Here is a 223,291-nt window from a genome sequence, read left to right as displayed (position 1 = left end):
GGAGCGCGGCGACGGCCGCGTCGTGGTCGCCGCGGGCGGCCGCGAGTTCGGCGGTCAGCGTGCGCTCGGCGATCCTGGCCGCGTACGCCAGCGGGTAGCGGTCCCAGACGGTGAGCTCGTCCATCGCCGGATCGGCGGCGAGCGGCCGCAGCGCGGCGAGGTGCCCGTCGGCATCGTCCAGGCGCGACTGCCGCAGTGCGGCCATGCCCTGCGCGTAGTGCCAGATCGCGGTGACGTACGGCAGGTCTTCGGCCGGATTGGACGTGGAGGCGATCTCGTCCCAGCGGCCGAAGCGCACGCGGTCGAACCAGGGCGTCATCCAGTAGTGCTGCAGGCCCGCGAAACCCCGCTCGCGCATCAGCTCCGGCAGGTCGGTGCGCTCGGCGGTATGCCTCGCGGCCTCGCCGGCCAGGGTCGCGCTGCCCTCCATGCTCGCCGCGAACCAGAGGAAATGGTGGTTGTGCGGCACGTAGCCCAGCGGATACACGCCCTGCGCGTTGCCGCGGCAGAGGGCGAGGTAGGCGTCGTCGGCCTCGATCGCGCGCTGATTGGCGATCACCGCGTCGTGCCAGCGCCCGACCCGCGCGTAGATGTGCGCCGGCATGTGCACCAGGTGGCCGGAGCCGGGCACCAGTTCGCGCAGGCGGTCGGCCGCGGCGACGCCGCGCTGCGGATCGGCCGAGGCCTCGACCGCGTGGACGTAGAGGTGCAGCGCGCCCGCATGGTCGGGGTTGCGCGCGATCACGGACTCCAGGCCCTCGATGACTTCCTTCGTGTGGCCCTTCGGCCGCAGCGCCTCGTCGTAGTAGTCCCAGGGCTGCAGGTCCATCAGCGCTTCCGCGTGGAACACGACGGCGTCGGGGTCGTCGGGGCGTCGTTCCACCAGCACGCGCGTGGCCGCGGCATAGGCCTCGTCCAGCGCACGGCGATCATCCGGCGGCTGCGCCGCGTAGCGCGCCGACAGCGCCTCGATGAAGGCCCGTTCGCGCTCGCTGGCGCCAGGCGCAAGTTCCATCGCGCGCTGCACGCGACCCCAGGCGTCGTCGTTGTCGGCCGGATCCATCGCGGCGTTGACGTGCGGTCCCAGCACCAGGGACGCGCCCCACCAGCACATGGCGCAGTCCGGATCGAGCTCGGCGGCCTTGAGGAAGGCGCGCTCGGCGGCGTCGTGGTTGAAGCCGTACGTGAGTGCCAGGCCCTGGTCGAACCAGCGCTGGACTTCGGGATGCCTGCTGGTGACCGGGAAGCTGTAGTCGCCGAGCCCGTCCAGCAGCACGGCGCCGACGAGGGCCATTTCAGGGCTTGAGACCAGCGGTTCGGCCGATGCAGGCGACTGCTGCCTGCAGGCGGTGGAGACGAGCGCCAGCGCGGCGATGCCGCATGACAGGCAGGCGATTCGGGGGATGCCCATGGCCGGATCGGGAAGCAGGGATGGCTTCCGATGGAACGCGTGAGGGGGTGGGGAGCGGACAGGAAGGTTTCCGCGAGGTTTCCCCCGGACTACATCGTGTGCGTGGCCTTGTCCGCGTTAAGCGTGCCCGCCAGCAGGGTCTCGATCCGGCCCTTCACGTTCTCGCCCTCGGCGGTGTCGGCGAACTGCACGCCGATGCCGGCGGCGCGGTTGCCCTGGGCGCCCGGCGGCGTGACCCAGACGACCTTGCCGGCGGCCGGCAGGCGGTCGTTCGATTCCGGCAGGGTCAGCAGCACGAAGACCTCGTCGCCGATGAAGTAGCGGCGCGTGGTCGGCACGAAGATGCCGCCGTGCTTCAGGTAGGGCATGTAGGCCGCATACAGCTGGGCCTTGTCCTTGACCGCCAGCGACAGGATGCCCTGCCGTGCGCCGCCGCCTGTTGCACTCATCGCGTGACTCCCCGTGTCTTGTCGCCGGCCGCGTCGCGCCATGCGAGCAGCAGGTCCACCACCGCAAGGTCGGCGCGGATCGTGCTGCGCAGCAGCTCGCGCGTGCGGTTGGCGCCGTCGAACCAGGCGGCCAGCTTCCTGATTCGCGCCGGATCGGTCAAGCCGGCGGCCTCGTCGCGCGCGAGATCGGCGGCGTGCAGCAGGCGCTGCATGGCCAGGTCGTCGGCGGTCCAGGCCTTGGCGGTTTCCAGCGGCGAAGCCGCGTTGGCGGCCAGCTTCGCCAGGTCGGCGGCGACCTCGCGGCGCAGCGCCATGCCGCCGTCGCGCAGCCAGGCATCGGCCAGGCCGGGGTGGCCGTGGGCGGCGGCCAGGGCCTCGGTCGCGGCCTGGTCCGCGTGCCCCTGCGCGCGCAGCCAGGCCACCGCTTCGTCGGCCGGCGGCAGGCGGAACTCCAGGCGCTGGCAGCGGCTGCGGATGGTCGCCGGCAGGCGCGCGGGATGGGCGCTGAGCAGCCACAGGTAGCGGCCGGGCACCGGCTCTTCCAGGGTCTTGAGCAGGGCGTTGGCCGCGGCATCGTTCATGTCGTCGGCGGGATCGATGATCGCGACCTTGGCGTCGCCGTACTGCGGCGTGGTCGACAGGCGCGTGGACAGCTCGCGCACCTGGTCGACCGGGATCACCGTCATCTGCCGCGGCGGCGAGGGCGTGAGGCGCCAGGCGTGGCCGACGAAGATGGCGTCGGGATGGCCCGGATGCCCCCAGGGATGCGACAGCGAGCCGTCCGGCCGCTGTTCCTGCGGATCCTTCTGCGAGCGCGAGCGGTACAGCGCGCAGGCGCGGCACTGGCCGCAGGGCCGCGCCGCCGGGTCGGGCGACAGGCACAGCACGCGCTGCGCGAGGCGCTCGGCGACCCGACGCTTGCCCAGCATCGCCGGGCCGCAGAACAGCAGCGCGTGGCCCATGCGCCCGGCGTCGATCGCGGCCGCGGCGTGTTCGAAGGCGCGCTGCTGCCACGGCGCGAACGGAGCGTCGAAGCTCACGCCGCCTCCGCGAACGCGCGCAGGGCGGCGACGGCCGCGGCCACGACCTCGTCCACCGGGTGCGAGGCGTCGACCACGCGGAAGCGCCCGGGCTCGGCCGCCGCGCGCGCGAGGAAGGTGGCGCGCACGCGCTCGAAGAAGGCGTCGCGCTCGCGTTCGATGCGGTCCGGGCGCGGGTCGCGGCCACGGATGCGCTCGCGGCCACGGGCGACGTCGATGTCCAGCAGCATGGTCAGCCCGGGACGGATGCCGACCACGCGCCATTCAAGTTCTTCGATGAAGCCGGCATCCAGCCCGCGGCCGCCGCCCTGGTAGGCGAAGCTGGAATCGGTGAAGCGGTCGCACAGCACCCAGGCGCCGCGCTCCAGCGCCGGCAGCACGGTTTCGCGCACGTGCTGGGCGCGCGCGGCGAACATCAGCAGCAGCTCGGTTTCCGCGGCCACGGTCTCGTCGCCGGGCAGCAGCAGCAGGCTGCGGATCTTCTCGGCCAGCGGCGTGCCGCCGGGCTCGCGGGTGACCACCACCTCGCCGCCCGAAGCGGCCAGCTCCGCGCGCAGCGCGGCCAGCACCGTGGTCTTGCCGGCGCCTTCGCCGCCTTCCAGCGACACGAAACGCGGATGCATCGGCAGCGCGCTCATCGCGGTCCGTGCCGCTCGCGGTAGCGCTGCACGTACTGGCGCACGGCGGCGTTGTGCGACTCCAGCGTCGGCGAGAACACATGGCGGCCGCTGCCGTCGCCGACGGCGACGAAGTACAGCGCGTCGGTCTCCTCCGGCTGCGTCGCCGCGCGCAGGGCGTGTGCCCCGACCATCGCGATCGGCGTCGGCGGCAGGCCGTCGCGGGTGTAGGTGTTGTACGGCGTGTCGGCGGTGAGGTCGCGGCGGCGGATGTTGCCGTCGAAGTCGGCCCCCATGCCGTAGATCACCGTCGGGTCGGTCTGCAGGCGCATGCCCATGCGCAGGCGGCGGGTGAACACGCCGGCGATCATCGGCCGTTCCTCGGCGATGCCGGTTTCCTTCTCCACGATCGAGGCCAGCACCAGCGCCTCTTCGGGCGTATCGATCGGCAGGTCGTCGGCGCGCGCCTGCCAGGCGGCGTCGAGCGCGCGGTCGAGATCGTCGGCGGCGCGCTTCAGCAGGTCGACGTCGGTGTCGCCGCGGTCGTAGGCGTAGGTCTCGGGCAGGAAGCGGCCCTCGGGATGCACGCCCTCGCGACCGAGCATCGCCATCAGCGCCGCGTCGTCGATTTCATGCAGGGTCTGCACCAGCGGCGTGGCGCGGCCCAAGGCGGCACGCAGCTCGCGGATGTTCCAGCCCTCCACGATCGTGAAGCGGTGGCGCACCACCTTGCCGTCGCGCATGTTCTCGAGCAGGCGGGTCGCGGTGATGCCCGGCTCCAACGCGTACTCGCCGACCTGGATGCGGCTGTCCGCGCCCAGCTGGCGCGCCAGCACGCGCCATTCGAGGTCGTGCCCCGCGTCGATCCCCTGCCCGCGCAAGCGCGCGACCACGCGCAGCAGGTTGTCGCCGCGCTCGACCATCACGATGTCGCCGGCCTCCACGCCGGGCAGCGGCGCGCCGGCAAAGCGCTGGTAGCCGCTCCAGGCCCACCAGCCCGCCGCGCCCACGACGAGCGCCGAGAGCACGAACAGGACGAGGACGATGCGCTTGAGCGCCTTCATGGCGCGATTCCGCCAGTGCGGTCAGGGGTCGGATGCATGGTCCGAAGGATACCGTGCCGGCCGCGACGCCGGTCAGGCACCGATCGCCTGCAGCATGCCGCGGGCCTTGGCACGGGTCTCGTCGAGTTCGTGCGCCGGGTCGGAATCGGCGACGATGCCGGCACCGGTGCGGAAGCGCAGCCTGTCGCCGGCCACTTCCGCGCTGCGGATCAGGATGTTGAGGTCCATGTCGCCGCTGCGGTCCAGCCAGCCCATGGCCCCGGTGTAGGCGCCGCGGCCGACGCCTTCGAGCTCGGCGATGATCTCCATGCAGCGCACCTTGGGCGCGCCGGTGATCGTGCCGCCCGGGAACACCGCGCGCAGCACCTCGCCGGGGGTGGCGTCTTCGCGCAGGCGGCCGCGCACGTTGCTGACGATGTGGTGCACGTGGGCATAGCTCTCCACCACCATCAGCTCGTCGACCTCGACGCTGCCGCCGCGGCAGACGCGGCCCAGGTCGTTGCGCTCCAGGTCGACCAGCATCACGTGCTCGGCGCGCTCCTTGGCGTGGCCGATCAGCTCGCGGATGCGGCCGGCATCGTCGTCGCCGGGCAGGCGCGGCCGGGTGCCGGCGATCGGGCGGGTTTCAGCGAGGTCGCCGCGCACCGAGACCAGGCGCTCGGGCGAGGCGCTGACCACGGCTCCGGCCTCGCCCAGATCGAACAGGCCGGCAAAGGGCGCGGGATTGGCGCGGCGCAGGCGCTCGTACAGCACGGCCGGGGGCAGCGGCGCGTCGAAGCGCGCCTCCCAGGCGCGGGAGAGGTTCACCTGGAAGACGTCGCCGGCGCTGATGTAGTCGAGTGCGCGGGCGACGGCTTCGGTATACGCCTCGCCGGGGTCTTCGCCGCAAGCCAGCAGCGTCGGCCACGCGCCGGCGCTCGCGACGGCGGGATCGGGATCGGACCCGGCGGCGTGCAGGCCGTCCAGCGGCGCCGGACGGGCGCACCGGGACGCACCGGCTTCAGCGCCAACGCCCGCGATATCGGCCAGCACGGCTTCAAGCAGCGCTTCCGCCCCCTCCTCCGCCACGGCCACCACCTCGCCGCTGAGGCGGTCGCGGAGCACCGCCGCCGGGCAGCGGCAGGCCACCGCCACGGGCAGCCCGCCCGGTGCCGCAGGCAGCCGCAGCACCGGTTCCACCTGTGCCGCCAGCTCGTAACCCAGCAGCAGCGCCCAGCCCCCCCGGAAGGGCCAAGGCGAGGCCTCCACGGGGCGGTGCAGCGCGCGCCAGTCGGCGTCGAGGGCGCGAAGGAAATCGTGGTCGTCGGCAGGGCCTGTGCCGGCACCGTCGGCGGTGGCGTCCTCGCGCAGGATACGGCCATCGCGCCCCAGCACCAGTCGCGTGCCGTCGGCGGCCAGCAGCATGTCCCAGCGGCCCTGGGCGGTGCCCGAGGCCACGGATTCAAGCAGCAGCGGATACCGCCCCGGCCTGCTCCGCTGCAGCGCGAGCAGGTCGAGGCCGGGCGCCAGCGCGCGGACGTGGGTCATGTTCGGGCCCTGCCGCCCCGGAGGGCGGCGCCGTGGATCAGACGCGGCGGAAGACCAGGCTGCCGTTGGTGCCGCCGAAGCCGAAGGAATTCGACATGGCGACATCCACCTGCTGCTCGCGCGCGGTGTTCGCCACGTAGTCGAGGTCGCAGCCTTCGGAAGGGTTGTCGAGGTTGATGGTCGGCGGGATCACGCCGGTGTGCAGCGCCATCGCCGAGAACACCGCCTCGACGCCGCCGGCGGCGCCCAGCAGGTGGCCGGTCATCGACTTGGTCGAGCTGACCATCACCTTGCCGGCATGCGCGCCGAGCACGCTCTTGATGCCCATGGTCTCGGCGAGGTCGCCGGCCGGGGTCGAGGTGCCGTGGGCGTTGATGTAGCCGACCTGCGAGGGATCGATGCCCGCGTCGCGGATCGCGGCGACCATGCAGCGCGCGCCGCCCTCGCCGTTCTCGCTCGGCGCGGTCATGTGGTAGGCGTCGCCGCTCATGCCGAAGCCGGCGAGCTCGGCGTAGATGCGCGCGCCGCGCGCCTTCGCGCGCTCGTATTCCTCGATGACCAGCACGCCGGCACCATCGCCCATGACGAAGCCATCGCGGCCCTCGTCCCAGGGGCGCGAAGCCTTCGTCGGATCGTCGTTGCGCGTGGACAGTGCCTTCATCGCGCAGAAGCCGCCGAGCGAGGTCGGGGTGGTGGCGAACTCGGCGCCGCCGGCGATCATCGCGTCGGCGTCGCCGTACTGGATCATGCGCATCGCCAGGCCGATGTTGTGGGTGGCCGTGGTGCAGGCGGTGACCGCGGCGATGTTCGGGCCCTTGGCGCCGGTCATCATCGACACCTGGCCGGCGATCATGTTGATGATGGTGCTGGGCACGTAGAACGGCGAAATCTTGCGCGGGCCGTGCTCATGCCACTTGATCGAGGTTTCCTCGATGCCCTTCAGGCCGCCGATGCCGGCGCCGATGGCCACGCCGATGCGCTCGGGGTCGGCGGCGACGTCGAGCCCCGCGTCCTCCAGCGCCATCATCGAGGCGGCCACGCCGTAGTGCACGAAGGGGTCCATCTTCTTGACGTCCTTCGCCGGGATCCACGTCGCGGGATCGAAGCCCTTCACCTCGCCCGCGATGCGGGTGGCGAAGGCCGAAGCGTCGAAATTGGTGATCGGGCCGATGCCCGAACGGCCGTCCACGATGCCCTGCCAGGACGATGCCAGGTCATTGCCGAGCGGCGACAGGATGCCGAGGCCGGTGATGACGACGCGACGCTTGGACATGGGGACTCCTGGACGGTTGTGCGTGCTGTTCGATGCACCCCCCGCGGGGCGCCGGAAACGCCCGAGGCCGCATCAGCGGCCCCGGGTTTTATGCTCGGTGCGGCGCTGCTGCGCCGCCTGCGATCAGGCCTTGACGTGGGCCTTGATGTAATCGATCGCCTGCTGCACCGAAGTGATCTTCTCGGCTTCCTCGTCGGGGATCTCGCACTCGAACTCTTCTTCGAGGGCCATCACCAGCTCGACGGTGTCGAGGGAATCCGCACCCAGGTCGTCGACGAAGGAGGCGCTTGCGCTGACCTCGTCTTCCTTGACGCCCAGTTGTTCGACGACGATCTTCTTGACGCGCTCTTCGATGCTGCTCATTGGTATTTGGCTCCGGTGGAGGCTGTTGCGGTGGATAGTGTAAGGGATTCGCGTGGGGGTGACAGCGGCCGATTCCGCCCCTTTTCATTCAAGGACTTGGCGGCCATTCGCATCAGGGCATGTACATGCCGCCGTTGACGTGCAGGGTCTCGCCGGTGATGTAGCCGGCGTCCGGGCCGGCCAGGAAGGCGACGGCACGGGCGATGTCGGAAGGCTCGCCGAGGCGGCCGAGCGCAATCTGCTCCGCCATCGCCGCCTTGGCGTCCTCGGGCAGGTCGCGGGTCATGTCGGTGGCGATGAAGCCCGGCGCGACCACGTTGACGGTCACGCCGCGGCTGCCGATCTCCTTCGCCAGCGACTTGCTGAAGGCGATGATGCCGGCCTTGGCGGCGGCGTAGTTCGCCTGCCCCGCGTTGCCGGTCACGCCGATCACCGAGGCGATGTTGACGATGCGGCCGCGGCGCGCCTTCATCATCCCGCGCATCACCGCCTTGCTGCTGCGGTAGACGCTGGTGAGGTTGGTGTCGAGGATGGCCTGCCAGTCCTCGTCCTTCATCCGCATCAACAGGTTGTCGCGGGTGATGCCGGCGTTGTTGACCAGGATCGAGATCGCGCCGACCTCCTTGCCGATCGATTCGATCAGCGCCTCGATCGCACCGGCCTGGCCGACGTCGAGCACGCGGCCATGGCCGCCCTGCGCGGCCAGCCGCTCGCCGATGGCCTTCGCGCCGCCTTCGCTGGTCGCGGTACCGACCACCGTCGCGCCGCGCGCGGCCAGCTCGTCGGCAATCGCCGCACCGATGCCGCGGCTTGCGCCGGTCACCAGTGCGATCTCGCCTTTCAGTTCCTGTGTCATTTCGTCTTTGCCTGTATCAGTCGAAAGCTTTTTTGCCACGGATTACGCGGATAACGCGGATTTGCACGGATAGAGCAATGCAAATAGAAGGGCAGGAACTCCAGTGCGCCACGGCCCACCCTGTTCCTGCTTTATCCGTGTGACTCCGCGTCTATCCGTGTTCATCCGTGGCAAAAATCAGCCCTTCCATTCTGCCAGCGCCGCATCGAAATCGGCGACGGTGCCGAGGGTGCGGGCGTCGAGGGTCTTGTCGATGCGTTTGGCCAAGCCGGTCAGGACCTTGCCGGGGCCGCATTCGGCGATGCGGGTGGCGCCGCGGGCGGCGATGGCCTGCACGCAGTCGGTCCACTGCACCGGCAGGTAGAGCTGGCGCACCAGGGCGTCGCGGATGGCCTGCACGCCGTCATGCACCTCGGCATCGACGTTCTGCACCACCGGCAGCGACGGCTCGCTCCAGGCCAGGCCCGACATGGCCTCGGACAGGCGGTTGGCGGCCTCGCGCATCAGCGGAGTGTGCGAGGGCACGCTGACCGCCAGCTTCACCGCCTTGCGTACGCCCTTCGCGGCCAGCAACTCCAGAGCACGATCAACCGCGGCGGCGTGGCCGCCGATCACGATCTGGCCGGGGGAATTGAAGTTCGCGGGCACGACCACCTCGTCGCCGGACGCTTCATCGCAGACCTCGCGCACCAGCGCGTCCTCCGCGCCGATGACCGCAGCCATCGCGCCGGTGCCGGCGGGCGCCGCGTCCTGCATCAGCTGGCCGCGCAGGCGCACCAGGCGCGCACCATCGGCCAGCGGCAGCGCGCCGGCGGCGACCAGCGCCGAATACTCGCCGAGACTGTGACCCGCGAGCAGCGACGGCATGGCACCGCCTGCCGCCTCCCACGCACGCCACACGGCCACGCCCGCGGCCAGCAGCGCCGGCTGGGTGAACTCGGTCCGGTTGAGGCGTTCATCGCCCTCGCCCTGCGACAGCCCCCAGAGATCGACGCCCGCGCCTTCGGAGGCCTCGGCGAAGGTCTCGCGCACCACGGCGTGCGAGTCGGCGAGATCGGCAAGCATGCCCTGCGACTGCGAGCCCTGGCCCGGAAAAACGAATGCAAGCTGGGAAGCGGCCAAGCGGAGAACCCCATGAAAAAAGCCGGGCGATGATAAGCGCTCCACCCCCGCGCCGTCTGTACCCGACCGTATTGATTGCGCTTCGTCTGGAGCGGGCGGAAAAGCAAAGGGCCGCGGAATGCGCGGCCCTTGCGTCGTGCGATGCGGTGCGGCTCAGTAGCGCAGCAGCGCCGAGCCCCAGGTGAAGCCGCCGCCAAAGGCTTCCAGCAGCAGCAGCTGGCCGCGCTCGACCTTGCCCGAGCGCACCGCTTCGTCCAGCGCCAGCGGCACCGAGCCCGAAGAGGTGTTGCCGTGCTTGTCGACGGTCACGATCACGCGCTCCATCGGCATGTCCAGGCGCTTGGCGGTGGCCTCGATGATGCGCAGGTTGGCCTGGTGCGGGATCAGCCAGTCGATGTCGTGGCGGTCGATGCCGTTGGCCTCGAGCGTCTCCTCGACGATGCCGTCGAGCGCCTTGACCGCGTGCTTGAAGACATCGCTGCCGGCCATGTTGATGCGCACGCCGGCGTTCTTCTCGCCTTCCTTGAAGCCGACCGAGACGCCGACCGGGTTCCACAGCAGTTCCTTCTTCGCGCCGTCGGCGTGCAGGTGGGTGCTGAGGATGCCGGTCTCGGTGTCGGCCTTGAGCACGACCGCGCCGGCGCCGTCGCCGAACAGCACGCAGGTGGTGCGCTCGCTCCAGTCGACCATGCGGGTCAGGGTTTCCGAGCCGATCACCAGCGCCGTCTTCACCGAGCCCGAGGCGATGAACTTCTCGGCCACGCTGAGCGCGAAGATGAAGCCCGAGCAGGCGGCATTGACGTCGAAGGCCGGGCAGCCGGCGATGCCCAGGCGCGCCTGCACCAGGCAGGCGGTGGACGGGAACACGAGGTCGGGCGTGGTCGTGCCGACCACGATCAGCTCGATCTCGGAAGGATCGGTGCCGGCCGCTTCCAGCGCGCGCAGGGCGGCATGGACGGCGAGGTCGCCGGTGGTCTCGCCTTCGGCGGCCACGTGGCGCTGGCGGATGCCCGTGCGCGCGGCGATCCATTCGTCGGAGGTGTCGACGAACTTCGCCAGGTCGTCGTTGCTCAGGACCTTCGCCGGCAGGTAACTGCCGGTTCCTGCGATGCGCGCGTAGGTGCGCGGCACGGCGGACTCACTCATTTCGATGACAGACCTCGCGTATTGCTGGGCACCCTAGGGCGCCGGCGGGCGCGTGGCGCGGGCGCGCCACGGCCAGGGCATCATCCGCCGCGATGGCGGACGCGCGAAGGATCAGTCTTCCTCGACCACCTTGGTCTTCGGCACGATCACCTGGCGGCCGCGGTAGAAGCCGTCGGCGGTCACGTGGTGACGGATGTGGGTCTCGCCCGAGGTCGGGTCGGTCGACAGCTGCTTCGCGGTCAGCGAGTCGTGGGCGCGACGCATGCCGCGGCGGGAGGGGGAAACGCGGGACTTCTGCACAGCCATGGGATTGCTCCAGCAACGAATTCGGGGTGATCAGCTCGATCGGGTCGATCAATGGTTCTTCTTCAGCGCCGCCAACGCCGCGAACGGGTTGGCCTGCGCCTCTTCGTCGGCGGCGACCGGCCAGTCGCGTTCGACGCTTTCCGATCCCGGCGACACCGGTATCACCGGCACGGCCAGGATCAGCTCGTCCTCCACCAGGTCGGCGGGGCGGATGGCGCCGTCTTCGGCCACCACCAAGGCTTCGTAGCCCGGCGGCAGCGCGGCCTCGGCGGCCTCGCCCTCGTCGTCCCCGGCCCGCAGCAGCCCCAGCCGCTGCACCAGCGAGACCGGGAACACGAAGCGCTGCAGCGTGCGCTGGCAAAGCAGCGGCAGCTGCGCCTCGATCCCCAGTTCGACGTAGGACACCTGGAGCGCGTCGCGGTCGAAGGACAGCGTGTACGCCACCCCGCCCTCGTCGTCGACCAGTACCTCGCGCAGGCGTGGCAAAGCGGACAGCGGCAGGCGGCCAGAAAACTCCCGCCGGGCCGCAACCATGCGCCAAGCGTCCAGTACCTCGGGCACGTCTGCGGACATAAGCCGCGGAATGTTAGGCCTCGAACCGGCCCGTGTCAAACCGGTGCAATGTCGTCAAACCCTTGTCGCGGCGGGCAATTTGCCTCGAACGGCGCCGACGCGGCAGACTGCGGGCCCGCACGCGAGGCTTCCGGTTTGGCCCTGACACTGCTGCTGATCGCAATCGCCGCGGTGCTGGCGACCTGGCTCCTGCTCCGCCGCCGCAACGGCCTGGACCGGCACCGGCGGGCCATGGCCGGCGTCCTCGACGCCGCCGACGCCCTGGAATCGCGGCTGCGCACCGCCCGCAGCGAGATCGAGGCCGTCGCCGGGGAAGGCGACGACCCGGTGCGTGAAGCCCTGCAGGAGATGCTGCGCCAGCGGCTGTGGCTGCAGCAGCACGGCGCTGCGGCCTCCGCCGACCAGCTCGACGCCGTGCGCGAGTCCATTGACGGTGCGCGGCTGCGCATCGACCAGCAGCTCCAGCGCATCGAGCGCGCGCGGGCGCCGCAGGCGTGAGCCCCGGCCTGGTCCTCGCCTCGACGTCACCGTACCGCCGCGAGCTGCTGGCCCGGTTGCGCCTGCCCTTCGAAACCGCCCGCCCCGAGGTCGACGAAGCCGCCCTGCCCGGGGAAAGCCCGGCAGCCCTCGCCCTGCGCCTGGCCGCCGCCAAGGCGGCGGCGGTCGCCGCCTCGTATCCGGACGCGCGGGTGATCGGCTCCGACCAGGTCGCCGACTTCGACGGCACGGCCTTGGGCAAGCCCGGCGACCGTGAAGCCGCGATCGCCCAGCTGACGGCGATGTCGGGCCGCGCCGTGGCCTTCCGCACCGCGGTGGCCTTGGCCTCGGGAGGCACCGTCACCACCGCGCTCGACACCACCCTGGTGCGCTTCCGCAGGCTCGACCGCGACGAGATCGAGCGCTACGTCGACCTCGAGCAGCCCTTCGACTGCGCCGGCAGCTTCAAGTCCGAAGGCCTGGGCATCACCCTGTTCGAGGCCATCGAAAGCCGCGACCCGACCGCACTGGTCGGGCTGCCGCTGCTGGACACCGCCCGCCTGCTGCGCGAGTCCGGGCTCACGCTGCCGTGAACCCGCTGGGTTCCGCCCGCCTGAGGGACCTCCGGCTGGCGCCGCTGCGCTGTCCGGGCTGTGGCCCCTCGCTGCTGCTGCGCCTGGGCGGGGACGAGATGCTGGTGCGCTGCCTGCGCTGCCGCGCGACGCCGGTGCACATGGCGTTGCTGGGGGCACTGGACGCCTGCGGGATCGATCTCGCGCGCACCGACGCCTACGAACTCTCCACCACGGGCGCAGTCCTGCGACACCTGCGGCAGCGCTGCCGCAGCGTGGCCACCAGCGAGTACCTCGACGGCGTGGCGCCGGGCAGCGAGCGCGACGGCGTCCGCTGCGAGGACGTCCAGCGCCTGAGCTTCGCCGATGGCAGCTTCGACCTCTGCACCTCGACCGAGGTCTTCGAGCACGTTCCCGACGACCTCGCCGGCCTGCGCGAGCTGCACCGCGTGCTCAGGCCCGGCGGCCGGCTGCTGTTCACGGTGCCGATGTCCGACGCCGCGACCACGCAGGTGCGCGCGCGCATTGTCGACGGGCGCATCGAGCACATCCTTCCGCCTGCCTACCACGGCGACCGCCTGAACGGCCCCGAGAGCGTACTCGTGTACCGCGACTACGGCCTCGACCTCGTGGACCGCGTGCGCGCCGCCGGTTTCGCCGAAGCCAGGCTGTGGCGGCCCGCGCGAAGCCACTTCGGCCACGCGCGCACCGTGCTGGTCGCGGCGCGGGGCTGAGCGCCGGCGCTCAGTCGCCTTCCACCACGATCCGCTGCTCCGGCCAGCTTTCCATGCTGCCGTCGCGACCGTGCAGGCGAAGGCCCAGCCAGCGACTGCCGCCACGGCCCGGCGGAAGCTCCACCCGGGCCTCGAAGCCGACGCCGGGGTGCGCCTCGTCGGTGGAGATCTTCCAGTACTCGGCGACGTAGGCCCGATCACCGCCATAGCGTGCGGTGGCGACGACCTCGCCATCGACGGTCACCTCGACGCGCTCGATGCCCACCCCGTCCTTGAAAGCCCACCCGGTCACGCCGAAACTGCGACCCACCCGCTCGTCCTGCAGCGGTGAATCGAACCAGGCCATGGCCGGCAGCGTGCAGGCCTCGTCCGGCACCGCGGCCTGGCGCGCGCCCAGCGCGAACAGCAGGAAGCGGGTGCGGCCGTGGTCGACGGACACCGTGCGCGGCGGCGGCAGCGGGCCGAAGCGGCGGCACAGCGCGTGGTAGCGCAGCAGCAAATGCTTGTACTCGATCTCGCTGGCACCGACGACCAGCAGCACCGGGTCGTCGCCGCGATCGGTGCCCCCACGGGCCTCGAGCCCCCACAGGCGCAATTGCGGCGCGCGGCCGTGCGCGCGGTTCACCGGATGCTCCAGCACCTCGATCGACGGGTCGTCGAGCGCAAAGCCGAGCTCGGCCCCGATCTTGAAGTTGTCCGCGACGATGCGGGTGCCTTCCGGCATCCCGGCCTTCACTTCGCCGACGACGTCGGCGAGTTCGACCCAGCCGGCGAAGTTCGACGGATACCACTTGAGCGACGCCGTCTGCGCACGCAGCTGCGGCGACGAGACCAGCACGTAGTAGCCCAGGACCAGGGCCAGCCCCACCGCGGCCATCGCCCAGGTCAGTCCCCGCAGCCAGCGCGGCCAGCGCAGCAGCGCCACCGGCAGCAGCGGCAGCAGCGCCATCAGGCCCGGCAACGGCCAGTGGAAGCTGACGCGCTCGGTGTCGGCGAAGAAGCCCAGGACGAAGAACCCGGCCACCACCAGCAACCCGGAGAGGGCCAGGAACCGTACGCCCTCGCGTTCGTCTCGGAGGCCGCGCCAGCCCGCCCAAAGCAGGGCCGCGAACAGCAGCGGCGTGGCCAGCAGCGTCTGGATGGCGATGAACCAGGCACCGCCCGGCTGCCAGGCCCAGGGATGGCGATCGACCAGCTGGAAGCGCAGGCCGGCTTCGGCGTTCTCGAAATTCCACGCCAGCAGCGGCGTCCAGGCCGCGGCACCGAACGCGATCGCGATCCAGAGCCGCGGATCGCGCAGCGCCTGCCGGCCCTGCGGCAGCAGCAGCAGCGCGACCACGCCGACGCCGATCACCGCGGCGAAGCGATAGTGGCTGAGCGCACCCATGGCGAGGCCGATCGCCAGTTGCAGCGCGGCACCGTAGCCGACCCCGCGCAGCAGGCGTGCACCCGCGTCCAGGCACAGGAGCGTCGCCACCACCATCGCCGTGTCCGGCAAGGCCATCAGTCCCAGCGAACCCGCCAGCGGCAGCAGCAGCGCGGCGATACCGGCCACCCAGCCCTCGCGCTCACCGAACTCGCGTGCGGTGATCCGCACCACCAGCCACGGCGCGATCGATGCCAGCAGCAGGAACGGCATGCGCAGTGCCAGCGTCCCCTCGCCGAAGACGGTGGTGCCCACGCGGATCAGCCACGCGGTAAGTCCCGGAAGATCGGAATAGGCCCAAGCCAGGTGCCGGCTTTCCTGCCAGTAGAACGCCTCGTCCACGAACAGCGAGAGGCGCGTGGCGATCACGGCCTTGAGCAACAGCAATGCGCACCACAGGGCGACGAAGGTCGCTCGCGCGTCGATCTTTTCCCGCATCCGGCAAGGACCTCGTTACACTTCGATGGACACCCACGGAGCCCGGCATGACCGCCCAGTCCGCGAAACAGGACATGCTAACCGACGCCCTGCGCAATGCCCTGAATGATGCACAGGCGCAGGTGAACTCACTGGTACTGGGCAAGGAACAGGCGGTCCGCTTCGCCTTCACCGCCCTGCTCTCCGACGGCCACCTGCTGATCGAGGACCTGCCCGGTCTGGGCAAGACCACGCTGGCGCATGCCCTGGCCGCCACCCTGGGCCTGGGCTTCCAGCGCGTGCAGTTCACCTCCGACCTGCTGCCCTCGGACATCGTCGGCGTGTCGGTCTACGACACCCAGGGCGGCGGCTTCGCCTTCCATCCCGGCCCGGTGTTCGCGCACGTGCTGCTGGCCGACGAGATCAACCGCGCGCCGCCGCGCACGCAGAGCGCCCTGCTCGAAGCCATGGCCGAGCACCAGGTCACCGTCGACGGCACCACCCATTCGCTGCCGGCACCCTTCTTCGTCATCGCCACCCAGAATCCGGTCGACCTTGCCGGCACCTACCCGCTGCCGGATTCCCAGCTCGACCGCTTCCTGCTGCGCCTGCAGCTGGGCTACCCCGACGCCGCGGCCGAGCGCGAACTGCTGGCCGGCAGCGACCGCCGTGATCTGATCGCGCAAGCACTGCCCCTGCTCGGCTCCGAACAGGTCCTCCGGCTGCGCGAGGCGGTGCTGGCGGTGCATGCCAGCGACGCCCTGGTGCGCTACGTGCAGGCGCTGCTGGAGCGCAGCCGGCATCATGCCGGCGTGCGCGTGGGCCTGTCCCCTCGCGCAGGCATCGCCCTGCTCCGCGCCGCGCGCGCGCATGCGCTGCTGCTCGGCCGCGGCCACGTGCTGCCCGACGACATCCAGGCGCTGTTCGCCGCGGTCGCCGCGCACCGGCTCGTGGGCGAGGCCGACGCCGGCGACGGGGCAAGCCTGGCGCAGGCGGTCCTGCACGCCGTCGCGGTCGACTGAACGTGGCGCAGGTGCGCCTGTCCGGCCTGCGCAGGCGCCTGGAATCGCTGGCGCGCCCGCGCGGGCCCGAACCGCTCCCGGTCGACCTGGACCGCCGCCGCATCTACATCCTGCCGACCACCTTCGGCGCCTTCTTCGCGCTCCTGCTGGCGGTGATGCTGGTCGGCGCGCTGAACTACAACAACAACCCCGCCCTGCTGCTGGCCCTGCTGCTGGCCGGCACCGGCAACACGACCCTGTTCGTGGCGCACCTGCAGCTGTCAGGCCTGCGGGTGGCTGCGGTCGACGCAGAGCCGGTGGTGGCGGGCATGCCGATGATGCTGCGCGTCCACCTGCGCGCGGACCCCGGGCGCGTGCGCCGCGGCCTGCGCCTGGCAGTGGACGACAGGCATGCCTTCGCCTCGCTGGCCGACGGCGCAGGCGAGGTGCGCCTGGCCCTGCCCACGCGCAGGCGCGGCTGGCTCCATCCGGGCCGCATCACCCTTTCCACCACCCGCCCGCTCGGACTTGCGCGCGCCTGGGCCTATGTCTGGCCGAACGGCGCCTTGCTGGTCTATCCCAGACCGGAAGCAGAAGGCCCACCGCTGCCGCTGGGTGCCGGCGATGCGTCGCAAGCGCGCATGCACCCGGCCGGCGACGATGTCCACCACCTGCGTGCCTGGCGCCGCGGCGATTCGCGCCGTGCGATCGCCTGGAAGCCCTCGGCACGCCAGGGCTCCCTGCTGGTGCGCGAGTACGAGCAACCGCAAGGCGCGGACGTGGTGCTGGACTGGACGCTCCTGGCCCTGCCGCACGAGGCCCGCATCAGTCGCCTGGCCCGCTGGGTCGACGAGGCCGAGCGCGAGGGACGACGCTATCGCCTGCAGCTTCCGCAACAGGCGATCGGTCCGGCGCGCGGTGCCGCGCATCGCCATGCCTGCCTGCGTGCGCTGGCGTTGCTACCGGCAGCTGACGGCACAGAACCGAACCATGGCTGAGGGCCGTCCCGCCAGGCAACCGCTGGATGCGCAGGCGCGCGCCTGGACGCTCACCGCGGCGGCCGCCTGCCTGCTGCCCCTGCTGCTGCAGCTGCCCGGACCGCTGGCGGCGGGCCTTGCGGCCGTCGCGGCGGCAACGGGGGTGCTGTCGTGGTGGCGCCGGCTGCCGGCGCCGCTGCGCCTGCTGCTGGCCGCGACGCTGGTGGCGCTGGTACTCCTTGACTCGCGCTTCGCCTTCGGCCGCGACACCGGCTGCGCGCTGCTGGCGGCGATGCTGGCGATCAAGCCGCTGGAACTCGCGACGCTGCGCGACGCCCGCAGCCTGCTGGGCTTCGCCCTGTTCGCACCGTTCGCCACCTTCCTGCTCGACCAGGGACCGGCAAGCCTCGCGCTCGGGCTCTGCGCGACGCTGCTGGCGCTGGCCGCAATGGCCCGCCTTGCCGAGCTGGAGAGCCTTGAGACCGCCACGTTCCGCCCCCGGGAGCGCCTGCGCCAGGTCGCCGCCATGGTCGCCATCGGTCTGCCGTTGGCGCTGGCCGCCTTCTGGCTGTTCCCGCGCATGGCGTCGCCTCTGTGGGGCGTGCCCGAGCGCGTGATCGGCCGTACCGGGCTCTCCGACACGATGCGGCCAGGAGACTGGTTCGACATGCTGGCGGACGACAGCCCGGCGCTGCGCGTCACCTTCGACGGCCCTGCCCCACCGACCTCGCAGATGTACTGGCGCGGCCCGGTGCTGTGGAATTTCGACGGCCGCGAATGGACCGCGCTCCGGCAGATGGGCACGCTGCCCGCGCCAGCCTTGACTCCGGGCCCGGCCACCTACAGCTATGAGCTCGAGGTCGAGCCCAACGACCAGCGCCTGCTGGCCGCGCTCGAGCTTCCCGCCGACACCCCTGGTGGCGTGCAACGCAGCTACGACCACGTGCTGTCGGCGCCGTATCCACTGACCTCCGTCACCCGCTGGAAGATGCGCTCCGCCGCGCCGTCGGTCTTCGACGCCGAACTGCTGCCGTTCATGCACGCGGCGGCACTGCGCCTGCCAGAAGGCTTCAACCCGCGCACCCGCGCGCTGGCGCGGCAGTGGCGCGTGGAAGCCGGCGAAGGCCCTGCCGCCGATGCCGCGATCGTCAATCGCGCACTGTCCTGGATCCGCGCCGAGTTCGCCTACACCCTGGACACGCCGCTGCCCGGGCGCCATGCCGTCGACCAGTTCCTCTTCGACCAGCAGGAAGGCTTCTGCGAACACTTCAGCTCCGCCTTCGTGGTGCTGATGCGCGCATCGGGCGTGCCGGCGCGCGTGGTCACCGGCTACGTCGGCGGCTACCGCAACCCTTTCGGCGACTACTGGATCGTGCGCAATTCGGATGCCCATGCCTGGGCTGAGGTCTGGCTTCCCGGGCGCGGCTGGGTGCGCGTGGACCCGACTGCGGCGGTCGCACCCGAACGGATCTACGACACCATCGCCGACCGCGCTTCGCGCGGCCCGGCCGGCCTGCAGGCATTGGCGCCCATGCTGGATATCGGCGACTGGCTGCGCCGCGGCTGGAACGACCTGGTGCTGGGCTTCAATGCCGATCGCCAGCGCCACCTGCTCCAGGCCTTCGGTGGCCGCGAGCTGGACCATGTCCAGCTCGTGCTGCTGTTCGCGCTGGCTGGCGGACTGGCCCTGGCCGGCATGCTCTGGCTGGTCGCCCGCGGCGAACGCGAGCGCGATCCGGTGCTGCGCGCCTGGCATCGGCTGGGCGCCCGCTACGCGCGCCTGGGCCTGGGACGCGAGCGGCACGAGACCGCCGCCGGCTGGGCGGCACGCGTGGTCGCCCAGCGTCCGCGGGCCGCCGCCCTCACCGGTCTCTGCGCGCGTTTCAGCGATTGGCGTTACGCTCCCCGGCAGCAGGGCGATGCACGCGACCTGCTGCGCGAGCTTCGCGCACACCGCCCCTGACGCCGGCAACGACCAGGAACCGACCGGAGACATCCATGCGCACTACCCTTTCCGCACTCGCCGCCGTCGCACTGCTGGCCGCCTGCGCCTCGCAGCCCAAGCCGCTGCAGGGCGAGTACAGCCCGCTGGCCCCGCGTGATGCCGCCGAAACCGACGCCACCGGCAGCCCGGTGCGCTGGGGCGGCCGCATCGTCCAGGTCGAACCGCGCGCGGACAGCACCTGCTTCGAGATGGTGTCCACCCGCCTGGACCACTACGGTCGGCCCTACTGGGCCAGCGACGACACCGGCGGCCGCTTCATCGCCTGCCGTGCCGGCTTCTACGACCCGGCGGTGTTCGAAGTGAACCGCGAAGTGACCTTCACCGGCCGCCTGGCCGGACACGAGGACCGCAGCATCGGCGGCTACAGCTACCGCTTCCCGATGGTCGACGCCGACGTGGTCTACCTGTGGCCCAAGCGCGACCGCAACGTGGTCACGCGCCCGGCGCCGTGGCCGTGGTGGGGCTACTGGTAAGCGCCGCCCGCCTCAGGCGGGCGTGCCGAAGCGTCCCAGCGGCGCGCCGGCCAGCAGGTGCAGGTGGATCTGGAACACGGTCTGTCCGCCGTCTTCGTTGCAGTTCATGACGATGCGGTAGCCGTCCTCGTCGAAGCCTTCCTTCTTCGCGTAAGCCGCCGCGGCCACCGCCAGGCGGCCGACGACTTCGGCCTGGTCGGACGCCAGGTCGTTGAGCGTGGCGACGTCGACCTTGGGCACGAACAGCACGTGCACCGGTGCCTGCGGCGCGATGTCGCGGAAGGCGATCAGGTGCTCGTCCTCGTAGACGATGTCGGCGGGGATCTCGCGGGCGATGATCTTGTGGAAGATGGTGCTCATGGGGTTCTCCTAGGCCATCTCGCCGCGGCTGCCGAAGGCGTGCGACAGGGTGCCGCGGTCGACGTATTCGAGTTCACCGCCCAGCGGCAGGCCGTGCGCGGGCCGGCTGGGGCGCACGCCGTGCTGGCGGGCCAGCTGCGCGAGGTAGTGCGCGGTGGCCTCGCCCTCGACGGTGGGGTTGGTGGCGATGATCAGTTCCTGCACCTCGCCCTGCGCCAGGCGCTCGCCGAGCAGGTGCAGGCCGAGCTCGCGCGGGCCGATGCCGTCCAGCGGACTGAGCCGGCCCTGCAGCACGAAGTACAGGCCGCGGTAGCCGGTGGCCTGCTCGATCGCCAGCCGGTCGGCGGGCGACTCGACCGCGCACAGCTGGTGTGCGTCGCGCGAGGCGCTGGCGCAGGTCGGGCACAGCGGGGTTTCGCTGAAGTCGCGGCAGCGCTCGCAGTGGCCGATCTTCTCCACCGCCTCGCCCAGCACCTCGGCGAGACGACGGCCGCCGTCGCGCCCGCGCTCGAGCACGTGGTAGGCCATGCGCTGCGCCGTCTTCTGGCCGACCCCGGGCAGCACCCGGAAGGCCTCGACCAGCTGTTCGAGCAGGGGCACGCTCATCCCGCGGACGCGATGCGGTCGCGCCTGATCAGAACGGCATCTTCATGCCGGGCGGGATCGGCATGCCGGCGGTGGCCGCGCCCATCTTCGCCTGCGATTCGGCATCGACCTTGTTGCTGGCGTCGTTGAAGGCGGCCGCGACCAGGTCCTCGGCCATCTCCGGATCCGACAGCACGCTGGGGTCGATGCGCACCTTGCGGCATTCCTTGGTGCCGGTGAGGGTGACGCTGACCATGCCGCCGCCGGCGCTGCCGGTGACTTCGATGTTGGCCAGTTCGGCCTGCGCCTTCTGCAGGTTTTCCTGCATCTTCTGCGCCTGCTGCATCAGCTGGGCGATGTTTCCACGCATGTCAGTGCTCCTGTTCCTGTATCGGTCGTATCGAGTCCGGGACCACGCGCGCGCCCTGCTCCAGCAGGCGCTTCACGCGCGGGTCGTTGTGGAAGGCGGCTTCGGCGGCACCCTGGCGTTCGTCGCGCACGCGTTCGTTGCGGGCGTGCAGGGTCTCGCCGCCGACGGCCGCGGCGGCGGCCTCGAATCGGATCTGCGGCGGCGCGCCCAGGGCCTTGCCCAGCACATCGGCGAGCTGCTGCACCAGGAAGGGCGCGCGCAGGTGGTCGTCGGATTCCGGCAGCGACAGGCGCAGCACGCTGCCGTCGAAGGCGATGAAGGCCGAACTGGCAGCCAGCTCGCGCACCGGGCCGCGCAGGTCGAGGCCGGCGACGAAGTCGGGCCAGCTGCCGGCGTCGATGGCCACGGGTGATGCGGCGGCGGCAGGCGGTGGTTGCGCGGACACAGGTGGTGCGGAGCGCGGCGGCGCCTCCGATGGCACCGGGTGCACCGGCGCGGCCGGAGCCGCTGGAGTCGGCGGCGGAGGTGCGGCGGCGGCGCGCGACGGCGGCGCTTCGCGCCACGGTGGGGTGTCATCGATGTCGGCAGCCGGCATCCGCGAAGGTGCCGGGGACACAGCCGGCGCAGGCGAAGATGCAGGTGCAGGCATGGGCGCGGCTTCAGCAGTTGCAGTTGCGGGTGCGGATTCACGCGCAGGAAGCGCAGCATCAGCCCGCGACGCCGGTGCTGCCGCACGTACCGGCGCCGCGCCTTCCAGCGCCGCGCGCGCGGCCGCGGCCGCCGAACGGCCCGAGCCGGGAGCCCCACCGGCCGCGCCGGTTGCCGCGCCGCCCGCAGCCGTCGAAGGGCTGCCCGCGGACTCACCGGGCCGGAACGCCAGCATGCGCAGCAGGCTCATCTCGAAGCCCACCCGCGCGCTTGGCGCCAGGTTGATGTCGCGGCGGCCGGACACCGCCATCTGGTACCAGAGCTGCACCAGCTCCGGACGCAGCGACGCGGCCAATGCATCGACATCGATGCCATCGGCCTCGACCTCGCTGCCCGGCACCAGCTGCTTCACCTGGATGCGGTGCAGGGCTTCGGCCAATGCGTCCAGCACGCCGCCCCAGTCCGGCGAGAAGCCCGCCAGCACCTCGATCGTCGCCATCAGCCCGGCGCCGTCGTCCTCCGAAAGCGCGGCGAGCAGGGCCGCCACCCGGGTGCGGTCGACCGAGCCGAGCATGGTCGCGACCGCCTGGTCGGTGAGCGCGCTGCCGGCGCCGGCGCCGCTGTAGGCGATCGCCTGGTCGAGCAGCGACAGCCCGTCGCGCAGGCTGCCGTCGGCCGCCTTCGCCAGCTGGCGCACCGCACCGGCCTCGGCCTCGATGCCCTCGGCGGCAAGGATCTTCGCGATCTGGCCGCGGATCTGCTCCTCCTCCAGGCGCTTGAGGTTGAACTGCAGGCAGCGCGACAGCACCGTCACCAGCAGCTTCTGCGGGTCGGTGGTCGCGAACAGGAACTTGACGTGCTCCGGCGGCTCCTCGAGCGTCTTCAGCAGCGCGTTGAACGCCGCCTTCGAGAGCATGTGCACTTCGTCGATCAGGTAGACCTTGTAGCGGCCGCGCGACGGCATGTACTGCGCGTTGTCGATCAGGTCGCGGACGTTGTCGACGCCGGTATTCGACGCGGCGTCGATCTCAAGCAGGTCGATGTAGCGCCCGGCGTCGATGGCCTGGCAGGTCTCGCACTCGCCGCAGGGGTCGCTGGAGGCGCCGCGCTCGCAGTTCAGGCTCTTGGCGAAGATCCGCGCGATCGTGGTCTTGCCCACGCCGCGGGTGCCGGTGAACAGGAAGGCGTGGTGGACGCGGCCGGAATCGAGCGCATTGACCAGCGCACGTACCACGTGTTCCTGGCCCACCAGCTCGGCGAACCGCCTGGGGCGCCACTTGCGGGCGAGGACGAGGTAGGACATGCGGTCATTCTGCCACGAGGGCTGGTGGTCGGCGGTGCTGGAGGAAAAGCGTCGTGCCTTCCGCCTTTTCGGCGGACCGGCCGCGCACGCTGCAAGGCGGGTTGGTGGGTACGCAGTGGGCATAAAGGCCCGCCGCAGGCGGGACAGCCCACGGAGTACCCACCAACCCGCCGTACCGCGCACCTCCGCGCGCCGGCATTCCTTGTCGACAACACCCTCGCGGAGCTAGAATTGCGGGTCCCGTACGGTTGCGCCAAGGCAGGCACCGCGTACGGACCAGGTGCGGAGAGGTGTCCGAGTGGTTGAAGGAGCACGCCTGGAAAGTGTGTAAGCGTCTAAACCGCGCTTCGGGGGTTCGAATCCCCCTCTCTCCGCCAGTTCCATGCGTGTGCCGCACATCGGCCGCGTTCGCTTCGTTTCCGTGGTGGCCCCGTCGGCCCCTCGCGACGCTAGGTCGAAAACCCCGCCAGGGCCGGAAGGCAGCAACGGTATCGATCGACGCGGGTGCCGAGGCCAGTTGGCGGGGCCGCCTCCATCCAGGGGCAGCCCCCCGGTGGTCAGGGGACGACGATCCCCAGCGCATCCGGCTCGCGGCCGGTCTCCCAGTACTCCGAAACCGTCCACGTGGCCGTGTCAATCACGGCGATGCGATCGGCGCCGCTGACCGCGACGAACACGCGCCCGCCGGCCGGTTCCGCGATGGCGCCGATCGGCAGCGCCGCGCGACCCAGCATGGTGTCGTGCAGCTCCACGCCCTCGGGTTCCAGCGGCACGCTGGCCACCGGCGCCCGGCTGGCGGCATCGAACACCGACAGCGTGGCCGCGCGCGCGTTGGTCACCAGGGCGTGGCGGCCGTCGGGCGTGAACACCAGGCGGATCGGGAAGCCGGGGCTGTCCAGCGTGTCCAGGACCTCCAGCGAATCGGGGTCGTGCACGGTCACCGTGCCGTCCTCGCGGTTGCTGACCCAGACCGTGCCGTCGGGGGCGACGCCGATGCCCTCGGCGCCGGCGCCGGCGGGCGCCTCGCGCACGGCCGCGGCGCGCGCCGCATCGTCTTCCGCCGCCATCACCGCGGCGAGGTCGACCCGCACCACGTGGCCGCTTTCGACCTTGCTCACGTAGGCGGTGGCGCCATCGGCCGACAGCGCCACCATGTGGCCCTTGCCGGGGCCGATGTCGATGGCGCGCTCGACCGCGCCGGCCGCGAGGTCGACCACCACCAGGGCCTCGCTGCCTTCGGTGGTGGCGACCAGGCGCTGGCCGCCGGGCAGGAAGCGCAGGCCGTGGGGACGGCGGTGGTCGCCCAGCGGGATCGTGCGCGCGGCGCCGCCGCCCAGGTCGATCACGGTCAGGGTGTTGCCGGCTTCGGTGCCGCTGCCGTAGTCGGCCACCACCGCGCTGCGGCCGTCGGGCGCCACGGCGATCTCGTGCGGACCCTGCCCGGTCGCCGCTTCGCCGGTCCGGCGGCCGTCGGCCAGGTCCAGGCGCCAGAGGCTGGCGGCGGACTTGTTGCCCACCAGCAGCTCGGCGTGGGCGGTGGGGCCGGGCGGGCCAGGATCAGCTTCGGCACCGGCCTGCGCCCCCGCGGTCGGCTGGCCCGCGTTGCAGGCGGCCAGCGCGGCGCACAGGAGCAGCGTCAACGGAGCTGGAATGCGTCGATGGATCATGGGGTTCTCCGGTCGATGGGAATGCGGCGGCCACGGCGGGCGGCACGGCCGCCGCTCATGGCGACAGCGCGGGATGCGGCACCGGCTCGGCCAGGGCGAAGGCCTCGCCCGGCCGCGCCACGCGATGGCCGCGGGCACGCAGTGCCTCGCCGTCGGCCTCGCTGGCGTAGTGGTAGAGCACGCAGCGCTCCAGCAGCTCCGGCGCGTATTCGCGCTCCAGGTCGTCGATGCCGCTGTGCGAGGGATTGCCGTGCAGCCCGCAGTCGTGGGCGATCAGCTCGGCCTGGTCGGCGACGGCGGCCAGCACCTCGGGAATCGGCCGCGTGTCGCCGGTCCAGGCCAGGCTGCCGCGCAGACGCAGGCCGAAGGCGCTGCGCGGCCAGTGGTGGCGCACCTCGAACACCTCCAGGCGCACGCCGTCGTGCCAGAAGGCATCGCCGACCGGCACCACGCGGAAGGCGTCCCAGAAGTTCGCGCCGCCCTCGGCCAGCGCGTTGGGGTAGTCGGCGACCCGCCGGTGCAGCCGCGGCAGCACGTCCACCGGCACGTACAGCGGCGTGCGTCCACGGCGCGCGGGATCGAAGTAGTTGGCCACGAACAGCCGCTCGAAGCCGGCGACGTGGTCGAGGTGCACGTGGGTGACGAACAGCGCCGGCGGCGGCTCGCCGTAGTGCGCGAGGTAGGCGGTCAGGCCCTCGGCGCCGCAGTCGATCGCCAGCCACGGCGCGCCATCGCGCTCGATGGTCGCCATCGGCGAGCCCAGCGACACCGCCGACGCGTTGCCGACGCCCTGGAACCTCAGTGTCCAGGCCATGCTCAGATGCCCCGTTCCCACTGCTTGTCGTAGCCGGCGCGCAGGCGCGCGAAGTCCTCGCGCACTTCGGCTTCGCTGCGTTCGCCGCGGAGCTTGAGCAGGGATCGCTGCAGCCGCGCCAGGTTGCGCTCGCGCCAGGCGGTTTCCGGGATATGCATGCGGCCGCGGTCGAAGTCGATCAGCCAGCCACGCCCGGCGGCGTCGTAGAGCACGTTGTGGGCGTTGAGGTCGGCGTGGTCCAGGCCTTCGCGATGGAAGCGCGCGATCAGCTTCCCGGTCTGTGCCCAGGGCGCGGCCACCGGGTCGGCGGCGGCCAGGTCGGCCAGCGAGCGCACGTCCACCAGGCGCTGCATCAGGATCGCGGCGCGGTAGGTCGCGCCTTCGCGCACGTAGGACGCTGCGATCGGCTGAGGCACCGGCAATCCGCGCTTGAGCAGCTCCCGCAGCAGGCGGAACTCGACGAAGCTGCGCGTGCGGTTGGCGCCACGCCAGAGGTGGCGGTCGCGGTTGAGCGCGGCCACCAGGCCGCCGCGCAGGTACTGGCGCAGCACGATGGGGCCGTTGCTGGTGTCGTCGATGAACCAGGCGCCGCCGCGCCCGCTGCCGGAGACCCTTGTTGCGCGCGGGCCCCAAGCCTCGGAATCGAACCAGCGCGGGTCGGCTTGCCGCAGCTGCGTCTGGTCGAACAGAATCGAGCCGAGCCCGCGCCCGCCGGCTCCGGCGCGGAACGGCGTCAGGCTCTCGGTGGCGTCGAAATGTGCCATCCGTCCGAGTCTATCAAGCTTGCCGCAGCCCCATACCGACCCACCGCGTTCGATCTGCCTCCTGCGCCTGTCGGCGCTGGGCGACGTCACCCACGTGCTGCCGCTGGTGCACACCCTGCAGCGCGCCTGGCCGGGCGTCGCGCTCACCTGGATCATCGGCAAGGGCGAGCAGCGCCTGCTCGAAGGCCTGCCGGGCGTCGAGTTCATCGTCTACGACAAGAAGACCGGCCGCGAAGGCATGCGCGCCCTGCGCCGCGAACTCGCCGGCCGCGACTTCGACGCCGTGCTGCTGATGCAGCTCGCGCTGCGCGCCAACCTGCTTTCGCGCGCGGTCACCGCGCGCCGGCGTATCGGCTACGACCGCGCGCGCTCGAAGGAGCTGCACGGGCTGTTCATCAACGAGCGCATCCCGGCCGATGCCGGCCACCACGTGCTCGACGTGCTGGGCGCCTTCGCGCGACCGCTGGGCCTGCGCCAGCAACAGGTCGAATGGCGGCTGCCGGTACCCGACGACGCCCGCGACTGGGCGCGCGCGCAATGGCCGGACGACGGCCGGCCGACCCTGGTGGTCTCGCCCTGCTCCAGCCATCCGTTGCGCAACTGGAGCGCGGAGCGCAACGCCGCGGTCGCCGCGCACGCGGTTGCGCAGGGCTGGCGCGTGGTGCTGTGCGGCGGCCGCAGCCAGCTGGAACGCGACACCGCCGATGCCATCCTCGCCGCCGCCGGCGTGCCGCTGCTGGACCTGGTCGGCAAGGACACGCTGAAGCAGCTGCCGGCCCTGCTCGAGCGCGCCGACCTGGTGATGACGCCCGACTCCGGCCCCACCCACATCGCCAACGCCATGGGCACTAAAGTGCTGGGGCTGCACGCGGCCACCGACCCCGAGCGCAGCGGCCCGTACTCCGACCGCCGCTACTGCGTGGACCGCTACGACGACGCGGCCCGCCGCTTCCTGGGCAAGCCCGCCGCAGACCTGCGCTGGGGCACGAAGATCGAGCGCGATGGCGTCATGGACCTGATCACCGTCGATGACGCCATCGCGGCCTTCGAGCGCTACCGCGCCGACCATCCCCGCTGAGGGGGCGCCGGGTTCAGGCCGCCGGGCCCGCGCCGTAGTCCTGGTACGACTTCTCTTCCACGTAGCTCGAACCCAGGGCCAGGTTGATCGCCTTCTTGATCCGCGCCCGCTCGTCGTTCTGCAGGTAGACGCTGCGCGCCAGCTCGACGAAGTCGCCGTCGAAGACCTGCGCTTTCTCCTTCAATCGGACCTCGTCCTCGATGTCCCACAGCCGCTCGTTGACGGCCTTCAGGTCGGCGCGCAGGCGGCCGATGTCCTTGCCGGCGGCCGGATGCGCCATCCAGGTCCGTTCCAGCGCCGACAGCTCGCGGCGGACGTTGGCCAGCTTGGCCTCGTCGCTCATGCGTTCGGACTTGATCTGCAGGATGGAGATCTTGTCGAGCAGCTCGCCGAAGGAGACGGGGACGGTGATCTCGGACATCGGGGGCGACCGGGGACTGGAGGGTCGGACAGTGTAGCGCCCTCGCCTTGTCGCGCCTGCCGCGTCCCCGTATCATTGCGCCCCCGGCCCACGTGGCCGGGACCGCAAGGAGAGGTGGCAGAGCGGTTGAATGTACCTGACTCGAAATCAGGCAGGCGTTAATAGCGCCTCGGGGGTTCGAATCCCCCCCTCTCCGCCAGATACGCAAAACGCCCCGAAAGGGGCGTTTTGCGTATCTGGCACCCCCTTCCCGAATGGCCAATCCCCACACCCGTTCCACTCCGCGTATACCATCATCCCCATACGCCCAAGCGCCCCGCCCCGCATGCCCGCTGACCTGTACCGCCAACCGCCGCCGTTTTCCCATTCAGCCCACCCGGGAACCGACGCGGCCAGCGCATGATCGAATTCGGCCATCTCACGCACGTCGGCCTCCGCCGCGAGCTCAACGAAGACACCTACTACGGCGACAGCGAGCTGGGCCTGTGGCTGGTGGCCGACGGCATGGGCGGCCACGAGTACGGCGAAGTCGCCAGCGCGTTGGCGCGCGAGGCGATCGTCCGCGAAACCCGCCAGGGCACGCCGCTGGCGCAGGCCATCCGCATCGCCGACGAAGAGATCATCGGCGCTTCGCGCAGGCGCCAGGATGCGCTGCCGATGGGCACCACGGTGGTCGCCGCGCGCGTCACCGGCAACCGCTTCGAAGTCGCCTGGGTCGGCGACAGCCGCGTCTACCTCTGGCGCGACGGCAAGCTGGCGCAGCTCTCCCAGGACCACAGCTACGTGCAGGAGCTGATCAGCCAGGGCGCGATCAGCGTCGACCAGGCCCGCAGCCACCCGCAGCGCAACGTGGTCACCCAGGCCCTGGGCGTGACCGACCCGCAGGCGCTCAACGTCGAAACCATGTCCGGCGAGCTGGCCCCGGGCATGCAGCTGCTGCTGTGCAGTGACGGCCTGACCGAGGAGATCGACGACCGGGCCATCGCCCGCGTGCTCGCCCACGTCGAATGCAGCGCGCAGGAATGCGTCGATGGCCTGGTGGCCGCGGCCCTCGACGGCGGCGGTTCGGACAACGTCACCGTGGTGCTGGTCCGCCGCCACTGAGGGATCCCCCGGCGGCCGATCACGGCCACGGCCGCGGCACGCCGGCTCAGGCGGTGCCGGACAGCTCCGCGACCTCGTCCGCTTCGTCCCACAGCGCCTTGCCCGCGCGTCCGCGGATCGCATCCACGCGCGCCAGGTGCGCCTCGTGCTCGACAGCGGCGATGGCCACGCGCGGCCTGGGCGCGAGGGCCGCGGCCAGCGGACGGTCCGGGCGCACGGCGGCCGGTTCCGGGACCGCCGGCCCGGCCAGGCCCAGCTCGGTCTGGCCCGACGTCAGCGCGAGGTAGACCTCGGCAAGCAGCTGGGCGTCGAGCAGGGCGCCGTGCAGTTGCCGGTGGGCGTTGTCCACGCCCAGGCGCCGGCACAGCGCGTCGAGCGAGTTGCGCTGTCCGGGGAAGCGCTGCCGGGCCAGCTCCAGCGAGTCGAGCACCGCGGCGCGATCGCCGATGCGGCCGCGCCCGCCCTCCAGCAGCGACAGTTCGTAGTCCAGGAAACCGACGTCGAAGGCCGCGTTGTGGATCACCAGCTCGGCACCGTCGATGAACTCGAGGAACTCGTCGGCGATCGCCGCGAACTTCGGCTTGTCTGCGAGGAAGTCCAGGGTCAGGCCTGTGACCTCCTGGGCGCCCGCCTCGAACTCGCGCTCGGGGTGGATGTACTGGTGCCAGGTGCGGCCGGTGGGCCGGCGCTCGACCAGTTCCACGCAGCCGATCTCGGCCACGCGATTGCCCTTGCGCCAATCCAGGCCGGTGGTTTCGGTATCGAGGACGATCTGGCGCATCAGGCCTTCCTGAATTTCATGGCTTCGTTGCGCGCCAGCACGTCGACGCGCTCATTGTCGGGATCGCCCGAATGCCCCTTCACCCAGCGCCAATCGATGCTGTGGCGGCCGGTGGCGGCGTGCAGGCGCTCCCAGAGGTCGCGGTTCTTCACCGGGTCGCCGGCGGCGGTCTTCCAGCCGCGGCGAACCCAGTTGCGCATCCATTCGGTGATGCCCTGGCGGACGTACTGCGAATCGGTGTGCAGCGTGACTTCACAGGCCTCGGTCAGGGTTTCCAGGGCGACGATCGCCGCCATCAGCTCCATGCGGTTGTTGGTGGTCAGGGCCTCGCCGCCGACCAGTTCGCGCTCGCGGGCCCCGTAGCGCAGCAGCGCGGCCCAGCCGCCGGGACCGGGGTTGCCGAGGCAGGCCCCGTCGGTATGCACCTCGACCGCCTTCATGCGACCGCGGCCCCGGGTGCCACGGGCAGCAGCCGGCGCGGACGGATCGGGGTCAGCGGCAGGCTGCGCTTGTCCGCGCGCACCAGGTAGGCGGCGCGCAGGCCGGCGCCGCTCTGGCGGCGGGGTTCGGCGACCGGCTCCCAGCGCGGCCCCATGCCTTCGGACACCGCCCCGGGTTCCAGCCCGGCGCGGCGCAGCAGGCGGCGCCATGACAGCGGCTCCGCCGCCTGCAGGCCATGGCCACGCCAGCGCCACCGGTAGGGCGACAGCGGGTTGAGGCCGAACAGGAGGACCCGGCCACCGGGCTGCAGCACGCGCTCGACCTCCTCGAGCAGGGCCCTGCCGGCCGCGCCTGGGGACGCGACGTGCTGCAGCACCACGGTGCCGAAGGCCTCGCTGGGCAGGGGCAGCGGCAGGGCGCAGGACACGTCGCCGCCGAAGCGCAGGCCGCGCGGGTACAGGATCACGCCGCGGCCGCCGTCCGGGCGTTCGGGGGGCAGCGGCGCCAGCCACAGCCAGTGCCGGCCGGGGAGCTCGCCCAGCGCGCTTTCGACCGCGTCGCGCTCGCTGTCGAGCAGGGCCGCGCCCTCGCTGGACGCGAACCAGGCCTGGGCTGCGTCGGGTTGACCGGGGCGGGAACGGGGGGGCATGGTCGCCATTCTAGACGCCCTGCCCCCGCCCCGGGCCCGCCGATGCCCCCGATCCCGATCCCGGCCTTCGCCGACAACTACATCTGGCTGCTGCCCGCGGGCGACGGCCGCGGCACGGTGGTGGTCGATCCGGGCGATGCCGTGCCGGTACTCGCCGCCGCCGATGCCGGCGACTGGCAGCCCGACGCGGTGCTGCTCACCCATCACCACGACGACCACATCGGTGGCGTGGCGGCGCTGCGCCGACGCTGGCCCGGCCTGGAGGTCATCGCCCCGCACGAGGCGCGGATCCCCACGACCAGCCGGCGCGTCATCGACGGTGAGCGGATCGAAGCTGCAGGCCACGGCTTCGAAGTGCTGGCGGTCCCCGGCCATACCGTGAGCCACATCGCATTCCACGGCCATGGCCTCTTGTTTTGCGGGGACACCCTCTTCAGTCTCGGCTGCGGCCGCCTGTTCGAGGGCACGCCGGCGCAGATGCTGGCCTCGCTCGACCGGCTGGCGGCCCTGCCCGCGGACACCCTGGTGTGCTCCGGGCACGAGTACACACAGTCGAATGCCGCCTTCGCGAGGGCGGTCGACCCCGGCAACCCGGCGCTGGAGCGCCGCAGCGAAGAGGTGACCGCCTTGCGCGCCAGCGACCAGCCCACGCTTCCGACCACGCTCGCCGACGAGCGCGCCTGCAATCCCTTCCTGCGCGCGGACGCACCGGCCGTGCGCGCGTCCGTCGCCGCATGGACGGGGGACGACGGCCTGTCCCGGGTCGACACCTTCGCCGCGCTGCGGCGCTGGAAGGACGGATTCCGCGCATGAGGCCGGCCCAGGCAGGCAGCGCGGCGTTGGCGCTGCTGCTGGCGCTCGCGGCGGGACCGGCCGCCGCTGGCGACACGGATCCTGCTTCGAAGCCAGCACAGATGCAGCCCGGCCTGGCGGCGGTCACGCTGCCTGCCGATCCCGGCATCGGGGGCGGCGAAGCCGGCCCGGCGGCGCCGTCCGCCACGTCCAGCCCCGACGCCCCGCTTCCGGGCACAAAGGCTGCCGCCGTGCCGGCGCCGGCGCGGGTCACCAACGGCGTCACCATCTACCAGCGCTTCGTCGACGGCCTGGCACAGCCGACCTGCGAAGACGCCAGCCCGCGCTGGCGCGCCCATTTCGCCCATGTGCCGCAGCAGCTGGCCTCCGGCGAGGGCGAGGTGCTGCCGTTGTTCGGCTACGTGGTCGAGTCCTTGCGCAGCGCGCATCTGCCCACCGAATATGCCCTGATCCCCTTCGTCGAGAGCGGCTACCGCCCCGGCGCGCGCAGCGCCAGCGGGCCGGCCGGCCTCTGGCAGTTCATCGCGGTCACCGCGCGCAACCACGACATCCCGGTCCGCAGCGGCTACGACGGCCGGCTGTCGCCGGTGGACGCCACGCGCGCGGCGGTCCGCTACCTCAAGACCCTGCACGGCATGTTCGCGGGTGACTGGCGGCTGGCGGTGATGGCCTTCAACGCCGGTGAGTACCGGGTGCTCGGCGCGCTGAAGCGGCACGACCAGCGCGCCGCCGACGCCAACCCTGAGGCCCTGGAAAGCCTGTCGGGCATCACCAAGGCCTACGTGCGCAAGCTGCACGCGCTGTCGTGCCTGATGGTGGAAGCAGGCGACGACGAGGAGTGGACGGAGTCGCTGGACCGTCCCGTCGCGCGCCTGGTGGCGGTCGACCTGGGCAACGACCCCGCCGGCCTGGACGGCTACGCGCGCCGCCATGGCATCGACCCGACCCGCCTCAGGCGCCTGAATCCCGCACTGGCCCCGGGTGCCGCGTCCACGGGACGCAAGATCCTGGTCCCCGCCACGGCGGCCGTGGCGACCCCGGCGGCGGCGGGCGTGGCAAACTAGCCAGCCCACTCCACCGGGTCGAACACCACCATGGGATTCCTGCAGGGCAAGCGCGCACTCATCACCGGCATCGCCAGCCAGCGTTCCATCGCCAACGGCATCGCCGAGGCCATGCACCGCGAAGGCGCCGAACTGGCCTTCACCTACCAGAACGAGAAGCTGAAGTCGCGCGTCGAGGACGTTGCCTCGCGCCTGGGCGGCGGCCCCTCGTTCCCGCTGGACGTCACCGACGACGCGCAGATCGACGCCCTGTTCGCCGATGTCGGCAAGCACTGGCCCGATGGCTTCGACATCCTGATCCACGCCATCGCCTTCGCCCCGCGCGAGGCCATCGCCGGCCAGTTCCTCGACGGCCTGACGCGCGATGCGTTCTCGGTGGCGCAGGACATTTCCGCCTACTCCCTGGCCGCCCTGGCCAAGGGCGCGCGTCCGCTGATGCAGGGCCGCAACGGCGCCGTGCTGACGCTCTCCTACCTCGGCGCCGTGCGCACCCTGCCCAGCTACAACGTGATGGGCGTGGCCAAGGCCAGCCTGGAAGCCACCATGCGCTACCTGGCCTACAACCTCGGCCCCGAGGGCATCCGCGTCAACGCGATCTCGGCCGGGCCGATCAAGACGCTGGCGGCATCGGGCATCGGCGGCTTCCGCAAGATCCTCGGCCACGTCGAGAGCCACGCGCCGATGCGGCGCACGGTCAGCATCGAGGACGTCGGCAACGTCGCCGCCTTCCTGTGCTCGGACCTGGCGTCGGGCGTGACCGGCGAGGTGACCTATGTCGATGCCGGCTACAACATCGTCAGCATGACCGGGCTGGAAGAACCGGCCGGCGAAGCCGCCGCCGAATAGTCCCGGACGCCCGGCCGGGCCCGCGCCGCACAGGTACGCGGGCCCATACGGAAGAAGCCCGGCAATGCCGGGCTTCTTCATGTCCAGGGGTGGCGATACGCGTCAGAGGCGCGCCTCGACCGTGGTCACCCGCATGCGCTGGCGCAGCGCGCGCATCAGGGCCAGGGCGTCCTCGTCGCCGGCCATGCGCGCCAGCTGCGTCTGCAGCATCGCGCGCTCCTGCTCGCTGCCCTCGCCGGCGTCCCCGGGCGTGATCTTGCTCACGGCGTACAGCACGATGCTGCCATCGTCCTGCACCACGCGGCCCGCCGAGACCTTGCCCTCGGCGGGCTCGGGCGCGGCGAACACGGCCTCGTTGGCCTCCGCCGACGGCATCGGCATGCCGCGGCGCATGCCAGGCAGGTCCATGTGGGCCCAGCCCTTGCCATCGGCGACCTCGGCCAGCGGCTTGCCATCGGCAATCTCAGCCACCGCGGCATCCGCCACGGCGAGCAGCGCCTTGCTGGCACGGTCCGCGCGGATGGCGGACACCACCTCGTCGCGGACCTCGGCCAGGGGGCGCTCGCGCTCCGGCTGGTGCGCGGTCACCCGGATCAGCACGCTGTGGTTGCCGCCCAGCTCGATCGGATCGCTGACCGTGCCGTCCTGCACCAGGGCGTCGGAGAACGCCGCGCGCTGCACCGCGGGATCGGCGGCGATGCCCTCGCCACCGCCGCGCACGAACGGCCCGGCCTTCTGCACCGGCAGCCCGGCCTCGCGCGCGGCCGGCGCAAGCGAGCTGGGGTTGCGGTAGACCTGGTCCACCAGGCGGCCGATCAGGTCGTTGAAGGCGCGCTCGCGGTCGGTGGTGGCCTGGGCCTCGGCCAGTTCGGCGCGCACCTCCTCGAAAGGCACTTCCTTGCCCTCGCGCACCTCGCGCACCAGCAGCACGTGCCAGCCGAAGTCGGTCAGGACCGGCTCGCTGGGGATGCCGGGCTCGACGGAGTACACGGCGTTGTCGAAGCTGTCGCCCATGATGCCGCGCTCGAGCCAGCCCAGGTCGCCGCCACCGGCCTTCGAACCTTCGTCGTCAGACTCCTCGCCGGCGATCGCGGCGAAGTCCGCGCCCTCGGCCCGCGCCCTGGCCGCGACGGCTTCGGCACGCTGCTTCGCCGCATCGCGCGCGGCGTCATCGGCACCCTCGGGTACGCGCACCAGGATGTGCGAGACCAGGCGCTGCTCGGGTTCGACGAAACGCGACTTTTCCTGCTCGTAGCGCGCGCGCAGGCTGGCCTCGTCCGGCGCCGCCGGCTCGGGCACGGCGTCACCCAGGATCTCGACGTATTCGATCGAAACCTCTTCCGGCGCGCGGTAGTCGCCGCGATGCCCGTCGTACCAGGCCTGGATCTCGGCCGCGCTGATCGCGCCGGTGTCCGGCTCCGGCGCCGGCAGCATGGCCACGGCCACGTCACGCTGCTGTCCGAGCAGGCCCATCATCCGATCGAGTTCGCCCTGGCTGGCGAAAGCCGAACCCGCGACCCTGCTGGGCAGCATCACCATTTCCAGGCGGCCGCGAATGTCCTCCTGGTGCTCGCGCGGGGTCTGCACCGGCACCCGCGACTGCAGCAGCATCTGGTAGCGCTGCGGATCGAAGCGCCCGTCGACCTGGAACTCCGGCATCGACTGCACGACTTCGCGCACCTGGCTGTTGCCCACGGCAATGCCCATGCCGTCGGCGGCAAGGCTCAGGACAGCGCGATCGACCAGCTGGTCGAGCACGGCAAGCTTGTTCTCCACCTGCTCGAACGCACGGGCGTCGAAGGCTTCGCCCTGGGTGGCGCGGGCCTGCTGGCGCGCGGCCTCGAACTCCATGCGGAACTCCTCGGGCGAGACCTCCCGCGACTGCCACACCGCCTTGCGTACCGGCCAGATGTCGGGCGCGGAACGCCACCACGACGGCGGCGCCTCGACCTTGGCGGCATAGTTCGCCGAGCTCTGGAACAGGTACTGCTCCATGCCGAAGAAGGCAAAGGGAATCGCCAGGATCGCGACGATCACGATGGCGATCCAGCCGGAGGTCTTTTCTCGGAGTGCTTGCAGCATGTCGGGGCGCGCGTTGGACGTAGCCGCGCAGTTTAGCGCAGTCCCGGCACCAGCGGCCCCGATGCGTCATGCCGCCCGGAAAGAAGAAAGGCGCCCTTGCGGGCGCCTTTCTGGGGTGACTGGCGGAGTGGACGGGACTCGAACCCGCGACCTCCGGCGTGACAGGCCAGCATTCTAACCAACTGAACTACCACTCCGCGTTGTCGAACCTTGTTGCGAACGTCAGACCCTGATGGTGGGTGCTGAGGGGATCGAACCCCCGACCCTCTCCTTGTAAGGGAGACGCTCTACCGCTGAGCTAAGCACCCATGCGGGCCGCTTAGTTTACAGCATCCTTCAGCGCCTTGCCAGCCTTGAAGACAGGATTTTTCGAGGCGGCGATCGCGATCTCTTCGCCGGTGCGCGGATTGCGGCCGGTGCGGGCGGCGCGCTCCTTGACCTGGAAGGTACCGAAGCCGACCAGGGCCACGGTGTCGCCCTGCTTCAGGGCCTTGCCCACCGAGGACAGCACGGCGTCTACGGCGCGCGTGGCATCGGCCTTGGACAGGTTGGCCTCGTCGGCGACGGCCTGGACCAGATCATTCTTGTTCATGTATTCGGTGCTCCTGCGCGACCCGGTGGTCGCTCGATAAGTTGGCGGGCCTGCGGGCGGGCTTTCGGCCCCCGGCGGCTCCGGGATCGCTGCGGCCGGGGCCGTCGTTGCGAGCGCGAATTTATACCAGCGCGCCCAGTGGCACGCAAGAAAAACGCGCGCCCGTCAGTGCTTGACATCCGCCCGCGGCGCCTGCTTCCGCGTCGTTCGCGCAACCGCCCCGCGCACGGCGCCAGCCGGCTTGACCGGAGCCAGCGGGCGCTCGAGCGCGAGATCAAGCACTTCGTCGATCCACTTCACCGGAACGATCTTCATGCCCTCGGTGACGTTCTTCGGAATGTCGGCCAGGTCCTTCCTGTTTTCCTCGGGAATGATCACCGTGGTGATGCCGCCGCGCAGCGCGGCCAGCAGCTTCTCCTTCAGCCCACCGATCGCGGTGACCTTGCCGCGCAGGGTGATCTCGCCGGTCATCGCCACGTCGGCGCGCACGGGCACCTTGGTGAGCGTGGACACCAGCGAGGTCGCCATCGCGATGCCCGCGCTCGGGCCGTCCTTGGGGGTGGCGCCGTCGGGCACGTGCACGTGCACGTCGTGCTTCTGCAGGAAGTCGAGCTCAAGTCCGAGGCGCTCGGCGCGCGCGCGCACCACCGACAGCGCCGCCGATGCGGACTCCTTCATCACGTCGCCAAGCTGGCCGGTGAGCGTCAGCTGGCCCTTGCCCGGAACCAGCGTCGATTCGATCTGCAGGAGGTCGCCGCCGACTTCGGTCCAGGCCAGGCCGGTGACCAGGCCGATCTCGTTGTCCTGCTCCGCGCGGCCGAAATCGTAGCGCCGCACGCCCAGGTACTTGTCGAGGTTCTTCGCGGTCACGCTGAGCGCGCGTGACTTCTTCTTCGGCGGCTGCGGCCCCGCCAGCGCGATCTCCTTGACCACCTTGCGGCAGATCTTGGCGATCTCGCGCTCGAGGTTGCGCACGCCGGATTCGCGCGTGTAGTAGCGCACGATGTCCTGCACCGCGTCCTCGGCCACCTTCAGTTCGCCGTCGCGCAGGCCGTTGGCCTTGATCTGCTTGGGCAGCAGGTAGCGCATGGCGATCTTGATCTTCTCCTCCTCGGTGTAGCCGGGGATACGGATCACTTCCATGCGGTCGAGCAGCGGGCCGGGGATGTTGAGCGAATTCGACGTCGCCACGAACATCACCTCGGACAGATCAAGGTCGACCTCGAGGTAGTGGTCGTTGAAGGCGTTGTTCTGCTCGGGATCGAGCACTTCAAGCAGCGCCGAGGACGGATCGCCGCGGAAGTCCATCGACATCTTGTCGATCTCGTCGAGCACGAACAGCGGGTTCTTCGCGCCGGCCTTGTTGAGGTTCTGCACGATGCGGCCCGGCATCGAACCGACGTAGGTGCGGCGATGACCACGGATCTCGGCCTCGTCGCGCACGCCGCCCAGCGACATGCGCACGAACTTGCGGTTGGTGGCCTTGGCGATCGACTGCCCGAGCGAGGTCTTGCCCACGCCCGGCGGGCCGACCAGGCACAGGATCGGGCCCTTCATCTTCGACACGCGCGACTGCACCGCGAGGTATTCGAGGATGCGCTCCTTCACCTTCTCCAGGCCGTAGTGGTCGGCATCGAGCGTGTCCTGCGCGACCTTCAGGTCCTTGCGCACCTTGCTGCGCTTCTTCCACGGCACGCCCAGCAGCCAGTCGAGGTAGTTGCGCACCACCGCGGCCTCGGCCGCCATCGGCGACATCTGCTTGAGCTTGTTGAGTTCGTTCTTCGCCTTGGCCTCGACCGGCTTGGGCATGCCGGCGGCGGCGATCTTGCGCGCCAGCTCCTCCAGGTCGTTGGGCGCGTCGTCCATGTCGCCCAGTTCCTTCTGGATCGCCTTCATCTGCTCGTTGAGGTAGTACTCGCGCTGCGACTTCTCCATCTGCGACTTCACGCGGCCGCGGATGCGCTTCTCCATCTGCTGCACGTCGATCTCGCCGTCGACCAGGCCGACCAGCATCTCCAGGCGCTCGGCGGTACCCACGGTTTCGAGCAGACGCTGCTTCTCGCCCAGGCGAACGCCCAGGTGCGCGGCGACGGTGTCGGCCAGGCGCGAGGCCTCGTCGATGCCGGCGAGCGTCTGCAGCAGCTCCGGAGGCAGCTTGCGGTTGGTCTTCACGTACTGCTCGAACAGGCCCATCAGCGAACGCGCGATGGCCTCGACCTCGCGCGGCTCACGGTCCTCGACCGGTTCGACCACGGTGCCGACCGCGGCCAGCGTGCCGTCGACTTCGCGCACGGCGTCGACCGTGGCGCGCGCCACGCCCTCGACCAGCACCTTGATGGTGCCGTCGGGCAGCTTCAGCAGCTGCAGCACCTGGGCCAGCGTACCCATCGGGTGCAGGTCCTCGGCGCCCGGATCGTCGGTCTCGGCGGCCTTCTGCGCCACCAGCAGGACCTGCTTGTCGCCCTCCATCGCCAGGTCCAGCGCGCGGATCGACTTGTCGCGGCCCACGAACAGCGGGATGACCATGTGCGGGAAGACCACGACATCGCGCAGGGGCAGGACCGGCAGGTCGAAGGTGGCGGGCTGGGGGGTGCTCATCGGAACTCCTGGAATGACGGGCGGCCATGGCGCCGCATGGCTCAGGTTATGGGGCCCTGCCGCGGCGGATGCAAGCGCCGGAAACACGCCCGGGCCGGGACGCAGTGGTGCGACGCACGTTCAGGAAACGGCGAGGCCCGGCGCAGGGCCGGGCCTCGGGATTTCCGCTGGATCATCGCCAGGAACCGCCCGGGCCGCGTCGGCCGGCGGGTCCCAAGGGCGCCTCAATCGCCGGAAGCGGCCTTGGCCGGCGCCGGGACGGCGGATTCGTAGATCAGGTAGGGCTCGGACTTGTGCTCGATCACCGACTCATCCACCACCACCTTGCTGACGTTGTCCTGCGACGGCAGGTCGTACATGGTGTCCAGCAGCACCGACTCGACGATGGTGCGCAGGCCGCGGGCGCCGGTCTTGCGCTTGAGCGCCTTGCGGGCGATGGCGGCGAGCGCGTCGGGGCGGAACTCCAGCTCCACGCCCTCCATCTCGAACAGCTTGCGGAACTGCTTCGTGATGGCGTTCTTCGGCTCGGACAGGATCTTGACCAGGGCGGCCTCGTCCAGTTCCTCCAGCGTGGCGACCACCGGCAGGCGGCCGACGAACTCGGGGATCAGGCCGAACTTGATCAGGTCCTCGGGCTCGACGTCGGCCAGCACCTTGCCGACCTCGACCTTGCGCTCGGCGCTCTTGAGCTTGGCGCCGAAGCCGATGCCGCCGGCCTCGGTCGAACGCTGCTGGATGATCTTGTCCAGGCCGGCGAAGGCGCCGCCGACGATGAACAGGATGTTGCGGGTGTCGACCTGCAGGAACTCCTGCTGCGGATGCTTGCGCCCGCCCTGCGGCGGCACGCTGGCCACGGTGCCCTCGATGAGCTTCAGCAGCGCCTGCTGCACGCCCTCGCCGGACACGTCGCGGGTGATCGACGGGTTCTCGCTCTTGCGCGAGATCTTGTCGATCTCGTCGATGTAGACGATGCCCTGCTGCGCCTTCTCGACGTCGTAGTCGCACTTCTGCAGCAGCTTCTGGATGATGTTCTCGACGTCCTCGCCCACATAGCCGGCCTCGGTCAGCGTCGTGGCATCGGCCATGGTGAACGGGACGTTGAGCATCCGCGCCAGGGTCTCGGCCAGCAGGGTCTTGCCCGAACCGGTGGGGCCGACCAGCAGAATGTTGGACTTGGCGAGTTCGACGTCGTCGTTCTTCTGACGGCTCTCGATGCGCTTGTAGTGGTTGTACACCGCCACCGCGAGGGTCTTCTTCGCCCTGGACTGGCCGATCACGTACTGGTCCAGGACCTCGAGGATCTCCTTGGGCTTGGGCAGCGAACTGCGGGCGCTCTGCGCCTTCTCCTCGAGTTCCTCGCGGATGATGTCGTTGCACAGCTCCACGCATTCATCGCAGATGAACACGCTCGGGCCCGCGATCAGCTTGCGGACCTCGTGCTGGCTTTTCCCGCAGAACGAGCAGTAGAGGATCTTGCTGCTGTCGCCGGAACGGCCCTGTCGGTCTTCGGTCATGCGTTCGCCAATCGGTGTTTCGGAGGGGAGTACGGGTCAGTCGGGGTCGAGAATAGCACCCGGGCCCCGGGCCGCAAGCGCGGCGGGGGCCGGGTCCCGCGGGACGGGCCCGCAGCCGGGATGGCCGGGCCGGCCGGCCTGTTCAGGCGGGCTGGATCGAATCTTCCGGCCGGCGCTCGAGCACCTGGTCGACCAGGCCGTACTCGCGGGCGGCCTCGGCGCTCTTGAAGTTGTCGCGCTCGGTGTCGTGGGCGACGGTCTCGATCGACTGGCCGGTGTGACGGGCCAGGATCGCATTCAGGTTCTGCTTCATCGAGAGGATCTCACGCGCGTGGATCTCGATGTCGGTGGCCTGGCCCTGGAAGCCGCCCAGGGGCTGGTGGATCATCACCCGCGAGTTCGGCAGCGCGTAGCGCTTGCCGGCCGCGCCCGCGGCCAGCAGCAGCGCGCCCATGCTGGCCGCCTGGCCGACGCAGATGGTGCTGACGTCGGGCTTGATGAACTGCATGGTGTCGTAGATCGCCATGCCGGCGGTGACGATGCCGCCGGGCGAGTTGATGTACAGGTTGATGTCCTTCTCGGGGTTCTCGGCCTCGAGGAACAGCATCTGCGCGACGATCACGTTGGCGACGTGGTCGTCGATGCCGCCGACCAGGAAGATCACCCGCTCCTTCAGCAGGCGCGAATAGATGTCGTACGCGCGCTCGCCGCGGCTGGTCTGTTCGACCACCATCGGCACGAGGTTCAGGGCCTTGGTCTCGATGCTCATTTCAATCCCGTGTCAGGCGGAAGCGCTCACGCCTGGGGCGCGATCGCTTCCTGGAAGGTCAGCTGCTTGTCGGTGTGCTCGGCGCGCTCGGCGATCCAGTCGATCACCTGCTCTTCCATCACCCGGTTCTGCAGGCCCGACATAAGCTGGGGATCGTTGCGGTACAAGTCAATGACCTGCTGCGGCTCCTCGTAGGTCGAGGCGATCAGGCGCAGGCTCTCGTCCAGGCGCTTGCGGTCCAGCATCAGCTGGTGCTTGCGGGCGACCTCGCCCACCAGCAGGCCGACCAGCACGCGCTTGCGCGCCGGCTCCATGAAGTTCTCGTGGGCATTGGCCGGCGGCTCCGACGGGCGGCCCTGGCGTCGGTTCTGCTCGGCGACCTGGGCGACCAGGGCGCGAGCCTCCTGCTCGACCAGGTTCGGCGGCAGCTCGACCTGCGAGTACGCTTCGACCAGCTGCTCGCCGACGGCACGGCGCAGGCGGTTCATCAGTGCGTGCTTGAGCTCACGTTCAAGGTTGGTGCGGATGTCGGCGCGGAACTGCTCCATCTCGCCGCTCTTGACGCCGAAGCTGCGGATGAAGGCCTCGTCGGCCTCCGGCAGCACGGCCTCCGACACCTGCTCTGCCTTGAGGTGGACCTTCGCGGTCTTGCCGGCCAACTGCGGCACGCGCCACTCGGCCGGGAAGCTGACCTCGATCGCCTTCTCGTCGTCCTTGGCCATACCGACCAGGGCGTTCTCGATGTCGACGTACATGGCACCGGAACCGATCACCGACACGCCGCGCTCGACGCCCTCGGCGGGCAGGCGCTCGCCGTCGACCTCGGACCAGGTCTCGATGTCGACCGCGTCGCCTTCCTTCGCGCCGCGGGTCACGGCGGACCAGCTGCGGCGCTGCTGGCGCAGGTTCTCGATCATGCGGTCGATGTCTTCCTCGGTGACCTCGGCCACCGCGCGCTCGACCTTGAGGCCCGAGACGTCGATGTCGCCGAAGTCCGGCACCACCTCGAAGGTGGCGACGTAGGCCAGTTCGTCGTCACCGGCGGGCTCGATCTTCGGCTGACCGGCGATACGCAGCTCGTTGTCGCGCACGGCGCTGTCGAAGCCCTCGCGCAGCAGGCCGTCGAGAACCTCGCCGCGGACCTGCTGGCCGAAGCGCTGCTCAATCACCTTCGCCGGCACCTTGCCCGGGCGGAAACCCTTGATGCGCGCGGTGCGGGCGATCTCGCGCAGGCGGCCGCCCACCTGGTCCTGGAGGCGGTCGGCCGGCAGGTTGATGGTCATCCTGCGCCCGAGGTTGCCGACGGTCTCGACTGAAACTTGCATACCCACTCCTGCCACCGCGGCAGTCGCCGCGGGCGTTGATTGTCTGGTTTGGCCGGCCTGCCGGGCTGGGCCCGCGTCCGGCGACGGAACGGGATATTTTGGCGGAATAAGGCGCCAGCCGCCAGCGCCGCGCGTTGACAGGGTCCGGGGGCCTCCCGACAATGCCCTGCAGCCGGCCCGGCGGTACCGGCGGGCCGCATCCGTCGGGGTATAGCGCAGTCTGGTAGCGCGCCTGCTTTGGGAGCAGGATGTCGGGGGTTCGAATCCCTCTACCCCGACCACTCCGCGCCCGTAGCTCAACCGGATAGAGCACCGGCCTTCTAAGCCGGTGGTTGCAGGTTCGAGTCCTGCCGGGCGCGCCAGTCACGCCCTCGCGCCGCACGTCGCACTTTCCGCCGCGACCGCGTTACAATGGCCGGCCCGCCGGCGCCCGTCGGCAGGAACCCATGGTGGATGTAGCTCAGTTGGTTAGAGCACCGGATTGTGATTCCGGGGGTCGCGGGTTCAAATCCCGTCTTCCACCCCAGCCTTCCCGCATGGCCGGCAAGTATTGATCCGCCGGCCGTCGCTTTGCTAAGATTTCCCGCTCGGGGCCGTTAGCTCAGTTGGTAGAGCAGTTGACTCTTAATCAATAGGTCCAAGGTTCGAATCCTTGACGGCCCACCAAAACCCGAAAGCGCCCGGTCCCGCCGGGCGCTTTTTTTTTGGCCGGGGCAACCCGGCATCGATGCGAAAGTGGCGGAATTGGTAGACGCCCTGGTTTTAGGTACCAGTGCCGCAAGGCGTGGGGGTTCGAGTCCCCCCTTTCGCACCACCCCGGCCACCGGCCGGGCACGCCGGTCGCCACGGGGCCGTGTATCCTCCGCGCTGGCATACGCACACCTGAACCCTTGGGGGAATCCATGCGCAGCGGCAATCCGGTCCTGTCCGAATCCACCTTCCTCGACCTTGGCAGCGGCACCGTCGTGTCCCGCGACGCCGGGGCGATGACGATCAACGGCACGGTCAACAAGACCGCCTTCCTGCTGCTGCTGACGGTGCTCACCGCGGCCTTCGCCTGGAGCCAGGCCTTCACCGCCACCGGCGAGATCGCCCCGGGCTTCTCTGTCTACATGTGGGGCGGCCTGATCGGCGGCTTCATCCTGGCCATGGTCACGGTGTTCAAGAAGGAATGGGCGCCGGTCACCGCGCCGCTGTATGCCCTGGTCGAGGGCTTCTTCCTCGGCGCGATTTCGGCCGTCTACAGCCACCTCTACGAGGGCATCGTGCTGCAGGCGGTGATGCTGACCTTCGGCACCCTGTTCGCCCTGCTCTTCGCCTACCGCTCGGGCTGGATCAAGGCCACCGAGAACTTCAAGCTCGGCGTGGTCGCGGCCACCGGCGGCATCTTCCTGGTGTACCTGGCGACGATCGTGCTGGGCTTCTTCGGCATCAACATCCCGATGATCCACGGCAACGGCATCGTCGGCATCGGCTTCAGCCTGTTCGTGATCGTGATCGCGGCGCTGAACCTGGTGCTGGACTTCGATTTCATCGAGACCGGCGTCGAGCGCGGCGCACCGAAGTACATGGAGTGGTACGGCGCCTTCGGCCTGATGGTCACCCTGGTGTGGCTGTACATCGAATTCCTGCGCCTGCTGTCCAAGCTCCAGTCCCGCAACTGACCGCGGCTACCCGCGACACGAAGAAGGGCGCCCCACGCGGCGCCCTTCGCGCTTCGGCCTGGCACCGGAAAAGCTTTGCCCCTATGCCCCCGGATCCGCGGCCAGAGCGGCTTCCGCAGCCTCGCCCCGCCGCGGCCAGGCGATGAAGCCGATGGTCACCAGGGCCAGGATCCAGCAGTAGAAGACGGTGCCCGAGAGGGCCAGCGGGGAGACCGAGGCCAGGCCCGCGGCGAGCAGGATCTGGGCGCCGTAGGGCAGCAGGCCCTGGGGTACGCAGGCGAAGATGTCGAGCACGCTGGCTGCGCGGCGGGGGCTGATGCCATGACGCTGGGCGATGTCGCGGGCAACGTCGCCGCTGACCAGGATCGCGACGGTGTTGTTGGCGGTGAACACGTCGGCGGTGGCCGACAGCGCGGCGATGCTGAACTCGCCGGTGCGCCGGCCCTGGCGCCCACGTGCGAAGCGGGCGATCACCTGCGCCAGCCATTCCAGCCCCCCGGCCGCCTTCATCAGCGCGCCAAGGCCGCCGATCAGCAGCGACAGCAACAGGATCTCGGTCATGCCCTCGAAGCCGGTCCAGATGTCGCCGGCGAAGTGCACCAGGCTGTAGCCGGGCGACAGCGCCAGGCCGAAGCCGCCGGCCAGCGCGATGCCGATGCCGAGCACCAGCAGCACGTCCAGGCCGCTCAGCGCCAGCGCAAGCACCAGCACGTAGGGCAGCACCAGCCAGGGCGAGGCGGCTTCGTCGGTCGTGACCGGCGCAGGGTCGCCCAGGAAGGCCAGCAGCAGCATGGTCGCCAGCGCCGCCGGCAGCGCGATCCTGAAGTTCTCGCGGAACTTGTCGCGCATCTCCGCGCCCTGGCTGCGGGTGGCGGCGATGGTGGTGTCCGAGATCACCGAGAGGTTGTCGCCGAACATGGCGCCGCCAAGCACCGCGCCTACGACCAGCGCGCGGTCCAGGCCCGCGGCGTCCGCCACGCCGAGCGCGATCGGCACCACGGCCGCGACCGTGCCCATCGAGGTGCCGATCGCCAGCGAGATCAGGGCGGCGACCACGAACAGGCCCGGCAGCAGCAGCCCGGCCGGGACCGCGCCGATACCCAGCGACACCACCGCGTCGACCGCGCCGATCGCCTGCGAGACGTAAGCGAACGCCCCCGCCAGCATGAAGATCAGGCACATGGTCATGATGTTCGGATCGCCCATGCCGCGCAGCAGGGTCTCGCCAGGCTTCACGCCGCGACAGTGGGCGATCCAGGCGGCCAGGGCCAGTGCAGGCAGGATCGCGACCGGCGCGCGCAGCTGGTAGAAGCCCATGTCCTCGCCCTGCAGCGTGAAATAGAGCCCGGCGCCGAAGAACAGCGCCAGGAACAGCAGCAGCGGGGTCAGCGCCAGGGCGCTGGGGCGGGTTTCCATCGCTTTATCCGCATGAAAGGATCGGCGATTGTGCGGCCGCCGCCGCGCCCTGTCGAGGCGATCTCCGGGATGCCTGCGTTCCAGAAACGAAACGGGCGCCGAAGCGCCCGTTCCCTGCCCTGCATCGGTGGCCCGCCGATCCGGGCACGCGGCCCTCAGGCCGCGGCGCGGCCGGCGATCGCGCGCGCGAAGTCCATCGTGCTCGCGCTGCCGCCCAGGTCCGGGGTCAGCGAATCCTTCGCCTCCAGCGTGTCGACGATAGCCGCGCGCAGCTTGCGCGCCTGCGCGTCCATGCCGAGATGCTCGAGCATCTGCACCGCGCCCAGCAGCAGGGCGCAGGGGTTGGCGACGCCCTTGCCGGCGATGTCCGGCGCCGAGCCGTGCACGGCCTCGAAGATCGCCGCGTCCGCGCCGATGTTGGCGCCCGGGGCCAGGCCCAGGCCGCCGACCAGGCCGGCGCAGAGGTCCGAGATGATGTCGCCGAACAGGTTGGTGGTCACGATCACGTCGAACTGCTCCGGGCGCATCACCAGCTGCATGCAGGTGTTGTCGACGATCATCTCGTTACATTCGATGTCCGGGTACTCCTTCGCCACCTCGCGCGCGGCGTTGAGGAACAGGCCCGAGGTCGACTTCAGGATGTTGGCCTTGTGCACGACGGTCACCTTCCTGCGTCCGGTGCGGCGGGCGAGGTCGAAGGCGTAGCGCACGATGCGCTCGGAACCCTTGCGGGTGTTGCGGGTGACCGACACCGCCCAGCTGCCATCGGGCGCGGTTTCCTGGCCCTCGGCGCTGTACGCGCCCTCGGTGTTCTCGCGCACGGTGATCAGGTCCACGCCCTCGCTGAATCGCGAGCGGGTGTTCGGGAACGAGGTCGCCGGACGCACGTTGGCGTACAGGTCGAAGTGGCGGCGCAGCTGCACGTTGATCGACGAGAAGCCGCCGCCGACCGGGGTGGTCAGCGGGCTCTTCAGCGCGACCTTGTTGCGGCTGATGGAGTCCAGCGTGGCCTGCGGCAGCAGTTCGCCGTGCTTCTCGAGCGCCACCAGGCCGGCATCGGCCTCCTCGTAGGCAAGGTCGACGCCCATGGCGTCGAGCACGTGCAGGGTGGCGTCCATGATCTCCGGGCCGATGCCATCGCCGCGGATGACCGTGATTGTCTGGGTCATTGTGTGGGGTCCAATGCTGGGGGGACGCCGGCCGCGAACGGGGCGTCAGGAAACGGAAAACAGCTGCCAATTATGCCAAATGCGGCCACTTCCTGCCGGATTCCGGCAGGAACGCAGTGGTCCAGCGGGAACCCGGACCGGTCCGCAGCGACCGACGGATCGCGCCCGCGGGGTGATGCACAGGAGGCCGGGCTACGGCGTATCCGCGTCGTGCCGGTGCCCGGCCGGCGCCTCTTCGGTACTACCGGCCTCCAGCCGGTCGAGGAAGTCGACCGCGCGCCGCAGGTGCGGGATCACGATGCTGCCGCCCACCACCAGTCCGATCGAGAAGGCCTCGAACATCGCGTCGCGGCCCACGCCCGCCTCGCGGCAGCGCGCGACGTGGTAGCTGATGCAGTCGTCGCAACGCAGCACCAGCGAGGCCACCAGGCCCAGCAGTTCCTTGGTCGCCACGTCCAGCACGCCGGCCTGGTAGGACTGGGTGTCGAGCGCGAAGAAGCGCCGCACCACTTGATTGGGCTCGGCCAGGATGCGCTCGTTCATGCGCTCCCGGAATTCGGTGAAGGCACGGATGCGATCGCCGTCGTCGCTCATGCGCCCTTCCCTTCCAGCAGCGGCTCGAAGTTGCCGGCGCGATGCATGGCCATCATGTCGTCGTAGCCGCCGACGTGGGTGTCGCCGACGAAGATCTGCGGTACCGAGGTGCGCCCGGCCAGGGCGACCATGCGCTCGCGCTCGGCGGGATCGGTGTCGATCCGGATCTCGGTCCATTCCAGGCCCTTGCTGCGCAGGAAGTTCTTGGCCGCAACGCAGTAGGCGCAGACCGCGCTGGTATACATCGTGATGCGGGGGGAAGCGGACTTGTCCAAGGTGTTCTCCGGAACTGTTGCGGCGGGATGCTGTCGATTGTGGGGGCACGCAGAATGGATTTCAGCCATCCGCCGCCAGTGGCAGCGTTCCACGGCCGCGCGGGTTAACGCCGTATTCACGCCTTTCGCAGCGCCCGCCCCCATGCTGTCCCCTGCAGCCGCCCAGCCCCGTCCGGATCCCGAAACCCGCATGCGACCGCCCTCCGCCACCCTTGCACTGGCCCTTGCACTGGCCGTCGTCGCACCCTCGGCGCCCGCGCAGCAGCGGCTGCCGGACATCGGTTCGTCGGCGGACACATTGCTGGGGCCGACCCAGCAGCAGGAGTACGGGCAGATGCTGCTGGCGCAGCTGCGCCACTACGACTACGTGCTCGACGACCCCCTGGTCGACACCTGGCTGCGCGGACTCGGCAACCGTCTGGCCTCGGCCAGCGACCAGCCGGAGCAGTCCTTCACCTTCTTCATGATGAAGGACCGCTCGATCAACGCCTTCGCCACTCTGGGCGGCTACATCGGCACCAACGCCGGCCTGGTGCTGGCCGCGGAGAGCGAGGACGAAGTCGCCGGCGTGCTCGCCCACGAGGTCGCGCACGTCACCCAGGCCCATGTCCTGCGCGGCGTGGAGCGCGCGCAGCGCGACAGCGTGCCGATCCTGCTGGCCATGCTGGGCGCGGTGGCCGTGGCGGCGCAGTCCGACAGCCGGTCCTCGGGCAATGCCGCGATGGCGGCCGTGGCCGGCGCGCAGGGCCTGATGGTCCAGCGCCAGATCGACTACACCCGTTCGAACGAGTCCGAGGCAGATCGCCTGGGCATGCGGACCCTGTCGCGCAGCGGCTACGACACCGCCGCGATGGCTCGCATGTTCGAGCGCATGCAGGCCATGTCGCGCACCAACCAGGGCGGCGAGCGGGAGCGCCTGCCGGACTACATGCGCACGCACCCGGTCACCACCACGCGCATCAGCGAAACCCGCCAGCTGGCCGAACAGCTTGGCGACCGCAAGGTCGGCGCCTTCACCACCACCGGCCTGGCCGGCAACAATCCCCTGCTGCCTCCCGGGCTGCGCCCCGGCGGACTGGAGCAGAGCGCCGCCGGCGGGCAGTTCGGCTGGGCCCGCGAGCGCCTGCGCGCGCTGAGCGCGGACACCCCGACCCAGGCCATCGCCGAATACGGCCGCCTCGCACGGGCCGGGGGGCTGGACGATGCCCAGCGCTACGGCCTGGCCGTGGCCCAGCTCCGGGCCGGCAACGGCGCGGAGGCCGCGCGCGGGCTCGAGGCGCTGCTTGAATCGCATCCCGGCGACATCTGGCTGCTGGTCGGCCTGGCCCAGGCCGAGGCCCGCGCGGGCAGGCATTCGGCCGCGGACGCCCGCTTCGAGGACCTTGTGCGGCGCATGCCGCGCAACCGCGCGGTGGTCCTGGCCTATGCCGAGGTCCTGGCCGAGCGCAACAACGCCGAGGCCGGCCGGCGCGCCCAGGACATCCTGCGCCCGCTGATGGCCTCCTCCGGCCAGGATCCCGTGTTCCAGCGCACCTTCGCCCGCGCCTGCGAGATCGCCGGCGACCCGGTGCGCTCCGGAGAGGCCTGGGCGGAAACCGCCTACCTCAATGGCCGCGCCGAGCAGGCCCTGGTCCAGCTCAACACCCTGCGCAAGCGCGACGACCTGGACTACTACGCCCGCGCCCGTATCGACGCCCGCATCGCGGCGATCACCCCGACGGTGCTGGAGCTGCGCCGCCAGGGCGTCCGCGATCCCGACCTGCGCAAGTAGGGCCGGCGTCGTCGGTGACACTGTCACCAAACAGTCACCAAACCGTCGTCTAATGGCACCCAGGCCCTGATCCGAGCGGTAGCCGCGTGCAGAAGCGCATCCTGATCGTCGACGATGAACCCGCCATCCGCGACATGGTCGCCTTCGCCGTGCGCAAGGGCGACTACGAGCCGGTGCATGCCGCCGACGCCCGCCAGGCCCAGGAGGCGATCGCCGACCGCCTCCCCGACCTGATCCTGCTCGACTGGATGCTCCCGGGCACCAGCGGCATCGAGCTGGCCCGCCGCTGGCGCCGCGAATCGCTGACCCGCGAGATCCCGATCATCATGCTCACCGCCCGCGGCGAGGAGAACGACCGCGTCGGCGGCCTGGAGGCCGGGGTCGACGACTACGTGGTCAAGCCCTTCTCCGCCCGCGAACTGCTGGCCCGCATCCGCGCCGTCATGCGCCGCTCGCGCGAGGACGACGAGGACGGCAGCGTCAGCGTCGGCGGCCTGCGCATCGACGGCGCCGCGCACCGCGTCTTCGCCGGCGACGAGCCGGTGTCGATCGGACCGACCGAATACCGTCTGCTGCACTTCTTCATGACCCACCCCGACCGCGTCTACACGCGCTCGCAGCTGCTCGACCACGTCTGGGGCGGCAGCGTCTATGTGGAAGAACGCACCGTCGACGTGCACATCCGCCGCCTGCGCAAGACGCTGGAGCCGTTCGCGCTCGACGGCATGGTGCAGACGGTGCGCGGCTCGGGTTACCGATTCTCCGCCTCGGTCTAGACTGGCGGCATGCCGCCGACCCTACAGACCTCCTGGCAGCGGACCCTAGCCACGCTGGCCGCGGTCCTCGCCTGCGCCCTGCTTGCCGGCCTGGCCATTGGCCACCCTTGGCCGGCGCTGGCGATCGCGGCGATCGTGCTGCTGGCCACGCACCTGCTGCGGCTGCGGCGGATCATGCACAGGCTCGACGCACGCGTGCGCCTGCCGCCGCCACGGCCCGGGGGCGGCGTCTGGGCCGGCGTCGAGCGCCTGCTCCACCGCGCCCGCACCGAGGTCCGCGGCCGCGAGCGCCGCCTGGTCGAAATGATGCGCGCCTACCGCGCCGTCGCCACCGCCCTGCCCGATGCCCTGGTGGTGGTCGACCGCAACACCCAGCGGGTGATCTGGTGCAACGCCGCGGCCGACACCCTGCTGGGCCTCAACTACCCGCGCGACAAGGGCGCCAGTCTCGCCGAGCGCCTGCAGCCGCTGCCGATCTCGCACCTGCTCAGCGCCGGCCGCCACGCCGAGCCGATCGTCGATGCCGCCTCACCGGCCGACCCGGCGATCCGCATCAGCCTGCGGCTGATCCCCTACTCCGATGCGCTGTGGCTGCTGGTGGCTCGCGACGTCGGCAAGCTGATGCGGCTGGAGCAGATGCGCCGCGACTTCGTCGCCAACGTCTCCCACGAGCTGCGCACGCCGCTGACCGTCGTCCACGGCTACCTCGACATGCTCGACCCGTCCGAGAACGAGGAATGGGAGCCGATCATCAATGAAATGCGGCTGCAGTCGCAGCGAATGACCCAGCTGGTGGAAGACCTGCTGGCGCTGTCGCGGCTGGAAGCCCAGGACGCGCTGGACGACGAAGACGTGCCGATGGCGCCGATGCTTTCCACCCTGCGCCGCGAGGCCGGTGCGCTCAGCCAGGGCCGGCACGAGGTCGACGTCGAGGACGCGGCCAGGGTCGACCTGCGCGGCTCCAGCCGCGAACTGCACAGCGCCTTCTCCAACCTCGTGGCCAACGCCGTGCGCTACACGCCCAGCGGCGGCCGGATCTCGGTGCGCTTCGCGCCCGACGGCCAGGGCGGGGTCGCGCTGTCGGTCGCCGACACCGGCTACGGCATCCCCGAAATGCACCTGTCGCGGCTGACCGAGCGCTTCTACCGCGTATCGAGCAGCCGCACCCGCGAAACCGGGGGCACCGGCCTCGGCCTGGCCATCGTCAAGCACGTGCTGCAGCTGCACCAGGCCCGGCTGGAGATCGCCAGCGAGGTCGGGCGCGGCAGCACCTTCACCTGCCGCTTCGGCGCCGAACGCGTCGTGGAGCGCACCAAGGATCGTGATGAGGAGTCCGATGAACAGCAAGCGACCCCGCAAGGCGCCTGACAAGGCCGCCGACGCGCCGACGGTCCGCAAGGCGATCGGCAAGCGCGCGTCGCGCGGGGCGGACGCGGCCGCCGCGGCGAGCCTCGTGACGGCCGACCACGCAGGCGACGGTGATGCGCTCCGCGACCCGTCGCTGTACCTCAACCGCGAGCTGTCGCAGCTGGACTTCAACTTCCGCGTGCTCGCCCAGGCGCAGGACGCCACGGTGCCGCTGCTCGAGCGCCTGCGCTACCTGTGCATCTCCTGCACCAACCTCGACGAGTTCTTCGAGATCCGTGCCGCGACCGTGCGCCACGCGCAGGACTTCGAAGTGCCACTGCCACCCGACGGCCTGTCGCCCGGCACCGTGCTGCGCCGCATCCACGAACGCACCGCCGAGCTGGTCGACGCGCAGTACGCCAGCTGGAACGAGATCCTGCGCCCCGCGCTCGCCGATGCCGGCATCCGCGTGCTTTCGCGCGAGACGTGGAACGCACGGCAGCGCCGCTGGCTTCGCGCCTGCTTCCGCGAGGAGATCCTGCCGGTGCTGTCGCCGCTGGGCCTGGACCCCGCGCACCCGTTCCCGAAGATCCTCAACAAGTCGCTGAACCTGGTGGTGGTGCTCAAGGGCCGCGACGCCTTCGGTCGCAGCGGCCACCTCGCCATCGTGCGGGCCCCCCGGTCGCTGGCGCGGATCATCCGCTTGCCGCGGCGGGTGTCCGGCGGCGAACACGATTTCGTGTTCCTGTCGGCGATGCTTTCGGAGTTCGTCGAGGACCTGTTCCCCGGCATGAAGGTCCAGGGCGCCTACCAGTTCCGCGTCACCCGCAACTCCGAGCTGATCGTCGACGAGGACGAGGTCGAGAACCTGGCGCTGGCCCTGCGCGACGAGCTGGTCGGCCGCGGCTACCTGCGCGCGATGCGCCTGGAGATCGCCTCGGACTGCCCCGAAGCCATCGTGCGCGAGCTGCTGCGCAACTTTGACCTGCCGGAGAACGCGGTGTACCGGATCAACGGGCCGGTCAACCTCAACCGCGTGATCCAGGTCTACAACGAGGTGGATCGCCCCGAACTGAAGTTCCCCGCGTTCCAGCCGCGCCAGCTTCCGGGCAGCGACAGCATGTTCGAGCGCCTGGCCAGCGGCGATGTCTTGCTCCACCACCCCTTCGACGGCTTCAGCCCGGTGCTGGAACTGCTCAAGCAGGCCGCCACCGACCCGGGCGTGCTCGCGATCAAGCAGACCCTGTACCGCACCGGCCGCGACTCGCCGATCGTCGAGCACCTGGTGCAGGCCGCGCGCAACGGCAAGGACGTCACCGTGGTGGTCGAGCTGCGCGCGCGCTTCGACGAGGAGGCCAACCTCGGCCTCGCCGACCGCCTGCAGGACGCCGGCGTACAGGTGGTCTACGGCGTGGTCGGCTACAAGACCCACGCCAAGATGCTGCTGGTGGTCCGCCGCGAGGGCCGGCGCCTGCGCCGCTACGTGCACATGGGCACCGGCAACTACCACAGCGGCACCGCGCGCGCCTACACCGACCTCAGCCTGATGACCGCGGACCCGCACATCGGCAGCGACGTGCACCAGGTCTTCCAGCAGATCTCGGGCCTGGCGCCTGCAATCCGCCTCGAGCGCCTGCTGCAGTCGCCCTTCACCCTGCACGGTGGCGTGCTGGAGCGCATCGAGCGCGAAGCCCGTCTAGCCGCCAACGGGCGCCCGGCGCGGATCATCGCCAAGATGAACGCCCTCAACGAACCCCAGGTCGTGCGCGCGCTCTACGCGGCCTCGCAGGCCGGCGTGCGCATCGACCTGATCGTTCGCGGCGCCTGCACCCTGCGCCCGGGCGTGCCCGGGGTCTCGGACAACATCCGGGTACGCTCGATCGTGGGGCGCTTCCTCGAGCACAGCCGCGTCTACTGGTTCGGCAACGACGGCGCGCCGGAAACCTGGTGCGCCAGCGCCGACTGGCTGGAGCGCAACCTGCTGCGCCGGGTCGAGACCTGCTTCCCGATCCTCGACCCGGTGGTGGCCGCGCGCATCTTCCGGGAAGCCCTGGAAACCTACCTGGCCGACAATACCAATGCCTGGGAGCTGCAGTCCGACGGCAGCTACCGCCAGCTTTCGCCGGCCGAGGGCGAAGCGCCGCACTCGGCGCAGGCTTCGCTGCTCGCGGGGATCTGCGGATGAGCTCGGGCGCCGTCCCCGCCGCCTCACAGAGCCAGCCGCTGGCCGATGGCGACATGCTCGCCGCGATCGACCTCGGCTCGAACAGCTACCACATGGTAGTGGCCCGCTACACCCTGGGCCAGCTGCGCATCATCGACCGCCTGCGCGAGACCGTGCGCATGGCCGAGGGCCTGGACGGGCGCGGCGGCCTGCTGCCCGAGGTGCGGCAACGCGCCCTGCAGTGCCTGTCGCGGTTCGGCCAGCGCATCCGCGACATCCCGCCGCACCGAGTGCGCGCAGTGGCGACCAACACCGTTCGCCGGCTGGCCGCGCCGCAGGCCTTCCTGATGCCGGCGGAAACCGCGCTCGGCCACGCCATCGAGATCGTGTCCGGCCGCGAGGAGGCGCGCCTGGTCTACCAGGGTGTCGCCCACGCGCAGCCGCCGAAGAACGGCCACCGCAGGCTGGTGATCGACATCGGTGGCGGTTCGACCGAATGCATCATCGGCCGCGGCTTCGAAACCCTGGAGCGCGAAAGCGTTCAGCTGGGCGCAGTGGCCGGCACGCTGCGCTACTTCGGCAACGGCAAGCTGTCGCGGAAAAAGTGGCGCGATGCCCTGATCGAAGCCTCGGTGGAATTCCAGCAGTTCGCCGCCGCCTATCGCAGCCTCGGCTGGCAGGAGGCGATCGGCGCCTCGGGCACCAACAAGGCCATCGGCGAGATCTGCGCGGCGATGAAGCTCACCAAGGGCGCGGTCACCGCCGAAGCCCTGCCGGTGGTGCGCGACGAACTGCTGCGCGCAGGGCACATCGACGACATCAGGCTGCCCGGCCTGTCCGACGACCGCCGCCCGGTCATCGCCGGCGGCCTGCTGGTGCTGGAGGCCGCATTCGCCAGCCTCGGCCTGCAGCGGATGATGGTGAGCAAGGCGGCGCTGCGCGAAGGCGTGCTGTACGACATGCTCGGCCGCGCCGGCGACCAGGACCCGCGCGAGACCTCGGTGGATGCGCTGGTGCAGCGCTACGGCATCGACGTGGCGCAGGCGCTGCGCGTCGAGGCCAGTGCGCTGAAGCTGTTCGACCAGGTGGCCGCCGCCTGGCAGCTCACGCCCGACGACCGCCTGATGCTGTCCTGGGCCGCGCGCCTGCACGAACTCGGGCTGACCATCGCCCACAGCCAGTACCAGGTGCACGGCGCCTACATCCTGGCCCAGTCCGACATCGCCGGCTTCTCGCGCCAGGAGCAGCAGTTCCTCGCGGCCCTGGTGCGCGCGCACCGGCGCAAGGTACCGAAGACCGTGTTCGAGGCCCTGCCCGACCGTCTGCTGCCGGCGGCGCGCAGGCTGTCGGCGCTGCTGCGGCTGGCGGTGGTGCTGCACCGCGGCCACGAGGAGGCCGACATCCCGGCGGAGGCCAGCGCCGACGGCGACACGCTGGCACTGCGGCTGCCCCCACGCTGGCTGGATGCGCGCCCGCTGCTGCAGGCCGACCTTGCCAGCGAACCGTCGGAGACCACGTCGCTGGGCATCGCGCTGCGCTTCGCCCAGTCTGCGGGTGGGCCGCCATAGCCCACCCGGTTCCGCGTCCGCTTATCCCTTCGCGCGGTTGGAGTAGATGCGGACTTCGGTCTTGCCGTCAGGCTTGGGCACGAACACCATCTGCGTCTGCGACAGCACGTTGCCGCCGGCGGCGGTGATGTAGAACAGGCCCCAGTCCTGGGCGTCGCCCATGCGGTCGAAGCTGCCCACGATGCGGCAGCTCGACTGCTTGCAGGCGATGTCGACATTGCTCGGGCGCAGGCCGGTGCCGGCCATGGTCTCGCCAGAAATGGTTTCGACCAGGATGTTCTCGGTCTCCGGCCCGGTCACCGGATCGGCGGCGTCGCTGGCGAACTGGGCTTCCAGCTCGCGAAGCTGGCGATCGCGCGCCGCCGCGATTTCCTCCGGCGTCTGCGGCTCACCGTGTCCATCGCCCAGGCTGCCGGCCGCGGCCCCCGCGTCGCCCATGGCGCCCGGCAGGCGCGCCGACGCCCGTGGACGCTGCGCCGCGGGCGCACTCTCCAGCGCGTCCAGCCGTTCATTCAGGCGTGCGAGCGCTTCGCCGTCCCCGGCGTCCTCGCTCTTCTGTCCCCAGAGCAGGTTCGCCGCCAGCACGACCACCGCGATCGCGGCGATCGTCCACGGGAGGCGCTCCCTGAATCCCTTTCCGTTGTGATCCGAGCTCATGGGTGTTGCGATCTCCGGCGTGCTGTCCAGCCAATTTAAACGCAAACCGCGCGCGCAAACTGCCAGGCATCGCACCATCCGCCACCGTATTGCGTGGTGCTATGCTCCAGCGCAGTCCAAACCGGAGGCTGCCATGGGTCGTCGATTCGCCGTCATCGCGGTGTCGCTGCTGGTGCTCCTTGCGGCGTCGTGTTCCACCGGTCCGGCGCGCCGGATCTCCGAGCCTGCGGCCAGCATCCAGCAGCTCGCGGTGCAGACCGACGGCAGCTGGTCGATCAGCCTGCGCCTGCAGAACTACAGCAGCATCCCGATGCGCTTCGACACCGTCGACCTGGCGCTCTCGGTCGATGGCCAGGCGGCCGGCACGCTGCGCGACGCCCCGGCGCTGGAGATCGGCCCCGAATCGGCCGACGTGATCGAAGTCCGGATGCAGCCCGAACCGGGCGCCCGCATGCTGCTGGCCGACGCGCTGGCCGGCGGCCGCGGCGTCGGCTACGAATTCGACGGCACGATCGACGCCATCCCGACCGATCGCGGCTCCAGCCGCAGCTACCCCGTCAAGCGCAAGAGCGCACTCAGCCCCACCCCCGGCCTTCCCGGCGTTCTGCGCTGAGCGCAGCCGCCCGACCGACCTTCCCGCAGAGGACCCCTCCAGGCATGAGCCAGTACACCGCCCCGCTGGACGACATCCGCTTCGTCCTTGACGAATTGCTCGACGCCCAGTCGCGGTTCGCGCGCCTCGGCCACGCCGACGCCACGCCCGACGTGGTCGACGCCGTGCTGGAGGAGGCCGCGCGCTTCGCTGGCAGCGTGCTGGCACCGCTCAACGCCGTCGGCGACCAGCAGGGCTGCCACCACGACCCGGCCACCGGCGACGTTTCCACGCCCGAGGGCTTCAAGACGGCCTATGCGCAATACGTCGAGGGCGGTTGGCCGGGCCTGACCGCCGCGCCGGAACACGGCGGCCAGGGCCTGCCACATCTGGTCGGCACCCTGGTCAGCGAGATGATCAACGGCGCCAACCTGGCCTGGGGCAACTTCCCCCTGCTGTCGCACGGCGCGGTGGAGGCGCTGCGCCAGCACGGCGAGGACTGGCAGCGCGAGGTTTTCCTCAAGCCGCTGATCGAGGGCCGATGGACCGGCACCATGTGCCTGACCGAGCCGCACTGCGGCACCGACCTGGGCCTGCTGCGCACCCGCGCCGAACCGCGCGACGACGGCAGCTACGCGATCGCCGGCACCAAGATCTTCATCACCGCCGGCGAGCACGACTTCACCGACAACATCCTGCACCTGGTGCTGGCCAAGCTGCCCGACGCGCCGCCCGGGGCCAAGGGCATCTCGCTGTTCCTCACGCCGAAGTTCAAGGTCGGCCGCGACGGCGTCGTCGGCGAACGCAACGCGGTGCGCTGCGGCTCGATCGAGCACAAGATGGGCATCAAGGGCTCGGCCACCTGCGTGATGAACTTCGACGGCGCCGAAGGCTGGCTGGTCGGCGAGAAGCACGGCGGCCTCAAGGCGATGTTCACCATGATGAACTCCGCGCGCCTGGGCGTCGGCCTGCAGGGCATCGGCCTGTCCGAGCGCGCGTACCAGAACGCGCTGCGCTATTCGCGCGAGCGCCTGCAGTCGCGCTCGCTGACCGGCCCCAAGCTGCCGGGGAAGCCCGCCGACCCGATCATCGTCCACCCGGACGTGCGCCGCATGCTGCTGTCGGTGAAGGCGCTGACCGAAGGCAGCCGCATGCTGGCGATGCACGCCGGCAGCCTGCTCGACGAAGCCGCCCACGCCGCCGATCCGGCCGAACGCGAGCGCGCCGAGACCCTGGTGAGCTTCCTCACTCCGATCTCCAAGGCCTGCCAGACCGAATGGAGCATCGAGAACACCTACAACGCCCTGCAGTGCTTCGGCGGCCACGGTTACATCGCCGAGCACGGCATGGAGCAGCTGGCGCGCGACGCGCGCATCACCACCCTGTACGAGGGCACCACCGGCATCCAGGCGATGGACCTGGCCGGACGCAAGACGGCCTCTTCGCAAGCGGCCGGGCTGAAGCTGTTCCTGGCCGAAGTGGAGGCGTTCTGCGCGGCGCATGCCGACCAGGCCGATGTCGCCGCCGACGTGGCGACCCTGCGCGAAAAGTGCGCCGAATGGAGCGCGCTGACCCGCGAGATGCTGCAGGCCGCCGCCAGCAACCCCGACGAACTGGGCGCGGCGGCCTGGGACTACCTGTTCTATTCCGGCTACGTGGTGCTCGCCTACTGGTGGCTGCGCGCCGCCGTCGCCGCGCGCGACTCGTCGCGGCCGGCCGCCTTCAGGGACGCCAAGCGCGAGACCGCGCGCTTCTATTTCGCCCGCATCCTGCCGCGCACCCTGGCCCATGCCAGCGCGATCCGGGCCGGCGCGGGTCCGCTGATGGACCTCGACGCGGACAGCTTCGGCAGCTGATCCGCGCCACGCCTACACAAGCTGTCACGGGAAGCGTATAAGCTGTTGTTCCCATGGAACCCGACAGAGCGCGGCTACGCCTTGTCAGCGGCATGGAACCCCCGGCCAAGGCGCCGGGTCGGCAGCCTGCCGGCACGGGGGTCCCGGCGCTGGGACGGGTACGCCTGCTGGCCCTGGATGCCCACGGCCGCGCCCTGGACTGGATGAGCTGGCAGGAAGCGACCTGTCTCTACGTGCGCGATGCCGTCGCCTGGACCCTTGGCGAACCCTGCCTGGCCGTCCGCGGCGGCACCAGCCGGGCGACCGGCGAGCGCAGCATCGTCGAACTCCATCCGATCGTCGCCGCCCGCGGCCGTGCCCATTCCCGCGCCCTGGACCCGACGCCGGCACTGACCAACACCGCCCTGTTCGCCCGCGACCAGCAGCTGTGCATGTACTGCGGGCATACCTACCCGCGCCAGCACCTCACCCGCGACCACGTGCATCCGGTGTCGCGCGGCGGCGCCGACATCTGGGAGAACGTGGTCACTGCCTGCTTCGCATGCAACTCGCGCAAGGGCGGGCGGACCCCGGCGCAGGCCTCGATGCCGTTGCTGGCGGTGCCCTACCGGCCCAGCTGGATCGAGCACCTGATCCTGTCCAACCGCAACATCCTGGCCGACCAGATGGCCTTCCTCTCCAGCCAGCTGCCAAAGCGCCGCAGGCAATGATCCCGGCAGCGCGCAGCCCGTCGCAGGGCAAGCGCGACGGGCGTCACCAATGGCACTTCGAAGTGACGTGCAGCAGCCGCAAGTGCCCGTCTGCGCGCGTTGACGCGACCGGCGGGCTCCGCAACACTCGGTGACTCCACCAGCATCCGGAACACCGCGCGATGTCGCTGACCCTCGGCCTGACCGGGATGGATCCCGCCACCGAAGCCGCCCTGAAGGCGGCGTTCCTCGAGGCCAACGCGCGGCTGGGCAACCGCTGGACGCTGGTATCCGACGGCGAGGCCGACCACGTCGTCGTCGACATGGACAGCATGTACGGTCCGATGAGCTGGCTGCGGCTGCACGCCGCGGGGCGCCAGGTGATCGGACTGACCTCGGCCCCGCGGACCCAGACCGATTTCCGGCTTGGCCGGCCCTTCGACACCGATCAGGTGATGACGCTGCTGGCCGATGTCGCACGCGGTGCGGGGGTCGAGCTTGAGGCCGGCAGTGGCACTCCGGAGCCGGCGCCGCCACAGACGTCCGCAACGAACACCGCGCCCCAGGTCCAGGCCAAGGCCGAACCGGAAGAAGCGGCAGCGCCCGCGCCAGCAGCAGCCACCCCGGAGCCCCCTCCGGTCGCTGCTGCTGCGCCGATTCCCGTACCGGTTGTCGCCGCGAAGCCCGACCCGGAGCCGTCGCCACCGGCTGCCGAGCCCGCCGCTGCTGCCGAGCCGGCACCCGCCCCGCCCACCGGACAGACCCTGGCCAACTGGCTGCAGTCCGGCGCCCTCACCGGCCGCGTCCGCTACCAGCGCGGCGACGCCCCGGCGCTGCTCATCGACGCCGATGCGGACAGCTGGCACGGGCCGACCGCGCTCAAGTCGCTGGCGTCCTGCTTCGAGCGCGCCGTCGAGCAGGCCGAACTCCTGCCGGTCGACGATGCCACCTGGTCCCGCGAGGCCGCGGGCGCGGCACAGCCCCTCGCACGCCTGCGCTGGCTTGGCGGCCTGCTGGCCGGCCAGGGCGAACTGCTGCCGGGCCTGGATCCCCACGGCCGCTTCCAGCTCAACAAGTGGCCGCAGACCGAGCGCGAATACCCGCGCCACTTCCGCATCGCCACCCAGATGATGAAGGGCCCGGCCACGGTGGCCGAGATCGCCGAGGCCAGCGGCGTGCCGGCCAGCGACGTCGCAGATTTCGTCAACGCCAACCTCGCCACCGGCTTCGCCGAGCCCTGGGTTGAGCCGCCGCCGTCGGCGGAAGAGCCAGCGAAATCGCGCGGCGGCCTGCTCGGCCGCCTGCGCAGCCGCTGAACAGGCCCCGCCGACGGGCGGGCCCGAACATGCGCCGCGGTACGTCGCCGCGTCTTACAATGCGTGGATGATCGACTCCACGCGCCATCCGCGCCTCGCGCGCATCGACAGCCCGGCCCGCCTGCGTGAATTCGACGAGGCGGAACTGCCCGCGATCGCCGACGAACTGCGCGCCTACCTCATCGAATCCGTTGGCAAGAGCGGTGGCCACTTCGGCGCCGGCCTGGGCGTGGTCGAACTGACCACCGCCCTGCACTACCTCTACGACACCCCGAACGACCGCATCGTCTGGGACGTCGGCCACCAGGCCTATCCGCACAAGATCCTGACCGGCCGCCGCGACAGCATCCACACCGTCAAGCAGAAGGACGGCGTGGCGCCGTTCCCCAAGCGCGAAGAGAGCGAGTACGACACCTTCGGCGTCGGCCACTCCAGCACCTCGATCTCGGCCGCGCTGGGCATGGCGATCGCCAACGCCCGCGCCGGCAACGACCGCCAGGTCGTGGCGGTGATCGGCGACGGCGCGATGACCGCGGGCATGGCCTACGAGGCGCTCAACCATGCCGGCGGCATGGAGCCCGAGCCCGACATCCTGGTGATCCTCAACGACAACCGGATGTCGATCAGCGAGAACGTCGGCGGCCTGACCAGGATGCTCGGCCGTGCCACCGGCAGCCACACCCTCAACGCCCTCCGCGAAGGTGGCAAGAAGCTGCTGGGCGACAAGAAGAACGCGCCCGCGCGCTTCGTGCGCCGCTGGGAAGAACACTGGAAGGGCATGTTCGTGCCCTCCACGCTGTTCGAGGAAATGGGCTTCCACTACACCGGCCCCATCGACGGCAACGACATCAAGGCGCTGGTCTCGGCGCTGAAGGTCGTGCGCGGCATGAAGGGCCCGCAGCTGCTGCACGTCATCACCACCAAGGGCAAGGGCTACGAGCGCGCCGAGGGCGACCAGATCGGCTACCACGCGGTCTCGCCCTTCGACCCCGACCTGGGTCTGGTGTCCAAGCCCGGCGCGATGAAGAAGCCGACCTACACCGACATCTTCGGCGACTGGCTGTGCGACATGGCCGCCGCGGACCCGAAGCTCATGGGCATCACTCCGGCGATGCGCGAAGGCTCCGGCCTGGTCCGCTTCTCGAAGGAATACCCGGAGCGCTATTTCGACGTCGCCATCGCCGAGCAGCACGCAGTGACGCTCGCCGCCGGCATGGCCTGCGAGGGCGCCAAGCCGGTGGTGGCGATCTACTCCACCTTCCTGCAGCGCGGCTACGACCAGCTGGTGCACGACGTCGCGATCCAGAAGCTCGACGTGCTGTTCGCGATCGACCGCGGCGGCGTGGTCGGCCCGGACGGCGCCACCCACGCCGGCAACCTCGACCTCAGCTTCCTGCGCTGCGTGCCGAACATGGTGGTGATGGCGCCGGCCGACGAGAACGAGTGCCGGCAGATGCTCTCCACCGGCTTCCGCTTCGAGGGCCCGGCCGCGGTGCGCTACCCGCGCGGCAGCGGCCCGGGGACCGCGATCGAAGCCTCGCTCGACGTGCTGCCGATCGGCAAGGCGCAGCTGCGCCGCCAGGGCGCACGCATCGCCCTGCTCGCCTTCGGCGCGACGGTGCCGGCGGCCGACGCCGTGGGCGCGGAGCTTGGCCTGACCGTGGTCAACATGCGCTTCATCAAGCCGCTGGACCGGGAGATGGTGCTGGAGCTCGCGCGCACGCACGAGGGTTTCGTGACCGTCGAGGACAACGTGGTAGCGGGCGGCGCCGGTTCCGGCGTGTCCGAGTTGCTGGCTGCCGAAGGCGTGCTGCTGCCGGTGCTGCACCTCGGCCTGCCCGACGCCTTCCAGCACCACGCCAGCCGCGAGGACCTGCTGGCCGAGGCCGGGATCGACGCCAACGGCATCCGCGCTTCGGTGCTGGGGCGCTGGTCCGGGCTGGCCCGGGCCGAGGCACCGCGCACCGCCGCGGGCTGAGGGGAACTGCCCCGCTCCGGTCCTATACTTGGGCGGGGGGACAGGGCCGGACACCGGCCCGTCACAGGGGTAGGGGCGTGGAAGCAGGCACACCGGGCGCGCCGCAAGCGCCGACCACCGTCTTCGCTTCGGCCCGTGCCCGCGAGGCGCTGCCGCTGCGCATCTACCGCTACCGCGTGCTCGGCATGGGCCTGGGCGCGCTGGCGATCGCGATGGTCCTGCTGGAACTCCAGGCCGGGCCGCTGCGCTGGGCCCTGGCCGCCATCACCGGCCTGGCGTGGCCGCACCTCGCCTACCAGCTCGCGAAGCGCAGCGCCGATCCCTTCATCGCCGAACAGCGCAACCTGCTGGTCGACTCCGCGATCGCCGCGGCCTGGGTGCCGCTGATGCACTTCAACCTGCTGCCCAGCGTCCTGCTGCTGGCGCTCTCGGCGGCCGACAAGATCAACACCGACATCCCCGGCCTGTTCCGGCGCACCCTCCCGATCTCGCTGCTGGCGCTGCTGCTCGGCGCCCTGGCCACCGGATTCGCCTTCGAGCCGGAGTCGAGCACCGCCGTGATCCTGGCCTGCCTGCCCATGCTGCTGATCCACACCGGCATGGTCAGCCTCGGCCGGCTGCAGCTGGTGCGCAAGATCCTGCAGAAGAACCAGGAGCTGGATCGCCTGGGGCGGATCGACCTGGTCACCGGCCTGTCGCACCGCGGCCACTGGGAGCGCGCGGCCGCGGCCGTGCTGCACGACGTCCACCAGCACTCGCAGGTCGCGACCCTGGTGCTGATCGACATGGACGGCTTCAAGCGGGTCAACGACCAGTACGGCCACCTCGCCGGCGACGCACTGTTGCGCGCCGCAGGGGCGGCGCTGCGCGGGGTGCTGCGCGAGGGCGACATCGCGGGGCGCTATGGCGGCGACGAGTTCGCAGTGGCCTGTCCGGCAACCACGCCAGCCCAGGCAATGGCGATGGCCGAGGCCTACCGCGCCGCGGTCGAGGACATCGTGCTGGCGCAGGCGCCGGGGCACGCGCACTCGGTGAGCATCGGCGTCGCGCCCGCGTGCGCGAACCACGCGCGCATCGAGGACTGGATCAACACCGCCGACACCGCCCTTTATGAAGCCAAGCACCGCGGGCGCAACCGCCTGGTGCTGGCGTCGGATCACGGGGCTTCGACGACGTAGCCCCGCGCGGTGAGTTTCTCGAGCATGCCGTCGTCACCGAGCAGCTGGTGCATCGGCAGGACCGCGAAGCTGCTGGCATGGTCCGCCAGCGCCTGCTCGACGTTGGCCAGCCACTGTTCGCCGGCGCGCTGCGGCAGATCGTCGATGCCCAGCCGCTTTGCCAGCGCGCTGCCGGTCAGGGCCTCCTGGCAGGCCTCGTAGTGGTTCTCGTAGGGCAGCGCGCGCAGGCCCTCGATGTCGCCCACCGCCCAGGCATTGGCGCGGGCGCGCATGTTGTCGAGGTCGGTCTCGATCCGGGCCATGGTGCCGGCGAAGCACTCGCGGTCGGCCAGATCACTTTCATTGAACTCCTTCAGGATGCCCTTCGGATCCTCGACCTTGAGCTCGATGCGGGTCTCGACCAGCGGCACGCCCGCGGCCTTGCGCGCCTTCGCCACCACCGGTGCGACCACGCCGCCCATGCGCAGGCCCGACTTCTTCAGCGCCGCCTCGTACAGTTCCTGCGCCGCCAGCAGCGGGCGTCGCTTCTCGACGCCGCGGTCACGACCCATGTAGCGCGCCTTGAGAACCTCCCAGCGCGCGTACAGCTCCGGCGACACCACCTCGCGCAACGGCCGCTTGCCGGGGTTGTTGCGCGCGCGCAGCATCGCCGGCAACAGGGCCATGCCGCGGAAGACGCCGATGTCCGCGCCAACCGCCACCGACGGCGGCGCGACCACCACCTGCGCACCTGCGATCACCGACTCGACCTCGGCCGACATCCACTCCATGCGGTGCGGCAGCGGCGACACCGTGCCGAGGATGTGCAGGACGTGGTCGCCGTGGATCACCTTCCACATGCCGGGGCCGGGCTGGGCGCCGGAGACGACCATGGTTTCGAGGTCGACGATGCCGTTGGCGGATGCGGCGGGGCGCGGATCGGGCGCCGCCTCGACCACGGCCCCGTCGACAGGTGCCGGCTCCGGCGCGGCCTGCAGCGCGGTCGCGGCAGTGGCCGCCAGTGCCATCGGCGCCGCCAGCGCCAACAGTGCGAAAACCATCCCTGCAGACCTCACGCGCATGCCTCACTCCCTGAGCTGGTGGTTCCATTGGAGCAGGCCGCGCGCGAATGGTTCCCGGCGACCTGCCCCGGAAAGCACGAAGCCCGCGCAAGGCGGGCTTCGGACAATAGGATGGTCGGGGTAGCCGGATTCGAACCGACGACCACTTGTCCCCCAGACAAGTGCGCTACCAGGCTGCGCTATACCCCGGTCGGAGAATTATAGCCGTCGCGGCGCCGTGATGGGAGCCGCCGGCAAGGAAACTTCAGTCGGGCTCAGCGCCTCAGCAGTTGCAGCACTTCCTCCAGCTCCATCCGCACCTGGCGGACGATCTGGCTGCTGAGCGCGGACTCCTGCCTGGCGTCCTCGCCCTCCAGGCGCAGGCGGGCGCCGCCGATGGTGTAGCCCTGCTCGTACAGCAGGCCGCGGATCTGGCGCACCATCAGCACGTCGTGGCGCTGGTAGTAGCGGCGGTTGCCGCGGCGCTTGACCGGGCTGAGGCTGGGGAATTCGGTCTCCCAGTAGCGCAGCACGTGCGGCTTGACGTCGCAGAGCTCGCTGACCTCGCCGATGGTGAAGTAGCGCTTGGCCGGGATCGGCGGGAGTTCGCGGTTGCTGCCGGGGTCAAGCATGGGCGGCTCCCGCGTAGGCTTCCACGCGCTCCTTGAGCTTCTGGCCCGGGCGGAAGGTGACCACGGTGCGGGCGGAGATCGGGATCTCCTCGCCGGTCTTGGGGTTGCGGCCGGGGCGCTGGTTCTTGCGGCGCAGGTCGAAGTTGCCGAAGCCCGAGAGCTTGACCTGGCGCCCACCCTGCAGGGCTTCGCGCAGCACGTCGAAGAAGGCGTCGACGAATTCCTTCGCCTCGCGCTTGTTCAGGCCGACTTCCACATACAGCCGCTCAGCCATTTCCGCCTTCGTCAACGCCATGCCGCCAGTCTCCTCATCCCCTGATCCGCGCTCCATGCGCGACCGCGACGGCGTCGGTGACCGAGGCCACCACCGCATCCACGTCGCGGTCGGTCAGCGTGCGCGAATCATCCTGCAGAATCAAGCCCATGGCCGCACTCTTGAATCCCGTTTCCACGCCCTTTCCGGCGTAGACGTCGAACAGTCGCAGGCTGCGCAGGGCCGGGCCTGCGGCCGCCGCGGCCGTGGCCTCGAGCTCGGCCCAGGCCACGCTGTCGGCGACGATGAATGCGAGGTCGCGGCGTACCGAGGGGAACTTCGACAGCGGCTTCGCCTTCGGCAGGCCGCGCGCGGTCAGGGCCGCGAGGTCCAGCTCGAAGGCCACGACGGGGTGGTCCAACCCCAGGGCCTGCTGCAGGCGCGGGTGCAGTTCGGCGATCGCGCCGACGACTTCGCCATCGCGCAGCACCTCGGCCGCGCGGCCGGGATGGGCCCAGGACGGCGCCGCCGGGCGGAAGGCCAGGCGGGCGCCCGACAGCGCGGCCAGGGCTTCAAGATCACCCTTGAGGTCGTGGAAATCAACGCGACGGGCGGCCGTTCCCCACTGCTCGGCGGCAGCCTCGCCGCGGGCGACCGCGGCGATGCGCGGGGTTTCGCGCGGGGCCTCGCCGGCCGCGGTGGCGCTGAACACCTTGCCCAGCTCGAACAGGCGCACGCGGCCCTGCTGGCGCGCGGCGTTGCGCGCCAGGGCGTCGACCAGACCGGGCAGCAGGCGCGGGCGCATCACGCCCAGTTCGGCGCTGAGCGGGTTGGCCAGCGGCACCAGGGCCTCGTCGGCCTGCCAGCGCTGCAGCAGCGCGGCGTCGACGAACGCGTAGTTGATGGCCTCGAGGTAGCCGCGGCCGGCCAGCGCGCGGCGCAGGTCGTGCTCGGGCACCTGGCCTTCGGACGGCGCGACCAGGCGGGTCGAGCCGCCGGGCAGCGTGGTCGGCACGGCGTCATAGCCGTGGATGCGGGCGATTTCCTCGACCAGGTCTTCCTCGATGGCGAGGTCGAAGCGGCGGGTCGGGGCGGTCACCGTCCAGCCATCGCTGCCGGCTTCGACGCCCAGGCCCAGCGCGCGCAGGATGCGCTCGACCTCGGCATCGGCGATCGCGACGCCGAGCACGCGGGCCAGGCGCGCGCGGCGCAGGGTGATGGTCGCGGGCTGCGGCAGCGCATCGGCGAGCACGGCCTCGGTGACCGGGCCCGGGGTGCCGCCGGCGATATCGAGGACCAGCTTTGTCGCGTATTCGATCGCGGTGCGCGGCAGTTCGGGGTCGACGCCGCGCTCGAAGCGGTGGCCGGCATCGGTGTGCAGGCCCAGGCGGCGGCCACGGCCGATGATCGCGGCCGGGGCGAAGTGCGCGGCCTCGAGGAACACGTTGCGGGTGGCATCGGTCACGCGGGTGTCGAAGCCGCCCATCAGGCCGGCGAGGCCGACCGGGCGGTCGGCGTCGGTGATGACCAGGAAGCCGTCGTCGAGCGCCGCCTCGCGGCCATCGAGCAGCTGCAGCGATTCACCGCCGCGCCCGCGGCGCACGCCGACCGGGCCCTTGAGCAGGTCGCGGTCATAGGCGTGCATCGGCTGGCCGAGTTCGAGCATCACGTACTGGGTCACGTCGACCAGCAGCGACACCGGGCGCACGCCGCTGCGGCGCAGGCGCTCGGCCATCCACAGCGGCGTGGCGCGGCCGGCATCGACGCCTTCGATGACGCGGCCGAGGTAGCGCGGCGCGTCGGCGCCGGCGTCCAGGCGCACCTCGACCGTCGCATCGGTGGCGGCCGGCACCGGCGCCGCGTCCAGCGCCGCCACCTCGCCGCCGCAGGCCGCGGCGACGTCGAAGGCGATGCCGCGGATGCCGAAGCAGTCGGCGCGGTTGGGCGTGAGCTTGAGTTCGAAGCTCGCGTCCGGAAGGCCCAGGTACTCCGCCAGCGGCGTGCCCGGCACCGCGTCGTCGGGCAGTTCGAGCAGGCCCGAGGCATCGGCATCGATGCCCAGCTCCTTCGCCGAGCACAGCATGCCGTTGGACTCGACGCCGCGCAGCTTCGCAGCCTTGATCGTGAGTTCGCCGACCGTGGTGCCGATGGTCGCCAGCGGCGCGACCAGGCCGGCGCGCGCGTTCGGCGCGCCGCAGACGATCTGCAGCATCGCGCCGTTGCCGGAATCGACCTGGCAGACCTGCAGGCGGTCGGCCTCCGGATGCTTTTCGGCCGACACGATGCGCGCGACCACCACGCCGTCCAGCGCCTCGCCCAGCGGCGTGACCTCTTCGACCTCGAGGCCGATGGCGGTCAGGGTCGCGGCCAGTTCGTCGCGCGTGGCTTCGGTGGGGACGTGCTGGCGCAGCCAGTTCTCTGAGAATTTCATCGCAACACCCGGATGCAGGAACGAGGGGCCCGACGCGCGGGCGTCAGGCGAACTGGCGCAGGAAGCGCAGGTCGTTGTCGAAGAAGCTGCGCAGGTCGTCGACGCCGTAGCGCAGCATCGCGAAGCGCTCCACGCCCAGGCCGAAGGCGAAGCCGGTGTAGCGCTCGGGATCGATGCCGACCGCGCGCAGCACGTTCGGATGCACCATGCCGCAGCCCAGCACCTCCAGCCAGCGCGTCGAGCCGTCGGGCTGTGCCCAGGCGATGTCGACCTCGGCCGAGGGCTCGGTGAAGGGGAAGTAGCTCGGGCGGAAGCGCATCTCGAAGTCGCGCTCGAAGAAGGCGCGCACGAACTCCGAGAGCGTGCCCTTGAGGTCGGCGAAGCTGGCGTGCTCGTCGACCAGCAGGCCCTCGCACTGGTGGAACATCGGCGTGTGGGTCTGGTCGGAGTCGCTGCGGTAGACCTTGCCCAGCGCGATCATGCGCAGCGGCGGCTGGCCGCCGGCCGCGAGCAGGTCCTGCATGTAGCGCACCTGCACGCCCGAGGTGTGGGTGCGCAGCAGGCGCCCGTCGGGGAAGTAGAAGGTGTCGTGCATGGCCCGCGCCGGGTGGTGCGGCGGGAAGTTCAGGGCCTCGAAGTTGTGCCAGTCGTCCTCGATCTCGGGGCCGTCGGCGAGCTCGTAGCCCAGGCGCCCGAAGATGTCGGCGATGCGCTCCATGGTGCGGCTGACCGGGTGCAGGCCGCCGACGTCGATGTTACGGCCCGGCAGGGTCACGTCGATGGTTTCCGAGGCCAGGCGGGCGTCGAGCGCGGCGGCGTCGAGCGCGGCCTTGCGTTCGGCCAGGGCGGCGCCGATGGCGTCGCGGGCCCGGTTGATCGCCTCGCCGGCGGCCTTGCGCTGGTCGCCGGGCAGCGCGCCCAGGGACTTGAGCTGGGCGGTGACGCTGCCGCTTTTGCCAAGCAGGGCCACGCGCAGCGCCTCGACGGCGTCGGGCGTGCCTGCGGCGGCGATGTCGGCGAGCGCCTGCCCGCGGATGGATTCGATATCGGTCATCGGGACACCGTCTGGAGGCCTTTCGGGGGCCAGAACGAAACATGGGGAAGGACTTGCGCCCTTCCCCATGCGTTTACCGCTTGGTCCATCCGTCCCGTGCCGGCTGCAGCATGCTGCACCTGGCGGACGGACGACAAACTTACGCTGCGAGCGCGCCCTTCGCCTTCTCGGCCAGCGCGGCAAAACCCGCCGCGTCGTGCACGGCGATGTCCGCCAGCACCTTGCGGTCAAGGGTGATGCCGGCCTTCATCAGGCCGTTCATGAAGCGGCTGTAGCTCATGCCGTTGATGCGGGCCGCCGCGTTGATGCGGGTGATCCACAGCGAACGGAAGTTGCGCTTCTTCTGCTTGCGGCCGATGTAGGCGTACTGCAGGGCCTTGGTGACGGCCTGCTTGGCAACGCGGAACACCTTGCGGCGGGCGTTGTAGTAACCCTTGGCCTGCTTCAGGACCTTCTTGTGACGACGGCGCGCCTGCACGCCACGCTTGACTCGTGCCATGGTTCAGTCCTCCTCAGAGATACGGCAGCATGCGGTCGAGGCGACCGGAGTCGCACGCCGGGATGTGGTTCGTCTGGCGGAGGTTGCGCTTACGCTTCGTCGCCTTCTTGGTCAGGATGTGGCTGCGGTTGGCGTGGCCAGCCTTGTACTTGCCGGAAGCGGTCTTCCGGAAGCGCTTGGCCGCGCCCCGATGCGTCTTGATCTTGGGCATTGCTGTGTCCTTGTCGGTACTTCGCTACTGGCCCGGGCGGTGGCCTGCGCCACGCTTTCCGTCCTGCCCTTGCCGGTCTGATGGCCGCGGGTCCCGGAGGGGCCGCGGCGGGTCCAACCGGTCCGCCAGCACAAGGCAGGCGGACCGAGCCGCGCATTATGCACGGAATACGGTTCCGGTGGCAAATCAGGGGCTTGGGGGGGCTTGCCCCCGCGCCCTACTTCTTCTTCGGGGCGATCATCATGACCATCTGGCGCCCTTCCAGGCGCGGCCGGGACTCGATCACGATGTCCTCGCCCAGGTCGGCCTCGATCCGGGCGGCCATCTGGCGGCCGAGCTCCTGGTGGCTCATCTCGCGGCCACGGAAGCGGATGTTGACCTTGATCTTGTCGCCTTCTTCCAGGAACTCGCGCATCTTGCGCAGCTTGATCTGGTAGTCGCCCTCGTCGGTCACCGGACGGAACTTGACTTCCTTGATCTCGACCTGCTTCGACTTCTTCTTGGCCTCGTTCGCGCGCTTCTGCGCCTCGAACCGGAACTTGCCGAAGTCCATGATCTTGCAGACCGGCGGATCGGCATTGGGCTGGATCTCCACGAGGTCCAGGCCCTCTTCCTCGGCCATGGCGAGGGCTTCGTCGCGCGAAAGCACGCCGATCATTTCGCCGTCCGAGCCGATCACGCGCACGCGCGGCACGCGGATTTCAAGGTTCCTTCGGTTCTGCTTGTCCGGGGTACTGATATTGCAATCTCCGTGGGTGGCACTTCAGGCAGGCCCCGATCCCGGGACCCAAGGCGCCCGCCGCATGGCAGGCACCGGCTTACATGATACTCAGGGACCCCGTTCCGCGTGCAGGCGGGCCGTGAAATCGGCCAGCGGCATCGAGCCCAGGTCTTCCCCTCCGCGCGTGCGTACCGCGACCGCCCCCTGCTCCTTCTCGCGGTCCCCCACCACGAGCAGGTACGGCACGCGCGCAAGCGTGTGCTCGCGGATCTTATAGCCGATCTTCTCGTTCCGCAAATCGGATTCGACCCTGAGCCCTTGATCCACAAGGGTTTTCCGGACCTCGGCGGCCCAGTCGGCCTGGGCGTCGGTGATGTTCATCACCACCGCCTGGACCGGGGCCAGCCAGGCCGGGAAGGCGCCGGCGTGGTGCTCGATCAGGATGCCGATGAAGCGCTCCATCGAGCCGACGATGGCGCGGTGCAGCATGACCGGGGTGCGCTTCTGGCTGCTTTCGTCGACGTATTCCGCGCCCAGGCGGCCGGGCATCATGAAATCGACCTGCATCGTACCCAGCTGCCAGGTGCGGCCGATGGCGTCGCGCAGGTGGTATTCGATCTTGGGGCCGTAGAAGGCGCCCTCGCCCGGCAGCTCCTGCCACTCGACCCCGGCCGCGGACAGCGCGCCGCGCAGGGCGGCCTCGGCCTTGTCCCAGGTGGCGTCGTCGCCCAGGCGGGAATCCGGGCGCAGGGCCAGCTTGACCTGGACGTCGGTGAAGCCGAAATCGGCGTAGACCTTCATGGCCTGGGCGTGGAAGTCGGTGACCTCCTGTTCGACCTGGGACTCGGTGCAGAACACATGGCCGTCGTCCTGGGTGAAGCCGCGCACGCGCAGGATGCCGTGCAGCGCGCCCGAGGGCTCGTTGCGGTGGCAGCTGCCGAACTCGCCGTAGCGGATCGGCAGGTCTCGGTAGCTGTGCAGGCCCTGGTTGAAGACCTGCACGTGGCCCGGGCAGTTCATGGGCTTCACCGCGTAGGTCCGCTTCTCGGACTCGGTGAAGAACATGTTTTCCTTGTAGTTGTCCCAGTGGCCGGACTTCTGCCACAGGCTCACGTCCAGGATCTGCGGGCAGCGCACCTCGCCGTAGCCGCTGGCGCGGTAGACGCCGCGCATGTACTGCTCCACCACCTGCCACAGCGCCCAGCCCTTGGGATGCCAGAACACCAGGCCCGGGGCCTCTTCCTGCAGGTGGAACAGCTCCTGCTGCCTGCCGATGCGGCGGTGGTCGCGCTTCTCGGCCTCCTCGATGCGCTGGATGTAGGCCTTGAGCTGCCTGGTGTCGGCCCAGGCGGTGCCGTAGATGCGCTGCAGCTGCTCGTTCTTCGCATCGCCGCGCCAGTAGGCGCCGGAGGTGCGCAGCAGCTTGAAGGCCTTCAGGAAGCGCGTGTTGGGCACGTGCGGGCCGCGGCACATGTCCACGTACTCCTGGTGGTGGTACAGGCCCATGGCCGTGACCTCGGGGCCCATGTCCTCGATCAGGCGCAGCTTGTAGTCCTCGCCGCGGGCCTTGAAGGTCTCCACGACTTCATCGCGCGGGGTCATGCGCTTGATCACGTCGTACTCGGTGTCGATCAGCTCGCGCATGCGGGCTTCGATCGCGGCCATGTCCTCGGGCGTGAACGGCTGCTCGCGCCAGATGTCGTAATAGAAGCCGTCCTCGATCACCGGGCCGATCACCATCTTGGCGTCCGGGTACAGCTGCTTGACCGCATGCCCGACCAGATGGGCGCAGGAGTGGCGGATGATCTCCACGCCCTCGGCGTCCTTCGGAGTGAGGATCTGCAGGCTGGCGTCGTGGTCGATGAGGTCGGAGGCATCCACCTGGCGGCCGTCGACCTTGCCGGCCACGGTGGCCTTGGCCAGGCCGGGGCCGATGGATTCGGCGACCTGCATGACGGTGACGGGGGCATCGAACTCGCGGCGGCTGCCGTCTGGGAGCGTGATCGTGATCATGGGGGTGGAGGTTGTCTGGATCGTGCGGGGCGGCGCCGTCAGGGCGGCCTCGCGGGGCGAGAAAAAGGCGCCACGCGGGCGCCTTCCGGATCGGCCGCGGGCGGGTATCAGCAATGGGCGGTGGTAGTACTCATGTCGCACGCTCGGCCGGCGCGTTGGCGCGGGCCACCTGACTCCGGGAATGTCGACCGATTCTAGCCCATCACCAGCCGTACATGGCGCCCTGCCCGCGCCGGCGCCCGCAACCCCGGCAGCGATGTCCCACCCGGCCGGCCGTACCTCAGCCCCCACGCCCGACCACGCCCGGCGGCAGGCCCGAGCCCGGTGGCGGCGCCTGTCCGCCACCGGTGGCCACGCCCACCGCGTTGTAGGGCGAGAACTGGCCCAGCACCCCGTTGAAGAACATCGCCGCCATCGGCGGCGCGCTGACGATCAGCATGGTCAGGATCAGGCCCATTCCACCCTGCTGCATGGCCATCGCGGACACGCTTTCCTGCGGGGCCCCGGTGAGCCAGTCCGCCACCCAGAAGGCCATGCCGACCGCGATCAGCATATCCATGGCGAGCGTCACCATCACCGTCAGCAGCGCGAGCGAGAACAGCGTGCCCAGGCCGTAATAGAGCCATTTGCTGAACAGCTGTCGGGTCGCGCGAAACAGCAGGCAGAGGATGAAGATCGGTCCCAGCCCCACCACCAGCGCCATCGCGACCTTGTTCAGCAGCAGCATGCCCGCGGCGATGATCGCCGGGCCGCCCAGCCCGACGCCGGTGAACCACATCGCCCGTGACTTGTTCTGCTCGGTGAGCAGGTCACCGCCGTGGTCGATGGAATCGATGACCTCGAGCGCCACCTGCATGATCGCCAGCGCGCGATCGATGTCTTCGTAGGCACCACCGTCTTCGCGCCCGGTCACCACCTCCGACACCACCTCCGTGAGGCCGCCGGTGAGCATGCGATAGGTCGAACCGGTGCCCGCAGCCGCACCCGTGGCGATGCCGATCACCAGCACCGCCTTCAACGAATCGCCCACCAGGGCCATCATCGGCTCGCGCGACAGGCCGGTGGCGATGCGGTAGCCCTGCACCATGATCCACAGCGTGAGCAGGGTCAGCGCGACGCTCCCGGCCACGGCCACCACGCGCCCCAGCAGGTTGCCGGCGAATTCGCCGATCTCGTCGTCGAGGAAGCTGTTGATCTCGTGGAAGAAGACCAAGTTGGGCAGCGACTGGGCCTGTATCCAGTCCATTGCCGCCGGGCCGAGCCAGGCCACGTTGTCGATCGTCACTGGCGTGCTCCTCAGCGGTCGCGCTCGCGCGCCGCCCTGAGTGCGACCTTCAGCGCCACGCCCTGGGCGAGCGCCTGCCCCGGCTTGCCGTTCAGGGCCTCGTTGGCGAGGCGGACGTGCTCCTCGCGCAGCAGCCCCAGGGCCGTGTCGTACGCGGCCAGCAGCCGCTCGCCGCTTTCCACGTCATTCTGGAGCTGGCTCTGGATCGACAGGACCCGGTTGGAATTCGAAGCCAGCTTGCCCTCCTCCTCCGCGCCGATCGAGGCGCGCTCGGCGTAGGCGGCGCGCAGCTCCTCGTCACGGGCATCCACGTCGTCCAGCAATGCCACCAGGGCGTTGAAGCGCCGATTCTCGGTGCGCACGATGGAGATGCAGTACCCGAGCTGGGCCTCGCCCCTGCTGTGCCTGGCGGGCCGCGTGCCGCAGCGTTCAACAACGCCCGCGTCTTCCTCGCGCGGCTGGAAGCGCTCCCGGTAGCCCTTGCTCCCGGCATACGCCTGCCCCGTTATCAGCGCCTGTTCGTACTGCTTGTTCAGGGTCTGCAGCTGCTCGAACTGGCGCTTGTAGTCCTCGATCATCTGCTGGTACTGGGCGACCCAGCCGAGCGCCGTCTTCACCGTGTGCGGCACGTCCACGACTGCCCACTGCGCGGCGGCGGGTGCCGCGGCAAGCCCGCCGCACAGGCCCAGCACCAGCCCTGCCATCCACTGCCGCCGCGTCCGCGGCCCCGCGACTTCCCTGTCGTCCATGTCCCGCTCCCTGGGTTGAAGTCCTGTCCACCGGCTTCCTCAGCCGCCCCGCCTGCCCTTTCGCTGCGCTTGGAACTCCTCCAGCCACTGCTCGGGCCGCAGCGCATCCATCGCCACGCCCGCCGCCGCCGACCGTTCCGCGATCACCCTGTGCATCACTTCGATGTTGTCGGTGGATGCCGAAATCACCGCCAGGACGTCGTCCAGGCCTCCCAGGTCCAGCCGGCACACCGCCGAGGCATGGCCCTGCTTGACCAGGAAGCAGCGCGAGCGCTCGTCCAGCGCCACCACGACGCGGTATTCGGCGTCGGTGAGCTTGAGGCCGTCGACATAGTCCGTGCGGCTGGCGTTGGGATTCGGCAGCAGGACCAGGGTGGCGGTCTGCTCCACCAGGGCCGCGGCGATGTCGCTGGCCAGCGCATCCTCCGGGCTCTGGGTGGCGAAGATGCCCAGGCCGTTCTGCTTGCGGATGGTCTTCTGCTTGTTGCGCGCGAAATCCTTCAGCGCGCCGCCGCCCTCGAGGATCTTCCAGAACTCGTCCATGACGTAGACCAGGCGCCGGCCATCGATGATGCCTTCCAGCCGGTGCAGCAGGTAGCGAACCACCGGCACCCGGACCTCGGCGTTGTCGAGGATGTCGGTGTAGTCGAAGCCGATGATGTTCGCGCGCGACAGGTCGACGGTATCCACCGGGTTGTCGAAGACCCAGCCGAGGCTGTTGCCCGCCGTCCATTTGCGCAGGCGTGCGTAGAGGCCGTCGTCACCCATGTTGGGCAGGCTCTTCTGCAGGTTGGCCATGCTGCGCAGGTGCATGGGGGTGTCGAGGATGCCCTCGACGGCCCGGAACACGTCCTCGTCCTCGCGCGCCGTGTACGCCGGCTTGCCGGCCAGCAGCTTCACCAGTTCGGCAAGGAACTGCACGTTGGCCTCGGTCCTCTCGCACTGCAGCGGGTTGAATCCGGTGGGGCGGCCGTTCTCCAGCGCGAGGTAGTTGCCGCCGCAGGCGCGGACGAAGATCTCGGCGCCGCGATCCTTGTCGAAGAAGAACACCGTCGGCGCCGGGTCGAGCTTCTGCGACTGCGCCAGCAGGAAGTTCACCAGCGCGGTCTTGCCGGTGCCCGACTTGCCGATCACGAGCGTATTGCCCAGCGCCTTCTCCCCGAAGGAATCCTCGGCCGGATGGGTGGCGTGGAAGTTGAAGTAATAGGGCTGGCCGTTGCTGGCCTGGAGCGTGGTCACGCAGTCGCCCCAGGGGTTCCGGCTGCGCTTGCCTGCCGCGAAGTTGTGCAGCGGCGACAGGCCCAGAAAGTTCAGCGAGCTGAGGTTGGCCAGGCGTGTGCGGTAGCGCCAGTTTCCCGGAAGCTGCGCGTAGAAGGCCGACGCGACGGCCAGGTCCTCCTTGGCCGAGACGAAGCCGGCGTTGGACAGCTCCGCGCGCGCTTCCGCGACATGCCGCGAGAGCGCTTCCTGGCTCCCGGCATGGACGGCGAGCGAGAAATGGTACTCGCCGAGGACGAAGTTGCCCGAGGCCAGCTGGTCCATGGCCTGGTCCAGCTCGGCGATCTGGCTGACCGCGCGATCGCCGGACGAGACCATCATGCCCTTGGTGCGGTCGAGCACCCGCAGCGCGTCCTGCCGGCCCATGGGGCTGAACGACTGGGTCAGCACGTACTCGAAGCCGAGGTACTTCAGGCCGTTGAGGATCCCCGGCCAGGTGGCCTCGGTGTATTCCTTGACGTTGAGGATCGCGCCGTAATGATGCCCGCCCTGCGGCGTGGCGACGACGAAATCACCCGTTCTCGAGGAGAAGGTATGCCGGCTGGCGGGCAGGTAGTCCGCCACCGGCGCGGAGAGCACGGGCACCGGTTCGTCCAGGCGATTGAGCACGTAGCCGTAGAGCTCCAGCACCTCGGAGAACACCACGCCGCTGTCGCGCTCGTACATGCCCAGACGCCGCGGCGAGTAGTCCTTGAGCACCGCCTCCACGCTGCCTGCGAGTTCGTGCAGGCGCTCGATGGCCTGCTGTTCGGCGGCCTGCAGCCGCGACAGGTCGGCCGATCGCTCGACCAGCCGCCGACCGGCGACCACCGGCCGGTAGATCATGGTCAGGTAGAGCTCATTCTGCAGTGCCTCTTTCTCCGCCAGCAGGGTGAAGTAGGCGTCCGAGAGCGCCTGGTTGAAGGCGCCGGCGAAGCGGCCGCCGCCGCGGATGCTCCTGCGCCGGCGGATATCGTGGGTCCAGAAGGCGACGTTCGCGAAGTCGGGCGCACGCAGGGTCTGCAGCATCCGGTTGAAGGTGGCATGGCGATGCTCCAGGTCCCATTCCTCGCGGCCGACGAAGGGCAGGCCGCCGAGCCGCCACGCAATGAGATAGTCGCCACCGGTGGTCTTCACCACGTCGGCGGCGACATGGCTTGACAGCGGCACGAAGCCGGCGATGGCGGAGTCGACAAGCGCGGCGGTCATGGACGCCGCCCCGGATGGCGTCCGGCAATCGGCGCGAACGACCAGTCGCCACCGCGCAGCCGGCGGTTCCGCACCCGGGCGAGCAGCTGCCAGCGCAGCCCGAGCAGGCGGAACACCATCTCGTCGCGACGCGCCATCTGCCGCATGGCCAGCACGACCAGCGGCAACAGTACGAGCAGCAGCAGGTTCACGTATACCGCCAGCAGCAGACACGCCCCGGCACCGATGAAGAACGGCACGTAGGGCACGCCCAGGAACATCGCCGGGCGCGTGCAGCCGCGGAAGAGCACGTCCTTATGCATGGAACACCGGCAGCACGATGTCGAGCATCGCGGTGCACTCCCCGGCCTCGGGACCCAGCAGCATCCGCGCGATCTGGGTTGCCGCACCGATGAGCAGGCCGCCGATCAGGATCGGGGCAACGTCGGAGATGCGCTTGTGCGCGAAGGCGATCTGGTAACCCGCGAAGATGATCGCGATGGTCACCACCGCGATCGAGGCCATGTTGAGCAGGCCATTCACGTTGTCGAAGAAGCCGCAGACCTTGGCGTCGGCACCGCCGAACGCCTGCGCGAGGACGGCAGCCGGCACCGCTGCGAGGAGTGCCGTCGCAGCGGTGACGGAGCGCCGCACGGAGCGCCGAAGCTGGTGGCGGCCGAGGGTGTGGGGACGTTTCGTGTTCGCACTCATGAGGCTTCCTTGCAGTGGTGGTGGATCAGGTTCGCGGCTTCCGGCCACGGGTTCGGATTTCAGAAAACGAATGCGGAATCTCTTCCCTCGACCGCTACCCCTGCCGGCCCCGCAGACGGGGGCGGCAACGGTCGTGGATTCATCGCCCCGACCTCGGGCACGAAAGCGCCGGCGGCGGGAGGCTCCCAGGCATCCCGGGACCCCTGTGCCACGGCTCCGGCCGCAGGGCGCGATGCGCGGTCCGATGCTGGCTGGAAGCGTGCTTCGGGCGATTGCGGGGCGGCTGCGACACGGCGTTCACGCAGGCCGGTACCGGCGACAGGCCGTGCGGATGCGATGCCTTCGATGGCGACCGGGATCGCGGACACCACAGTCGCGATCCGATCCGGGCTGGCACCCGCCATCGACTGCCACACCTTCTGCACGTATCCGTCCTTGAATCCGCGGACGAAGTTGCCCGAGTAGTAGCAGCTGAAGGCCTTGCCCCAGTCTCCCCCGGCGCGCCGGTGGCAGTCGGCGAGGATGCGCGCACCGGCGGCGAGGTTCGGACAGGCTGCAAATGCCTGCTCATAGCTTTCCAGTCCCTGCGCGGCGAGGTTGTGGCGGTTTACCTGTGCCAGTCCCAGCGAGAAGTTGTAGCCGTCCCGCTCCAGCTGCGAGGCGGTCGCGACCGCTTCCTCCAGGCTCGCCGGCTGGCGCGCGAGGCGCGCACCAACCACGCCGATGGCCCAGGGGTTGAACGACGACTCGACGCGCACGACATGCTCCATCACGTCCATCGGCACCGCCAGCTCCTGGCAGGCCAGTGCTTCCAGTCCCGGGATCATTCCTGCGCCTCCTGCTCCAGCGCGGCGGCACAGGCGCCGCCGAACTCGATTCCCGTGATGTGCCGCCTGCCCGCGTGGGCGGCGATGTGGACCACGATGTCGATCGTCAGCCCCAGCAGCCTGCGGATGGTCGCGAACTCGAGGCCCGCCCCCTCCGCCGAGGCCTTTACCATCAACGCGAGCTGGTCCCAGGTCTGCGCGGTGTTGCCGGCGTGGCAGCTGGTGATGGATCCGGGGTGCCCCGAAGCGCAGTTGCGGATGAAATAGAAGGCCTCGTCGCCGCGAAGCTCGGCCAGGATGATCCGGTCCGGCTTCATGCGCAGGCAGGCTTCCATGCACGTCTTCGCCGTGACGCTGGCCGTGCCCTGCCCACCCTTCGAGTACAGCAGGTGGACGACGTTGGGCTGGCTGACGAACAGTTCCCGCGCGTCCTCGATCGTGACCAGCCGCTCGGCAGGCGGGATGTGTTCGACCAGAGCCTTCATGAAGGTGGTCTTTCCGCTGCCCGTCGCGCCGGAGACGACGATGTTCCGGCGCAACTGCACCGCGCGGCGGAAGAACTCCGCGTGCCGCCCCTCCGAGTGCAAGGCCAGCAGCTCGCGATCACCGTCATCGACACCCCCGGCGGCCCGGATCGCGGAGAAGAAGCCGTCGGCCTCGTAGTCGTCCAGGCGGCGGATGCTGCGCGAGGGCATGCGGATGGTGATCGACACCGCGCCGGCTTCGCAGGCCGGCGGGATGACGAACTGCGCGCGCTGCCCGGTCGGGAACGTGAGCGAGACCACCGGCTCGGCGTCGGTGATCCGCTGGCCGGTGTTGCTCTCGTTCACCACGGCCGTGCAGAACTGGCGCGCACGCTCGAAGCTGAGGCCCGGGACAGCCTCCCGCCGCCAGCTGCCGCCTTCCTCCAGCCACACCTCGCCGGGGCGATTGATGCAGATCTCGGTGACGCCGGGCGCAGCCAGGTGCCCGTCGATCCCGAGCACCCGGTACTGGTGCTCGAGGAATCCGTCGGCGACGCCGGCGACGTTGGCGCTTTGCGGCGGATGTGCACCATCGGCCATCACAGCTGCGCCACCACCGCCGAAAAGTCGACGTCGCGGGCGACGTAGACATTGAGCAGGCTGCCCTGCTGGATGGTGACCGTGGGCGGGCGACGTGCATCCAGCGCCTGGTTGGCCAGGCGTTCGACGGTGCGCGCAGTGGTGCTTTCGTACGGCGATTGCACGACCACGCCACCCTCGCCGATGACCGCGCCGGCCGGCCCTTCTTTCGCGGCCGCGTACTTGAAGGCGTCGCTGATCAGGCTGACCAGGAGCGCGGAGCCGATGCGCGAACCCCAGTGCGCGCTGTAATGCCCCGGATGCCCGGCACCGCCCAGCCCGTCCACGCCGGGACTGGCCATGTTGATGTCGATGCCGGTCGGCGTGGTTATGCGGTCCCAGACCACGGCCACTCGCGGGCCGCGCGGCTCCGCTTCGTAACGGCCCAGCACCTTAGAGCCACCGGGCAGCAGCAACTGGCGGCCGTTGATGGAGTACACCGGCTCGGTGACGACGCACGAAGTGAATCCCGGCACGTCGGTAACGATCCGCGTCTCCAGCACGCAGCGAATGTAGGTGCCGCGTACCAACAGGGAGTCCGGGCGCGCGATCGGCCTGGCCGAGGTGGCGGCATGGGCAGGTGCGGCTTCCGCGGGGGCTTCGCTGCCGGGCAGGCCGGCCAGCATCGCCTGCAGGTAGGGGTCGTGCGCGGCGGCCGATGCCGGCACCTCGCCCGCACCGGAACGCCGATCGACCAGGCTGGGCCCCGACGTCTGCGCCAGCACAGGCATGGGGGGGAGCACGGGCGCCGACGGCAGCGGCACGACCGGAACCGGCTCCGCCTCCAGCGGCAGCGCCGGAACCGCCGGAGCCGCCTGCATCGACGCCGCATTGACCCGCGGCAGTTCCGGAATGACGACGGCCTGTTCGCGGGTCGTTGGCGCCGGCTCGGCGTCGCCGCCCACGGCCCGCAGCATGCCGACGATAGCCAGCACGAGCAGCGCCACGATGGCGGCCAGGAACACCAGCGCCTTCCGGTTCAGGCGCTGCATGTCCTCGACGCGCAGCGATGGCGCGGCGGCATCGAGGTCGGGTTCCGCCTGGCGAGCCGCGTAGTGTCCGTGGACCGCGCCACCGGCCTTGTCCTGGTCCGCTCCACTCATCGCAGGTTCCTCCTCACTCCGACCACGTCGCGGCCGTGGCGAACGACCAGATAGGGATAGGTGCCATGCACGACCAGCACGTCGCCTTCGACCGTCGTGTTGACCACGAACTCGTCGCCATGGCGCTCGCGGCGCGCGAACACCGCTGGAAAAGTCCCCGTAGGCAGGTTCGCGCCGTGGCCCATGCGCAGATAGGTGAAGCGGCCGTCGTCGTAGACGTTCATCGGCACCAGCCAGGCCGGCGCGCGGCGGGACGCGACGTCGTAGTCGAAGTGGTAGCTGCGCCCCTTCTCCAGCGCCACGTGCTGTCCACGGTCGACGGCTTCTTCGACCGGCGCCGCGAAGCTGGCGTCGGCCGGGTAGCGGAAACCCACCTTGTACTGCGCGCCGGCGCGACGCGCCTGTTCGAGCGACGTCCAGTCCGTGGCCACCACCTTCAGTTCGAAGATGTAGGAATGAGCCTGGGTGCGGACCAGCATGTTGGTGTCGACGTCGACGCCGCGCGGGCGCAGGTAGAAGACGTTGTCGCGACGGCTCAGGTCCCATCCGCTGCTGAAACCGGTACTGAAGTCGAGGATCTCCTCGGCCGCGCCCAGTTCGATCTGGGTGGTGATGCCCAGGGCGGTGCGGATCGGGTATATGCCGTCGGCCACGTACTCGTACACGTCGACCTGGGCGGCCCCGGCTCCAGTCCGTGGCTGGCCGTGGGCCGCCGTGGCCAGCGCGGCACATGACAGCAGCAGGAACAGGGAAAGCGCGGACTTCATGGCAATGCGGCTCCTGGCTGCGGGAATCCTTCGGCGGTCGGGGGGGCATCGACAGGAGCGCCGGAGGCCTCCGGCGCCATCTCCATGCCTGCGGGCGCGGCCACCACCACCGGCTCCGGTGGAACCGGCGCGTAGTCGTTGTCGACGCGGTAGCTGGTGACCTGGAAGCCGAGCGGGTTCTCGAGCCGGTCGGGCTCGTCCATCTTCAGCGCGAGGTTGTAGGTGAAGCCGAGCGTGGCGATGCGGCTGTCGAGCGGGCGCGTGGCGCCGCTGGTCTTGTCGTACACGCTGCGCTGGAAGCGCACGGTGGCGCCCTGCGGCGAGCCGTCGGAACCGTCCAGCAGCTGGATGCTCAGGATCCGTACTCGGATAGCCCGTCCGCGGCCGTAAGTGTTGAACGGACTGGCCGGGTTGTTCGGCGCGTGCAGCGCCGCGTACTCGCGACCGACTTCAGGCGCGGACATGCCATGCACGGCGCGCCAGTCGCGCAGGTTCATCATCGCGACGTCATAGGACTCCCGCAGACTGACGAAGCTGGCCACGTTCGCCCGTGCGATGGCCTCGCTGGCAGTCAGGCTGCGATGACGGAAGTCCGCGTCCATGCGTGCCACCGTGGCGTTGCCCGTCGAGGCGTCGGCCATCACCAGGAAGGGCACGCGCTCTTTCAGCGGCATCACCCCGACGTAGCCGGCACCCAGCAGCAGCGCCGTGGCCGACGCGACCGCGGCGACCCACCACGCGCGGCGTTCGCTGCGCCGCGCGAGATCGGCAATGGTGGTTTCGTAGTTGACCGCGCGGGCGACCGCGTCCCTGGTCGCCGCTGCCGGCTGCTTCTTCTCGGACATTCTGCAATCCATGCAAGGTCTGTACGGTCGGGTGCCGATGGTCTGCGGCTCAGCCCCCGCCCCCCGGGTCGGTGGCAACGACGATCCTTCCCGCCTCCACTCGGATCGCCAGGCCATAACCGTCAAAGGCATCCTCGAGCTGGGCGAGGGCGTCCTGCAGGCGACCTGCGTGCACCCTGCGCACGGGCTCGTGAAGCGTGAAATCGAAAGGATGGCGGTAATCAAGGCCGCTACCGGCGTCGCGGGCCCAGCGCGCCAGCAGGCCATGCAGCGTGCCGTCCATGGGCGTGGCCTGGAACACCTGTTCCTCGCGCAGGGCGATGGCTTCGCTGCTAGCGGCGTACTGGTTGAGCGGCTTCCAGCGCCCCCCGAAATCGCGCGCTTCGCCCCCGCCCGCGCAAGCCGTCGCCAGCAACACCGACGATGCCGCGGCCAATGCCCGACTCCCTGACCTCATACCCATGCGCCCTCCCTGGCGCTTCCCCCACACTTGAACCACGGACCCGACGTTATCGGTGAGCCCGCAGCCGCTCAAGCGGCGATGACGCGGATTCGCCTGCCTCGCGGCGAAATCCGACGGCGCTTTCGGACAGCGGTTCGCGAATACAAGCGTCATCCACGCGATCTATCATCCAGCCATGCATCCAGACCTTCGGGGCTTCGCCCTTCCCGCCGCCTTCCTCGCCGCCGTGCTCGCCCTGTCCGGCTGCAGCACCATCCACCCGCCCAAGGGCGCCGCCCTGCCGGCCGCGCCATCGGACCCCCTGCTCCTGGTCTCCATCGACGGCCTCCATCCCGAACGCATCAACGCGCAGGACTCGCCGAACATCGCCCGCCTCGCCGCCGGCGGCGTGCAGGCGCGCTGGATGACGCCGTCCTACCCCTCGCTCACCTTCCCCAACCACTACACCATCGCCACCGGCCTGCGCCCGGACCGCCACGGCATCGTCCACAACTCGATGATCGACGGGGAACTGGGCACCTTCCGCCTCTCCGACCGCGAGGCCGTAGGCAACGGCGCCTGGTGGGGTGGCGAGCCGGTCTGGGTCGGCGCGGAGAAGGCCGGAATGCCCACGGCCACGATGTTCTGGCCCGGCTCCGAGGCCGAGGTCGCGGGCGTGCGCCCGACGCGCTGGCATGTCTATGACGAATCGTCCTCCGACGCCGAGCGCGCGGCGACCGTAGCCGGCTGGCTGCTGGAGCCCGAGCCCACGCGCCCGCGCCTGGCCACGCTCTATTTCCACGCCGTCGACACTGCGGCGCACACCTACGGGCCGGACTCGGACGAGGCGCGCGCGGCCCTGGCCTCGATCGACGCCGCCATCGGCGACCTGCTGACCCGGCTGGCCGAGGGCGGCCGCCTGGCGCATACCAACATCGTCCTCGTTTCCGACCACGGCATGGCACCGGTACCGCCGGGCAACCAGATCTCGGTCGGCGACATGGTGGCGATGGAGCAGGCACGGCTGTCGAGCATCGGCCAGGTGGTGCTGGTGCAGCCCAAGCCGGGCTTCGAGGCCGAGGTGGAGGCGCGCCTGCTCGGCCGCCAGGACCACTACGAATGCTGGCGCCGCGCCGAACTGCCGGCGCGCTGGCACTACGGCACGCACCCCCGCATCCCCGCCATCGTCTGCCAGATGGACGAGGGCTGGGACGCGCTGCTGCCGCAGCAGATGGAGGCGCGCGCGCGCGGCGGCATGCGCGGCTCGCACGGCTACGATCCGGCCCTGCCTTCGATGCGCGCGGTGTTCATCGCCAGCGGGCCGGCCTTCCGCAGCGGCGCGGTGATCGATCCGATCGACAACGTCGACGTCTATCCGCTGCTGGTGCGCCTGCTCGGCATCCCCGCCGCGGACCACGACGGCGATCCCGAGGCCCTGCTGCCCGCGCTCCGCTGAGGCGGGGGAAGCTCAGGCGGCCAGCGCGAAGTCCAGCGCGGCGCGCACGGCCGCCGCCTGCGCCCGGTTGCACTGCTCCGGCGTGGCGCGCGGGCTGTCCGGATAGACCTCGGTGGTGCTGGTGTAGCGCGCGCCAGTGATCCCGGCGCACAGGCCGAGCCCGGCGACGTCGTATTCGATGACGCCCGGCGCCACCGCCTTCGATCCGATGAGGGTGCCATCGGGATCGGCCGGCGCGATGTGCGTCACCCGGGCGACCGCCTCGTTGATGGCCTGCTGGAAGGCCGGCTGCGGGTTGCGGCTGTCGTCGACCAGGTAGAAGCCGTCGGGGATGGTGCCGGGCACGAAGGGCTTGCCGTCACGCGCGGCCAGCGCGGGGCGGAACTCGCCCTCGTCGCTGTCGGTGGTCTCGTGCAGGTCGATGTGCACCAGGAAGCGCCCGCGCAGCGGCGCCACCAGCGCCATCAGCGCCGCCGACTCCGCGGCCGGGCTGTCAGCGAAGAACGAGCGGTTGGGATCGATGGCGTCCGGATTCCAGCGCTGGATGCGCTCGTAGGCCCATGGGCTGACGCAGGGCGCGATCAGCAGGTTGGCCCGCCCCGTGCAGGCTCCGGCGTCCTCGCGCGCGAAGTGCAGCGCACCGTGCACGCCGCTGGTCTCATAGCCGTGCACGCCGCCGGTGACCAGGGCGACCGGCAGCGCGTCGTCCCAGTCACGGCTGCGCAGGGCGAACAGCGGATAGCGGCCATCGCCGCCGTAGTCGAGCTCGCCGTACTGCTGCACGTCGAAGCGGTCGCTCAGTGCGTCGATCGCTTCGACGACTTCGTCCCGGTAGCTGCGCCGTGGGCGCTGGCGGGCGCGCCACGCGGTCTTTTCCGCGGCACCCCAGGGCGTGCCGGGGGTGCCGATGTCGTCGAATGATGTCTGGTTCATGTGCCCATGGTAGGCGATGCGGCCGCCATGACCCTACTTCCGCGGGCCGCTCAGGACCTGGCCACCCTGGTGCAGGTCCAGCGACGTGACTTCGCCATCCCCGCCGCGCTTGAACACGATCTCGATGCCGTAGGCGGCCGCCTCGAAGCGGTCCTTGCCGGCGGCGTCGAGCGCGAACTCGCCCTGCCCGGTGGCCTGCGCGAACAGCCTGCCCTCGCGCGCGCGCAACGTCAGCGCGAAGCCCGGGACCAGCGGGTACTCGCCGGCATAGCCCGCAAGTTCGGTGTCCGACAGCGCCGGCCCCTGCACCACGGCGCCGTCTTCGCCCAGGCGCATGGCCGGGAGCGCGCCGCCGCCCTGCATCCAGGTGAACACGTAGCTGCCGTCGGACTTGCGCTGCGGCTTCAAAAGCGCGTCCACGACGATCGGGTAGAAGTCGCCCTCGCTGTCGTAGGACAGCTCGAATTCGGGCTGACCCTCGGCCTGCCCGAACAGCTTGCCGTCACGCTGGCGCAGGCTCATCTTCATCGCGCCCTGCAGCTGGTACTCGCCGGCCAGGGCTTCGAGCAGTTCCTGCGGCGGCGTCGCGGCCGTCCGCGGCTTGCCCAGCGGGAACGAGGCATCGACCAGGTGCAGCCCCAGGCTGCCGAGGTTGCCGACCGCGCTCCACGAGGTGTCCGACAGGATCACCACGCCGCGACCGGCTTCGCGATCGACCGAGACCAGGGACGAGAAGCCCCCCGTTCCGCCTTCGTGCATCAGCACGCTGCGGCCGGCGACCGGCACGAGCATCCAGTTCATCGCCATCGGCGGCTGCTCGCTCACGGGGCGCTGCGCCAGCTCGATCGCCGCCTGCAGCGGCGTGCCCGAGGGGTCGAGGTTGCCCTGCACGTAGCGGACCATGTCGTCGAGCGTGGCGCGCACGCCGCCGACGCCGGCAAGGTCGGTCTGGAAGTTCCATGGCGCAGCCGCAAGCCCGTTGGCCGAATGCCCGCCCGCGGCGCGCACGCCCTCGGGACGCTTCGCGACATAGGCGCCCGCCATCCCCAGCGGTTCGAACAGCTTCTGCCGGAGCAGGGTTTCGAAATCGACGCCGGCACGCCGGGCCACCGCATACGACAGCACCATCGAGGCGAAATTGGAGTACTCGAACTGCGTGCCCGGCGCGCGCGACAGGGTCACGTCGCCCAGCGACGCCAGCAGGTCCTCCGCCGTCAGGCCGGCATAGGGATCGACCAGGGTGGCGGTCGCCATCCGCGACGGCAGCGCGGGCAGGCCGCTGGTGTGGGTGACCACGTGGCGCAGCAGGATCGGCTGGCCCTCGAAGGTCGGCAACGCCGTGCCTTCGGGCAGGTAGGCGGCCAGCGGATCATCCAGCGAGGCCTTGCCCTGCACGATGAGGTCGGCGAGCAGGGTCGAGGCCATGGTCTTGCTGACCGAGCCGATCTCGAAGGCCCGGTCAGGGCCAATGCGCGCGGCGTTCTTTGGATCGGCGCAGCGGAACGCGCGCGCGACCTCGCCCTTGTCGACCACCGCCACGGCCATGCAGGCGCCGGTGCGGTCGCCAGCGAGGCGCTGGTCGACCAGGGCCTGCAGCGCGGCATCGGTGGTGGCATGTGCATGTGCGGCCCCACCGGCCAGGGCCAGCACCGCGGTGGCCGTGGCCAGGGTCAATGCATCGGTCTTCATCGTTTTCTCCTCTCCCGCGTCGGATCACTATGGACCAGACGGCCTCGGCCCTGCATGTGTGACGGTGCCGCGGCTCACAAGAGGACGGCCGGCCGGCGCATGCGTCGACCGGCCGTCGCCAGACCTGGACCTGGCTTCAGTTCGTCGTCACACCACCCTCCGGCGTCCAGTAGAAGGTCCTGCGCTCGAACTGCTGCTTGCGCCCGTTGCTGCCATGCGGCTGCTCGTCGCCCACGGGATAGCCGTGCTCGGCCTCGCGCCCGCTGTTCTCGAAGTGCGCCAGGATCGCGCCGTGGACTGCATGCGCATCGGTGGCCGGGGACCAGAGGAACAGTCCCTGCTCGAAGTACTGGAAGCGACCGCGCTGGCCACTGACCGGCGACACCGCCGCGTCGAGTTCGCCCATTTCCGCGAAGCCCCAGCGCGTCTCCGAACCGGTGGCCCAGAAACGATCGAGGATGCGGCCATGCACCGGGTGCGCGCCGGTGCGCGCGTGCCAGAGCATGATCCCGTTGGCGAACTGCTGGAAGCGCCCACCCGCCTGCGCCGCCATTTCCGCCAGGGTCGGCACGCCGAGCACGCTGCGCACGCCGCCCATGGCGTAGTACTTCTCGCCGATCTTTCCGTACGGCAGCACCTCGCAGCGCGGGATGTCGTAGCCGTCGTTGTCGCGCGCCTCGTTGTTGCCCCAGCGGCTGAGGTAGTAGGCCGAGACCCACTGGTTGGCCGGCCCCACGTCGAGATCGGTTTTGAGCCACCAGTGGTTGTAGTCGCCGCCGCTGCGGATCTCGCGGCCGGCGGACTTGCAGTACACGTAGTGGGTGCCCTGGTGCAGGGTGCCGCTCTGCGCCGTGCTGGTGGGCGAAGGGAAGCCCGGTGCCGCGGCCCAGGTGTCGACCCAGTAGGTCGGAGTCGCGGCCGGCGGCGGCGCGCCGTTGTTGATCAGCTGGTAGAAGCTCGCCCAGGGGAAGTAGCGGCCCGGGTCGTAGCGGTTCTGGTTACTGGTCAGCATCCCGTGGCCCTTGATGCGCACGCTGTCGGGGACCACGCGCCAGTAGTCGTAGCCGGGGCCCTGCCAGGCCGAGGCGCAGTTGACCGGGCGGCGCGCACAGATGCTGCGGGTCAGGCGCGCGGAGGCGTTGATCATCGCCGAGGACCAGTTGCCGGCGTCGGCGGCACGGCCGTCGTGCTCGATGCCGATGGTGTAGTGGTTGTGGTAGGCCGCGTGCCAGGCCTGGTGCTGCTCGCGCACCATCTGCGTGATCTGGCCGTCGGAGCGGCGGATGACGTAGTGCGCCGAGACGTTCGCGCTCGGGTTCTTGAACCAGGAGATCGCACTCGCGTACGAGCCCTCGATGGTGTGCATGATCACCGCGCTGGTGCCGTTGCCGGCGGTGCTGTAGTTGCTGGAATGCGCGGGGTTCCAGAGCGCCTCGCCGAAGTCGAGCGCGGCCTTGCCCACCTCGGGCACCCGCGCGGGGCTGCGCGCACCGGGCTTCGATGCGGACTGCGGCGGCACCGGGTCATCGGTGGCGGCGACCGAATCGCGGTCGAAGTCCATCTTCAGCGCGGGCGCGGCCAGCAGCGCCAGGCGCCCGGGCGCGAACGCCCGCTCCATCTCCACCGGGAGCGCCGGGACCTGGATGCCCTGCTCCCGCACGCCGCGCGCCAGCGTCTGCAGCACTTCATAGGCAAAGCTCTGCCGCGCGAAGCCCTGGATGTTGCCGTCGCCGCTGCCGTAGCCGGCATAGCGCGCCAGCGCGCCCGCCATGGCCTCGACGCCGCCGTCGCGGCTGCCGGTCGCGGGATCCTGCCGCGCGGCGCGGTCGAGCAGCGCGGCGGCGGCCAGGATGTTGGTCTCGGGATCGGCCATGACCAGGCGTTCGCTCACGCCCAGCAGCTTCGCGCCGTCGGCGACCTGGTTGGCGAAACCTTCGCCGCGGTAGAGGCCCATCACGCCGTAGGACGCCGGCACGTGCCGGTGCCCTGCGCCCGCGGGATCGGGGGCCACGTGGTTCCAGCGGGTTTCCACGTAGGCGATGGCTTCGAGCACTCCCCGCGGAATCGACGGATAGCGCTGGTAGGCGCGTTCGAACCAGGCCGGATAGTCGACCCTCTGTTCGGCCTGCGCCGCGATCGCGATCCGGCGCTCCTGCTGCAGCGCCTTCGCCTCGTCCTGCAGGTCCTGGCCCGCCATCGCGCCACCCGCCATCCCCATCGCCGCCAGCATCGTGGGCGCGATCGACAACATCGACTGCTTCATCAGACTCTCCCGTCCGGCTGTGTCCACTCCCCTGATCGCGACACTTGGCCATAGCCGCGGGTGCGCGGCCACTTGGGGTTTTCCCGAAGCCGCTCGGAAACGTGACCGCCGTCGGCGACCTCGCGGCATCCCCAGCTTGCCGCGGCCCATCCTCGGCTCAAGACTCGGGCGCAGCGACCCGTCGACACAGGGAGATCCCGCCGAATGCTCCAGCCCATCATCAACGACGCGCTGCGCGCGGCAGACAACTTCCTCCGCAACGCCCAGCAGCTGCTCAACCCCACCGCGGGCCAGGTGCCGGGTCGCGACGCGGGCTTCGACCAGTCGGTCGGCGGCGCGGAGCCGAAGTGGGACTTCGACGCGTCCATGGCCGGCATCGCCGAAGCGGTCTATCTCCGCCAGGACGCGCCCGGCTGGCAGCGCATGGGCGATGGCGAGCTCGCCGCCGCCGGCATCGATCCCGGCCTGCAGTACCGCAACGGCATGGAGGCCGGCATCTACACCGACGGCCACGGGCACTACGTGGTGGCCTATGCCGGCAACAACACCGGCGGCGTGGAAGACGTGGGCACGGTCATCGCGCAGGCGGCGGGCTTCCAGACCCACCAGTACGACAATGCCGTCGCCCTCGCGCACCAGGCCGAGAACGCCTTCGGCGGCGACAACGTCGTCTACACCGGCCACTCCCTGGGCGGCGGCCTGGCTTCGCTGGCCGCGGCGGCCACGGGCAGTTCGGCGGTCACCTTCAACGGCCAGGGCGTCCACGACAACGTGCTGCGCCAGCATGGCCTGGATCCGGTGGTCGCGCGGCACCGCGCCGACCAGGGGCAGATGCGCCACTACAGCATCGACGGCGACTACGCGACCGGCGTGCAGCGACAGATCCCGGTGCTGGACATGCTGCCCAACCAGCTCGGCACCCATATCCAGTTCAGCAATCCCGCCGGCCTGGCGGGGGTGCTCGATGCCCATCCCATCGGCCCGGTGAAGGCGGCGGTCGAACAGCGTGCCGACTACCGGCACGAGTTCACCGACCCGGTCGAGCGCGTGCTGCAGGAGGTCTATTCGGCAGTGACCTCGGTGGTCGCCAACCTCTGGCGTGCGGTGGCGCCACCGATCGTCTGACCGGGCGGCCGGCGGCGGCTCAGCCGTCGGCCAGCAGCCTGTCCATCGCTTCGCGGTAGCGCGCGAGCACGGCCTCGCGCTCGGCGTGGCGACCGTCTGACACCACGCGCCGGCCGGCCACGTCCACGTCGCGCACCGCGCCGCGGTTGCCGCTGAAGATCCAGCGGTCGACCACGTCGCCGGCCGTGGCACCGGCCAGCAGCGGCGAACCCGCATCGAGCACCACCGCATCACCGCTGCCGTCGAAGCCCGTCGAATCGGCAGCGCTGGCCAGCACGCCGCGCAGCAGGGTTTCGCCGACGCTGGGCGAACCGGGCGACACGGCGATGTTGCGGTGGCGCGTCACCAGCCGCTGGCCGTACTCCAGCCAGCGCAGTTCCTCCACCGGCGACACCGAGATGTGCGAGTCCGAGCCGATACCCCAGGCGCCGCCGGCATCCAGGAAGTCGCACAGCCGGAACAGGCCGTCGCCGAGGTTGGCCTCGGTGGTCGGGCAGATGGCGACGGTGGGGCCGCTTTTCGCGATGCCCGCGACTTCCCAGTCGTTGAGGTGGGTGGCGTGCACCAGGGTCCAGCGCGCATCGACCTCGGCGTTCTGCAGCAGCCATTCCACCGGGCGGCGGTCGCGGATGGCGAGGCAGTCCTGCACCTCGCCCACCTGTTCGGAGATGTGGACGTGGATGCGCGCGTCGGCCGGCAGCGCGGCCAGCACCTCGCGCATCGCCTCGGGCGGCACCGCGCGCAGGCTGTGCAGGGCGCAGCCGACGCGGAGCAGCTCGTCGCCGGCTTCGGCACGCAGGGTCTCGAACAGGCGCAGGTAGCCGTCCACGTCGTGGCCAAAGCGCTTCTGGCGCTCGCCCAGCGGGCGGCCGTCGAAGCCGCCGGTCATGTACAGCACCGGCAGCAGGGTCAGGCGGATGCCGGTGTCGCGGGCGGCGGCGATCAGCGCGCGCGACATCGCCGCGGGATCGTCGTAGGGACGGCCATCGGGCGCGTGGTGGACGTAGTGGAACTCGCAGACGCGGGTGTAGCCGGCTTCCAGCATCTCGACGTAGAGCTGGCTGGCGACCGCATGCAGCAGCTCGGGATCGAAACGCGCGGCCATCCGGTACATGGTCTCGCGCCAGGTCCAGAACGAGTCCGAGGGATTCATCTGCCGCTCCGCCAGGCCGGCCATGGCGCGCTGGAAGGCGTGCGAATGCAGGTTGGCGATGCCGGGCAGCCGCCAGCCGCCATCGACCTGGGAGACAAGGGGGACGGCGTCCACGGGGGCGTTCGCGGGCATGGCGGGGCGTTCCGGCATCGGGGTGCGATAGGCTACCGCGTCGACGCCAGACGAGGTTCGATCCATGCCGCACACGCCCCGCCCCGCCCTTCCGGGAGCCCCGACCGATGGCCGCTGAGCGCTGGGATGGTCTGCTGCTGGACGCGCGGCTGGCGACGCTGGACGACAGCCAGAGTGACGGCGCGTCCGCTGGCGGCGCCGGCTACGGCCTGGTCGAGGACGGTGCGCTGGGCTGGCGCGACGGGCGGATCGTGTTCGCCGGCGCCATCGGCGACCTGCCCGGCGCCGCTGAGGATCTTGCGGACGAGGTGAACGATGCCGGCGGCGACCTGGTGACGCCCGGCCTCATCGATTGCCACACCCACCTCGTCTTCGCCGGCGACCGCGCCGCGGAGTTCGAACAGCGCCTGATGGGCGCCAGCTACGAGGACATCGCGCGCGCGGGCGGCGGCATCGTGTCCAGCGTGCGCGCTACCCGCGCGGCTTCCGAAGACGCGCTGCTCGCGCAGTCGCTGCCGCGCGCGCGCGCCCTGGTCGCCGACGGCGCGACCACGCTCGAGGTGAAGTCCGGCTACGGCCTGGACTTCGACAACGAACGCAAGATGCTGCGCACCGCGCGCGCGCTGGGCGACACGCTCGGCGTTCCGGTGCGCACCAGCTTCCTCGGCGCGCATGCGCTGCCGCCGGAGTTCGCCGGCAACGCCGACGGCTACATCGACGCCGTCGTCGAATGGCTGCCGCGCCTGCACGCCGAAGGCCTGGTCGACGCGGTCGACGCCTTCTGCGAGCGCATCGGCTTCAGCCATGCGCAGACCCGGCGCGTGTTCGAAGCGGCGCGCGCGCTCGGTCTGCCGGTGAAGCTGCACGCCGACCAGCTCAGCGACGGCGAAGGCGCCGCCCTGGTCGCGGAATTCGGCGGCCTGTCCGCCGACCACGTCGAGCACACCACGGCCGAAGGCGTGCGCGCAATGGCCGAGGCCGGCACCGTCGCCGTGCTGCTGCCCGGCGCCTTCCACGTGCTGCGCGAGACGAAGCTGCCGCCGATCGAGGCCTTCCGCGAGGCCGGCGTGGCCATGGCCGTGGCCACCGACTGCAACCCCGGCACCTCGCCGCTGATGTCGCTGCGCCAGGCGATGCAGCTGGCCTGCACACACTTCCGCCTGACGCCGGTCGAAGCCCTGCGCGGCGCCACCGTGCACGCCGCGCGCGCGCTCGGCCTCGACGACCGCGGCGCGCTGCGCCCGGGCCTGCGCGCGGACTTCGTGCGCTGGCGCGTGCGCGAGCCGGCGGCGCTGTGCTACTGGCTGGGCGGAGAATTGGTGGACTCGGTGTTTTCCGGCGGCAACCGGGTCGCATGAGAACGGTCGCTCCCGCAGCGGGAATCCCGTCCGCCACGATCGTCCACGCAGCCCTGTCCCGGCCCCGCGCCAACTCCCTTCGGCGCGGCTCCGGCCGCGACGCGCCGCCCCTCGAACCACGGAGCCCTCGAATGTCCCGACTCCCGCGCCGTAACGCCCTCGCCTTCGCCCTCGCCGCGCTGTCGGCGCTTCCCGCCGCAGCGCTGGCCCAGGCCACCGATGCCGCCCGCGCGCTGGCCGCCGACGCCGTGATCGTCGACACCCATATCGACGCGCCCGGCGTGCTCGTCTCGCGCTGGGCCGACCTCGGCGAAGCCTCGCCCGACCGCGAGTTCGACTACCCGCGCGCCCGCGAAGGCGGCCTGGACGTCGCCTTCATGTCGATCTACACCTCGGCGCGCCAGGACGAGTCCGGCACCGCCTGGCAGGCTGCCAACGCGCAGATCGACGCGATCGAAGCCCTGGCAGCGCGCCATCCCGACCGCTTCGCCATCCTCACCTCACCGCGCGACGTGGAGCGCCTGCTCGAAGGCGGCCGCGTGCTGCTGCCACTGGGCATGGAGAACGGCGCGCCGATCGGCGACGACCTCTCGCAGCTCGCGTTCTTCCACCAGCGCGGCGTCCGCTACATCACCCTCGCGCACAGCGGCAACAACCGCATCGCCGACTCCTCGTACACGGTGGAGAAGCGCTGGAAGGGCCTGAGCCCCTTCGGCCGCGAGGTCATCGCCGAGATGAACCGGCTGGGGATCATGGTCGACGTCTCGCACGTTTCCGACGACGCCGTGCGCCAGGCGGTGGAGCTCAGCCGCGTGCCGGTGATCGCCAGCCATTCGGCGCTGCGCCATTTCACGCCCGACTTCGAGCGCAACCTGAGCGACGAGCTGGCGAAGCTGATCGCCGCGAAGGGCGGCGTGGTGCAGATCCCCTTCGGCACCGCCTTCGTGAACCCGCAAGCCGCGGCCAATACCCGCGACTGGTTCCGCGAATCCCTGGCCTTCGACCGCCGCAGCGCCGAGCGCGTCGCCGCCGGCGAACCGGCGCTGGACCGCAAGGCCTTCGAGGCGCAGTGGGAGAAGGACCACCCGAAGGTGGAAGCGCCGATCAGCGACGTGCTCGACCAGATCGACTATGCAGTGAAGCTGATCGGCGTCGACCACGTCGGCATCGGCTCGGACTTCGACGGCGTCGACGGCGAACTGCCCGAAGGCCTGCGCACCGTGGCCGACTTCCCGAACTTCATCGCCGGCCTGCAGGCCCGCGGGCATTCGGACGAGGACATCCGCAAGATCCTGGGCGGCAACCTGCTGCGGGTGTGGGCGGAGATCGAAGCGGGGGCGGAGCAGCACTGAGACCTGGTGCGGCCGGAGGGCGGCCACTGCCACTCCCGCAGCCTGGAAACACAACCTTCTGGAACGACGAAGCCCCGCTCTCGCGGGGCTTCGTTGCGACCGTGCCCGCGGCCGTGGCCGCTGCATCGGCAACCGTTCGCCAGACTCAATCCTTGGCGACAGTCTTCTTCGCCACGACCTTCTTCGCCGGTGCCTTGGCCGCGCTCTTGGCAGCGGCCTTCTTCGCGACCGGCGCCGCGGCCGAGCCGGTCGCCTTGGAAGTGGCCTGGCTGCGGGCGTTGCCGTAGCTGGAGTTGTAGCGCTTGCCCTTGGCCGTCTTGCGGTCGCCCTTGCCCATCTGTTGCTCCTGGATTTTCGTGTTCGTCAGGCGTGCCCATGCACGCCACAGGGCGCGAATCCTAGCACGGGTGCGGGTTTCCCGCCGCCTGGCGGACCGTGGCGGCGTGGGTCAGGCGCAGGTTCACCAGGTGCGCACCGGCGATCGCCAGCCCGCCGGCGGTCATCAGGGCCGCGTGCAGCAGACCATGGTCGTGCAGTGGGCTGAACGCGCCCAGCCAGACCAAGGCCAGGCCCGGCACCAGCAGCATCCACGCGCGGAACGCGCGATGGCGGCGGTAACCGATGGCCAGCGTGGTGATACCCAGCAGGGTGGCGAAGACCGTCACCGCCTGGTCGATGTCCACCCAGCCCCCCAACGACAGCCCGAGCGCAGGCATCAGCGCCAGCGCCAGCGGTAGCAGCGCGCAGTGCAGCGCACACAGGAACGACGCCGCGAAACCGATCCGGTCCGCTCGATTGAGGTTGCGCGATGAGGCCATGACTTTCGTGGGGGTGGCGTCGAAGTTGAAACAGTATAACATTTCATTCAACGCCACACCACAAGCCGGCCCCGAGAACGATGACCCAGCCCTCGCACAGCACCACCCGCCACCCCGCACGCCCCGCCCTGCTCACGGGCGCCATCCTCCTGGCCCTGGCCACGTCCCTGCCGGCCCTGGCCCAGGACCAGGCCCAGCCGCCCCCGAGCCATGACCATCACGTCACCGACCTCGACGCCCTCACCGTCCGCGCCAATCCCCTCGCCCGCACCGCCGAGGACCTGGCCCGACCGGTCGCGGTGCTCGCCGGCGAGCGCCTGGACGAAGCCAAGGCCAACTCCATCGGCGAAACCGTCTCGCGCCTGCCCGGCGTGCAGTCTTCGTTCTTCGGCGCCGGCGTCGGCCGCCCGGTCATCCGCGGACTGGACGGCGCGCGCGTGCAGGTGCTCAGCGATGGCCTCGCCGCCGGCGACGTGTCCACGGTCAGCGTCGACCACGCGGTGAGCATCGAACCCTTCCTCGCCAACCAGATCGAGGTGCTGAAGGGCCCGGCCAGCCTGCTGTATGGCAACGGTGCCATCGGCGGCGCGGTCAACGTGGTCGACGGGCGCATCCCCGAGGCCGCCACCTCGCGCCCGCTGGAAGGTCGCGCCGAACTGCGCGCGGGCAGCGTCAACGACGAGCGCACCGGGATGATGCGGCTGGACGGCACCTCGGCCTCCGGCCGGATGGTGTTCCACATCGATGCCCTGCACCGCGAAACCGGCGACGTCGACATCCCCGGCTACGCCGAAAGCGCGGCGCTGCGCGATGCCCACGGCCATGACGTCCACGATCATGACCATGACCACGACGAAGGCGACCACGAGGACGCCCGCGGCACCCTGCCCAACAGCTTCGTGCGCACCGACAGCGGCGCGCTGGGCCTGTCCTGGGTCGGCGACCGCGGCTTCATCGGCGTCGGCCAGAGCCTGTTCAACACGCGCTACGGCGTGCCCGGCCATGTCCACGCCGAGGACGACCACGGCCACGGTCACGACGACCACGACCATGACCACGACCATGACGATCATGGCCATGACCATGAGGATCACGACGCCCACGACCACGCCGTCCGCATCGTGATGGACCAGCGGCGCACCGAAGTGCGCGGCGGCCTCGACGACATCGGCCCCTTCCAGAGCCTGCGCGCCCGGGTCGCACGCACCGACTACACCCACACCGAATACGAAGGCGAAGAAGTCGGCACCGTGTTCGACAACGAGACCCTCGAGGGCCGGCTGGAGCTGGCGCACCGGCCGCTGGGCGGCTGGGAGGGCGCGTTCGGCCTGCAGTGGACGCAGCGCGACTTCGCCGCGGTCGGCGACGAAGCCTTCGTCCCGGACTCCGAGTCCCGCGACGCCGGCCTGTTCTGGATCGGCGAACGCGACTTCGGCGCGGTGAACCTCGAACTCGGCCTGCGCCACGACCGCAACCGCATCTACATCGCCGAAGACGCCGGCCCCTCGCGCGACTTCGATACCACCAGCCTGTCGCTGGCCTCGCGCTGGGACCTGAACCCCGACGTGCACCTGTCGTTCGGCCTCGACCGCGCGCAGCGCTCGCCCACCGCGGAAGAGCTGTATTCGAACGGCCTGCACGTGGCGACGCAGAGCCACGAGTTCGGCGATTCCGGGCTGGACGTGGAGACCGCGAACCGCGCCGAGGTCGGCCTGCACTGGCACCGCGGCCCGCTGCGCCTGGAAGCCTCGCTCTACCACGTGCGCTTCAACGACTTCATCTACCTGGCCGATACCGGCATCGTGGACGGCGGCCTGGACGTGCGCGTCTGGAACCAGGCCGACGCGCGTTTCACCGGCGGCGAGCTGGAAGCCGAGTGGACCTTCCTCGACAACGGCAGCGGCACCTGGAGCATGCGCGCCTTCGGCGACGTGGTGCGCGGCAAGCTCACGGGCAATGGCACGCGCGAGGTCGAGGTGTCGGTGCCGCACGGCGACCACGCGCACCACTACGTCGCCGAGCTGGCGCTGGACGGCAACCTGCCGAGGATCGCGCCCTCGCGCGTGGGCGGCGAGCTGCGCTGGGCGAGCGACCACTGGCGCGCCGGCCTCGGCGCGGTGCGCTATGCCCGCCAGGACGATGTCGCCGAACACGAAACCGCCACGCCCGGCCATACCCTGGTGCACGCGAACCTCGCCTGGCACATGGACACCGCCGGTGGCAGCGCGGTGGAGCTGTTCCTCAACGGCACCAACCTGCTCGACAAGGAGGCGCGCGTGCACACCTCCTTCCTCAAGGACCTCGCGCCGCTGGCCGGCCGCGGCGTGAGCGCCGGCGTGCGCGTGCTGTTCTAGGCCCCGCACGGGATCATGGGGGCCGGCGCAGCGCGCGCCGGCCCGCTTCCGTGTCCATGTCCGAAAACGGCGAGTCATGGCCCGGCGCCGGTGCTAGCCTGCGTCCATGCCCCAGCCCGCCCTGCCACCGCCGGAAACCTGCGACCAGGCGCGCCGCAGCCGCGATCCGCGCTTCGACGGCCTGTTCTTCACCGCCGTCCACAGCACGCGCATCTACTGCCGCCCGGTCTGCCCGGCGCCGTATGCCAGGCGCGTGAGCTACTACGCCAACGCCGCCGCCGCGGAAGCCGCCGGCTACCGGCCCTGCCTGCGCTGCCGCCCGGAGCTGTCGCCGTCCGACGGTGCCTGGCGCCGCGGTGACGCCGCGATCGCGCGTGCGCTGAAGCTGATCGACCAGGGCGTACTGGCGGATGCACCGCTGTCGGCGCTGGCCGGGCGCGTCGGCGTTGGCGAGCGCCAGCTGCGGCGGCTGTTCGTGGAGCGCCTGGGCGCACCGCCGATCGGTGTCCACGGCACCCGCCGGCTGCTGTTCGCCAAGCAGCTGCTGACCGAGACGCCGCTGCCGATCACCGAGGTCGCCATGGCCGCCGGCTTCGGCAGCCTGCGGCGCTTCAACGCCGCCTTCCAGGACGCCTACCGCATGGCCCCGCGCGACCTGCGCCGGCAGCCCGGCGCTGCGGTGCGCGGCGGCGGCGACACCCTCACGCTGCGCCTGGGCTACCGCCCGCCCTGCGATTTCACGGCGATGCTGGCGTTCCTGCGCGGGCGCGCCCTGCCCGGCGTCGAAGTCGTGGACGAGGCGAGCTATTCGCGGGTCATCGCCGGCGCCGACGGCGGCCACGGCTGGCTGCGCGTCTCCGCATGGCCGGGCGAGCACGCGCTGAAGCTGGAGCTGCACGCACCGCTGGCCTCGCAGCTGCTGGACGTGGTGCAGCGGCTGCGGCGGATGTTCGACCTCGATGCCGATCCGGACGCGATCGCGGCCACGCTGTCCGCGGATGCGCGGCTGCGGCCTCTCCTGCGCCGGCGGCCCGGCCTGCGCCTGCCCAGCGGCTGGGACGGCTTCGAGATCGCGGTACGCGCGGTGCTCGGCCAGCAGGTGAGCGTGGCCGCTGCGCGCACGCTCGCCGCGCGCCTGTCGCAGCGCTACGGCGAACCGTTGGCGACACCCTTCGGCGAAGGCCTGGACCACCTGTTCCCCACTCCCGCGGCGCTGGCCGACGCCGACCTGCAGTCGATCGGCCTGACCCGCGCCCGCGCCGCCACCGTGCGCACCGTCGCCCAGGCACTGCTCGACGGCCGCGTCGACTTCCGCCCCGAACGCACCCTGGACGACTTCAGCGCGCGCTGGATGGCGCTGCCCGGCATCGGCGCCTGGACCGCGCAGTACATCGCGATGCGCGCGCTGGGACATCCCGATGCCTTCCCGGCCGGCGACCTGGTGCTGCGCAAGGCGCTGGCCGGGGCAGGCGACGGCCCGCTGCCCACGGAAAAAACCGTCGCGGCGCGCGCCGAGGCCTGGCGGCCCTGGCGCGCCTACGCGGTGATCCATCTCTGGAAGGACATGAGCCCATGAACACGAGCACCATCTTCACGCGCATGGACAGCCCGATCGGCGTCCTGACCCTGGCCGCGGACGGCGAAGGCCTGCGCCGCATCGACTTCCCGCCGCCGCGACCGCCGCCGGCCGGCGAAGCCTGGATCGAGGGTGACAGCGAGGTGCTGCGGGAAACGCGACGGCAGCTGGAGGAATATTTCGCCGGCAGCCGCCGCGACTTCGACCTGCCGCTCTCGCCGCGCGGCACCGGGTTCCAGCGCAGGGTATGGACCACGCTCGCCGCGATTCCCTACGGCACGACCTGGAGCTATCGCGACCTCGCGCAGCGCCTGGGCAAGCCTTCGGCCACGCGCGCGGTCGGCGCCGCCAACGGTCGCAACCCGCTGCCCATCGTGCTGCCCTGCCACCGGGTGATCGGCGCGGACGGTTCGCTCACAGGCTTCGGCGGCGGGCTGCCGACCAAGGCTTTCCTGCTGCGGCTGGAAGGTTCGCTGCCCGCGGCCAGCGAGGGCCTGTTCCCGGCCTGATCGCGCTCAGGCGCCGGTGCTTTCCGCCGCGCACTCCGCGCAGGTGCCGTGCACTTCGAGCGTCTGCGCCCGCGGCGTGAAGCCGAGCTCGCGCGCGCGCTCGTCCAGCGCCGCCACGATCTTGCTGTCCTCCAGCTCGACCGCCGCGTGGCAGCTGTCGCAGATCAGGAACGGCACCGAGTGCTGCGCGGTGCTGGGGTGGTGGCAGGCGACGAAGGCGTTGACCGACTGCAGCTTGTGGATGAAGCCGTTGGCGAGCAGGAAGTCGAGCGCGCGGTAGACCGTCGGCGGTGCCGCCGCGCCCGGGCCGTCGCCCTCGCGCACGCGATCCAGCAGGTCGTAGGCCTTGATCGGCTGCTCGGCCTCGGCGATGAGGCCGAGCACGCTGGCGCGGATCGGCGTCAGCCGCAGACGACGGTCGCGGCAGGCACGCTCCACCGCGTCCACGAAGGCGGGGCCGTCGTGGACGTGGTGCTTGGGGTCGGTGCAGGCGTGCGCATGCGCGGTCATGCCCTTGATGATGGTGCCGAACGAAGCGGGACTCAAGCCGCGCCGTCACCGCAAACCGCAGCGATGGGGCCGCGATGGCCATTCCGGCAGGCCGTGGCTCCCGCGGTCAGGCGCCTGCCAGGGCGATCGCGGCGTCGATGCGCTCCAGTGCCTCGTCGCGCCCGGCCAGGTAGACGGTGTGCGCGATGTCCGGGCTGACCTGGGTGCCGGTGATCGCCACTCGCAGCGGCTGCGCGACCTTGCCCATGCCCAGCCCGAGCGCTTCGGCGGTGGCGTGCAGGGCCTCGCCGATCGCCTCCACCTTCCAGTCGGCCAGCGCCTCCAGGCGCGCGCGCGCGTCGGCCAGCGGCGCCGCGGCCTCGGGCTTGAGGTGCTTGGCCACGGCCTTGTCGTCGTACTCCGTGAGCGGCCGGTACCAGACCGCGGCGCGCTCGGCCATGTCCTTCAGCGTCTGCACGCGGTCGCGCAGGGCGATGACGACGTCGGCCGGCGCCGGGCCCGCGGCGAGGTCGCAGCCGGCGGCCTGCAGGTGCCATTCCAGGTGCTTCGCCACGTCGGCCGGGGCGTCTTCCTTCAGGTACTGCTGGTTGAGCCAGCCGAGCTTGGCCGGATCCAGGCGCGAGGCCTTGGCGTTGACGTCCTTGAGGTCGAACAGCGCCTTCATCTCCCCGATCGAGAAGATCTCCTGGTCGCCGTGCGACCAGCCCAGGCGCACCAGGTAGTTCAGCAGCGCGTGCGGCAGGTAGCCGGCGTCGCGGTACTGCATGACGTCGGCGGCGCCGGTGCGCTTGCTGAGCTTGGCGCCCTGCTCGTCGAGGATCATCGGCAGGTGCGAGAACGCGGGCACCTGCGCGCCCAGCGCGCGGTAGATGTTGATCTGGCGCGGGGTGTTGTTGACGTGGTCGTCGCCGCGGACGACGTCGGTGATGCCCATGTCGAGGTCGTCGACGACGACGGCGAAGTTGTAGGTCGGGTAGCCGTCGGGGCGGAAGATCACCAGGTCGTCGAGCTCGGTGTTGCTGATCTCGATGCGGCCCTTGACCTTGTCGTCCCAGGCGACGACGCCGTCGAGCGGGTTCTTCAGGCGGATGACGCGGTTGGGGTCGTCGCGGTACGGGGCGCCCTGGTCGCGGTAGGCGCCGTTGTAGCGCGGCTTGTCGCCGGCGGCCATGGCGGCCTCGCGCATGGCGTCGAGCTCGTCCTTCGACTCGTAGGCGTAGTAGGCGTGGCCGGAAGCGACCAGCTGCTCCGCCACTTCGCGGTACCTGTCCACGCGGTCGGTCTGGTAGACGGGACCTTCGTCGTAGTCGAGACCGAGCCAGTCCATGGCCTCGAGGATGGCGTCGATCGCGGCCTGGGTGCTGCGCTCGCGGTCGGTGTCCTCGATGCGGAGGATGAACTGGCCGCCGCGGCGGCGGGCTTCGAGCCAGCAGTACAGGGCGGTGCGGGCGCCGCCGATATGCAGGTAGCCGGTGGGGCTGGGGGCGAAGCGGGTGCGGCAGGTCATGGCGGCGGCGGCTGGCTTGGGTGAATCGGGGATTTTAGCCGGTCGTCGCCGGGTGGAGGGTTGGTGGGGCACTCCGTGGGCTGTCCCGCTGCGCGGGCCTTTATGCCCACTGCGTGCCCCACCAACCCTCCATGCGGATCGCCGCGGCGGGTCGTGGGACGGCAAGAACGTCGGCGTGCGCGCGTCCACACGCTGCGTGAAGCGGTGGCTTCGGCGGGCCTCTACAATCCGGCGATGACCATTCTTTTCATCTCCGATCTTCACCTCGACCCTGCGCGCCCGGAGATCACCCGGCTGTTCGGGGAGTTCATCGACGGCGAAGCGCGCGGCGCCGAAGCGCTGTACATCCTCGGCGACCTGTTCGAGGCCTGGGTGGGCGATGACGACCCCTCGGACACCGGGGCGTTCGTGGCGGAGCGGCTGGCGGCGCTGGCGGCCGGCGGCGTGCCGGTGCATTTCATGCACGGCAACCGCGACTTCCTGCTGGGCGCGGACTATGCGCGCCGGGCGGGCATGACGCCGCTGGAGGATCCGACGGTGGTCGAGCTGCATGGCCGCCGTGCGCTGCTGATGCATGGCGACACGCTGTGCACCGACGACGTGGCCTACCAGCAGTTCCGTGCGCAAACGCGGAACCCGGCGTGGCAAAAGCAGTTCCTGGCCCAGCCGCTGGCGGCACGGCAGGCCTTCGCGCAGCAGGCGCGCGCGGCCAGCCAGGCGCGGCAGGGGGAGCTGCGGGATGCGGGAAAGATGGAAACGATCACCGACGTCGCGCCCACGGCGGTGGACGCGGCGTTCCGCGAACATGGCGTGGACCTGCTGATCCATGGCCATACCCACCGGCCGGCCGTGCACACATTGGACGTCGATGGCCGTGGACGCACGCGGGTGGTGCTGGGCGACTGGTACGCGCAGGGCTCGGTGCTGCGCGTGGACGCCGGCGGCATGAAACTGGAGCACCTCGCTCCCTGACCGGAGCGCATCGTGGGGGCGGCTCAGGCTGAGAGCTGCTGCAGCGCCGCCAGTTCGTCGTCGCTGAAGCCCGCGGCGCTGCGGGCGTCGATGTTGAACGGTCCGTGCAGCACGGCGCGTGCGTATTCGGCCAGCAGCTCGCGGAAGCGCGGCTCCGGATCGACACCGGCGCGCACGCAGCACCAGCGGAACCAGCGGCTGCCGGCGGCGACATGCGCCACTTCCTCGTCCAGGATCACTTCCAGGATGTCGGCGGTGGCATCGTCCTGCCCGCGCAGGCGCACGATCATCCCCGGCGTCACGTCCAGCCCGCGCGCCTCCAGCACCCGTGGCACCAGGGCCATGCGCGCCAGCGCGTCGTGCGCGGTCTTCTCCGCCATTTCCCACAGACCGTTGTGGGCGTCGAAGTCGCCGTAGTCGAAGCCCATCGACTGCAATCGCGTCCGCAGCAGGGTGAAGTGGCGCGCCTCGTCGTCGGCCACGGCCACCCAGTCGGCGTAGTACTGCGCGGGCATGCCGCGGAAACGGTAGACCGCGTCCCATCCGAGGTCGATGGCGTTGAACTCGATGTGGGCGATGGCATGGATGAAGGCGGCGCGGCCCTCGTCGCTGCCGAAGCCGCGGCGCGGCAGTTCGCGCGGATGCACCAGGCGTGGGCGCGCGGGCCGGCCGGGCATGCGGATCGGTTCGGGCGGCGGTGCGCCGGCTTCGATCACCAGCTCACCGCGGCGGAAGGCGGCGGCGGCGGCGTGCGTCGCGGCCACCTTGTCTTCGGGCGTCGCCGCGGCGAGGCAGTCGCGCGCGGCGTCGAACAGCGAACCCGCCACCGGCTCAGGCGCCGACGCGGCGCTTCTTCTTCGCCTCGTCCGAGCGCAGCTGGCGCAGGCCTTCGAAATAGCCCGGCTCGATCCCGGTCACGTACTCGCCGCTGAAGCAGGAGCTGTCGAACTTCTTGCCCGGGAACTTGTGCCCCGCCACCGCCGCTTCCAGGTCGGCGATGTCCTGGTAGATGAGCCAGTCGCAGCCCAGCACCGCCTCGATCTCCTTCTCGCTGCGGCCATGGGCCACCAGCTCCTCGACCGAGGGCATGTCGATGCCGTAGACGTTGGGATGGCGCACCGGCGGCGCGGCCGAGGCCAGGTAGACCTTGCGCGCACCCGCGTCGCGCGCCATCTGCACGATCTGCTTCGAGGTCGTGCCGCGCACGATCGAATCGTCCACCAGCAGCACCACGCGGTTGCGGAACTCCAGCGGGATCGGGTTGAGCTTGCGCTTCACCGATTTCGCGCGCTCGCCCTGCCCCGGCATGATGAAGGTGCGGCCGACGTAGCGGTTCTTGACGAAGCCCTCCCGGTACTTCACCCCGAGCGCATTGGCGATTTCCATCGCCGAATCGCGCGAGGTGTCGGGAATCGGGATCACCACGTCGATGTCGTGGTCGGGCCGCTCGCGCAGGATCTTCTCGCCCAGCGTCACGCCCATGCGCATGCGCGCCTTGTGCACCGAGATGTTCTCGATCATCGAGTCCGGGCGCGCGAAGTACACGTATTCGAAGATGCACGGCGCGTGCTCGGCGGGTTCCGCGCACTGGCGCGCATGCAGTTCGCCGCGCGCGGTGATCACGATGCCCTCGCCCGGCTCGACGTCGCGCAGGCGCTCGAAGCCGAGGATGTCCAGCGCCACCGATTCCGAGGCCACCGCGTACTCGGTGCCGTCCCCGGTCTCGCGCTTGCCCAGCACCAGCGGGCGGATGCCGTTGGGATCGCGGAAGGCCACCAGGCCCAGGCCCAGCACCACGGCGACCACCGCGTAGCCGCCCTTGGCGCGGCGATGGACGCCATCGACGGCCTTGAGCGCGGCCTCGGGCGTCAGCCCGCGCTCGCGGTCGAGCTCGTGCGCGAAGACGTTGAGCAGCACCTCGGAGTCGGACTGGGTGTTGACGTTGCGGCGATCGGTCTCGAACACTTCGCGGCGCAGCGCGTCGGTGTTGACCAGGTTGCCGTTGTGCGCCAGCGCGATGCCGTAGGGCGAGTTGACGTAGAACGGCTGCGCCTCGTCGCTGCCCTCGCTGCCCGCGGTCGGGTAGCGGCAGTGGCCGATGCCGACGCGCCCCTCGAGCAGCGCCATCGAGCGCGCGTCGAACACGTCGCGCACCAGGCCGTTGCCCTTGTGCACGCGCAGCTGCGTGCCCACCGCGGTGGCGATGCCGGCGGCGTCCTGGCCGCGGTGCTGCAGCACGGTCAGGCCGTCGTACAGCGCGGCCGCGACTTCAGTGGTTCCAACGATGCCGACGATGCCGCACATGGAGGGTCTTCCGTTTTCGGTTGCCGCGGGGAAATCAGGGATGCGAACGCACGAGGCCGTCGATGCCGGTGCTCGACTTCACCCGTGCCTTGAGCTGGTCGGCTTCGGCACGCGTGACCACCGGGCCGGCCTTGACGCGGGTCAGCGCGCCCTTGTCGGTCTGCACGGTCTCGGTGAAGGCACCGATGCCGGCCGCACGCAGCCGGTCGCGCAGGGCGTTGGCCTCGGCGGCGTTGCCGAAGGCACCCAGCTGCACGGCGAAGCCGGTGCCGCTGGCGGCCGCGGGCGTTGCGGCAGGCGTGGGCGCGGACCCAGCGGCGGCGGCCGGTGGCTGCGACCGCGCCGGCGCGGACGCCGACGGGCTGGCGGTAGCCGCATCCAGCGTGACCACGCTCGCCTGCGCGCGCGAGCCGATGCTGCCGGCGCGCACGCGCGCGGATTCGGCGTCGGCGCGGGTGGCGTAGGGGCCGATGCGCACGCGCCAGGCGTCGCGGTCGCCGACGCGGGTTTCCTCGACATAGGCCGGGAGGTTCGATTCGCGCAGGCGGCTGACGACGGTGCCGGCATCGGCGCGGCTGCCGTAGGCGCCGAAGTTCACCGCGTAGTCGCCGCCGGCCGTCGCCGCTGGCAGGCGCGGGGCCGGTGCGGCGGCGGGGGCGGGCTTCGCAGGCTCGGGCTTCGGTGCTTCGGGCTCCGGGGCTTCGGCCACCGCCGGCGGAGGCAGGGTGGCGGCGGCCGGGCGCTCCGCAGCCGCGGGCGTCGCCGGCTGCGCGGCATCCGGATCCGCCACGGGCTCGGGCGCGACCACGCCGCTGTCGGACAGGGGCACGGTCTCGACGCTGGAGGCGAGATCGGCGGCGTCCTCGGAGGCGACGTCACCGCCGGGCTGCGCGGTCGCGGTGTCCACGGTCGCCAGGCTGCCGTCGTCGGCCAGCAGGCCGGCGCTGCTGGTGGCACCGGGCACCACCAGCGGCAGGTCGCGGGTGACGTATTCGCCCGAAGGCGCAGCAGGAACCTGCAGCGACAGGTCGGACACGCCGCTGTCGGGCGCCGGGCCCTGCACCAGCATCGGAAGGAAGATCACGGCCAGCGCGATCAGCACCGCGGCGCCGATGAGGCGCTGTTTCAATCCGGATTCCATGGGCGCTCGAGGCAGCGGGGGCCCGGGAATTATACGTCGCCGCCCGTCCCGGCTTCTGAACCTGCGGCAGCCAGCCAGGCCAGCGCTTCGCCGGCGACGTGGAAGGAACCGAAAGCGAGCACTCGGTCGCCCGGGCGCGCGTCGGCCAGGGCGGCTTCGAGCGCACCGCCAACGTCGCCATGGCGCGGCGCATCGGGGGCGGCCGTGCCGGCCAGCGCCTCCGCCAAGGCATCGGCGTCACGGCCACGGGCGCCGGCGGCGGAGGTTCCGGCCAGGTGCCAGGCGTCCACGCAGGGCGCGATCGCCTCGACCACGCCGACGGCGTCCTTGTCGGCGAGCGCGCCGTAGACCGCGATCGTGCGCGCCGCGGGCGCCGCGCGCAGCCACTCGGCCAGCGCGCGCGAGGCCTGCGGGTTGTGGCCGACGTCCACCAGCACGTCCACGCCGCCGCGCTCGAAGCGCTGCAAGCGGCCGGGGATCCGCGCAGCGGCGACCCCGCGCGCCCATGCGCCATCGTCGATCGCCAGGTCCAGCGCGCGCAGCGCGGCGATAGCGGCCGCCGCATTGCGCAGCTGCGCCGGCGCGGCCAGGCCCGGCAGCGGCAGCGCGAGTTCGAAGCCGGGCTCACGCCACCACCAGCCGCCACTGTCTCCGTCAGGGCCGAAGCGATAGTCGCTGCCGGCGCGGATCGCGGAGGCACCGATGGCATAGGCGTGGCCAAGCACGCTCGACGGCGGGTCGTCCTCGCCCAGCACCAGTGGCTTCCACGCCCGCGCGATGCCCGCCTTTTCGGCGCCGATGGCCTCGCGGTCGGCGCCCAACCAGTCCTGGTGGTCGAGGTCGACGGTGGTGACCACCGCGACGTCGGGGTTGACGATGTTGACCGCGTCCAGGCGGCCGCCAAGCCCGACCTCGAGCACGGCCAGATCAAGCTCCGCGCGTTCGAACAGCCACAGGGCCGCCAGCGTGCCGTATTCGAAATAGGTCAGCGTGGTCCCGCCGCGCGCGGCTTCGACCGCCTCGAAGGCGGCCACGAGACTCGCATCGTCCGCATCCACGCCGTCGATGCGCACGCGCTCGTTGTAGGCCAGCAGGTGCGGCGAGGTGTAGGCGCCCACGCGCAGGCCGGAGGCCATGGCGATCGCCTCGATGAACGCGACCGTCGACCCCTTGCCGTTGCTGCCGGCCACCGTCGCCACCTGCCGCGCGGGCCGCGCAAGACCCATGCGGCCGGCGACCTCGCGCACGCGATCGAGTCCGAGGTCGACCTCGCGCGGGTGCCGGCCCTCGATCTCGCCGAGCCAGTCCTGCAGGCTGCGCGTCGCGGCCATGCTTCAGAGCGCCCGGTGCACCGCTTCGCCGAACAGCAGGGTGTGGTGGGCGCAGTCGTTCAGCCGCACCAATTCCAGGCTGCCGGGCTCCGCGCCTTCAAGCAGGTTGAGCGTGGCCGGCGCCTGGCGGAAGGTCCACAGCCGGAACAGCGGCAGACCCAGCACCCGGCACAGCAGCACGCGGTTGACCGCGTCGTGCGAGACCACCAGCAGGGTGTCCTCCGGCCCGAGCCCTTCGCAGGCGTTGGCGAACGCCGGCCAGGCGCGCTCCAGCACCTTCTTCAGCGACTCGCCGCCGGGCATCTGCACCTTGTCGGGCGTGTCGCGCCAGGCCGCGAGGCGTTCCGGGTCGGACTCGCGGATCTCGCTGGCGAGCTTGCCTTCCCACGTCCCGTGCGCGATCTCCATCAGGCCCTGGTCGACTTCGAGCATGTCCGCGCGCGCCTCGCCCAGGGCCAGGCGCGCGGTGTCGTAGGCGCGGCTGAGCGGCGAAGCCACGGCGCGGTCGATGCGCACGTCGTGCAGCCGCTCGGCCAGCCGCAGCGCCTGCTTGACGCCGGTGTCCGAGAGCGGGATGTCCTCCTGCCCCTGGTAGCGGCCCTCGCGGTTCCAGTCGGTCTCGCCGTGGCGCGCCAGCAGGATCCTCACCGCTTCGGCTCCAGGCCGAGTTCGGCGAGCACGCGCGGCGCCGGGTAGACCTCCTGCATGATCCAGCGCATGTAGCGCTGGTCGACCGAGATCATGCGCGTCATCACCGGGTCGAAGACCCAGTTCGAGGCCACCGATTCCCAGTTCCCGTCGAAGGCCAGGCCGACCAGCTTGCCCTGCGCGTCGAGCACCGGCGAGCCGGAGTTGCCGCCGGTGATGTCGAGGTCGGCGAGGAAGTTCACCGGCACCGATTTCAGGCGGCGGTCCTGCAGGCCGCCGTGGCGCTTGGCGGCGATCGCCTCGAGCAGCGCCTTGGGCGCGTCGAAGGGATCCTCGCCGGTGTCCTTGGCCGGGATTTCCTCGAGCACGGTGAACGGCTTCTGCGGCGTGCCATCAAGTTTGGTGTAGGGCTTGACGTTGCCGAAGGTGATGCGCAGCGAGGAGTTGGCGTCGGGATAGACGAACTCGCCCTGGCTGGCCTTGTAGTCGGCCACCGCCTGCAGGAACACCGGGCGCGCCAGCAGCGCGTCGCCGGCGCGGGCCTTGCGCTCCTCCTCCTGCGCGAGCAGGGTCGGCATCACCGCCACCGCGTAGCGGATCGCCGGATCCTTGCTGGCCTCGAAGGCCTTGCGGTCGGCCCGCAGCCACTTCAGGCGCGCCTCGGTGCCGTCGGCCAGTTCGCTGCGGCCGAGGCGGTCGAGCGCGCCGTCGATGGCTTTGCTGTCACTGCCGCCCAGCCACGTATCCAGGGCCTCGATGCGCTGGCCTTCCGGCAGCTTCGCGTACTGGTCCAGCCAGTAGCGCTGCAGGCCGCGATCCATCTCCGGCACGTAGCGGCGATCCATCTGGCGCACGGCGCCTTCCAGCGTCGGCAGGTCGCGCTCCTGGTAGCCCTGCTCGCGCTCGGCGTCGGGTTTCTCGCGCTCGATCGCCAGGCGGTAGCCGCGGATCGCGGTCGAGAGCAGGCCGGTGCCGTTGAACTGGCTGAACACCAGGTCGCGGTCACGGGTGGCGCGGGCGACTTCGTTGAGCTCGAGCAGCCTGGCGTGGGCGTCCAGCACCGGCTGCCCCGCCTCGCCCTGCGCCTTCGCCCAGGCCAGCACCTCGGCCTCCTCGCGTTCCTTGGTGGCCATGGCGTTCGTGCGCTGGAAGCCGGCCAGCTGGCTGTCGTAGTTCTTGTAGACGTTCTCCCAGCCGCGCATGGTGCTGGCGTACTTCACCTCGATGTCCGGGTTCGCCTTGCCGGCCTCGGCCACCATCTTCTGCAGCGCCTTGTAGTGGCGGACGATGGTCGGGTACTGCCAGTCCTGGGTGTCCTGGAACTCGCTGGCCAGGGCGTAGCGCGCGGTGCGCCCCGGGTAGCCCGCGACCATCACGAAGTCGCCCGCGCCCAGCGGCTTGTCGGCGAACTTCAGCCAGCGCTTGGGCTGGTAGGGCACGTTGTCCTCGGCATAGGCCGCCGGCTTGCCGTCCTTGCCGACGTAGGCGCGGTAGAAGGCGAAGTCGCCGGTGTGCCGCGGCCACATCCAGTTGTCGACCTCGCCGCCATAGGCGCCGACGCTGCCCTGGGGCGCGTACACCAGGCGCACGTCCTGGATCTCGAGGTTCTTGAACAGGCGGTAGGTGTTGCCGCCTGCGAAGCTGTACAGGCGGCAGCGGTAGCCGGCGTCGGCCTCGCACTGCGCGACCAGGGACTTCTCGATGGCGTCGAGCGCGTTGGTGCGGCCGATGGCATCCGCGGCGCCGGCCACGGCGGCCTGGACGCGATCGGTGACGTCCTCGATCGACTCCAGCGCATAGATGCGCGAGGTCGGACCGGCGCTGATCTCGTCGCCGATGTCCGCGGCGTAGAAGCCGTCGCGCATCAGGTTGTTCTCGGGCGTCGAGTTCAGCTGGATCGCGCCGTAGGCGCAGTGGTGGTTGGTCGCCACCAGGCCCTGCGGCGAGACGAAGCTGGCGGTGCAGCCGCCCAGCGAGACCACGGCGCCCAGCGGGTCGCCGGTCAGGTCGGCCAGCTGCTCGGGCTTGAGCTTGAGGCCCGCCTTCTTCAGCGGCTGGGAGATTTCGGGGAGCTGCTGCGGCACCCACATGCCCTCGCCCGCCTGCGCGGGAGCGGGACTGGCGATGGCGGCCACGAAGGCCGCGGCGGCGGCGGCGAGGACGGTCTTGCCCATGAGTTCGGTTTCCTGGATCGGATGGGAGGGATGCGGAAGGCTGGTCGGGAGTCTAACGGCCGGAGCCGGCGGCGGGCGCCGGCCGGTCGGCGCCGTCAAGCGGCAGGCCCATCTCGCGCAGCAGCTGCGGCGCGGGGTAGACGCGGGCCATGATCCAGCGCAGGTAGCGGGCGTCGACGTGGATCGCGCGCTTGTAGCGCGGGTCGAACTTCCAGCTGGCGCTGACCGCCTGCCAGTTGCTGTCGAAATTCAGGCCGACCAGCCGCCCGCGGGCGTCCATCACCGGCGAGCCGGAGTTGCCGCCGGTGGTGTCGAGGTTGGTAAGGAAATTCACCGTCTGCGTGCCCAGGCCGGGATCAACGGTGGCGCCGAAGTCGCGGCGCACGATGGCGTCGAGCAGCGGCGCGGGGGCGTCGAACGGAGCCACGCCGGTGTGCTTTTCGACGATGCCCTCGACGGTGGTCAGCGGCGACCAGCTGACCGCGTCGCGCGGCTGCAGGCGCTCGATGCGGCCATAGCTCACGCGCAGGGTGGAGTTGGCATCCGGGTAGACCGCCCTGCCCTGCGAGCGCGCGTGGCCGATCATGCCGCGCATGTAGGCCGGGCGCAGGCGCAGCAGCTCGCCGGCGCGGGCCTTGTCCTCGTCCTCGAAGCGGAGGATGGCCTGCTGCAGGGTGGCCGCGGCGCGCATCAGGGGATCGGTCGAGGCCTGGACCTCCGCCGGCCCGGCGGCGAACAGGCGCAGGCGCTCGTCCTCGGCGGCCAGGGCGGTGGCCGAGTACAGCGATTCCAGCGTGGTTTCGATGGTCGTGGCATCCGTGCCGAATACGGCGTCGACCTCGGGCACGCGCTGCTCCGCGGGCAGCGCCGCATGGCGGCCCAGCAGTTCGGCCAGGATCGCGCGCTCCACCGCGGGCGCGTAGCGACGCTGGGCCTGGCGCAACGCGGCCTCGATCCGGGCCTCGTCGCGCAGCTGATAGCCGCTTTCACGCTCGGCATCCGGCTTGCCGCGCTCCAGCGCCAGGCGCTGCAGCCGCATCGCACCGCCCAGCAGCTGGGTCTGCGCCTGCATCAGGCCGAACAGCTGGTCGCGCTCGCGGGTGGCGCGGGCGGAGGCGATCACGTCGGCGGCAGCGTCGATGTCGGCAAGCGTCGCGCCAGCGTCCGGCTGGCCGGACAGCCACTTCGCCATCGCCGCTTCTTCGGCGCGGCGGCCGGCCACGGCATTGCTGCGGCGCAGGCCGTCCAGCTCGCCCTGGGCGCGCTTGAGGGTGTTCTTGAGGCTGGCGACCTGGGCGGCGTACCGCACCTGGGCATCGGCATCGCCGGCCGAGCCGCGCTCCACCGCCGCCAGCAGCGCGGTCATCAGCTCCACGCGCGAGGGCAGCTGCCATTCCACCTGGTCGGCGAACTCGGCCGCCGTGCGGTGGCGGAAGGTGCGCCCCGGGTAGCCGGCGAGCATGGCGAAATCGCCCTCGGCCAGCGGATCGGTCGACACTTCCAGCCACGCCGCCGGCCGGTAGGGCACGTTGTCCGGCGAATACGCCGCCGGCTTGCCGTCCGGGCCCACGTAGGCGCGGTAGAAGGTGAAATCGCCGCTGTGCCGCGGCCACATGAAGTTGTCGATCTCGTCGCCGTAGCTGCCGATCGCGTCCGGCGGCGCATAGGCCAGCCGCACGTCGCGGATCTCCAGCTGGCGGATCAGGTGGAAATCGGTGCCGTAGTACATGTCGGCCACGCTGCAGCGGTAGCCGGGCTCGTCCGCCTCGCACTCGGCCACGGCGGCCTTGGAGGCGGCCTGGACGGCGTCATGGTAGGCGCGTCCGGTCTTGCCGCGGGCGTCAGCCAGGATGCGGTCGGTGATCCGCTCGAAGCGGTCGGTCACCAGCACCCGGGCGCCGGGGCCGGCGGACAGCTCGTCGGCCATCGTCGCGGCGTTGAAGCCGTTGACGATCAGGTTGTTCTCCGGCGTCGAATTCAGCTGGATCGCGCCGTGGGCGCAGTGGTGGTTGGTCACCACCAGCCCCTGCGGGGAGACGAAGCTGGCGGTGCAGCCGCCCAGCGAGACCACGGCGCTCATCGGCGGCCGCGACAGGTCCGACAGATCCTTCGGATCGCCCTCGAAGCCGGCCCCGCGCATGGCCGACTCGACCTCCGGGAGCTGGGACGGCAGCCACATGCCCTCGTCGGCAGAGGCGGCGGCGGGCAGCAGGAGGGCGGCGGCAAGGGCCGCGGCGACAGGACGCATGCGCATGGAATTCCCGGTGGTCTGGACAGCCGGGAACCTTAGGCCGGGGCGGCGGCCGGGCGCAAATGCCGGCGGTCACGCTCCCGGCCGCGGCGCCCGGCGGCGGTACAATGGGCGCTTCGACACACCGACGGCCCAACCATGTCGCAGCCCCAGCAGTCCACCATCCCCACCACCATGAAGGCGCTGGTCAAGCGCGAGCTCGCCAAGGGCATCTGGATGGAGGAAGTCCCCGTGCCGGAGCCGGGCCCGAACGAGGTCCTGGTCCGCCTGGAGAAGACCGCGATCTGCGGCACCGACCTGCACATCTACCTCTGGGACGAATGGGCGCAGCGCACCATCCCGCAGGGCCTGGTGATCGGCCACGAGTTCGTCGGCCGCGTGGTCAAGCTCGGCCCCGGCGCGACCGGCTACGAGATCGGCCAGCGCGTCTCCGCCGAAGGCCACATCGTCTGCGGCCACTGCCGCAACTGCCGCGCCGGCAAGCAGCACCTGTGCCCGAACACGGTCGGCATCGGCGTCAACCGCAACGGTGCCTTCGCCGAGTACATCGTGATGCCGGCCACCAACCTTTGGCCGATCCCCGACCAGATCCCGAGCGAATTGGCCGCCTTCTTCGACCCCTACGGCAACGCCGCGCACTGCGCGCTGGAGTTCGACGTGGTCGGCGAGGACGTGCTGATCACCGGCGCCGGCCCGATCGGGGTGATGGCCGCCGGCATCTGCAAGCACATCGGCGCGCGCAACGTGGTGGTCACCGACGTCAACGACTTCCGCCTGAAGCTGGCCGCCGACATGGGCGCGACCCGCGTGGTCAACGTCAGCAAGACCTCGGTCAAGGAGGTGATGTCGGAGCTGCACATGGACGGCTTCGACGTCGGCCTGGAGATGAGCGGCAACCCGGCGGCCTTCAACGACATGCTCGATTGCATGTACCACGGCGGCAAGATCGCCCTGCTCGGCCTGCTGCCCAAGGGCGCGGGCATCGACTGGGACCGCATCATCTTCAAGGGCCTCACCGTGCAGGGCATCTACGGCCGGCGCATGTACGAGACCTGGTACAAGATGACCCAGCTCGTGCTTTCGGGCTTCCCGCTGCACAAGGTGCTCAGCCACCAGCTGCCGGCCGACGAGTTCCAGAAGGGCTTCGACCTGATGGAAAGCGGCAAGTCGGGCAAGGTCGTGTTGAGCTGGAACTGACGCCATGACCCTGACCCAGCGCTACGCCGACACCCTCGACGAGATCCGCGACGCCGGCCTGTTCAAGGCCGAGCGCGTCATCACCAGCCCGCAGTCGGCCGAGATCACCCTGGCCGACGGGCGCACGGTGCTGAACTTCTGCGCCAACAACTACCTGGGCCTGGCCGACCACCCGGACATCATCGCCGCCGCGCGCGAGGCGCTGGACACGCACGGCTTCGGCATGGCCTCGGTGCGCTTCATCTGCGGCACCCAGGACCTGCACAAGGAGCTGGAGCAGACCATCGCCGGCTTCTTCGGCAAGGAGGACACGATCCTCTACGCCGCCTGCTTCGACGCCAACGGCGGCCTGTTCGAGCCCCTGCTGGGCGAAGAAGACGCGATCATCTCCGACGCCCTCAACCACGCCTCGATCATCGACGGCGTGCGCCTGTGCAAGGCCAAGCGCTACCGCTACGCCAACTGCGACATGGCCGACCTGGAGGCGCAGCTCAAGCAGGCCCGTGTCGACGGCGCGCGCACGATCATGATCACCACCGACGGCGTGTTCTCGATGGACGGCTTCATCGCGCCGCTCGACGAGATCACCGCGCTGGCGGCGAAGTACGACGCGCTCGTCCACATCGACGAATGCCACGCCACCGGCTTCCTCGGCGCCACCGGCCGCGGCTCGGCCGAGGTGAAGGGCGTGCTGGAGAAAATCGACATCATCACCGGCACGCTCGGCAAGGCCATGGGCGGCGCGCTGGGCGGCTTCACGACGGCAAAGTCGGAAGTGATCGAGCTGCTGCGCCAGCGCTCGCGCCCCTACCTGTTTTCCAACTCGCTGCCGCCGCACGTGGTCGCCGCGGGGACGAAGGCCTTCCAGATGCTCGATGCCGCCGGCGAGCTGCGCGAGCGGCTGGCGGAAAACACCGCCTATTTCCGCGAGCGCATGACCGCCGCCGGCTTCGACATCAAGCCCGGCGTGCATCCGATCAGCCCGGTGATGCTGTACGACGCGCCGCTGGCGCAGCGCTTCGCCGGGCGCCTGCTCGAGGAAGGCATCTACGCGATCGGCTTCTTCTTCCCGGTCGTGCCCAAGGGCCAGGCCCGCATCCGCACCCAGCTGTCGGCCGCGCATACGCGCGAGCACCTCGACCGGGCGATCGATGCCTTCACCCGCATCGGTCGCGAGCTGGGCGTCATCAAGGACTGACCGCAAGGCGCCGGTGGGCATGCGCCCGCCGGTGCCCACGCACCGGCATGTTCAAGCCGCGGCGGCAGGCGTCGGCGGCACCAGCGCCGCCACTTCTTCCGCCGTCAGGGGTCGCCACGCGCCCTTGGCGAGGTCGCCCAGGACCAACGGCCCGATCGCCACTCGCACCAGCCGCAGCACGCCCAGGTCGCAGGCCGCCATCAGGCGCCGGATCTGGCGGTTGCGGCCTTCATGCAGCACGACTTCCAGCCAGGCGTTGCGGCCACCCTCGCGCAGCGGCCGCACCGAGGCCGCGCGCAGCGTCTCGCCGTCGGAGTCGATGCCTGCCAGCATCGCCGCCAGCAGCGCCGCCGTCGGATGCCCATCGACCTGCACGTGGTAGGTCTTCCCGGGACCGCGCTCCGGATCGGTGATGGCGGCGGCCCAGGCGGGGTCGTTGCAGAACAGCAGCAGGCCCTCGCTGGCCCGGTCCAGGCGGCCGACCGGCGCGACCCAGCCCAGGCCTGCACCGTCGAAGCAGCGGTAGACGGTGTCGCGGCCGCGCTCGTCGCGGGCGGTGGTGACCAGGCCGCGCGGCTTGTTGAGCATCAGGTGTCGCGGCGCAGGGCCTCCGGCGGCTTCGCCGTCGACGCTGATGCGGGCATGGGCCACGTCCACCGGGTATTCGGGATCGCGCACCGCGCGCCCATCGACGGCCACCCGGCCCTCGCGGACCCAGGTCTCGGCGCAGCTGCGCGAACAGATGCCGCGCTTGGACAGCGCGCGCGCCAAGCCGTGGCGGCTGCCCATGCGCCGGACTGCCGTGGCTTAGGGCTCGCCGTCGCCTGCAGCCGGTGCCGGTTCGGCCGCGGCAGGCTGGCCTTCCGGCAGCTCAGGCACGGCCGCCGCCGCGGGAGCAGCGGGCGCAGCGTTGCCGCGGGCGACGCGCACGCCGCGAGCCTTCATCCAGGCGTCGAACTCGTCGGCGGTCATGCGCTTGCCGTTCTGGTTCATGTCGAAGCGCCAGGGCGTGTTGTCGAACTCGGTCTTGGGCTTGTACGCGCCCGGGTCGTTCGGATCGGCGACGCTGGCCGGGACCGCGATGGCGACGTTGCGGCAGCTTTCGATGCGGCGGCGCAGCAGCACCTCGTCGACGGTCTGTGACTCGTCATAGGCGTGGCCAAGGACGCCGCTGTTGGCACCGAGCATGTAGGACGGCGCCACCAGTTCGGTCGCCAGCGGCGCTAGCACGGTCACGCGCTGCCCGGCCGCGTCGCCCGCCGGCAGGTTGCCGCAGTCCACCGCCGCCATCGCAAGCCCCGGGGCCACCAGGCCCGCCACCACCACCAGCACTGCACGCTTCATTTCGTCGATCCGGTTCTCTGCTGCACAGGGCCGCGAGTGTAGCAGCCTCCAGACGCACGAAGCCCGGCACTGGGCCGGGCTTCGTGGTGTCGCTTTTTACCGACGTCCTCAGTTCTGGACGTTCAGCTCCGTGCGGCGGTTGCGCGCGCGGCCGTCCGGGTTGTCCGAACCGTCGTCGTTGGTGTTCGGCGCGATCGGGCGGCTCTCGCCGTAACCGTTCGGGCCCACCAGGCGCGACGAGTCGATGCCGTTGCCGGTCAGGTAGTCGTACACCGCAGACGCGCGGCGCTCCGACAGGGCCTGGTTGTAGGCATCGGTACCCTTCGAGTCGGTGTGGCCAGCCACCTCGACGCGAAGCTCCGGATAACGCTTCAGGATCTCGATCGCCTCGTTCAGGATCGACACCGCGTCAGGACGCAGCGTCGACTTGTCGAAGTCGAAGTTCACGCCCTTCAGGTCGATCGACACCGGCACCGGGCAGCCGTCCGGACCGATCGTCTGGCCAGCCTGCGAACCCGGGCACTTGTCGTCGCAGTCGTTCACACCGTCGCCGTCGCTGTCCATGTCGGCGCAGCTCGGCGCCACCGGCGCCGGGGCCACCGGGGCGGTCGGCTCCGGACCCAGCGGGATCACCACACCCACCGAGGCCAGCACGTCGCCGAACCAGTCTTCCTCGGAGTTCGCGACGCTGCCGTCGTCGAAGTCGGCGCGGTAGGCCAGCTCGGTGCGGACCTTCACGCGACCGACGTCGCCCTGGGCACCCACGCCGACCTTGGCGGCGAAGTTGCCTTCCTCACGCTGCGCCGGCGAGTTCGGGCTCGGGAACGCGCTGTATTCCTCTTCCGAGCGCTGGTAACCCACGCCCATCAGCAGGTAGGGATTCCAGCTGCGGCCTTCGTTCAGGAAGTGGCGGCGGAAGTCCAGCGAGATGCCGTACTGGCTCCAGTTCAGGTCGCGGTTCGCGTCCTTCTGCGGGTTCTGGTAGTTCAGTTCGGCGTCGGCCGACCACTCGGGGGAAATGAACTTGCCGATGCCGAGGCCCAGGAACGGCGCATTGCGCGTGTCACGCTCGCCGTCCTGCATGTTCATGCCGGCGCTGCCGGTCAGGTACCAACGATCGTCGAACTCCTGGGCGGAGGCCACCTGCGAGAATGCAAGGCCTGCGAGCAGGGCGGTGCTCAACACGCGAATCTTCATTACGTACTCCTAAGGTCAGTCAGGAATGAATCGGGGGGATGGCGTTGAGCATGGGGGCCAGCCAAGCGGCCGCCCGACCCTGCCAATCGCCAACGGATAGTACACAATTCAGCAAGATGTTAACAAGATATTAAAACCGGGCGGGGTTGAAGGTATCAACCCCGCCATGTTGCCGTCCTCAGTTCTGGACGTTCAGCTCCGTGCGGCGGTTGCGCGCGCGGCCGTCCGGGTTGTCCGAACCGTCGTCGTTGGTGTTCGGCGCGATCGGGCGGCTCTCGCCGTAACCGTTCGGGCCCACCAGGCGCGACGAGTCGATGCCGTTGCCGGTCAGGTAGTCGTACACCGCAGACGCGCGGCGCTCCGACAGGGCCTGGTTGTAGGCATCGGTACCCTTCGAGTCGGTGTGGCCAGCCACCTCGACGCGAAGCTCCGGATAACGCTTCAGGATCTCGATCGCCTCGTTCAGGATCGACACCGCGTCAGGACGCAGCGTCGACTTGTCGAAGTCGAAGTTCACGCCCTTCAGGTCGATCGACACCGGCACCGGGCAGCCGTCCGGACCGATCGTCTGGCCAGCCTGCGAACCCGGGCACTTGTCGTCGCAGTCGTTCACACCGTCGCCGTCGCTGTCCATGTCGGCGCAGCTCGGCGCCACCGGCGCCGGGGCCACCGGGGCGGTCGGCTCCGGACCCAGCGGGATCACCACGCCCACCGAGGCCAGCACGTCGCCGAACCAGTCAGGACCGTCGTCGCGGTTGGGCGCCGGATCGTCGAGGAGGGTGGCCGGGACGGTGTCGTCGGCGGCGGTCGAAGCACGATAGGCCAGTTCGGCGCGATACTTCACGCGGCTGCTGCCACCCTGGATGCCCACGCCAAGCTTGGCGGCGAGGCCACCCTCTTCAACCCGCACGGGCGAATCGGGGCTGGGGAAGTTGCTGTACTCGATCTCTTCGCGCTGGTAACCCAGGCCCGCCAGCAGATAGGGGTTCCAGGAGCGCTCGGGCGACACGAAGTGGTAGCGGGTGTCGAACGAGATGCCGTACTGGCTCCAGGTGAGGTCCTCGCCGCTGCAGCCCGGGGAACCAACGCAGAGCGCGTCGCCCTGCTCGGGGTTCTGGTAGTTCAGTTCGACGTCGAACGACCAGTTGGGATTGATGAACTTGCCTACGCCGATGGCACCGAAGGGCGCATTGCTGGTGTCGCGCTCGCTGTCCTGGACGTTGTATCCGACCGAGCCGGTCAGGTACCAGCGGTCGTCGAACTCCTGCGCGGAAGCGGCCTGCGCCACACCCAGCCCACCCAGTGCCATGGCCACGCACAGCAGATTCTTCTTGATCATCTCGAAACTCCTTGACTGAGAAACGGAACCTGCTGTCGTCAGGCCGCATCCAAATGGGGGAAACGGTGCCTCCAGGGCATCGTCGCGGCGCAGGTTAGGAGCCAGCGCGTGAAAGCGGTGTTAACGCCAGGCTAACAATTGTGCTTGTGGCGTCATGACCCTCTGACCGGACCGCTTGATGCGGGGCAACCATCGCGGCATGGTGGGCGCTTCCATACGCCAGCGAATGCAGATGCCAGCTCCTTCCGCCTGTCCGACCCTGCTGTCGAGCCTGGACCTCGGCTTCACCACCCTGCGCAACCGCGTGCTGATGGGCTCGATGCACACCGGCCTGGAGGATCGTCGCGCGGATTTCCCTAAGCTGGCCGCATATTTCGCCGAGCGCGCCGCGGGCGGGGTCGGCCTGATGGTCACCGGCGGCTTCGCGCCGGGCATGGACGGCTGGCTGAAGCCTTTCGCCGGCAAGCTCACGAGGCGGTGGGAAGTGGCACGGCATCGCGAGGTCACCGCCGCCGTGCATACGCACGACGCGAAGATCTGCCTGCAGCTGCTGCACGCCGGGCGCTATGCCTACCACCCGCTGTCGGTCTCGGCCTCCGCGCTCAAGGCGCCGATCAATCCCTTCCGCCCGCGTGCCCTGTCCGCGCGCGCAGTGGAGCGCCGGATCGACGCCTTCGCCCGCAGCGCGCGGCTGGCGCGCGAGGCCGGCTACGACGGCGTCGAGATCATGGGCTCGGAGGGCTACCTGCTCAACCAGTTCACGGTGGCGCGGACCAACCACCGCGACGACCGCTGGGGCGGCAGCGTGGACAATCGCATGCGCTTCGCGGTGGAAACCGTGCGCCGGGTGCGCGAGGCCTGCGGGCCGGACTTCATCCTCATCTACCGGCTATCAATGCTGGATCTTGTCGACGGCGGCAACGACTGGCGGGCGATCGTGGCCCAGGCGCGCGCGGTCGAGGCGGCCGGCGCGACGATCATCAACACCGGCATCGGCTGGCACGAGGCGCGCGTCCCGACCATCGCCACCTCGGTGCCGCGCGCGGCCTTCGCCGGAGTGACCGCGCGGCTGAAGCCGGAAGTATCGGTGCCGCTGGTGGCGACCAACCGGATCAACATGCCCGACGTCGCCGAGGCGATCCTCGCTTCGGGCCAGGCCGACCTGGTGTCCATGGCGCGGCCGCTGCTCGCCGATCCCGAATGGGTCGCGAAAGCGGCCGCCGGACGCGCGCACGCCATCAACACCTGCATCGCCTGCAACCAGGCCTGCCTGGACCACATCTTCCAGAACCGGCGCGCGGGCTGCCTGGTGAACCCGCGCGCCTGCCGCGAGACCGAGCTGGCCTACGCGCCGGCCGCCACCCCGCGCCGCATCGCCGTGGTCGGCGCGGGCCCGGCGGGGCTGGCCTGCGCCACCGTGGCCGCCGGGCGTGGCCACGCGGTCACCCTGTTCGAAGCGGCCGACGGGATCGGCGGGCAGTTCAACCTGGCGCGCAGGATCCCGGGCAAGGAGGAGTTCGCCGAGACGCTGCGCTACTTCCGTCATCGCATCGACGAAACCGGCGTGGACCTGCGCCTGCGCACCCTCGCCACGCCGGAGCTTCTCGCCGGCTTCGACGCCGTGGTGACGGCGACCGGCGTGGTGCCGCGCCGGATCGCGCTGGAAGGTGGCGACCACCCCAAGGTACTCGCCTATGACGAGGTGCTGCGCGGCGAGGTGGTTCCCGGCGCGAAGGTCGCGATCATCGGTGCGGGCGGCATCGGCTTCGACGTCGCTGAGTTCCTCGTCCATGAGGGTCCCTCGCCCAGCCTCGATCCCGTGCGCTGGATGGAGGAATGGGGCGTAGACCCGACCTCGTCCGCGCCCGGCGGCCTGAAGCCCGCCGCACCCGAGCCGCCGGCGCGCGAAGTCTGGCTGCTGCAGCGCAGCCCGGGCCGCCCCGGCGCCCGCCTGGGCAAGACCACCGGCTGGATCCACCGCGCCACCCTGAAGGCCAAGGGCGTGCACATGCTCGGCGGCGTGGAGTACCGGCGCGTCGACGACGCGGGCCTGCACGTGACCATCAACGGCGTCGAACAGCTGCTGGAGGTCGATCACGTGGTGGTCTGCGCGGGACAGGAATCGCGGCGCGAACTGGTCGATGCGCTGGCGGGCGTCCCCGCCGAAACGCACGTGATCGGCGGTGCCGACGTGGCCGCGGAGCTCGACGCCAAGCGCGCGATCGATCAGGGAAGCCGGCTCGCCGCGGCGCTCTGACCGGCCGGGCGACGGCCACCAGCGGATCGTCACGCAGTACTCGCCCATTCAGCTTTGGCAGGAAAGCGCAAGACGCCGGCCACCCCTGTTCAGCCACGATTGCGAAAACCGGCAGTAAGGTGCGCCGACTTTTTCTCCGCCGCGACTTCGGCGGAACCGGCACGACCCGCACTCCCGCGGGCTTCGCGCCCGGGCAGCAAGCGCGCCAGAGAGTGCCGCCGCCCTCCCCAACACGCCAGGCCGTTCCGCGACGCGGTGGCCCGGGCCCTCCCAAGGGTCCGGCCATGGCTGCGCGGGCGGCGCAACGGAGCAAGGAGCCGCCATGAAACTCGCCTGGATCCTGTGGTTGGCATCGGTATTGCCCCCCCAGGCTGCAGATTCCCTGTGCCTCAGCACCACGCTGTACCTCGAGGCCCGTGACCAGTCCGTCCTCGGCCAGCAAGCCGTGGCCGAAGTCGCCCTGCGCCGCGCCGACAGCGGCCTGTGGGGGGACTCCGTCTGCGAGGTGGTGACCGCGCGCAAGCAGTTCGCGCCGACCATCGTCTCTCCGCGCACGCGGCTGACCAATACCGAAGCCTGGTCGCAGGCGGTCACCATCGCGCTCGAATCCCAGCGCAACTGGGACCTGCCCGCCGGCGAGCGCAAGGAAGTCGTGCCCGGCGCCAGCCACTTCATGGCCCACGCCATCGCCAGCCCGAGCTGGCGCAACGCCTACCAGGTCGCCACCATCGGCGACCACACCTTCCTGCGCGTGCAGAGCCTGAAGCCGAAGTCGTGACGGATCGTTGCCGCGGCGCACGTTGAGCGCGCCCCGCGCAGGGCGGATGATGGCGGCCCACCTTCCGCGGAGCCGCACATGAAGCTGTATTCCAAGCCGGGCGCCTGCTCGACCGCCGTGCACATCGTCCTGCAATGGGCCGGTGGCCCCTTCGAGGTGGAAATCCTCGACGGCGCCGCGATGAAGGCGCCGGCCTTCCTCGCCATCAATCCCGCGGGCGCGGTGCCGGCCCTGGTCGACGGCGATTTCGTACTCACCCAGAACGCCGCGATCATGGGCTACATCGCCGACACCCACCCGCAGGCGGGCCTGGCTGGCGACGGCTCGCCCCGGCAGCGCGCGGAGGCCGCGCGCTGGCTGTCCTTCGTCAACTCGGACCTGCACCCGGCCTTCAAGCCGATCTTCGCGCCCGGGCGCTACATCGGCGACCAGGCGCAGCACGATGCGGTCAAGGCGGCGGCGCGCACGATGGTACGCGGGCTGCTGGAGACGGCGGACAAGCGCCTGGCCGACAACGAATGGCTGGCAGGCTTCCGCAGCTTCGCCGATCCCTACTTGTTCATCACCCTGCGCTGGGCGCTGGGCACCGGCATCGACCTGTCGGGGCTCGACAACGTCGCGGCGTTCAAGGCGCGCATGGAAACCGATACCGGCGTGCAGGCCGCGCTGGCGGCGGAAGGGCTTTCCTGACGACTGCGAGGCGGCCCGGGGCGGCCGCGACCGCTGCACTGGCGGCGCCTGCAGCCGCAGCTTGCGCGAAAGCACACAGGCCACGAAAAGCAGAACGGCGCCCTGTTCGGGCGCCGTTCCTGTTTGCCGCGATGGTTGCGAACCTGGCTCAGTCGCGGTCTTCCATCGCCACCCAGTCGCGGTTCTCCGGGCCGGTGTAGTTGGCGCTGGGGCGGATAATCTTGCCGTCGATGCGCTGCTCGACCACGTGCGCGCTCCAGCCGCTGGTGCGCGCGATCACGAACAGCGGGGTGAACATCGCGGTCGGCACGCCCATCATGTGGTAGCTCACCGCGCTGAACCAGTCGAGGTTCGGGAACATCTTCTTGATGTCCCACATCACCGATTCCAGGCGCTCGGCGATCGAGTACATGCGGGTGTCGCCCTGCGCTTCCGACAGGTCCTTGGCGACCTGCTTGATGATGCCGTTGCGCGGATCGCCGACGGTGTACACCGGGTGGCCGAAGCCGATCACGACCTCCTTGCGGCCGACGCGCTCGCGGATGTCGGCCTCGGCCTCGTCCGGCGTGTCGTAGCGCTTCTGCACTTCGAAGGCGACCTCGTTGGCGCCGCCGTGCTTGGGGCCGCGCAGCGCGCCGATCGCGCCGCAGATGCAGGAATGCATGTCGCTGCCGGTGCCGGCGATCACGCGCGAGGTGAAGGTGGATGCGTTGAACTCGTGCTCGGCGTACAGGATCAGCGAGGTGTGCATCGCGCGTACCCAACTCTCCGGCGGCGGCTCGCCGTGCAGCAGGTGCAGGAAGTGACCACCGATGGAATCGTCGTCGGTCTCGACGTCGATGACGCGGCCGTTGTGGCTGTAGTGGTACCAGTACAGCAGCATCGAGCCCAGCGAGGCCATCAGCTTGTCGGCGATGTCGCGCGCGCCGGGGTGGTTGTGGTCGTCCTTCTCCGGCTGCACGCAGCCCAGCACCGAGACGCCGGTGCGCATCACGTCCATCGGGTGCGCCGACGGCGGCAGCTCCTCCAGCGCGGCCTTGACCGCCGCCGGGATGCCGCGCAACGACTTCAGCTTCGCCTTGTAGCCTGCCAGCTCGGGCTTCGTCGGCAGCTTGCCGTGCACCAGCAGGTAGGCGACCTCCTCGAACTCGGCCGTGGTCGCGAACTGCGTGATGTCGTAGCCGCGGTAGTGCAGGTCGTTGCCGCTGCGGCCGACGCTGCACAGCGCGGTGTTGCCAGCGGCGGTGCCGGACAGGGCCACCGACTTCTTCGGCTTGGGCAGGGTGGAGGTGGTCTCGCTCATCAGGTGCTCCCTTGAAACGTGTTTTCAGGTGTTCGCACGCAGGCGGTGCCTGCGGCGACGGACTGCAGCATGCCGCGGTGGCAGACGCTCAGACCTTCGAGAACAGCGCGTCGAGCTTGTCCTCGTAGGCGTGGTAGCCGAGGAAGTCGTACAGCTCGGCGCGGGTCTGCAGGGTGTCGACGATGTTCTTCTGCGTGCCCTCGCGGCGCACGGTCTCGTAGAAGTTCAGCGCGGCCTTGTTCATGGCGCGGTAGGCGCCGCAGCAGTACAGGGCGATGTCGACGCCGACGCTGCGCAGTTCGTCGGTGGTGAAGAACGGGGTCGAGCCGAACTCGGTCAGGTTGGCCAGGATCGGCACCTTCACCGCGTCCTTGAACTTGCGATAGTCCTCGAGCGACTTCATCGCCTCGGGGAAGATCATGTCGGCGCCGGCCTCGACGTAGGCGGCGGCACGCTCGATCGCGGCGTCGATGCCTTCGACCGCGGCCGCGTCGGTGCGCGCCATGATGACGAAGCCGTCGCCACTGCGGCCGTCGACCGCGGCCTTCACCCGGTCGACCATCTCCTGCTTCGGCACCACTTCCTTGTTCGGGCGGTGGCCGCAGCGCTTCTGGCCGACCTGGTCTTCCATGTGCACGGCGGCCACGCCGGCGCGCTCGAAGCTGCGGACGGTGCGGGCGATGTTGAAGGCGCCGCCCCAGCCGGTGTCGATGTCGACCAGCAGCGGCAGGCCGGTGGCCTCGACGATGCGGCGGGCGTCGATCAGCACGTCCTCCATCGTGGAGATGCCGAGGTCGGGCATGCCCAGCGAATTCGCGGCCACGCCGCCGCCGGACAGGTACAGCGCCTTGTAGCCGGTGCGCTTCGCCATCAGGCCGGCGTAGGCGGTGATGGCACCCATCACCTGCAGGGGGGATTCTTCGGCGACGGCGGCGCGGAAGCGCGCGCCCGCGGACACATGCTCGGACATCGGGATCCTGCGTCGAGGGGAAGGGACCCTATTCTAGCGGAGCGCGCGCGGACCCCGGCCGCGCGCGCCCGGCGCCGCCGGCCCCAGCCGCCGGAGCCTCAGCTGCCGGCGTCCGCGCCGCGGTCGATCGCGCCGCGGATCTCCTCGAGCGAGCCCGGGTCATCCAGCGTCGACAGGTCGCCGGGGTCGCGGTGTTCGGCCAGCGCCTGGATCGAGCGCCGCAGCAGCTTGCCCGAGCGCGTCTTCGGCAGCGCGCCGACCACGTAGACCCGCGCCGGCCGCGCGATCGCACCGAGCTGCTCGACCACCCTGCCCTGCATCTCGTGCGCGGCCAGGGCCGCGTCGGCGGCCTGCCTGAGGGTGGCGAACACGACCGGCACCTGGCCCTTGACCGCGTCCTGCACGCCGATCACCGCGACCTCGGCCACGCCGGGATGGCCGGACACCGATTCCTCGATCTCGCGCGTGCCCAGGCGGTGGCCGGCGACGTTGATGACGTCGTCGGTGCGGCCGAGGATGAAGGTGTAGCCGTCCCCGTCGCGGATGGCCCAGTCCAGCGAGCTGTAGAGCAGCTCCCTGAAGTGGGAGAAATAGCTGTCGACGAAGCGCTTGTCGTCGCGCCACACCGTGGTCATGCAGCCCGGCGGCAGCGGCGGGCGGATCACCAGCACGCCCTTCTCGCCCGGTGCGGCCTCTTCACCGGTGGCCTCGTCGATCACCGCCAGGTCGTAGCCCGGCACCGGCAGGCCGGGGGAGCCGAACTTCACCGGCTTCAGCTCCACGCCCGGCATCAGCGCCAGCACCGGCCAGCCGGTCTCGGTCTGCCAGTAGTTGTCGATGACGGTCTTGCCCAGGCTGTCGTTGATCCACTGCGCGGTGGGCTCGTCCAGCGGCTCGCCGGCGAGGAACAGGTACTTGAGCTTCGACAGGTCGTACTTCGCCAGCCACTCCGGGTTCTGCTTCTTGAGCACGCGGATCGCGGTCGGCGAGGAAAACATCGTGCGCACGCCGTACTTCTCGCAGATCCGCCACCAGATGCCCGGGTCGGGCGCGGTCGGCAGGCCTTCGTACATGATCGCGGTGGCCCCGGCGATCAGCGGGCCGTACACGTTGTAGGAATGCCCGACCGCCCAGCCGACGTCGGAGGTGGTGAACATCGCCTGCCCGGCGCGGACGTCGTAGATCGCCCACATCGACATCGCCAGCGCCACCGCGTAACCACCCACGTCGCGCTGCACGCCCTTGGGCTTGCCGGTGGTGCCCGAGGTGTAGAGCAGGTAGCTGGGTTCGTTGGACTCCAGCCATTCGACCGGCACCTCGGCGCCTTCGTGCTGTGCGCGCAGGGTGGCGTAGTCGAGGTCGCGGCCTTCGCTGCGGGCGTAGCCCGGCGCCAGGCCGCGGTCGACGATCAGGACGTGCGGGGGCGGTGATTTGGCTTCCGCGAGCGCCGCGTCCACCAGCGGCTTGTAGGGGATGACCTTGCCGCCGCGGCTGCCGGCATCGGCGGCGATCAGCAGCTTCGGCTCTGCGTCGTCGATGCGCAGCGCGAGGTTGTGCGCGGCGAAGCCGCCGAACACCACCGAGTGCACCGCGCCGATGCGCGCGCAGGCCAGCATCGCGAACACCGCTTCGGCGATGTTGGGCAGGTAGATGACCACGCGGTCGCCGCGACCGACGTCGAGCGACTTCAGCACCGCGGCGAAGGCGTTCACTTCGCGATGCAGCTCGCGGTAGCTGAACTCGCGGGTGTCGCCGGTTTCCGTGGACACCGCCACCAGCGCCAGCTGCTCGCCGCGCTCGTCGAGATGGCGGTCGACGGCGTTGTGGCAGAGGTTGGTCTCACCGCCCACGAACCACTTGCGGAACGGCGGATTGGAGTCGTCGAGGATCGCGTCGGGCGGCCGGTGCCAGTGGATGGCGCGGGCCTGCTCGGCCCAGAACGCCTCGGGCTCGGCGATCGAACGGCGGTGGAAGTCTTCGTAAGCCATGCCAGCCTCCTGTACGTCCCACGAGGCTAAGTCGCGGGTGGCGGCGATGCGTTACGACGTTGGTCTAACGCCGGCCCCGGCTCCGGCATTCCGGCGCTCCGGAACGGAAAAACCGGGCCAAGGCCCGGTTTCTCCAGATCCGACCGCAGGTCAAACCCCGCAGGGAGAGGCTCAGCCCAGCAGGTGGGCCACGCCGGCGCGCTCTTCCTCGAGCTCGGCCAGGGTCTTGTCCATGGCCGCGCGGCTGAATTCATCGACGTCCAGGCCCTCGACGCGGGTGTACTCGCCGTTTTCGGTGGTCACGGCCACGCCGTAGATCACGCCCTCGGGGATGCCGTAACTGCCGTCGGACGGCACGCCCATGGTCACCCACTTGCCGTTCGAGCCCAGCACCCAGTCGCGGATGTGGTCGATGGCGGCATTGGCGGCGGACGCCGCCGAGGACAGGCCGCGAGCCTCGATGATCGCCGCGCCGCGCTTGCCGACCTGCGGGATGAACTCGTTCGCGTTCCAGTCGGCATCGTTGATGCGGTCCTTCAGCGACTCGCCCTTGACCGTGGCGAAGCGGTAGTCGGGGTACATGGTCGGGCTGTGGTTGCCCCAGACGATGAGCTTCTCGATGTCGCCCACGGCCACGCCGGCCTTGTTGGCGAGCTGGCTCAGCGCGCGGTTGTGGTCCAGGCGCAGCATCGCGGTGAAATTCTTCGCCGGCAGATCCGGGGCCGACTTCATGGCGATGTAGGCATTGGTGTTGGCCGGGTTGCCGACCACCAGCACCTTGACGTCGCGCGAAGCGACCTTGTTCAGCGCCGCGCCCTGGGCGGTGAAGATCTTGGCGTTCTCCAGCAGCAGGTCCTTGCGCTCCATGCCCGGACCGCGCGGACGCGCGCCGACCAGCAGGGCGACGTCGGCGTCCTTGAACGCCACTTCCGGGTCATCGGTGCCGACCATGCCCGCCAGCAGCGGAAAGGCGCAGTCCTCGAGCTCCATCATCACGCCCTTGAGCGCGGCCTGGGCCTTTTCCATCGGCAGCTCGAGCAGCTGCAGGATGACGGGCTGGTCCTTGCCCAGCATCTCGCCGGAGGCGATGCGGAACAGGAGGGCGTAGCCGATCTGGCCGGCGGCGCCGGTGACGGCAACTCGGACGGGGGTCTTCATGTGGGGTGGCTCCGGATACGTGGGGCTGGAAGGAAGTGCGGGGCGCGACGGCCCCTGCTTGCGGCGGCCGGGACATCGGGCCGGGCCGCCGTCGGCGTGCTCAGGACAGTTCCGCGAAGAACTCCTGGATGCGCGCCAGGCCCGGGGCCAGCTGCGGCGTCGGGCAGGTGTAGCTGATGCGCATGCCGCGCGGCTCGCCGAAGGCCGAGCCCGGCACGCAGGCCACGCCCTTGGCTTCGAGCAGGGCGGCGCAGAACTCGACGTCGTTGCTGATGACCTTGCCCGAATGCGACTTGCCGAAGGCGCAGCTGATGTCGGGGAAGGCATAGAAGGCGCCCTGCGGCACCGGGCAGACCACGCCCGGAATGGCGTTGAGGGCGGCCACGACCTGGTCTCGCTTGCCCTGGAACTCGGCGCAGCGCTGCTCCGGCACGTCCTGCGGGCCGGCATACGCGGCGGCGGCGGCGGCGGACGCCACCTCGGGAATGCTGGTGATGTGGTTCGAATTGAGGATCGTGACCGCCTGCGCGACCGCTTCCGGGCCGGCCATCAGGCCGACGCGCCAGCCGGGCATGCCGTAGGTCTTGGACAGCGAATCCACGAAGATCACGCGGTCGCGCAGCTCCGGGCGGACGTGCACGAAGTTGTGGTAGCCCACGCCGTCGAACACCATCGAGTTGTAGATGTCGTCGGTGATGATCCAGGTGTCGGGGTGGCGCACGATGACGTCGGCCAGGGCGGCGATCTCGTCCTTCGTGTAGACCATGCCCGTCGGGTTGGACGGGTTGTTGAACAGGAACACGCGCGGCTTCTTCGCCAGCGCGGCGTCGAGCTGTTCCGGGGTCAGCTTGTAGTCCTGCTCGGGCGGGCACGGCAGCAGCTGGACATCGGCGCCGACGATCTCGGCGATGTCCATGTAGCTGGTCCAGTACGGCGTGGCGAAGGCGAAGCCGTCGCCCTCCTCCAGCAGCGCCTCGGCCAGGTTGTAGAGGATGTGCTTGGCACCGACGCCGGTGGAGCAGTTGGCGCGGGTGTAACCGTCCAGGCCCAGGCGGCCGAGGTGGCCGATGAAGGCGTCGAGCAGCGCGTTGGCACCCCGGTTGCTGCCGTACTGGCCGGAATCGGCGTCGAGCGCCTTGCGCGCGGCGGCGTACACGTGGTCGCCGGGCAGGAAGTTGGGGACGCCGATCGAGAAGCTGATGACGTCGCGGCCTTCGGCCTTCAGGCGCTGGGCCGTCTCGGCGATGACCATGATCGCGCTGGGCTTGGCGCGAGCCATCCGCTTGGCAAGCTGGGGCATTGCGGGAACCTCGGGTGTGGGGTGTCGGGGCGCGGCGTGCGGCTGCCCGCAGGGACGCGCGGCAGCCGCTTATTCTAGCATCGCGCCCCGGCCGGGCCGGGTCTCAGGCCGACATCACCTTGTTCCATTCGGCGACGCGGTCGGCCTTGGCCGCCAGCGCGGCCTCGGCGTCGCCTTCGATCTTCACCGACTTGATGGCATCGCCCTGCTTGACGGCGTCCACCACCTCCAGGCCCTCGGTGACCTTGCCGAATACGGTGTGCTTGCCGTCCAGCCAGTCGGTCTTGATGTGGGTGATGAAGAACTGGCTGCCGTTGGTGTTGGGGCCGGCGTTGGCCATGGACAGCACGCCGCGCTCGTGGCGGATGCCGTTGCCGGTCTCGTCCTCGAACTTGTAGCCGGGGCCGCCGGTGCCGGTGCCCTTGGGGCAGCCGCCCTGGATCATGAAGTCCGGGATCACGCGGTGGAAGCTCAGGCCGTCGTAGAAGCCCTTGCGGGCCAGGTTCACGAAGCTGGCCACGGTCAGCGGGGCCTTGTCGGGGTAGAGCTCGACCTTGATCTGGCCACGGTCGGTATCGAAAACGGCGTTCAGGGACATTTGGGGATTCCTGGTGGGGCTGGGGAAGGGCTGGAGGCCGGGCCACGGGGCCCGCGGCCGGCCACGGACCTGAAGTGGAGCCGTATTCCGGCTTTGCAACACTTCTGGCATGGGCCGCGGGGCAGTATAATGTCCGGCTTCCCTAAAAAAGGTCCCACGCGCCCTGCCCCAAGAAGGCACGAGGTGCGGCTTTCCCGATGTCCATCGAACGCCTGCGCAACATCGCCATCGTCGCCCACGTCGACCACGGCAAGACCACCCTCGTCGACCAGCTGCTCAAGCAGTCCGGAACCCTGGACGAGCGCGCCGTCGTCCCCGAACGGGTCATGGACAGCAACGACATCGAGAAGGAACGCGGGATCACCATCCTCTCGAAGAACACCGCGATCCGCTGGACCCATCCCAAGACCGGCGAGGTCTGGCGCATCAACATCGTCGACACCCCGGGCCACGCCGACTTCGGCGGCGAGGTCGAGCGCGTGCTGTCGATGGTCGATTCGGTGCTGGTCCTGGTCGACGCCATGGACGGCCCGATGCCGCAGACCCGCTTCGTGACCCAGAAGGCCTTCGCAATGGGCTTCAAGCCGATCGTGGTGGTGAACAAGGTCGACCGCCCGGGCGCCCGCCCGAGCTGGGTGCTGGACCAGACCTTCGACCTGTTCGACCGCCTGGGCGCCAACGACGACCAGCTCGACTTCCACACCGTCTACGCCTCCGGCCTGCAGGGCTTCGCCGGCCTCGAGGACACGGTGCGCGAAGGCGACATGACTCCCCTGTTCGAGGCCATCTGCGACCACGTCCCGGCGCCGCCGGTCGACCCGGACGGCCCCTTCCAGATGCGCGTGACCTCGCTGGACTACAACAACTACGTCGGCGTGATCGGCGTGGGCCGCATCCAGCGCGGCAAGGTGAAGACCAACCAGCAGGTGACCGTGGTCGCCGCCGACGGCAAGACCCGCAACGCCAAGGTGCTGCAGGTGCTGGGCTTCATGGGCCTGGAGCGCGTGGAAGTGGCCGAGGCCCAGGCCGGCGACATCATCGCCTTCTCCGGCATCGAGGGCATCGGTATCTCCGACACCCTGTGCGATCCGTCCGCGGTCGAGCAGCTGCCGGTGCTGACCGTCGACGAGCCGACGATCTCGATGACCTTCCAGGTCAACGATTCGCCGTTTGCCGGCGTCAAGGACCGCTCCGGCGGCAAGTTCCTCACCAGCCGCCAGCTGCGCGACCGCCTGACCCGCGAGACCGCGCACAACGTCGCGCTGAAGGTCGAGGACACCGCCGATGCCGACAAATTCAAGGTCTCCGGCCGCGGCGAGCTGCACCTGTCGATCCTGATCGAGAACATGCGCCGCGAGGGCTACGAACTGGCGGTGTCGCGCCCCGAGGTCATCGTGCGCCAGATCGACGGCGTGATGCAGGAGCCCTACGAGTCGCTGGTCGTGGACATGGACGAGCAGTACCAGGGGGGCGTCATGGGTCGCCTGGGCGAGCGCAAGGCGCTGCTGCAGAACATGGAGCCCGACGGCAAGGGCCGCGTGCGCCTGGACTACATCATCCCGGCGCGCGGCCTGATCGGCTTCCAGACCGAGTTCAAGACGCTCACCGCCGGCACCGGCCTGCTGTTCCACGTCTTCGACCACTACGGGCCGAAGGCCGACGGCGACATCGGCCAGCGCAACAACGGCGTGCTGATCTCCAACGGTACCGGCCCCTCGCCGGCCTATGCGCAGATCGCCATGCAGGAGCGCGGCCGGCTGTTCATCGAGCCGGGCGAGGAGATCTACGAGGGCCAGATCCTGGGCGTCAACGCCAAGGACAACGACCTGACCGTGAACGCCCTGCGTGGCAAGCAGCTGACCAATTTCCGCGCCGCCGGCAGCGACAAGGACGAGGGCCTGATCCCGCCGATCAGGTTCTCGCTGGAGCAGGCGCTGGAGTTCATCGACGACGACGAGCTGGTCGAGGTCACGCCGAAGCAGATCCGCCTGCGCAAGAAGCTGCGCACCGAGACCGACCGCAAGCGGGCCAGCCGCGCGGCGTGAGCCGGGCGCTGTTCCCGGGCTGGCGGCCAGACGCCGACGGGCGTGAACGCCTGGCCGCGCTGGCGGCCAGGCTGCGCGACGCGCATCCCGAGGGCGCACCACGGCTGCAGCCGCGGCGCCCGGACCAGTGGCATGCCACGCTGTGCTTCATCGGCTACGACCTGCTGGACCTGGTGACGCCGGCGCTGCACGCAGCGCTGGCCGATGTGGCGGGGCACATCCCTCCGCACGCCTTCACCGTCGAGCGCATGGCCTACTGGCCGCAGTCGGGCGTGGTGGTCGCGCTGCCGCACGACTGCCCTGCCCTGCAGGCCCTGTGCGATGCGACCCGCGGCGCGATCCGTCGCTGCGGCATCCGCCCGCTGCAGGTCACCACGCAGCCGCACGTGACCCTTGCCTACCTCGACAGGCACCTGCCCGGACAGCCCTGGCTGGACGGCATCGACTGCGGGATCGGCGAAGTGCACGTCGACCGCTTTGAACTGCTGTTCAACCCCGGCGGCCGCTACGAGCCGCTGGCGGAATGGCCGCTCACAGGCACGGCGCTGCCGGTTAAGCCGGAGCAGGCGCAGCTGTTCTGAGGGGCCTCGGCACGCCGCCCGGAGCGACCGGGCGATCGGCTCAGACGCTGACCGGCGGCTTCAGCTGCGCGTGCTTGCGCACGATCGCCATCGCGATCTCCAGCGACTGCTCGTAGTTGAGCCGCGGATCCACCGTCGAGCGGTAGGCGCGCTCGAGGTCGGCTTCGCTGAGGTCGCGGGCGCCGCCGGTGCATTCGGTGACATCCTCCCCGGTCAGCTCAAGATGGACGCCGCCCAGGCGCGTGCCCGCGGCCGCGTGCAGGTCGAAGCTCTGCTCGATCTCGCTGCGGATGTTGTCGAAGCGGCGGGTCTTGTAGCCGTTGCTCGTCGCTTCGGTGTTGCCGTGCATGGGGTCGCAGATCCACAGCACGCGGCGGCCCTCCCGGCGAACCGCTTCCAGCAATGGCGGCAGGCGCTCGGCGACCTTGCCCGCGCCCATGCGGCAGATCAGGCCCAGGCGCCCGGGCTCGTCGTCCGGATTGAGCAGGTCGATCACCCGCAGCAGGTCGTCCGGCGCCACCGTCGGGCCGACCTTGACCGCGACCGGGTTGCGGATACCGCGGAAGTACTCGGCGTGGGCACCATCGACGGCGGCGGTGCGCATGCCGATCCACGGGAAGTGGGTGCTGAGGTTGTACCAGCCCCACTGCCGCGGCACCTGGCGGGTCAGCGCCTCCTCGTAGGGCAGCAGCAGCGCCTCGTGCGAGGTGAAGAAGTCGACGCGGTTGAGGTTGTGCACCTCGTTGCCCGACAGCGTTTCCATGAAGCGCACGGCCTCGCCGATGTTGGCGACCATGCGCTGGTACTCGTGCGCCAGCGGCGAATGCGTGACCCAGCCCAGGTCCCAGTACTCCGGGTGGTGCAGGTCAGCGAAACCGCCGTCAACCAGGGCACGCACGAAGTTCATCGTCATCGCCGAGCGCGCGTGCGCCTTGACCATGCGCCGCGGGTCGGGGATGCGCGCCTTCGCACTGAACTCCGGGCCGTTGATGATGTCGCCGCGATAGCTCGGCAGCGTGGTATCGCCACGGGTCTCGGTGTCGGCCGAGCGCGGCTTGGCGTACTGGCCCGCGAAGCGGCCCACGCGCACCACCGGCTGGCGCAGGCCGTGGACCAGCACCAGGCTCATCTGCAGCAGCACCTTGAGGCGGTTGGAAATCACCGCGGAGCTGCAGTCCGCGAAGTTCTCCGCGCAGTCGCCGCCCTGGAGCAGGAAGCGCTTCCCTTCCTGGGCGTCGGCCAGCTGCTGCTTCAGCGTCTGGATCTCCCACGACGTCACCAGCGGCGGCAACGCGCGCAGCTCGTCCTGGACGCCGGCCAGCTCCGTGGCATCCGGATAGACCGGCATCTGCAGCGCCGTGCGCCCGCGCCAGCTGCCCGGGTTCCAATCGTCGGGCAGGCTCACGGGGCGGAGGTTGCGTTCGTTGGCGGACATCGGGGCTCGTTCGTTGTTGCAGTGCAGCGAGCAGCCATCATCCGCCCCGCGGCGGATGTGTGCAATGCCTCAGCGCTGGCCGCGCCTGCGCGCCCTGAAGCCGATGACCAGGAAGAACAGCCCGAGGATCACGAACCAGACCAGGCTCCAGGCCGGCATCGACAGGCCGAGGAAGGTCCAGTCGATGGTGCCGCAATCGCCGCTGCCGGTCAGCACCTTGCGGATCACGTTGCTGGTGGACATGGTCTCGCGCATGAACGACAGCGGCGGCCCGCAGCCCGGGATCTCCGGCGGATTGAGCTGGATCCAGACGTGGCGGCCGGCGATCGCCATGCCCACGGCCGCGGCCAGGAAGCCGAACACGCCGTAGAACGCCCTGGCGCCGGCGCCGCGCGGCGCGTGCAGGCCCGCGAGCAGGAACACCAGGGCCAGCGCCGCGAAGGCGATGCGCTGGAAGATGCACAGCGGGCACGGCTCCAGGCCCCAGGCGAACTGGGAGAAGATCGCGAAGCCGATCAGCGCCGCGCAGATTGCGAAGCCGGCCAGGCACTGGCTGCGGAAGGTCCAGCTGAAGGGGTTCAGGCTCATTTGCGGGCTCGGGCGAAACGGACGCCAAGATAGCAAAAACCCCGACGCGGAGGCCGGGGTTCGTGCGTGCAGCAATGCCGTCGGATTACTCCGCGGCCGCCTGCGGCCGGTCGACGAGCTCGACATAGGCCATCGGCGCATTGTCGCCGTCGCGGAAACCGCACTTGAGGATGCGGAGGTAGCCGCCCGGACGCTCGCGGTAGCGCGGGCCCAGCTCGACGAACAGCTTGCCCACGGCTTCCTTGTCGCGCAGGCGCGAGAAGGCCAGGCGGCGGTTGGCGACGCCGTCGGTCTTGCCCATGGTGATCAGCGGCTCGGCGACGCGGCGGAGCTCCTTGGCCTTCGGGAGCGTGGTCTTGATCAGCTCGTGCTTGAGCAGCGACGCGGCCATGTTGGTGAACATGGCATCGCGGTGGGCGCTGGTGCGGCTGAACTTGCGGCCGGCTTTCTGGTGGCGCATGGTCTTGGTTCCTGTCTGTCTAGTCTTAGCCGAGCATGCCGTGCGCCGAGACGCCGGCCGGCGGCCAGTTCTCGAGCTTCATGCCGAGCGAAAGGCCACGCTGGGCCAGCACTTCCTTGATCTCGGTGAGCGACTTCTTGCCGAGGTTCGGGGTCTTGAGCAGTTCGACTTCCGTCTTCTGGATCAGGTCGCCGATGTAGTAGATGCTCTCGGCCTTGAGGCAGTTGGCCGAACGCACCGTCAGCTCGAGGTCGTCGATCGGGCGCAGCAGCACCGGATCCACGCCCGGCGTCTGGGTCTTGGGCGCATTGCCCTCGCGGCGGGTGAAATCGCCGAAGACGCTGAGCTGGTCGGTGAGGATGTCGGCGGCGGTGCGCACGGCTTCCTCGGCGTCGATCGTGCCGTTGGTCTCGATGTCGAGCACCAGCTTGTCGAGGTCGGTGCGCTGTTCGACGCGGGCGGCCTCGACTTCATAGGCCACGCGGCGGACCGGCGAGAACGACGCGTCCAGCATCAGGCGACCGATGGCGCGGGTCTCCTCGTCCGGGCGGCGGCGCGCAGCGGCCGGCTGGTAGCCGAAGCCACGCTCGATCTTCAGGCGCATGTTGATCGACGCATCCTTGGTCAGATGGCAGATCACGTGCTCGCCGTTGAGCACTTCGACGTTGTGGTCGGTCTTGATGTCGGCGGCGGTGACGACGCCCGGGCCGGACTTGGCCAGGGTGAGCGTCGAGCTGTCGCCGGTGCCCATGCGGATGGCGACGTCCTTGAGGTTGAGCAGCACCTCGAGCACGTCTTCCTGCAGGCCTTCGATGGTGCTGTATTCGTGCAGCACGCCGTCGATCTCGACCTCGGTGATGGCGAAGCCGGGGATCGACGACAGCAGCACGCGGCGCAGGGCGTTGCCGAGCGTATGGCCGTAGCCGCGCTCCAGCGGCTCGATCACGACCTTGGCGCGGTTGCCGGTGATGCGCTCGATCTGGGGGCCACGCGGGCGCAGGACCTGGTTGGCGGTAACCGTCATGTTTGGTGTCTCCTGGGGCCTGCCGGAGGGGGCCGGCGGGCCGGGTGAATTACTTCGAGTACAGCTCGACGATCAGCGCTTCGTTGATGTCCGCCGGCAGGTCGCCGCGATCCGGGATCGCCTTGAACACGCCGCTGAACTTCTTCGAGTCGACCTCGACCCAGGACGGCGACAGGTCCATGGTGGAGGACACCGTCAGGGCCTCCTGGACGCGCATCTGCTTCTGGGCCTTCTCGGACAGGGCGATCGCGTCGCCGGCCTTGACCTGGTAGGACGGCAGGTTCACGGACTTGCCGTTGACCGTCACGCCACGGTGCGAAACCAGCTGGCGGGCCGCCGGGCGGGTGACCGCGAAGCCCATGCGGTAGACGACGTTGTCGAGCCGGGTCTCGAGGAGCTGCAGCAGGTTCTCACCCGTGTTGCCCTTCTTGGTCGAGGCCTTCTTGTAGTAGTTGCGGAACTGGCGCTCCAGCAGGCCGTAGATACGCTTGACCTTCTGCTTCTCGCGCAGCTGGACGGCGTAGTCGGAGAGCTTGCTGCGACGCGCGCCGGTGCCGGCGCCGTGCTGGCCGGGCTTCTGCTCCAGCTTGCACTTCGAGTCGAGCGCGCGGGCGGGCGACTTCAGGGAGAGGTCGGCGCCTTCGCGGCGGGCGAGCTTGCAGGTGGGACCGATATAACGAGCCATTTCTTATCGCCCCCTTAGACGCGACGCTTCTTCGGCGGACGGCACCCGTTGTGCGGGATCGGCGTCACGTCGATGATGTTGGTGATCTTGTAGCCCACGTTGTTGAGCGAGCGGACGGCCGACTCGCGGCCCGGGCCCGGGCCCTTGATGCGGACTTCAAGCGACTTCACACCGTAGTCGAGGGCGGCCTTGCCGGCCTTCTCGGCGGCGACCTGGGCCGCGAACGGGGTGGACTTGCGCGAACCGCGGAAGCCCGCGCCGCCCGAAGTCGCCCACGACAGCGCGTTGCCCTGGCGGTCGGTGATGGTCACGATGGTGTTGTTGAACGAAGCATGGACGTGCGCAATGCCGTCGGTGACGACGCGCTTGATCTTCTTCTTCGCCTTTGCTGCCGGCTTGGCCATGGTCTTTGTTCCTTATTTCCTGATGGCCTTGCGCGGACCCTTGCGGGTACGGGCATTGGTCCGGGTGCGCTGGCCGCGCAGCGGGAGGCCACGACGATGGCGCAGGCCGCGGTAGCAGGACAGGTCCATCAGACGCTTGATGGCCATGCCGACCTCGCGACGCAGGTCGCCCTCGACCACGTACTTGCCGACTTCCGAGCGCAGGCGCTCGACTTCCGGCTCCGACAGGTCGCGGATCTTGGTGTTCGAGGCCACGCCGGCGGCGTCGCAGACGAGCTTCGAACGGGTACGGCCGATGCCGTAGATGCTTTGCAGCCCGACCCAGACGTGCTTCTGGGCAGGCAGGTTGACACCTGCAATACGCGCCATGCGCGGATCTCCAACTGTTTGGGGCGGCCGGACGGGTGATCCGGCGCAGTGAACAAGAAATTGTATCAGGGTCCCGGGGTCCATGGAAGCCCGCGGCCGCCAAAGGCGTCCGACCGGCCCGGCATGGGGAGTGTGCCCATGCTCCGGCGACGGTTCCCGGCTGGACCGGACCCCTTCCGGGGTCCTGCCCGCCCGGCGCTACTCTGGCGCCGGGACTGGCCCTGGAACCACCTGCGTGCGGGACCGCCGCGCAGGTCGCCCATCAAGACCCGGCCGCGAAGCGGTCGGGCCATGGATCCCGTGGCGGTTCCGGCAAGGCCGGGTGCCCGGGATCCGTCTTGAATCTTCAGCCGCGCGGCAGGCCGCGCGTGCCACCCTTGAGGTTGGCCTTCTTCAGGAGGCTCTCGTACTGGTGCGACATCAGGTGGGCCTGGATCTGGGAAATGAAGTCCATCACCACCACCACCACGATCAGCAGCGACGTGCCACCAAAGTAGAACGACGCATTCAGCTCGCCGCGCATGAATTCGGGCAGCAGGCAGACCAGCACCAGATAGGCGGCGCCGGCCGCGGTGAGCCGCGTCAGCACGCCGTCGATGTAGTCGGCCGTCGCCTTGCCCGGACGGATGCCGGGGATCAGCGCGCCGGACTTCTTCAGGTTGTCCGCGGTTTCCTGGGAGTTGAAGACCAGGGCCGTGTAGAAGAAGGTGAAGCCCGCGATCAGGCCCGCGTACAGCAGGATGTACAGCGGCTCGCCCGGCGACAGGGCCTGGCTCACCCGCATCAGCCAGTTCGCCTGGCCGGCCTGGCTGAACCAGGTCGAGGCGGTGGCCGGGAACATGATGATCGAGGAAGCGAAGATCGCCGGGATCACGCCCGCCATGTTGAGCTTGAGCGGCAGGAAGGAGCTCTGGTTCATGTACGCGTTGCGACCGCCCTGGCGGCGCGCGTAGTTCACCGTGATCCGGCGCTGGCCGCGCTCGACGAACACCACGAAGTAGGTGAAGGCCAGCACCAGGACCACGATCAGGATCACCGAGATCGGGCTCATGTCGCCGTTGCGGGCGGCCTCGAAGGTGGTGATGATCGCGCTCGGCAGGCCCGCCACGATGCCGGCGAAGATGATCAGCGAGACGCCGTTGCCGACGCCGCGCTCGGTCACCTGCTCGCCCAGCCAGACCAGGAACATGGTGCCCGCGGTCAGCGCGATGATCGCGGTGAGCACGAAGCCCAGGCCCGGGGCATAGGCCACGCCCTGGCTCTGCAGCATGGTCGCGATGCCGGCGGCCTGGAAGATCGCCAGCGGGATCGCACCGATGCGCGACCACTGGGTGATGCGACGGCGGCCGGATTCGCCCTCCTTCTGGATCGCCTTCAGGCTCGGCACGATCTGCACCAGCAGCTGGATGACGATCGAGGCCGAGATGTAGGGGATCACGTTCAGCGCGAACAGGCTGAAGCGCTCGAGGGCACCACCGGAGAACATGTTGAACATGTCCACGATGGTGCCTTCGGTCTGCTCCATCAGGCGGAGCATGGCATCAGGATTGACGCCCGGCACCGGGATGTAGCAACCGATGCGATAGACGATCAGCGCCCCGAGGACGAACAGCAGGCGCTGGCGCAGCTCGGTGAACTTGCCGAGCCCCGCCATGCCACCCATTGCGCCGCCGCTTCGTGCCATGCGTTGCTTACTCCTCGACCTTGCCGCCGGCGGCCTCGATGGCCGCGCGGGCACCGGCCGTGGCCAGCACGCCCTTCAGCACGAGCTTCTTCGAGACGTCGCCCTTCTTCACGATCTTGGCGCGCTTGGCCGTGGCCGGCACCAGCTTCGCGGCGCGCAGGGCGGCGAAATCGATGTCGCCCTCCAGGCGGTCGAGCTGGTACAGCATGACCTCGGCGGTGTCGCCGGCGATGCGCGAGCGGAAGCCGACCTTCGGCAGGCGCTTGCGCAGCGGCATCTGGCCGCCTTCGAAGCCGGCCTTGATCTTGCCCTTGCCCGAACGGGCGAAGGAACCCTTGTGGCCGCGACCGGCGGTCTTGCCGAGGCCGGAGCCGATGCCGCGGCCGACGCGCTTGCGCTCGGTGCGGGCGCCCTCTGCGGGCTGCATGGTGTTGAGCTTCATGTGCTTATTCCTCGACCCGGACCAGGTAGTGGACCTTGTTGATCAGGCCGCGGACCTGCGGGCTGTCCTTCAGTTCACGCACGGAGTTGAGCTTGCCCAGGCCCAGGGCCTTGACGGACAGGCGGTGCTTGGCCTGGGAGCCGCGCAGGCCCTTGACCAGGCGCACCTTCACGGTGCCGTTGCCGGCTTCGTTCTTAGCCATTGAGGATGTCCTCCACCTTCTTGCCACGCTTGGCGGCAATGGCGCCCGGCGAGTGCATGCCGGCCAGGCCCTTGACCGTGGCGCGGACGAGGTTGATCGGGTTGCGCGAGCCGACGGCCTTGGCCAGCACGTCCTTCACGCCGACGGCCTCGAGCACGGCGCGCATGGCGCCACCGGCGATCACGCCGGTACCTTCGGACGCGGGCTGCATGAACACGCGGGCGGCGCCGTGGCCGGCCTTCACGGTGTGGAACAGCGTGCCGCCGTTGAGCTCGACGGTGGCCATGTTGCGGCGGGCCTGCTCCATCGACTTCTGGATGGCGACCGGGACCTCGCGGGCCTTGCCGTAGCCGAAGCCGACCTTGCCGGCGCCGTCGCCGACCACGGTCAGCGCGGTGAAGGTGAACTGGCGACCACCCTTGACGGTCTTGCTGACGCGGTTGACCGCGATCAGCTTCTCGATCATGCCGTCGTCGATTTCTTCGCGGTTGTTGCGGTCGCGGTCGCGGCCGCGCGGAGCGCGATCTTCTGCCATTTCGATGCTGCCTGTGTTGTTGAGGGATGTACGGCTGGGCGCCGCTTATGGTTGTTGGATGGATCGGTGGACCACGTTCCCGGGCAGAAGCCGGGAGGCGTCCGATGCAGCCCGCATCGGCAGGTGGCATGGGTGGGGACGGTGCCCCACCCTTTTCAACTCAGAACTGGAGGCCGCCTTCGCGCGCGGCGTCGGCCAGGGCCTTGATCCGCCCATGATACCTGTAACCGGAGCGATCGAAAGCAACCGTGTCGATGCCGGCGGCCTTGGCCTTCTCGGCGATGGCACGACCGACCTTGGCGGCGGCCTCGGTGTTCTTGCCGTTCTTCAGGCCCTCGCGGACCTCGGCCTGGGTGGTGCTGGCCGCAGCCAGGACCTTGGAGCCGTCGGCGTTGAACAGCTGGGCGTACAGGTGCTGGCCGGTGCGCAGCACCGACAGGCGCGGCACGCCGAGTTCGCGGATGTGCGCGCGCGTGGACTTGGCGCGGCGCAGGCGGGCAATCTTCTTCTGCATGGTCTTGTTCTCCGAAAGCTGAAGGCCGGCTTAGGCCTTCTTGGCTTCCTTGCGGATGATGTTCTCGCCGGCGTACTTGACGCCCTTGCCCTTGTACGGCTCCGGCGGGCGGTAGCCGCGGATCTTGGCGGCGACTTCGCCGACGACCTGCTTGTCCGCGCCGCTGACCACGATCTCGGTCTGGGTCGGCGTGGTGATGGTGATCCCCGCCGGCGTCTTGAACAGCACCGGATGGGAGAAGCCCAGCGACAGGTTCAGGTCCTGGCCCTGCATGGCGGCACGGTAGCCGACGCCGACCAGTTCGAGCTTGCGCTCGAAGCCCTCGGAGACGCCCTTCACCATGTTGGCGATGATCGCGCGCATGGTGCCGGTGATGGCCATGTCGCCCGGTGTCGCCGGCGACAGGACGGCCTGGCCGTCCTCCATGTTGAACTCGACGCCGGCCGGCATCGCCATCGACAGCGAGCCCTTCGCGCCCTTGGCGGCGATGGTGCCGTCCTGGACCTTCAGTTCGACGCCCTTCGGGAGGGCGATCGGCTTCTTGGCAACTCGGGACATTGCGGTTCCTCCCTTAGGCCACGAAGCACAGGACCTCGCCGCCGACGCCCTGCTGGCGCGCCTGCGAATCGGTCATGATGCCCTTCGAGGTGGAAATGATGGCGATGCCGAGGCCGTTGAGGACCTTCGGCAGGTCGGCCTTGCCGCGGTAGTGGCGCAGGCCCGAGCGCGAAACGCGCTGCATGCGCTCGATGACCGGGCGGCCTTCGTAGTACTTCAGCTCGATCTCGAGCTCGGCCTTGGCGCCGTTCTCGGTCACGCGCGCGCCGGTGATGTAACCCTCGTCCTGCAGCACCTTGGCGATGGCCACCTTGGTCTTGGACGACGGCATCTTCACCGTCGGCTTGCCGACGGCCGCCGCATTGCGCATGCGGGTCAGCATATCGGCGATGGGATCAGTCATGCTCATTGATAATTGCCTTTGAGTGCACCGATATCCGCGGGATTGCGAATTCGTTGGAACCGGCCCGCGGGGGCCGGGTGTAACTGCTTACCAGCTGGCCTTGCGCAGGCCGGGAACGTCGCCGTTCATGGTCGCCTTGCGCAGCATGTTGCGGCCCAGGCCGAACTTGCTGTAGACCGCGCGCGGGCGGCCGGTCAGGGCGCAGCGCGTGGTCTGGCGCGAGGGCGAGGAGTCGCGGGGAAGCTTCTGCAGCTTGACCACCGCATCCATCTTCTCTTCGTAGCTCGCCGACTCGCTGCTGACGATCTTCTTCAGCTCGTCGCGCTTGGCGGCGAACTTCTTCGCCAGCTTCGCGCGCTTCGCTTCGCGGTTGATCATTGAGGTCTTGGCCATGTGTCTTGTCCGGTCAGTTGCGGAACGGGAAGCGGAAGGCCTCGAGCAGGGCGCGGGCTTCCTCGTTGGTCTTGGCGGTGGTGGTGATGGCGATGTCCATGCCACGCAGCGCGTCGACCTGGTCGAAGTCGATCTCCGGGAAGATGATCTGCTCCTTGATGCCCATGTTGTAGTTGCCACGGCCATCGAAGGAACGGCCCGACACGCCGCGGAAGTCGCGGACGCGCGGCAGGGCCACGTTGATCAGGCGATCGAAGAACTCGTACATGTGCGCGCGGCGCAGCGTGACCTTGCAGCCGATCGGCCAGCCGTCGCGGATCTTGAACGAGGCGACCGACACGCGCGACTTGGTGACCAGCGGCTTCTGGCCGGAGATCTTGCCCATGTCGGCGGTGGCGTTCTCGAGCACCTTCTTGTTCGCCGCGGCCTCGCCCACGCCCATGTTGAGCGTGATCTTGGTCAGGCGCGGGACCTGCATCGGATTGGTGTAGCCGAACTGCTCGGTGAGCTTCGGCACCACTTCTTCCTTGTAGAACTTTTCCAGACGGGTGGTCATTTCACATTCCTCAGGCGTCAATCGCCTCACCACTCGAGCGGAACACGCGTACGCGGCGTCCATCCTCGAGGACCTTGGTTCCGATGCGCTCGCCCTTGCCCGAGGCAGGGTTGAAGTGCATCACGTTCGACGCGTCGATCGGCGCCTCGCGCTCGACCACGCCGCCCGGCTGGTTGGCCTGGGGGTTGGGCTTGGTGTGGCGCTTGATGATGTTGATGTTGGACACGACGACCTTGTCGCCGAGCACGCGGACGACTTCGCCCTGCTTGCCCTTGTCCTTGCCGGCGGTGACGACGACGCGGTCACCCTTCTTGATGCGGTTCATGTCGGTTTCCTCTTCGACCGGCTCAGAGCACTTCGGGTGCGAGCGAGACGATCTTCATGAACTTCTCGGAGCGCAGCTCGCGGGTCACGGGCCCGAAGATGCGGGTGCCGATCGGCTCCTGCTTGTTGTTCAGCAGCACGGCGGCGTTGCCGTCGAAGCGGATCAGCGAACCGTCGGGACGGCGGACACCCTTGCGGGTGCGCACCACGACGGCGTCATAGACCTCGCCCTTCTTGACCTTGCCGCGCGGAATGGCGTCCTTCACGGACACCTTGATGATGTCGCCGATGCCGGCGTAACGGCGCTTGGAGCCGCCCAGCACCTTGATGCACATCACTTCCTTGGCGCCGGAGTTGTCGGCCACGCCCAGGTGGCTCTGCATCTGGATCATTTCGGAGCCTCCTTATTCAGCCGCGCGTGCGACGATTTCGACGACGCGCCAGTTCTTGGTCTTGGACATCGGCGCGATCTCCACCACGCGGACGGTATCGCCCTCGTTGCAGGAGTTCTCGGCGTCGTGGGCGTGCAGCTTGGTCGAGCGGCGGATGTACTTGCCGTACAGCGCGTGCTTGACCTGGCGCTCCACGAGCACCGTCACGGTCTTGTCCATCTTGTTGCTGACGACGCGGCCTTCGACCGTGCGCAGCTTCTTTTCGGTATTTTCGGTCATGTCTGCCCGTCCTTACTGCTTGGCGCCGAGGAGGGTGTTGACGCGAGCGATCTCGCGGCGAACCCGGCGGGCGTCGTGGGTCTTGGCGAGCTGGCCGGTCGCCTTCTGCATGCGGAGCGAGAACTGCTCCTTCTGCAGCTCCAGCAGGTGCGCCTTCAGCTCGTCCGAAGACTTCTGGCGAAGTTCCTTGATGTCCATCAGCGCACCGTCCGGGTCACGAAAGTGGTGGTCACCGAGAGCTTGGCGGCGGCCAGGCGGAAGGCCTCGCGCGCGGTCGCCTCGTCGACGCCCTCGATCTCGTAGATCATGCGGCCGGGCTGGATCTGGGCCACCCAGTACTCCACGTTGCCCTTGCCCGAGCCCATGCGGACTTCGATCGGCTTCTTGGTGATCGGCTTGTCGGGGAACACGCGGATCCACATCTTGCCGCCGCGCTTCACGTGGCGGCTGATGGCACGGCGCGCGGCCTCGATCTGGCGGGCGGTCAGCTGGCCGGTCTGCGTGGCCTTCAGGCCGTACTCGCCGAAGCTGACGGCATTGCCGTTCCAGGACAGGCCGTCGTTGCGGCCCTTGTGCATCTTGCGGTATTTGGTTCGCTTGGGTTGCAGCATGACTTAGTCCCTCGCCTCGCGATCACGGCGCGGGCCACGCGGACGCTCGCGGTCACCGCGGTCGCCACGCTCGCCACGCGGCGAATCGTCCTGCTTCTCCTGGCCAACCTGGGCGAAGTCGAAGATCTCGCCCTTGTAGATCCAGGTCTTGATTCCGATGATGCCGTAGGTCGTCTTGGCCTCGGCAAAGCCGTAGTCCACGTCGGCGCGCAGCGTGTGCAGCGGCACGCGACCCTCGCGGTACCACTCCGAACGCGCGATCTCGGCGCCGTTCAGGCGGCCGGCGACGTTGACCTTGATGCCCAGCGCGCCCAGGCGCATCGCGTTGCCGACGGCGCGCTTCATCGCGCGGCGGAACATGATGCGGCGCTCGAGCTGCTGCGCGATCGACTCGGCGACCAGCTGCGCGTCGAGTTCCGGCTTGCGGACCTCGGTGACGTTGATGTGCGCCGGGACGCCCATCATGTCGCTGACTTCCTTGCGCAGCTTCTCGATGTCCTCGCCGCGCTTGCCGATCACCACGCCCGGGCGGGCGGTGTGGATCGTGACGCGGGCCGACTTCGAGGGGCGCTCGATCATGATGCGGCTGATGCCGGCGGCGGCCAGCTTCTTGCGGAGCATCTCGCGGACCTTCAGGTCCGAAGCCAGGTACTCGGCGTATTCCTTCTTGCCGGCGTACCACTTGGAGTTCCAGTCCTTGGAGATGCCCAGGCGGATGCCGGTGGGGTGAACTTTGTGACCCATATGCTTACTTCCCCTCGCCGACAACGACGGTGATGTGGCTGGTGCGCTTGAGGATGCGCGTGCCGCGACCCTTGGCGCGCGCCATGAAGCGCTTCAGCGTCGGGCCTTCGTCGACCATGATCGTCTTGACCTTGAGCTCGTCGACGTCGGCACCGAGGTTGTTCTCGGCGTTCGACGTGGCCGAGTACACGACCTTGTAGATCATGTGCGCCGCCTTCTTGTCGCTGAACTTCAGCAGGTCGAGGGCGCGGGCAGCCGACAGGCCACGGACCTGGTCGGCGACCAGGCGGGCCTTCTGCGGGGAGATGCGCGCGGTGCGCAGGATTGCCTTGGCTTCCATCGTCATCTCCTTAACGCGACTTCTTGTCGCCGCCATGACCCTTGAAGGTCCTGGTCAGGGCGAACTCGCCGAGCTTGTGGCCGACCATGTTCTCGTTGACGAGCACCGGAACGTGGTTGCGGCCGTTGTGCACGGCGATGGTGAAACCGACCATCTCCGGCAGCACCATCGAACGGCGCGACCAGGTCTTGATCGGACGCTTGGTGTTGCCCGCGGCTTCCACCTTCTTGATGAGGTGGTGGTCGACGAACGGGCCCTTCTTGAGTGAACGTGCCATGGTCTATCAGCTCCTGCGGTCGCGCACGATGAACTGCTGCGTCCGCTTGTTATGGCGGGTCTTGTAGCCCTTGGTCGGCACGCCCCACGGGGTGACCGGGTGCGGGTTGCCCTGGCCGGCCTTGGCCTCACCACCGCCGTGCGGATGGTCGACCGGGTTCATGGCCGCGCCGCGGACGGTCGGCTTGATGCCGCGCCAGCGCTTGGCACCGGCCTTGCCCAGCTTCTCGAGGTTGTGCTCGGAGTTGCCGACTTCGCCGATGGTGGCGCGGCACTCGGCCGGCACGCGGCGCATCTCGCCCGAACGCAGGCGGAGCGTGGCGTACACGCCCTCGCGGGCCACCAGCTGCACGCCGGCGCCGGCGGCGCGGGCGATCTGGGCGCCCTTGCCCGGCTTCATCTCGATGCAGTGCACGGTGGAACCGACCGGGATGTTGCGCAGCGGCAGGGTGTTGCCGGCGCGGATCGGGGCGTCGTTGCCCGCGATCACCTGGTCGCCGGCCTTCAGGCCGCGCGGCGCGATGATGTAGCGGCGCTCGCCATCGACGTAGCACAGCAGCGCGATGTGCGCGGTGCGGTTCGGGTCGTACTCGATCCGCTCCACGCGCGCCGGAATGCCTTCCTTGTCGCGCTTGAAGTCGATGATGCGGTAGTGCTGCTTGTGGCCACCACCGATGTGGCGGGTGGTGATGCGACCGTGGTGGTTGCGGCCACCGGTCTTGCTCTGCTTCTCGACCAGCGGCGCGTACGGGGCACCCTTGTGCAGCTCGGGCGCGACCACGCGGACCGCGGAGCGGCGACCGGCAGAGGTGGGCTTGAATTTCATCACTGGCATGGGGGCTTCCTCAGGCCTTGGCGTTCATGACGTCGATGGACTGGCCGTCGGCGAGCTTCACGTAGGCCTTGCGCCAGTCGCCACGGCGACCCGCGCGGTTGCGGAAGGACTTGGTCTTGCCCTTCACGTTGACCACGTTCACAGCCTCGACCTTGACGTCGAACAGCTTCTCGACCGCGTACTTGATGTCGGCCTTGGTGGCGTCGGTCGACACTTCGAACGCGTACTGGTTGGACACTTCCTGCAGGCGCGCGGTCTTCTCGGACACGCGCGGCGCACGGATCAGCGCATAGAGCTTGGCGTCGTTGATCATGCCAGCCACTCCTCGATCTTCTTCAGGGCATCGGTGGTGACCAGCACGCTGTCGGCACCGACCAGCGAAACCGGGTCCAGGCCCTGCACGTCGCGGATCTCGACGTAAGGCAGGTTGCGCGCCGACAGGTACAGGTGCTCCGAGGCGTCCTCGGTGACGATCAGCGGGCGACGACCGAGGTCGAAGCCCTTCAGCTTCTCGACCAGGCCGCTGGTCTTCGTCTCTTCGACGTCGAAGGTCTCGACGACCTGCAGGCGGCCCTGGCGGTTGAGTTCGGACAGGATCGCCGACATCGCCGCGCGGTACATCTTGCGATTGACCTTCTGCTCGAAGCTGCGCGGCTTGGCCGCGAAGGTCACGCCGCCGCCGACGAAGATCGGGGCCGTCAGGGCGCCATGACGCGCGCCGCCGCCCTTCTGCTTCTTCGACTTCTTGGTCGTGCCGTTGACTTCCGAACGGGTCTTCTGCGCCTTGGTGCCGGCGCGGCCGGCGTTGCGGTACGCGACCACGACCTGGTGGACCAGGTCCCGGTTGAACTCGCGGCCGAACACCACGTCGGAGACCGACATCTTGTTGTTGCTACCGGTGATAGAGAGTTCCATCGCCATCTCTCCTTATGCCTTGCTCGCGGGACGCACGATCACGTCTCCGCCCGGCGCGCCCGGAACCGCACCCTTCACGGCGATCAGGCCGCGCTCGGCGTCGACCCGGACCACCTCGAGGTTCTGCGTGCTCTGGCGCACGGCGCCCATGTGGCCGGACATCTTCTTGCCCGGGAACACGCGGCCCGGCGTCTGGCGCTGGCCGATCGAACCCGGCGAACGGTGCGACAGCGAGTTGCCGTGCGTCGCGTCGCCCATGCTGAAGTTCCAGCGCTTGATCGTGCCCTGGAAGCCCTTGCCCTTGGTCACGCCCTGGACGTCGACCATCTGGCCGACCTCGAAGATGTCGGCCTTGATCTCGCCGCCCACCTCGAAGCCACCGACCTGGTCGTCGGCCACGCGGAGTTCCCACAGGCCACGGCCCGCTTCGACCTTGGCCTTGGCCAGATGGCCAGCCTCGGGCTTGTTCACCAGCACGGCGCGCTTGCTGCCGACGGCGACCTGCACGGCGCTGTAGCCGTCGGTCTCGGTGGTTTTCACCTGGGTGATGCGGTTCGGGGTGGCTTCGATCAGGGTCACCGGGATGGACTGGCCGTCCTCGGTGAACACCCGGCTCATGCCGGCCTTGCGACCGACGATTCCCAGCGAATGCTTCTTCGCAGTCATGTCAGTGGCCTCAGGTCAGCTTGATCTGGACGTCGACGCCAGCCGCGAGCTCGAGCTTCATCAGCGCGTCCACGGTCTTGTCGTTGGGGTCGACGATGTCGAGCACGCGCTTGTGCGTGCGGGTTTCGTACTGGTCACGCGCATCCTTGTCGACGTGCGGCGACGTCAGGATGGTGTAACGCTCGATCTTGGTCGGCAGGGGGATCGGGCCGCGCACCTGGGCGCCCGTCCGCTTGGCCGTTTCGACGATCTCGCTGGCCGAACGGTCGATCAGTCGATGATCGAACGCCTTCAGCCGGATCCGGATCTTTTGGTCCGCCATGACGGAATTCCTTCGTTAAAAGAGCGACGGGCCCGCGGCTGGGTGCGCGAAACCCCTGTGGATTCAATGATTTCCGGAGCCCGAAACCCTGCGCGCCGGAAACCTTCCCTGCAAAAAACGAGGCAGGCCGGTTACCCGGCCCGCCCAGACGGAGAAGCGAACGCGACGATTCCCCTGGTTCGTCGTGTCCCGAAAAGCTTCGGAACGAACCGGGGTACTGCCGCGCGACATGTTCCCTGTCTGGCGAAAACGAGGTGCGTCCTGCCCCTCATTTCGCGGTTCCGGCGGAGATCCAAGGACATCCGCCGAAGTGGTCATCGATTATAGCGGGCTTCCAGGACAAAGCGCAACACCCCGGACCCCAATAAGCCGTCAGCGTGAGCTGATGGCCCCGTTGGCGTTATCTGGACCGCCCAGAGGCGGTCCGGATAAACGGCAACCCGTATCACGGCGGCAACGCCGCCGGGATACGCCGTTTTACTTGTTGATCTTGGCGACGACGCCGGCGCCGACCGTGCGGCCACCCTCGCGGATCGCGAAGCGCAGGCCCTCGTCCATCGCGATCGGGTTGATCAGCGACACCGACATCTTCACGTTGTCGCCCGGCATCACCATCTCCACGCCTTCCGGCAGCTCCACCGCACCCGTGATGTCGGTCGTGCGGAAGTAGAACTGCGGACGGTAGCCCTTGAAGAACGGCGTGTGACGGCCACCCTCGTCCTTCGACAGCACGTACACCTCGGCCTCGAAGTCCGTGTGCGGCGAGATCGAACCCGGCTTGCACAGCACCTGGCCGCGCTCCACGTCGTCACGCTTCGTGCCGCGCAGCAGCAGGCCCGCGTTGTCGCCCGCCTGGCCCTGGTCCAGCAGCTTGCGGAACATCTCGACGCCGGTCACCGTCGTCTTCTGGGTCGGGCGGATACCGACGATCTCGATCTCCTCGCCCACCTTGATCACGCCGCGCTCGATGCGGCCGGTCACCACGGTGCCGCGGCCCGAGATCGAGAACACGTCTTCCACCGGCATCAGGAAGGTCTTGTCGACGTCACGCTCCGGCTCCGGAATCCAGGTGTCCAGCGCTTCCACCAGCTTGATGATCGCCGGCACGCCGATGTCCGACTGGTCGCCTTCCAGCGCCTTCAGCGCCGAACCGTGCACGATCGGGGTGTCGTCGCCCGGGAAGTCGTACTTCGACAGCAGCTCGCGGACTTCCATCTCCACCAGTTCCAGCAGCTCCGCGTCGTCCACCATGTCCGCCTTGTTCAGGAAGACCACGATGTACGGCACGCCCACCTGGCGGGCCAGCAGGATGTGCTCGCGCGTCTGCGGCATCGGGCCGTCGGCGGCCGAGCACACCAGGATCGCGCCGTCCATCTGCGCCGCACCCGTGATCATGTTCTTCACGTAGTCGGCGTGGCCCGGGCAGTCCACGTGCGCGTAGTGGCGCGTCGGGCTCTCGTATTCCACGTGCGAGGTCGAGATCGTGATGCCGCGCGCCTTCTCTTCCGGCGCCTTGTCGATCGCGTCGTAGGCGTGGAACTCGCCGCCGAAACGCTCCGCACCGATCTTCGTCAGCGCCGCCGTCAGCGTCGTCTTGCCGTGGTCCACGTGACCGATCGTGCCCACGTTCACGTGGGGCTTGGTGCGCTCGAACTTACCCTTGGCCATGATTGCAGTCTCTTCGAAAGTTGGTTGGTCTGGTTGCCGTCGCCGGCGCCGCTTACTTCTTCTTCACCACTTCGTCGACGATGTTCGCCGGCGCGTCCGCGTAGTGGTCGAACTCCATGGTGAAGGTCGCGCGGCCCTGCGACATCGAGCGCAGGCTGGTGGCGTAGCCGAACATCTCGCCCAGCGGGATCATCGCGTTGATGATCTTGCCCGACGGGCTGTCGTCCTGGCCCTGGAGGATGCCGCGACGACGGCTCACGTCGCCCATCACGTCACCCAGGTAGTCCTCGGGGGTGACGATCTCGACCTTCATGATCGGCTCGAGCAGGACCGGGCCGGCCTTGCCGAAGCCTTCCTTGAAGCCCATCGAACCGGCGATCTTGAACGCCATTTCCGACGAGTCGACCTCGTGGTACGAACCGTCGAACAGCTTCACCTTGACGTCCACGATCGGATAGCCGGCGAGGATGCCGTTGGCCATCGCTTCCTGGATGCCCTTGTCGACGGCCGGGATGTATTCCTTCGGCACGACGCCGCCGACGATCGCGTTCTCGAACTCGTAGCCGGTACCGGCTTCCTGCGGCGAGATCTCCAGCCACACGTGGCCGAACTGGCCCTTGCCGCCCGACTGGCGCACGAACTTGCCTTCGGACTTGACCGTCTTGCGGATGGTCTCGCGGTAGGCGACCTGCGGCTTGCCGACGTTGGCCTCGACGTTGAACTCGCGCTTCATGCGGTCGACGATGATGTCCAGGTGCAGCTCGCCCATGCCGGCGATGATGGTCTGGCCCGATTCCTCGTCGGTGCGCACGCGGAAGGAGGGATCCTCCTGCGCCAGGCGGCCCAGGGCGATGCCCATCTTCTCCTGGTCGGACTTGGTCTTCGGCTCGACGGCCATCGAGATCACCGGCTCCGGGAAGCTCATGCGCTCGAGCACGATCGGGGCGTCGAGGGCGCACAGGGTGTCACCGGTGGTGACGTCCTTCAGGCCCACGGCCGAAGCGATGTCACCGGCCAGCACTTCCTTGATCTCTTCGCGGTTGTTCGAGTGCATCTGCAGCAGGCGGCCGATGCGCTCCTTCTTGCCCTTGACCGAGTTCAGCACCTGGTCGCCGGCGTTGAGCTTGCCGGAGTAGACGCGGAAGAAGGTCAGCGAGCCCACGAAGGGGTCGGTGATGATCTTGAACGCCAGCGCGGAGAACGGTGCGTTGTCGGCGGACTCGCGGCTGAGCTCCTTCGACTCGTCGTCGACGTCGGTACCGCGCACGGCCGGCACGTCCACCGGCGACGGCAGCAGCTGCACCACGCCGTCGAGCATGGCCTGGACGCCCTTGTTCTTGAACGCGGTGCCACAGAACATCGGCACGATCTCGGTCGCGAGCGTGCGCGCGCGCAGGCCGGCGATGACCTCTTCCTCGGAGAGCTCACCGCTCTCGAGGTACTTGTCCATCAGCTCTTCGGTGGCCTCGGCGGCCGACTCGATCATGAACGCACGGGCCTCGTTGGCCTGCTCGACCAGGTCGGCGGGGATGTCGCGGTACTCGAAGTTCAGGCCCTGGCTGGCGGTATCCCAGTGGATCGCCTTCATCTTCAGCAGGTCGACCACGCCCTCGAAGCCGTCTTCGGCGCCGATCGGCACCTGCATCGGCACAGGGAACGCGCCCAGGCGCGACTTCAGCTGGTCGCGGACCTTGACGAAGTTGGCGCCGGTGCGGTCCATCTTGTTGACGAACGCGATGCGCGGCACTTTGTACTTGTTGGCCTGGCGCCACACGGTCTCGGACTGCGGCTGCACGCCACCCACGGCGCAGAGCACGAACACGGCACCGTCGAGCACGCGCAGGCTGCGCTCCACCTCGATGGTGAAGTCGACGTGCCCGGGGGTGTCGATGATGTTGAAGCGGTGCTCGGGCAGGGTCTTGTCCATGCCCTTCCAGAACGCGGTGGTGGCCGCCGACTGGATCGTGATGCCGCGCTCCTGCTCCTGCTCCATCCAGTCCATGGTGGCGGCGCCGTCGTGCACTTCGCCGATCTTGTGGCTCTTGCCGGTATAGAACAGGATGCGCTCGGACGTGGTGGTCTTGCCGGCATCGATGTGGGCCATGATGCCGAAGTTGCGGTAGCGGTCGATCGGAGTGGTGCGGGCCACGGCTGTCTCTCTAGTCATTTGTCCACCGGAGCGGACGTGCGGAATGGGTTCCGGATGGCCGAATGCCGCCCTGCGGCGGCACCCGGCTACGCGATCATCTGGCCGGCGCCTGGCGCCGGCCGGGCGCCGTTACCAGCGGTAGTGCGCGAAGGCCTTGTTGGCCTCGGCCATGCGGTGGGTCTCTTCGCGCTTCTTGATCGCGCCACCGCGGTTCTCGGAGGCGTCGATCAGCTCGGCAGCGAGCTTGCGCGGCATGCTGTTCTCGCCGCGCTTGCGCGCGGAGTCGATCAGCCAGCGCATCGCCAGCGCCATGCGGCGGGAAGCGCGCACCTCGACCGGCACCTGGTAGGTGGCGCCGCCGACGCGGCGGGACTTCACCTCGACCGACGGCGAGATGTTGCCCAGCGCCTTCTCGACGACTTCCAGCGGGTTCGGGTTCTTCTCGCCGATGACGTCCATGGCGCCGTACACGATCTTCTCGGCGACCGACTTCTTGCCGCTGTACATCACCATGTTGATGAAGCGCGCGATGGTCTCGCTGCCGTGCTTCGGGTCGGGCAGCACCGAACGCTGCGGGGTGTTTCCTTTACGCGACATTGTTCTTGAGCCTTTTCAGTAACTGTTCGAAGGGCGGGAAAGGGACTGAAATCAGCCCTTCGGACGCTTGGCGCCGTACTTGGAACGGGCCTGCTTGCGCTTGGCGACGCCGGCGGCGTCGAGCGAACCACGCACGGTGTGGTAGCGCACGCCCGGGAGATCCTTCACTCGGCCGCCGCGGATCAGCACCACCGAGTGCTCCTGCAGGTTGTGGCCTTCGCCACCGATGTAGGAGATGACCTCGTAGCCGTTGGTCAGGCGCACCTTGGCGACCTTGCGCAGGGCCGAGTTCGGCTTCTTCGGGGTGGTGGTGTACACGCGGGTGCACACGCCGCGACGCTGCGGGCAGTCCTGCAGCGCGGGCGAGTTGCTCTTGTAGGTTTCCGGGCTGCGCGGCTTGCGCACCAGCTGGTTGATCGTTGCCATCGTGTCGGTCTTCTGCTCCGGGCACGCGGCCCGCTGTTTGTGTGTAACGGGCCTGGGCCCGGCTCTGGTGGCACGCCGCGGGGCGTACCGGCCGCACGGTCCAGGTTCCGTGCGCGAAAACGAAGGCAGGCGGAGTCTACCCAGCCTGCCGAGACGGAAAAGTATAGCTTGCGCCGACGACCAGCGTCAACGCAGCCAGGACCCGGCAGGCGGCAGCCCCCGTCACCGGGGGTGGCCTGGGCCACGGTCATCTTTCCCGCCCTTCCTGGGCCGAACACGAGGCGCCTCCATGGCACCTCATTTCGGGATCTGGGACGGCCCCCGCGGGGACCGTCACTGACGGTGGAACGGTATTACTCGGCCGCTTCGTCGGCCTGGGCGGCGTCGCCACCCTCGACCTGCGCCGCCTCGAGGGCGGGCTCTTCGGCCACGGCGACCCCGGACAGGGCCTCCATCTCCGACTCGGTCAGCCCGGAGGCGTTCTTGCGGCGCTGCGTATGGTACGCCAGACCGGTGCCCGCCGGAATCAGGCGGCCGACGATCACGTTCTCCTTCAGGCCGCGCAGGCTGTCGCGGGTACCGCGCACGGCGGCCTCGGTCAGCACGCGGGTGGTCTCCTGGAAGGAGGCCGCGGAGATGAACGACTCGGTCGCCAGCGAGGCCTTGGTGATGCCCAGCAGCACCGGGTCGAAGTGGACCGGCAGCTCGCCCTTGGCGTTGAGCTTCTCGTTCTCCTCGATCACGCGCTGGCGCTCGGCCTGCTCGCCGTTGAGGAAGCGGCCGCCGCCGGCGTCGGTGATCTCGACCTTGCGCAGCATCTGGCGGACGATCACCTCGATGTGCTTGTCGTTGATCTTCACGCCCTGCAGGCGGTAGACGTCCTGGATTTCCTTGGTCAGATACGACGCCAGCTCCTCGACGCCCTTCAGGCGCAGGATGTCCTGCGGGCTCGGCTCGCCGTCCACCACGGTCTCGCCCTTCTCCACGTGCTCGCCCTCGAACACGATGATCTGGCGGTACTTCGGGATCAGCTCCTCGTGGTCCTCGCCATCCGCGCCCTTGATGATCAGGCGCTGCTTGCCCTTGGTGTCCTTGCCGAAGCTGACCACGCCGGACTTCTCGGCCAGGATCGCCGGATCCTTCGGCTTGCGGGCTTCGAACAGGTCGGCCACGCGCGGCAGACCACCGGTGATGTCACGGGTCTTCGACGCTTCCTGCGGGATCTTGGCGACCACGTCGCCCACGCCCACGGTGGCGCCGTCCTGCATGTTCACGATCGAACGCGGCGGCAGCAGGTACTGCGCCGGCAGGTCGGTGCCCGGGATGTTGAGGTCCTCGCCGGTCTTGGCGTCGACGATGCGGATCAGCGGGCGCAGGTCCTTGCCCTGCGAGCCGCGGCGCTTGGGATCGGTGATCTCGCGCGAGGCCAGGCCGGTCAGCTCGTCGGTCTTCTCGATGACGGTGATGCCGTCGACGAAGTCGATGAAGCGCACCACGCCCTTCACTTCCGACACGATCGGGTGGTTGTGCGGATCCCAGGTCGCGACCGTCTGGCCGGCCTTGACCGCCATGCCGTCCTTCGCGTTGATGGTGGCGCCGTAGGGCAGCTTGTAGCGCTCGCGCTCGCGGCCGTGCTGGTCGAGCACGGAGATCTCGCCCGAACGCGACACGCCGACCAGGTGGCCGTCGGCATGCGACACCGACTTGACGTTGTTGAACTTCACCGAACCGGTGGTCTTCACCGTCACGTTGTCGATCGCCGCCGCACGCGAGGCCGCACCACCGATGTGGAAGGTACGCATGGTCAGCTGGGTGCCGGGCTCGCCGATCGACTGCGCGGCGACCACGCCCACGGCCTCGCCGAGGTTGACCAGGTGGCCACGGCCCAGGTCGCGGCCGTAGCAGTGCGCGCAGACGCCGAAGGACGATTCGCAGGTGATGGTCGAGCGGACCTTGATGGTCTGCACGCCGGCGTCCTCGAGCTTCTGCACCCAGGCTTCGTCGAGCAGGGTGTTGCGGGTGACGACCGGATCCTCGTCGTCGCCGGGCAGGAACACGTCCTCGGCCACGATGCGGCCGAGCACGCGATCCTTCAGCGGCTCGACCACGTCGCCGCCCTCCACGATCGGGGTCATGGTCAGGCCGTCATGGGTGCCGCAGTCGGTCTCGGTGATCACCACGTCCTGGGCGACGTCGACCAGGCGGCGGGTGAGGTAACCCGAGTTCGCGGTCTTCAGCGCGGTGTCCGCGAGACCCTTTCGGGCGCCGTGGGTCGAGATGAAGTACTGCTGGACGTTCAGGCCCTCGCGGAAGTTCGAGGTGATCGGGGTCTCAATGATCGAGCCGTCCGGCTTGGCCATCAGGCCGCGCATGCCGGCCAGCTGGCGGATCTGCGCCTGCGAACCACGGGCGCCGGAGTCGGCCATGATGTAGACCGAGTTCATCGACTTCTGCTCGACCTTCTCGCCCTTGGCGTTGGTCACGACCTCGGTACCGATGGTCTTCATCATCGCCTGGGCGACGCGCTCGTTGGTGCGCGACCAGATGTCGACCACCTTGTTGTAGCGCTCGCCGGCGGTGACCAGGCCCGACTGGTACTGCTGCTGGATCTCCAGCACCTCGGCCTCGGCCTCGGCGAGGATGCCCTTCTTCTCGTCGGGGATGATCATATCGTCGATGCCGATCGACACGCCGGCGCGCGTGGCGTACGCGAAACCGGTGTACATCAGCTTGTCGGCGAACACGACCGTGTCCTTCAGGCCGAGCTGGCGGTAGCAGGAGTTGATCAGGCGGCTGATGTTCTTCTTGGTCAGCTCGACGTTGGCCAGCGCGAAGGGCAGGCCCTCGGGCAGGATCTCGGCCAGCAGGGCGCGACCGACCGTGGTGTCCACGATCGAGGTCTTCTTCTGGCGGTTGCCTTCCTCGTCGATCACCGTCTCGGTGATGCGGACCTTGGCCTTGGCGTGCAGGCCGGCGACCTTGTTGTCGTAGGCGCGCTTGACCTCGGCGACGTTCGCGAACGCCATGCCCTCGCCCGGGGTGTTCTCGAGCGCGCGGGTCATGTAGTACAGGCCCAGCACCACGTCCTGCGACGGCACGATGATCGGCTCGCCGTTGGCGGGCGACAGGATGTTGTTCGACGACATCATCAGCGCGCGCGCCTCCAGCTGGGCCTCGAGGCTCAGCGGGACGTGCACGGCCATCTGGTCACCGTCGAAGTCGGCGTTGAACGCGGTGCAGACCAGCGGGTGCAGCTGGATCGCCTTGCCCTCGATCAGCACCGGCTCGAACGCCTGGATGCCCAGGCGGTGCAGCGTCGGCGCGCGGTTCAGCAGCACCGGGTGCTCGCGGATCACCTCTTCGAGGATGTCCCACACCTCGGCCTCTTCGCGCTCGACCAGCTTCTTGGCGGCCTTGATGGTCGTGGCCAGGCCACGGCGCTGCAGCTTGGCGAAGATGAAGGGCTTGAACAGCTCCAGCGCCATCTTCTTCGGCAGGCCGCACTCGTGCAGGCGCAGGGTCGGGCCGACCACGATGACCGAACGGCCCGAGTAGTCGACGCGCTTGCCGAGCAGGTTCTGGCGGAAGCGGCCCTGCTTGCCCTTGATCATGTCGGCCAGCGACTTGAGGGGGCGCTTGTTGGTGCCGGTGATGGCGCGGCCGCGGCGGCCGTTGTCCATCAGCGCGTCCACCGACTCCTGCAGCATGCGCTTCTCGTTGCGCACGATGATATCGGGCGCGTTGAGCTCGAGCAGGCGGCGCAGGCGGTTGTTGCGGTTGATGACGCGGCGGTACAGGTCGTTCAGGTCGGAGGTCGCGAAGCGGCCACCGTCCAGCGGAACCAGCGGGCGCAGGTCCGGCGGCAGCACCGGCAGCACGGTCATCACCATCCACTCGGGGCGGTTGCCCGACTCGAGGAAGGCCTCGACCAGCTTGATGCGCTTGGTGAGGCGCTTGAGCTTGGTCTCGGAGCCGGTGGCGGCGATCTCTTCCTTCAGGCGCACCATCTCGGCCTGCAGGTCGATCGTGCGCAGCAGGTCGAACACGGCCTCGGCGCCCATCGCGGCGTCGAAGTCGTCGCCGTGCTCCTGGCGCATCTGCATGTACTGCTCTTCATTGAGCAGCTGGCCGCGCTCCATCGGGGTCAGGCCCGGCTCCGTGACCACGAAGGCCTCGAAGTACAGGATGCGCTCGATGTCGCGCAGGGTCATGTCCAGCATCAGGCCGATGCGCGAAGGCAGCGACTTGAGGAACCAGATGTGCGCGGTCGGGCTGGCCAGGTCGATATGGCCCATGCGCTCGCGGCGCACCTTGGCGAGCGTCACCTCGGTGCCGCACTTCTCGCAGACCACGCCGCGGTGCTTCATGCGCTTGTACTTGCCGCACAGGCACTCGTAGTCCTTCACCGGCCCGAAGATGGCGGCGCAGAACAGGCCGTCGCGCTCGGGCTTGAAGGTGCGGTAGTTGATGGTCTCGGGCTTCTTCACTTCGCCGAACGACCACGAACGGATCAGGTCGGGCGAGGCAAGCGCGATCTTGATCGCGTCGAAGTCGAGCGTCGGGCGCTGCTGGTTGAACAGGTTCAGAAGGTCTTTCATGTCTTTCTCCGGGAACGGGAATCGGGGACGTGGCGTTGGTGCTCACCGGTGGCGGGCGCGTCGTGCGCGCCCTGCCCCGGCCTGCGTCCTCAGTTCTCTTCCAGCTCCATGTTGATCGCGAGCGAGCGGATTTCCTTGACCAGCACGTTGAAGGACTCGGGCATGCCCGCGACCATCTCGTGTTCGCCGTCGACGATGTTCTTGTACATCTGGTTGCGGCCCTGCACGTCGTCGGACTTCACCGTCAGCATTTCCTGCAGGGTGTAGGCCGCGCCGTAGGCTTCCAGCGCCCAGACTTCCATCTCGCCGAAGCGCTGGCCGCCGAACTGCGCCTTGCCGCCCAGCGGCTGCTGGGTGACGAGCGAGTACGGGCCGGTCGAACGCGCGTGCATCTTGTCGTCGACCAGGTGGTTGAGCTTCAGCATGTGCATGTAGCCCACGGTCACCTTGCGCTCGAAGGCTTCGCCGGTGCGGCCGTCGTACAGCTGGGCCTGGCCGCTGGACGGCAGGTCGGCGAGCTCGAGCATCTGCTTGATCTCGGTCTCGGCCGCGCCGTCGAACACCGGGGTCGCCATCGGCACGCCGCCGGTCAGGTTCTTCGCCAGCTGCAGCAGCTCCTCGTCGGAGAACTGCTTCAGGTCCACGCGCTGCCCGTGCAGCTTGTTGTCGTGGTTGTAGATCTGGTCGAGGAACTTGCGCAGCTCGGCGATCTTGGCCTGCGCCTGCAGCATCTCGTCGATCTTCCGGCCCAGGCCCTTGGCGGCCCAGCCCAGGTGGACTTCGAGGATCTGGCCGATGTTCATTCGGCTCGGCACGCCCAGCGGGTTGAGCACGATGTCGACGGTCTCGCCGTTGGCCATGTGCGGCATGTCCTGCACCGGCACGATGGTCGACACCACACCCTTGTTGCCGTGGCGGCCGGCCATCTTGTCGCCCGGCTGGATGCGGCGCTTCACGGCCAGGTAGACCTTGACCATCTTCAGCACGCCCGGGGCGAGGTCGTCGCCCTGGGTGATCTTGCCGCGCTTGTCCTGGAAGCGGCGCTCGAATTCCTCCTCGTGCACCTGGATCTGCTTCGCGGCGCGCTCGATCGCGTCGGCAGCGTCGTCGTCCTTCATGCGCAGCTGCAGCCAGTCGGACTTCTTCAGGCCGTCGAGCACCAGCGAGGACACGGTGTCGCCCTTCTTCACGCCCGGGCCGCCGTTGGCGACCTTGCCCAGCAGCTGCTCGCGCAGGCGGGCGTAGATCGCACCCTCGAGGATGCGGAACTGGTCGTCGAAGTCCTTCTTGACGCGCTTGATCTCGTTTTCCTCGATCTGCTTGGCGCGCTTGTCCTTCTCGATGCCGTCGCGGGTGAAGACCTGCACGTCGATGACGGTGCCGTCCATGCCCGGGGGCACGCGCAGCGAGCTGTCCTTAACGTCGGAGGCCTTCTCGCCGAAGATCGCGCGCAGCAGCTTCTCCTCGGGGGTCAGCTGGCTCTCGCCCTTCGGCGTGACCTTGCCCACCAGGATGTCGCCAGCGCGGACCTCGGCGCCGATGTACACCACGCCCGACTCGTCGAGGCGGTTGAGCGCCTGCTCGGAGACGTTCGGGATGTCGGCGGAGATTTCCTCCGGCCCGAGCTTGGTGTCGCGGGCGACCGCGGTCAGCTCCTCGATGTGGATCGTGGTGTAGCGGTCTTCCTGGACCACCCGCTCCGAGAGCAGGATCGAGTCCTCGAAGTTGTAGCCGTTCCACGGCATGAACGCGACCAGCATGTTCTGGCCGAGCGCCAGCTCGCCGATGTCCGTCGAGGGGCCGTCGGCCAGCACGTCGCCGCGCGCGACCACGTCGCCCACGTTCACCAGCGGAGTCTGGTTGATGCAGGTGTTCTGGTTGGAGCGCGTGTACTTGATCAGGTTGTAGATGTCGACGCCGGCATCGGTCTCGCCGGAAATCTCGTCCTCGAACACCTTGACCACGATGCGGCCGGCGTCGATCTGCTCGATCACGCCGCCGCGGCGCGCATTCACCGTCACGCCCGAGTCGCGCGCGACGGCGCGCTCGATGCCGGTGCCGACCAGCGGCTTCTCGCTCTTCAGCGTCGGCACGGCCTGGCGCTGCATGTTGGCGCCCATCAGCGCACGGTTGGCGTCGTCGTGCTCCAGGAACGGCACCAGCGCCGCCGCCACCGACACGGTCTGCATCGGCGAGACGTCCATGTAGTCGATCTCGCTCGGCGGCTTCAGCAGGTTCTCACCCTGGAAGCGGCAGGCGACGAACTGGGCGGTCAGGTTGCCCTTCTCGTCCTGCGGCGCGCTCACCTGCGCGATGACGTACTCGTTCTCCTCGATCGCCGACAGGTACTCGACGTCGTCGGTGACCTTGCCGTCCACGACCTTGCGGTACGGCGTCTCGAGGAAGCCGTAGCCGTTGGTGCGCGCGAACACGGCCAGCGAGTTGATCAGGCCGATGTTCGGGCCTTCAGGGGTCTCGATGGTGCAGACGCGGCCGTAGTGGGTCGGGTGCACGTCGCGCACTTCGAAGCCGGCGCGCTCGCGGGTCAGGCCGCCCGGGCCGAGCGCCGAGACGCGGCGCTTGTGGGTGACCTCGGACAGCGGGTTGTTCTGGTCCATGAACTGCGACAGCTGCGAGGAGCCGAAGAACTCCTTCACGGCAGCCGCGACCGGCTTGGCGTTGATCAGCTCCTGCGGGGTCAGGCCATCGGCCTCGGCCATGGTCAGGCGCTCGCGCACGGCGCGCTCGACGCGGACCAGGCCCACGCGGAACACGTTCTCGGCCATCTCGCCGACCGAACGCACGCGGCGGTTGCCGAGGTGGTCGATGTCGTCCACCACGCCGCGACCGTTGCGGATCTCGGTCAGCACCTTCAGCACGTCGAGGATGTCGGAGCTGTCGCCGTTGGCCTCGCGCAGGCGGACGGAGTCATCGTCCTTGCGCTCGGCGAAGTAGCGCGCGTCGTACAGCACCGGCGAACCGGTGGTCTCCTTGCGGCCGATGCGGCGGTTGAACTTCATCCGGCCCACGGCCGACAGGTCGTAGCGCTCGAAGGTGAAGAACAGGTTGTGGAACAGGTTCTGCGCGGCGTCCTTGGTCGGCGGCTCGCCGGGACGCATCATGCGGTAGATCTCGACCAGGGCCTCGAGCTGGGTCTTGGTGCCGTCGATGCGCAGGGTGTTGGACAGGTAGGGGCCGCGATCCAGGTCGTTGGTCCAGATCGTGCCGACCGCTTCGATGCCGGCCTTGCGCAGGGCTTCCAGCATCTCGTCGGTGATCTCGTCGTTGGCCGAGGCGATCAGCTCGCCGGTGGCGGCGTCGACGACGTCATGCGACAGCACGCGGCCCACCAGGTAGGCGTCCGGAACGGCCAGGGCCTCGATGCCGGAATCGACCAGCTGCTTGACGTGGCGCGCGGTGATGCGGCGGCCGGCCTCGACGATCACGCGGTCGCCGTCAGCCAGGTCGAAGTCGAGCGTTTCGCCGCGCAGGCGCTCGGGCACCAGCTCGAGCTGCACGCCCTCTTCCGGGTCGATGTGGAAGTGGTTGATCTCGAAGAACTCGTTGAGCATCTCCTCGTTGGAGTAGCCCAGTGCGCGCAGCAGGACGCTGACCGGCAGCTTGCGGCGGCGGTCGATGCGGGTGAACAGCGCGTCCTTCGGGTCGAACTCGAAGTCCAGCCAGGAGCCGCGGTAGGGAATGATGCGGGCCGAGTACAGCAGCTTGCCCGAGCTGTGGGTCTTGCCGCGGTCATGGTCGAAGAACACGCCCGGCGAGCGGTGCAGCTGGGAGACGATGACGCGCTCGGTGCCGTTGACGATGAAGGTGCCGTTGTCGGTCATGAGCGGGATCTCGCCCATGTAGACCTCCTGCTCCTTCACGTACTTGATGGCCTTGGACGACGACTCGCGGTCGTAGATCACCAGGCGCACGGTCACGCGCAGCGGGGCGCCGTAGCTGAGGCCGCGGTTGCGACACTCGCGCTCGTCGAACACCGGGTCGCCGAGCTTGTAGCCGACGTACTCCAGCGCGGCGTAGCCGTTGTAGCTGGTGATGGGGAACACGGACTTGAGGGCGGCGTGCAGGCCGCGGTCGTCGCGACGCGCCGGGTCCTTGTCGGCCTGCAGGAACTCGCGGTACGAGTCGACCTGGATGGCGAGCAGGAACGGAACCTCGAGGATCGAACGGCGCTTGCCGAAGTCCTTGCGGATGCGCTTCTTTTCGGTGAACGAATATGACGTCGTCATGGGGAGCTACCGCCTTTGGCATCTGCGGGCCGCGCGCGGCGCGACCCAGGGGAATTTCATGAACCGCCAGTTGGAAATCGCTGGTATTGCCGGCACCAGCACGCCTTCTCCCGCTATTTCCAACTGCCGACTCGGTGTCGGTTTTCAGGCTTTCTCTACAACGGCCGAAGGCCGGGGGCTTACGCCCCCAGCCTCGGTGGTCGCCGATGACACTGGCGACGCGACAACGCTTACTTGACTTCGACCGTGGCGCCGGCGGCTTCCAGGTCCTTCTTGATCTTCTCGGCGTCTTCCTTCGAAGCGCCTTCCTTGACCAGGCCACCGGCCTCGGTCAGGTCCTTGGCTTCCTTCAGGCCCAGGCCGGTGATCGCGCGGACCACCTTGATGACCTCGACCTTCTTGTCGCCGGCGGACTTCAGGGTCACGTTGAACTCGGTCTGCTCTTCGGCCGGACCGGCGGCGGCGGCGGCCGGGCCAGCGGCCACGGCAACCGGGGCGGCGGCGGACACGCCGAACTTCTCTTCCATCGCCTTGACCAGCTCCATCACCTCGACGAGGGTCTTGCTGCTGATCGCTTCGATGATCTGCTCGTTGGAAAGGGACATCTCGATACCTCTGCTTTATCTAAAGTTGGAAAACGTCTGTGGTCGGTTGTCGACCGAACTGTTGTCGCCTCAAGCCGCCTTCTGCTGGCCGACCGCGTTGGTGACGCGGGCGACCTGCGAGGCCGGCTCGGCCAGCACGCGCACCAGCATGGTGGCGGGCTGGACCATGACGCTGAGCAGCATCGACAGGGCCTGGTCGCGGGTCGGGAGCGAAGCCAGGACATCCACGTGGGTGCCCGGGTACTTCTGCCCGCCGATCGCCACGAGGCGCGGCTTCAGCTTGTCGTTCGCCTTGGCGAACTCCTTGATCAGGCGTCCGGCGGCGCCGGGGTCTTCCTTCGAGAAGGCGTACAGCAGGGGACCGGTCAGCTCGTCCTGGACGACGGCGTAATCGGTGTTCTCCACTGCACGCGAGACCAACGTGTTCTTCGCAACCTTCAGGTACACGCCTTCGGCGCGCGCCTTCTTGCGCATGTTGGTCAGCTGCTCGACGGTCAGGCCCACGTACTCCGCGGCAACCAGCGAATGCGCCGATGCGGCGACCTCGGCCAGTTCGGCAACGACTTCCTTCTTCTGGGTCAGATTAAGAGCCATTGCACTCCTCCGTACTTCGCAATCCGGCCTGGCGCATCCACGCCTGGCCGGTCCTTGTTCGACACCCGTCCCTGGATGCCGGGGACGCCGCAAGCGACATCCCTTTGGTGGCCGTTTTCCGTCTGGATCGATGAAGCCTTGATCTTTGGGAGGGTCGGCAACCATCTGCGCAGGCCCGTCCCCGCTCGCGCGGTTCGAGGATTAAGCGCCCTGCGGCGGCAGCGACGGCGATTCCATGCCAGTTCGAGCATCCCTGCCCGTCGTCGTTGCCACGCAGGCCGCGCCTGCGGTCTTTGACGGCCCCGCGCCGGCTTGCGCCCGCGCGATGCCCTCAAAACCTTGATTACTTGAACGACAGCGTCGACTGGTCCACGGCGACGCCGGGACCCATGGTCGAGCTGACCGAGATCTTCTGCAGGTACTGGCCCTTGGCCGTGGCCGGCTTGGCCTTGACCAGGTCGGCCAGCAGCGCCTGCAGGTTCTCCTTCAGGCGGTCGGACTCGAAGTCCGCCTTGCCGATGGTGCAGTGGATGATGCCGGCCTTGTCGGTGCGGTAGCGGACCTGGCCGCCCTTGGCGTTCTTCACCGCCTCGCCCGGGTTCGGGGAGACCGTGCCGACCTTGGGGTTCGGCATCAGGCCGCGCGGGCCCAGCAGCGTGCCGAGCTTGCCGACCACGCGCATGGCGTCCGGGGTGGCGATCACGACGTCGTAGTTGAGGTCGCCGCCCTGCATCTTCTCGGCCAGGTCGTCCATGCCGACGGCGTCGGCACCGGCGGCCAGGGCCTCCTCGGCCTTGGCGCCCGCGGGGGCGAACACCGCCACGCGCACCGACTTGCCGGTGCCCTGCGGCAGCACGGTCGAGCCGCGGACCTGCTGGTCCGACTTGCGGGCGTCGACGCCCAGGCGCACGGCCACGTCGACGGCTTCGACGAACTTGGCCTTGCTGTTGTCCTTGACGATCTTCAGCGCTTCGTCAATGGCGTAGGCCTTGCCCGGAACGGTCGCGGCCTTGATGTTCTTCTGTCGCTTGGTCTGTGCCATGGTCTCAGCCCTCCACCGTCAGGCCCATCGAACGGGCGGAGCCCGCGATGGTGCGAACCGCCGCGTCCAGGTCGGCCGCGGTCAGGTCGGGTTCCTTCGCCTTCGCGATTTCCTCGAGCTGGGCGCGGGTGACCTTGCCCACCTTCTCGGTGTTCGGGCGCTTGGAGCCGGACTGCACGCCGGTCGCCTTCTTCAGCAGGATCGTCGCGGGCGGCGTCTTGGTGATGAAGGTGAAGGTGCGGTCGGAGTACGCGGTGATCACGGTCGGGATCGGCAGACCCGGCTCGAGCTTCTGCGTGGCGGCATTGAAGGCCTTGCAGAACTCCATGATGTTCAGGCCGCGCTGGCCGAGGGCAGGACCCACCGGCGGCGACGGATTCGCCTGGCCGGCCTTGACCTGCAACTTGATGTAACCGATGACTTTCTTTGCCATTGTCCTCTCCGGGTGCGAACGCCTTTCAGGCTCCCCATCGGGCCGGGAATGAACACGCGTCCCGGTATCGCGTCGTCACGCGCAAAGGCCGCCAGGGCGGCGGCCAATGCGTTTTGCCCGTGTTCCGGGCAGGAAGCCGCGCACTATAGCAGCTTCCGGGGTCTCCGGCCAAGTGGGCCGGGGTCAGGCCTTTTCGACCTGGCCGAATTCCAGCTCGACCGGGGTCGAGCGACCGAAAATGAGCACGGCCACGCGCAGGCGGCTCTTTTCGTAGTTGACTTCCTCGACCACGCCGTTGAAGTCGTTGAAGGGGCCGTCGATGACGCGGACCATCTGGCCGGCCTCGAACAGGACCTTCGGGCGGGGCTTCTCCACGCCTTCCTGGACGCGGGCGAGGATGGCATCGGCCTCGTCGTCGCGGATCGGCAGCGGCTGGGCGGCGGTACCGCCGATGAAGCCCATGACCTTCGGGGTTTCCTTGACCAGGTGCCAGCTCTCGCTGTCGATGCGCGGGATCCCGCCCTCGTCATGGGTGGCGATCTGGACCAGGACGTAGCCGGGGAAGAACTTGCGCTCGGAGCGGCGCTTCTGGCCGGAGCGCATCTCGACCACTTCCTCGGTCGGGACCATCACGTCGCCGAACTTCTCTTCCATGCCCATCCGGGCGATGCGGTCGCGCAGCGCCTGGGCCACCGACTTCTCGAAGCCGGAATAGGCATGAACCACGTACCAGCGCTTGACGATCTCGCTTTCCATCGAACCGGACATCTCCATCAGTTGCCGAGCAGCAGGCGGATGAGCCACTGGATCACCAGGTCGAACCCGGCCAGCATCAGGCTGATGATCGCGACCACGATCATCACCACCCAGGTCATGCGCAGGGCCTCCTGACGGGTCGGCCAGACCACCTTGCGCAGCTCGAAGCGGGCCTCGGCGAGGAACTCGCGGGTCCGCAGGCCCATGGCGCTGGTCAGGAAGACCACCAGGCCGGCGACCACGCCGCCGACCACCGCCAGAACCCGCAGCGGCATCGGCCACTGGCCTTCGAACCAGTAGAACGCGACCAGCCCGCCGAGCAGCAGCAGGGCTGCAACCACATACTTTGCGAGGTCTCCGGCCGAAGCCTGGTTCCTCGAATGTTCGACCCTGCTGTTCAAGTGGCTATCGCCCTCGTTGCGGCTTGGCACGCCAGGAGGGACTCGAACCCCCAACCTGCGGTTTTGGAGACCGCTGCTCTGCCAATTGAGCTACTGGCGTATATGAAATTTCTCTTGCCTCTTAGACGCCAACGGCGAGCCGCTCCCGACTCGCCCCGGCGTCACGCACCACGGCGGCCAGAGGCCGCCGGGATACGCCGTCTTACTTGTTGATCTTGGCGACGACGCCGGCGCCGACCGTGCGGCCACCCTCGCGGATCGCGAAGCGCAGGCCCTCGTCCATCGCGATCGGGTTGATCAGCGACACCGACATCTTCACGTTGTCGCCCGGCATCACCATCTCCACGCCTTCCGGCAGCTCCACCGCACCCGTGATGTCGGTCGTGCGGAAGTAGAACTGCGGACGGTAGCCCTTGAAGAACGGCGTGTGACGGCCACCCTCGTCCTTCGACAGCACGTACACCTCGGCCTCGAAGTCCGTGTGCGGCGAGATCGAACCCGGCTTGCACAGCACCTGGCCGCGCTCCACGTCGTCACGCTTCGTGCCGCGCAGCAGCAGGCCCGCGTTGTCGCCCGCCTGGCCCTGGTCCAGCAGCTTGCGGAACATCTCGACGCCGGTCACCGTCGTCTTCTGGGTCGGGCGGATACCGACGATCTCGATCTCCTCGCCCACCTTGATCACGCCGCGCTCGATGCGGCCGGTCACCACGGTGCCGCGGCCCGAGATCGAGAACACGTCTTCCACCGGCATCAGGAAGGTCTTGTCGACGTCACGCTCCGGCTCCGGAATCCAGGTGTCCAGCGCTTCCACCAGCTTGATGATCGCCGGCACGCCGATGTCCGACTGGTCGCCTTCCAGCGCCTTCAGCGCCGAACCGTGCACGATCGGGGTGTCGTCGCCCGGGAAGTCGTACTTCGACAGCAGCTCGCGGACTTCCATCTCCACCAGTTCCAGCAGCTCCGCGTCGTCCACCATGTCCGCCTTGTTCAGGAAGACCACGATGTACGGCACGCCCACCTGGCGGGCCAGCAGGATGTGCTCGCGCGTCTGCGGCATCGGGCCGTCGGCGGCCGAGCACACCAGGATCGCGCCGTCCATCTGCGCCGCACCCGTGATCATGTTCTTCACGTAGTCGGCGTGGCCCGGGCAGTCCACGTGCGCGTAGTGGCGCGTCGGGCTCTCGTATTCCACGTGCGAGGTCGAGATCGTGATGCCGCGCGCCTTCTCTTCCGGCGCCTTGTCGATCGCGTCGTAGGCGTGGAACTCGCCGCCGAAACGCTCCGCACCGATCTTCGTCAGCGCCGCCGTCAGCGTCGTCTTGCCGTGGTCCACGTGACCGATCGTGCCCACGTTCACGTGGGGCTTGGTGCGCTCGAACTTACCCTTGGCCATGATTGCGTATCTCGTTGAACTGTTGAATGGAGGGCCGCGCTTGCCGCTGCGGCCCGAAGATGGTGCTCACGAATGGAATCGAACCATCGACCTCCTCCTTACCAAGGAGGTGCTCTACCGACTGAGCTACGTGAGCGTGAGTTGTGCCCTGGCGACGTGGCTGCCAATGATACCCCGCGATGGAGCGGGAGACGGGAATCGAACCCGCACCATCAGCTTGGAAGGCTGAGGTTCTACCATTGAACTACTCCCGCGCCGGGGATGTACTGGTGGAGGGAGGTGGATTCGAACCACCGAAGGCGTAAGCCAGCAGATTTACAGTCTGCCCCCGTTGGCCGCTTGGGTATCCCTCCAGCACGACAAACCGCTGAAACCAGCCCACGATTTTGACGGTCAAGAACGCGGCTGTCAACGCCTGTCGACGTCCTGATTCTCCGCCCGGCGACCGCCGGGCGGGCGCGGTGCCCACCGGGCTCAGACGTTGAAGCGGAAGTGCAGGACGTCGCCTTCCTGCACCCGGTACTCCTTGCCCTCCAGCCGCAGCCGGCCGGCCTCGCGCGCGCCGGCCTCGCCGCGGTAGCGGATGAAGTCGTCGTAACCGATGGTCTCGGCGCGGATGAAGCCCTTTTCGAAGTCGGTGTGGATCACCGCGGCCGCCTGCGGCGCGGTGGAGCCGGCCTTGACCGTCCACGCCCGGACCTCCTTCACGCCGGCGGTGAAGTAGGTCTGCAGGCCCAGCAGGTTGTAGGCGGCCCGGATCACCCGGTTGAGGCCCGGCTCGTCCAGGCCCAGGTCCTTCAGGAACTCGTCGCGGTCGGCGTCGTCGAGCTGGCTCAGCTCCTCCTCGATGGCGGCCGAGACCGGCACCACCTCGGCGCCCTCGCCCGCCGCCCGCGCACGCACGGCGTCCAGGTGCGGGTTGCCCTCGAAGCCGTCCTCGAGCACGTTGGCGACGTACATCACCGGCTTCAGGGTCAGCAGGAACAGGTCGCGCACCGCGGCGCGGTCGTCGTCGGACAGGCCCAGCGCGCGCGCCGGCCGGCCGGCGTCCAGGCCCTCGCGCACCCGCGCCAGCACCTCGACCCGGGCCTTCGCGTCCTTGTCGCCGGTCTTGGCCGAGCGCTCGGCGCGCTGCAGGGCCTTCTCCACCGACTCCAGGTCGGCCAGGGCCAGCTCGGTGTCGATCGTGTCGATGTCGGCGATCGGGTCGACCCGGTTGGCGACGTGGATGACGTCGGGGTGCTCGAAGCAGCGCACCACGTGGGTGATCGCGTCGACCTCGCGGATGTGGGCCAGGAACTTGTTGCCCAGGCCCTCGCCGCTGGCGGCCCCGGCCACCAGGCCGGCGATGTCGACGAACTCGACCGCCGTCGGGATCACCTTCTGCGGATTGATGATTTCAGCCAGGGCATTGAGCCGCGGATCCGGCACCGGCACCACGCCGACGTTGGGCTCGATCGTGCAGAAGGGGAAGTTGGCCGCGGCGATGCCCGCCTTGGTCAACGCATTGAAGAGGGTCGACTTGCCGACGTTCGGCAGGCCGACGATGCCGCAGGTGATGCCCATAAGCTGTCAGGTCCTGTTGGTGTGCAGCCGCTTCATGGCTTCGCTGTAATCGCCGGCCATGGCCAGCGGCAGCACGTCGAGCGCGTCGTCGACGGCGCGCCCGATGAGGATGTCGTCGTCCGGCGACGGGCGCCCCAGCACCCAGCCCGTGACCCGGTCCTTGTGGCCGGGGTGGCCGATGCCGACGCGCAGGCGGTGGAAGCGGCCGTGTCCGAGCAGGCGCATGGTGTCGCGCAGCCCGTTCTGGCCGCCGTGGCCGCCGTCGAACTTGAGCCGGGCCGTGCCCGGGGGAAGATCCAGCTCGTCGTGCACCAGCAGCGCCTGCTCCGGCTCGATCTTCCAGAAGCGCAGCGCGGCCAGCACCGACTTGCCGCTGAGGTTCATGTACGTGGCCGGCTTCAGCAGCCAGGCCTCGTGGCCGGCGATCCGCACTTTCGCGGTTTCGCCGAACAGCTTGCCGTCGACCTTGAAACGCTCGCCTTCGCGCTCGGCCAGGGCGTCGACAAAACGGAACCCGGCGTTGTGCCGGGTCCGTGCGTGCTCCGGACCGGGATTGCCCAGCCCGACGATGAGTCGGAGACCGTCCATCGCTTCGGCGCATGCCGGCACCTCCAGCAGGAAGCGCCGGCGCGCTGCGCCCTGTTACTCCGCGCCTTCGCCTTCGGCGTCGTCCTGCTTGCTGGCAGGCACGTCCGCGTCCGGGGCCTCGGCAGCCTCGCCAGCCTCGGGCTCGGCCTCGACGCGCGCGTGGCGGGCCACGGCGACGGCGGGGTTGTGCTCGTCGTCGATCTTCGCGACCAGCTCCACGCCCTCGGGCAGCACGACGTCGGACAGGTGCACGGTGTCACCGACCTCCATGTTCGACAGGTCGACTTCGATCGACTCGGGCAGCTTGCCCGGCAGGCAGGTCACCTCGACCTCGTTCATTTCCTGGGTCAGGACCACGCCCGCGGACTTGCCGGCCGGCGACTGGTCGGCGTTGACCAGGTGCAGCGGCACGTTGACGCGGATCGCCTCGTTGGCGTTCACGCGCTGGAAGTCCAGGTGCATGATGACCTGCTTGTAGGGATGGCGCTGCATGTCGCGCAGGAGCACGGCCTGCACCTTGCCATCGACTTCGAGGTCGAGGATCGACGAGTAGAACCACTCGTGCTGGCTCGCGACCCAGATCTTCTCCTGGTCGAGCTGGATGCTCTGCGGGGCGGCGTCGCCGCCGTAGATGATGGCCGGGATGCTGCCGGCATGACGCAGGCGGCGGCTCGCACCCTTCCCCTCGTCCTTGCGGCTGGCGGCCGTGATCTTGTGGTTGCTCATTTTCGTTTGCTCACTTGCTTGGATGGCCCGCCTCGCGGCGGATGGATGGCTCCCCCGCGACCAGGGAAGCCGGAAACTGATGCGGGTCGGACCGCGGCCGGGGCCGTCAGTCCACGTACAGGGAACTCACCGATTCGCCGCCGGCGATGCGGCGGATGGTTTCGGCCAGCAGCTCGGCGACGCTGAGCTGGCGGATGCGGCCGCAGGCGCGGGCCGCGTCGGAAAGCGGAATGGTATCAGTGACCACCAGCTCGTCGAGCTGGGAGCGGGTGACATTGTCGATGGCAGCGCCCGACAGCACCGGGTGGGTGCAGTAGGCCACCACCTTGGTGGCGCCATGCTCCTTGAGCGCCGCAGCGGCCGCGCACAGGGTGCCGGCGGTGTCGACGATGTCGTCGACCAGCACGCAGGTCTTGCCGGACACGTCGCCGATGATGTTCATCACGGTGGCGACGTTGGCCTTGGGGCGGCGCTTGTCGATGATCGCGAGGTCGGCGTCGTCCAGGCGCTTGGCGATGGCGCGGGCGCGGACCACGCCGCCCACGTCCGGGCTGACCACGACCATGTTGTCGGTGCCGTGGGCGCGCCAGATGTCGGCCAGCAGCAGCGGCGAGGCGTAGACGTTGTCCAGCGGGATATCGAAGAAGCCCTGGATCTGGTCGGCGTGCAGGTCGACGGTCAGCAGGCCATCGGCGCCGGCGGCGGTGAACATGCGCGCGGCGAGCTTGGCCGTGATCGGCACGCGCGAGGAGCGCATGCGGCGGTCCTGGCGGGCATAGCCGAAGTACGGCACCACCGCGGTGACGCTGCTGGCCGAGGCGCGCTTGAGCGCGTCGATCAGGGCCAGCACTTCCATCAGGTGCTCGGCGGACGGCGCGCAGGTGGGCTGCACCACGAACACGTCCTGGCGGCGCACGTTCTCCTCGATCTCGACCTGGACCTCGCCGTCGGAGAAGGTCGACACCAGGGCCTTGCCGGGGCGCACGCCGAGCTCGCGGCACACCGCCTGCGCAAGCGGACGGTTGGCATTGCCGGAGAAGATCAGCAGGTTGCCATCACCCTTTTTCACTGGACTACTCCGCTCTGACGCTGTGCGACGACGATTGAATTGGCAGGGGCGGCAGGATTCGAACCTGCGAATGCCGGGATCAAAACCCGGTGCCTTAGGCCTCTTGGCGACGCCCCTGCGGTGGCCAGGCCGCAAGTGCATCGAGCAGCGGCGAGCGCGCCGCGCCGGCCGCCACCCAGGCGCGAAGCCCCGGCGGCAGCCCGGCGAGCGCGGCTCCGGCGGCATCGCGCGTGGCGAATTCGACGAAGCAGCCGCTGCCCGTCCCGGTCAGTCGTGGCCTGCCGACGCGCGAAAGCCGCTGGAAGGCGGCCTCGACGGCCGGTTCCAGGCAACGCAGCACCGGCTCGAACACGTTGCCGAGCGGAGCACCCGAAGCGAAGTCGGATATTGTCGCGGGCGCGGCATCCCTCGTCAATTCAGGGGCTTGGAACAGCGCCGCGGTGGGCACGTGGACACCGGGATCGACCAGCAGGTACCAGGCCAGCGGCAACGCCAGCGGAACCAGCCGCTCGCCCACGCCCTCGGCCCAGGCGTTCTCGCCGCGCACGAACACCGGGACGTCGGCCCCGAGCCGGGCACCCAGCGCGGCCAGCGCGTCGACGCCCGCGTCCAGGCCCCAGACCGCATCCAGCGCGCGCAGCACGGTGGCCGCATCGGAGGATCCACCGCCGAAGCCACCCCCCGCCGGGGTGCGCTTTTCGACGCGGATGTCTGCACCCTGGGCGACGTTGAACTCCGATTGCAGCAATTTCGCCGCACGAAGGCTGAGATCGGCCGCCTCCGGAACCGCCGCCAGGTCGTCGCCGTGACGGACGATCCGGCCATCGTCGCGGGGCCGCAGGTGCACGGTGTCGCCCCAGTCGAGGATCCGGAACACCGTCTGCAGCTCGTGGTAGCCGTCGTCGCGGCGCCCGGTGATGTGCAGGAACAGGTTGAGCTTGGCCGGCGCCGGCCAGGCCGACCATTCGGCCACGCTCACGTCCCGGTCCCGCCCCAGTCGTCCACCACCAGGCGCACGCCGGCGTCGCCGCGGCGAGCGTCGATGCGCAGGGGCAGCGCCGGACCGGCCACGCCCGCCGGCCGCCAGCTGCGGAAATCGATACTCCAGCCGGCCTGCTCCAGCCGTGCCGGCAGCAGGTCGGCGCCGAAGTCCAGGCGCGCGGGTCCGTGCACGGCCTCGTCGGCGGGCAGGCCACGCAGCCAGGCGCCCAGCGCATCCACCGGCACTTCGAGCCCGGTGGCCTCGAACAGCAGGATCTGGCCGTCGGGGCCGCGGCGGGTGCCGCCTTCCAGGCCGTCCAGGCGCGCGCCGCCGGCATCGACCGCCAGCCGCCAGCTCTGTCGGGTCACCGGCGCGGCCAGCCCGACCTCGAAGGCCTCGCCGTCCTGGCGCCATTCGATGCGGCCGCTGCCGCCCTTGCCGGCGCGGGTGATCGAGGCGCGCCCGGACAGGCTCCAGGCCGGTAAGGCGGCCAGGGCCTGGGCGCGCGCGGCCTGCAGGCCCTCGGCCTGCGCCTGCGCCACGGGGTCGAGGGCGGGCACCACCGCCGGTGCCGGCGGCCGCGTCGCGCAGGCCGCGAGCGCGCCGGCGCAGGCCAGCGCGAACAGGATGCGTTTTGCCGTCATGCGCCGATGTCCTCCATGGCCCGGCGCAGCGCGCGGTTCTCGGGGTCGATGCCGCGCGCCTGCTCGAACCACTCCATGGCCTCGTCGCGCCGGCCCAGCTCCCAGAGCACGGTGCCGACGTGGGAGGCGATCTCGGCGTCCTTTTCCAGCACGAAGGCGCGGCGCAGCTCGACCAGGGCCTCCTCGTGGCGGCCCAGTCGATGCAGGACCCAGCCGTAGCTGTCGATGATCGCCGCGTTCGTGGGCTCGGCCATGCGCGCGCGCTCGATCAGCTCCAGCGCTTCCTCGTAGCGGTCGGTGCGGTCGGCCAGGGTGTAGCCAAGCGCGTTGAGCGCCGCGGTGCTGTCGGGTTCGGCGACGAGGATGCGGCGCAGGTCGGCCTCCGCGCGCGGGATGTCGTCGCGGCGCTCCCACATCAGGGCGCGCGAGTACAGCAGCGCGGACTCGTCGGAAAAGGCGGCCAGGCCACGGGCCAGGGCGTCGAGTTCGCCGGCATCGTCGTTGTCGGCGCGGCGCAGCTCCGACTCCATCAGGTAGGCATCGCGGCGCAGGCGCTCGTCGACGGTCGCGTCCTGCTGCAGCGCGCGCAGCTCGTCCCAGGCTTCGTCGCGGCGACCGAGGTCGTGCAGGACCTTCGGCGCGCGCAGCCGCGCGGTGGAACGCTGCTCGCCGCCGGGCACGCTGCGGTACCACTCCAGGGCCTCGCCGGGCCGCTCCAGGAACTCGGCCACCTGGCCCAGCAGCAACCGGCGCGCGGGATTGGGCACTTCCGCGCCCTCGGAGAGGCCTTCGTACAGGGCGGTCAGCGACTCGGTGTCCTTGGCTTCGGCCAGCAGCGAGGCGCGCAGCGCCACCACCGCCAGGTCGTCGCCGGCCGCGGGCGCGGCTTCGAGCAGGGCCGCCCCGGCGACCGGGTCACCCAGTTCGGCATAGGCCAGTGCCAGTCGCTCGCGGATGCGCGGGGCCGCCGCCATCGACGCGCTGGTGGCAAGGCCGTCGAGCACCTCGCGCGCCTCGGCGGTGCGACCGGCGCGGTGCAGGTGGCTCACGCGCAGCAGGCCCATCGCCGGATCGCCGGGGTGGAGTTCGCGCGCGACCTCGTCGATGCGGCCGAACAGGACGTCGTCGCCCAGACCCAGGGCCAGCTGGCCGGCCGCGGCCAGGGCCATGGATCCGGTCGGCAGCGCGCCCCGGTCGAACAGCTGGCCGAGCACCCGCGCCGACAGGGCCGGGTCGCGGCTGCCGGTGCCGATCACGCTGAACGCCGCCAGCCAGCCGCGGGCGCCGCCCTCGCGCAGCATCGACTCCAGCTCCCGCCGGGCCGCCCGGACCTGGCCGGTGCGCAGGGCCAGGGTGGCCTTCGCCCCCTGCATCGCGACCGATTCCGGGGCGCGCCGGCTCCACAGCGCCAAGGCTTCCTTCAGTGCCCGGTCGTCGCGCCCCATCAGGGCGTAGCGGGTGGCGCGGGCGGCCAGGGCCTCGTCGTCGGGCGCGGCGCGGGCGGCCTTCAGGTACCAGTCCACGGCCTCGTCCAGGCGTCCGGCCGAAACCGCGAACTCGGCCGCCATCACTTCGCGCAGCGGCTGCCCGGGAGCGGCGGACTCGCGCGCGGCGGCCGGCCCCACGGCGAAGAAGGCCACGCACAGGGCGGCGGCCAGCAGCAGGGAGCTGGAAACGGGGGCGGAAGGGCCCCGGCGGGCGCTCCGGGACGCGCGGTGCGCAGGCACCGTAAAATGTCGCCGTGTCATGCCAGCACTTTATCGCAAGCACCTGAACCCATGAGCCTCGTCGCCATCGGCCTCAACCACCAGACCGCGCCCGTCGACCTGCGCGAACGGGTGGCCTTTGCCGACGACCGGCTGCAGGACGCGCTGGCCGCCCTGCGCGCCCTGCCCGGCGTGCACGAGGTGGCGCTGCTGTCGACCTGCAACCGCACCGAACTGTATGCCGTGGCCGACGACCACGGCCGCGCCCTGGTGAACTGGCTGGCCACCCATCCCGAGGACCCGGCCGGCGACGCCGGCTCGCTGCAGGCCTATCTGTACCGCCATGCCGACGACGAGGCCGCACGCCACCTGTTCCGGGTCGCCACCGGCCTGGACTCGATGGTGCTGGGCGAGCCGCAGATCCTCGGCCAGGTGAAGCAGGCCTGGGCGGCTGCGCGCGGCGCGGGCACGCTCGGCAGCCACCTCGACCGCCTGTTCCAGCACGCCTTCGTCACCGCCAAGCGCGCGCGCACCGAAACCCGCATCGGTACCAGCCCGGTGTCGATGGCCTCGATGGCGGTGCGCCTGGCGCAGGACAGCTTCGCGCGGCCGGAGGACTCGGTCGCGCTGCTGGTCGGTGCCGGCGAGACCATCGAGCTGGCCGCGCGCCACCTTGCCGCGGCCAAGGTGAAGCGGCTGATAGTCGCCAACCGCACCTACCGCCACGCCGAGGAGCTCGCGCACCGCCACGGCGGCACCGCGCTGCCACTGGAAGAGCTGCACCACCACCTGCACCTGGCCGACATCGTGCTGTCGGCCACTGCCAGCCGCACGCCGGTGATCCGCCGCGCCGGGGTCGAGGCCGCGCTGGCCGCGCGCCGCCACCGCCCCATGCTGCTGCTCGACCTGGCCGTGCCGCGCGACATCGAGCCCGAAGTCGGCAGCCTGCGTGACGCCTACCTGTACACCGTCGACGACCTCGAGCGCGCGGTCGAGGACAACCGCCGCAACCGCCGCGAGGCCGCCGACGCCGCGGAATCCATCATCGACCTGCAGGTGGCGCACTACGCGCGCCTGCAGGCCACCGGCGCGCGCAGCGGCCCGATCAAACGCCTGCGCGCCCATGGCGACGCGGTTCGCGCCGAAGTGCTGGAGCGCGCCCGCCAGCAGCTCGCCGCCGGGCAGTCGCCCGAGGCCGCGCTGGAGTACCTGGCCCACACCCTCACCAACCGCCTGCTGCACCCGCCGACCGCGGCCCTGCGCGAAGCCGCGGCCAGCGGCGACGCCGCCCTGCTCGACGCGGTCGCGCGCATGCTGCCGCTCGACCCGCCGCCCCCCGACGACACCGCCGACCGCGATGCTGCCGACGCTGCGCCGTAAGCTCGAGGCGCTGGCCGAACGCCGCGACGAGCTCGAGCGCCTGCTCGCCGAGCCGTCCGTGGCCGCCGACCAGGCGAAGTTCCGCGCCCTGTCGCGCGAGTTCGCCGGCCTGGAACCGCTGGCCTCCGCGCTGGCCGACGAAGCCCGCGCGCGCGCCGACCTCGAAGCCGCCGAGGCCATGCGCGCCGACCCCGAGCTGCGCGAACTGGCCGAGGACGAGGTAGAGGCCGCCACCGCGCGCCTGGCCCAACTCGACGACACCCTGATGGCCCTGCTCGTGCCGCGTGACGCGCGCGACGACGGCGGCATCTACCTGGAAGTCCGCGCCGGCACCGGCGGCGACGAGGCCGCGATCTTCGCCGGCGATCTGCTGCGCATGTACACCCGCTACGCCGAGCGCCAGGGCTGGCGGATCGAGATCGAATCGGCCAGCCAGGGCGAACACGGCGGCTTCCGCGAGGCCGTGGCCCGGATCGAGGGCAGCGGCGTCTACGCGCGGCTGAAGTTCGAATCCGGCACCCACCGCGTGCAGCGCGTGCCCGAGACCGAATCGCAGGGCCGCATCCACACCTCGGCGGCGACGGTGGCGATCATCGCGGTCGAAGAAGAAGGCGAGCCGGTGGAGATCAACCCCGCCGACCTGCGCGTCGACACCTTCCGCTCCTCGGGCGCCGGCGGCCAGCACGTCAACAAGACCGACTCCGCGATCCGCATCACCCACATCCCGTCCGGCGTGGTGGTGGAGTCGCAGACCGAGCGCTCGCAGCACGCCAACCGCGACAAGGCGATGAAGCGCCTGCGCGCCACCCTGGCCGAAGCCGAGGCCGAGCGCCGCGCCGCGGCCACCGCCGCCAGCCGCAAGCTCCAGGTCGGCAGCGGCGACCGCAGCCAGCGCATCCGCACCTACAACTACCCCCAGGGCCGGATCACCGACCACCGCGTCGAGGGCCTGACCCTGTACGACCTGCCCAACGTCATGGACGGCGCGCTCGACGCCCTGGTGGAGCGCCTGACGCGCGAACACCAGGCCGACGAACTGGCACGGCTGTCGGGGCAGGCGGCGTGAACCACCCGGCATGAGCCGGGAAAGGAGACGGCAATGGCGGTGATCAAGGGCAAGGCCTACGCGCGCGAGATCGGGCAGCTGCAGCACGAACTGGTGGCGATGGCGCGCTGGGCGCGGCACCGCGGCGAACGCATCGCGATCATCCTCGAGGGCCGCGACACCGCCGGCAAGGGCGGCACCGCCAAGGCCATCACCGAGCACCTGGACACCCGCCAGTTCCGCGTGGTCGCGCTGCCCAAGCCGAGCGAACGCGAGCAGGGCCAGTGGTATTTCCAGCGTTACGTCCGCCACCTGCCCACGGCCGGCGAGATCGTCCTGTTCGACCGCAGCTGGTACAACCGCGCCGGCGTGGAGAAGGTGATGGGCTTCGCCACCGACGCCCAGGTCAAGGCCTTCCTGGAGCAGGTGCCGGCGTTCGAGAAGCTGCTGGTCGACGACGGCATCCGCCTGTTCAAGTACTGGCTGTGCTGCGACCAGGAACAGCAGGAAGAACGCTTCGCCGAGCGGCTCGAGGATCCGCTCAAGGCCTGGAAGCTGTCGCCGATCGACGTCGAGGCACGCCTGCGCTACGACGACTACACCCGTGCCCGCGAAGCCATGCTCAAGGCCACGCACACCAGGCACGCGCCGTGGACGCTGGTCGACTTCAACCACCAGAAATCGGGGCGGCTGGCCCTGATCCGCGACCTGCTCGACCGCCTGCCCGACGTGGCCGTGCCGGAGAGCAGGCCCGACTTCGCGCCGCTGCCCGGCAAGCCGTCGAAGGAGCGCTACGGCGTGCTCAAGCCGATCCCGCGCTACACCATCGAGGACGGCGACTGAGCCGCCACCCGGTGCAGCGGTCGCACGCTCAACCTTCCTGAGCGGCAGCCTGCCCCGGCGCAGGGCCACCGGCGGCTTCGATCGCCTGTTCCAGTTCAAGCGCCGTGACCGGGCCGAGGAAGGTCTTCACCGCACGGCCGTCAGGCGCCACCAGCACCGTCAGCGGCAGCCCGCGCGGGGTCGGGAAGTATTCCGGCGGCTGGTACACATCGACGATGGCCACCGGGTACACCACCGGGCGCTCGGCCAGGAAGGCGCGCAGGGTGTCGGCATCGGTGTCCTCGTAGGCCAGGCCGATCACCTCCACGTGTTCGCGCATCGCATCCAACGCGGACAGCTCCGGCATCTCCTTCAGACAGGGCGCGCACCAGGTCGCCCAGAAGTTCACCACCACCCAGCGGCCACGGCGCTCGGCGAGGTCATAGCGCTCGCCGTCGAGCGTGGTCACGACCAGGGCCGGGAATTCACGATCCGGGGCGGCGCGATCCGGGGTCACGCGGTCGCCGGCCGCGGTCGCGCCGTCATCCGCGGCGGCGGGGTTGGCGGGGCCGGCCGCGTCCTGGTCCGGCGCCGGCGCGCCTTCACGCTGGCAGGCCGCGAGCAGCATCGCGGCAAGGCAGGCGGCAAGTACGTGGCGCATCGGCATGGCGTTCATTCCCGGGTCTGGTCAAGGCAGTCGCCGACGCGGCGACGCAGCAGGTCGCGCAGCGGCAGGCGCAGTTCGTCGATGGTGGCGATCACCGCGGCCCCGTGGGCGTCTTCGGCACCCGGCAGATGCGCCTCGGCGATCGGGATGCGCAACTGGCCGGCCTCGTACAGCTCGGCCAGGCTGAGCTCGTCGAGGTCGCGGGCGAGCAGCCATTCACCGGTCTCGGCGCGCCGTACCACGCTGATCGATTCCAGCTGCGCCAAGGTGTCCTGCACCAGGGTGTCGGTGAGCACCGGCTCGCAGGCGAGGATGTCGTCGCTGTGCAGGCCCCTGCCCTCGCGCCGCGCCTCGCGGAAGCGCGCCAGCAGGCGCAGCATCGCGTAGATCTCGTAGCCCTGCGGCAGGCGCATGTGCGCGGGCTGGTAGCGGAAGGCCGAGACCGAGGCCGCGAAGGAAGCGCCCAGCAGGATGCTCACCCAGCCGAAGTACAGCCACAGCAGGAAGATCGGCACGAAGGCCACCGCGCCGTAGATGTTCTGGTAGGCGTTGAAGCTGCCGAGGTAGATCGAGATCAGGCGGCGGCCGATCTCCAGCAGGACCACCGCCACCACCGAACCCGCGAAGGCGTGCCGCCACTGCACCGTGCGATGCGGCACCACGCGGTAGATCAGGGCGAAGGCCAGCAGCTCGACCACCACCGGCGTGGCATCGAGCATCGCCGACTGCAGCCACTGCCCGGCATCGGTGCGGAACACCTCGAGCTCGAACAGCCGGCCCACCACCGACAGGCTCGCCGCGGCGACCAGCGCGCCCAGCGTCAGCACCGTCCAGTACACCAGGAACCGCGACAGCTGCGGGCGCGCGGTGTGCACGCGCCAGATCCGGTTGAAGGCCGACTCGATCCCGAACAGGGTCACCAGCACCGAGACCACCAGCGCGATCACGCCGACCGCGGTGAGCTTGCCGGTGTTCTCCGAGAACGACAGCAGCCAGTCGCGCACGCCCTGGGCCGAGCTGGGCACGAAATTGGCGAACAGGAACTCGCTCAGCAGATCGCGCCACTCCTCGAACACCGGGAAGGCCGAGAGCACGCCGAAGACCACCATCGACAGCGGCACCAGGGCGAAGGTGGTGGTGAACGACAGCGCGCCGGCGGCCTCGAACAGGCGGTCATCGAGGAAGCGCCGCCACAGGAAGCGCCCGAAACTCATGGCGCGCGCGCGGTCGCGCATGCGATCGGCCCAGCGGTTGAGCGAGTCCAGTGGCTCCATCGTGGCGAGGTTAACCGATCGCGGCGCGGCCGCGGCGCAGCGCGCCGGGCGCGGCTGCGGCTATGCTTCCCGGCCCCGGAGGAGATTCCATGGCCGAGATCCTGGTCCTGTACTACAGCCGCGGCGGCTCGGTCGCGGCCCTTGCACGCCAGGTGGCGCGCGGCATCGGCGAGGTCGAGGGCATGTCCGCGCGCCTGCGCACGGTGCCGCCGGTGGCGCCGGTGACCGTCGCCGCGCAGCCGCCGGTGCCCGACGACGGCGCGCCCTACGTCGAATCCCGCGACCTCGCCGAATGCGCTGGTCTGCTGCTGGGCAGCCCGACCCGCTTCGGCAACATGGCCGCGCCGGTGAAGCACTTCATCGACGGCCTCGGCAGCGAATGGGCCAGCGGCACCCTGGTCGGCAAGCCGGCGGCGGTGTTCACCTCTACGGCCACGATGCACGGCGGCCAGGAATCGACGCTCCTGACGATGATGCTGCCGCTGCTGCACCACGGCTGCGTCATTGCCGGCATCCCGTTCACCGAGCCGGGGCTGTCGGCGACGCGCACCGGCGGCACCCCGTACGGCGCCAGCCACGTCGCCGGCGGCGACAACGACCCCACGCCCAGCGACGAAGAGGCGAAGCTCGCCCGTGCGCTGGGCCGGCGCGTCGCCACGCTCGCGGCGAGGCTGGGCTGATGCCGCTGCCGGCATCGCGGCGCCTGCTCGCCGCCCTGCTGCTGGCGCTGGCGGCGCTGTTCGCGGCCTGGTTCGCGGGCGATGCGCGCTACCTGCAGGCGCTGGCGCTGTTCGCGCTCCCACCGCTGCTGCTCGCCATCGGCGTGCTGGCGCGGCGGCGCACGGCCGCTTTCTGGGCCGGGGTGCTGGCCCTGGGCTGGTTCTGCCATGGCGTGATGCTGGCCTGGGAGCGCAGCGAGGGCCGCGGCTACGCCCTGGGCGAAGTGGCGCTGGCGCTGGGCATCATCGCGGCGGCCAACTGGCCCGGACTGAGCGCGCGCTTCGGCAGCCGCGGCGCCAGGGACTAGAATGCGCACCCGGCCCGCGCGGCGAGCCGGCCAGGCTGTCCGCACCCGAGGAAACATGCGATGGATGAACTGCTGATCGTCACCACCGGCGGCACGATCGACAAGGTCTATTTCGACGACAAGTCGGACTTCCAGGTGGGCGAGCCGCAGATCGGGCGCATCCTGGAGGAGCTTGGGGTCGCCTTCCGCTTCCGGGTGATCCCGATCATCCGCAAGGATTCCCTGCACATCGACGACGCCGACCGCGAGCTGCTGCGCGCCACCATCGCAGCCCAGCCGGCGCGCCATGTGCTGATCACCCACGGCACCGACACCATGGTCGAGACCGCGAAGGCGCTGGCACCGCTGGACGACCGCACCATCGTGCTCACCGGCGCGCTCAATCCGGCGCGATTCCGCGGCTCGGACGCGGAGTTCAACATCGGCACCGCGGTGGGCGCGGTGCAATCGCTGGCCGCGGGCGTCTACATCGCCATGAACGGCCGTATCTGGGATCCGCTCAAGGTCCGCAAGAACGTCGCAGCGAACCGTTTCGAACCCGCGTGAACCCTTTCCCCGCAGTGCGGGGAAAGGCCCGCTACGGTCGGGGCGGCAAGGTCGGGCGCCTCAGGCGTGAATCGCCGGATGGCGGCGTGATCGGCGGCGGTGGCTGCAGGCGCGCCTTGGCCTCCCTGCCCAGTTCGCCCATGAAGGCCAGGCCAAGGCGGGCGATGATGGTCGCGTGCTGCGCATTGCCGCCGAGCCTGTCCAGGGTGTCGTTGGTGGTGTGCAGCAGCGGGAAGAACGGACCTTCGTCATACATCGCCGCCGGGAAGCCCGCCTGCGTCCACGAAGCGTGGTCGGAGCAGGCGTAACCACAGCTCGAGTCGCTGCGCGTGTAGCCCAGCGGCGCGAGGTAGGCGTCGAACAGGTCCTTCAGGAACTGCACCAGCTGCGGGTTCGAGTTGTCGGTCATCACCCGGATGTCGCTGGTCGAGCCCGGTGACCTGTAGTTGGTCATGTCCATCTGCAGCACACCGACCACGTTGCGGCCCTCGGCCGCGAACCGCTGGGCGATGGCGCGCGAGCCGCGCAGGCCGACCTCCTCGGCCGAATAGGCCATGAACATCACCGTGCGCCGCGGCCGGTAGCCCTCGACCATGGCGATGCGCAGGACTTCGGTCAGGGTGGCGATGCCCGAGGCGTCATCATCCGCGCCCGGGGCGTTCATGTGGTCACCCGATCCCGAGTTCGAGATCGAGTCCAGGTGCCCGCCCAGCACCACGATCTCGTCGGCAAGGTCGGTGCCCTGGATGGTGAGGATCACGGAGGGCTGGCCACCGCAGTTGTTGCAGGCGGTGAAGAGCTCGGCGCTGACGTCGCTGCGCCCGGCGGCCAGCGACAGCCACTGGTCGCGAATCCACAGCGGCGCCGCGTGCCCGTGGCTGCTGGCGTAGTAGCGGTTGGGCCACGCCGTGGACAGGTGCTGGATGGTGGCCCGGATCGCAGGCTCGGAAACCTGCGGCAGCCAGCCATTGACCATGCCCTGGTGCTCGATGGCGTAGGCCGGCAGCGCCGCGCGGAAGCCGCGAAGCGACGCGTCGGAGGCCACGAAGGCCTCGGCTTCGGCGCGGGTGGCGAAGGCGAAGTAGCCGCCGCAGCGGCGCTCGACCTCGTGCACGTGGCGACTGAGGTCTTCGAGCTGGTGTTCGCGCATGCCGGCCAGCACCAGTTGCCGGCCCAGCGCGTCGCGACGCGGCGAGACCTGTCCGCTGAAGTCGCGCAGCGCGGCCTGGAAGGTGCCGCGTTCGGCGACCACGTACACCGGCGCCATCGGATCGAAGGCCATCGCGCCGTGATCGTGCGCGGACACCGCCCCGGAGGCCAGCAGCAGGCAGGCCGCAGCCAGCGGCCCGGCCAGGATTCGCATGTTCATCCCCTCTTCCTCACCTGATGGATCGCAGTCGCGATCATTGCACGACAGCTGGGGCCGGTGCCCGGGGGCCAGCCCCCCAAGAAACGAAGGCGGCGGGCGGGTTGCCCCGCCCGCCGCCCATGGAGCCTCGGCGATCAGTAGGTGCCGAGCAGGGACACGCCCGAGTACGCGCTGTAGCCGCGCACCATGATGTGCCAGGTGCCCGCAGCCGGGCTGTTGAAGGTGCAGGTCTCGTTGTTGCCGGTCAGGTACGGCCGGCAGTTGTAGCTCGACGTGGTCGGCGCCGAACCCTGGCGCACGTACAGGTCGGCATCACCCGTGCCGCCGGAGAGCTGCAGCCGCAGCTGGCTGCGGCCCGCCGGGACCTGGATGGTGTAGCGGCGCTCGTTGCCCGCCGAACCCGACAGGCCGGTGACCGGCACGCCGTTGGTCAGCTGGTTGCCGCCGCCACCGCCGCCGGCGTTGTAGCTGGCGGTCAGCGTCAGCCCTGAGAATGCCGAGTAGCCACGCACCATGACGTGGTAGGTACCCGCCTGCGGGCTGGCGAAGCTGCAGCTCTCGTTGTTGCCGCTGCGGTACGGACGGCAGTCGTAGCTCGACGTGGTCGGCTGCGAGCCGCGACGGACGTAGAGGTCGGCGTCGCCGCTGCCGCCGCTGGTGGCGATGTTGAGGTTGGTGGCACCCGCGGGGACCGTAATCGTCCAGTACTGGGTGCTGCCGGACGCACCGGACACGCCGGTCACCGGCGTACCGTTCTGCAGTTCCCCCGGATTGGGGCCGGGACCCGGGCCACCACCGCCGCTGACCGCATCCACCGCGGCCTTGGCGTTGATGATGCCCGCGCCGCAACCGCCGGAACACGAACCCGGCAGCGGCCGCGCCGTGCTCTTGATGATCGACTCGATCTGCGCCGGGGTCAGCGGGCTGCTGGCCGCCGACTGCATCAGCGCGACCACGCCGGCCACGTGCGGCGCCGCCATCGAGGTGCCATTGTACGAGGCGTAGCTTTCCGAACCCGGGCTCGTGCTGCCGCTGTTGAGCGTCGACATGATCCCCACGCCCGGCGCCGAGATGTCGATGCCGCTGCCGTAGTTCGAGAAGCTCGCCCGCGAACCGTTCTGGTCGGTCGCCGCCACCGCGATCACGTTGTTGCAGTTCGCCGGCGTGAAGCCCGACACGTTCGCGTTGCTGTTGCCCGCAGCCACCACCACCGTGGTGCCGCGCGACACCGCGCCGTTGATCGCGTTCTGGGTCGCGCTGCCGCAGGAGCCCGAACCGCCCAGGCTGAGGTTGATCACCTCCGCCGGGTTCTGGTTGGCGGGCACGCCCGACACCGAACCGCCCGAGGCCCAGATGATGCCGTCGGCGATGTCGGAGGTGTAGCCGCCGCCGCGACCCAGCACGCGCACGTGCGAGATCTTCGCGTTGAACGCGGTACCCGCCACGCCGTTGTTGTTGTTGGTCAGTGCCGCCACCGTGCCGGCGACATGGGTGCCGTGCCAGCTCGAGGACTGGCCGCCATAGTAGTCGCCCGGATCGGCGGGATTGGAATCACGCCCGTTGCCGTCGCCGCCCACGGTCGCATCGCTGATCATGTCGTAGCCGGCGATGGTGTTGCCGTTGAGGTCGCTGTGGCTGGTGCTGCCGGTGTCGAGTACCGCCACCACCACGCCCGAACCTGTGCTCACGTCCCAGGCCTGGTCGGCACGGATGCCGCCGGTGGCGTTGAAGTAGCCCCACTGCTGGTTGTAGCGCGGATCGTTCGGCGTCAACTGGTGTTGCAGCAGCTGGTCAACCTCGACGTACTCGACGTTCGGGTTGGCCGCGAGCTGGCGCATCAGGCTCTCGGCCTCGACCCGGTCGAGCTTGCGATTGGTGGTCACCACTTCGGCGCCCACCGCCATCCGGCGCTGGTGGCGCAGCGACAGCGGTGCCGCGCGCATCGAAGCCGGCATCACGCCCGCCGCCTTCTGCAGGGCCGCATCGCGGTCCTTGGCGCTGGCCTGCTCGGGGCTGCCATCAACGTACTTCACGATGAAACGGTCGTACTGCTCTGAACCCTGGAGGCCGCTGAGGTTGATGCGTTCTGCACCTTCGCCGGCAGCGAAGGCCGGAGCGGCCAGGGCCGACAGGGCCACGGTGGTGGCGAGCGCGAGGGCATGCAATCGCGCGCGGCTGAGCTTTGCGTCGGTCATTTGATGTTTTCCCGGAACGGAGTTGGATTGGATGGGCGGAAAGCCGCCCGTGCGGTTCGTGCCGGCAGGCGCCGCTCCGGGAACCCCTCCCCGACGATGGCACCTGCCTGCGCACGATGCGAACTGACACATTTCGTCCGCAAAGTGACGCTAAGCGACACCTAAACCAGGCGCAAGCCGCGAGCGTGCGTATTCAGCATCACGAAACGTGACGCTTATCGCTATTCAGTGAATTCACACACCGTAAAGGGAATTCCGGGCCTTGCGCCCGCCCCTCAGAACATTCCGGTTTCCAGGCGCGCGGCCTCGGACATCATGTTGCGGGTCCACGGCGGGTCGAAGACCAGCTCGACGTCGGCCTCGGCCACGGTCGGGATCATCTCCAGCTTGCTGCGCACGTCGTCCACCAGGATCTCGCCCATGCCGCAGCCCGGCGCGGTCAGGGTCATGCGCACCTCGACCAGGCGCTGGCCGTCATCACGGCGGACCAGGTTGGCCTCGTAGACCAGGCCCAGGTCGACGATGTTGATCGGGATCTCGGGGTCGAAACAGGTGCGCAGCTGGCTCCACACCAGCCGTTCGACCGCGGCGTCGTCGGCGCCCTCTTCCAGCTCCAGCGGCGCCGGCGGCTCCTTGCCGATGGCATCGGCGTCGGGACCGGCGATGCGGAACAGGTTGCCCTCCACGAACACCGTAAAGCTGCCGCCCAGCGCCTGGGTGATGTAGCCCACGCTGCCCGCCGGCAGGGTGACCTCGTCGCCCTGCGGCACGAGGACCGCGGCGCAGTCGCGCTCCAGGCGGACAGGTTCGCTGTTGCGGGAATACATGGGGCGTCCGGGACCTTGCGTGAGGACATCCATTCTACCGTCCGCCGGGACGCTATCCTGTACCGCCCTGGACGGTGCTGCGTTCCATGCCCCCAACTCCACCCCGGCGCACCTGGGCCCCGGCGCCGGCACTGGCGCTGGTCGGCAGCTTCGGCATCGCCGCGGCATGGGTGCTGCTGGTCCAGAAGTCGGGACAGCAATGCAGCTGGATGGCCGTCATCGCAGCGCTGGATGCCGCCCTGCTGCTGCGCATGGGCGGTCATCGCCCCGGTGCCGCGAGAGCAGGCCTGGCCCTGGCGGCGACGGCGGTGGCGATCGTGCTGGCGAACTGGGGCATCGCCGCCGAGCAGGTCGGACGCATGCTCGGCCTGCCCGTCTGGACGTCGATGGCCAGGATCGGGCCCGAGTACGCCTGGCTGCTGGTCCGCCTCGCGAACGACACGGTGGACCTGGCCTGGCTGGCGGCAGGGCTGGTGGCCGCTGCGGTGTGGGGTCGCTGAGCCGGCGGCTCAATGGCCGCCGTCGAGTGCCTTGAGTTCGCTCACCAGCGCGTTCGCCATCTCCGCGCCGTCGCCGTAGAGCATCCGCGTGTTGTCGGCGTAGAAGAGCGCGTTCTCGATGCCGGCGAAGCCGCGGCCCTTGCCGCGCTTGATCACGATGGTGTTCTTCGACTCCACAACGTCGAGGATCGGCATGCCGTAGATCGGGCTGGCCGGGTCGGTCTTGGCCACCGGGTTGACCACGTCGTTGGCGCCGATGACCAGGCTGACGTCGGTGTTCCTGAACTCCGGGTTGATGTCGTCCATGTCCGCGATCAGGTCGTAGGGCACGCCGGCCTCGGCCAGCAGCACGTTCATGTGGCCCGGCATGCGCCCGGCGACCGGATGGATGGCGAACTTCACCTTCACCCCGCGCTCGATCAGGCGCTGGCTCAGCTCCCAGATCTTGTGCTGGGCCTGGGCCACGGCCATGCCGTAGCCGGGCACGATCACCACGCGCTCGGCGTAGGCCATCATCGCGGCGACGTCGGCGGCCTCGATCGGCTTCTGGCTGCCGGTGATCTCGGCCGCTTCCCCGCCACCGCCGAAGTTCGAGAACAACACGCTCTTGATCGAGCGGTTCATGGCCTTGGCCATCAGCCGGGTCAGCAGCATGCCCGCCGCGCCGACCATGGTGCCGGCGATGATCAGGGCCTCGTTGCCCAGCACATAGCCCTCGAAGGCCACCGCCAGGCCGGTCAGGGCGTTGTACAGCGAAATCACCACCGGCATGTCGGCGCCACCGATGGGCAGGGTCATCAGCACGCCCAGCGCCAGCGCGACCAGGAAGAAGGCCGCCACCGCCGGCACGCCCAGCGAATGCACCACCAGGCCGCCAAGCACGACCGCGGCCAGGAACACCGCGGCGTTGAAGACCTGCATGCCCGGGAAGGCGTAGCGCTTGTCCATGCGCCCGTCGAGCTTGGCCCAGGCGATGATCGAGCCCGACAGCGCCACCGAGCCGATCAGCGCACCCAGCACCGCCAGCACCAGCGCCGTCTGCCCGGGCGCCTGCCCCGCCGCAGACCAGCGCAGCAGCTCCACGCCGCCAATCGCCGCCGCCGAGCCGCCACCCAGGCCGTTGTACAGGGCCACCATCTGCGGCATGTCGGTGATCGCGACCTTCTTGCCCGAGACCCAGGCCAGCACCGTGCCCAGCGCGATCGCCACCAGCATCAGGCCGATGTTCTGCAGCCCGGGGATGAAGAAGGTGACCACGGTGGCCAGCACCATGCCCACGCCGGCCCACTGGATGCCGCTGCGCGCGGTGCGCGGCGAGGCCATGCGCTGCAGGCCAAGCAGGAACAGGGTCGCGGCGACGAGGTAGCTGGACTTGATCACCAGCCCGAGGATCTCCGCGCCGCTCATGCGCCGCCCTCCTTGTCATCCTTGTCTTTGCCCTTGCCGCTGGGCTTGAACATCTCGAGCATGCGCTCGGTGACCACGTAGCCACCGGCGGCGTTGCCCGCGCCCATCAGCACCGCCAGGAAGCCGATCGCCTTCTCTAGGGTGGTGTCCGCGTGCCCCAGCACCACCATCGCACCGATCAGCACGATGCCGTGGATGAAGTTGGAACCCGACATCAGCGGCGTGTGCAGGATCACCGGCACCCGCGAGATGATCACGTGGCCGGCGATCGCCGCCAGCATGAAGATGTACAGCGCCACGAATCCATCGGCCACGCGTGCTCTCCCCGGAGGCTGCCCAGGCCGATCATAACCGCCCCGGCCACCATCGCCACCGCGGCTGTCAACCGGATGCCGCCGCGTGCGTTGTCTTCCCCGACCCCAGGGACGCACGTGGATGGACGGCAGCCTGCACCCACATCGCAGCGGCATCGAGATGGCTATGCTGGACGGCATGCCAGCAGACGCCATGTCCCCGTCCGCCGCCGCGTCCACCGCCACGGCGGCGGGCGCCGGGACCCTCGAGGGCTTCCTCGACGGCGTCGCCGCGCGCGCCTACCGCTTCGCCGAGGCCGGCCTGCGCCACCGCGAGGACGCGATGGACGTGGTGCAGGACGCGATGGTGAAGATGCTCGGCTACCGCGAGCGTCCGGCCGACGAGTGGACACCGCTGTTCTGGACGATCCTGCGCAGCCGCATCGTCGACGCGCAGCGCCGGCGGACCCTGCGCCTGGGCTGGATGACCTCCGCCGACGAGCGCCAGGAGGCGGGCGTGGAGTGGGCCGGCGACGAGCCCGACCCCTCGCGTGCCCACGACGGCCGCGAGGCCTGGGGCGAGCTGGTCGCGGCGCTGCGCGACCTGCCGCGGCGCCAGCGCGAGGCCTTCGGCCTGCGCATCCTGGAAGAGCTGGACGTGGCGACGACCGCGCGCGTCATGGGCTGCAGCGAGGGTTCGGTCAAGACACACCTGTCGCGCGCGCGCGACGCGCTGCAGAAGCGACTGGAGGATTTCCGATGAACGAGCACCGCCACGACGATTTCGACCACAGGATGCGCGCGCTGCATGCGCAGGCGGTCGAACAGGTCCCGTCGCGGACCCTGTACGAGTTGCAGGTGCGGCGCGCCAACGCCGCGACCGCGGCACCGGCCGCGACGGCCCGCCGCACCGGCGGCTGGTGGCTGGCCGCCGGCTTCGCGGCGATGTTCGCGCTCGTCATCGGTCTGCGCCAGCCGGGGCCGGAGCCCGTGCCCGCCGGTGGCGAAGCGCTGCCGTCGCTGGCCACGGCCACCGAGGCTGCGCAGGCGGCCACCTACGAGGACGGCCTCGTCGCCCTCGACGAAGACCCCGACCTGTACCTGTGGCTCGCCGCCCAGGACAGCCAGTTCCTGGCGATGGAGTGAGAACCATGCCGACCATCCGATTCCCCATGATCGCCACCGCCCTGCTGCCGCTGGCCCTCGCCATCGCGCTGCCGGCGGCCGCCCAGAGCGCGGCCGGCGACGCCCGGCTCCCCGCCTGGGAGCAGCTCACCGACGCCCAGCGCGAGGCGCTGATCGCGCCGATCCGCCAGCGCTGGAACGACAACCCGGACAAGCGCGGGCACATGCTGGCGCACGCCGAGCGCTGGCGCGAGATGGGTCCGGAGCAGCGCGAACGCGCCCGCCATGGCGCAGAGCGCTGGCGCCAACTCGATCCGGAAAAGCGCGAGGCCATGCGCGCGCTCTATGCGCGGATGCAGTCCCTGCCCGAAGCCGAGCGCCAGGCGCTGCGCGAGCAATGGGAAAAGATGACGCCCGAGCAGCGCCGCGCCTGGGTCAAGGCCAACCCCGCGCCGCCCGACGCGCCGAAGCCGCCGCGCCGGTCGGAGCCACAGCGCGACCGCTGAGCGAAGCGACGGCACAACGACGGCCGGCAACCCGCGCCGGGCAGCGCCCGGCCGGCGTGTGCGACGCAGGCCTCAGGCCTCGCGCGGCGGCCAGACGGTCTTCGCCAGCAGCTCGTCGTCCCAGTCGAAGGCGAGCGCGCCTTCGGACACCAGCAGGCTGGCGAAGTTGAAGACGTTGCGCGCGAACATCTCGCTGGCATGCAGGGCGCCGCTGCTGGCGAGGTTGAGCGGGCCGGCCACAGTGACGCCATCGGCATCGATGGTCTCGCCCGGGCGGGTCAGCTCGCAGTTGCCGCCGGTTTCGGCGGCGAGATCGACGATCACGCTGCCGGGCGCCATGCCCGCCACCATCGCGGCGGTGACGATCTTCGGCGCCGGCCGCCCGGGCACCGCCGCGGTGCAGACGATGGCGTCGATGCCACGCAGGTGCTCGCCCAGGCGCCTCTGCTGTTCGGCGCGCTCCTCGTCGGTGAGCGCGCGCGCATAGCCGCCCTCGCCCGCCGCGCTGACGCCAAGGTCGAGGAAGCGGCCACCCAGGGATTCGATCTGCTCGCGCGTCTCCGGACGCACGTCAAAGCACTCCACCTGAGCGCCCAGCCGGCGCGCAGTGGCCACCGCCTGCAGTCCGGCGACGCCGGCGCCGATCACCAGCACCTTCGACGGGCGGATGGTGCCGGCCGCCGTGGTCAGCATCGGGAAGAAGCGCGGCGCCAGCTGCGCCGCGATCAGCACCGCCTTGTAGCCGGCCATGCCGGCCTGTGAGCTGAGGATGTCCATGGCCTGGGCGCGCGTGGTGCGCGGCAGGCGTTCAAGCGGGAAGGCGACCAGGCCACGTCCGCGGATCGCCTCGGCGCGCGCCGGCTCGGCCTCGGGCTGCAGCTGGCCGATGATCGCCGCGCCCTCGCGCAGCGTGGCCAGCACGTCCGGCGGCGGTGCCTGCACGCAGAGCACCAGATCGGCGCCCGCCAGCGCGGACGCCGCGTCGTCGACCAGATTCGCGCCCGCAGCGGCATAGGCCTCGTCGGGGAAGTGCGCATGCGCGCCGAGTCCACGTTCGACGGCGACCGTCGCGCCTGCGGCCACCAGCTTCCTGCAGGTTTCCGGGGTCAGGGCGACCCGTCGTTCGCCCGGCGCGGTTTCGCGCGCCACGCCTATGCTCACTGCCATACCCGCTCCCCGGTTTGCGCTGCGACCATCCTAGCGAATGCGCCGACCCCGCGCGACGCGGGTCAGTCGCCGCCCGCCGCCCGCTGCTTCGGGTTGAGCTGCTGCCAGACCTGGCGCATGGCCTCGTCGAAGGGGGCATCCGTGGAGCGCACGGACACGCGGCCCGCGGCCACCAGGGCGGTGAGCTCCTCCGGCGAAACCACCATCTTGCGCACGCCGCGGCGGTTGACCACCAGGAAGCGGCCGGTCAGCGGACTGATCCATGCGATCCGCGCCGCGGATTCGTGGCCGTCCTCGTCGGTCAGGCGCAGGCCCTGGCCCACGCGCAGGCGTCGCATGCGCGCCGCCATCTCGGGGTCGAATTCGAGGGTGTCGGTGCCACCGGCCAGCTGCAGCCCGGACAGTGCCGCCGCATCGTCAGCCCCGCCGGGCGGATCGTCGTCGACGGCTTCGGCGCGATGGGCCCGGCGCGGCGAATCGGGCAGGCCCAGCGCGGAGATGATCCTGGCCATGGCGTCGCGCGCAGTGGTGGCGTCCATGCCGCAGCTGGAATAGCACTCGCCCAGCGGCACCTGCAGCGCCAGCAACTGCTCGGCGACCACGCGGCCGCGCCCCTGGGCCGCATCCGCGTCGACCTGGACCATGGCATCGCCCAGCGCGATCGCCTCATGGTGGCGGCTGCTGCCCGCCCCGTCGCGCAACCAGGCCTGGGTGAGGTGGTGCCGCCAGTGCTGGTCGATGAACTGTGCGACCGCCGCGGTCAGCGGGCGCCCTGACAGCCGCGACGCCACGAGGTCCGCCGCATGGGCACGGGCCTGCTGCAGCCGCTCGCGGCCATGGATCGCCTCCGCGGCACGCTTCTCGGCCAGGTCGCTGCGCCGGCGCTGCTGCTCCAACTGGTCGCGCAGTTCGCTGGCGGCGAGCTCGAAGATGGCCTGGTCCTCGTCGTACTCCTCGACCACCCGGTCGACCGCGCGCTCGGCGCTGTCCAGGGTCTCCCGGTCCTGCGGCGTCTGCCCGGCGTTGCCGTCGCAGGCCTCGGTCAGTACGTCGAGCAGGCGCCGCGCCGGGTGGCTGCGGCGGTTGAACATGGAGTCGTCGGTCAGCGCCACCTTCAGGTAGGGCACCACCAGGCGGCCGAAGAAGTCGCGGGCGCGGTCCTCGAGGTCGTTGGCGTCGCTGATCGAGCTGAAAAGCATGCCGACGAGGTCGATCGCATCCTCTTCATCGACGCTGAAATGGGTGGCGTCCGCGTCGAAGCCGAGCTGGCGCACGCCGCCGAGGATGGCCTCGCGCATCACCCGGCTGAGTTCGCGGGCATCCGCGGCCGCAAGCGCGCGCGCGTATTGGCCGGCATCGTCGCCCTGGAGGATCTGTGCGACGTTGAGCAGGTCTTCGGTACGCAACACGCGCGCATCCTCGGCCCAGCCCTCGGCGTCCTGCTCGCCCGCAGCCGCCGCGGCCGCTTCGCCCGCGCCGGCCGCGCGCCAGTGCGCAAGCTGCTCGCGCACCACGTCGCGGTAGCGTGGCGGACGACCTTCGGCGGCCGCTGCATGCAGCGCGCTCCCTGCGATCGAAGCGCCGATGCCGCCATCGGCAGGCACGCCCATGCCACCGCGGCCGGCAGCCATTCCGCCGGCGGTCGGACCCATGGGGCTTCCGGGACCCGATGCCCCGCCAGCGATGCCGGTCCCGCTACCGGAATGCTCCACGAGGCCACCATCGGGCACCCAGCCGGCATCGCCCTGGGCGGAGCCCGCAGCGGCATCGCCCCCAACCCCGCCACCGGCAGACGTGCCCGCAGAGGCACCGCCGGCCGCTCCGCGTCCCCGCGCGCCACGAGCGCCGCCACCGGACTGGAATCCGAAGCCGGCACTTTCCAGCATTTCGTTGAGCTTTTCGTAGAGGTCGCCCAGCACCTCGGGCAGGCGCTTGTCGAACTGGTTGAACACCAGCGGGCGCAGGCCGCGGGTCAGGTCCTCGGCGCCGAACAGCTCGACGAAAGCCGCGACCGCCGCCTCCGGACGCACCGGGTTGGGCCGCTTGCCTTCCACGCCCAGCGCGCCGGCCAGGGCCTGCAGGCGCTCTTCGAGCTGCTCCAGCGGATGCAGGAACTGGTGGTCGAGCAGCTCCTGGGTGTGCTGGCCCGCAAGGTGGATTTCCAGCTCACCCTCGGACATCAGGCTCAGGGACTTGTCGCCCGTGCGCACCACGGCCGGCTTGCGCCAGGCGTCGAACTCGCGCTCCAGCGATTCGCGGTAGCGCGTGGCCAGGTCCAGGGCGCGGTGGCCGAGGGCCATCACCGCCATGCGGTCGTCCTGGGCGCCGCTGTAGTCATGGCCGGCCAGCGCCTCCAGCCGGACCTGCTCCTCGATGGTGCCCCAGAAGCCGGACAGGACGCCGCCCAGCGCGGTCACCGACTCGCGCCTGAGCGTGTCGAAAAGACGCACGGGGTCACGCATCGAGCCATGGCGCGATTTGACGGGAGCGAAGCCTGTGGACTCTTCTGCGATCATCGGGGGAAGCATACGGTGCACAGGGTTGCACCCGTGCGTACCATCCCTGAATGGAGCCATCGACGTCTGTGACTGCAATCGCAATTAGCCCCGACCCCGCCCTCCTGGCCGCACTCGACAGCCGCCGCTCGGTGCCCGCGAGGCAGTTGGCGGAGCCCGGTCCGGACCCCACGGCGCTCCGCCGCATGCTCGCCTCGGCGGTGCGCGTGCCCGACCATGGCAAGCGCGTCCCCTTCCGCTTCCTGGCCATCGCCGGCGCGGCCCGCTACGCGCTGGGCGAAGCGGTCGCGGCGCGCGGGCTGGCGCTGCGGCCCGAGGCCGGCGAGGCCGCCGTCGACAAGGACCGTGCGCGCTTCTCGCATGCACCGCTGGTGATCGTCGCCATCGCGGTGCTCGATCCGGACGACGGCGCGATCCCCGAGCAGGAGCGCCTGCTCACCGCCGGCTGCACCTGCTTCGCCCTGCTGCAGGCGGCCCAGGGCCTGGGCTTCGGCGCCTCGTGGCTGACCGGCTGGCCGGCCTACGACCCCGAGGTCATGGCCCTGCTCGGCCTGGGCGCCAACGAACGCATCGCCGGCTTCATCCACATCGGCACCCCGAAGCTCGTGCCGCCCGAGCGCGACCGCCCCGATCCCGACGCCCTGCTGCGGGACTGGACCCCGCCGGCGTGAGCCTGCCCGCGCCTGCACCGCCGCTTTATCTGGTCGACGCCAGCCTGTACGTGTTCCGGGCCTGGCATTCGATGCCGGCCGACGGCTTCCACGACGCCGACGGCTGGCCGACCAACGCGGTGCACGGCTTCGCCCGCTTCCTGCTCGACCTGCTCGAGCGCGAGCGGCCGCGGCACATCGCCATCGCCTTCGACGAGGCCCTGGACTCCTGCTTCCGCAACGCGCTGTACCCGGCCTACAAGGCCAACCGCGATCCGGCGCCGGCCGAGCTCAAGCGCCAGTTCGCCTACTGCAAGGCGCTGTGCGCCGCACTCGGCCTGCCGGTGCTGGCGCATCGCGAGTACGAGGCCGACGACCTGATCGGCACCGCGCTCACGCGGGCGCGCGGCGATGGCTTCCGCGGCGTGATCGTGTCCGCCGACAAGGACCTCTCGCAGCTGCTGCAGGCCAATGACGAGCAGTGGGACTATGCCCGCGGCCAGCGCTGGGGCGCGGCCGGGGTCAAGGCGCGCCACGGCGTGCACGCCCACCAGGTCGCCGACTACCTGGCGCTGTGCGGCGACGCGGTCGACAACATCCCCGGCGTGCCGGGCATCGGCAGCAAGACCGCAGCGGTGCTGCTGGGGCACTTCGGCAGCCTGGACGCCCTGCTCGAGCGCATCGACGAGGTCGCCTTCCTGCGCCTGCGCGGCGCGGCCACGGTGGCCGCGCGGCTGCGCGAGCACCGCGCCCAGGCCCTGCTCTGCCGGCAGCTGTCGACGATCACCCGCGACGCGCCGCTGGAGGATGCCGCGCCGCCGTTCGCGCGCGCGTCCGTGGATACCGGCACCCTGTCCGCCTTCGCCGACGCGGTGGGCTTTGGCCCGATGACCCGGCGCCGGCTGGAGGCGGTCGGCGACCGTCCCACGGCCGCCATGCCACAGGGTTAGGATCGGGACATGGACAAGACGATATCCGACACGGACGCGCCCGAGGTCCTGTACGAGGGCGAATGGCTGCGCATGGTCAGGCGCGGCCACTGGGAATCCTGCGAACGCACCCACGGCAAGGACGGCCTGGCCGTGCTGGTGATCGCGGTGACGCCCGACGACGACGTGCTCTTCGTCGAGCAGTACCGGGTGCCGCTGGGCGCGCGCACGATCGAGATGCCGGCCGGGCTGGTCGGTGACGACTTCGACGGCGACACCCTGGAGTCGGCCGCGCGCCGCGAACTGGTCGAGGAGACCGGCTGGGAGGCCGGGCGCATCGACGTGCTGCTGGTCGGCCCCACCTCGTCGGGGATGAGCAACGAGCGCATCGCCTTCGCCCGCGCGCTCGACCTGCGCAAGGTCGGCGACGGCGGCGGCGTGGCCGACGAGAACATCACCGTGCACGCGGTGCCGCGTGCCACCGCGCCGGCGTGGCTGATGCAGAAGTACGCCGAGGGCTACGAGCTGGACCTGAAGCTCTGGGCCGGGCTGTGGATGATCGAGCACAACCCGGACGGGTCCAAGGCCTGAGGGGCGGGCTCAGGCGAAGCGGTCGGTCGCCTGCACCAGGGCGTCGATGTTCTCCGCCTCGAAGGCCGAGTGGCCGGAGGCGGGGGTGATGACCAGTTCGGCCTTTGGCCACACCTGGTGCAGGTCATGCGCGTTCTGGACCGGGCAGACCACGTCGTAGCGGCCGTGCACGATCACGCCGGGGATGTCGACGATGCGGTAGGCGTCGCGCAGCAGCTGGTCGTCGCACTCGAAGAAGCCGGCGTTGGTGAAGTAGTGGTTCTCGATCCGGGCGAAGGCCAGCGCGAACTGGGCGTCCTCGTGGTCGGCCATGAAGTCCGGGTCGATGTGCAGGAAGCTGGTCGCCCCCTCCCAGACGCTCCAGGCACGGGCCGCGGCCAGGCGGGTGGCCTCGTCGTCGGAGGTCAGGCGGCGGTGGAAGGCGCCGATCAGGTCGCCGCGCTCGCTCTCCGGGATGGCGGCGATGTAGTGCTGCCAGGCCTCCGGGAACAGGCGCGAGGCGCCTTCCTGGTAGAACCACTCCAGCTCCCAGCGGCGCAGCATGAAGATGCCGCGCAGCACCAGCTCGGTGACCTTCTTCGGGTGGCTCTGCGCATAGGCCAGAGCCAGGGTCGAGCCCCAGGAACCGCCGAAGACCTGCCAGCGCTCGATGCCAAGGTGCTCGCGCAGGCGCTCGATGTCGTCGACCAGGTGCCAGGTGGTGTTGTCGACCAGGTCGGCGTGCGGCGTGGAGCGGCCCGAACCGCGCTGGTCGAACAGCACGATGCGGTACTTCGCCGGATCGTGGAAACGCCGCATCTTGTCGGTGCAGCCGCCGCCGGGACCGCCGTGCAGCATCACCACCGGCTTGCCGTCGGGGTTGCCGCACTGCTCGTAGTACAGGACGTGGCGATCGTCGACGCGGAGCGTCCCGGTGTCGAAGGGCTGGATCTCGGGATACAGCGTGCGCATGCGGCGGCACCTCGTGGCGAAAACCGCGCCAGTCTATCAGCCGGACCTGTTCAGGCCGCCGCAGTTCGCCCCAGGCTGACCCGGTCACGGCCCTCCAGATCGGGCACCGTCGCTACGTCGACGAAGCCTCTTTCGGCCAGCAGCGCGCGCACCGCCGCCCCCTGCTCGAAGCCGTGCTCCAGCAGCAGCCAGCCGCCGGCCGACAGGTGCGCGGGCGCGGCCGCGACGATCGCGCGGATCGCATCGAGGCCGTCGGCTCCGGAGGCCAGCGCGGACGGCGGTTCGTGCCGCAGGTCGCCCTGCGCCAGGTGCGGGTCGCCGTCGGCGATGTAGGGCGGATTGCTGGCCACCAGGTCGAAACGCTCCCCGGCCAGCGGCGCGAACCAGTCGCCGGCGCGGAACTCCACCCGATCGCCCAGCCCGTTCGCGGTCGCGTTGCCGCGCGCCACCGCCAGCGCCGCGTCACTGCGGTCGGTGGCGACCATCCGCGCCAGCGGCCGCTCGCTGGCGATGGCCAGGGCGATCGCGCCGCTGCCGGTGCCGAGGTCGGCCACCCGCGCCGGCGCGGCGGGATCGAGCCTCGCCAGCGCCTGTTCAACCAGCAACTCGGTCTCCGGGCGCGGGATCAGGGTGTCGGGCGTCACCGCCAGGTCCAGGGTCCAGAAGCCGCGGCGGCCGAGCAGGTAGGCCACCGGCTCGCCGGCCACGCGCCGGGCCACCAGGGTACGGAACCCGGCCAGGGCGGCATCGGGCACCGGGTCTTCGCCATGGGCGTAAAGCCAGGCCTGCGGGCGGCCCAGCACGTGCTGCAGCAGCATCGCCGCCTCGCCCGGATCGATGCGCGGATGCGCCCAGGCCAGGCATGCAGAGACGCTGTGTTCAAGTTCCATAGCCAATCTCTATTGATTGAATCAGTATTATCAACTTCACTTATTGATAGTCCGCGCCTAACATTTGCTCCGTCCGGCAAGTGCCGGTTTCTTCCCCACCCATCGCGAGGATCCCCATGTCCGTCATCAACACCGAAATCAAGCCGTTCAAGGCTACCGCCTTCCACAACGGCGAGTTCGTCGAAATCGACAGCGCCAACCTGAAGGGCAAGTGGTCCGTGTTCGTGTTCTACCCGGCCGACTTCACCTTCGTGTGCCCGACCGAGCTCGAGGACCTGGCGATCAACTACGACGAGTTCAAGAAGCTCGGCGTCGAGATCTACAGCGTGTCCACCGACACCCACTTCTCGCACAAGGCCTGGCACGACAGCTCCGACGCCATCGGCAAGATCCAGTACCCGATGATCGGCGACCCGACCCACGAGATCTCGAAGAACTTCGAAATCCTGCGTCCGTCCGGCCTGGCCGACCGCGGCACCTTCATCGTCGACCCCGAGGGCGTGATCCAGTCGATCGAGATCACCGCCGAGGGCATCGGCCGTGACGCCCTGGAACTGCTGCGCAAGGTCAAGGCCGCCCAGTACGTCGCCGCCCACCCGGGCGAGGTCTGCCCGGCCAAGTGGAAGGAAGGCGAGAAGACCCTGAAGCCGTCGCTGGACCTGGTCGGCAAGATCTAAGCATCTCCCCGCGTCATCCCAGCCCATCCCCGCGTCCGCGGGGGTGGGGCTGGACCGGAGTCCGTGCCCGCGCGCGGCCTGCGGTCCATCCCCACGCCGGTGGCGACCCGTCGCGTGACGGGCCGCAGGCCCCCGCCTTGCCGAAATCCAGGAGTCCGCCATGCTCGAAGACGATCTCAAGACCCAGCTCAAGGCCTACCTCGAGCGCCTGCAGCGCCCCGTCGTGCTGGTCGCCAGCGTCGACGACGGCACGAAGTCGGCGGAGATGCTCGAACTGCTGGAAGACATCCGCGCGCTGTCGGACAAGGTCACGGTCGAGCTCTCGCGCGACGACTCACACCGCAAGCCCTCGTTCGCGGTGACCTCGCCCGGGCACGACATCGACCTGCGCTTCGCGGGCCTGCCGATGGGCCACGAGTTCACCTCGCTGGTGCTCGCGCTGCTGCAGGTCGGCGGCCATCCGTCGAAGGCGGCGCCGGAGCTGCTCGAGCAGGTCCGCAACCTCGAGGGCGAGTACCGCTTCGAGACCTATTTCTCGCTGTCCTGCCAGAACTGCCCGGACGTAGTCCAGGCGCTGAACCTGGCGGCGGTGCTGAACCCCGGCATCCACCACGTGGCCATCGACGGCGCCCTGTTCCAGGACGAAGTCGAGGCGCGCGAGATCATGTCGGTGCCCACCGTGTTCCTCAACGGCGAGGTCTTCGACCAGGGCCGGATGAGCCTGGAGCAGATCGTCGCGAAGCTCGACACCGGCGCCGCCAAGCGCGACGCCGCGGAGATCGCGAAGAAGGACGTGTTCGACGTGCTGGTGGTCGGCGGCGGCCCCGCCGGCGCCGCGGCCGCGATCTACGCCGCGCGCAAGGGCATCCGCACCGGCGTCGCCTCCGAGCGCTTCGGCGGCCAGGTGCTGGACACCATGTCGATCGAGAACTTCATCTCGGTGCCGCACACCGAGGGCCCGCGCTTCGCGGCGCAGCTCGAGGCGCACGTGCGCGAATACGACGTCGACATCATGAACCTGCAGCGCGCGAAGTCGCTGAGCCAGGACGCCGAGGGCGTGACCACCATCGAACTGGAGAGCGGCGCCAGCGTGCGCGGCCGCAGCGTGGTGCTGGCCACCGGCGCGCGCTGGCGCCAGATGGGCGTCCCCGGCGAGGACCAGTACCGCAACAAGGGCGTGGCCTACTGCCCGCACTGCGACGGCCCGCTGTTCAAGGGCAAGCGGGTGGCGGTGATCGGCGGCGGCAACTCCGGCGTGGAGGCGGCCATCGACCTGGCCGGCCTCGTCGCCCACGTGACGCTCATCGAATTCGATTCGCAGCTGCGCGCCGACGAGGTGCTGCAGCGCAAGCTGCGCAGCCTGCCCAACGTCCGCATTATCACCTCGGCGCAGACCACCGAAGTGCTCGGCGACGGCAAGCGCGTCAACGGCCTGGTCTACCGCGACCGCGTCGGCGGCGATTCCCACCGCGTGGAGCTGGAGGGCGTGTTCGTGCAGATCGGCCTGTTGCCCAACACCGAGTGGCTGAAGGGCGCGATCGAGCTCAGCCCGCGCGGCGAGATCGTCATCGACGACGCCGGCCGCACCTCGCTGCCGGGCGTGTTCGCCGCCGGCGACGCCACCACCGTGCCCTACAAGCAGATCGTCATCGCCATGGGCGAGGGCGCCAAGGCCGCGCTCAGCGCGTTCGACCACCTGATCCGCAGCAGCAGCCCGGCCACGACCGCGGCCGACGCCGAGGCGGCCACGGCCTGAGCGCCGGAGCCACCTTGGCCGCCAACGAGGCATCGCCATGAACCTGCGCGACCTGAGCTACTTCATCGCCCTCGCCGACCACCTGCACTTCGGTCGCGCGGCGGCGGCGAGCTTCGTCAGCCAGCCCACGCTGTCCACCCAGATCCGCAAGCTGGAGGAGGAGCTGGGCGTGGCCCTGGTCGAGCGCGCGCCGCGCAACGTGATGCTCACGCCCGCGGGCCGCGACGTCGCCGCCCGTGCCCGCCGGATCGTGGCCGACGTCGAGGAGATGCGCGAGGCGGCCCGCCGCAGCCAGGATCCGGAAGCCGGACGGGTCACCCTGGGCCTGTTCCCGACGCTGGGGCCCTACCTGCTGCCGCACGTGGTGCCGGGGATCCGCGCGCGTTTCCCGCAGCTCGAGCTGCTGCTGGTCGAGGAGAAGAGCGACGTACTGCTGGAGCGCCTGCAGCAGGGGCGCCTCGACGCCGCCCTGCTGGCCCTGCCGGTCGCCGACGAACAGCTGCACGTGGAGTTCCTGTTCGAAGAGCCCTTCGTCCTCGCGGTGCCCGAGGCGCATCCGCTCGCCGGGCGCAGCACGCTGTCGATGGCCGACCTCGCCGACGAGCGCCTGCTGCTGCTGGCCGACGGCCACTGCATGCGCGAACAGGCGCTCGACGTCTGCCACCTGTCGGGCGCCAGCGAGAAGGGCGAGTTCCAGGCCACCAGCCTGGAGACGCTGCGACAGATGGTCGCGGCCAACGTCGGCGTGACCCTGCTGCCGACGCTGGCGGTGAAGCCGCCGGTGGCGCGTTCGGAGAGCATCGAGTTGATCGGCTTCCGCGACCCGCCGCCGAGCCGCCGGATCGCGATGGTCTGGCGCCGGAGCACGGCGATGGCGCCGTTCCTGCAGGACCTGGCCAAGGTGCTGCGCGAACTGCCGCAGGACCTGCTGCTGCCGACGGTGCACGAGAGCACCGCGCCGATCCACGTTCCCGGGGCGCCCGGCGTTTAACCGCAACGATGCGGATTCTTCCCCCGCACGGCGGGGGAAGGGGTCAGGGCGCGAGGGAGACCGGGCAACTCACGCCGGTGCCGCCAAGGCCGCAGTAGCCGCCGGGGTTCTTCGACAGGTACTGCTGATGCTCCTCTTCCGCATAGTGGAAAGCAGGGGCGGGATACACGATTTCAGTGGTGACCGGTCCGTAGCCGGCGGCGACAAGCCGCGCCTGGTAGGCCTCGCGGCTGGCGAGCGCCGCCTCGTACTGCTCCGCGGTATCGCAATGGATCACCGAACGGTACTGGCTGCCGACATCGTTGCCCTGGCGCATCCCCTGGGTCGGGTCGTGCCCTTCCCAGAAGCGCGCGAGCAGCGCGTCGAACGCGATCTTCGCCGGGTCGTACACCACCAGCACCGCTTCGGCATGCCCGGTGCGGCCGCTGCAGACCTCGCGGTAGGTCGGTGCGTCCGCGTCACCGCCGGCATAGCCCACCGCCGTGGTCTCCACGCCCGGCAGCGTCCAGAACAGGCGCTCGGCGCCCCAGAAGCAGCCCATGCCGAACACCGCCCGCGACAGGCCCGGGAAGTCGCCGCGCAGCGGGCGGCCATGTACATGGTGGACGTTGTTCATCGTGGCTTTCCTCGCGCTGGCCCGGCCTTCCATGATGTGGCCGCTGCCGGCGCCTTCCAAGCCGCGACAGGCCTGCTCACCCGCGGCCGCGCTTCGATGCCAGCCGCCGCAGCCGGTCGCCGGTCCCGGCGTCTGCGGGGAAGAAGGCCTCGATCGCGAGTTCCGACAGCATCACGTCGACCGGCGTACCGAAGACCGTGGTGGTGCTGAACAGCGACAGCACGCCCTCGCCCGTGGCCAGATGGAGCGGCGTGACGATGCCCTCGCAGGCACCCGCGGTCGCATCCGTCCGCGCCGTGCCGCCCGGGACCGGATAGGCGCGCAGTTCCTCGGCCAGGTCGGCCAGGACCGCATCCCCCGAGGCTTCGACCTGTCGCAGGAGACGCTGCACCAGATGGTCGCGCCATTCCTCGAAGTTGACGATGCGGCTCGCCAGCCCGCCGGGATGGACGCTCAGCCGCAGCACGTTGACCGGCGGCTGCAGCAGCCCCGGATCCACCCCGTCGATGAGGGACGAGAGCGCGTCGTTCGCCAGCACCAGCGACCAGTGGCGATCCACCGCCAGCGCGGGAAACGGATCGTGGGCCGCGAGCACGGAGGCCACCGCGCTGCGGATGTCCGCCAACGCGGGATCGTCCAGGGAGTGTTCCGGGAACACGGGCGCGAAACCCGCCGATGCCAGCAGCACGTTGCGCTCGCGCAGCGGAACGTCCAGCACCCCGGCCAGCGCCAGCACCATGTCGCGGCCGGGTCTCGAACGCCCGGTTTCAATGAAGCTCAGGTGGCGGGTGGAGACGCCGGTCTCCAGCGCCAGTTCCATCTGGCTGAAGCGACGGCGCCGACGCCATTCCCGCAGACGCGTCCCGACGTGGCCGGTGCCTCCGGGCGCGATGCCGGCGACGCTCACGCAACCTCCGCCGGCGTGCAGGCTTCGGCGATCGCCAGGCCATCCTCGTAGAGGTGATGGCGGGTGATCCGGCCTCTGTCGACGGTGAGGCGCAGGGCGAACGGGCTCTCGAAGGCCTTGCCGGTCGAGCGCACCCTTCCCCATAGCTGCCCCGTCAGCACGGCGTCGGCACCGTCGACCAGGAAGGCGTCGACGCGGGCACCGGCATCGGCCGGCACCGTGAACTCCAGCAGGTCGGCCACCTGGGCTGCGCATTCGGCGCCCGTCGAGCGCGGCCGGATCCAGGGAACCACGGGGTTCGGGGCCAGCTGCCAGTCGACCTCGTCGGCGAACAGCTCGATCAGTCGGCCGACGTCACCGGCCAACCGGGCGGCCAGGTAGTCCTCGACGACCGCGCCCGTGCGTTTCGCGGCAGAGGTGGCGGTGGCGGTGGCGGTGGACGGAGCCGCAGTGGCAGCGGGTTGGGCGCTCATGGTGTCTTCCTCCAGGGCAGGCCGGACCAGTTCCGACCGGGCCAGCGTGCGCGAATGCAGGCATGGCGTCGATTACGCCACAGGTAATGGAACCCGACACCCCTTGCCTGCCGGCAGGGGAGCCGCGCACGGGCGGCTCGGCTACACTGCCCGGTCCGCGGCGCAGCCCTGCGCCCACCTCAGAATCCCGATATTCCCCGAGCATGACCGAGCCCAACGACACCGCGGCCGGCGCCGCGCCGGCGCCCACCGAAAAGCAGGACTTCATCCGCCAGATCGTCCGCCAGGACCTGGCCGGCGGGAAGCACGACGCCATCCGCACCCGCTTCCCGCCCGAGCCCAACGGCTACCTGCACATCGGCCACGCCAAGGCGATCTGCCTGGACTTCGGCATCGCCGAGGAATTCGGCGGCCGCTGCAACCTGCGCTTCGACGACACCAACCCGGCCAAGGAAGACCCGGAGTTCGTGCAGGCGATCCAGGACGACGTGCGCTGGCTGGGCTTCGACTGGGCCAGCCTGCGTCACGCCTCGGACTATTTCGATGTGTTCTACCTCGCCGCGGAGAAGCTGATCCGCCAGGGCGACGCCTTCGTCTGCGACCTCTCCGCGGAAGAAGTCCGCGCCTACCGCGGCTCGCTCACCGAGCCCGGCCGCGAGTCGCCGTACCGCAACCGCAGCGTCGATGAGAACCTCGACCTGTTCCGCCGCATGCGCGCGGGCGAGTTCGACGACGGCGCGCGCACCCTGCGCGCGAAGATCGACATGGCCAGCGGCAACATCAACCTGCGCGACCCGGCGCTGTACCGGATCAAGAAGGTCGCCCACCAGAACACCGGCGACGCCTGGCCGATCTACCCGATGTACGACTACGCGCACTCGCTGGGCGACGCGGTCGAGGGCATCACCCACTCGCTGTGCACCCTGGAGTTCGAGGACCACCGCCCGCTGTACGACTGGTGCGTGGACAGGGTGGACCTGGCCGGCCATCCGGAGCTGCTGGCCCCGCTGGCGGACAAGGGCCTGCCCAACGAGGCCGCCAAGCCGCGCCAGATCGAGTTCTCGCGCCTCAACATCAACTACACGGTGATGAGCAAGCGCAAGCTGACCCAGCTCGTCGCCGAAGGCCTGGTCGACGGTTGGGACGACCCGCGCATGTACACCCTGCAGGGCCTGCGCCGCCGCGGCTACACGCCGGGCGCGCTGCGCCTGTTCGTGGATCGCGTCGGCATCAGCAAGCAGAATTCGATGATCGATTTCTCGGTGCTCGAGGGCGCACTGCGCGAGGATCTGGACGCCCGGGCGCCGCGACGCATGGCCGTGCTGGCGCCGCTGAAGATGGTGCTCGCCAACCTGCCCGAGGGGCACGAGGAAACGCTGCGCTTCCCCAATCACCCGAAGGACGAGGCCTTCGGCGAGCGCGAGGTGCCGTTTTCGCGCGAGCTGTGGATCGAGCGCGACGACTTCGCCGAGGTCCCGCCCAAGGGCTGGAAGCGCCTGGTGCCCGGCGGCGAAGTGCGCCTGCGCGGCGCCGGCATCGTGCGCTGCGACGAGGTGGTCAAGGACGCCGATGGCCAGGTGGTCGAGCTGCGCTGCACGCTCGACCCCGAGTCGCGCCCCGGCATGGAAGGCGCCAACCGCAAGGTCAAGGGCACCATCCACTGGGTCGGCGCCGCGCGCGCGGTCGAGGCCGAGGTGCGGCTCTACGACCGCCTGTTCTCGGTCCCCGACCCGGACGACGAAAGCGACGGCAAGACCTACCGCGACCACATCAACCCGGAGTCCCGGGTCCAGGTGCGCGGCTGGGTCGAGCCCGCCGCCGCCATTGCGGCGCCCGAGGACGCCTTCCAGTTCGAGCGCCTGGGCTATTTCGTCGCCGACCGTCGCGACCACCGCGCCGATGCGCCGGTGTTCAACCGCAGCGTGACCCTGCGCGACACCTGGGCCGCGAAGGCCTGACGCAGGCACCGGCCTTGCCGCCGGCGCCACACGGGTCGGCGCTACCATGCGCCGTCGCCCGCACCCTGGAGCCCACGATGCGCCGGATCATCACCTTCGTCCCCGCCTGCCTGCTCGTGCTGTGCCTGGCGGCCTGCACCGTGGCCGCGCCCGGCGCGGGAACACAGGCACCACCGACACAGGCGCCGCCGATGTCCGACCCACTGCCGGCCACGCCGCTGCCCGCGAACCCGCCGCGCGCGGGCGTGCCCGGCGTGCCCGACCTCGACCGCAGCTGCCGCGTGGACAGCGACTGCGAAGTGAAGAACGTCGGCAACTGCTGCGGCTATTTCCCCGCCTGCGTGAACAAGGACGCCCAGCCCGACCCGGCCGCGGTGCAGGCCGCCTGCGCGGAGTCCGGCATGGCCGGCGTCTGCGGCTTCCGCGACATCCAGGCCTGCGCCTGCGTCGCCAACACCTGCGAGCCGGCGCAGTCCGGCGGCGCGGTGGCGCAATGAGCGCCGGCAACCTGCCCGCGCGCGTGGGCCTGCAGCTGCCGGCCTGGGTCGAACGCGGGATCGACCGCGAGCGTGCCTACTCCAGCGACGCCGACAAGGTGGCGCTGGCCATCGCCCTGGCCGGGCGCAACGTCGAAGAGGCCACCGGCGGCCCCTTCGGCGCGGCGCTGTTCGGCCCCGACGATCGCGTGGTCGCGGCCGGGGTGAACGTGGTACTGCCGCAGTCGACCTCGCTGGCGCACGCCGAGAACATGGCCTACATGCTCGCCCAGCAGGCCCTGGGCCGTCCGCGCATCAATCTCGACGACCAGGGCCGCCCCTGCGGCCCGTACACGCTCGCGACCTCGGCCCAGCCCTGCTGCCAGTGCTATGGCGCCACCGTCTGGGCCGGCATCGACCGCCTGCTGATCGGCGCCAGCGCCGACGACGTGCACGAACTGACCGAGTTCGACGAAGGTCCGCTGCCCGCCGACTGGCCCGGCGAACTCGCGCGCCGCGGCATCGAAGTGGTGCGCGACATCGCCCGCGACCAGGCGCGCGAGGTCTTCGTCGCCTACGCACGCGCCGGCGGCCGCCGTTACTGATGTCGCCCCTGGCCGCACGCCCCGCGCCGTGAGCGGACTGCTCTGCTACTGCCGCGGCGGCTTCGAGCCGGAGCTCGCGGCCGAGCTGGGCGAACGCGCGGCCGCCGCCGGCCACGCCGGCTACGCGGTCACCGAGCGCGGCTCCGGCTTTGTCCGTTTCCTCACGCCCGCTGGCGACGCCGCGGGCCTGTCGCGCGCCCTGCCCTGGCGCTCGCTGGTGTTCGCGCGCCAGAAGCTGCGGCTGCTGGCCGACCTGGATGCCGTCGACACCCGCGACCGGATCGCGCCGGTCCTCGCCGCGCTGCAGGCCGGGGCCGTCGATGGAACCCTCGCGCCCCGTTTCGGCGCGCTGCTGGTCGAACACCCCGACAGCGACGAGGCGCGTCCGCTCGCCGGCCTGGCCCGCGCGCTCGGCAACGCGCTGCGCCCGGCCCTGCGCAAGGCCGGCCTGCTGGCCGCGAAGGACGACCCGCGACGTCCGCGCCTGCACGTCTGCCTGCTGGCCGGCGACCACCTGCTGCTCGCGCTCGGCGACCCGGCCGATTCCGCGCCCTGGCCGATGGGCGTGCCGCGCCTGCGCCTGCACCCGGACGCACCCTCGCGCTCGGCGCTGAAACTGGAGGAAGCCTTCCTCACCCTGCTCGACGACGGCGAGCGCGCCCGTCTGCTGCGCCCCGGCATGACCGCCGCCGACCTCGGTGCCGCCCCCGGCGGCTGGACCTGGGTGCTGCAGCGCGCCGGCCTGCAGGTCAGCTCGGTCGACAACGGCCCGCTGCGCCAGCACGTGCTCGACGGCGGCGGCGTCGAGCACCTGCGCGAGGACGGCTTCCGCTGGCAGCCGCCGCGGCCGCTGGACTGGATGGTCTGCGACATGGTCGAGCAGCCGCGGCGGGTGGCCTCGCGGATGGCGACCTGGTTCCGCGAGGGCTGGTGCCGGCAGGCCGTGTTCAACCTCAAGCTGCCGATGAAGAAGCGCTGGCTGGAAACCTCGCTGTGCCTGGACATCTTCGGCCGCGAGGCCGGCCTCCCGCTGGAATTGCGCGCGCGCCAGCTCTATCACGACCGCGAAGAGATCACCGTCCTCGCGATCCCGACCGGCCGCTGAAGGCGACGCCCGCGTTCAGCCGCCAGCCGGCCAATCCTGACCACCGCTTCATGGCCCCCGGGCTAGCGTGGCCGCGTTCCCTCCACATCCCAGAGGACGCACACATGGATCCGCGCCAGAAGAAGCATGCCCTCAGTCTTGCCCTGCTCGCCTGCGGCCTCGCCGCCAGCGGTGCCCTGATGGCACAGACCGTCGGCACCGGCACCGCGCAGGGCCGCACCAACATCAACTCCAAGGCCGCACACCAGGATGCACGCGCGGCCGAGCAGGATGCCCGCGCGGCGCGCGAGGCCGCGGAGGCCGCAGCCGCCGAGAAGCGCGCCGGCTCGGTGACCGCCGAAGGCGCCGCACAGGCCGAATACAGCGCCTGGGAGGCCGACCAGGCGTCCCGCCGCGCCGAACGCGCGGCGCAGGACGCCAAGCGTTCAGCCAACTACGCGGGCGCGGCGAACGCCGCCGCCCACGGCGGCACTGCGCTGCCGGTCGAAACGGCCGTCCAGTCCGGCCAGGCCGCGGGTGCCGCCAGCAATGCCGGTACGATCGCCCGCCAGGCCGCGATGGATGCAGAGGCTGCGGCAGAAACCGCGCGCATCGCCACCAGCGCACCGCCGGCCCCGCCGCCGCGCACGCCGCCGACCGAGACCTATCCGAGCGAGCCGCAGGTGACCATCACCTCCAGCGCGCCGGACTCCGTGGTCGGTGACTACCGCATCGACATGGCGGCCTTGGACGCCAACGGCGACGGCCGCCTCACCCGCGCGGAAGCCCGCCCCAACGCCACGCTCAGCGCGGAATTCGACGCCGTCGACAACAACGGCGACGGCGTGCTCGATGCCAACGAGCTGAAGGGCTGGATCCGCTGATCCGGCGACCGCCGCGCGGTGGGTCTCAGAGTCCCGCCGCGCGGCGCCACAGCGCGCCGGCCACGGGAGGCAGCCGCCCGGCCAGGCCCAGGGCATGGCCGCGCAGCAGCACGGCGGCCGGCGAATCGCTGGTGTAGACGCAGTTGATGCTGTCGAAGGCGCGTGCGGCCACCGTGGACTCGCTCTTCCGGCTGCGCGCCCAGCGTTCGATGCGCTGGGGCGTATCCCAGGCTTGGCGCCGCGCCACCGCCGCGGCCACCGAATCACGCAGCGCCGCCACGTCGCGCAGGCCGATGTTCACGCCCTGCCCGGCCAGCGGATGCACCACGTGGGCGGCATCGCCCAGCAGCAGCACGCGCCCGGCCGCGTAACGTTCGGCCAGCTGCAGGCGCAGCGGGAAGGCCGCGCGCGGCGAACAGGGCTGGACCCGGCCCAGTCGGTGGTCGAAGGCGCGGCCCAGGGCCTCGCCGAAGGCGGCATCGTCCATGGCCAGCGCGGTTTCGGCCTCGGCCGTCGGCAGCGACCAGACGATCGAACAGCTGCCGTCGGCGAAAGGCAGGAAGGCCAGCGGCCCGCCAGGCAGGAAGCGCTGCCAGGCCGTGGCCTCATGACCGTGCTCCGTGCGCACGTAGCCGACCACCCCCGACTGGTCGTAGCCGTGCCCTCCGACCTCGATCCCGGCCAGCCGGCGCAGGGTGGAGCCGGCGCCGTCGGCCGCGAGCACCAGCCGCGCCGCCACCCGTCGGCCGTCGTCCAGGCGCAGGCGGACACCGCGATCGTCCTGCTCGAACTCCTCGACCCGCGCCGGGCAGCGCAGGTCGACGCCGGCTCCCGGCAGGCAGGCCCAGAGGCGGTCGACCAGCAGCGCGTTCTCGACGATCCAGCCCAGTTCGCGCCGGCCCAGGCGGTCGGCGTCGAAGGCCAGCTCACCGTCCCCGCCCGCATCCCACACCCGCATCCGGCGGTAGGGCTGCAGGCGCGTGGGCAGGCCGTCGCGACCCTCGATCCCAGCCCAGGCGCCGATGGATTCAAGCAGCTCGGCGTTGTCATGGGCGAAGGCGAAGACGCGCAGGTCGGGCTTCGCGGCCGACCACGGCGGCGGCGCGCGACCCTCGACCAGCACCACCGACAGCCCGAGCCTTGCCAGCGCCAGCGCCGCGGCGGCACCCACCACGCCGCCGCCAACCACGGCGATGTCGACCATCCCGCGGCTCATCGCACCGCTCCCGTGCGGCAGGCCTCGGGCACGTCGCCGCGGTAGCCCATCGCACCGCCGACCAGGCTGGCCTGCAATCCGGGCAGCGCCGCGAGCGCAAGCAGGCCGACGCTGCGCAGCAGCGACGCTCCGTGCTCGGGATTGGCGGTCAGCCGCGCCAGGCCATTGGAAAATTCGAGCGTGCGCCGGCGATCCTCATCGCGCCGCGCCGCATGCGAAGCGAGCAGCGCGGCATCGCCCGGGTCGCCGCCCGCCTGCGCGCAAGCGCGCAGCAGTTCGGCCAGGATCAGGGCATCGCGCAGGCCGAGGTTGAAGCCCTGCGCACCCACCGGGTGGATGCTCTGCGCGGCATTGCCGACCAGCACCGCGCGCGCGGCCACGGTGCGCTCCGCGCGCACCGCCACCGCCGGGTACGCGCTGCGCGGCCCGACGCCCAGCAGGCGGCCGACCCGCCAGCCGAAGGCGTCCTGCACGCGCGCGAGGAAGCCGGCCTCGTCCAGCGCCTGCACGGCGGCGGCCTCGGCCGCGGCCACGCCGTGCACCAGGCCCCAGGCGCGGTCGCCGCGCGGCAGCAGCGCGGTCGGGCCGTGGTCGCCCAGGCGCTCGTAGGCCGTGCCGTCGGGCGCGCGCGCGGCACGCAGCCGGGCGACCATCAGCACCTGGCCGTAGTCGTGGCGGATGGCCGGGATGCCGAGCGCATCACGCACGCCGCTGGCCGCGCCGTCGGCGGCCACCACCAGCCGCGCACGCAGCCGCGACGGGCCTTCGCCCGCCAGTTCGAGCACACGGTGGCCGTCCTCGTCCGCTGCAAAACCGGTGAAGCGCGTCCCGCGATGCCGGGCCAGCCCGGCCACTTCGCCCAGCCGCGCCTCCAGCGCCTCGCCGAAGTCGCGCGCCACCACCACCTGGCCGAAGGCCGCGCGGCCATGGTCGGCCGCCTCCAGAACGACGCGGCCGAAGTCGCCGCGCCGGCTGGCATGGATCCTCGTGATCGCACCGGTCGGTGCCCGCAGCCGCTGCATCACGCCAAGTGCCGTGAGCGCATTGACCGTGGCCTCGGCGAAGCTCAGGTTGCGCTCGTCGAACACCGCCGGCATCGCCGCGGCGGGCGCCGCCTCGACCATGGCCACGCCGAGCCCGCTGCCCTCCAGGGCGATGGCCAGGCTGGCCCCGACCAGGCCGCCGCCGATGATCACCACGTCGTGAGTCGCCGTCATCCCGGCATGATACGGCCGCCCGGCCCTGCGGTTCGCTAGAATGGCCGGATTCCAGCACTGTCCCCGGAGCCGCGGCCGCCATGAACACCCACCTGCAACGCGCCATCGTCCTGTCGCTGCTCGTGCTGCTGATGGCGGCCACGCGCAGCCACGTCTTCAACCACTTCACCCCGGTGCCGGACGCGTCCTGGGCGGTGTTCTTCATCGGCGGCTTCTACCTGCGCAACTGGGTGCGCTGGGCCTTCCCGGCGCTGATGGCGCTGGCGGTGCTGATCGACTACCTGGTGATCAGCCGCCAGGGCATCGACTTCTTCTCGCACTACTGCGTCTCGCCCGGCTACTGGATGCTGGTGCCCGCGCACGCGGCGATGTGGGCCGGCGGCCACTGGCTGCGCAAGCACTACCACGGCGCCAGCCCCGCTGCGCTGGCGCGCCTGGCGCTGGCGGTGGTGGTGTCCACCGCGGTGTGCCACCTGTTCGCGCAGGGCGGCTTCTACTGGCTGTCGGCTGCGGTCGCCGAGCCGACCGTTGGCGGCTGGGCCACCAACTACGGCCACTGGTTCCTTCCCTACCTGAAGGCCACCGCGATGTTCGTGGCCGCGGCCGCGGTCGCGCAGGTGGTCGCCGAGGTCGTGGCCCGCAACGCCACCCCCGCGCACCAGCACGACAAGCGCTGAGCCCGATGGGCAACCGCCTCTCGAAGATCTACACCCGCACCGGCGACGACGGCAGCACCGGCCTGGGCGACGGCAGCCGCACCGGCAAGGACTCGCTCCGGGTCGAGGCCTACGGCACCGTCGACGAGGCCAACTCGACGATAGGCGTCGTGCTCGCCGCCGGCGTGCCCGAGGCCGTCCACGCCCTGCTGACCTCCGTCCAGCACCAGCTGTTCGACCTTGGCGGCGAGCTCTGCATCCCGGGGCATGCCGCCATCGACGACGACGACATCACCCGGCTCGAGCAGCAGCTCGACCACTTCAACGCCGATCTGCCGCCACTCAAGGAGTTCATCCTCCCCGGCGGCGGCGAGGCCGCGGCGCGCTGCCACGTCGCGCGCACGGTGGTGCGCCGCGCCGAGCGCTGCGCGGTGGCGCTGGCGCGCGTGGAAGAGGTGCGGCCACAGGCCGTGCGCTACCTCAACCGCCTTTCCGACCTGCTGTTCGTGCTCTGCCGGGTACTGTCCCGCGTCGACGGCCACGGCGAAGTCACCTGGCAGCACGAGCGCCGCCGGGGCTGAGTGGTGGGCCCGAAGCGGCTGCCGGTCTTCACCCACGCCGCCTGCTTCGGGCATGACACCGGGCCGGGCCACATCGAGACGCCCGCGCGCCTGGGCGCGGTGGTGACGGCGCTGCGCGACCACGTCCCCGGCATCGAATGGCTGGAGGCACCGCGCGCCACCCGCGGCCAGCTGCTGCGCGTGCACGAGCCGCTGCTCCTGCATGCCGTGCTCGAGACCGCCCCCGACCACCTGATGCAACTCGATCCCGACACCGTGCTTTCGCCCGGCTCGCCGGAGGCGGCCCTGCGCGCAGCCGGCGCGGTGGTCGCCGCGGTGGATCGGGTGATGGCCGGCGAAGCCGATACGGCGTTCTGCGCCGTGCGGCCGCCCGGCCACCACGCCACGCCGGCCCACGCCATGGGCTTCTGCCTGTTCAACAACATCGCCGTGGGCGCGGCGCATGCGCTCGAACGCCACGGCCTGTCGCGGATCGCGATCGTCGACTTCGACGTCCACCACGGCAACGGCACCCAGGCGATCTTCGCCGGCGAAGCGCGGGTGCTCTACGCCAGCGCCCACGAGATGCCGCTGTTCCCGGAAACCGGGAATCCCCGTGAACGCGGCGTCGGCAACATCCACAACGCCGCGCTGCAGCCGGGCAGCGGCAGCCACCGCTTCCGCGAAGCCTGGCGCGAGCGCCTGCTGCCCGCGATCGACGCCTTCGAGCCGCAGCTGCTGATGGTCTCGGCCGGCTTCGACGGCCACCGCGCCGACCCCGCGGCCCACGTCGAGCTGGAGGCCGACGATTTCGCCTGGCTCACCTGCGAACTCGCCGGCATTGCCGCCCGGCATTGCGGCGGGCGCATGGTCTCGGTGCTCGAGGGCGGCTATGACCTGGCAGCGCTTGCCGAATGCAGCCTCGCCCACGTGCGCGCACTGGTCGCCATCGGTGCCTCGGGACAGCGCGCGCCGCCGACCTGAGGCCCGCCGGCGTTCACGTTCCGTGCATTGCCGCTGCCCGGGGGATGCGGCAAGCTAGCCGCCGCTCTTCGTTCCCCGGAATCCCGCGTGCGCCAAGCCCTCCGCCTGCTCCCGCTGCCGTTGTGCATCGCCTGTGCACTGGCGGCGCACCATCCGGCCGCCACGGCCGCCGATGACATCGAGCCGGACTGGGGGCTGTGCCCGCTCGAAGAGGCGGTGCCGGCGTTCCCCGATGCCCAGCCGGCCACCGGCGACCCGGCCGACCGCGAATCACTGCCGACCGACATCGCCGGCGACAACCTGGACGGCGTCGACGGCGAGAACGTCGCCTATTCCGGCAACGTGACCCTGCGCCGCGGCGACCAGTTCCTGGGCGCCGACAACCTCGAGTACCGCAGCGAGGACTCCACCTATGTCGCGACCGGCCGCGTCCGCTACCAGGACTCGGGCATGCGCCTGGTCGCCGAGCGCCTCGAAGGCGACCAGGAAGCCGACACCCACCGGGTCGACAACGTCGCCTACCAGCTGACCGAGCGCCGCGGCAACGGCGGCGCCGAACGCATCGAGATGAAGGGCTCGCAGGGCGCACTGTACGGCTCGACCTACTCCACCTGCCCGCCCGGCGACCGCTGGTGGGAGCTGCGCGCCAGGCGCATCGACATCGACAACGACAAGGGCGAGGGCATCGCCCGCGGCGCGACCCTGCGCCTGGGCAAGGTCCCGGTGCTGCACGTGCCGATCTTCGCCTTCCCCACCGACAACCGGCGGCGGACCGGCCTGCTCTACCCGAGCATCTCCTATTCCAGCCGCAACGGCTTCGACTGGCGCCAGCCGATCTACCTCAACCTCGCGCCGCATTACGACATGACGCTCGAGCCGCGGCTGATGACCAACCGCGGCCTGCTGCTGGGTACGGAGTTCCGCTATCGCACCCGACGCGGCCGCGGCATCTTCGACGTCGAGGCGATTCCATCCGACCAGCTCGCGCGCGACGGTCGCCAGGAGGAGATCGACGACAACATCCGCCCCGAGAACTGGCGCAAGGACGATCGCGGCATGTTCCGCTATTCCGGCCGCCACAACCTCGACGCGACCTGGCAGGCACGTGCCAGCCTGAGGTGGACCAGCGATCCCCGCTATCTCGAGGACTCCAGCAGCAACCTGAGCGGCCGCACCAACTTCTCGACCAAGAGCGACATCGGCATCTATGGCCGCGCCCGCACCTGGGATGCCGGCCTGATGGCGGACTACTGGCAGCTCGGCGACTACACGCGAACCGAGAACATCCTGCCTTTCCACCGCCTGCCGCGTGCCTATCTCAACTGGGAAGACGATTTCGGCGGCCTGTTCGTGGCCGGCGCATCGGCCGAACTCACGCGCTTCCAGCACGCGAACAGCCGGAGCAGGCCGGGCGGCAGCCGTTTCGATGTCAAGCCCTGGGTATCGATGCCGCTCGAGGGGGCCTCCTGGTTCGTGACCCCGACGCTGGCCTGGCGCTACACCACCTATGAACTCGAGGACGCGCTCGCCCGCCAGCTCGCCAACACCAGCGGCAACGCGCCCGACACCTCGCCTTCGCGCAGCCTGCCGATCGGCACGGTCGACGCCGGGTTGTTCTTCGACCGCACGACCCTGTTCCGCGGCGAAAGCCACCTGCACACCCTGGAGCCCCGGCTGTTCTACGTGAACGCCCCCTACCGCGACCAGACCTCGCTGCCGCGCTTCGATACCCAGCGCATGTCCTACAGCTGGGGCCAGCTGTTCCGCGACAACCGCTTCACCGGCGCCGACCGCCAGGCCGACGCCAACCAGCTGACGCTCGCCCTGACCAGCCGCCTGGTCAACTCCAGCACCGGCCGGGAGACGCTGTCCGCCAGCATCGGCCAGATCCGCTACTTCGAGGACTCCCGCGTCGGCCTTACGCCCACCTCGGAGGTGATCCCGAAGGGCAAGTCGGCCTGGATCGCCGACGCCAGCTACGAGATCAACGATCGCTGGAGCGTGGGCGGCACCTACCACTGGAATCCCGACAGCCGCCAGGAAGACCTCACCAGCCTGCGCGCCCGCTACCTGATCGGCGACGACGGCGTGGTCAACCTGTCCTACCGTTACCGCCGCAACGCCAACAACCAGGAAGACCTGCTGGAGCAGGTCGACTTCTCCTTCCTGTACCCGATCAATCCCTCCTGGAGTCTGGTCGGCCGCTACTACTACTCGCTGCTGGACAACCAGATGCTGGAGGGCATCGCCGGCGTGCAATGGGACAGCTGCTGCATGGCGGCACGCCTGGTGGCGCGCCGCTACGTGCGCAATCTCCGTGGCGACCTGAACGACGCCATCCAGCTGGAAATCGAGTTCAAGGGCCTGGGCTCCGCCGGCCCCGAGACGGCCAGCCGCCTGCGCCGTGCTATCCTCGGCTACCACCGCGAGGACCTGTACCTGGTGCCTCCGCCCGATGTCCGCAACGACGACGGCGACCCGCCCTCGGACGACGACATTTTTCAATGAAGAAGACCCTCCTCCCCCTCGCCCTCGCGATTTCCGCTCTCGTCCCGCATGCCTTCGCGCAGGACGTGCAGCCGCTCGACGGCATCGCCGCGGTCGTCGACGAGAACGTCATCCTGAAGAGCGAGCTCGACCGCGCGGTGCGCAACATCGCCGCCCAGTACGGCGAGCGCGCCGATCAGCTGCCACCCGAGGCGGTGCTCCGCCGACAGGTGCTTGAACGCCTGATCCTGGTACAGCTGCAGACCGCCCGCGCCGAGGCGACGGGTGTGCGCGTGGCCGACGAGGAGCTCGACTCCGCGGTTGCAACCATCGCGCGCCAGAACAACATGACACCCGACCAGCTGCGACAGCAGCTGGCGATGGAAGGCATGTCCTTCAGCGAATTCCGGGCGTCCCTGGGCGACGAGCTCGCCATCCAGCGCCTGCGCCAGCGCTTCGCCCAGTCCTCGATCGTGGTCACCGACGCCGAGGTCGACGCCGCGATGTCCAGCCAGCAGGCCGGCGGCACCCAGTACCACCTCGCCAACATCCTGGTCGCCCTGCCCAACGGCGCGACGCCGGAGCAGATCGCCACCGGCCAGTCGAAGATCGACGGCATCAAGGCGCTGCTTGAGCGCGGGGAGATGGACTTCGCGGCCGCGGCCGTGCGCTATTCCGACAGCCCCAATGCGCTCGAAGGCGGTGACCTCGGCTGGCGCACCGTGGACGAGATTCCCTCCGCGTTCGTGGGCGTGGTGGGCGGCATGCAGCCGGGCCAGGTCCTTGGCCCGGTCCGTGGGCCGAGCGGCTTCCAGCTGCTGCAGCTGGTTGATACCCGCGATGCGGCGGCCGGATCGGCGCAGACCGTCACCCAGTACCAGGCGCGCCACATCCTGGTCCGCGGTGACGATGCCGCCGCCAAGGCGCGCATCGACGGACTGCGCGCACGCGTCGCCGGTGGCGAGGATTTCGCCGCGGTCGCCCGTGACGCCTCCGACGACGCGGTCTCCAAGGAAACCGGCGGCGACCTCGGCTGGTTCGTGCACGAGGCCTTCGGGCCGCAGTTCGGCGACCAGGTCGCGGCGCTGCAGGATGGCGAGGTCTCGCAGCCGTTCCAGAGCCAGGCCGGCTGGCACATCATCCAGCGCACCGGCAGCCGCCAGGCCAATGTCGGCGAGGAGAACCGCCGCAACCAGGTCCGCGAAACCATCGGCCAGCGCAAGCTGGAAGACGAATGGAACCGCTTCCTGCGCGAGATGCGCAGCGAGGCTTTCATCGACATCCGCCCCGCCTCCGGGGCCGCCGGCGTCGCCGACGGCAGCTGAGATGACGCGCCCCCGGCTCGCGCTGGTCCCGGGTGAACCGGCCGGCGTCGGGCCGGAGTTGTGCGCGCGCGCGCTGCAGCGGCGCTGGGACGCGGAACTCGAGGTCTTCGGCGACGGCGAACTACTGGTCGCCGCCGCCCGGCGCATCGGATTGCCGCTGGAACTCAGTGCGGCCGACCGCCTGCGCAGCCCCACGGGCGATGCCGTCCTGCACTCCATCCCCGTGGCCCGCGTCGCGGCACCGGGCGTGCCCGAACCCGCCAACGCCGGCTCGACCGTGGGCGCCCTGCTCGCGGCAGCGGCCGCCTGCGACAGCGGCCGCTGCCAGGGCATGGTCACCGGGCCGGTGCACAAGGCCGCGATCAACGACGGCGGCATCGCCTACACCGGCACCACCGGCCTGCTCGCCGCGCACGCCGGGCGCGAAGTGGTGATGATGCTCGCCAACCCGGCGATGCGCGTCGCGCTGGCCACGGTGCACCTGCCGCTGCGCGACGTCGCCGATGCGCTCACGCCGGCATCGCTCGAACGCACGCTGCGCATCCTGCGCACTGCGCTGCGCGATGATTTCGGCATCGGCGACCCCGTGGTCGCGGTGCTGGGCCTCAATCCGCACGCCGGCGAGGACGGCCACCTCGGCCGCGAGGAGATCGACACGATCATCCCGGTACTGGAACGCCTGCGCGGCGAAGGCCTGCGCCTGGAAGGCCCGCTGCCGGCAGACACCGCCTTCCTGCCGTCGAAGCTGGCGCGCTTCGACGCGCTCCTGGCCATGTACCACGACCAGGGCCTGCCGGTGCTCAAGCACGCCGGTTTCGAACAGGCGGTCAACATCAGCCTGGGCCTGCCCTGGCCCCGGGTCGCGGTCGACCACGGCACCGCATTCGACCTTGCCGGCAGCGGCCGGGCCGATCCGTCCAGCCTGTTCGCCGCCATCGACACCTGCACCCGCCTGGCCGCCGCCCGCGCGGCACGGAGCACCCCCGCATGAACCAGCACGACGGCCACGACGGCCGCTTCCGCGAGCCCGCCAAGAAGGCCCTGGGCCAGCACTTCCTGCACGAGCGCGGCGTGGTCGACAAGATCATCCTCGCCCTGGATCCGCGGCCCGGCGACCGCGTGGTCGAGATCGGCCCCGGCCAGGGCGCGATGACCTTTCCCCTGCTCGACCGCCACGGCGCGCTCACCGCGATCGAGTTCGACCGCGACCTGCTGGCGCCGCTCACCGTGCGGGCCCGCGACCACGGCAAACTCGAACTCATCCACGCCAACGTGCTCGACGTCGACTTCACCGCCCTGGCCGCCGGCAGCCCGCTGCGCCTGGTCGGCAACCTGCCCTACAACCTGTCCTCGCCGATCCTGTTCCACGCCTTGGACCACGCCTCAGCCGTGCGCGACATGCACTTCATGCTGCAGAAGGAAGTGGTCGACCGCATGGCCGCCGACCCGGGCAGCAAGGTCTACGGACGGCTGAGCGTGATGCTGCAGGCGTGGTGTCGGGTCACCGCCCTGTTCACCGTCGGCCCGGGCGCATTCAGGCCGCCGCCGAAGGTCGACTCCGCGGTGGTGCGGCTGGTGCCGCGCGACCCGTCCGAGGTCGGCATCGACGATCCCGGGCGCTTCGCAGCGATCGTGCGCGCGGCCTTCGGGCAGCGCCGCAAGACCCTGCGCAACGCGCTGCAGCCGCTGTGCGGCGCCGACCAGATCGCCGCCGCGGGGATCGACCCTGCGCAGCGCGCGGAGCAGTTGGCGGTCGCCGATTTCGTGCGCCTGGCCAACGCCGTACCGGCGGCCTAGTCCCGGTATTCACGCCGAGCGCTTACACTCGCTGGCATGGACGAGACCGCCGACTACACCCTGGAGATCCAGATCGCGACGCGCTTCCTGCCCGAGGAGTCCGCGCCCGAGGACGACCGCTACGTCTTCGCCTACACGATCCGCATCCGCAACCTCGGCCGCCATGCCGCGCAACTGGTCGATCGCCACTGGGTGATCACCGATGGCAACGGCCACGTCGAGGAAGTGCGCGGCGAGGGCGTGGTCGGCGAGCAGCCGCGGATCGAGCCCGGCGACCAGTTCACCTACACCTCCGGCGCGGTGCTGGAAACCGCGGTGGGCACGATGGAAGGCAGCTACGGCATGGTGGGCGACGACGGCACCCGCTTCGACGCGCCGATCCCGCCGTTCACCCTCGCCGTCCCGCGCACCCTGCACTGATGGCGGTCTGGGCGATCGGCGACCTCCAGGGCTGCCTGGGGCCCACGCAGCGGCTGCTCGAGCGGATCAGCTTCGATCCCGCGCGCGACCGGCTGTGGTTCTGCGGCGACCTGGTCAACCGCGGCGGCGAGTCACTGGAAACCCTGCGCCTGGTGCACTCGCTGCGCGAGAGCGCGGTGACCGTGCTCGGCAACCACGACCTCTCGCTGCTGGCGATCTCCGAACGCCGCGAGGCGGAGCAGCGCAAGGTCAACCCCGACCTGCAGCAGGTGTTGTTCGCGCCCGACCGCGACGAACTGCTGGACTGGCTGCGCATGCAGCCGCTGGTGCACGCCGACCGCGAACTGGGCTGGATGATGGTGCACGCCGGCCTCGCGCCGAAGTGGACCGCGGACGATGCCCTGGCGATGGCCGCCGAGGTCGAGCGCGTGCTGCGCGGCAAGAACCGTGCCGGGCTGCTCCGCAACATGTACGGCGACCGCCCGGCCTGGTCGCCGGGCCTGCGCGGCAACGACCGCTTGCGCGCGATCATCAACATCTTCACCCGCATGCGCTACTGCAGCCCGCGCGGGCGCATCGCCTTCGAGGAAAAGGGTGCACCGGGCACCCAGCAGCCCGGCCTCTATCCCTGGTATGAAGTCCCCGGGCGCGTGGAGCGCGGCCTGAAGCTGGCCTGCGGCCACTGGTCGGCGCTGGGCCTGTTCATCGGCCACGGCATCCACGCCCTGGACACCGGCGCGGTCTGGGGCGGCACGCTCACCGCGCTGCGCCTGGACAGCGAGGAGCTGTGCGTGGTGCAGGTGCCGGGGCGCGACGTGCCGGCGAATCCGCCGCAGCCACGGAAAAAGCGCGACTGAGGTGATGATCAGCCCAGGCCGCGAAGCGGAACACGCCATCGCGGTCCCGGCGGAGCAGGAAGCCGACCCAGCCGTTGCACAGCACGCAGACGCCGTCGAACACGATCACGGGGCCGGAACGCTCAGTCGACGTCGAGCACGCCCTGGTACTCGACCAGCGCTCCCGCGCCCGGCAGCGCGGCGACGACGTGGAAGGCGTAGCGGCCGCCACGTTCGGATTCGCGCGCATGCACGCCATCGAACAACCGCGCAGGCAGTGGCAGGCCGAACACGTGCACGCGCTCGACCGCCCAGTCCAGGCCGTCGGCAGAGGCGCGCAGGCGAAAGCCGAAGGTCACCAGGCCCAGGCGCTCGCGAAGCAGTCCACCACCACCCCACAGGCGAGACGACATGGCGTGGCCGGCGACATGCCGCGTCCAGGCTTCGCGGTCGGGCGTGGATTGGATGTCGACCCGGATCGGGCCGTTGCCCGCGGGCGGCAGCCCCGTGGCCCAACCGCAGAGGCGCGACAGCAGCCCACGCCCGCGCCTGACGACGACGTCGCCGTGGTAGCTGCGCCGCCCGCTGGCGCGATGCAGCCGCCGGACCGTCGCCGGCAGCCGGTCGAAGCCTTCGGGCAGCAGGCGTTCAAACAGGTTGTCCGCGGTGTTCACGGCGCGGCTTCGTCCGCACGCAGGTAATCGACGAAATCGAAGGCGAAGGCATGTTTCGCGTCGACCGGGTGCCGCTCGCGACTGACTTCGCGCCAGGCAGCGGTGTCGAAGGCGGGGAAGAAGGCGTCCGCGCCTTCGACCACGGTGTCGACGTGGGTCAGGTGCAGCACCGAGGCCTGCGGCAGCGCCAGGGCGTAGACCTCGCCGCCGCCGATCACGCACAGCTCGGCGGCGCCGTCCGCGGCGGCCAGCGCACGCGCCTGGTCGAGTGACGCCACGGCTTCCATGCCCGTGAAAGGGACACGCCCGCTGCGCGTCAGCACGAGGTTGCGCCGGCCGGGCAGCGCGCGGCCCAGTGACTCCGCTGTTTTCCGGCCCATGAGGATCGGCTTGCCGAGAGTCAGCGCCCTGAAGCGGCGGAAGTCATCCGGAAGGTGCCACGGCATCGCGTTTCCGCGCCCGATCGCGAGCCGGCGATCGACCGCGGCCACGAGCATGATCGCCGGACCGCCACCTCCATCCCGTCCCGGCACCATCTGCGCCTCAGACCGCCACCGGCGCCCTGATCGCCGGCGCCGGGTCGTAGCCTTCGATGGCGATGTCGTCGTAGCCGAAGCCGAAGATGTCGTCGACCGCCGGATTGAGCACCAGCTTCGGCAGTGGCCGCGGTTCGCGTGCGAGCTGCTCGCGGGCCTGGTCGTAGTGGTTCGAATACAGGTGTGCATCGCCCAGTGTGTGCACGAAGTCACCCACGCCCAGGCCGGTGGCCTGCGCCACCATGTGCGTCAGCAGCGCATAGCTGGCGATGTTGAAGGGCACGCCCAGGAAGATGTCGCCGCTGCGCTGGTAGAGCTGGCAGCTGAGCTTCCCGTCCACCACGTAGAACTGGAACATGGTGTGGCAGGGCATCAGCGCCATCGCCGGCAGGTCGGCCACGTTCCAGGCGCTGACGATCAGCCGGCGCGAGTCCGGGTTGCGGCGGATCTCGTCCACCACCCAGCGGATCTGGTCGATCTCGCGGCCGTCGCCGGCGGCCCAGCGCCGCCATTGCTTGCCATAGACCGGGCCGAGCTCGCCCTCGGCATCGGCCCACTCGTCCCAGATCGAGACCTTGTTCTCGCGCAGGTAGGCGATGTTGGTCTCGCCCTTCAGGAACCACAGCAGCTCGTGGACGATCGAGCGCAGGTGCAGCTTCTTGGTGGTGACCAGCGGGAAGCCTTCCGCGAGGTCAAAGCGCATCTGCCAGCCGAAGACGCTGCGGGTGCCGGTACCGGTGCGGTCGGACTTCTCGCTGCCGTGCTCGAGGACGTGGCGGAGGAGATCGAGGTACTGGCGCATGCGTCGGGATTACCTGGCGTTGGCGGGCGGCGTGGCGGCGGCCGGCGGAGCGGGCTGCAGGGTCGGGGCGCTGCGCGAGCGCCACAGCCAGTACAGGCCCAGCAGGATCAGCGGGGTGCTCAGCACCTGCCCCATCGTCAGCCAGCCGAAGGCGAGGTAGCCGATGTGCGCATCAGGCTCGCGCACGAACTCGACCAGGAAGCGGAAGCAGCCGTAGAGCAGCGCGAACAGCCCCGACACCGCGTAGCGCGGCCGCGGCCGGCTGGAGAACCACCACAGCAGCGCGAACATCGCCACGCCTTCCAGGAAGGCCTGGTAGAGCTGCGAGGGATGGCGTGCGTACTGCTCCAGCTGCCCGGTCTGGTGCAGCGCGCGCAGCGCCGCGTCGTCGAGCCAGGCGATGTCCTGCGGCAACGCGCTGCGGAACACCGTGGCCCAGGCGACGTCGGTCGGCTTGCCCCAGAGCTCGCCGCCGATCCAGTTGCCGATGCGCCCGAAGCCCAGGCCCAGCGGCACCAGCGGCGCCACGAAGTCCATGGTGTCGAGGAAATGCAGGCGACGCGAACGCGACCACAGCCAGCTCGCCAGCAGCACGCCCAGCAGGCCGCCGTGGAAACTCATGCCGCCTTCCCACACCTTGGCCAGCATCAGCGGGTTGGCGAGGAAGTCGCCGAAGGAATAGAACAGCACGTACCCCACGCGGCCGCCCAACACCACGCCGAGCATGCCGTAGAACATCAGGTCGCCGAAGCCGGCCTCGTCGACCCCGGGCAGGCGCCCGGCGCGGATCCGCGAGCGCCCCAGCAGCCAGGCGCTGAGGAAGGCCAGTGCATACATCAGCCCGTACCAGTGCACCCCCGGCTCGAAGGTCCGCCCGAACAGCTCGAAGGCCGGCGACTGGACCGCGATCGGGTCGACCAGGTGCAGGATGCTCATGCCGGCCTCACTCGTTCGCCACGCCCCTCAGGGCACGACGCTTGGCCCAGAGGTTGAGGCCTTCGACGAAGGCCGAGAACGCCATCGAGCCGTAGATGTAGCCGCGCGGGATGTGCAGGTCGAAGCCTTCGGTGAGCAGGTACACGCCGATCAGCACGATGAAGGCCAGGGCCAGCATCTTCACGGTCGGGTTGTTGTCGATGAAGCGGCCCAGCGGCTCGGCCGCGAGCAGCATCACGCCGACCGCGATCAGGATCGCCGCGACCATCACCGGCACGTAGTCGCCGGCCATGCCGACCGCCGCGATCACCGAATCCAGCGAGAACACGATGTCGATGATCGCGATCTGCGCGATCACCATACCGAAGGAGGTCGCCGCCTTGCCGGTGCCGTCCATGTCCTCGTGCTCGCCGACCACCAGCGAGCGGATCTCCATCGCACCCTTCACGACCAGGAACAGGCCGCCGAGGACCAGCACCAGGTCGCGGACGGAAATGCCCTGTCCGAACAGGCTGAACAGGTCGGCGGTCAGTCCCGCCAGCCAGGCCAGCGTCAGCAGCAGGCCCAGGCGCGTGATGCAGGCCACGGCGATGCCGAACTTGCGCGCGAATTCGCGCCGCTCTACGGGCAGCCGGCTGACCGCGATCGAGATGAACACCAGGTTGTCGATGCCGAGCACGATCTCGATCGTGGCCAGCGTGACCAGCAGGATCCAGACCTGCGGATCGGAAATCAGTTCGATCATTGCTTGCTTGTCCTTCGGGAATCGTCTGTCGTGCGGTGCACGGGTTTATTGCATGCGCGGCAGGAGCAGGGCGCCCCACACCAGCAGCACGTTGAGCATCAGCACGAACACGGCCGCCGAGCCCATGTCCTTGGCGCGACCGGCGAGCTCGTGGTGCTCGTCGCCATAGCGGCCGATGACGGCCTCGATGGCGGAGTTCAGCAGTTCCACCGCCAGCACCAGCATCAGGCAGCCCACCAGCAGCACGCGCTCGACGCCGTCGCGACCCAGCCAGAAGCCCAGCGGGGCGAGGATGGCGAACAGGTAGACCTCGAGCCGGAACGACGACTCGTGCAGCCAGGCCGCGCGCAGGCCCTGCAGCGACCATACGGTCGCCTTCAGCATGCGCGAGGGGCCGCGCGGCAGGTGGCCGGTTTCGTCCGCCATGGTGCGCTCCGCGATCAGCGCCGTGCGCCGCGACGCGGCCTTGATGTGAACTGCATGCGAATTCGACGCCGCGTCCAGCCAGAATCCGCCAATTTTGCCACAAGGCGGCGCGCGGGACCGGGTCGACCCCGGATTGCGTCCCGCGGGCGCGGCTGTTCCACTGGCCGCCAGCCTTTCCCGGAGCCGAAATGACCCCCTCCTCCCGCCCCAGGCGGCACGCCATCCGCGTCGCCACCCCTGTTCTGGTCGCGCTGTCTGGCCTGCTGGTCCTCTTCCTGGCCGCCTGCGCCTCGACCTCGCCGGGCGCGCCTGCCGAGGCCTGGCAGGCGCCTGCCAGCCTCGATCCCGTGTCCACGACGCAGTGGGA

General features: G+C 70.1%; 222 protein-coding genes, 15 tRNA genes, 1 other RNA gene and 2 pseudogenes (2 of these 240 running past the window's edge). 79 read left to right on the top strand and 161 right to left on the bottom strand.

What is annotated here, in order from left to right:
• The 13 genes from E2170_RS12070 to E2170_RS12010 form a co-directional block, all read right to left on the bottom strand.
• On the bottom strand, positions 1–1,411 hold the 5' portion of the coding sequence (locus tag E2170_RS12070; protein WP_133000870.1) for a tetratricopeptide repeat protein. The gene continues 290 nt to the left of window position 1, outside the view; 1,411 of the gene's 1,701 nt are visible here — the first part of the coding sequence; the start codon lies at positions 1,409–1,411; its stop codon lies beyond the left edge, outside the window.
• Between the two features lie 89 nt (positions 1,412–1,500).
• Positions 1,501–1,860, bottom strand: coding sequence for a PilZ domain-containing protein (locus E2170_RS12065; RefSeq protein WP_133000869.1), 360 nt, complete (start codon positions 1,858–1,860; stop codon positions 1,501–1,503).
• Complete coding sequence (locus tag E2170_RS12060) at positions 1,857–2,900, bottom strand: DNA polymerase III subunit delta' (RefSeq protein WP_133000868.1); 1,044 nt, start codon at positions 2,898–2,900, stop codon at positions 1,857–1,859. Before E2170_RS12060 ends, E2170_RS12065 begins: the two co-directional genes overlap by 4 nt.
• Positions 2,897–3,538, bottom strand: a complete 642-nt coding sequence (tmk, locus tag E2170_RS12055) for a dTMP kinase (protein ID WP_133000867.1) — start codon at positions 3,536–3,538, stop codon at positions 2,897–2,899. The genes E2170_RS12060 and tmk overlap by 4 nt, the downstream gene beginning before the upstream one ends.
• Positions 3,535–4,581 carry an endolytic transglycosylase MltG gene (gene mltG, locus E2170_RS12050; RefSeq protein ID WP_133000866.1) on the bottom strand — a complete coding sequence of 349 codons (1,047 nt, stop codon included), beginning with the start codon at positions 4,579–4,581 and terminating at the stop codon, positions 3,535–3,537. Before mltG ends, tmk begins: the two co-directional genes overlap by 4 nt.
• A gap of 72 nt (positions 4,582–4,653) precedes the next feature.
• Positions 4,654–6,108: a chorismate-binding protein gene (locus tag E2170_RS12045; protein WP_133000865.1), complete on the bottom strand. Its 1,455-nt coding sequence runs from the start codon at positions 6,106–6,108 to the stop codon at positions 4,654–4,656.
• A 37-nt stretch (positions 6,109–6,145) separates the two neighbouring features.
• Positions 6,146–7,381: a beta-ketoacyl-ACP synthase II gene (fabF, locus tag E2170_RS12040; RefSeq protein WP_133000864.1), complete on the bottom strand. Its 1,236-nt coding sequence runs from the start codon at positions 7,379–7,381 to the stop codon at positions 6,146–6,148.
• Positions 7,382–7,504: 123 nt separating this feature from the next.
• Entirely contained in the window at positions 7,505–7,744 is a 240-nt protein-coding gene (acpP, locus tag E2170_RS12035) for an acyl carrier protein (RefSeq protein WP_133000863.1), read from the bottom strand.
• A 112-nt stretch (positions 7,745–7,856) separates the two neighbouring features.
• Positions 7,857–8,600: a 3-oxoacyl-ACP reductase FabG gene (fabG, locus tag E2170_RS12030; RefSeq protein WP_133000862.1), complete on the bottom strand. Its 744-nt coding sequence runs from the start codon at positions 8,598–8,600 to the stop codon at positions 7,857–7,859.
• Positions 8,601–8,777: 177 nt separating this feature from the next.
• Positions 8,778–9,722 (bottom strand): ACP S-malonyltransferase, encoded by a 945-nt coding sequence (gene fabD, locus E2170_RS12025; protein ID WP_133000861.1) that lies wholly within the window; start codon positions 9,720–9,722, stop codon positions 8,778–8,780.
• 153 nt (positions 9,723–9,875) lie between these two features.
• Complete coding sequence (locus E2170_RS12020; protein ID WP_133000860.1) at positions 9,876–10,868, bottom strand: beta-ketoacyl-ACP synthase III; 993 nt, start codon at positions 10,866–10,868, stop codon at positions 9,876–9,878.
• Positions 10,869–10,979: 111 nt separating this feature from the next.
• The gene (rpmF, locus tag E2170_RS12015) at positions 10,980–11,174 is read right to left on the bottom strand and encodes a 50S ribosomal protein L32 (protein WP_133000859.1); all 195 of its coding nucleotides are present in this window, start codon (positions 11,172–11,174) and stop codon (positions 10,980–10,982) included.
• A gap of 48 nt (positions 11,175–11,222) precedes the next feature.
• Positions 11,223–11,747: a YceD family protein gene (locus E2170_RS12010; RefSeq protein ID WP_133000858.1), complete on the bottom strand. Its 525-nt coding sequence runs from the start codon at positions 11,745–11,747 to the stop codon at positions 11,223–11,225.
• Between the two features lie 135 nt (positions 11,748–11,882).
• Between E2170_RS12010 and E2170_RS12005 the strand changes: the two genes are divergently transcribed.
• Genes E2170_RS12005 through E2170_RS11995 form a run of 3 tightly spaced genes read left to right on the top strand, consistent with a single transcriptional unit; the run spans position 11,883 to position 13,530 of the window.
• Complete coding sequence (locus E2170_RS12005; protein WP_133000857.1) at positions 11,883–12,245, top strand: hypothetical protein; 363 nt, start codon at positions 11,883–11,885, stop codon at positions 12,243–12,245.
• Positions 12,242–12,817, top strand: a complete 576-nt coding sequence (locus E2170_RS12000) for a Maf family protein (protein ID WP_133000856.1) — start codon at positions 12,242–12,244, stop codon at positions 12,815–12,817. The genes E2170_RS12005 and E2170_RS12000 overlap by 4 nt, the downstream gene beginning before the upstream one ends.
• A complete protein-coding gene (locus tag E2170_RS11995) occupies positions 12,814–13,530 on the top strand; it encodes a class I SAM-dependent methyltransferase (RefSeq protein WP_133000855.1) in 717 nt (238 codons plus the stop codon). The genes E2170_RS12000 and E2170_RS11995 overlap by 4 nt, the downstream gene beginning before the upstream one ends.
• Before the next feature lie 10 nt (positions 13,531–13,540).
• On the opposite strand, the gene E2170_RS11990 is transcribed toward E2170_RS11995, so the two are convergent.
• Positions 13,541–15,394, bottom strand: a complete 1,854-nt coding sequence (locus tag E2170_RS11990; protein WP_133000854.1) for an ArnT family glycosyltransferase — start codon at positions 15,392–15,394, stop codon at positions 13,541–13,543.
• Positions 15,395–15,441: 47 nt separating this feature from the next.
• Between E2170_RS11990 and E2170_RS11985 the strand changes: the two genes are divergently transcribed.
• The 4 genes from E2170_RS11985 to E2170_RS11970 are packed head-to-tail and all read left to right on the top strand — an operon-like array spanning position 15,442 to position 19,829.
• Positions 15,442–16,395 carry an AAA family ATPase gene (locus tag E2170_RS11985; RefSeq protein WP_133000853.1) on the top strand — a complete coding sequence of 318 codons (954 nt, stop codon included), beginning with the start codon at positions 15,442–15,444 and terminating at the stop codon, positions 16,393–16,395.
• Positions 16,396–16,397: 2 nt separating this feature from the next.
• A complete protein-coding gene (locus tag E2170_RS11980) occupies positions 16,398–17,372 on the top strand; it encodes a DUF58 domain-containing protein (RefSeq protein WP_425477860.1) in 975 nt (324 codons plus the stop codon).
• Complete coding sequence (locus E2170_RS11975; RefSeq protein ID WP_133000852.1) at positions 17,365–19,314, top strand: transglutaminase TgpA family protein; 1,950 nt, start codon at positions 17,365–17,367, stop codon at positions 19,312–19,314. The genes E2170_RS11980 and E2170_RS11975 overlap by 8 nt, the downstream gene beginning before the upstream one ends.
• A 35-nt stretch (positions 19,315–19,349) precedes the next feature.
• Complete coding sequence (locus E2170_RS11970; protein ID WP_133000851.1) at positions 19,350–19,829, top strand: Slp family lipoprotein; 480 nt, start codon at positions 19,350–19,352, stop codon at positions 19,827–19,829.
• A gap of 12 nt (positions 19,830–19,841) precedes the next feature.
• Here E2170_RS11970 and E2170_RS11965 read toward each other — a convergent pair whose 3' ends face one another.
• The 4 genes from E2170_RS11965 to dnaX are packed head-to-tail and all read right to left on the bottom strand — an operon-like array spanning position 19,842 to position 23,095.
• On the bottom strand, positions 19,842–20,189 hold the full coding sequence (locus E2170_RS11965) for a histidine triad nucleotide-binding protein (protein WP_133000850.1): 348 nt from the start codon (positions 20,187–20,189) through the stop codon (positions 19,842–19,844).
• A gap of 9 nt (positions 20,190–20,198) precedes the next feature.
• Positions 20,199–20,795, bottom strand: a complete 597-nt coding sequence (gene recR / locus E2170_RS11960) for a recombination mediator RecR (protein ID WP_133000849.1) — start codon at positions 20,793–20,795, stop codon at positions 20,199–20,201.
• Between the two features lie 28 nt (positions 20,796–20,823).
• The gene (locus E2170_RS11955; RefSeq protein ID WP_133000848.1) at positions 20,824–21,144 is read right to left on the bottom strand and encodes a YbaB/EbfC family nucleoid-associated protein; all 321 of its coding nucleotides are present in this window, start codon (positions 21,142–21,144) and stop codon (positions 20,824–20,826) included.
• 1 nt (position 21,145) lies between these two features.
• Complete coding sequence (gene dnaX, locus E2170_RS11950; protein ID WP_133000847.1) at positions 21,146–23,095, bottom strand: DNA polymerase III subunit gamma/tau; 1,950 nt, start codon at positions 23,093–23,095, stop codon at positions 21,146–21,148.
• A gap of 284 nt (positions 23,096–23,379) precedes the next feature.
• On the opposite strand from dnaX, the gene E2170_RS11945 reads away from it, so the two are divergent.
• A tRNA-Ser gene (locus tag E2170_RS11945) sits at positions 23,380–23,472 on the top strand.
• Positions 23,473–23,525: 53 nt separating this feature from the next.
• Positions 23,526–23,622, top strand: an RNA gene (gene ffs, locus E2170_RS11940) — signal recognition particle sRNA small type.
• A 30-nt stretch (positions 23,623–23,652) separates the two neighbouring features.
• On the opposite strand, the gene E2170_RS11935 is transcribed toward ffs, so the two are convergent.
• The 3 genes from E2170_RS11935 to E2170_RS11925 are packed head-to-tail and all read right to left on the bottom strand — an operon-like array spanning position 23,653 to position 26,340.
• Positions 23,653–24,762 (bottom strand): YVTN family beta-propeller repeat protein, encoded by a 1,110-nt coding sequence (locus E2170_RS11935; RefSeq protein ID WP_133000846.1) that lies wholly within the window; start codon positions 24,760–24,762, stop codon positions 23,653–23,655.
• A gap of 55 nt (positions 24,763–24,817) precedes the next feature.
• A complete protein-coding gene (locus tag E2170_RS11930; protein ID WP_133000845.1) occupies positions 24,818–25,576 on the bottom strand; it encodes an MBL fold metallo-hydrolase in 759 nt (252 codons plus the stop codon).
• A 2-nt stretch (positions 25,577–25,578) separates the two neighbouring features.
• Entirely contained in the window at positions 25,579–26,340 is a 762-nt protein-coding gene (locus E2170_RS11925) for a 3-deoxy-D-manno-octulosonic acid kinase (protein WP_133000844.1), read from the bottom strand.
• Between the two features lie 19 nt (positions 26,341–26,359).
• On the opposite strand from E2170_RS11925, the gene E2170_RS11920 reads away from it, so the two are divergent.
• Positions 26,360–27,418, top strand: coding sequence for a glycosyltransferase family 9 protein (locus E2170_RS11920; protein WP_243708157.1), 1,059 nt, complete (start codon positions 26,360–26,362; stop codon positions 27,416–27,418).
• A 13-nt stretch (positions 27,419–27,431) separates the two neighbouring features.
• On the opposite strand, the gene E2170_RS11915 is transcribed toward E2170_RS11920, so the two are convergent.
• A complete protein-coding gene (locus E2170_RS11915) occupies positions 27,432–27,839 on the bottom strand; it encodes a DUF6165 family protein (protein WP_133000843.1) in 408 nt (135 codons plus the stop codon).
• A gap of 108 nt (positions 27,840–27,947) precedes the next feature.
• Between E2170_RS11915 and E2170_RS11910 the strand changes: the two genes are divergently transcribed.
• Positions 27,948–28,038 (top strand) — tRNA-Ser (locus E2170_RS11910).
• A 200-nt stretch (positions 28,039–28,238) separates the two neighbouring features.
• On the top strand, positions 28,239–28,943 hold the full coding sequence (locus tag E2170_RS11905; protein ID WP_133000842.1) for a PP2C family protein-serine/threonine phosphatase: 705 nt from the start codon (positions 28,239–28,241) through the stop codon (positions 28,941–28,943).
• A gap of 46 nt (positions 28,944–28,989) precedes the next feature.
• Here E2170_RS11905 and dnaQ read toward each other — a convergent pair whose 3' ends face one another.
• From dnaQ to E2170_RS11890, 3 genes are read right to left on the bottom strand one after another with little or no spacing between them, the layout of a single operon-like run.
• Positions 28,990–29,724: a DNA polymerase III subunit epsilon gene (dnaQ, locus tag E2170_RS11900; protein ID WP_133000841.1), complete on the bottom strand. Its 735-nt coding sequence runs from the start codon at positions 29,722–29,724 to the stop codon at positions 28,990–28,992.
• Positions 29,724–30,164, bottom strand: coding sequence for a ribonuclease HI (rnhA, locus tag E2170_RS11895; protein WP_133000840.1), 441 nt, complete (start codon positions 30,162–30,164; stop codon positions 29,724–29,726). Before rnhA ends, dnaQ begins: the two co-directional genes overlap by 1 nt.
• Complete coding sequence (locus E2170_RS11890; RefSeq protein WP_133000839.1) at positions 30,161–30,814, bottom strand: class I SAM-dependent methyltransferase; 654 nt, start codon at positions 30,812–30,814, stop codon at positions 30,161–30,163. Before E2170_RS11890 ends, rnhA begins: the two co-directional genes overlap by 4 nt.
• A gap of 42 nt (positions 30,815–30,856) precedes the next feature.
• Here E2170_RS11890 and gloB point away from each other — a divergent pair, with 42 nt between their 5' ends.
• The 3 genes from gloB to E2170_RS11875 are packed head-to-tail and all read left to right on the top strand — an operon-like array spanning position 30,857 to position 33,537.
• Positions 30,857–31,627, top strand: a complete 771-nt coding sequence (gloB, locus tag E2170_RS11885; protein ID WP_133000838.1) for a hydroxyacylglutathione hydrolase — start codon at positions 30,857–30,859, stop codon at positions 31,625–31,627.
• On the top strand, positions 31,624–32,691 hold the full coding sequence (locus E2170_RS11880; protein WP_243708156.1) for a lytic transglycosylase domain-containing protein: 1,068 nt from the start codon (positions 31,624–31,626) through the stop codon (positions 32,689–32,691). Before gloB ends, E2170_RS11880 begins: the two co-directional genes overlap by 4 nt.
• Before the next feature lie 30 nt (positions 32,692–32,721).
• Entirely contained in the window at positions 32,722–33,537 is an 816-nt protein-coding gene (locus E2170_RS11875; protein WP_133000837.1) for an enoyl-ACP reductase FabI, read from the top strand.
• Positions 33,538–33,639: 102 nt separating this feature from the next.
• Here E2170_RS11875 and E2170_RS11870 read toward each other — a convergent pair whose 3' ends face one another.
• The 8 genes from E2170_RS11870 to tig all read right to left on the bottom strand — a co-directional run bounded on the left by E2170_RS11870 (position 33,640) and on the right by tig (position 42,417).
• Positions 33,640–35,619, bottom strand: coding sequence for a SurA N-terminal domain-containing protein (locus tag E2170_RS11870; protein ID WP_133000836.1), 1,980 nt, complete (start codon positions 35,617–35,619; stop codon positions 33,640–33,642).
• 120 nt (positions 35,620–35,739) lie between these two features.
• Positions 35,740–35,816, bottom strand: a tRNA-Asp gene (locus E2170_RS11865).
• 36 nt (positions 35,817–35,852) lie between these two features.
• Positions 35,853–35,927, bottom strand: a tRNA-Val gene (locus E2170_RS11860).
• Between the two features lie 11 nt (positions 35,928–35,938).
• Positions 35,939–36,211, bottom strand: a complete 273-nt coding sequence (locus tag E2170_RS11855) for an HU family DNA-binding protein (RefSeq protein ID WP_133000835.1) — start codon at positions 36,209–36,211, stop codon at positions 35,939–35,941.
• Between the two features lie 165 nt (positions 36,212–36,376).
• Positions 36,377–38,809 (bottom strand): endopeptidase La, encoded by a 2,433-nt coding sequence (gene lon, locus E2170_RS11850; RefSeq protein ID WP_133000834.1) that lies wholly within the window; start codon positions 38,807–38,809, stop codon positions 36,377–36,379.
• A gap of 224 nt (positions 38,810–39,033) precedes the next feature.
• Positions 39,034–40,323, bottom strand: coding sequence for an ATP-dependent Clp protease ATP-binding subunit ClpX (gene clpX / locus E2170_RS11845; protein ID WP_133000833.1), 1,290 nt, complete (start codon positions 40,321–40,323; stop codon positions 39,034–39,036).
• Positions 40,324–40,465: 142 nt separating this feature from the next.
• Positions 40,466–41,092, bottom strand: coding sequence for an ATP-dependent Clp endopeptidase proteolytic subunit ClpP (gene clpP / locus E2170_RS11840; RefSeq protein ID WP_133000832.1), 627 nt, complete (start codon positions 41,090–41,092; stop codon positions 40,466–40,468).
• Between the two features lie 26 nt (positions 41,093–41,118).
• Complete coding sequence (gene tig / locus E2170_RS11835; protein WP_133000831.1) at positions 41,119–42,417, bottom strand: trigger factor; 1,299 nt, start codon at positions 42,415–42,417, stop codon at positions 41,119–41,121.
• Between the two features lie 204 nt (positions 42,418–42,621).
• Between tig and E2170_RS11830 the strand changes: the two genes are divergently transcribed.
• From E2170_RS11830 to E2170_RS11805, 6 genes are all read left to right on the top strand, one after another.
• Positions 42,622–42,698, top strand: a tRNA-Pro gene (locus E2170_RS11830).
• Positions 42,699–42,702: 4 nt separating this feature from the next.
• A tRNA-Arg gene (locus tag E2170_RS11825) sits at positions 42,703–42,779 on the top strand.
• 87 nt (positions 42,780–42,866) lie between these two features.
• A tRNA-His gene (locus E2170_RS11820) sits at positions 42,867–42,943 on the top strand.
• 64 nt (positions 42,944–43,007) lie between these two features.
• Positions 43,008–43,083, top strand: a tRNA-Lys gene (locus E2170_RS11815).
• A gap of 63 nt (positions 43,084–43,146) precedes the next feature.
• Positions 43,147–43,231 (top strand) — tRNA-Leu (locus E2170_RS11810).
• Between the two features lie 88 nt (positions 43,232–43,319).
• Positions 43,320–44,081 (top strand): Bax inhibitor-1/YccA family protein, encoded by a 762-nt coding sequence (locus tag E2170_RS11805; protein ID WP_133000830.1) that lies wholly within the window; start codon positions 43,320–43,322, stop codon positions 44,079–44,081.
• An 81-nt stretch (positions 44,082–44,162) separates the two neighbouring features.
• Here E2170_RS11805 and E2170_RS11800 read toward each other — a convergent pair whose 3' ends face one another.
• The 4 genes from E2170_RS11800 to grxC form a co-directional block, all read right to left on the bottom strand.
• Positions 44,163–45,581 carry a Na+/H+ antiporter NhaC family protein gene (locus E2170_RS11800; protein ID WP_279432874.1) on the bottom strand — a complete coding sequence of 473 codons (1,419 nt, stop codon included), beginning with the start codon at positions 45,579–45,581 and terminating at the stop codon, positions 44,163–44,165.
• Positions 45,582–45,652: 71 nt separating this feature from the next.
• Positions 45,653–46,666: an isocitrate dehydrogenase gene (locus tag E2170_RS11795; protein WP_133000828.1), complete on the bottom strand. Its 1,014-nt coding sequence runs from the start codon at positions 46,664–46,666 to the stop codon at positions 45,653–45,655.
• A 192-nt stretch (positions 46,667–46,858) separates the two neighbouring features.
• Entirely contained in the window at positions 46,859–47,260 is a 402-nt protein-coding gene (locus tag E2170_RS11790; RefSeq protein WP_133000827.1) for a carboxymuconolactone decarboxylase family protein, read from the bottom strand.
• On the bottom strand, positions 47,257–47,505 hold the full coding sequence (gene grxC / locus E2170_RS11785; protein ID WP_243708192.1) for a glutaredoxin 3: 249 nt from the start codon (positions 47,503–47,505) through the stop codon (positions 47,257–47,259). Before grxC ends, E2170_RS11790 begins: the two co-directional genes overlap by 4 nt.
• Positions 47,506–47,725: 220 nt before the next feature.
• Here grxC and E2170_RS11780 point away from each other — a divergent pair, with 220 nt between their 5' ends.
• The 5 genes from E2170_RS11780 to E2170_RS11760 all read left to right on the top strand — a co-directional run bounded on the left by E2170_RS11780 (position 47,726) and on the right by E2170_RS11760 (position 55,161).
• The gene (locus E2170_RS11780; RefSeq protein WP_133000826.1) at positions 47,726–49,306 is read left to right on the top strand and encodes a M48 family metalloprotease; all 1,581 of its coding nucleotides are present in this window, start codon (positions 47,726–47,728) and stop codon (positions 49,304–49,306) included.
• 86 nt (positions 49,307–49,392) lie between these two features.
• Positions 49,393–50,082: a phosphate regulon transcriptional regulator PhoB gene (phoB, locus tag E2170_RS11775; protein ID WP_133000825.1), complete on the top strand. Its 690-nt coding sequence runs from the start codon at positions 49,393–49,395 to the stop codon at positions 50,080–50,082.
• 9 nt (positions 50,083–50,091) lie between these two features.
• Entirely contained in the window at positions 50,092–51,450 is a 1,359-nt protein-coding gene (phoR, locus tag E2170_RS11770; RefSeq protein WP_133000824.1) for a phosphate regulon sensor histidine kinase PhoR, read from the top strand.
• The gene (ppk1, locus tag E2170_RS11765; RefSeq protein ID WP_133000823.1) at positions 51,419–53,614 is read left to right on the top strand and encodes a polyphosphate kinase 1; all 2,196 of its coding nucleotides are present in this window, start codon (positions 51,419–51,421) and stop codon (positions 53,612–53,614) included. Before phoR ends, ppk1 begins: the two co-directional genes overlap by 32 nt.
• Positions 53,611–55,161 carry a Ppx/GppA phosphatase family protein gene (locus E2170_RS11760; protein ID WP_133000822.1) on the top strand — a complete coding sequence of 517 codons (1,551 nt, stop codon included), beginning with the start codon at positions 53,611–53,613 and terminating at the stop codon, positions 55,159–55,161. The genes ppk1 and E2170_RS11760 overlap by 4 nt, the downstream gene beginning before the upstream one ends.
• A 21-nt stretch (positions 55,162–55,182) precedes the next feature.
• On the opposite strand, the gene E2170_RS11755 is transcribed toward E2170_RS11760, so the two are convergent.
• Positions 55,183–55,818 carry a hypothetical protein gene (locus E2170_RS11755; RefSeq protein WP_133000821.1) on the bottom strand — a complete coding sequence of 212 codons (636 nt, stop codon included), beginning with the start codon at positions 55,816–55,818 and terminating at the stop codon, positions 55,183–55,185.
• Positions 55,819–55,951: 133 nt separating this feature from the next.
• On the opposite strand from E2170_RS11755, the gene E2170_RS11750 reads away from it, so the two are divergent.
• The 6 genes from E2170_RS11750 (at position 55,952) to E2170_RS11725 (ending at position 63,427) form a co-directional block, all read left to right on the top strand.
• Positions 55,952–56,431, top strand: a complete 480-nt coding sequence (locus E2170_RS11750) for an LEA/WHy family protein (RefSeq protein WP_133000820.1) — start codon at positions 55,952–55,954, stop codon at positions 56,429–56,431.
• A gap of 44 nt (positions 56,432–56,475) precedes the next feature.
• Positions 56,476–58,266 carry an acyl-CoA dehydrogenase C-terminal domain-containing protein gene (locus tag E2170_RS11745; protein WP_133000819.1) on the top strand — a complete coding sequence of 597 codons (1,791 nt, stop codon included), beginning with the start codon at positions 56,476–56,478 and terminating at the stop codon, positions 58,264–58,266.
• Positions 58,267–58,319: 53 nt separating this feature from the next.
• Positions 58,320–58,976 (top strand): HNH endonuclease, encoded by a 657-nt coding sequence (locus tag E2170_RS11740; protein WP_133000818.1) that lies wholly within the window; start codon positions 58,320–58,322, stop codon positions 58,974–58,976.
• Between the two features lie 161 nt (positions 58,977–59,137).
• The gene (locus tag E2170_RS11735) at positions 59,138–60,271 is read left to right on the top strand and encodes a helix-turn-helix domain-containing protein (protein ID WP_133000817.1); all 1,134 of its coding nucleotides are present in this window, start codon (positions 59,138–59,140) and stop codon (positions 60,269–60,271) included.
• 67 nt (positions 60,272–60,338) lie between these two features.
• Positions 60,339–62,249, top strand: coding sequence for a 1-deoxy-D-xylulose-5-phosphate synthase (dxs, locus tag E2170_RS11730; RefSeq protein WP_133000816.1), 1,911 nt, complete (start codon positions 60,339–60,341; stop codon positions 62,247–62,249).
• A gap of 77 nt (positions 62,250–62,326) precedes the next feature.
• Positions 62,327–63,427, top strand: coding sequence for a sensor domain-containing diguanylate cyclase (locus E2170_RS11725; protein WP_133000815.1), 1,101 nt, complete (start codon positions 62,327–62,329; stop codon positions 63,425–63,427).
• Here the strand turns inward: E2170_RS11725 and E2170_RS11720 are convergent.
• The 21 genes from E2170_RS11720 to E2170_RS11620 form a co-directional block, all read right to left on the bottom strand.
• The gene (locus E2170_RS11720) at positions 63,406–64,467 is read right to left on the bottom strand and encodes a TraB/GumN family protein (protein WP_243708155.1); all 1,062 of its coding nucleotides are present in this window, start codon (positions 64,465–64,467) and stop codon (positions 63,406–63,408) included. The two genes, E2170_RS11725 and E2170_RS11720, sit on opposite strands and share 22 nt — an antisense overlap.
• A 133-nt stretch (positions 64,468–64,600) precedes the next feature.
• Positions 64,601–64,677, bottom strand: a tRNA-Pro gene (locus tag E2170_RS11715).
• A gap of 65 nt (positions 64,678–64,742) precedes the next feature.
• Positions 64,743–65,099 (bottom strand): MerR family transcriptional regulator, encoded by a 357-nt coding sequence (locus E2170_RS11710; RefSeq protein ID WP_133000813.1) that lies wholly within the window; start codon positions 65,097–65,099, stop codon positions 64,743–64,745.
• On the bottom strand, positions 65,092–65,394 hold the full coding sequence (locus E2170_RS11705; RefSeq protein ID WP_133000812.1) for an integration host factor subunit alpha: 303 nt from the start codon (positions 65,392–65,394) through the stop codon (positions 65,092–65,094). Before E2170_RS11705 ends, E2170_RS11710 begins: the two co-directional genes overlap by 8 nt.
• Positions 65,395–65,407: 13 nt before the next feature.
• Positions 65,408–67,783, bottom strand: coding sequence for a phenylalanine--tRNA ligase subunit beta (pheT, locus tag E2170_RS11700; RefSeq protein WP_133000811.1), 2,376 nt, complete (start codon positions 67,781–67,783; stop codon positions 65,408–65,410).
• A 43-nt stretch (positions 67,784–67,826) separates the two neighbouring features.
• Entirely contained in the window at positions 67,827–68,837 is a 1,011-nt protein-coding gene (gene pheS, locus E2170_RS11695; RefSeq protein WP_133000810.1) for a phenylalanine--tRNA ligase subunit alpha, read from the bottom strand.
• Between the two features lie 139 nt (positions 68,838–68,976).
• A complete protein-coding gene (gene rplT / locus E2170_RS11690; protein ID WP_133000809.1) occupies positions 68,977–69,336 on the bottom strand; it encodes a 50S ribosomal protein L20 in 360 nt (119 codons plus the stop codon).
• Positions 69,337–69,349: 13 nt separating this feature from the next.
• Positions 69,350–69,547: a 50S ribosomal protein L35 gene (rpmI, locus tag E2170_RS11685; RefSeq protein ID WP_055249161.1), complete on the bottom strand. Its 198-nt coding sequence runs from the start codon at positions 69,545–69,547 to the stop codon at positions 69,350–69,352.
• A gap of 217 nt (positions 69,548–69,764) precedes the next feature.
• Positions 69,765–70,286, bottom strand: a complete 522-nt coding sequence (gene infC / locus E2170_RS11680) for a translation initiation factor IF-3 (protein ID WP_133000808.1) — start codon at positions 70,284–70,286, stop codon at positions 69,765–69,767.
• A 90-nt stretch (positions 70,287–70,376) separates the two neighbouring features.
• The gene (thrS, locus tag E2170_RS11675; RefSeq protein ID WP_133000807.1) at positions 70,377–72,281 is read right to left on the bottom strand and encodes a threonine--tRNA ligase; all 1,905 of its coding nucleotides are present in this window, start codon (positions 72,279–72,281) and stop codon (positions 70,377–70,379) included.
• A gap of 280 nt (positions 72,282–72,561) precedes the next feature.
• Entirely contained in the window at positions 72,562–73,566 is a 1,005-nt protein-coding gene (locus E2170_RS11670; protein WP_133000806.1) for a TrbL/VirB6 family protein, read from the bottom strand.
• An 11-nt stretch (positions 73,567–73,577) separates the two neighbouring features.
• Positions 73,578–74,315, bottom strand: coding sequence for a hypothetical protein (locus E2170_RS11665; RefSeq protein ID WP_133000805.1), 738 nt, complete (start codon positions 74,313–74,315; stop codon positions 73,578–73,580).
• 39 nt (positions 74,316–74,354) lie between these two features.
• The gene (locus E2170_RS11660) at positions 74,355–76,781 is read right to left on the bottom strand and encodes a VirB4 family type IV secretion/conjugal transfer ATPase (protein ID WP_133000804.1); all 2,427 of its coding nucleotides are present in this window, start codon (positions 76,779–76,781) and stop codon (positions 74,355–74,357) included.
• A complete protein-coding gene (locus tag E2170_RS11655; protein ID WP_133000803.1) occupies positions 76,778–77,083 on the bottom strand; it encodes a VirB3 family type IV secretion system protein in 306 nt (101 codons plus the stop codon). The genes E2170_RS11660 and E2170_RS11655 overlap by 4 nt, the downstream gene beginning before the upstream one ends.
• Complete coding sequence (locus E2170_RS11650) at positions 77,076–77,471, bottom strand: TrbC/VirB2 family protein (RefSeq protein ID WP_133000802.1); 396 nt, start codon at positions 77,469–77,471, stop codon at positions 77,076–77,078. Before E2170_RS11650 ends, E2170_RS11655 begins: the two co-directional genes overlap by 8 nt.
• Before the next feature lie 59 nt (positions 77,472–77,530).
• A complete protein-coding gene (locus tag E2170_RS14200) occupies positions 77,531–78,298 on the bottom strand; it encodes a transglycosylase SLT domain-containing protein (RefSeq protein ID WP_133000801.1) in 768 nt (255 codons plus the stop codon).
• Positions 78,295–79,362, bottom strand: coding sequence for a P-type DNA transfer ATPase VirB11 (gene virB11 / locus E2170_RS11640; RefSeq protein ID WP_133000800.1), 1,068 nt, complete (start codon positions 79,360–79,362; stop codon positions 78,295–78,297). The genes E2170_RS14200 and virB11 overlap by 4 nt, the downstream gene beginning before the upstream one ends.
• Complete coding sequence (locus E2170_RS11635; RefSeq protein ID WP_133000799.1) at positions 79,362–80,504, bottom strand: TrbI/VirB10 family protein; 1,143 nt, start codon at positions 80,502–80,504, stop codon at positions 79,362–79,364. The genes virB11 and E2170_RS11635 overlap by 1 nt, the downstream gene beginning before the upstream one ends.
• Positions 80,501–81,271, bottom strand: a complete 771-nt coding sequence (locus tag E2170_RS11630) for a TrbG/VirB9 family P-type conjugative transfer protein (protein WP_133000798.1) — start codon at positions 81,269–81,271, stop codon at positions 80,501–80,503. Before E2170_RS11630 ends, E2170_RS11635 begins: the two co-directional genes overlap by 4 nt.
• Positions 81,268–82,116: a VirB8 family type IV secretion system protein gene (locus E2170_RS11625; RefSeq protein WP_133000797.1), complete on the bottom strand. Its 849-nt coding sequence runs from the start codon at positions 82,114–82,116 to the stop codon at positions 81,268–81,270. Before E2170_RS11625 ends, E2170_RS11630 begins: the two co-directional genes overlap by 4 nt.
• 49 nt (positions 82,117–82,165) lie before the next feature.
• Complete coding sequence (locus E2170_RS11620) at positions 82,166–82,552, bottom strand: hypothetical protein (protein WP_133000796.1); 387 nt, start codon at positions 82,550–82,552, stop codon at positions 82,166–82,168.
• Between the two features lie 202 nt (positions 82,553–82,754).
• Between E2170_RS11620 and E2170_RS11615 the strand changes: the two genes are divergently transcribed.
• Complete coding sequence (locus E2170_RS11615; protein ID WP_133000795.1) at positions 82,755–84,014, top strand: alkaline phosphatase family protein; 1,260 nt, start codon at positions 82,755–82,757, stop codon at positions 84,012–84,014.
• Positions 84,015–84,026: 12 nt separating this feature from the next.
• Here the strand turns inward: E2170_RS11615 and E2170_RS11610 are convergent, their stop codons facing one another.
• The 3 genes from E2170_RS11610 to E2170_RS13915 all read right to left on the bottom strand — a co-directional run bounded on the left by E2170_RS11610 (position 84,027) and on the right by E2170_RS13915 (position 88,899).
• Positions 84,027–84,947: a M14 family metallopeptidase gene (locus tag E2170_RS11610; RefSeq protein ID WP_133000794.1), complete on the bottom strand. Its 921-nt coding sequence runs from the start codon at positions 84,945–84,947 to the stop codon at positions 84,027–84,029.
• A 33-nt stretch (positions 84,948–84,980) separates the two neighbouring features.
• Entirely contained in the window at positions 84,981–86,636 is a 1,656-nt protein-coding gene (locus E2170_RS11605; RefSeq protein WP_133000793.1) for a serine hydrolase, read from the bottom strand.
• 136 nt (positions 86,637–86,772) lie between these two features.
• Positions 86,773–88,899 (bottom strand): N-acetylmuramoyl-L-alanine amidase, encoded by a 2,127-nt coding sequence (locus E2170_RS13915; RefSeq protein ID WP_207914970.1) that lies wholly within the window; start codon positions 88,897–88,899, stop codon positions 86,773–86,775.
• A gap of 204 nt (positions 88,900–89,103) precedes the next feature.
• Between E2170_RS13915 and E2170_RS11585 the strand changes: the two genes are divergently transcribed.
• Positions 89,104–90,024 carry a Tle-like phospholipase domain-containing protein gene (locus E2170_RS11585; protein WP_133000792.1) on the top strand — a complete coding sequence of 307 codons (921 nt, stop codon included), beginning with the start codon at positions 89,104–89,106 and terminating at the stop codon, positions 90,022–90,024.
• A 19-nt stretch (positions 90,025–90,043) separates the two neighbouring features.
• Here E2170_RS11585 and E2170_RS11580 read toward each other — a convergent pair whose 3' ends face one another.
• A complete protein-coding gene (locus E2170_RS11580; protein ID WP_243708154.1) occupies positions 90,044–91,309 on the bottom strand; it encodes a formimidoylglutamate deiminase in 1,266 nt (421 codons plus the stop codon).
• A 107-nt stretch (positions 91,310–91,416) separates the two neighbouring features.
• Here E2170_RS11580 and hutI point away from each other — a divergent pair, with 107 nt between their 5' ends.
• Positions 91,417–92,667, top strand: coding sequence for an imidazolonepropionase (gene hutI, locus E2170_RS11575; protein WP_133000790.1), 1,251 nt, complete (start codon positions 91,417–91,419; stop codon positions 92,665–92,667).
• Positions 92,668–92,798: 131 nt separating this feature from the next.
• Positions 92,799–94,019 (top strand): dipeptidase, encoded by a 1,221-nt coding sequence (locus E2170_RS11570; protein WP_133000789.1) that lies wholly within the window; start codon positions 92,799–92,801, stop codon positions 94,017–94,019.
• Positions 94,020–94,164: 145 nt separating this feature from the next.
• Here the strand turns inward: E2170_RS11570 and E2170_RS11565 are convergent, their stop codons facing one another.
• The gene (locus E2170_RS11565; RefSeq protein WP_133000788.1) at positions 94,165–94,356 is read right to left on the bottom strand and encodes a 30S ribosomal protein THX; all 192 of its coding nucleotides are present in this window, start codon (positions 94,354–94,356) and stop codon (positions 94,165–94,167) included.
• A gap of 61 nt (positions 94,357–94,417) precedes the next feature.
• Positions 94,418–94,879, bottom strand: coding sequence for a MerC domain-containing protein (locus tag E2170_RS11560; RefSeq protein ID WP_425477858.1), 462 nt, complete (start codon positions 94,877–94,879; stop codon positions 94,418–94,420).
• 38 nt (positions 94,880–94,917) lie between these two features.
• On the opposite strand from E2170_RS11560, the gene E2170_RS14165 reads away from it, so the two are divergent.
• The 3 genes from E2170_RS14165 (at position 94,918) to E2170_RS11545 (ending at position 99,276) form a co-directional block, all read left to right on the top strand.
• A complete protein-coding gene (locus E2170_RS14165) occupies positions 94,918–97,191 on the top strand; it encodes a TonB-dependent receptor (RefSeq protein ID WP_133000787.1) in 2,274 nt (757 codons plus the stop codon).
• A gap of 106 nt (positions 97,192–97,297) precedes the next feature.
• On the top strand, positions 97,298–98,767 hold the full coding sequence (locus tag E2170_RS11550) for a DNA-3-methyladenine glycosylase 2 (RefSeq protein WP_133000786.1): 1,470 nt from the start codon (positions 97,298–97,300) through the stop codon (positions 98,765–98,767).
• Complete coding sequence (locus tag E2170_RS11545) at positions 98,764–99,276, top strand: methylated-DNA--[protein]-cysteine S-methyltransferase (RefSeq protein WP_133000785.1); 513 nt, start codon at positions 98,764–98,766, stop codon at positions 99,274–99,276. Before E2170_RS11550 ends, E2170_RS11545 begins: the two co-directional genes overlap by 4 nt.
• A gap of 6 nt (positions 99,277–99,282) precedes the next feature.
• Here the strand turns inward: E2170_RS11545 and E2170_RS11540 are convergent, their stop codons facing one another.
• Positions 99,283–99,786, bottom strand: coding sequence for a transcriptional repressor (locus E2170_RS11540; RefSeq protein ID WP_133001187.1), 504 nt, complete (start codon positions 99,784–99,786; stop codon positions 99,283–99,285).
• Positions 99,787–99,892: 106 nt separating this feature from the next.
• Entirely contained in the window at positions 99,893–101,293 is a 1,401-nt protein-coding gene (gene gltX / locus E2170_RS11535; protein ID WP_133000784.1) for a glutamate--tRNA ligase, read from the bottom strand.
• Positions 101,294–101,527: 234 nt separating this feature from the next.
• Here gltX and lpxH point away from each other — a divergent pair, with 234 nt between their 5' ends.
• Positions 101,528–102,265, top strand: coding sequence for a UDP-2,3-diacylglucosamine diphosphatase (gene lpxH, locus E2170_RS11530; protein WP_133000783.1), 738 nt, complete (start codon positions 101,528–101,530; stop codon positions 102,263–102,265).
• Positions 102,266–102,288: 23 nt separating this feature from the next.
• On the opposite strand, the gene E2170_RS11525 is transcribed toward lpxH, so the two are convergent.
• From E2170_RS11525 to E2170_RS11495, 7 genes are read right to left on the bottom strand one after another with little or no spacing between them, the layout of a single operon-like run.
• Positions 102,289–103,092, bottom strand: coding sequence for a ferritin-like domain-containing protein (locus E2170_RS11525; RefSeq protein WP_133000782.1), 804 nt, complete (start codon positions 103,090–103,092; stop codon positions 102,289–102,291).
• Positions 103,093–103,096: 4 nt separating this feature from the next.
• Complete coding sequence (purF, locus tag E2170_RS11520; protein ID WP_133000781.1) at positions 103,097–104,569, bottom strand: amidophosphoribosyltransferase; 1,473 nt, start codon at positions 104,567–104,569, stop codon at positions 103,097–103,099.
• Positions 104,570–104,603: 34 nt separating this feature from the next.
• Entirely contained in the window at positions 104,604–105,710 is a 1,107-nt protein-coding gene (locus tag E2170_RS11515; protein WP_133000780.1) for an SPOR domain-containing protein, read from the bottom strand.
• Positions 105,711–105,739: 29 nt separating this feature from the next.
• On the bottom strand, positions 105,740–107,041 hold the full coding sequence (folC, locus tag E2170_RS11510) for a bifunctional tetrahydrofolate synthase/dihydrofolate synthase (RefSeq protein WP_133000779.1): 1,302 nt from the start codon (positions 107,039–107,041) through the stop codon (positions 105,740–105,742).
• A gap of 3 nt (positions 107,042–107,044) precedes the next feature.
• On the bottom strand, positions 107,045–107,689 hold the full coding sequence (locus E2170_RS11505) for a histidine phosphatase family protein (RefSeq protein ID WP_133000778.1): 645 nt from the start codon (positions 107,687–107,689) through the stop codon (positions 107,045–107,047).
• Positions 107,686–109,863: a S46 family peptidase gene (locus E2170_RS11500; protein ID WP_133000777.1), complete on the bottom strand. Its 2,178-nt coding sequence runs from the start codon at positions 109,861–109,863 to the stop codon at positions 107,686–107,688. The genes E2170_RS11505 and E2170_RS11500 overlap by 4 nt, the downstream gene beginning before the upstream one ends.
• A 52-nt stretch (positions 109,864–109,915) precedes the next feature.
• Positions 109,916–112,117 (bottom strand): S46 family peptidase, encoded by a 2,202-nt coding sequence (locus E2170_RS11495; RefSeq protein WP_133000776.1) that lies wholly within the window; start codon positions 112,115–112,117, stop codon positions 109,916–109,918.
• A gap of 159 nt (positions 112,118–112,276) precedes the next feature.
• On the opposite strand from E2170_RS11495, the gene tdh reads away from it, so the two are divergent.
• On the top strand, positions 112,277–113,311 hold the full coding sequence (tdh, locus tag E2170_RS11490) for an L-threonine 3-dehydrogenase (RefSeq protein WP_207914990.1): 1,035 nt from the start codon (positions 112,277–112,279) through the stop codon (positions 113,309–113,311).
• Positions 113,312–113,315: 4 nt separating this feature from the next.
• The gene (gene kbl / locus E2170_RS11485) at positions 113,316–114,509 is read left to right on the top strand and encodes a glycine C-acetyltransferase (protein WP_133000775.1); all 1,194 of its coding nucleotides are present in this window, start codon (positions 113,316–113,318) and stop codon (positions 114,507–114,509) included.
• Positions 114,510–114,560: 51 nt separating this feature from the next.
• Here kbl and E2170_RS11480 read toward each other — a convergent pair whose 3' ends face one another.
• From E2170_RS11480 to E2170_RS11465, 4 genes are all read right to left on the bottom strand, one after another.
• Positions 114,561–115,298 carry a pseudouridine synthase gene (locus E2170_RS11480; RefSeq protein WP_133000774.1) on the bottom strand — a complete coding sequence of 246 codons (738 nt, stop codon included), beginning with the start codon at positions 115,296–115,298 and terminating at the stop codon, positions 114,561–114,563.
• Positions 115,299–115,316: 18 nt separating this feature from the next.
• Positions 115,317–115,853, bottom strand: a complete 537-nt coding sequence (locus E2170_RS11475) for a hypothetical protein (RefSeq protein WP_133000773.1) — start codon at positions 115,851–115,853, stop codon at positions 115,317–115,319.
• A 108-nt stretch (positions 115,854–115,961) separates the two neighbouring features.
• Positions 115,962–117,050, bottom strand: a complete 1,089-nt coding sequence (locus E2170_RS11470) for an OmpA family protein (RefSeq protein WP_133000772.1) — start codon at positions 117,048–117,050, stop codon at positions 115,962–115,964.
• A 178-nt stretch (positions 117,051–117,228) separates the two neighbouring features.
• Positions 117,229–118,386: an OmpA family protein gene (locus tag E2170_RS11465; RefSeq protein ID WP_133001185.1), complete on the bottom strand. Its 1,158-nt coding sequence runs from the start codon at positions 118,384–118,386 to the stop codon at positions 117,229–117,231.
• Positions 118,387–118,621: 235 nt separating this feature from the next.
• On the opposite strand from E2170_RS11465, the gene E2170_RS11460 reads away from it, so the two are divergent.
• The 3 genes from E2170_RS11460 (at position 118,622) to E2170_RS11450 (ending at position 122,114) form a co-directional block, all read left to right on the top strand.
• The gene (locus tag E2170_RS11460) at positions 118,622–120,646 is read left to right on the top strand and encodes an NADPH-dependent 2,4-dienoyl-CoA reductase (protein ID WP_207914969.1); all 2,025 of its coding nucleotides are present in this window, start codon (positions 118,622–118,624) and stop codon (positions 120,644–120,646) included.
• 322 nt (positions 120,647–120,968) lie between these two features.
• Complete coding sequence (locus E2170_RS11455; protein ID WP_133000770.1) at positions 120,969–121,424, top strand: cell wall hydrolase; 456 nt, start codon at positions 120,969–120,971, stop codon at positions 121,422–121,424.
• A 78-nt stretch (positions 121,425–121,502) separates the two neighbouring features.
• Positions 121,503–122,114 (top strand): glutathione S-transferase family protein, encoded by a 612-nt coding sequence (locus E2170_RS11450; RefSeq protein WP_133000769.1) that lies wholly within the window; start codon positions 121,503–121,505, stop codon positions 122,112–122,114.
• Between the two features lie 148 nt (positions 122,115–122,262).
• Here the strand turns inward: E2170_RS11450 and prpC are convergent, their stop codons facing one another.
• From prpC to E2170_RS11420, 6 genes are all read right to left on the bottom strand, one after another.
• Complete coding sequence (gene prpC / locus E2170_RS11445; RefSeq protein ID WP_133000768.1) at positions 122,263–123,417, bottom strand: bifunctional 2-methylcitrate synthase/citrate synthase; 1,155 nt, start codon at positions 123,415–123,417, stop codon at positions 122,263–122,265.
• Positions 123,418–123,505: 88 nt separating this feature from the next.
• On the bottom strand, positions 123,506–124,387 hold the full coding sequence (prpB, locus tag E2170_RS11440) for a methylisocitrate lyase (protein ID WP_133000767.1): 882 nt from the start codon (positions 124,385–124,387) through the stop codon (positions 123,506–123,508).
• A gap of 98 nt (positions 124,388–124,485) precedes the next feature.
• A complete protein-coding gene (gene prpE / locus E2170_RS11435; protein WP_133000766.1) occupies positions 124,486–126,375 on the bottom strand; it encodes a propionate--CoA ligase in 1,890 nt (629 codons plus the stop codon).
• A 171-nt stretch (positions 126,376–126,546) separates the two neighbouring features.
• Positions 126,547–127,533 carry a malate dehydrogenase gene (locus tag E2170_RS11430; RefSeq protein ID WP_133000765.1) on the bottom strand — a complete coding sequence of 329 codons (987 nt, stop codon included), beginning with the start codon at positions 127,531–127,533 and terminating at the stop codon, positions 126,547–126,549.
• A gap of 100 nt (positions 127,534–127,633) precedes the next feature.
• Positions 127,634–128,833 carry an aminotransferase class I/II-fold pyridoxal phosphate-dependent enzyme gene (locus tag E2170_RS11425; RefSeq protein WP_133000764.1) on the bottom strand — a complete coding sequence of 400 codons (1,200 nt, stop codon included), beginning with the start codon at positions 128,831–128,833 and terminating at the stop codon, positions 127,634–127,636.
• A gap of 103 nt (positions 128,834–128,936) precedes the next feature.
• Positions 128,937–129,431 carry a peptidylprolyl isomerase gene (locus E2170_RS11420; RefSeq protein ID WP_133000763.1) on the bottom strand — a complete coding sequence of 165 codons (495 nt, stop codon included), beginning with the start codon at positions 129,429–129,431 and terminating at the stop codon, positions 128,937–128,939.
• Between the two features lie 197 nt (positions 129,432–129,628).
• Here E2170_RS11420 and typA point away from each other — a divergent pair, with 197 nt between their 5' ends.
• A complete protein-coding gene (gene typA / locus E2170_RS11415) occupies positions 129,629–131,476 on the top strand; it encodes a translational GTPase TypA (RefSeq protein ID WP_133000762.1) in 1,848 nt (615 codons plus the stop codon).
• Positions 131,473–132,057 carry a 2'-5' RNA ligase family protein gene (locus E2170_RS11410; protein WP_133000761.1) on the top strand — a complete coding sequence of 195 codons (585 nt, stop codon included), beginning with the start codon at positions 131,473–131,475 and terminating at the stop codon, positions 132,055–132,057. Before typA ends, E2170_RS11410 begins: the two co-directional genes overlap by 4 nt.
• 40 nt (positions 132,058–132,097) lie before the next feature.
• On the opposite strand, the gene E2170_RS11405 is transcribed toward E2170_RS11410, so the two are convergent.
• The 35 genes from E2170_RS11405 to rpoB form a co-directional block, all read right to left on the bottom strand.
• Positions 132,098–133,492 (bottom strand): class II 3-deoxy-7-phosphoheptulonate synthase, encoded by a 1,395-nt coding sequence (locus E2170_RS11405; protein WP_133000760.1) that lies wholly within the window; start codon positions 133,490–133,492, stop codon positions 132,098–132,100.
• Between the two features lie 69 nt (positions 133,493–133,561).
• A complete protein-coding gene (locus E2170_RS11400; RefSeq protein ID WP_133001184.1) occupies positions 133,562–134,074 on the bottom strand; it encodes a disulfide bond formation protein B in 513 nt (170 codons plus the stop codon).
• Between the two features lie 91 nt (positions 134,075–134,165).
• The gene (gene rplQ, locus E2170_RS11395) at positions 134,166–134,540 is read right to left on the bottom strand and encodes a 50S ribosomal protein L17 (protein ID WP_133000759.1); all 375 of its coding nucleotides are present in this window, start codon (positions 134,538–134,540) and stop codon (positions 134,166–134,168) included.
• Positions 134,541–134,565: 25 nt separating this feature from the next.
• Positions 134,566–135,564 (bottom strand): DNA-directed RNA polymerase subunit alpha, encoded by a 999-nt coding sequence (locus tag E2170_RS11390; RefSeq protein ID WP_133000758.1) that lies wholly within the window; start codon positions 135,562–135,564, stop codon positions 134,566–134,568.
• 49 nt (positions 135,565–135,613) lie between these two features.
• Positions 135,614–136,249 (bottom strand): 30S ribosomal protein S4, encoded by a 636-nt coding sequence (gene rpsD, locus E2170_RS11385; RefSeq protein WP_133000757.1) that lies wholly within the window; start codon positions 136,247–136,249, stop codon positions 135,614–135,616.
• Between the two features lie 14 nt (positions 136,250–136,263).
• On the bottom strand, positions 136,264–136,653 hold the full coding sequence (gene rpsK / locus E2170_RS11380; RefSeq protein ID WP_133000756.1) for a 30S ribosomal protein S11: 390 nt from the start codon (positions 136,651–136,653) through the stop codon (positions 136,264–136,266).
• A gap of 12 nt (positions 136,654–136,665) precedes the next feature.
• Entirely contained in the window at positions 136,666–137,022 is a 357-nt protein-coding gene (gene rpsM, locus E2170_RS11375) for a 30S ribosomal protein S13 (protein ID WP_133000755.1), read from the bottom strand.
• Positions 137,023–137,368: 346 nt separating this feature from the next.
• Complete coding sequence (secY, locus tag E2170_RS11370) at positions 137,369–138,706, bottom strand: preprotein translocase subunit SecY (RefSeq protein WP_133000754.1); 1,338 nt, start codon at positions 138,704–138,706, stop codon at positions 137,369–137,371.
• Positions 138,707–138,713: 7 nt separating this feature from the next.
• Positions 138,714–139,148: a 50S ribosomal protein L15 gene (gene rplO, locus E2170_RS11365; RefSeq protein WP_133000753.1), complete on the bottom strand. Its 435-nt coding sequence runs from the start codon at positions 139,146–139,148 to the stop codon at positions 138,714–138,716.
• Positions 139,149–139,152: 4 nt separating this feature from the next.
• Complete coding sequence (gene rpmD, locus E2170_RS11360; RefSeq protein ID WP_133000752.1) at positions 139,153–139,350, bottom strand: 50S ribosomal protein L30; 198 nt, start codon at positions 139,348–139,350, stop codon at positions 139,153–139,155.
• Complete coding sequence (gene rpsE / locus E2170_RS11355) at positions 139,343–139,885, bottom strand: 30S ribosomal protein S5 (protein WP_133000751.1); 543 nt, start codon at positions 139,883–139,885, stop codon at positions 139,343–139,345. Before rpsE ends, rpmD begins: the two co-directional genes overlap by 8 nt.
• A 160-nt stretch (positions 139,886–140,045) precedes the next feature.
• Positions 140,046–140,399, bottom strand: a complete 354-nt coding sequence (rplR, locus tag E2170_RS11350; protein WP_133000750.1) for a 50S ribosomal protein L18 — start codon at positions 140,397–140,399, stop codon at positions 140,046–140,048.
• 30 nt (positions 140,400–140,429) lie between these two features.
• A complete protein-coding gene (rplF, locus tag E2170_RS11345) occupies positions 140,430–140,957 on the bottom strand; it encodes a 50S ribosomal protein L6 (RefSeq protein WP_133000749.1) in 528 nt (175 codons plus the stop codon).
• Between the two features lie 13 nt (positions 140,958–140,970).
• The gene (gene rpsH / locus E2170_RS11340; protein ID WP_133000748.1) at positions 140,971–141,366 is read right to left on the bottom strand and encodes a 30S ribosomal protein S8; all 396 of its coding nucleotides are present in this window, start codon (positions 141,364–141,366) and stop codon (positions 140,971–140,973) included.
• 81 nt (positions 141,367–141,447) lie between these two features.
• The gene (rpsN, locus tag E2170_RS11335; protein ID WP_133000747.1) at positions 141,448–141,753 is read right to left on the bottom strand and encodes a 30S ribosomal protein S14; all 306 of its coding nucleotides are present in this window, start codon (positions 141,751–141,753) and stop codon (positions 141,448–141,450) included.
• A 13-nt stretch (positions 141,754–141,766) separates the two neighbouring features.
• Positions 141,767–142,309: a 50S ribosomal protein L5 gene (rplE, locus tag E2170_RS11330; RefSeq protein WP_133000746.1), complete on the bottom strand. Its 543-nt coding sequence runs from the start codon at positions 142,307–142,309 to the stop codon at positions 141,767–141,769.
• A gap of 10 nt (positions 142,310–142,319) precedes the next feature.
• Positions 142,320–142,634, bottom strand: coding sequence for a 50S ribosomal protein L24 (rplX, locus tag E2170_RS11325; RefSeq protein WP_133000745.1), 315 nt, complete (start codon positions 142,632–142,634; stop codon positions 142,320–142,322).
• Positions 142,635–142,656: 22 nt separating this feature from the next.
• The gene (rplN, locus tag E2170_RS11320) at positions 142,657–143,025 is read right to left on the bottom strand and encodes a 50S ribosomal protein L14 (RefSeq protein ID WP_132985262.1); all 369 of its coding nucleotides are present in this window, start codon (positions 143,023–143,025) and stop codon (positions 142,657–142,659) included.
• 12 nt (positions 143,026–143,037) lie between these two features.
• Positions 143,038–143,304 (bottom strand): 30S ribosomal protein S17, encoded by a 267-nt coding sequence (rpsQ, locus tag E2170_RS11315; RefSeq protein ID WP_133000744.1) that lies wholly within the window; start codon positions 143,302–143,304, stop codon positions 143,038–143,040.
• Positions 143,305–143,316: 12 nt separating this feature from the next.
• A complete protein-coding gene (rpmC, locus tag E2170_RS11310; protein ID WP_133000743.1) occupies positions 143,317–143,502 on the bottom strand; it encodes a 50S ribosomal protein L29 in 186 nt (61 codons plus the stop codon).
• On the bottom strand, positions 143,502–143,915 hold the full coding sequence (rplP, locus tag E2170_RS11305; protein ID WP_133000742.1) for a 50S ribosomal protein L16: 414 nt from the start codon (positions 143,913–143,915) through the stop codon (positions 143,502–143,504). The genes rpmC and rplP overlap by 1 nt, the downstream gene beginning before the upstream one ends.
• Before the next feature lie 3 nt (positions 143,916–143,918).
• Entirely contained in the window at positions 143,919–144,659 is a 741-nt protein-coding gene (gene rpsC, locus E2170_RS11300) for a 30S ribosomal protein S3 (protein WP_133000741.1), read from the bottom strand.
• Between the two features lie 4 nt (positions 144,660–144,663).
• Positions 144,664–144,999 (bottom strand): 50S ribosomal protein L22, encoded by a 336-nt coding sequence (gene rplV, locus E2170_RS11295; protein WP_133000740.1) that lies wholly within the window; start codon positions 144,997–144,999, stop codon positions 144,664–144,666.
• A 10-nt stretch (positions 145,000–145,009) separates the two neighbouring features.
• Positions 145,010–145,276: a 30S ribosomal protein S19 gene (rpsS, locus tag E2170_RS11290; RefSeq protein WP_133000739.1), complete on the bottom strand. Its 267-nt coding sequence runs from the start codon at positions 145,274–145,276 to the stop codon at positions 145,010–145,012.
• 6 nt (positions 145,277–145,282) lie between these two features.
• Positions 145,283–146,110, bottom strand: a complete 828-nt coding sequence (gene rplB / locus E2170_RS11285) for a 50S ribosomal protein L2 (protein WP_133000738.1) — start codon at positions 146,108–146,110, stop codon at positions 145,283–145,285.
• Positions 146,111–146,120: 10 nt separating this feature from the next.
• Positions 146,121–146,423, bottom strand: coding sequence for a 50S ribosomal protein L23 (rplW, locus tag E2170_RS11280; RefSeq protein WP_133000737.1), 303 nt, complete (start codon positions 146,421–146,423; stop codon positions 146,121–146,123).
• Entirely contained in the window at positions 146,420–147,025 is a 606-nt protein-coding gene (gene rplD, locus E2170_RS11275) for a 50S ribosomal protein L4 (RefSeq protein WP_133000736.1), read from the bottom strand. The genes rplW and rplD overlap by 4 nt, the downstream gene beginning before the upstream one ends.
• A 12-nt stretch (positions 147,026–147,037) precedes the next feature.
• Positions 147,038–147,691: a 50S ribosomal protein L3 gene (rplC, locus tag E2170_RS11270; protein WP_133000735.1), complete on the bottom strand. Its 654-nt coding sequence runs from the start codon at positions 147,689–147,691 to the stop codon at positions 147,038–147,040.
• A gap of 10 nt (positions 147,692–147,701) precedes the next feature.
• Complete coding sequence (rpsJ, locus tag E2170_RS11265) at positions 147,702–148,013, bottom strand: 30S ribosomal protein S10 (protein ID WP_024891232.1); 312 nt, start codon at positions 148,011–148,013, stop codon at positions 147,702–147,704.
• 477 nt (positions 148,014–148,490) lie between these two features.
• Positions 148,491–149,681: an elongation factor Tu gene (tuf, locus tag E2170_RS11260; RefSeq protein ID WP_133000722.1), complete on the bottom strand. Its 1,191-nt coding sequence runs from the start codon at positions 149,679–149,681 to the stop codon at positions 148,491–148,493.
• Positions 149,682–149,733: 52 nt separating this feature from the next.
• A complete protein-coding gene (gene fusA, locus E2170_RS11255) occupies positions 149,734–151,830 on the bottom strand; it encodes an elongation factor G (RefSeq protein ID WP_133000734.1) in 2,097 nt (698 codons plus the stop codon).
• Between the two features lie 129 nt (positions 151,831–151,959).
• Positions 151,960–152,427, bottom strand: a complete 468-nt coding sequence (gene rpsG / locus E2170_RS11250) for a 30S ribosomal protein S7 (RefSeq protein ID WP_133000733.1) — start codon at positions 152,425–152,427, stop codon at positions 151,960–151,962.
• Positions 152,428–152,478: 51 nt separating this feature from the next.
• On the bottom strand, positions 152,479–152,853 hold the full coding sequence (rpsL, locus tag E2170_RS11245) for a 30S ribosomal protein S12 (protein WP_133000732.1): 375 nt from the start codon (positions 152,851–152,853) through the stop codon (positions 152,479–152,481).
• 353 nt (positions 152,854–153,206) lie between these two features.
• The gene (gene rpoC / locus E2170_RS11240) at positions 153,207–157,451 is read right to left on the bottom strand and encodes a DNA-directed RNA polymerase subunit beta' (RefSeq protein WP_133000731.1); all 4,245 of its coding nucleotides are present in this window, start codon (positions 157,449–157,451) and stop codon (positions 153,207–153,209) included.
• Positions 157,452–157,540: 89 nt separating this feature from the next.
• Positions 157,541–161,698, bottom strand: coding sequence for a DNA-directed RNA polymerase subunit beta (gene rpoB, locus E2170_RS11235; protein ID WP_133000730.1), 4,158 nt, complete (start codon positions 161,696–161,698; stop codon positions 157,541–157,543).
• On the opposite strand from rpoB, the gene E2170_RS11230 reads away from it, so the two are divergent.
• On the top strand, positions 161,676–161,936 hold the full coding sequence (locus E2170_RS11230; RefSeq protein ID WP_133000729.1) for a hypothetical protein: 261 nt from the start codon (positions 161,676–161,678) through the stop codon (positions 161,934–161,936). The genes rpoB and E2170_RS11230 overlap by 23 nt on opposite strands.
• Here E2170_RS11230 and rplL read toward each other — a convergent pair.
• From rplL to E2170_RS11135, 19 genes are all read right to left on the bottom strand, one after another.
• Positions 161,929–162,303 (bottom strand): 50S ribosomal protein L7/L12, encoded by a 375-nt coding sequence (rplL, locus tag E2170_RS11225; RefSeq protein WP_133000728.1) that lies wholly within the window; start codon positions 162,301–162,303, stop codon positions 161,929–161,931. The genes E2170_RS11230 and rplL overlap by 8 nt on opposite strands.
• Before the next feature lie 69 nt (positions 162,304–162,372).
• A complete protein-coding gene (rplJ, locus tag E2170_RS11220; protein ID WP_133000727.1) occupies positions 162,373–162,897 on the bottom strand; it encodes a 50S ribosomal protein L10 in 525 nt (174 codons plus the stop codon).
• A gap of 343 nt (positions 162,898–163,240) precedes the next feature.
• A complete protein-coding gene (gene rplA, locus E2170_RS11215) occupies positions 163,241–163,939 on the bottom strand; it encodes a 50S ribosomal protein L1 (RefSeq protein ID WP_133000726.1) in 699 nt (232 codons plus the stop codon).
• Between the two features lie 4 nt (positions 163,940–163,943).
• Positions 163,944–164,372, bottom strand: a complete 429-nt coding sequence (rplK, locus tag E2170_RS11210) for a 50S ribosomal protein L11 (protein ID WP_133000725.1) — start codon at positions 164,370–164,372, stop codon at positions 163,944–163,946.
• Between the two features lie 183 nt (positions 164,373–164,555).
• On the bottom strand, positions 164,556–165,128 hold the full coding sequence (nusG, locus tag E2170_RS11205; protein WP_133000724.1) for a transcription termination/antitermination protein NusG: 573 nt from the start codon (positions 165,126–165,128) through the stop codon (positions 164,556–164,558).
• Between the two features lie 17 nt (positions 165,129–165,145).
• On the bottom strand, positions 165,146–165,529 hold the full coding sequence (secE, locus tag E2170_RS11200) for a preprotein translocase subunit SecE (RefSeq protein WP_133000723.1): 384 nt from the start codon (positions 165,527–165,529) through the stop codon (positions 165,146–165,148).
• Positions 165,530–165,553: 24 nt separating this feature from the next.
• A tRNA-Trp gene (locus E2170_RS11195) sits at positions 165,554–165,629 on the bottom strand.
• Between the two features lie 102 nt (positions 165,630–165,731).
• A complete protein-coding gene (gene tuf, locus E2170_RS11190) occupies positions 165,732–166,922 on the bottom strand; it encodes an elongation factor Tu (RefSeq protein WP_133000722.1) in 1,191 nt (396 codons plus the stop codon).
• Between the two features lie 60 nt (positions 166,923–166,982).
• Positions 166,983–167,058, bottom strand: a tRNA-Thr gene (locus E2170_RS11185).
• 44 nt (positions 167,059–167,102) lie between these two features.
• Positions 167,103–167,176: transfer RNA gene (locus E2170_RS11180), tRNA-Gly, on the bottom strand.
• Positions 167,177–167,189: 13 nt separating this feature from the next.
• Positions 167,190–167,275, bottom strand: a tRNA-Tyr gene (locus E2170_RS11175).
• 121 nt (positions 167,276–167,396) lie between these two features.
• Complete coding sequence (gene ychF / locus E2170_RS11170; RefSeq protein ID WP_133000721.1) at positions 167,397–168,488, bottom strand: redox-regulated ATPase YchF; 1,092 nt, start codon at positions 168,486–168,488, stop codon at positions 167,397–167,399.
• Between the two features lie 6 nt (positions 168,489–168,494).
• On the bottom strand, positions 168,495–169,076 hold the full coding sequence (pth, locus tag E2170_RS11165) for an aminoacyl-tRNA hydrolase (protein ID WP_133000720.1): 582 nt from the start codon (positions 169,074–169,076) through the stop codon (positions 168,495–168,497).
• Positions 169,077–169,130: 54 nt separating this feature from the next.
• Positions 169,131–169,802: a 50S ribosomal protein L25/general stress protein Ctc gene (locus E2170_RS11160; protein WP_133000719.1), complete on the bottom strand. Its 672-nt coding sequence runs from the start codon at positions 169,800–169,802 to the stop codon at positions 169,131–169,133.
• 106 nt (positions 169,803–169,908) lie between these two features.
• Positions 169,909–170,871 (bottom strand): ribose-phosphate diphosphokinase, encoded by a 963-nt coding sequence (locus E2170_RS11155; RefSeq protein ID WP_165942224.1) that lies wholly within the window; start codon positions 170,869–170,871, stop codon positions 169,909–169,911.
• A 40-nt stretch (positions 170,872–170,911) separates the two neighbouring features.
• Positions 170,912–170,988 (bottom strand) — tRNA-Gln (locus E2170_RS11150).
• Positions 170,966–171,844 carry a 4-(cytidine 5'-diphospho)-2-C-methyl-D-erythritol kinase gene (ispE, locus tag E2170_RS11145; protein ID WP_133001183.1) on the bottom strand — a complete coding sequence of 293 codons (879 nt, stop codon included), beginning with the start codon at positions 171,842–171,844 and terminating at the stop codon, positions 170,966–170,968. Before ispE ends, E2170_RS11150 begins: the two co-directional genes overlap by 23 nt.
• A 2-nt stretch (positions 171,845–171,846) precedes the next feature.
• Positions 171,847–172,497, bottom strand: coding sequence for a lipoprotein insertase outer membrane protein LolB (gene lolB, locus E2170_RS11140; RefSeq protein WP_133000717.1), 651 nt, complete (start codon positions 172,495–172,497; stop codon positions 171,847–171,849).
• A complete protein-coding gene (locus E2170_RS11135; protein WP_243708153.1) occupies positions 172,494–174,137 on the bottom strand; it encodes a tetratricopeptide repeat protein in 1,644 nt (547 codons plus the stop codon). The genes lolB and E2170_RS11135 overlap by 4 nt, the downstream gene beginning before the upstream one ends.
• Before the next feature lie 138 nt (positions 174,138–174,275).
• Between E2170_RS11135 and hemA the strand changes: the two genes are divergently transcribed.
• Genes hemA through ppk2 form a run of 3 tightly spaced genes read left to right on the top strand, consistent with a single transcriptional unit; the run spans position 174,276 to position 177,471 of the window.
• On the top strand, positions 174,276–175,583 hold the full coding sequence (gene hemA, locus E2170_RS11130) for a glutamyl-tRNA reductase (protein WP_133000715.1): 1,308 nt from the start codon (positions 174,276–174,278) through the stop codon (positions 175,581–175,583).
• The gene (gene prfA / locus E2170_RS11125) at positions 175,561–176,649 is read left to right on the top strand and encodes a peptide chain release factor 1 (protein WP_133000714.1); all 1,089 of its coding nucleotides are present in this window, start codon (positions 175,561–175,563) and stop codon (positions 176,647–176,649) included. The genes hemA and prfA overlap by 23 nt, the downstream gene beginning before the upstream one ends.
• Positions 176,650–176,682: 33 nt before the next feature.
• On the top strand, positions 176,683–177,471 hold the full coding sequence (gene ppk2, locus E2170_RS11120) for a polyphosphate kinase 2 (protein ID WP_133000713.1): 789 nt from the start codon (positions 176,683–176,685) through the stop codon (positions 177,469–177,471).
• Positions 177,472–177,499: 28 nt separating this feature from the next.
• Here ppk2 and E2170_RS11115 read toward each other — a convergent pair whose 3' ends face one another.
• Both E2170_RS11115 and E2170_RS11110 read right to left on the bottom strand, forming a co-directional pair.
• Entirely contained in the window at positions 177,500–178,117 is a 618-nt protein-coding gene (locus tag E2170_RS11115; protein ID WP_133001182.1) for a TlpA family protein disulfide reductase, read from the bottom strand.
• Between the two features lie 5 nt (positions 178,118–178,122).
• Positions 178,123–179,391 carry a YihY family inner membrane protein gene (locus E2170_RS11110; RefSeq protein ID WP_133000712.1) on the bottom strand — a complete coding sequence of 423 codons (1,269 nt, stop codon included), beginning with the start codon at positions 179,389–179,391 and terminating at the stop codon, positions 178,123–178,125.
• Positions 179,392–179,480: 89 nt separating this feature from the next.
• Between E2170_RS11110 and wrbA the strand changes: the two genes are divergently transcribed.
• Genes wrbA through E2170_RS11095 form a run of 3 tightly spaced genes read left to right on the top strand, consistent with a single transcriptional unit; the run spans position 179,481 to position 180,964 of the window.
• Entirely contained in the window at positions 179,481–180,071 is a 591-nt protein-coding gene (gene wrbA / locus E2170_RS11105; protein WP_133000711.1) for an NAD(P)H:quinone oxidoreductase, read from the top strand.
• Complete coding sequence (locus tag E2170_RS11100; RefSeq protein WP_133000710.1) at positions 180,071–180,418, top strand: DUF2069 domain-containing protein; 348 nt, start codon at positions 180,071–180,073, stop codon at positions 180,416–180,418. The genes wrbA and E2170_RS11100 overlap by 1 nt, the downstream gene beginning before the upstream one ends.
• Positions 180,419–180,478: 60 nt before the next feature.
• Positions 180,479–180,964, top strand: a complete 486-nt coding sequence (locus E2170_RS11095) for an asparaginase domain-containing protein (RefSeq protein ID WP_133000709.1) — start codon at positions 180,479–180,481, stop codon at positions 180,962–180,964.
• A gap of 31 nt (positions 180,965–180,995) precedes the next feature.
• On the opposite strand, the gene E2170_RS11090 is transcribed toward E2170_RS11095, so the two are convergent.
• From E2170_RS11090 to sufT, 3 genes are all read right to left on the bottom strand, one after another.
• Positions 180,996–182,333 (bottom strand): M20/M25/M40 family metallo-hydrolase, encoded by a 1,338-nt coding sequence (locus tag E2170_RS11090; protein WP_133000708.1) that lies wholly within the window; start codon positions 182,331–182,333, stop codon positions 180,996–180,998.
• 134 nt (positions 182,334–182,467) lie between these two features.
• Entirely contained in the window at positions 182,468–184,528 is a 2,061-nt protein-coding gene (locus E2170_RS11085) for a S8 family serine peptidase (protein WP_133000707.1), read from the bottom strand.
• A gap of 275 nt (positions 184,529–184,803) precedes the next feature.
• Positions 184,804–185,355, bottom strand: a complete 552-nt coding sequence (gene sufT / locus E2170_RS11080; RefSeq protein ID WP_133000706.1) for a putative Fe-S cluster assembly protein SufT — start codon at positions 185,353–185,355, stop codon at positions 184,804–184,806.
• Between the two features lie 86 nt (positions 185,356–185,441).
• Here sufT and E2170_RS11075 point away from each other — a divergent pair, with 86 nt between their 5' ends.
• On the top strand, positions 185,442–185,855 hold the full coding sequence (locus E2170_RS11075; protein WP_133000705.1) for a hypothetical protein: 414 nt from the start codon (positions 185,442–185,444) through the stop codon (positions 185,853–185,855).
• Positions 185,856–185,864: 9 nt separating this feature from the next.
• On the opposite strand, the gene E2170_RS11070 is transcribed toward E2170_RS11075, so the two are convergent.
• Positions 185,865–187,262, bottom strand: coding sequence for an NAD(P)(+) transhydrogenase (Re/Si-specific) subunit beta (locus E2170_RS11070; RefSeq protein WP_133000704.1), 1,398 nt, complete (start codon positions 187,260–187,262; stop codon positions 185,865–185,867).
• Entirely contained in the window at positions 187,259–187,576 is a 318-nt protein-coding gene (locus tag E2170_RS11065; RefSeq protein ID WP_133000703.1) for an NAD(P) transhydrogenase subunit alpha part 2, read from the bottom strand. The genes E2170_RS11070 and E2170_RS11065 overlap by 4 nt, the downstream gene beginning before the upstream one ends.
• Positions 187,577–187,742: 166 nt before the next feature.
• On the opposite strand from E2170_RS11065, the gene E2170_RS11060 reads away from it, so the two are divergent.
• The 3 genes from E2170_RS11060 to E2170_RS11050 are packed head-to-tail and all read left to right on the top strand — an operon-like array spanning position 187,743 to position 189,186.
• Positions 187,743–188,318, top strand: coding sequence for an RNA polymerase sigma factor (locus E2170_RS11060; RefSeq protein WP_133001181.1), 576 nt, complete (start codon positions 187,743–187,745; stop codon positions 188,316–188,318).
• Positions 188,315–188,701, top strand: coding sequence for a hypothetical protein (locus E2170_RS11055; RefSeq protein ID WP_133000702.1), 387 nt, complete (start codon positions 188,315–188,317; stop codon positions 188,699–188,701). The genes E2170_RS11060 and E2170_RS11055 overlap by 4 nt, the downstream gene beginning before the upstream one ends.
• A 5-nt stretch (positions 188,702–188,706) precedes the next feature.
• A complete protein-coding gene (locus E2170_RS11050; protein ID WP_133000701.1) occupies positions 188,707–189,186 on the top strand; it encodes a DUF3106 domain-containing protein in 480 nt (159 codons plus the stop codon).
• Between the two features lie 72 nt (positions 189,187–189,258).
• Here the strand turns inward: E2170_RS11050 and E2170_RS11045 are convergent, their stop codons facing one another.
• Together E2170_RS11045 and E2170_RS11040 are read right to left on the bottom strand one after the other, a co-directional pair.
• Positions 189,259–190,353 carry an NAD(P) transhydrogenase subunit alpha gene (locus tag E2170_RS11045; RefSeq protein ID WP_133000700.1) on the bottom strand — a complete coding sequence of 365 codons (1,095 nt, stop codon included), beginning with the start codon at positions 190,351–190,353 and terminating at the stop codon, positions 189,259–189,261.
• Between the two features lie 62 nt (positions 190,354–190,415).
• Positions 190,416–192,803 (bottom strand): DUF1631 family protein, encoded by a 2,388-nt coding sequence (locus E2170_RS11040; RefSeq protein ID WP_165942223.1) that lies wholly within the window; start codon positions 192,801–192,803, stop codon positions 190,416–190,418.
• 134 nt (positions 192,804–192,937) lie between these two features.
• Here E2170_RS11040 and E2170_RS11035 point away from each other — a divergent pair, with 134 nt between their 5' ends.
• The 3 genes from E2170_RS11035 to E2170_RS11025 are packed head-to-tail and all read left to right on the top strand — an operon-like array spanning position 192,938 to position 195,039.
• A complete protein-coding gene (locus E2170_RS11035) occupies positions 192,938–193,540 on the top strand; it encodes a nitroreductase family protein (protein ID WP_425477856.1) in 603 nt (200 codons plus the stop codon).
• The gene (locus E2170_RS11030) at positions 193,537–194,469 is read left to right on the top strand and encodes a 5'-3' exonuclease (RefSeq protein WP_133000697.1); all 933 of its coding nucleotides are present in this window, start codon (positions 193,537–193,539) and stop codon (positions 194,467–194,469) included. The genes E2170_RS11035 and E2170_RS11030 overlap by 4 nt, the downstream gene beginning before the upstream one ends.
• A 9-nt stretch (positions 194,470–194,478) precedes the next feature.
• Positions 194,479–195,039, top strand: coding sequence for an NUDIX hydrolase (locus tag E2170_RS11025; protein ID WP_133000696.1), 561 nt, complete (start codon positions 194,479–194,481; stop codon positions 195,037–195,039).
• A 9-nt stretch (positions 195,040–195,048) separates the two neighbouring features.
• Here E2170_RS11025 and pip read toward each other — a convergent pair whose 3' ends face one another.
• Together pip and prmC are read right to left on the bottom strand one after the other, a co-directional pair.
• A complete protein-coding gene (pip, locus tag E2170_RS11020; RefSeq protein ID WP_133000695.1) occupies positions 195,049–195,990 on the bottom strand; it encodes a prolyl aminopeptidase in 942 nt (313 codons plus the stop codon).
• Between the two features lie 50 nt (positions 195,991–196,040).
• The gene (prmC, locus tag E2170_RS11015; protein ID WP_133000694.1) at positions 196,041–196,880 is read right to left on the bottom strand and encodes a peptide chain release factor N(5)-glutamine methyltransferase; all 840 of its coding nucleotides are present in this window, start codon (positions 196,878–196,880) and stop codon (positions 196,041–196,043) included.
• Between the two features lie 116 nt (positions 196,881–196,996).
• Between prmC and ahpC the strand changes: the two genes are divergently transcribed.
• The 3 genes from ahpC (at position 196,997) to E2170_RS11000 (ending at position 200,304) form a co-directional block, all read left to right on the top strand.
• Complete coding sequence (ahpC, locus tag E2170_RS11010; protein WP_133000693.1) at positions 196,997–197,557, top strand: alkyl hydroperoxide reductase subunit C; 561 nt, start codon at positions 196,997–196,999, stop codon at positions 197,555–197,557.
• Between the two features lie 160 nt (positions 197,558–197,717).
• Positions 197,718–199,313, top strand: coding sequence for an alkyl hydroperoxide reductase subunit F (ahpF, locus tag E2170_RS11005; RefSeq protein ID WP_133000692.1), 1,596 nt, complete (start codon positions 197,718–197,720; stop codon positions 199,311–199,313).
• Positions 199,314–199,350: 37 nt separating this feature from the next.
• Positions 199,351–200,304 (top strand): LysR substrate-binding domain-containing protein, encoded by a 954-nt coding sequence (locus tag E2170_RS11000; RefSeq protein ID WP_133000691.1) that lies wholly within the window; start codon positions 199,351–199,353, stop codon positions 200,302–200,304.
• 43 nt (positions 200,305–200,347) lie between these two features.
• On the opposite strand, the pseudogene msrA reads toward E2170_RS11000, so the two are convergent.
• The 3 genes and pseudogenes from msrA to E2170_RS14065 all read right to left on the bottom strand — a co-directional run bounded on the left by msrA (position 200,348) and on the right by E2170_RS14065 (position 202,300).
• Positions 200,348–200,990: pseudogene (gene msrA / locus E2170_RS10995) on the bottom strand (peptide-methionine (S)-S-oxide reductase MsrA).
• A gap of 6 nt (positions 200,991–200,996) precedes the next feature.
• Entirely contained in the window at positions 200,997–201,827 is an 831-nt protein-coding gene (locus E2170_RS10990) for an MmyB family transcriptional regulator (protein ID WP_133000689.1), read from the bottom strand.
• Positions 201,824–202,300, bottom strand: a complete 477-nt coding sequence (locus E2170_RS14065) for a nuclear transport factor 2 family protein (protein WP_133000688.1) — start codon at positions 202,298–202,300, stop codon at positions 201,824–201,826. The genes E2170_RS10990 and E2170_RS14065 overlap by 4 nt, the downstream gene beginning before the upstream one ends.
• A 203-nt stretch (positions 202,301–202,503) precedes the next feature.
• Here E2170_RS14065 and E2170_RS10980 point away from each other — a divergent pair, with 203 nt between their 5' ends.
• The 5 genes from E2170_RS10980 to E2170_RS14265 all read left to right on the top strand — a co-directional run bounded on the left by E2170_RS10980 (position 202,504) and on the right by E2170_RS14265 (position 207,307).
• On the top strand, positions 202,504–204,258 hold the full coding sequence (locus E2170_RS10980) for a glutamine--tRNA ligase/YqeY domain fusion protein (RefSeq protein WP_133000687.1): 1,755 nt from the start codon (positions 202,504–202,506) through the stop codon (positions 204,256–204,258).
• Between the two features lie 77 nt (positions 204,259–204,335).
• Complete coding sequence (locus E2170_RS10975) at positions 204,336–204,755, top strand: hypothetical protein (protein WP_133000686.1); 420 nt, start codon at positions 204,336–204,338, stop codon at positions 204,753–204,755.
• A complete protein-coding gene (locus E2170_RS10970; protein ID WP_133000685.1) occupies positions 204,752–205,339 on the top strand; it encodes a nucleoside deaminase in 588 nt (195 codons plus the stop codon). Before E2170_RS10975 ends, E2170_RS10970 begins: the two co-directional genes overlap by 4 nt.
• A 28-nt stretch (positions 205,340–205,367) precedes the next feature.
• Complete coding sequence (rlmM, locus tag E2170_RS10965; protein ID WP_133000684.1) at positions 205,368–206,444, top strand: 23S rRNA (cytidine(2498)-2'-O)-methyltransferase RlmM; 1,077 nt, start codon at positions 205,368–205,370, stop codon at positions 206,442–206,444.
• Between the two features lie 104 nt (positions 206,445–206,548).
• Positions 206,549–207,307 (top strand): EF-hand domain-containing protein, encoded by a 759-nt coding sequence (locus E2170_RS14265; RefSeq protein ID WP_425477855.1) that lies wholly within the window; start codon positions 206,549–206,551, stop codon positions 207,305–207,307.
• A 25-nt stretch (positions 207,308–207,332) separates the two neighbouring features.
• Here the strand turns inward: E2170_RS14265 and E2170_RS10955 are convergent, their stop codons facing one another.
• Positions 207,333–208,523, bottom strand: coding sequence for an FAD-dependent oxidoreductase (locus E2170_RS10955; RefSeq protein WP_133000683.1), 1,191 nt, complete (start codon positions 208,521–208,523; stop codon positions 207,333–207,335).
• Positions 208,520–209,740, bottom strand: coding sequence for a 2-octaprenyl-6-methoxyphenyl hydroxylase (ubiH, locus tag E2170_RS10950; protein ID WP_133000682.1), 1,221 nt, complete (start codon positions 209,738–209,740; stop codon positions 208,520–208,522). The genes E2170_RS10955 and ubiH overlap by 4 nt, the downstream gene beginning before the upstream one ends.
• Positions 209,741–209,820: 80 nt before the next feature.
• On the opposite strand from ubiH, the gene E2170_RS10945 reads away from it, so the two are divergent.
• The 9 genes from E2170_RS10945 to E2170_RS10905 all read left to right on the top strand — a co-directional run bounded on the left by E2170_RS10945 (position 209,821) and on the right by E2170_RS10905 (position 218,826).
• Positions 209,821–210,417, top strand: a complete 597-nt coding sequence (locus tag E2170_RS10945) for a hypothetical protein (protein WP_133000681.1) — start codon at positions 209,821–209,823, stop codon at positions 210,415–210,417.
• A gap of 5 nt (positions 210,418–210,422) precedes the next feature.
• Positions 210,423–210,977, top strand: a complete 555-nt coding sequence (locus E2170_RS10940; RefSeq protein WP_133000680.1) for a cob(I)yrinic acid a,c-diamide adenosyltransferase — start codon at positions 210,423–210,425, stop codon at positions 210,975–210,977.
• Between the two features lie 18 nt (positions 210,978–210,995).
• On the top strand, positions 210,996–211,940 hold the full coding sequence (locus E2170_RS10935; RefSeq protein ID WP_133001179.1) for a histone deacetylase family protein: 945 nt from the start codon (positions 210,996–210,998) through the stop codon (positions 211,938–211,940).
• A gap of 87 nt (positions 211,941–212,027) precedes the next feature.
• Entirely contained in the window at positions 212,028–214,448 is a 2,421-nt protein-coding gene (lptD, locus tag E2170_RS10930) for an LPS-assembly protein LptD (RefSeq protein ID WP_133000679.1), read from the top strand.
• Complete coding sequence (locus E2170_RS10925; RefSeq protein WP_133000678.1) at positions 214,445–215,752, top strand: peptidylprolyl isomerase; 1,308 nt, start codon at positions 214,445–214,447, stop codon at positions 215,750–215,752. The genes lptD and E2170_RS10925 overlap by 4 nt, the downstream gene beginning before the upstream one ends.
• 1 nt (position 215,753) lies before the next feature.
• On the top strand, positions 215,754–216,743 hold the full coding sequence (gene pdxA, locus E2170_RS10920) for a 4-hydroxythreonine-4-phosphate dehydrogenase PdxA (RefSeq protein WP_133000677.1): 990 nt from the start codon (positions 215,754–215,756) through the stop codon (positions 216,741–216,743).
• Positions 216,740–217,549, top strand: coding sequence for a 16S rRNA (adenine(1518)-N(6)/adenine(1519)-N(6))-dimethyltransferase RsmA (gene rsmA / locus E2170_RS10915; RefSeq protein WP_133000676.1), 810 nt, complete (start codon positions 216,740–216,742; stop codon positions 217,547–217,549). Before pdxA ends, rsmA begins: the two co-directional genes overlap by 4 nt.
• Before the next feature lie 36 nt (positions 217,550–217,585).
• Entirely contained in the window at positions 217,586–217,969 is a 384-nt protein-coding gene (gene apaG, locus E2170_RS10910; protein WP_133000675.1) for a Co2+/Mg2+ efflux protein ApaG, read from the top strand.
• A complete protein-coding gene (locus E2170_RS10905; protein ID WP_133000674.1) occupies positions 217,969–218,826 on the top strand; it encodes a symmetrical bis(5'-nucleosyl)-tetraphosphatase in 858 nt (285 codons plus the stop codon). Before apaG ends, E2170_RS10905 begins: the two co-directional genes overlap by 1 nt.
• 16 nt (positions 218,827–218,842) lie before the next feature.
• Here E2170_RS10905 and E2170_RS14055 read toward each other — a convergent pair.
• The 7 genes and pseudogenes from E2170_RS14055 to E2170_RS10870 form a co-directional block, all read right to left on the bottom strand.
• A pseudogene (locus tag E2170_RS14055) lies at positions 218,843–218,935 on the bottom strand (DCC1-like thiol-disulfide oxidoreductase family protein); the annotation flags it as partial.
• Between the two features lie 13 nt (positions 218,936–218,948).
• A complete protein-coding gene (locus E2170_RS10895) occupies positions 218,949–219,479 on the bottom strand; it encodes a DUF4166 domain-containing protein (protein ID WP_165942221.1) in 531 nt (176 codons plus the stop codon).
• A complete protein-coding gene (locus E2170_RS10890) occupies positions 219,476–220,015 on the bottom strand; it encodes a dihydrofolate reductase (protein ID WP_207914967.1) in 540 nt (179 codons plus the stop codon). Before E2170_RS10890 ends, E2170_RS10895 begins: the two co-directional genes overlap by 4 nt.
• Positions 220,016–220,022: 7 nt before the next feature.
• The gene (locus tag E2170_RS10885) at positions 220,023–220,817 is read right to left on the bottom strand and encodes a thymidylate synthase (protein WP_133000671.1); all 795 of its coding nucleotides are present in this window, start codon (positions 220,815–220,817) and stop codon (positions 220,023–220,025) included.
• Positions 220,818–220,826: 9 nt separating this feature from the next.
• Positions 220,827–221,753 (bottom strand): prolipoprotein diacylglyceryl transferase, encoded by a 927-nt coding sequence (gene lgt / locus E2170_RS10880; protein ID WP_133000670.1) that lies wholly within the window; start codon positions 221,751–221,753, stop codon positions 220,827–220,829.
• Between the two features lie 7 nt (positions 221,754–221,760).
• Positions 221,761–222,498: a TerC family protein gene (locus E2170_RS10875; RefSeq protein WP_133000669.1), complete on the bottom strand. Its 738-nt coding sequence runs from the start codon at positions 222,496–222,498 to the stop codon at positions 221,761–221,763.
• A gap of 45 nt (positions 222,499–222,543) precedes the next feature.
• Positions 222,544–222,924 (bottom strand): diacylglycerol kinase, encoded by a 381-nt coding sequence (locus E2170_RS10870; protein WP_133000668.1) that lies wholly within the window; start codon positions 222,922–222,924, stop codon positions 222,544–222,546.
• Positions 222,925–223,112: 188 nt separating this feature from the next.
• Between E2170_RS10870 and E2170_RS10865 the strand changes: the two genes are divergently transcribed.
• Positions 223,113–223,291, top strand: the 5' end (the start) of a protein-coding gene (locus E2170_RS10865; RefSeq protein WP_133000667.1) for an SGNH/GDSL hydrolase family protein. 574 nt of this gene lie beyond the right edge of the window; 179 of the gene's 753 nt are visible here — the first part of the coding sequence; it begins with the start codon at positions 223,113–223,115; its stop codon lies off the right edge, out of view.

The sequence above is a fragment of the Luteimonas arsenica genome (genome assembly GCF_004352825.1).
Classification (GTDB): Bacteria; Pseudomonadota; Gammaproteobacteria; order Xanthomonadales; family Xanthomonadaceae; genus Luteimonas; species Luteimonas arsenica.
Note: the sequence above shows the minus strand (reverse complement) of the source record. Positions and strands in the feature narration are given on the sequence as shown.

Coding starts and splice junctions, on each gene's coding strand:
- E2170_RS12065 (WP_133000869.1), bottom strand. CDS start 1,860: ATGAGTGCAACAGGCGGCGGCGCACGGCAGGGCATCCTGTCGCTGGCG.
- tmk (WP_133000867.1), bottom strand. CDS start 3,538: ATGAGCGCGCTGCCGATGCATCCGCGTTTCGTGTCGCTGGAAGGCGGC.
- mltG (WP_133000866.1), bottom strand. CDS start 4,581: ATGAAGGCGCTCAAGCGCATCGTCCTCGTCCTGTTCGTGCTCTCGGCG.
- E2170_RS12045 (WP_133000865.1), bottom strand. CDS start 6,108: ATGACCCACGTCCGCGCGCTGGCGCCCGGCCTCGACCTGCTCGCGCTG.
- fabF (WP_133000864.1), bottom strand. CDS start 7,381: ATGTCCAAGCGTCGCGTCGTCATCACCGGCCTCGGCATCCTGTCGCCG.
- acpP (WP_133000863.1), bottom strand. CDS start 7,744: ATGAGCAGCATCGAAGAGCGCGTCAAGAAGATCGTCGTCGAACAACTG.
- fabG (WP_133000862.1), bottom strand. CDS start 8,600: ATGACACAGGAACTGAAAGGCGAGATCGCACTGGTGACCGGCGCAAGC.
- E2170_RS12020 (WP_133000860.1), bottom strand. CDS start 10,868: ATGAGTGAGTCCGCCGTGCCGCGCACCTACGCGCGCATCGCAGGAACC.
- rpmF (WP_133000859.1), bottom strand. CDS start 11,174: ATGGCTGTGCAGAAGTCCCGCGTTTCCCCCTCCCGCCGCGGCATGCGT.
- E2170_RS12010 (WP_133000858.1), bottom strand. CDS start 11,747: ATGTCCGCAGACGTGCCCGAGGTACTGGACGCTTGGCGCATGGTTGCG.
- E2170_RS11990 (WP_133000854.1), bottom strand. CDS start 15,394: ATGCGGGAAAAGATCGACGCGCGAGCGACCTTCGTCGCCCTGTGGTGC.
- E2170_RS11985 (WP_133000853.1), top strand. CDS start 15,442: ATGACCGCCCAGTCCGCGAAACAGGACATGCTAACCGACGCCCTGCGC.
- E2170_RS11975 (WP_133000852.1), top strand. CDS start 17,365: ATGGCTGAGGGCCGTCCCGCCAGGCAACCGCTGGATGCGCAGGCGCGC.
- E2170_RS11970 (WP_133000851.1), top strand. CDS start 19,350: ATGCGCACTACCCTTTCCGCACTCGCCGCCGTCGCACTGCTGGCCGCC.
- E2170_RS11965 (WP_133000850.1), bottom strand. CDS start 20,189: ATGAGCACCATCTTCCACAAGATCATCGCCCGCGAGATCCCCGCCGAC.
- recR (WP_133000849.1), bottom strand. CDS start 20,795: ATGAGCGTGCCCCTGCTCGAACAGCTGGTCGAGGCCTTCCGGGTGCTG.
- E2170_RS11955 (WP_133000848.1), bottom strand. CDS start 21,144: ATGCGTGGAAACATCGCCCAGCTGATGCAGCAGGCGCAGAAGATGCAG.
- dnaX (WP_133000847.1), bottom strand. CDS start 23,095: ATGTCCTACCTCGTCCTCGCCCGCAAGTGGCGCCCCAGGCGGTTCGCC.
- E2170_RS11935 (WP_133000846.1), bottom strand. CDS start 24,762: ATGATCCATCGACGCATTCCAGCTCCGTTGACGCTGCTCCTGTGCGCC.
- E2170_RS11930 (WP_133000845.1), bottom strand. CDS start 25,576: ATGGCCTGGACACTGAGGTTCCAGGGCGTCGGCAACGCGTCGGCGGTG.
- E2170_RS11925 (WP_133000844.1), bottom strand. CDS start 26,340: ATGGCACATTTCGACGCCACCGAGAGCCTGACGCCGTTCCGCGCCGGA.
- E2170_RS11915 (WP_133000843.1), bottom strand. CDS start 27,839: ATGTCCGAGATCACCGTCCCCGTCTCCTTCGGCGAGCTGCTCGACAAG.
- E2170_RS11905 (WP_133000842.1), top strand. CDS start 28,239: ATGATCGAATTCGGCCATCTCACGCACGTCGGCCTCCGCCGCGAGCTC.
- dnaQ (WP_133000841.1), bottom strand. CDS start 29,724: ATGCGCCAGATCGTCCTCGATACCGAAACCACCGGCCTGGATTGGCGC.
- rnhA (WP_133000840.1), bottom strand. CDS start 30,164: ATGAAGGCGGTCGAGGTGCATACCGACGGGGCCTGCCTCGGCAACCCC.
- E2170_RS11890 (WP_133000839.1), bottom strand. CDS start 30,814: ATGCCCCCCCGTTCCCGCCCCGGTCAACCCGACGCAGCCCAGGCCTGG.
- gloB (WP_133000838.1), top strand. CDS start 30,857: ATGCCCCCGATCCCGATCCCGGCCTTCGCCGACAACTACATCTGGCTG.
- E2170_RS11880 (WP_243708156.1), top strand. CDS start 31,624: ATGAGGCCGGCCCAGGCAGGCAGCGCGGCGTTGGCGCTGCTGCTGGCG.
- E2170_RS11875 (WP_133000837.1), top strand. CDS start 32,722: ATGGGATTCCTGCAGGGCAAGCGCGCACTCATCACCGGCATCGCCAGC.
- E2170_RS11870 (WP_133000836.1), bottom strand. CDS start 35,619: ATGCTGCAAGCACTCCGAGAAAAGACCTCCGGCTGGATCGCCATCGTG.
- E2170_RS11855 (WP_133000835.1), bottom strand. CDS start 36,211: ATGAACAAGAATGATCTGGTCCAGGCCGTCGCCGACGAGGCCAACCTG.
- lon (WP_133000834.1), bottom strand. CDS start 38,809: ATGAGCACCCCCCAGCCCGCCACCTTCGACCTGCCGGTCCTGCCCCTG.
- clpX (WP_133000833.1), bottom strand. CDS start 40,323: ATGACCGAAGACCGACAGGGCCGTTCCGGCGACAGCAGCAAGATCCTC.
- clpP (WP_133000832.1), bottom strand. CDS start 41,092: ATGAGCATCGAGACCAAGGCCCTGAACCTCGTGCCGATGGTGGTCGAA.
- tig (WP_133000831.1), bottom strand. CDS start 42,417: ATGCAAGTTTCAGTCGAGACCGTCGGCAACCTCGGGCGCAGGATGACC.
- E2170_RS11805 (WP_133000830.1), top strand. CDS start 43,320: ATGCGCAGCGGCAATCCGGTCCTGTCCGAATCCACCTTCCTCGACCTT.
- E2170_RS11795 (WP_133000828.1), bottom strand. CDS start 46,666: ATGACCCAGACAATCACGGTCATCCGCGGCGATGGCATCGGCCCGGAG.
- E2170_RS11790 (WP_133000827.1), bottom strand. CDS start 47,260: ATGAGCGACGACGGCGATCGCATCCGTGCCTTCACCGAATTCCGGGAG.
- grxC (WP_243708192.1), bottom strand. CDS start 47,505: ATGTATACCAGCGCGGTCTGCGCCTACTGCGTTGCGGCCAAGAACTTC.
- E2170_RS11780 (WP_133000826.1), top strand. CDS start 47,726: ATGCGACCGCCCTCCGCCACCCTTGCACTGGCCCTTGCACTGGCCGTC.
- phoR (WP_133000824.1), top strand. CDS start 50,092: ATGCCGCCGACCCTACAGACCTCCTGGCAGCGGACCCTAGCCACGCTG.
- ppk1 (WP_133000823.1), top strand. CDS start 51,419: ATGAACAGCAAGCGACCCCGCAAGGCGCCTGACAAGGCCGCCGACGCG.
- E2170_RS11760 (WP_133000822.1), top strand. CDS start 53,611: ATGAGCTCGGGCGCCGTCCCCGCCGCCTCACAGAGCCAGCCGCTGGCC.
- E2170_RS11755 (WP_133000821.1), bottom strand. CDS start 55,818: ATGAGCTCGGATCACAACGGAAAGGGATTCAGGGAGCGCCTCCCGTGG.
- E2170_RS11750 (WP_133000820.1), top strand. CDS start 55,952: ATGGGTCGTCGATTCGCCGTCATCGCGGTGTCGCTGCTGGTGCTCCTT.
- E2170_RS11745 (WP_133000819.1), top strand. CDS start 56,476: ATGAGCCAGTACACCGCCCCGCTGGACGACATCCGCTTCGTCCTTGAC.
- E2170_RS11740 (WP_133000818.1), top strand. CDS start 58,320: ATGGAACCCGACAGAGCGCGGCTACGCCTTGTCAGCGGCATGGAACCC.
- E2170_RS11735 (WP_133000817.1), top strand. CDS start 59,138: ATGTCGCTGACCCTCGGCCTGACCGGGATGGATCCCGCCACCGAAGCC.
- dxs (WP_133000816.1), top strand. CDS start 60,339: ATGATCGACTCCACGCGCCATCCGCGCCTCGCGCGCATCGACAGCCCG.
- E2170_RS11720 (WP_243708155.1), bottom strand. CDS start 64,467: ATGGTTTTCGCACTGTTGGCGCTGGCGGCGCCGATGGCACTGGCGGCC.
- E2170_RS11710 (WP_133000813.1), bottom strand. CDS start 65,099: ATGCTTGACCCCGGCAGCAACCGCGAACTCCCGCCGATCCCGGCCAAG.
- E2170_RS11705 (WP_133000812.1), bottom strand. CDS start 65,394: ATGGCGTTGACGAAGGCGGAAATGGCTGAGCGGCTGTATGTGGAAGTC.
- pheT (WP_133000811.1), bottom strand. CDS start 67,783: ATGAAATTCTCAGAGAACTGGCTGCGCCAGCACGTCCCCACCGAAGCC.
- pheS (WP_133000810.1), bottom strand. CDS start 68,837: ATGACCGATATCGAATCCATCCGCGGGCAGGCGCTCGCCGACATCGCC.
- rplT (WP_133000809.1), bottom strand. CDS start 69,336: ATGGCACGAGTCAAGCGTGGCGTGCAGGCGCGCCGTCGTCACAAGAAG.
- rpmI (WP_055249161.1), bottom strand. CDS start 69,547: ATGCCCAAGATCAAGACGCATCGGGGCGCGGCCAAGCGCTTCCGGAAG.
- thrS (WP_133000807.1), bottom strand. CDS start 72,281: ATGATCACGATCACGCTCCCAGACGGCAGCCGCCGCGAGTTCGATGCC.
- E2170_RS11665 (WP_133000805.1), bottom strand. CDS start 74,315: ATGGACGACAGGGAAGTCGCGGGGCCGCGGACGCGGCGGCAGTGGATG.
- E2170_RS11660 (WP_133000804.1), bottom strand. CDS start 76,781: ATGACCGCCGCGCTTGTCGACTCCGCCATCGCCGGCTTCGTGCCGCTG.
- E2170_RS11655 (WP_133000803.1), bottom strand. CDS start 77,083: ATGCATAAGGACGTGCTCTTCCGCGGCTGCACGCGCCCGGCGATGTTC.
- E2170_RS11650 (WP_133000802.1), bottom strand. CDS start 77,471: ATGAGTGCGAACACGAAACGTCCCCACACCCTCGGCCGCCACCAGCTT.
- E2170_RS14200 (WP_133000801.1), bottom strand. CDS start 78,298: ATGATCCCGGGACTGGAAGCACTGGCCTGCCAGGAGCTGGCGGTGCCG.
- virB11 (WP_133000800.1), bottom strand. CDS start 79,362: ATGGCCGATGGTGCACATCCGCCGCAAAGCGCCAACGTCGCCGGCGTC.
- E2170_RS11635 (WP_133000799.1), bottom strand. CDS start 80,504: ATGAGTGGAGCGGACCAGGACAAGGCCGGTGGCGCGGTCCACGGACAC.
- E2170_RS11630 (WP_133000798.1), bottom strand. CDS start 81,271: ATGAAGTCCGCGCTTTCCCTGTTCCTGCTGCTGTCATGTGCCGCGCTG.
- E2170_RS11625 (WP_133000797.1), bottom strand. CDS start 82,116: ATGTCCGAGAAGAAGCAGCCGGCAGCGGCGACCAGGGACGCGGTCGCC.
- E2170_RS11615 (WP_133000795.1), top strand. CDS start 82,755: ATGCATCCAGACCTTCGGGGCTTCGCCCTTCCCGCCGCCTTCCTCGCC.
- E2170_RS11610 (WP_133000794.1), bottom strand. CDS start 84,947: ATGAACCAGACATCATTCGACGACATCGGCACCCCCGGCACGCCCTGG.
- E2170_RS11605 (WP_133000793.1), bottom strand. CDS start 86,636: ATGAAGACCGATGCATTGACCCTGGCCACGGCCACCGCGGTGCTGGCC.
- E2170_RS13915 (WP_207914970.1), bottom strand. CDS start 88,899: ATGAAGCAGTCGATGTTGTCGATCGCGCCCACGATGCTGGCGGCGATG.
- E2170_RS11585 (WP_133000792.1), top strand. CDS start 89,104: ATGCTCCAGCCCATCATCAACGACGCGCTGCGCGCGGCAGACAACTTC.
- E2170_RS11580 (WP_243708154.1), bottom strand. CDS start 91,309: ATGCCCGCGAACGCCCCCGTGGACGCCGTCCCCCTTGTCTCCCAGGTC.
- hutI (WP_133000790.1), top strand. CDS start 91,417: ATGGCCGCTGAGCGCTGGGATGGTCTGCTGCTGGACGCGCGGCTGGCG.
- E2170_RS11570 (WP_133000789.1), top strand. CDS start 92,799: ATGTCCCGACTCCCGCGCCGTAACGCCCTCGCCTTCGCCCTCGCCGCG.
- E2170_RS11565 (WP_133000788.1), bottom strand. CDS start 94,356: ATGGGCAAGGGCGACCGCAAGACGGCCAAGGGCAAGCGCTACAACTCC.
- E2170_RS11560 (WP_425477858.1), bottom strand. CDS start 94,879: ATGTTATACTGTTTCAACTTCGACGCCACCCCCACGAAAGTCATGGCC.
- E2170_RS14165 (WP_133000787.1), top strand. CDS start 94,918: ATGACCCAGCCCTCGCACAGCACCACCCGCCACCCCGCACGCCCCGCC.
- E2170_RS11550 (WP_133000786.1), top strand. CDS start 97,298: ATGCCCCAGCCCGCCCTGCCACCGCCGGAAACCTGCGACCAGGCGCGC.
- E2170_RS11545 (WP_133000785.1), top strand. CDS start 98,764: ATGAACACGAGCACCATCTTCACGCGCATGGACAGCCCGATCGGCGTC.
- E2170_RS11540 (WP_133001187.1), bottom strand. CDS start 99,786: ATGACCGCGCATGCGCACGCCTGCACCGACCCCAAGCACCACGTCCAC.
- gltX (WP_133000784.1), bottom strand. CDS start 101,293: ATGACCTGCCGCACCCGCTTCGCCCCCAGCCCCACCGGCTACCTGCAT.
- lpxH (WP_133000783.1), top strand. CDS start 101,528: ATGACCATTCTTTTCATCTCCGATCTTCACCTCGACCCTGCGCGCCCG.
- purF (WP_133000781.1), bottom strand. CDS start 104,569: ATGTGCGGCATCGTCGGCATCGTTGGAACCACTGAAGTCGCGGCCGCG.
- E2170_RS11515 (WP_133000780.1), bottom strand. CDS start 105,710: ATGGAATCCGGATTGAAACAGCGCCTCATCGGCGCCGCGGTGCTGATC.
- folC (WP_133000779.1), bottom strand. CDS start 107,041: ATGGCCGCGACGCGCAGCCTGCAGGACTGGCTCGGCGAGATCGAGGGC.
- E2170_RS11500 (WP_133000777.1), bottom strand. CDS start 109,863: ATGGGCAAGACCGTCCTCGCCGCCGCCGCCGCGGCCTTCGTGGCCGCC.
- E2170_RS11495 (WP_133000776.1), bottom strand. CDS start 112,117: ATGCGCATGCGTCCTGTCGCCGCGGCCCTTGCCGCCGCCCTCCTGCTG.
- kbl (WP_133000775.1), top strand. CDS start 113,316: ATGACCCTGACCCAGCGCTACGCCGACACCCTCGACGAGATCCGCGAC.
- E2170_RS11480 (WP_133000774.1), bottom strand. CDS start 115,298: ATGGGCAGCCGCCACGGCTTGGCGCGCGCGCTGTCCAAGCGCGGCATC.
- E2170_RS11475 (WP_133000773.1), bottom strand. CDS start 115,853: ATGAAGCGTGCAGTGCTGGTGGTGGTGGCGGGCCTGGTGGCCCCGGGG.
- E2170_RS11470 (WP_133000772.1), bottom strand. CDS start 117,050: ATGAAGATTCGCGTGTTGAGCACCGCCCTGCTCGCAGGCCTTGCATTC.
- E2170_RS11460 (WP_207914969.1), top strand. CDS start 118,622: ATGCCAGCTCCTTCCGCCTGTCCGACCCTGCTGTCGAGCCTGGACCTC.
- E2170_RS11455 (WP_133000770.1), top strand. CDS start 120,969: ATGAAACTCGCCTGGATCCTGTGGTTGGCATCGGTATTGCCCCCCCAG.
- E2170_RS11450 (WP_133000769.1), top strand. CDS start 121,503: ATGAAGCTGTATTCCAAGCCGGGCGCCTGCTCGACCGCCGTGCACATC.
- prpC (WP_133000768.1), bottom strand. CDS start 123,417: ATGAGCGAGACCACCTCCACCCTGCCCAAGCCGAAGAAGTCGGTGGCC.
- prpB (WP_133000767.1), bottom strand. CDS start 124,387: ATGTCCGAGCATGTGTCCGCGGGCGCGCGCTTCCGCGCCGCCGTCGCC.
- prpE (WP_133000766.1), bottom strand. CDS start 126,375: ATGGCTTACGAAGACTTCCACCGCCGTTCGATCGCCGAGCCCGAGGCG.
- E2170_RS11430 (WP_133000765.1), bottom strand. CDS start 127,533: ATGAAGACCCCCGTCCGAGTTGCCGTCACCGGCGCCGCCGGCCAGATC.
- E2170_RS11425 (WP_133000764.1), bottom strand. CDS start 128,833: ATGCCCCAGCTTGCCAAGCGGATGGCTCGCGCCAAGCCCAGCGCGATC.
- E2170_RS11420 (WP_133000763.1), bottom strand. CDS start 129,431: ATGTCCCTGAACGCCGTTTTCGATACCGACCGTGGCCAGATCAAGGTC.
- typA (WP_133000762.1), top strand. CDS start 129,629: ATGTCCATCGAACGCCTGCGCAACATCGCCATCGTCGCCCACGTCGAC.
- E2170_RS11405 (WP_133000760.1), bottom strand. CDS start 133,492: ATGTCCGCCAACGAACGCAACCTCCGCCCCGTGAGCCTGCCCGACGAT.
- rplQ (WP_133000759.1), bottom strand. CDS start 134,540: ATGCGCCACCAGAAAGCCGGCCGCAAGTTCAGCCGCACCAGCGCCCAC.
- E2170_RS11390 (WP_133000758.1), bottom strand. CDS start 135,564: ATGACGGTTACCGCCAACCAGGTCCTGCGCCCGCGTGGCCCCCAGATC.
- rpsD (WP_133000757.1), bottom strand. CDS start 136,249: ATGGCTCGTTATATCGGTCCCACCTGCAAGCTCGCCCGCCGCGAAGGC.
- rpsK (WP_133000756.1), bottom strand. CDS start 136,653: ATGGCCAAGCCGGCAGCAAAGGCGAAGAAGAAGATCAAGCGCGTCGTC.
- rpsM (WP_133000755.1), bottom strand. CDS start 137,022: ATGGCGCGTATTGCAGGTGTCAACCTGCCTGCCCAGAAGCACGTCTGG.
- secY (WP_133000754.1), bottom strand. CDS start 138,706: ATGGCACGAAGCGGCGGCGCAATGGGTGGCATGGCGGGGCTCGGCAAG.
- rplO (WP_133000753.1), bottom strand. CDS start 139,148: ATGAAGCTCAACACCATGCAGCCCGCAGAGGGCGCCCGCACCGAGCGC.
- rpmD (WP_133000752.1), bottom strand. CDS start 139,350: ATGGCTAAGAACGAAGCCGGCAACGGCACCGTGAAGGTGCGCCTGGTC.
- rpsE (WP_133000751.1), bottom strand. CDS start 139,885: ATGGCAGAAGATCGCGCTCCGCGCGGCCGCGACCGCGACCGCAACAAC.
- rplR (WP_133000750.1), bottom strand. CDS start 140,399: ATGCAGAAGAAGATTGCCCGCCTGCGCCGCGCCAAGTCCACGCGCGCG.
- rplF (WP_133000749.1), bottom strand. CDS start 140,957: ATGTCCCGAGTTGCCAAGAAGCCGATCGCCCTCCCGAAGGGCGTCGAA.
- rpsH (WP_133000748.1), bottom strand. CDS start 141,366: ATGAGCATGACTGATCCCATCGCCGATATGCTGACCCGCATGCGCAAT.
- rpsN (WP_133000747.1), bottom strand. CDS start 141,753: ATGGCCAAGACCTCAATGATCAACCGCGAAGCGAAGCGCGCGAAGCTG.
- rplE (WP_133000746.1), bottom strand. CDS start 142,309: ATGACCACCCGTCTGGAAAAGTTCTACAAGGAAGAAGTGGTGCCGAAG.
- rplX (WP_133000745.1), bottom strand. CDS start 142,634: ATGAACCGCATCAAGAAGGGTGACCGCGTCGTCGTCACCGCCGGCAAG.
- rplN (WP_132985262.1), bottom strand. CDS start 143,025: ATGATCCAGATGCAGAGCCACCTGGGCGTGGCCGACAACTCCGGCGCC.
- rpsQ (WP_133000744.1), bottom strand. CDS start 143,304: ATGACCGAAAATACCGAAAAGAAGCTGCGCACGGTCGAAGGCCGCGTC.
- rpmC (WP_133000743.1), bottom strand. CDS start 143,502: ATGGACATCAAGGAACTTCGCCAGAAGTCTTCGGACGAGCTGAAGGCG.
- rplP (WP_133000742.1), bottom strand. CDS start 143,915: ATGCTGCAACCCAAGCGAACCAAATACCGCAAGATGCACAAGGGCCGC.
- rpsC (WP_133000741.1), bottom strand. CDS start 144,659: ATGGGTCACAAAGTTCACCCCACCGGCATCCGCCTGGGCATCTCCAAG.
- rplV (WP_133000740.1), bottom strand. CDS start 144,999: ATGGAAGCCAAGGCAATCCTGCGCACCGCGCGCATCTCCCCGCAGAAG.
- rpsS (WP_133000739.1), bottom strand. CDS start 145,276: ATGGCACGTTCACTCAAGAAGGGCCCGTTCGTCGACCACCACCTCATC.
- rplB (WP_133000738.1), bottom strand. CDS start 146,110: ATGCCAGTGATGAAATTCAAGCCCACCTCTGCCGGTCGCCGCTCCGCG.
- rplW (WP_133000737.1), bottom strand. CDS start 146,423: ATGATCAACGACGCCAAGCTCTATGCGCTGATCCGTGCGCCGCGCGTG.
- rplD (WP_133000736.1), bottom strand. CDS start 147,025: ATGGAACTCTCTATCACCGGTAGCAACAACAAGATGTCGGTCTCCGAC.
- rplC (WP_133000735.1), bottom strand. CDS start 147,691: ATGACTGCGAAGAAGCATTCGCTGGGAATCGTCGGTCGCAAGGCCGGC.
- rpsJ (WP_024891232.1), bottom strand. CDS start 148,013: ATGGCGGACCAAAAGATCCGGATCCGGCTGAAGGCGTTCGATCATCGA.
- tuf (WP_133000722.1), bottom strand. CDS start 149,681: ATGGCCAAGGGTAAGTTCGAGCGCACCAAGCCCCACGTGAACGTGGGC.
- rpsG (WP_133000733.1), bottom strand. CDS start 152,427: ATGTCGCGTAAAGGAAACACCCCGCAGCGTTCGGTGCTGCCCGACCCG.
- rpsL (WP_133000732.1), bottom strand. CDS start 152,853: ATGGCAACGATCAACCAGCTGGTGCGCAAGCCGCGCAGCCCGGAAACC.
- rpoC (WP_133000731.1), bottom strand. CDS start 157,451: ATGAAAGACCTTCTGAACCTGTTCAACCAGCAGCGCCCGACGCTCGAC.
- rpoB (WP_133000730.1), bottom strand. CDS start 161,698: ATGACGACGTCATATTCGTTCACCGAAAAGAAGCGCATCCGCAAGGAC.
- rplL (WP_133000728.1), bottom strand. CDS start 162,303: ATGTCCCTTTCCAACGAGCAGATCATCGAAGCGATCAGCAGCAAGACC.
- rplJ (WP_133000727.1), bottom strand. CDS start 162,897: ATGGCTCTTAATCTGACCCAGAAGAAGGAAGTCGTTGCCGAACTGGCC.
- rplA (WP_133000726.1), bottom strand. CDS start 163,939: ATGGCACAGACCAAGCGACAGAAGAACATCAAGGCCGCGACCGTTCCG.
- rplK (WP_133000725.1), bottom strand. CDS start 164,372: ATGGCAAAGAAAGTCATCGGTTACATCAAGTTGCAGGTCAAGGCCGGC.
- nusG (WP_133000724.1), bottom strand. CDS start 165,128: ATGGAAAGCGAGATCGTCAAGCGCTGGTACGTGGTTCATGCCTATTCC.
- tuf (WP_133000722.1), bottom strand. CDS start 166,922: ATGGCCAAGGGTAAGTTCGAGCGCACCAAGCCCCACGTGAACGTGGGC.
- ychF (WP_133000721.1), bottom strand. CDS start 168,488: ATGGGCATCACCTGCGGCATCGTCGGCCTGCCGAACGTCGGCAAGTCG.
- pth (WP_133000720.1), bottom strand. CDS start 169,076: ATGGACGGTCTCCGACTCATCGTCGGGCTGGGCAATCCCGGTCCGGAG.
- E2170_RS11160 (WP_133000719.1), bottom strand. CDS start 169,802: ATGAGCAACCACAAGATCACGGCCGCCAGCCGCAAGGACGAGGGGAAG.
- lolB (WP_133000717.1), bottom strand. CDS start 172,497: ATGACGGCAAAACGCATCCTGTTCGCGCTGGCCTGCGCCGGCGCGCTC.
- hemA (WP_133000715.1), top strand. CDS start 174,276: ATGAGCCTCGTCGCCATCGGCCTCAACCACCAGACCGCGCCCGTCGAC.
- prfA (WP_133000714.1), top strand. CDS start 175,561: ATGCTGCCGACGCTGCGCCGTAAGCTCGAGGCGCTGGCCGAACGCCGC.
- ppk2 (WP_133000713.1), top strand. CDS start 176,683: ATGGCGGTGATCAAGGGCAAGGCCTACGCGCGCGAGATCGGGCAGCTG.
- E2170_RS11115 (WP_133001182.1), bottom strand. CDS start 178,117: ATGCCGATGCGCCACGTACTTGCCGCCTGCCTTGCCGCGATGCTGCTC.
- E2170_RS11110 (WP_133000712.1), bottom strand. CDS start 179,391: ATGGAGCCACTGGACTCGCTCAACCGCTGGGCCGATCGCATGCGCGAC.
- wrbA (WP_133000711.1), top strand. CDS start 179,481: ATGGCCGAGATCCTGGTCCTGTACTACAGCCGCGGCGGCTCGGTCGCG.
- E2170_RS11100 (WP_133000710.1), top strand. CDS start 180,071: ATGCCGCTGCCGGCATCGCGGCGCCTGCTCGCCGCCCTGCTGCTGGCG.
- E2170_RS11095 (WP_133000709.1), top strand. CDS start 180,479: ATGGATGAACTGCTGATCGTCACCACCGGCGGCACGATCGACAAGGTC.
- E2170_RS11090 (WP_133000708.1), bottom strand. CDS start 182,333: ATGAACATGCGAATCCTGGCCGGGCCGCTGGCTGCGGCCTGCCTGCTG.
- E2170_RS11085 (WP_133000707.1), bottom strand. CDS start 184,528: ATGACCGACGCAAAGCTCAGCCGCGCGCGATTGCATGCCCTCGCGCTC.
- sufT (WP_133000706.1), bottom strand. CDS start 185,355: ATGTATTCCCGCAACAGCGAACCTGTCCGCCTGGAGCGCGACTGCGCC.
- E2170_RS11075 (WP_133000705.1), top strand. CDS start 185,442: ATGCCCCCAACTCCACCCCGGCGCACCTGGGCCCCGGCGCCGGCACTG.
- E2170_RS11070 (WP_133000704.1), bottom strand. CDS start 187,262: ATGAGCGGCGCGGAGATCCTCGGGCTGGTGATCAAGTCCAGCTACCTC.
- E2170_RS11060 (WP_133001181.1), top strand. CDS start 187,743: ATGCTGGACGGCATGCCAGCAGACGCCATGTCCCCGTCCGCCGCCGCG.
- E2170_RS11055 (WP_133000702.1), top strand. CDS start 188,315: ATGAACGAGCACCGCCACGACGATTTCGACCACAGGATGCGCGCGCTG.
- E2170_RS11050 (WP_133000701.1), top strand. CDS start 188,707: ATGCCGACCATCCGATTCCCCATGATCGCCACCGCCCTGCTGCCGCTG.
- E2170_RS11045 (WP_133000700.1), bottom strand. CDS start 190,353: ATGGCAGTGAGCATAGGCGTGGCGCGCGAAACCGCGCCGGGCGAACGA.
- E2170_RS11025 (WP_133000696.1), top strand. CDS start 194,479: ATGGACAAGACGATATCCGACACGGACGCGCCCGAGGTCCTGTACGAG.
- pip (WP_133000695.1), bottom strand. CDS start 195,990: ATGCGCACGCTGTATCCCGAGATCCAGCCCTTCGACACCGGGACGCTC.
- prmC (WP_133000694.1), bottom strand. CDS start 196,880: ATGGAACTTGAACACAGCGTCTCTGCATGCCTGGCCTGGGCGCATCCG.
- ahpC (WP_133000693.1), top strand. CDS start 196,997: ATGTCCGTCATCAACACCGAAATCAAGCCGTTCAAGGCTACCGCCTTC.
- ahpF (WP_133000692.1), top strand. CDS start 197,718: ATGCTCGAAGACGATCTCAAGACCCAGCTCAAGGCCTACCTCGAGCGC.
- E2170_RS11000 (WP_133000691.1), top strand. CDS start 199,351: ATGAACCTGCGCGACCTGAGCTACTTCATCGCCCTCGCCGACCACCTG.
- E2170_RS14065 (WP_133000688.1), bottom strand. CDS start 202,300: ATGAGCGCCCAACCCGCTGCCACTGCGGCTCCGTCCACCGCCACCGCC.
- E2170_RS10980 (WP_133000687.1), top strand. CDS start 202,504: ATGACCGAGCCCAACGACACCGCGGCCGGCGCCGCGCCGGCGCCCACC.
- E2170_RS10975 (WP_133000686.1), top strand. CDS start 204,336: ATGCGCCGGATCATCACCTTCGTCCCCGCCTGCCTGCTCGTGCTGTGC.
- E2170_RS10970 (WP_133000685.1), top strand. CDS start 204,752: ATGAGCGCCGGCAACCTGCCCGCGCGCGTGGGCCTGCAGCTGCCGGCC.
- E2170_RS14265 (WP_425477855.1), top strand. CDS start 206,549: ATGGATCCGCGCCAGAAGAAGCATGCCCTCAGTCTTGCCCTGCTCGCC.
- E2170_RS10955 (WP_133000683.1), bottom strand. CDS start 208,523: ATGAGCCGCGGGATGGTCGACATCGCCGTGGTTGGCGGCGGCGTGGTG.
- ubiH (WP_133000682.1), bottom strand. CDS start 209,740: ATGACGGCGACTCACGACGTGGTGATCATCGGCGGCGGCCTGGTCGGG.
- E2170_RS10945 (WP_133000681.1), top strand. CDS start 209,821: ATGAACACCCACCTGCAACGCGCCATCGTCCTGTCGCTGCTCGTGCTG.
- E2170_RS10940 (WP_133000680.1), top strand. CDS start 210,423: ATGGGCAACCGCCTCTCGAAGATCTACACCCGCACCGGCGACGACGGC.
- E2170_RS10925 (WP_133000678.1), top strand. CDS start 214,445: ATGAAGAAGACCCTCCTCCCCCTCGCCCTCGCGATTTCCGCTCTCGTC.
- pdxA (WP_133000677.1), top strand. CDS start 215,754: ATGACGCGCCCCCGGCTCGCGCTGGTCCCGGGTGAACCGGCCGGCGTC.
- rsmA (WP_133000676.1), top strand. CDS start 216,740: ATGAACCAGCACGACGGCCACGACGGCCGCTTCCGCGAGCCCGCCAAG.
- apaG (WP_133000675.1), top strand. CDS start 217,586: ATGGACGAGACCGCCGACTACACCCTGGAGATCCAGATCGCGACGCGC.
- E2170_RS10905 (WP_133000674.1), top strand. CDS start 217,969: ATGGCGGTCTGGGCGATCGGCGACCTCCAGGGCTGCCTGGGGCCCACG.
- E2170_RS10890 (WP_207914967.1), bottom strand. CDS start 220,015: ATGGTGCCGGGACGGGATGGAGGTGGCGGTCCGGCGATCATGCTCGTG.
- E2170_RS10885 (WP_133000671.1), bottom strand. CDS start 220,817: ATGCGCCAGTACCTCGATCTCCTCCGCCACGTCCTCGAGCACGGCAGC.
- lgt (WP_133000670.1), bottom strand. CDS start 221,753: ATGAGCATCCTGCACCTGGTCGACCCGATCGCGGTCCAGTCGCCGGCC.
- E2170_RS10875 (WP_133000669.1), bottom strand. CDS start 222,498: ATGATCGAACTGATTTCCGATCCGCAGGTCTGGATCCTGCTGGTCACG.
- E2170_RS10870 (WP_133000668.1), bottom strand. CDS start 222,924: ATGGCGGACGAAACCGGCCACCTGCCGCGCGGCCCCTCGCGCATGCTG.